This window comes from Acidimicrobiia bacterium (genome assembly GCA_036271555.1).
Taxonomy (GTDB): Bacteria; Actinomycetota; Acidimicrobiia; order IMCC26256; family PALSA-610; genus DATBAK01.
Genome location: DATBAK010000019.1, coordinates 1 through 193,245 on the forward strand (window position 1 = coordinate 1; position 193,245 = coordinate 193,245).

Consider the following 193,245-nt stretch of genomic DNA (forward strand, 5'->3'; position numbering starts at 1 on the left):
GAGCGTGCGCATCTCCGCGAGCGTCGGCACCGGCACGCCGACCTTGCCGACCTCGCCGTGCGCCATCACCGCGTCGGAGTCGTACCCGGTCTGCGTCGGCAGATCGAACGCGACTGACAACCCCGTCTGCCCCCGCGAGAGGTTCGTGCGGTACAGCTCGTTGGACGCCCGGGCGGAAGAGTGCCCGGAGTACGTCCGCATCACCCAGGGGCGGTCACGTTCGGCCACGGGGGAAGCCTAGGACCGATAGTCGTAGAACCCCTGACGCGACTTCCGGCCCAGGCGCTCGGCGCTCACCATGCGGCTGAGCAGCGGAGCGGGCGCGTAGTTCGGGTCACGGAACTCGGCGTACAACGCCTCGAGGATGGCGAGGCTCGTGTCGAGCCCGACGAGGTCGAGCAGCGCGAGCGGGCCCATCGGGAAGTTGCAGCCGCCCTTCATCGCGGCGTCGATGCCGTCGCGAGTCGCGACGCCGGCGTCGAGCATCCTCACCGCGTTGTTCAGGTACGGGAAGAGCAGCGCGTTCACGATGAACCCGGCCTGGTCGCGCACCTGCACCGCGTTCTTGCCGCACGACTCCGCGAACGCGGTCGCGGCGGCGATCGTGTCGTCGGCGGTCGTGATCGCACGCACGATCTCGACGAGCGCCATCGCCGGCGCGGGGTTGAAGAAGTGGACGCCGCACACCTTCTCGGGACGACCGGTCTCCATCGCGAGCTCGACGACCGGCAACGTCGACGTGTTCGTCGCGAGGATCGTGCGCTCCGCGCAGATGCGGTCGAGCTCGTTGAAGAGGTGCTTCTTGACCGGGAGGTCCTCGACGATCGACTCGATCACGAGGTCGCACTCGGCGAGCTCCGCGAGGTCGGTGACGCCGCGCACGAGACCGACGATCTTGTCGCGCTCGACCGCCTCGAGCCGCCCCTTGTCGACCTGGCGCGCCAGAGACTTCTCGAGCCCGCCGAGCAGCTTGTCGGCACCGGACTCGGTGCGACTCCGCACGATGACCTCGTAGCCGGCCTTGCCGCACACTTCGGCGAGGCCGGAACCCATGATCCCGGAGCCGACGATTCCCACCCGCTTCACAGTCATGGCGGCGCAGGTTACCGGCGAGTAGTCGCGGGCCACCAGAGCGCCGTGGTCCTCACGCGTCATGATGAGCGCCATGACGCAGAACCGGAGGCCGCGCGGCACGCTCGCCCTGCTCGGCGGCGGTGAGTGGCAGCCCGGCTGCCGGCCGATCGACGAGCAGCTGCTCGAGACGAGCGGGACGAAGGAGGTCGTGGTCCTGCCGACCGCGGCGGCCTACGAGCGCCCCGACAAGGTCGTCGAGCGGGCCACGCACTGGTTCGAGGAGCTGGGCGCGATCGTGCGCCCGGTCATGGTCCTCAACCGGCGCGACGCCGAGGACGACGCCAACGTGAAGGCCGTGAAGGGCGCGGCCTTCGTCTATCTCTCCGACGGCTCGCCGTTGCACCTCCGCTCGGTGCTCAAGGAGTCGTCGCTGCTCGCGGTGATCGTCGCCGCGTACCGCAACGGCGGCGTGCTCGCGGCCTCGGGCGCGGGCGCGACCGTGCTCGGCGACCCGATGGTCGACCCCCGCGGCGGCGCGTACACCGTCGGGCTCGGCGTGGTCTCGAACCTCGCGGTCTTCCCGTACCACGGCACCGCGGCGGACCATCTCCGGAAGCGTTCGATCGAGCTGCTCGCCGACCACGCAGTGCTCGCGGGCGTCGACGAGCACACCGCGTTGATCCGTCCGCCCGACGCGCCGTGGCGCGCGGTCGGCGCCGGCGACGTCACCGTCTACTCAGACGGTGCGACGCAACGCCATCACGACTCCGAGATCGTGACCTTGTCGATGTAGAGCGGCTGCGTGGGCGGACCGTCGCCCGACGAGGGCGCGAACGTCTCCATCTTCTGGACGACGGAAAGGCTCTTCGCGTCCATCTGCCCGAGGGCCGAGTACTTGTACGGCGGTCCGCCGAGCGTCTTCGCGCCGTTCGCGCTGGCCACGAGGAAGAACTGCGAGCCCGTGGTGCCCGAGCCCGCGTTCGCCATCGCGACCGAGCCCGCCGTGTAACCGGTCTTCGGCGGCTCGTCGGGCAGTGAGTAGCCGGGACCGCCGGAGCCGTCGCCCTTCGGGTCGCCGCCCTGCACGACGAAGTCGGGCACGATGCGGTGGAACTTCAAGCCGTCGAAGAAGTGGGCCCGAGCGAGGAAGACGAAGCTGTTCACCGTCTTCGGCGCGTCCTTCGGGTCGAGCGTCATCGTGATCGTGCCGCAGCTCGTCGTCATCGTCGCGGTGTACGTCTTCGTGGCGTCGATCGTCATCGCCGGCGCCTTCGAGTACGTCTTCGTCGAGCCGCGTGGGGGCGCGGTGTGCGAGCAGCTCGCGGTCTTGGTCGCGGTCGTCGTGACCGTCGTCGAGGTCGCCGCCGCCTTCTTCTTCGACTTGTGCCCGGTCGCGATGATGATGCCGAACACGACGACGATGACGGCGGCGACGATCACACCGCGGATCAGCCCCGAACGTTGCTTGCGCCGCTTGGCCTCCGCCGCCCGCGTGGCCTGGCCCTGGAGCCGGTTCTCCCGCTTGCGCGCCCGCCGATCCGCTTTGCTCATGGAGCCGGGAGTTTAGGGAGTCAATTGCTTCGGGGAGCGCTCGGGGCGGCGAGTACCGTGGACCGCCGTGGCGTTGCTCGTCCAGAAGTTCGGCGGCACGTCGGTGGCCGATCCCGATCGCATTCGGGCCGTGGCCGATCACATCGCACGGACGCGCAAGGGCGGCAGCGATGTCATCGTTGCGGTCAGCGCGATGGGCAAGTCGACCGACGACCTGTTGCGGCTCGCACACGACGTGTCGGCGAACCCGCACACGCGGGAGCTCGACATGCTGCTCACCGCGGGTGAGCGCATCTCGATGGCGCTCCTCTCGATGGCCGTGAACGACCTCGGCGTGCCCGCGGTGTCGTTCACCGGCTCCCAGGCCGGCATCGTCACCGACACCGACCACGGCCGCGCCAAGATCATCGAGATCAAGGGCGACCGCATCCGCGACGTGCTCGCGCAGGGCCAGGTCGCGATCGTCGCCGGCTTCCAGGGCGTGTCGACCGCGAAGGAGATCGTCACCCTCGGGCGCGGCGCCTCGGATCTCACCGCGGTCGCGCTCGCGGCCGCGTTCCACGCCGACGTCTGCGAGATCTACACCGACGTCGAGGGTGTGTACACCGCCGACCCGCGCATCGTCCCCGACGCGCGCCGGCTCGCCAGGATCTCCTTCGAGGAGATGCTCGAGATGGCCGCGACCGGCGGGCGCGTGCTCGCGATGCGCTCGGTCGAGGTCGCCCGCAACCACCACGTGCCGCTGCACGTCCGATCCAGCTTCACCTGGGCTCCGGGAACCTGGGTCGTCGAGGAGGTCCCCATGTTGGAGGAGGCGATCATCTCCGGCGTCACGCACGACGTCTCGGAGGCGAAGGTCACGATCGAGCAGGTGCCCGACCGGCCCGGTGTCGCCGCGTCCGTGTTCCGCGCGCTCGCCGACGACGGCGTGAACGTCGACATGATCGTGCAGAACGTGTCGACCGCCGGCCACACCGACATCTCGTTCACGGTGCCGCGCACCGACCTCGCGAAGACCGCGGTCGTGATGGACAAGATCGTCGTCGACACGGAGGCGCGGGGCTACCGGTCCGATGCCCAGGTCGGCCGCGTCTCACTCGTCGGCGCGGGCATGAAGACGCATCCGGGCGTCGCCGCGAAGATGTTCGAGACGCTCGCCGACGAGGGCATCAACATCGAGATGATCAGCACGTCGACGATTCGCATCTCGTGCGTCGTGAACGAGACCGACGTGGAGCCCGCGGTGCGCACGCTGCACCGCGCCTTCGGCCTCGAGGCGATCTCGTGAAGGCCATGACCGTCGGTGTGGTCGGCGCGACGGGACTCGTCGGCCAGGAGATGCTGCGCATCCTCGAGGAGCGCGCGTTCCCGGTCGCCGAGCTGCGCGCGTACGCGTCGGAGCGGTCGCGCGGACGCAAGCTCGCGTTCCGCGACGGCGAGGTCGAGTGCGAGGTGCTCGCCGACGGCTGCTTCGACGGCGTCGACCTCGTGATCGTCGACGTCGACGACCCGCTCGCGCTCGAGTGGGCGCCGAAGGCCGCGGCCGCGGGCGCGACGGTCATCGACAACTCGGCCGCGTTCCGCATGGACCCCGACATCCCGCTCGTCGTGTCCGAGGTGAATCCCGACGACCTCTCGTCGCTGCCGAAGGGCATCGCGTCGTGCCCGAACTGCACGACGATGGTGCTCGTCACCGCGCTCGCGCCGCTGCACCGGCTCGCGCGCATCGACCGGCTCGTCGTGTCGACGTACCAGTCGGTGTCGGGCGCGGGACAGCCCGGCATGCGCGAGCTCGACGAGCAGTGGACGAAGTTCGCGGGCGACGCCGACACGTTGCGGCGCGCCGGTGCGAACGGGGCCGGTGCGCGCCCCGGCGACGTGTGGGACCGCCCGATCGCCGGCAACGTGATCCCGCTCGCGGGCTCGCTGAGGGAGCAGGGCTACACGTCGGAGGAGTGGAAGCTCGTCCGGGAGACGCGCAAGATCCTGCACGACGACGCGATCCGCGTGAGCGTGACGTGCGTGCGCGTGCCCGTCTACGTCGGCCACGCGATGACCGCGAACATCTCGTTCTCGCGACCGGTGACGCGCGCCGAAGCCGCGGACGCGCTGCGCGACGCGCCGGGCGTCACGCTCGTCGACGACGGCAACGGCTACCCGACCGCGCTCGAAGGCGCGGGCATCGACCCGGTGCTCGTCGGCCGCCTGCGCGACGACCCGTCGGAGCCGGGCGCGATCAACCTCTGGGTGACCGGCGACAACCTGCGCAAGGGCGCCGCGTTGAACGCCGTACAGATGGCCGAGGTGCTCCTCAGCCGCTAGCTCAGCTCAGGTTGGAGTTCGCGCTCGAGAACTGCTTCGAGATCGTCTTGCCGAGCACCTTCACCGCGACGATGACGATGACCGCGATGAACGCGATGAGCAGGATGTACTCGACGAGGTTCGCGCCGCGTTCGCCCTGACCGGCTTCCCGCCAGCGGACGCCGACCCAAGCACGCCAATACGTGAGATCCATCTTCCGAGCTACCCCTCGAATCGCTGTCAGATTCGCCCCCCGTATGCTCGACACGAGGGCACCGGTACCCTCCATCGGCACAACTCGGCGACTGTGAAGTGACGCGTATACATCCGAGGAGCAGCGTGCCCGTGAGCAGCCCCGTGGCCCGTCGCCGAGGGCCGGTCACCCCCATCGAGCTGGCGGAGGCCGCGGTGCTCGCCGACCTGGCCCTCGGCCTGGTCGTGCTGGGCTGGCTCCTGCCGCTCGGGAGCGCGCTGTTCGCCGCCGCGTGCGTGCCCCTCGTCGTGCTCGGCGTCCGCCAGCGGCCGCGGGTCCTGTTCGTCGGCGTCGGCGCCGCCGCCGCGCTCGGGTTCCTCGTCGGCGGGACCGGAGTGGTCACCAACCTCGCGGGCTGCCTCGCGGTGAGCGGCATGGTCGCGGTCGGGATCCGGCGGCGTTGGGGCCCGCTGCGGGCCGCGGGCGCGTCGCTGCTGTTCCTCTGGCCGCCCGCCGCGCTCGTGACCGACGGCCTGCTCGTCGTCTTCGGCCGGTTGCGCAGGCTGTCGCTCGACCAGCTCCGCAACCTCTGGAACGCGCTGCATCACCTCCTCGTGCGCGTGCACCTACCCGCCGTCGCGCGCGCCGGCGACCGCGCGGTGCGGTGGGGGATCACGCACTGGTGGGTGCTCGTGCCCGCGTTCGAGCTCTTCGCGATCGGCCTCGCGTCGTTGTTCGTGTACGGCATCGCGTTGCGCGTCGTCGGGCGACTCGCCGACGGCCCGCCGCGCGTCGTGCTCGACGGCGCGACGGATTCGGAGCCACCGGGACCCGTGCCCGTCGCGTTCGACCACGTCGCGTTCCGCTATCCCGGAGCGACGGTCGACGCGCTGCACGACGTCACGACGGAGATCGCGGCGCACCGGTACGTCGCGGTCACCGGCGCGAACGGCGCGGGGAAGTCGACGCTCGTGCGCCTGCTCGCGGGCGCGCCTCCGACCGCGGGCGCGATCCACCGACCGGGCGCGGTCGCGCTCGGTCGCGCCGGCGGCACCGCGATCGTGTTCCAGCGCCCCGAGAGTCAGGTGCTCGGTGTGCGCGTGCGCGACGACGTCGTGTGGGGAATGCAGTCGGGCGCGACGCGACCCGACGTCGGCGCGCTGCTCGACTCCGTCGGCCTCGGCGGCCTCGGGGACCGCGACACCGACAGCCTCTCGGGCGGTCAGCTCCAGCGACTCGCGATCGCGGCCGCGCTGGCGCGCCGGCCCGCGTTGCTCGTGTCCGACGAGTCGACCGCGATGCTCGATCCCGCGGGTCGCGACCGACTTCTCGGGTTGTTGCGCGCGCTGCCGGACGGCGACGGTCCGACCGTCGTGCACGCGACGCACCGCGCCGGTGAGATCGCGGCCGCCGACGCGGTCGTCGCGCTCGGCGGCGGCCCGACCGCCCCGACCGTCCCGACCGCCCTCGCACCCCCGCCCGTGCTCGTCGACGGTCGGTTGCCCCGTCACCTCGGTCCGCCCGGCGCGCTCGTCGACCTCCGCGGCGTCGGGTACGTCTATTCGGAAGGCACGCCCTGGGCGCACCGGGCGTTGCGCGGCATCGACCTCACGCTCGGCTCGTCCGACGCGATGCTCGTCGTCGGCGGCAACGGCTCGGGCAAGACCACGCTCGCGTGGTTGCTCGCGGGACTGCTCACGCCGACCGAGGGCGAGGCGCTCCTCGCGGGCGATCCGATCGTCGACCAGGTCGGGCGGGTGGGCCTCGGCTTCCAGCACGCGCGCCTGCAGTTGCTCCACCAGTCGGTCGCGGGCGAGCTCGGCACCGCGATCCGCAACGGTGGTCGCGCCGAGATCGTCGACGCGCTCGCGCTCGTCGGGCTGCCGCCCGCGTTCGCTTCGCGCGCGATCGACGACCTCAGCGGCGGGCAGCAACGCCGCGTTGCGCTCGCGCGCCTGCTCGTGACCGACACGCCGTTGCTCGTGCTCGACGAGCCGCTCGCGGGTCTCGACGACGCCGCGCGCGCCGAGCTCGTCGCGGTACTCGCCGCGCTGCGCGCGTCGCGTCCGATCTCGCTCGTCATCGTGTCGCACGACCTCACCGAGCTTGCGCCGGTCGTCGACCGCGTCGTCGCGTTGCGCGACGGCGAGATCGTGATCTCCGAGCCCGCGACCGACGTCGACGCGGTGCGCGCGTTCCTCGCGACGGAGGACGCCTGATGGCGGCGTCGCAGACGCGCCGACGCGACACGGAGCTTCGGCCGCTGCGCTACATCCCGGGCGACACGCCGGTGCATCGACTCTGGGCGGGCACGAAGATCCTCGCCGTCGGCGCGGTGAGCATCGCGCTGTCGCTGCAGCCGTCGTGGCGCGCGCTCGCGCTCGTCGGCGCGCTCGTCGTCGCCGCGATCGCGGTCGCGCGGATCCCGCGCCGCGCGGTGCCGCGCATCCCGTCGTGGATTCTCATGGTCCTCGTGGTCGGCGGGGTCGTCGACGTGATGTGGGGACCGTCGCCGCGCTGGGACATCGCCGGCATCTCGATCAGCAAGGAAGCCCTCGATCAGTGGGCCCGGTTGCTGCTCGTCGGCATCGAGCTGCTCGCGCTCGCGGCCGTCGTCGCGTGGACGAGCCGGCTCGGCGATCTTGCGCCCGCGCTCGGCAAGCTCCTGAAGCCGTTGCGGTTCCTGCGCGTGCCGGTCGACGAGGTCGTCGTCGCGGTCGCACTGTGCGTGCGGTGCTTCCCGCTGCTCGCGGAGGAGCTGCGGGTGCTGCTCGCGGCGCGACGCCTCCGTCCCGAGCTGCACGATCCCGGTTTCCGCGCGTCGCTGCGCGAGCCCGTCGACCTCCTCGTCGCCGCGACGACGGTGTGTCTGCGCCGCAGCCGCGAGCTCGCCGACGCCATCGAAGCGCGCGGCGGCTTCGGCGTCGTCAGCGAAGATGAGAGCCGCCCGCGCGCCCGCGATCTCGTGGTGCTGATCGCGGTCGCGGCGGCCGTGTCGTTCGTCTTCTTTCCGTGACCCGGCACTACGATCCCCCCTCGATGAACGAGCACCAGCGGCCTGTTCCCGCGGCCCGTCTGGTGTTCCCGGACGAGGACCGCGCGGAGATCCACGCGCTCATCGAAGCGTCGCTCACGTCGGGTTCGCTCACCCTTGGCCCGCACACGCAGCAATTCGAGGCCGAGTTCGCGCGCCGCCACGACGCGCCGTTCGCGATCGCAGTGAGCTCGGGGACCGCGGCGATCGAGATCGTGCTGCGCCATCTCGATGTCGACGGCGCCGAGGTGGTCGTGCCCGCGAACACGTTCTTCGCGACCGCGGCCGCGGTGGTGCACGCCGGGGGTCGTGTGCGCCTCGCCGATGTCGACGCGTCGACGCTCGCGCTCTCGGCCGCGACCGTCGAAGCCGCGCTCACACCCGACACCGCGGGCGTCGTGATGGTGCACATCGGCGGCGTGATCAGCCCCGAGGTCGTTGCGATCCGCGACCTCTGCGCCCGCCGCGGCCTGTTCTTCGTGGAGGACGCCGCGCACGCGCACGGCGCCGCGTTCGACGGGGTCGCCGCGGGCCGGTTCGGTGTCGCCGGCGCGTTCTCCTTCTATCCGACGAAGGTGATCACCGCGGCCGAAGGCGGCATGATCGTCACGGCCGACGAACGACTGCGTGACGACGCGGTCGTGTATCGCGACCAGGGCAAGGCCGGCTTCCTCGGCGGCGACCACGTGCGGATGGGTGCGGCCTGGCGCATGAGCGAGCTCCACGCGGCCGTCGGCCTCGTGCAGCAGCGCCGGCTCGACGAGTTCATCGCGGCCCGACGCGCCGCGGCGGCGCGCTACGACGCCGCGCTCGCCGACCTCGACGGCATCGCGGCGCTCCCGATCCCGTCCGAATGCGCCCCGAACTACTACAAATACGTGGCAATGCTGGATCACGGGGTGAACCGCGACGCGCTGAAGCGCCGGCTTCGCGAGGCGCACGGCGTGTCGTTGAGCGGTGAGGTCTACGCCGCGCCGCTGCACCGGCACCCGGTGTTCCACGACCTCGCGCGCGACGGCTTCCCCGTCGCCGAGGACGTCTGCGCGCGTCAGGTGTGCCTGCCCGTCCACTCCGACATGACCGCGACCGAGGCGGACCGCGTCGTCGACGCGCTGCGGTCCGTGCTCCCGTCGTCGCGTCTCGAAGTGGAGTCCGTGCGATGAAGCTCGCAGTCACGGGCGGCTCGGGCTTCATCGGATCGCACGTCGTCGACAAGCTCTCCGACGCCGGTCACACCGTCGTCGTCATCGACTCGCGCGCGCCCGCACGGCCGGACGTCGAGCACGCGCCGGTCGACCTGCGCGATCTCGACGCGCTCGTCGCCGCGACGCAGGGCTGCGACGCGATCTTCCATCTCGCCGCCGTCGCGAACGTCAACGACGTGTACGCGAACCCGGTCGACGGTGTCGACGTCAACGTCACCGGCACCGCGCGCGTGCTCGAAGCCGGTCGCCGCAACGCGGTCGAGCGCGTGTTCTTCGCGAGCACGGTGTGGGTGTACGGCTCCGCGGTCGGCGACTCCGACCTGCGCGAGGACGCACTCTTCGACACGCAGTTGCCCGCGCACCTCTACACCGCGTCGAAGATCGCGAGCGAGCTCGTGATCCGCAGCTTCGAGGAGCTGTACGGCGTGCCGTTCACGATCCTCCGCTACGGCGTGCCGTTCGGGCCCCGCATGCGCGACGAGCTCGTCATCCCGCGTTTCGTGCGCATGGCGCTCGCGGACGAGCCGATCACGATCGACGGCGACGGGCTCCAGTACCGCAACTACATCTACGTCGAGGATCTCGCCGACGCACACGTGCTCGCGCTCGACGATCTCGGGCGCAACGAGGTCTTCAACCTCGAGGGTCCGGCGCCGATCAGCCTGCGCGATCTCATCGCCACGCTCGAGGCCGTGCTCGGCCGCGAGATCGCGGTGCAGTACGGACCCGCGCGTCCCGGCGACTTCCGCGGCCGCCCCGTGTCGGGTCGCAAGGCCGACAAGCTCCTCGACTGGAAGCCCCGCACCTCCTTCGAGGAAGGCCTCCGCCGCTACGTGGAGTGGTTCACGGCCGGTTGATTCCGTACACGTCGTAACGGTTGGCGGAAGCGATGTGGGTGACGGTGACGTGTTGCGGAGCGCAGAGGGCCTGATCGAGCGCGAGCTCGCGCAGCAGCTTTCCTTCGTTCTTGTGGAAGCCCGAGTCGTAGTGCGTGTAGACGACGACGCGGTCGACTCGACGCGCGCGCAGGAACGCGCAGTACTCACCCGCGCTCGGCCACGTGCGCCGCACGATGCTCTCCGGGAAGAACTCGGAGTCGAGCCGCGCGCCGTGCTCGATGAGCAGGTACATGCCCATGCGGCGATCGGTCGTGCTCAGCACGCGGTACTCGAGCCCGGGTCGGTACGCGGCGGAGCGGATGAACGGCACGAGCGACGTCTCCGGGCTCTTGTGCAGGTCGCGCCACGCGGTGCGCGTGTCGAGCTGGCTCGCGAGCACGAGGCTCGTCGCGAGCATCGCCGCGAGCAGCGCGGGTGCCATCCATGGACGGACGCCGCGGCGGCGCAGCCACACGAGACCCATCGGCACGAGCACGACGAGCAGGCGCGGCGCCACCGTCTCGACGAAGTTGACGACCTTCACGCCCGTCGACGAGTCCGCGTACGCGGGCGTGAGGAACACGAGCGCGACCGCGGGTGCGGCGATGACGAGCGAGGCCGCGTACGCCACCAACAACTTCCGTCGCTCGGGTTCGCAACGCAGCCAGAGCGCGACGACGATCGCGAGGATCGGGAGCACGACCGCCGCGTGCGTCGCCTGCCCGGCGCCCGCGAGCACGATCGCCCATCCGGTGTGCCCGCCGCGCCAGCACGCGATCGCCGCGAACCCGAACGCCATCGCCCACACGAACGGCAGCTGCCCGAGCACCGGCGCGACGATGAGGAACGGGTTCGCGAGCACGAGCGCGATCCACCACCAACCGCGGCGAAGTTCCGGGAAGGCCCAGAACGTCGTTCCGATCAGCCCGATCGATCCGACCACGAGCCACAGCGTGACGACCCAGTCGCCGAGCCACGGCCGCAGCAGCGCGGCGGTCACCCAGGGGAGGAACGCGTACGGGAACGCGAGTCCCTGACCGTGCCCGATGATCGCCATGTGGTACGGAATGCCGTGCGTTCGCACCATCACGCGGCTCACGAACCAGACGTGCGCGTAGTTGCTGATCGTGTCGCTCGACACGAAGATGCGATGGCTCAGGATCGTGCCGAGCACGACGAGCCATGCGATCGCGAGCGCGATCGCGGCGACGGCGCCTGATCGATGACCGCGCTCGCGATCGCTCTCGGCCTCGTCGCCGCGTTCGTCGCGAGACGCGTTGCTCGCGGTCGTGGACGTGTCGCCATGGTGCTCGCCATGTGCGCGGGTGCGTTGGCGCTCTGGCTCTTCACCCAGACTCACGAGGACGACCTCCGGGCGTACCTGGCGGTCGTGCTCGGACTCGCCGTCGGCATCGTGCTCGCAGGTTCGACGCGCGAGCCCGAAGCACGCCACCGCCGCGCGACCGCCTTGGTCGCGCTCACGGTCGTCGCGGCGCTCGTCGTCGGTGGCTGGATCGGCTCGAACTCACCGACCGAGACGTGGCTCGGCCCGATCGTGAGCCATGGCCCGCGCGATCGGTCCGAGGTCGCGCTCACGTTCGACGACGGACCGAACGTGCACGAGACGCTCGTTGTCGCGCACATCCTCGACTCGTTCGGCGTGAAGGGCACGTTCTTCACCGTCGGCAAGGCCCTCGCCGCGCGCCCCGACATCTCACGCGCGCTCCTGCGCGACGGCCAACTGCTCGGCGACCACTCCTACCATCACGACCAGTGGCGCTGGCTCGACCCTCGCTACCCCGAGCTCGAGCGCGCGCAGGCCGGGTTCGAGAAGGAGCTCGGTGTCTGCCCGACCTTCTACCGCCCACCGCACGGCGAGCACACGCCGTTCATGTCGTGGGTGCTGGCGCGGAAGCACATGAAGATGATCGGGTGGGACACGTCGGCGGCCGACTGGGCGACGAAGAACCCGCACACGGTCGCGCGCCGCATCCTCGAACGCGTGCGGCCGGGTTCGATCGTCGTGTTGCACGACGGTCTCGACGGCGACCTCACCGCGGACCGCTCGGTCCTGACCGCCGCGCTGCCGATCATCCTGCGGGGGCTGCGCGCGAAGCACCTGCGAGTCGTGCGGCTCGATCGGATGCTCGGGGTCGCCGGGTACGGCGCGTCGCACTGTTGATCGCCCGTCAGGCCGCGTGCGGGCCACGACGACGACGGCCCACGCGCACCCGCACCGCCGCGACGACCGCCATCACGAGGTCGACACCCACGTCGTAGAAGCTCGTGCGCGAGCGGTAGATCGGCACTGGCACGACGACGTCGTTGCGGACCGCGTACCCGAGCCGGCACAGCACGACCGCGACCTCGATCGTCTCGCTGTACTTGTAGCCGCGGTAGTAGTCGAGCGCGTCGGCGAGCGCGCCGAGACGGAAGATGCGGTAGCCGGACTCGACGTCGTACAGCCGCCGGCCCGCGCACAGCGTCGCCCACGCGCTCATCACCCAGTTCCCGGCGCGCTTGTACGCGGGATAGCCGGAGAGGTCGCGGCGCGCGATCAGCGCGTCGAGCCCGGTCTCGATGGCCACGCGCTCGAGCACGTCGAGTGCGGTGAGGTCGTGCTGCCCGTCGGCGTCGACCGTGAACACGAGGTCGCGAGCGTCGAGGTCGCCGTCGCCGAGCCGCGTCCGCAGATCGGAGAACGCGAGGTAGTACGCAGCCGACATCCCACGGTTGTGCGCGAAGCCGAGCCGGCGCGCGCCGTCGTGCCCGGGCAGCCACGCGTCGATCACCGCGGCGGTGCCGTCGGTCGAGCCGTCGTCGACGACGATCAGCTCGTCGACGTGCGGATACAGCGTCTCGAGCACGGCCCTGACCGTGGCCTCCTCGTTGTACGCGGGGACGACCGCGATGCGGCGCGGGCGCGTCGCGCGCGCGTCGACCGAATGCGTGCGGCCCGCCGGCTCTTCCGTCACGGCGCCAGTCTGTCCGAACCACTCGCGATACTGGCTGCATGAGCGCGCGCCGAATCACCGCCCCGGTTCTCACGATTCTCATCTCGGCCTTGATGGTCGGCGCCGCGATCTCGCCCGCGGCCGCCACGAACGCGGTGCAGCCCGCGAACCGGCCGACGCCGATCGCGGAGCAGCAGAACGGTCTCGTGGCTCCGAGCGCGCTGGTCACGATCGAGGGCGACTGCCGACTCGCGCGCGCGGCCGCGCCGAGCTTCGTGCACCTGCTCGCGGCGGCGCGCGCCGCGGGCGTGAACCTCGGCACCGACTCGTGCTACCGGCCGCTCTCGGACCAGATCTCGGTACGCGGCCAGGCGTGCACCAACGGCAACTGCGCGTGCGCGGCGACGATCAGCCCCACCGCGACCGTCGGCACGTCGTTCCACGGATGGGGCAAGGCGGTCGACCTCACCGTCGACGGCCACTCGTTGACCGACCCGTTCTCGACCGCGGAGGCGTGGCTGAACGCGCACGCCGCGACCTACGGCTGGAACCATCCTGCGTTCGCGCGGCTGGGCACCGCGTGCCCCGAGGCCTGGCACTGGGAGTGGGTCGGCGACGGGGGCGAGCTGCACGGCACGCCGATCGTCGCGAACGTGATGGGCGGCGCGGGTGCGAACGGCGCGCTGGCGACGATCACCGGGCTCGGCGCCGTGCACTGGGTCTCGGGCCCGCTCGCGACGTCCGCGCCCTCGCAGCCCGAGCTCTCACCCCTGGCGTGGGTCGTGGTCGGCGGCGCGGCCACACCGACGGGCGCGGGACTCTGGCGCGTCGCCGCCGACGGCGGCGTGTTCTCGTCCGGCGACGCGCACTTCTACGGCTCCACGGGCGCGCTGCACCTCAACCGGCCGATCGTCGGGATGGCCTCGACCGCGAGCGGCCACGGCTACTGGCTGGTCGCGTCCGACGGTGGGATCTTCAGCTTCGGCGACGCGGCCTTCCGCGGGTCGACCGGCGCGCTGCGGTTGTTCCGTGGCGTGGTCGGGATGGCCTCGACGCCGGGTGGTCACGGCTACTGGTTGGTCGCGTCCGACGGCGGGATCTTCAGCTTCGGCGACGCCCGCTTCCAGGGCTCGACCGGCGCGATCCGCCTCAACGCACCGATCGTGGGGATGGCGGCGACGCCGAGCGGCCACGGCTACTGGCTGGCGGCGTCCGACGGTGGGATCTTCAGCTTCGGCGACGCCGGCTTCCACGGCTCCGACGGTGCCGACCCGAGCTCGTCGCCGGTCGCCGGGATCGTCGCCGCCCCATCCGGCAACGGCTACCAGTTGATCCACGCGAACGGCGCAGTCGACAGCTTCGGCTCCTGACCGGATCGGGCCGGACTCGTTCCCGCAGGTCAGAGCCGTCGGCGGAAGCGTCCGGAGCGGCGAGCGGCGGCGGAGGCGACCAGAAAAAGTTGTAACTCTGGACTTGTAACGCGATTCGCGTTTCACTATCTGGCGGTGCCCACCGTCTCGCTCGAGGAGCGCTCGAAGCTGCTGTTCGGCAACCGGCACCGGTTGCGGATCGGCGACTGCATCGCTTCCAAGACGCTGGTCACCGCACGCGAGATCGCCTCGCAACTCCACCTCGCCGACAGCGTCGTGCGCGCCGAGCTGCTCCGGCTCGCCGGTGCGGGCCTGCTCCACTCGCTCCCGTCGGTGCAGAAGGAGCGCTTCTACGAGATGGTCGTCGACCCCTTCTGGGACTACTGCCGTGAAGAGGTCGCCCGCTTCGGCAACCAACCGGTGCGAGGTGCGGAGCACCAGGCCTGACGGTCGGCCGCCGAAGGAGCGACCCCTTCGACCGGCGGGTGGGGCCGAACTACCCGATGATCGACACCGCGGCGCCGACGTCGGGCGTGCCGACGCCGGTCGCGAAGTCGTAGCCCGGGGTCGCCGGGTACGGGCCGGTGTCGCCGAGGAGGATGTCGTGGAACGCCGCGGTGCCGCTCGCGGCGTAGAGCTTCGGACCCGCGAAGCCGAGGCCGTTGCCGGCCGCCGACTGGAGCCGGGCCCACACGCCGAGCATGAGCGGTGACGACAGGCTGGTGCCGCCGACACCCTCGGCCGTGCCGTTCACGTAGACGTTCGCGCCGCTGTTCGGGTCGGCGTCGAGCGCGACGTCGGGAACCGCGCGGCCGCACGCGATGCCGACGAGTCCGCACACCGTGCCGAGCGGCGGGAGCACGCCGGTCTGGAACGACGCGGGCGACTCGAACAGGCTCGGGCCGCCGCCGCCGGCGAGCCACGCGATCTCCGCGTCGTACGAACCGTCGGAGTTCGTGAGCAGCGTGGTGCCGCCGACCGAGATCACCCACGGGGACGACGCCGGGTAGCTCACGTCGGGCGCGCCCGCGGGCACGCCGTTCTCCGCGACGCCGACCGGGCAGAAGCCGCCGGTGTCGCCGGACGACGTGAAGACGGTCTGACCCTGCGCCGCGGCCTCCATGAAGATGTTGTCGTCGGCGAGCATCGAACCGCTGAGCGACGCCGCGAACTCGCACTCACCGAACGACGCGCTCGCGGCCTGGACGCTGCCGTCGGCCGCGAACTGGTTGAACTGCGCGGTGAGGCTCGCGTCGTCCATCGACGCGGCGTCGTAGATCGTGAGCGACGACACCGTGCCCGCCATTCCGGTCGAGTACTGCGTGTCCATGTCCCACTCGTCGAGACCGCTCGTGTCGGTGCTGCCCGGGCCGGAGATCGTCACCGGCACCGGCGCGAGACCGTTCGCGGTCTCCTCGGTGCGCAGGTCGGTCACGACACCGGAGACGTCGCCCTCCGCGAAGACCCCGACCTTCGTGGCGCTCCCGGTCGGCGCCGACGCGGCGTCGTACGCGTTCCAGAAGCCCTGCGGGTTGTACGTGCACGGGTAGCCGACGCCGCTGACCGCGCAGCTCGCGGGGTCGGACTGCGTGACGGTCGGCGAAGCCTTCATCACGTTCGCGTTCGTGAGTCCGAGCACCGCGCCGACGGTGCCGGCGAGGCTCGCGGGCACCTGCGCGCCGGACGTGTTCGCGAACACCACATGGCCGTGCTGGCTGAACGACCGGATCGGCGTGTTGAACGCGGCCGCGGCCTGAGAGGCGGTGCCGCTCGCAGTGACGAGCAGGCGGTTCGACGCGACCGCGACGTTCGTGAAGCCCTTGCTCGTGAGGTACGACGCGACCGCCTGGGCCTGGGCCGCCGACGGCGCGTAGCTCGCGGTGAACTGCGCGGGCGTGAGCACGTGACCGGAGCGGATCGAGCGCGTCAGCGCCGACTGGTTGTGGAGGTTCAACGCGAGCGCGACCCGGAGGGGCGTCGACGCGGCAGTGGTGCCGAGGTTGGTGGCGTCGACGAGCGTCTCGGCCTTCGTGGCGGTGGCGGCCCATGAGGCTGCGCCCGCCGGAGTGGGTACGAGCGCCAGGCTGCCGACGAGCGCGGCGGCGACGGCACTCGCGCCGAGCGTCGCGAGGACGCGGGTGCGAATCATTCTGTGGTGAAGCTCCCCCGGGAGGGCTCGGCGCGCGCCGAGCGGGTTTGACGGGCGGCGCGTTACCCGCGCGCGTGGTCACCCAAACGGGGGAGGCGCGGTCAGCTCGACGCGCGCTCGAAGGGTTGCGCGAGCGCGGCGGGCTGGCGTCGCCGCACGCTGAAGACGGCCATGACGACGAGCGGCAGCACGTACGGCGCGACGACGAGCAGCTGGGGGTTGAGCGTGTACCCGATCGCGGGAAGCGCGAGGCGCAGCGCGTCGGCGCCGCCGAAGAGGAAGCAGCCGGCGATCGTGCCCCGCAGGGTCCAGCCGCCGAAGATGACGGCCGCGATCACGATGTAGCCCCGACCCGCGGTCATGTTCGTGGTGAACGTGCCGACCTCGCCCACCGCGAGGAACGCGCCGCCGAGTCCCGACAGCGCGCCGCACCAGAGCAGTGCCTGCCGGCGCCGGCGGTCGACGTCGATGCCGCTGACGTCGGCGGCCGCGGGGTTCTCGCCGACCGCACGCAGCTCGAGGCCGAAGCGTCGGCGCTGCATCACCCACCACACGAACGGCACGAGCGCGTAGAGCGCGAACGCGGGCCAGCGCTCGGAGAACAGCGGCCGTCCGACGAAGGGAACGTGCGAGAGCACGGGGATCGTGAGGATGCCGGCCTGGTGCGCGTGCATCGCGAGCGTGTCGGCGAGGTAGCTCGTCACGCCGAGGGCGAGGACGTTCAGGGTGATCGCGACCACGAACGGGTTCGCGCGCGCGCGGTGACTCATGGTCCCTTGGATCGCGCCGACGACGACGCCGACCGCGATGCCCCACAGGAGTCCCGCGCCCGCGTTGTGCATCACCGAGGAGCCGATCGCGCCCGCGTACGCGCCCGACAGCATCATCGCCTCGACCGACAGATTGAGCGTGCCGGCGCGTTCGGCGACGTACTCGCCGCACGCCGCGAACGCGAGCGGCACGCTCAACCGCACGGTGCTCGACAGGATCGTCGTGACGTCGCTCACGGTGCTTTCTCGCTTGCTCCTTCGCCGGCTCCCCTTCGGGTCGCCGACGACGGTGCTTTCTCGCTCGCTCCTTCGCCGGCTCCCCTTCGGGTCGCCGACTCGTACGCTCGCTGGCGAGGCTCGACGCTCGCTCCGCTCGCGCCTGCGGCCGCGTGTGAGTGAGCTCGTCGTGAGGCTTCGACACACATCACGCTGTGGCCTCGACGCGGGCGGCTCGCCGGCGCGTCAACGCGCTCGGCAGCACGACGCCGAGCACGACGAGGGCCTGCACGACGGGGACGAGATCGCTCGGGATCCCGACCGTCGACAGGAAGCCGCCGCCCGCGTCGAGCGCGCCGAACAGCAGCGCCGTCGCGACCGCGGCGCCGACGTCGTTGCGCGCGACGAGCGCGACGAGCAGTCCGGTCCATCCGACGTTGTTCGAGAACGCGGGCGTCAGCCGGAAGGCGGTACCGGTGAGCATCACGCCGCCCGCGAGTCCCGCGCACGCGCCCGACAACACGATCGCGGCCGCGCCGACCACCGCCGCGCTGATGCCCGCGCGGCGCGCCGCGACCGGGTTGTGGCCGAGGATGCGGAGCCGGAAGCCCCACCGCGTGCGCGCCAGCGCGACCGCGAGCACGACCGCGAGACCGAGCGCGAGCAGGAAGCCCGCGCCGACGTTCGCATTCGGGTAGTGACCGAGTCGGGGCAGGCGCACGCCCGAGGGCAGCGGCGCCGACTCGGCCTGCCGTTGTGCCGCCGGTCCGTGCTCCTGGACGAGCCACCGGCTGTTGACGGCGTACGCGAGCAACTGGCCCGCGACGAACACGAGCAGCAGCGAGCCGATGACGATGTCGATGCCGCGCCAGTAGCGGAGCAGCGCGGCGATGCCCGCCCACAGCGCGCCGCCGAGCGCGGCGGCCGCGAGCGCGGCGACGAGCACGAGCGGGCCCGGTCCGCCGACGCGGATCGCGACCATCGCGCCCGCGAGCGCGCCGACCGCGAGCTGACCTTCCTGACCGATGTTGAACTCGCCCGCGCGCACGGTGACGATCGTTCCGAGCGCGACGATCAGCAACGGCGCGGACGCGTCGAGCGTGGCCCCGAACGAGCCCCAGCCGTTGACGCTGCCGTCGTAGAGCGACGACACCACGCTTCCAGACGGACCGTGTGTGAGTGCCACGAGCAGCGCGGACAGCGCCAGCGCGACCGCGATCGCGACCGTGAGCAACGTCGTGGTGGTGAGCGCGGATCCGATTCGCGCGCGTGCGCCTTCGATCACGCGTCGCTCGTGGTGAGCGCGCGGGTCGCGCGACCACCGATCATGTGGCCGAGCGTCTCGGCGTCGAGCGCGGCGCGGTCGAGCTCCCCGGTGTTGCGGCCGCGGTGGATCGCGACGACACGATCGGCCAGCGCGGCGAGCTCGTCGAGCTCCGTGGAGATGAGCAGCACCGCGATCCCGCGCGCGGCCGCGGCGCGCAGCCGCCGCGCGACGTACTCGACCGCGCGGATGTCGAGACCCCGCGTCGGTTGCGCGGCGACGAGCACCGACGGGTCCCGTGACAGCTCACGTGCGAGCACGACGCGTTGCTGGTTGCCGCCCGACAGCGAGGCGAACGGCACGTCGACCGACGGCACCGAGATCTCGAACTCCGCGAGCAGCCGCTCGGCGCGTGCCCGCAGACGGGAACGGTTCACGAAGCGACCGGTGCACACTTCGTCGAGCGCGCCGATCGCGAGGTTCTCCGCGACCGAGAGCTCGGGGATCGACGCGTCGGCGCGGTCCTCGGGGACGACGGCCACGCCCGCGGCGGCGAACGCGCCCGCGCGCCCGCACACGACCGCGTGCCCACAGACGTCGACCGTGCCTGCCGTCGCGTGCAACAGGCTCGACAAGAGGTCGGCGAGCACGGTTTGGCCGTTGCCCTCGCTGCCCGCGAGCCCGACGATCTCGCCGCCGCGCACCGCGAGGTCGAATGCTTCGAGTCGGGTGCGGCCGTCGCGGCCGCGCGCGCTCAGGCCGTGCAGCGCGAGCGCGACCGCGGCGGTCGGCGGTGCGTGTTCCTCGCGCGCGAGCGCGACCGGCACTGCAGCCGGCCCGACCATCTCGCGCGCGAGCTCACCCGCGTCGGTGTCGACGGTCGCGGCGTGCGCGACGACCGCGCCGTCGCGCATGACCGTGACGCGATCGGTCGCGCGCAGCACCTCGTCGAGCTTGTGGCTGATGAGGATGACGGCGCGCTGCTCCTCCTGCACGACGGTGCGCAGCACGCGGAAGAGCTCGAGCGACTCCGCGGTCGTGAGCACCGCGGTCGGCTCGTCGAGGATGAAGACGTCCGGCTCGCGCAGCAGTCCCTTCACGATCTCGACCCGTTGCCGCTCGCCGAGGGTCAACTCGTCGACACGCGCGCGCGCGTCGACGTCGAGGCCGTAGCGCGCCGCGGTCTCCTCGACGCGCCGGATCGTGGCGCGCGCGTCGACGCGCCCGCGCTCGCCGAGGGTGACGTTCTCCCACACCGTGAGCGCGCCGATGAGGCTGAAGTGCTGGTGCACCATCGCGATCCCGAGGCGCGCGGCCTCGTGCGGGTCGTGCACCGCGACCGGCCGACCGTCGACGAGGACCTCGCCCGCGTCGGGCCGGGTCAGGCCGAGCAGGACGTTCATGAGCGTGGTCTTGCCCGCGCCGTTCTGGCCGAGGACGCCGTGGATCTCGCCGCGGTGCACCGCGAGGTCGACACCCGCGCACGCGACGACCGGCCCGAACCGCTTCGTGATCGAGCGGGCCTCGATGGCCGGCGCGGCGGCGCTCACGGCGTTCATCGATCTACGACTGCGGCACGTAGCCGTTGTAGTCGTCGAGTCCCGTGACCTTGCCGGTGTCGATCGTGCCGTTGCCGATGTCGCGGATCGTCTTCGCGAGCACTGCGGCCTGGTCGCCGGCCGGCTTGCAGATCTTCACCGTCGGCGCCGCGTCGACGCCCATGTGGAACGTCAGCGACGTGCCCACTGCGAGCGTGCCCTTCGAGAACGCCTGCAGCGCGCCGGCGAAGTAGTCGCCGGGGCTGAAGATCACCGAGATCGCGAACGGCGGGTTCGTCGACGCGCAGTTGTCGGTGCCGGGTGTGAGCACCGGGATGTGATCCTTCGCGGCCTGCGTCGCGACGGCGAACGTCGCGCCCCCGAGGTACGGGTACACGAGGCCGACGCCCTGGCTCTTCATCGCGGTGTACGCCTCGACTGCGAGATCGGACTTGTCGAAGTCGCCCGTGTAGGTCGACACCACCTTCGCGCTCGGAACCTGCGTCTTGATGCCGACCGTCCAGGCCTTCGCGAAGTTCGTCGTGAACGGCGCCTCCGTACCGCTGAGGAAGCCCGCCTTCGTGATGCCCTTCGCCTTCATGAGCAGACCCGCGGCGACGCCCGACGCGTAGCCCGACTGGCTCTCGATGTCGGTCGTCTGGGCGAAGTACTTCGTCTGCACGACGCCCTGCCCGCCCGCGACGTACCAGACCGTGTTCTTGCACTCGGGTTCCGACGCGACCGGGATCGCGTCCTTCAGATTGCTCGCCGCGATCGCGACCATGTCGACGTGTTGACGGCACAGGTTCCGCGCATCCTGCGCGGCGTCGGCGAGCGGCACCTGGTCGACGGTGCGCACCGTCCATCCCTCGCGCTTCGCGAACGCGTCCGCCTCGTCGACGAAGCTCTCGTAGTAGCCGTGGTCGTGCGTGTCGCCGGGGCTGAGGATCGCGAGCACGACCTTGCCGTCGTGGTTCACGTCGGGCTCACCGGAAGCGAGGTAGCCGCCGCCCTTCACCGGGCACCAGCTCCACGGGCCGTTGTCCTTGGCGCAGGTGCGGCCGTCCGTCGAGCTCGACGACTTGCTCGAGCACGCACCGAGCGCGAGCGCGGCGACGGTCACGATCACGACCGGGGCGATCGATCGGGCTCTCATGCGCACGCGCTCCGTTCTCGGTTCGGCGGGTCAGACGACCCGGGCGATCAGCTGCTGCTCGACCTGCGCGAGGTTGCGCTCGATCGCGGTGACCGCGTGGTCCTCGCGACCGTCGGCGATCGCGTCGGCGAGGTCGTTGTAGGTCCTCGCAGATTCGAAGATGACCTGCTTCACGAGCCATACGTTCGAGCTCGCGTCGAGCAGGGTGTCGAGCGCGGACGCGTCGAACTGCGCGTCGAGCACCTTGCCGTAGAGCTCGGCGAGCGTCGCGTTGCCGCAGGCCTGCGCGAGCGCGACGTGCAGTGCACGCGCGCCGCGGCGGAAGTCGTTCACCGTCATCTCGGGCGTGAGCCGGCGCGCGATCGCACGGATGTGCGCGCGGTCGTCGGCGGACGCGCGCGTGGCGGCGAGGCGCGCGATCGGGATCTCGACGACCCGCCGCACCTCGACGAGCTCCTCGAGGTAGCGCTTCAGGTCGGCCTGCCCCGCGTGCGGGCCCGGGCCGAGCGCGGTGCCGGGCAAGTGCTCGGCCACGAACGTGCGGTTCGCCCGCTTGGTGATGACGCCGAGCGAGGCGAGACCGTGGAGCGCCTCGCGCACCGAGGTGCGTGCGACGCCGAACTCCTCGCAGAGCGACCGCTCCGAAGGCAACCGACTCCCGGGGGGCAGCTCGCCGCTGCGGATGCTCTCGAGCAACGCGTCGCGGATGCCCTCCGACACCGTCTGGCGCTCGATGGGCTCGAACCGGGGGCGGACGTCGGGCACGGGCGGGCTCCTGCGGCGGGGTCTTCGTCTGTTGGACCGATGGTCAGACCAACAGACGAGAAGGATAGCCCCCCAACTCCGCTGCGTTCAACCCCGAGTGCCGAGCCCGCGAGCGAAGCGGGCAGGGCGACCTCGGCCGCTCCGATCGCGCGTCCCGAAGTGGCGAGCGCAGCCAGCGCGACCAGGACTTATTGGCCCGCGGGGCGAGCGGCGAGGAGGGCGCGGGAGTGCTCGACGTCGAGCACCAGCTGGTGCTTCAGCGCGTCGATGCCGTCGAAGCGGACCTCGCCCCGCAGCCGCGCCGCGATGCGGACGCGCGCCTGCTCGCCGTAGAGGTCGCCGTCGAAATCGATGAGGTGGGCCTCGACGAGGAGGAGACCGGTCTCCTCGTAGAAGGTCGGGCGGCGCCCGATGTTGACCGCCGCCATGTGGGGCGCGGGATCGCCACTCGTCCCGGGCCGCAGGTACCAGCCGGCGTAGACACCGTCGATCGGCAGGAGGATGTCGCCCGGTACCGCGACGTTCGCGGTGGGGAACCCGATCGTCCGCCCGCGGTGGTCGCCGTGCTCGACGATCCCGTGGATCTCGGGCAGTCGTCCGAGCAGGCGGGCCGCGAGCTCGACGTCGCCCGACGCGAGCGCGATCCGCGCGCGCGTGGAGCTGATCGGTCCGTCGAGCCCGGGCAGCCCGACGAGGTTCATGCCCTCAACCTTGAAGCCGGTCTCGGCACCGAGCTGCTCGAGGAGCGCGACGTCGCCCTTGCGGCGGTGGCCGAAGTGGAAGTCGGAACCGACGACGACGACCCGCGCGTGCAGCTGGTCGACGAGAACCTCGCGCACGAACTCCTCGGAGCCCTCGAGCGAGCGCTCGCCGTCGAAGTGGACGACGAACAGGTAGTCGATGCCGGTCGCGCCGAGCAGCTCGAGCTTCTGCGTCTGGTCGACGAGCAGCGGGGGCGCCGACGCGGGGCGTACCACGGTCGCGGGATGGCGGTCGGTCGTGACGAGCACGCTCGGGCAGCCGAGCTCGGCGCCGAGCCTGCGGGTCTCGTCGATGAGCGCGGTGTGTCCGACGTGGACGCCGTCGAACGCGCCGATCGTGACCGCGGTGCCGCTCGCGAAGTCGGGCAGCGGGCCGGTGTCGTGGAGCACCTGCACGCGCCGGACGCTATGTCATCTGGTCGCGCTCGCTGTGCTCGCTGCTTCGTGACGCAGGCTGGGAGCGATCGAGGGCGCCCTGCTCGCTCCGCCCGGGGGCTTCAGCCGCTTGCACTTGCTTTCCTTCTCGGGCAACTCTCAGGGTCCGTGGAGCGCGGGTTCAGCCCTACGGTGGATTCTCGTCATCGTGAACCCGACCCCTGCGCTCCTCGACGACTCCCTGCTCGCGGCCGCCGCCGGCGCGCGCGCGACCGCGGTCGAGATCGTGGTGCCGGTCTACAACGAGGCGGGCGAGCTCGCACCGTCGATCGAGCGGCTGCACGCGTACCTCTCGCGCGACTTTCCGCTGTCGTGGCAGGTGACGATCGCCGACAACGCGAGCACCGACGACACGTGGGCGATCGCGTGCGAGCTCGCATGCCGGCTGCGCGGTGTACGCGCGGTGCACGTCGACCGCAAGGGTCGCGGCCGCGCGCTACGCGAGGTGTGGTCGGCGAGCACGGCGCGCGTCGTCGCGTACATGGACGTCGACCTGTCGACCCGGCTCGACGCGCTCCTGCCGCTCGTCGCGCCGCTGTTGTCCGGCCACAGCGACATCGCGATCGGCACCCGACTCGCACGCGGCTCCCGCGTCGTGCGGGGCCCGAAGCGCGAGGCGATCTCGCGCACCTACAACCTGCTGCTGCGTACGACGATGCGCAGCGGTTTCTCCGACGCGCAGTGCGGGTTCAAGGCCGTCCGCGCCGACGTCGCGCGCGAGCTGCTCCCGATGGTCGAGGACCAGGAGTGGTTCTTCGACACGGAGCTCCTCCTCCTCGCCGAGCACAACGGGCTGCGCATCCACGAGATACCTGTCGACTGGGTCGACGACGCCGACTCGCGTGTCGACGTCGTCGGGACCGCGACCGCCGACCTGCGCGGCATTTGGCGCGTCGCGCGCTCGTTTGCCGGTGGTCACGGATCACTCGCGCGAACGAGTGCCTCGGACCAGACCGAGTCGTTCGACGATGCGCTCGGCAGCCAGCTCGTGCGCTTCGCGTCGATCGGCGCAGTCAGCACCGTCGTGTTCGGCGCGCTGCTCGTGCTCTTGTGGAGCCCCCTCGGCGCGTACGGCGCCGACGTGGTCGCGCTCGTGTTGTGCTCGCTCGCGAACACCGCGGCCAACCGGCGACTCACGTTTGCGTTGCGCGGACGCGCGAGTCGCGTTCGTCACTACGTCGCGGGCCTCTCGCTCGCCGCGCTCCCGCTCGTGCTCAACCTCGTCACGCTCGCGGCGTTGCGTGTCGCCGGTGTCGCGACGCTGACCCACGCGCTCGTGTGGCTCACGGTCGCGAACGCGCTCGCCACGATCGTTCGCTTCGTGCTGCTTCGCCGCTGGGTATTCCGCTCTTGATGACGGCGCGCGATCTCCGAGTCACGGGACCGCGGGTGCCGTCGCCGTCGCCGTCGCCGCTGCAGGTTCGGCTGCGCCGGCTGCTGCGCTACGGCGCGGTATCGGTCGTCTCGACGACCGTGAGCCTCTCGGTGCTCGGACTCCTCGTGTCGACACGCGCGCTCGCGCCGGGATGGGCGAACGTCGTTGCGACCGCGTGCGGCACGGTGCCGTCGTTTGAGCTCAACCGCCGGTGGGTGTGGCGGCGTTCGGGCCGGCGCTCGATCGTCGCCGAGGTCGGTCCGTTCTGCGCGCTCACGTTCGCCGGCCTCGCGCTGTCGACGGTTGCGGTCGCGTGCGCAGGTGCGTTCGCGACGAGCTCGGGCCTCTCGGACGCGATGCGCACGCTGGTCATCGAGCTCGCGAACCTGGCCGCGTGGGGCTCGATCTGGCTCGCGCAATTCGTCGTGCTCGACCGCATCCTGTTCGCAGATCGCACACCACGGACTCCCGGTGCCGGCTCGGCCCGCTCCCAGGATCGTCCGGCAGAGTCGCAGCCATGACGACGACGTTGCCGCCCGAAGACGTGATGACGCTCGACCTCGCGACGCGCAAGGCCGACGTCGAGGCCGCGCCGCCCGAGCCGCCGCCGTCGCAACCGAACCCGATCGCACGCTTCTGGCGCGGTCGTCCCGACGATCCGCGTTGGGTGCGCCCCGCGCTGCTCGCGCTGCTCGTCGGTACCGGTCTCCTCTATCTCTGGGACCTCGGCGCGTCGGGTTGGGCGAACGCCTTCTACTCGGCCGCCGTGCAGGCGGGCACGAAGAGCTGGAAGGCCGCGTTCTTCGGCTCGTCCGACGCGTCGAACTTCATCACCGTCGACAAACCGCCCGCGGCGCTGTGGGTGATGGAGATCTCGGCGCGCCTCTTCGGTGTGAACGCGTGGAGCGTGCTCGTGCCCCAGGCGCTCGAGGGCGTCGCCGCGGTCGGGTTGCTCTACGCGACCGTCCGGCGCTGGTTCTCACCCGCGGCCGGGCTGATCGCGGGCGCGGTCATGGCGACGACACCCGTCGCGGTGTTGATGTTCCGCTTCAACAATCCCGACGCACTCCTCGTGCTGCTGCTCGTCGGCGCGGCGTACGCGATGGTGCGCGCGCACGAAGACGGCCGCACGCGCTGGATCCTGCTCGCGTGCGCGCTCGTCGGCACCGGCTTCATCACGAAGATGATGCAGGCGTTCATCGTGATGCCGGTCTTCGCGCTGGTCTATCTGTGCTTCGGCCCGCTGGACCTGTGGCGACGCGTGCGCCAGCTCGCGTGGGGCGCGCTCGCGCTGCTCGTGGCGTCGGGCTGGTGGGTCGCGATCGTCGCCCTGTGGCCCGCGTCGAGCCGGCCGTACATCGGCGGCTCGCAGGACAACAGCATCCTCAACCTGATCTTCGGTTACAACGGCTTCGGCCGCATCACGGGGAACGAGACCGGCAGCGTCGGCGGCGGCCCCGCGAGCGGTACCAATCGTTGGGGTCCGACGGGCTGGAACCGACTCTGGCAGTCCGATTGGGGCGGGCAGGTCGCGTGGCTCGTGCCCGCGGCCCTGATCCTGCTCGCCGCGGGACTCGTCGTCACCGCCCGTCGTTCGCGCACCGATCGCACGCGCGTCGCGTTCCTCATCTGGGGCGGTTGGCTCGTGCTCACCGCCGCGGTGTTCAGCTTCGCGAGCGGCATCATCCATCCCTACTACTCGGTCGCGCTCGCGCCCGCGGTCGGCGCGCTCGTCGGCATGGGCGCGGTCACGCTGTGGCGCACGCGCGAGTCGTGGTTCTCGCGCGGCACGCTCGCGGTCGCGCTCGCGACGACGAGCATCGTCTCGTACCAGCTGCTCGAACGCAGCGCGACCTGGCATCCGGCGCTGCGCGGCGTGGTGTTGTGGGTCGGCCTGCCCGTCGCCGCCGGCATCTTCTTCGCGCCGGCGTTCGCGAAGCAGCTCGGCGTCGTGCTCGCGATCGCGGGTCTCGCGATCGCGTTGGCCGGTCCCGTCGCGTACGCGCTCGATACCGCGGCGACGCCGCACTCGGGCGCGATTCCGGCCGCGGGACCGACGGTGCGCGGCGGACAGTTCGGCGGCGGTCGCTTCGGCGGCCGGCCCGGCTTCGGGGGCGCGCCCTTCGGAACCAACCGTGGCACCCTCCCCGGCCTCGGTGGGAACGGCGGCGCGCTCCCGGGATTCGGAAACGGCAACGGCGTCCCGTTCGGAAACGGGAATGGGAATGGCAACCCGTTCGGCCGGGCCTTCGGCAACAACGGCGGCGGCGGCGGGTTCCTCAACGCGACGACGCCGTCGAGCGCGCTCGTGCAGGCGCTGCAGACGAACGCGTCGCGCTACCGCTGGGCCGCGGCGACCGTGAACTCCAACTCCGCGGCCGGCTACCAGCTCGCGAGCGGTGAGGCGGTGATGGCGATCGGCGGCTTCAACGGCACCGACCCCGCACCGTCGCTCGCGCAGTTCGAGCAGTACGTGCGCGAGGGCAAGATCCACTACTACATCGCGGGCGGCATCGAAGGCACCTTCAACGACACCGCGTCGCAGATCACGCAGTGGGTCGAGCAGCACTTCACGCAGACGACCATCGGTGGCACGAGCGTCTACGACCTCACGAGCGGCACCGCGACCTGAGCGCGTGAACGCTTACGCGATGACTTTGTAGCGGCCGATCATGCCGCCCATCATGTGCATCGCGACGTGGCAGTGGTACAGCCAGTCGCCGGGGTTGTCCTCGATGTAGTCGAACGTGACGGTCGACGCGGGGCCGAGGAGCAGCGAGTCGTCGTACCGGCCCTCGTACTCCCAGCGGTGACCGTGCACGTGGAACACGTGGAAGTTGTCGCCGAGCGTCGCGACGCGCCAGCGCACGCGCTCGCCGACGCGCGCGGTGAACGTCGGTGTGTTGTCGATGAAGGCGCGACCGTTGACGCAGTTGAACTGCTGCGAGAGCGCGGGCACGTAGATGTCGTGCAGGAACACGACGTTCTCGCGGTCGGCCGCGGGCGCCTTTGGATCTTCGACGACGATGACGCCGAACATGCCGAGCGTCGCCGACGCTTCGGGCATCGGCGGCGTGCCGTGGAAGATCGACTCCGGCTTCGAGTGGTCGTGGTACGGCCACGTGCCGACCGACGACCGCAGCACCTTCCACGTGTACGTGTACCTGTCGCCGAACGCGACCGCGGTTCCCGGTTTCTTCGGATCGGTCGCGAGCCACGCGCCGTCGGAGGCCGGGTCGTAGAAGACGCCGTGCGGGTGCAGGCTGTGCGCGTACTTGAAGTGCGAGTCGTTGTTGCGGAAGTGCACCTTCACGGTGTCGCCGACGTTGAGCCGCAGCGTCGGTCCGGGGATGCCGTCGTTCGCGCCGATGTCGTCGCTCGCAGGGAGGGGCGCGCCGAAGTTCGGCGAGTACGCGCGGAAGCCGAGCGCCCAGTACGACGTCTGGTCCTTCGTGTACGTCGTGCCCATCATCCCGTCGACGCCGTTCGGCACGAGGTTGCGGCGGAACGAGTCGGCCTGGATCCAGACTTCGCGCGTCTTGCCCGGTGCCGCGGTGAACGGCGCGGGCGCGTCGGCCGCGCTCGCGCGCGAGTCGGTCAGACCCTCGACGAGCGCGCTGCCGCCGACCGTGCCGAGCAGCCCGCTGACGGCCGCGCCGCGTAGGAACTTCCGCCGATCGATCTCACCCATCGCCGTCGCCCTCGGCTTGCGTGCCGTACGTGCGTCAGCCGCTGACGACGACCTTGCCGGTCATGTCGGGATGGATCTGGCAGTGGTACGCGTAGGTGCCCGGGGTCACGAACTTGTGGCTCCAGGTCTGGCCGGTCCCCAGCGCGCGCTTGATGCCGAAGTCGGCGAACTGGATGTTGTGGCCCGTGGAGTCGAGATTCGTCCACGTGACCTTCGTCTTGGTCGTGATCTTCAGCGTGTGCGGCTTGAAGAGGAAGCTCTGGATCTTCACGCTCGCCGTCTTCACTGCCGGTGCCTTCGGCGCGGCCGCGGCCGTGCCCACTCCCGCGCCGGCGAGCACCAGCGCGGCGGACGCGAGCGCGCCCGTGCCGAACGCCAACCGTCGAAGTCCGCGTCGATCCGCCATGCCCTTGAGCCCTCCCGTGTCGTCCACCCCATCCCCGCCGAACGGCGCCATCGTAGGGTCGCGCCCGCGCGCGCACAAGGTGGTCATTTCGTCGCGTTCCGCTGTATTCGGTGCGATCCGGAGCCTCGAAACGGGGCGATTCAGCGGATGCGCAGCGGCACCGCGCGCGGGCCGCGCACCTGACCCGCGGACCACGTGACCGCGGCCGGATCCGTGAGCTCGAAGTCGGGATAGCGCGCGAGCCACTCCTCGAGCGCGACCCGCAGCTCCATGCGCGCGAGGTTCGATCCGATGCAACGGTGGATGCCGAGCCCGAACGCGGCGTGACGGTTCTCGGCGCGGTCGAGCACGACCTGATCGGCGTCGACGAAGGCTTCGGGATCGCGGTTCGCCGCGGGGAACGGCAGCAGCACCCAATCGCCGGCGCGGAAGCGGCGGCCCTCGAAGTCGAAGTCCTCGGCGACGAGGCGCGCCATCGTCACCGGCGCGTACGCCCGCAGCAGCTCTTCCACCGCGGTCGTCATGAGCGCGGGCTCGGCCGCGAGCCGGCGCCGATCTTCCGGGTGTTGTGCGAGGTGCCAGAGCGCCGCGCCGATCGCGGACCACGTCGTGTCGATGCCCGCGATCATCAGCAGCACCATCGTGCCGCGCACGTGGTCGGGGTGCAGGCGCTCGCCGTCGAGCTCCGCCTCGAGCAGGAACGTGGTGAGGTCGTCGCGCGGCTCTCGGAGATGCTCCTCGATGCGCGCGTCGATGTACTCGTCGATCTCGCTGTCGTCGAGGTTCGCCTCGCGCGCCTCGGCGCTCAGGTCGACGTCCTCGATCACGGCGTGGATGAAGCGGCGGAAGCGGTCGGCGTCCTCCTGCGGGAAGCCGAGCATCTTGACGATCACGCGCGGCGGGATCTGCTGCGCGTAGTCGAGCGCGGCGTCGAGCTCGTTCCGTCCGCTCGTCGCGTCGAGCAGCTCGCGGCAGAGCGCACGCGTGAACGGCTCGTAGGCGGCGATCGCCTTCGGCCCGAACGCGGGCAGGAGCATGCGCCGCGCCATCGAATGGAACGGCGGGTCGGACGTGATCGGCGGCGCGATGCCGATCGGCGCGGGCAGGTCGTGCTCGTCGGGGCGGAGCTCGCTCACGATGACGGAGCGCGACGTGAAGTGTTCAGTGTCGTACGCGATCGCGGCGATGTCGTCGCGGCGGACCGGTAGCCACGCGCCGCCGTAGCGATCGGTGTGCGCGACGGGACACTTCCCGCGGAGCTCGTCCCAGATCGGATACGGGTCGGTGCGCCAGCGCGGATCGGTGTGGTCGAAGTCGGTCGTCCAGTCGGTGACCGCGGGCCGCTCGCTCATGACGACTCCTCGACCGAGATCGCGTACTCGGGGCAGTTCGCGACCGCGAGCCGCGCCTGCGCTTCGAGCGCGGGCGGCACCGTGCCGTCGCCGAGCTCGTGGGCGAAGCCGAGGTCGTCGACGTCGAACAGCTCCGGCGCGATCGCGTAGCAGCGGTTGTGGCCCTGGCACTTGTCCGAATCCACGTGCACTCGCATCCGCCCACCTTATTTTGTTGACCGACGGTCGGTCAATGAAAAGGGTAGGGTTCCGGCGCGTGGGACGCAGGGAGCAGGCGCAGCAGTCGCGGGCCGCGCTCGTCGACGCGGCCCGGAGCTGTTTCACCGAGTCCGGCTACGAGGGCACGACCGTCGCCGCGATCCTCGATCGCGCGGGCATGGCCCGCGGCGCGCTCTACCACTACTTCCCCGACGGCAAGCGCGAGATCTTCACCGCGGTGTTCGAGCAGGCCGACGACGCGTTTCACGAACGCCGGGACGCGCTGCTCGAGATCGCGTCGCCGCTCGCGCGCATCCGCAACGGGATGCGCGTGTTCCTCGAGCTCTGCACGCGCGACGACTTCGCGAGGATCGTGCTCATCGACGCGCCGAAGATCGTGCCCGGCCAGGGCGACCTCGGCAGCACCTACGAGTTGCTGCGCGAGCAGCTCGCGATGGCGATCGCGGCCGGTGAGATCGAGCCGTGCGACCCCGAGGTGACCGCGATCGCGCTCCACGGCGCGGCCCGGCGTGCGGGCGAGTACGTCGTCGCGTCGAAGCAGCGTCGCCGCGCGTCAGCGCGCGCGATCCGATCGATGGAGCTGATGATCGACGGCCTCGCGGCGGTCGAAACGCGAGCGAGGACTCCCCGCAGGAGCGGGCGGGTCGCCGTGCGGCCCGCCCGACGTGTCGACTGAGCTGTCAGGAGCGGCGAGCGTGAGCGAGCGCGACCGTCAAGCGTCGCGATGGTGCGGCGAGTTCCCGCGGCGGGACGGGTGCCAGTGCGAGGTCGCGACCCGCTGATCCTCCGGGATCAGGTAGTCCCCGACGAAGGCGGTGAGGTCGCGCTCGGGCTCTTGCTCGGACGCGCTCGCGTCGCGGCGGCGCCGCCCGAACCGTCTGCGTCCATCCCGCGCCGCGCGTGCCATCGTCGAAGCCTCCCCTCCCCGGAAGGATCGGCGCGCGCTCCCGGCGGCTTGAGCCAACTCGACGCGCTCGCGAGAGCAGGCAGGCGGCCTCGCGGCGGCACCTGCCTGCTCTTCGGGGGAAATCGTGTGGGTCGCCCGGGTCAGCCCGTGCCGGCGATCCTCCGGGTGGCGTGGAAGCCGGCGGGCCCGCCGCCGAGCGGAGGCGGATGCGCCCTCGGTGCGACCGAGGCGTAGGAGCCCGACGCGGCGGTGGCGTTCGTGGAGTCGGTCGCGGCGAGGAAGACTGTTCGGGCTGGAGTCATCGTGGGTCCTTTCGGGTCGGGCCCGATCCGCTCGGGTCACACACCACGATGGGGCACGCGCCCGCCGACGAGCCCCGAGCCGCCTCCGAGTTCGCCGGGAGTGGCGTCGCTAGCGTTCGTGACATGCGCAGCTTCGTCGTCGCGCTGGGCGCCGCGATCGCGCTCACGGTCTCGCCGGCCGTCGCGCACGCGGCAAGCGCGCGACCACAGGGCTCGAGCACCGCGTCGGCGTACGACTTCCTCGATCTGATGATGGACAAATACGCGAGCGGGCACGTGCTCCGTCTCGTGCAGAGCTTCCAGCCGCAACCGGCGCTCGACTACACCGCGTCGGTCACGTACGACGACGCACTCGTGATCGACGCGTACCTCGCGCGCGGCCGACCGGGCGACGTGCGCCGCGCGACGGTCATCGGCGACGCGCTGCTGTTCGTTCAGACCAACGACGTCGAGCAGGACGGCCGGCTGCGCGCCGCGTACGCGCCCACTCCGCTGCGGAGCCCGGCGCGGATCAAGGTCGTGAACGCGACGACCACCGTCGGCAGTCTCGCGTGGGCCGGGATGGCGCTCACCCGGTTGCGCGCCCGCACCGGGAACGACGCGTATCTCGACGGCGCGCTCGCGATCGGCAATTGGATCCAGGACCACGCGGCCGACACACGCGGTGCCGGCGGGTACACGGGCGGGGCGCGGGCGGACGGCACGAGTATCCAGTGGAAGTCGACGGAGCACAACATCGACGCGTACGCGTTGTTCGAGATGCTCGCGAGCGCGACCGGTGACCCCATCTGGTCGACCCGAGCGAACGCGGCGCTCACGTTCGTGCAGTCGATGTGGGAACCGACGCACGGACGGTTCTTCACCGGCACCGAGGACGACGGTGTGACCGTCAACGACACCCTGCGGCCGGAAGACGTCAACAGCTGGTCGTACCTCGCGCTCCAAGCGCCCGAATACGAGCACGCGCTCGATTGGGATCGCGTGCACCTGGCGGCGAAGGCCGACGGCTTCGACGGTGTCTCGTTCTGTCAGGGTGATCGCAGTGGCGTGTGGTTCGAGGGGACGGCGCACCTCGCGCTCGCATTCGCGCTCCGGGGATCGACGGCCGATGCCGCGCACGCACAGCGCTATCTCGCGACCATCCGGCGCGCGCAGGTGTCGGGGCTCAACGCCGACGGTCGCGGGATCATCGCCGCGTCGAAGGACGGTCTCGGCGACTGCGGGGGCGACGGCTACGACGCGTCGCTGCACACCGGCGCGACCGCGTGGTACCTGCTCGCGGCGCGCGGCGTGAACCCCTTCATTGCGGCACTCTGATCTGCAAGTCTGTCGGGCAGGAGGTGCGTATGGCTCACTTCACGCGAGGGTTCGCCAAGCGCGAGTCGCGCGTTCGCGCCGATTGGCTCCCGCCCGGTCAGTACGACGTCGGCGATGCGTGGCCCGTGCTCACCGCCGAACCGACGCCCCACCTCTCGACCGCCACGTGGACGTTCGCAATCGACGGTCTGGTCGATCACCCGCGCACGTGGACGTGGGACGAGATGCAGGCGCTCCCGAAGTCGACGTATCGCGGTGACATCCACTGCGTCACGACGTGGTCGAAGCACGACACCGAGTTCGAGGGCGTGTCGGTCGACGCGTTGCTCGACGCGGTGGGCGTCGGCGCGACGGCCACGCACGTGCTCGCGTCGAGTCACACCAGCTACACGACGAACCTGCCGCTCGACGACGTGCGGAACGGTCGGGCGTGGGTCGCGTTCTCGTTCGGCGGCGCGCCGATCGCGCCCGAGCACGGTGGTCCCGCGCGTCTGCTCGTGCCGCACCTCTACTTCTGGAAGAGCGCGAAGTGGGTCGCCGGCCTGCGCCTGCTCGACCACGACGAGGCCGGTTTCTGGGAGCAGAACGGCTATCACAACCACGGCGATCCCTGGCGCGAGGAGCGCTACTGGGGTGACTGACACGACCGCACCGCGCCGCGCGACCGCGTGGCAGACGGCGCGCGTCGTCGCGATCCGCACCGAGACTCCGAGCGCGAAGACCTTCACGCTCGCGCTCGAACGTCCGGCGGAACGCAGCGCCGGCCAGCACTTCCTCCTGCGGTTGACCGCGCCCGACGGCTACACCGCGACCCGCTCGTACTCGGTCGCGAACGATCCGCAGCACACCGACCAGATCGACCTCACGGTCGAACGGCTCGTCGACGGCGAGGTGTCGACGTTCCTGCACGACGAAGTCGTCGTCGGCGACGAGATCGAGGTGCGGGGACCGATCGGCGAGTGGTTCGTGTGGGACGGCGACGGTCGCGCGCTGCTGCTCGGCGGGGGATCGGGCGTCGTGCCGCTGGCCGCCATGGTGCGGCAGGCGCGTCGCACCCAGGTCGGCGGCGAGTCGCGCGTGCACCTCGTGCTCTCGGTGCGCTCCGCCGCGGAGCTGTACTACGCCGACGAGCTCCCTGGTCGCGACGTGACGATCGTCTACACGCGCGCCGCGCCGCCGGACTTCGCACGACCGCCGGGTCGCCTCGCCACCGGGGATCTGCCGCGCGACTTCCTCGCCGACATCACGACGTACGTGTGCGGCTCGCCCGGTTTCTGCGACGCCGCCACCGATCTCGCGATCGCGTGCGGCATCCCCGTCGAGCGCATTCGCGTCGAGCGCTTCGGCCCGACCGGCTGAGCGGGTCGCGTCACTCGAAGTAGTGGCCCTGCTCGAGGTCTTCGACGAGTCCCGGACGCGTCGGCTGCCAGCCCAACTGCGCGTAGGTCTGCTCGCTCGAAGCCGCGGTGTCGATTGCAACGAACGTGCCGAGCCACCCGAAGTGCTCGGCGGCGTCCTCGGGCGCGATCGACGCAGTGGGAACGCCGACGTGACGCCCGATGATCTCCGCGATCTCGCGCAGCGGGACGCCTTCGTCGGCGGTCGCGGCGAATACCGAGCCCGCGGCCGCGCGCTCGACGGTGAGGCGGAACAGGTGCGCGGCGTCGAAGCGGTCGACGGCCGACCAACGGTTCGAGCCGTCACCGACGAAGCCGGACACTCCCTTCTCGCGCGCGATGCCGACAAGCGTCGCGATGAAGCCGTGGTCGCCGGCACCGTGCACCGTCGGCGGCAGGCCGACGACGACCGAACGGACGCCGTGCTCCGCGAGCTGCACCGTTCGGCGACCCGCGGCGCTGCGGGGAAAACGGGCCTCGAGCTCGGGGTGCTTCCCCGCGGCGAGCGCGACGAAGCCGACGCCCGACGCGATCACGAACGGTCGGTCGGAGCCTTCGAGCGCGGTGCCCATGGCTTCGATCGCCTCGAGGTCGATGCGCAGTGACGCGTCGTAGCGGCTGAAGTCGTGCACGAACGCGAGATGCACGACGCCGTCGGACGCGGCGGCTGCGGCGCGGAGGCCGTCGAGGTCGTCGAGATCGCCGCGGTGCACGCCGGCGCCGAGCGTCGTGATCGCGGCGGCCGACGCGTCGGAACGTGCGAGCCCGACGACCTCGTGACCGGCCTCGAGCAGCTCGGGAACGACCGCCGAGCCGATGAAGCCGGACGCGCCGGTGACGAAGACGCGCATGGAGCACCTCCAGAAGCGATGTCAGATACTGACATCACGGTAGCACTGATGTCAGGATCTGTCATCACCTAGGATTCGTCGGTGACCCGCTGGCAGCCCGACGCGCAGGGCCGGCTCGAGCAGGCCGCCCTCGACCTCTACGTCGAACAGGGCTACGAGAACACGACGGTCGCCGAGATCGCCGCACGCGCCGGGCTCACCGAGCGGACGTTCTTCCGGTACTTCAGCGACAAGCGCGAAGTGCTGTTCTCGGGAACGACCGCATTCCAGGACCTGATCGTCGACGCGATCGTCGACGCGCCGGTCGCGGCGTCGCCGATCGACGCGGTGACCCGCGCGTTCGACGCGCTCGCGACGTTCTTCCAGACGCGCCGCGACGTCGTGCAGCGACGGCAGGCGATCATCGCCGCGAACGCCGAGCTGCGCGAGCGCGAGCTGATCAAGCTGTCGTCGACTGCCGCGGCCATGGCGGGGGCGCTGCGCAGCCGGGGCGTCAGGGAGCCCGCCGCGAGCCTCACCGCCGAAGCGGGGATGGCGGCCTTTCGCGTCGCGTTCGAACGCTGGGCGAAGGATCCGAAGCGCCGCAGCCTCTCGCGCCTCGTGCACGAGTCCCTCGACACGTTGCGGACCGTCACTGCCGGCTAGCTTGCTAGCATCGGTGCGATGTCGAACGGTGTGAATCCCGCAACACCCGACAGCACGGCGGTGCGGACGGCGCTGTGGCGCGCGCTGCACGTGCTGGTCGACGCACCGCCGCACGTCATGATCGACGAGGTCGGTCTGCAGATCGCCGCGCCCGGTGACGACTGGATGGCGCGCCCCGACATGGGCGACTGGACCGGCCCCTTCCGTGCCGGGATGGTCGCGCGCGGCCGGTTCGTCGAGGATCTCGTCGACGACTGCTCGCAGCGCGGAGTCACGCAGTACGTGCTGCTCGGCGCCGGCGTCGACACCTACGCGCAACGGCGCCCGTCCGGCGCGTCACCGCTGCACGTCTACGAGATCGATCGACCCGGGGCGCAGCAGTGGAAGCGCGAGCGCCTGGCCGCACTCGAGTACGCGGTTCCGGAGTGGCTGCACTTCGTGCCGGTCGACTTCGAGTCGGGCGCGTCGTGGTGGGACGAAATCGTCGCGGCGGGCTTCGACGCACACCTGCCCGCGGTCGTCGCGTCGACGGGTGTATCGATGTACCTCACGAAGGCGGCCACGATGGCAACGTTGCGTCAGGTCGCGCAGCTGCCGGCGGGCTCGACGCTCGCGATGACGTTCTTGCTGCCGACCGGCCTCGTCGACGCGCAGGACCGCGTCGCGTACGAGGCCGCGCAGCAGGGCGCGCAACGTTCGGGCACGCCGTTCGTGAGCTTCTACGAGCCCGACGAGGTGCTTGCGCTGGCGCGCGACGCCGGCTTCGAGCACGCGGAGCACGTGTCGTCGAGCGTGCTCGCCACGCGTTACTTCTCCGAGCGCGTCGACGGTCTCCGGCCGTCGACGGGTGAAGACTTTCTGATCGCCACGACCTGACACGCGCGGCGTCGCGTCACGGGACGAAGCGTTCGACGACGCCGGTCGCACCGCTCACGCCCCCGCTCGTGTTGCCGAGGACGTACAGCTCGCCGCGAGCGTCGCGTCCGAAGCCGAGCAGGAACAGCGGCAGGTCGCCGTTCTTCGTCCTCGGTACACGAAGCCGCCCACGTCGACCTCGCCGTTGACCGTGCCGTTCGGACCCGTGTGGTCGTACTCCGCGATCGGGTCGAGGGTGGCGACGCGCGCGCGCGATGCAGAGAGAAGAAGTACTCCTGTGCCGGAGGGAGGGACGGTCGCGCTAATGGAGCTCGACGTTCATCAGGTCGAGGCCCTGACGGACCTTGCGGGCGAGTTCGAGCGCGTCGCCGGTCGCGATGTGGTGGGAAAAGTAGAGCTGCGGCTGCTCGGCCGTCTCCTGGTTGTAGAGACAGTGGATCTCGAAGCCGTTCGCGCGCATGCGACGACAGACGGCGTCGACCTCGGAGGCGATCATCCCGAAGTCCGGCGCGCACGCCGCGTGTTGGGACCCGCCACCGGGAAGCGGCTCGAACGAGATGCCCGTCATGACGTTCAGGAAGGGGTTGATGCAGACGCCGTCGAGCACGAGGCGCTCGCGTCGGGGGACGTCGACCGTCACGGTCCCCTCCGCACCGACCGTCGCGTCGCCGCCGATGATCTCGCCGATGCGCTTCGCGTCGAGTGGCGTCGTGGGATGCGCGGGCGAGTGTTGGGGAAGCGGCGTCGCCGATGTCGCGATCGCCGCGTGAATGCCGCGTGCGATGTCGATCGGGTCCCCGACCGCACGTGTGTGGATGAACCACACCATCGGGTCGAGATCGAAGTAGTGCTGATGCTCGGCTTGGAACACGAGGCCATGCGCGAGCAGCGCGTCGATGAACGGGTTGAGCTCGTGCGAGAGCAACGCGGTGTCGCCGTTCATGATGGCGCGGCCGTGACCGAGCGACTGGAAGAAGAACGTGCCGTTGACCTCGAACGCCGGCTTGAACGGGATGCCGTGCGGTCCGGTGACGTGCAGGTCGTCGCGCTCGTACTCGAACTGCAGCAGGCCGTTGCTCCATGTGCCGTCGGTCCTCAGGATCGCTTCGAGCCGGTCCTTCGGCAGCGCCGACGGGCTCGTCGGCACCGCCGGCGCGGCGTAGGCCGACGGAGTCGCGCCGTCCGCAATCGCGGGCAGCCGCGTGAGTGCGGCGCCCGCCGCGGCCGCGCCCGCGAGCCCGAGGGCCCGTCGCCGGGTGAATGTCTGGTCGGACAGTGGTCCGTTCATTGGAGCACCTCGCAATTCGGGGACGGGAGGCCGCTACCCGCCGAGGAGGGCGACATTCCAATGCGCGAAAAGTTCGCGAGTTGATGCGCGCGCGTGACGCGTGCTCGGCGCACGTTTCACCCCGGAGGTCAGGGGTAATCGCGAAGCAACCTCGCCCAACTCGACTCTCCGGAGGCGCATCATGGTCTCGGCGTTGCCGAACGACTCCGCAGACACCGCAACGAAGTCGACGGCCGAGCTCACGTCACAACTCGCGCATCAGGTCGCGGAGTTGGTGCACGACGAGTTCGCGCTGGTCCAGTCGGAGATGACCGAGAAGGGCAAGCAGGCTGGGCGCGGCGCAGGGATGCTGGGCGGCGCCGCGCTGTTCGGGCTCGCCGCGCTCGTGTGCCTCACCGGCTGCGTCGTCGCGGCGATCGCACTCGCGCTGCCGGTATGGGCCGCCGCGCTCATCGTCGGTGCGGCGTACTTGTTGCTCGCCGGTATCACCGCGCTTGCAGGCCGCAAGGACCTGGAACGCGCGGCGCCACCCGTCCCGAGCGAGTCGATCGACCACGCGAAGGAGGACGTCGGATGGATCAAGACCGAAGTGACATCGAGAGCGCAATAGGTCGCGACCGCGCGCAGATCGCGGAGACGCTCGAGGCGCTCGAGCGCAAGGCCGACGTCAGGGCGCGCGTGAGCGACAAGGTCGGCGAGGTCCGCTCGCGCGTCAAGGAGCACGCACCCTCGGGCGTGCAGGACTCGGCGCAGGCCACGGCGCGCATGATCCGCGAGCGGCCGAGCACCTTCGTCGCGCTCGGCCTCATCGTCATCGGCGTCGTGGTCGGACGCGTGCGGACGCGAGGGCACTCGTGATCCGAGCGCTCACCGCGCCCCTCCGCCTGCTCGCGAGCGATCGTGGGGCGAGGTGCTCGCGGCGGCCGCGCTGCACGGTGTCGTCTTCGGCGTCGTGAAGGCGGCGGTCGATCGCGCCGCGGCACGCGACATCGACCGCGCGACGGCGACATAGCGCCGTCCGAGACTCATTTCGGAGCGAGGTCGGGAGCGCGTCCCGCAGGAGACCGCCGCGCCGGAGATTTCTCCGATCACCGGCAAGGGTCGGCCACGCGAGCAAACTCGTCGAGCGACCGGGCTGCGTGCTCGAGACCTTCATCCTCGAGGACGGCGATGCATCGGACGACGTCGACCGAGAGTGCAGCGCCGACACGAGATCTATGACAGGACCTTCGCAGTGGCGCCCACGACGATGCAGAACGAGTTGCCGGATCATCGGTCGAACAACTCGGACCGTGCGGAGCGCCATGAGACCGCTCGGAGACGGCAAGCGTGATCGTCCTGTCGAGCGCGGCCGCATGGTCCTGCGCGCCGTCGCGCAGGCGCGCGCCGGCATGTGCGCGCGGCGAGCCGTACGAGCTTCAAGGAGCGGTGGTCGCTCCGCTGAGCGAGCGACACGCGCGGTGAACAAGGGATAGACACCTCTTCCTCGATCGCCATGTGCCGCGGACGGTTGTTTCCCGTCCTGCACGCAGGGGGTAGCGCGGATCCTCGATGGAGTTCGTCTTGCTTGCAGTCGTGATCTGTGTGATCGCCGGAGTGCTCTTCGCCGCGCGGCGACGCGGTCGGACACGCGCGTGAGGCGCGCACGCGTGCTCGTGGTCGCGCTCGTCGCGTCGTGTGCGATCGTCGCGGGCTGCTCGAGCTCATCATCGAAGTCGCCCGAGTCGACCTTCTCGTCGACGCCGTCGTCCACCGCGTTCGGCTCTCCGACGACGTCGCTGCCGATGACCGGATCGACCACGACGCCACCGGCCGGTCCCACAACGACCGTGTTCAAGCAGCCGACCGCGACCACGACGGGCATGCAGCCGACCCCGCCGACGTCTTGAACGGCGTCACGATCGTCAGGCCGCATCCTCGGCGGGAATGAGGCAGAACTCGTTGCCCTCGGGGTCGGCCATCACCACGAAGCCGCCGTCGTAATCCGGGAGCTCGGCGCCTCCGAGCTCGACCACGTGCGTGCGCGTCCGCGGCAGATCCGCGACCCGCAGGTCGACGTGCACGCGGTTCTTGCTCGTCTTCGCGCCGGCGACCCGCTGGAAGCCGAACCCGAGTCCGGACGGCGCTCGCGCGAACACGTACTGATCGCGGCGCCTCCGACCTTCGAGTCCGAGCAGCTCCTGCCAGAACGTCGCGACGCGATCCTCGTCGACGCAGTCGAAGATCACCCAGCCGACTTCGGCGGGTGCATCGCTCACGACGCGCTGCGTCGCATCAGGTCGGCGCCCGCGTGCCAGGGCCGGCACGGAAGCTGCGCCAGCGCCGAGCACACGTCGTCGACCGTGAGCTCGAGCAGCCCGGGATCGCAGTGCATGCCGTGCGGGTCGCCGCGGTGTCCGGTCCACAGCGAGACGTGCTGCGGGCGGTCCGCGGGCGGTCCCCAGCACGCGGGCGACGTCGGTCCGAACAGGACGACCGACGGCGTGCCGGTCGCGGTCGCGAGGTGCGCGATACCGCTGTCGCCGCAGACGACGCGACCCGCGCGGCCGATGAGTGCGACGAGCTCGCGCAACGGCAGCGTGCCGGCTAGCACCGCGTCGCGCGAGACACCGCCGTCGATCGCGACACGTCGAGCCGCACGCAGCTCGCTCTTCGTGCCCGTGATGAGGACGCGCCGTCCGAGCGCGCGCTCGGCGCGGCAGACGGCGGCGAAGCGATCCGGCGGCCAGCGCCGCGCGGGCGAGGCCGCACCCGGATGCACGATCGTCACGTCGTCACCGCCGAGGCGACGATCGTCCAGCGGAACCTTGATGCCGAGGCGCGTGGGATCGGCGGCGATGCCGACGTTGTCGAGCAGCCGGCACCAGCGGTGGACCTCGTGCTCGTCGCGTTGCCACGGCGGACCGTTGTCGAACGCGCCGGGACTCGCGAACGCGACGAGCGCGCGCGGGTGCAGCGCGAGCAGTGCGCGATGGCTCTGCGGTCCCGAGCCGTGCAGGTTCACGGCGACATCGAGGTCCTCGATGTCGGGTAGCTGTGAGCGCCCCGCGACGTCGAGGAGCTCGTAGCCGCCGATGAGCTCGACGAGCGGCGCGTAGCTCGCCGACGTCGCGAGGTAACGGCGATGCTTCGGGAACGCATCGCGCAGCGCGTGCAGCGCGGGCACGGCGGTCAAGAGATCGCCGAGTCCCGCGGCGCGAAGCGCGACGAGCGCGGGCGGACGTCCCGAAAACGGATCGGTGGGTCCCGACGACATCGTGCTGGCTCCGGTCGATCGGTGAGGAGCCGCGCTGTCGGACTCGGGCCCTCCGTACCCGTGAGCTGCCGGAACAATCCTCGCGCTGTTCGCGGCTGCGGCGACTCGGCCAGCGCGTGTGTGTATCGGCTGAACGGTCGCGCCGCCGTGACGGCGTTGGTCGCACGCGGCGTTGGGTAGCGAGGGCGACATGATCGTTCGATTGTTCGGAGCGCTCTGCGGAGCGTGGACACTGCACGAGGCGTTTGCGTCGGATCTGCTGGACGACGCGTCGGAGACGCTCGATCGAGTCTTTGGCGCGCTGCTCGACCGCGACCTGTCCGTCCCGCGCTGACGGTCAGCGCTTCTTCGTCGACTTCTTCGCGGCGCGCTTCTTGGCCGTGCTCTTCTTCACGGTCTTCTTGGTCGCCTTCTTCGCGGCGGCGCGTCCGCCCTTGCGGCCCGCGGCCTTGTGCTGCGCCGTCGTGCCGCCCTGGCGGGCGTCGCCGCCCGAGCCCGACTTCTTGCCACCGCGCTTCGAAGCGCCGGGTGAGTTGGCGATCTTCGCGGCGCGCGACTTCGACATGCCCTTGTCCTTCAGGGCTTCGTACTGCTTCTCGTTCTTGACGTTCGCCCTCTTCGTCGGCATCTCATCTCTCCTCGTCACGGACACGTGGCGCGCGCTCTACCCCTTGGCCCGTCGTGTCAACACCGGCGCCCCGGGGCGAACCGGGCGCGCAGTGCGGTCGGTCGCGACGCGGCGCGCCGGATGCGGGAACCGCGGTAGGCGGTGCCGCCGCGACACACACGCTGCAGCACGGCGAGCCACACGGTGATCGCGCGTTCGCCGACCCACAGGGGCGCGGCGAGCACCGCGACGGCCGGGTAGTCGCGCTTCCCACCCGCGCGGCGGCGCCCGATCTCCGCGGCCACGACGCTCGCGAGCAGCACGCGCATCGCGATCCGCCGGCCGCCCACGAGCAGGAGCGGCAGGAGACACAGCTGCACCGCCAGGCGCGCGGGGCGCGCGAGCTCGTCGTAGGCCTGTCGCACGCGCTGGCCGCGGAACTGCCCGGCCGGCGGCGGCAGCCGCCCGACCACGACGTCGAGCGCGACGTGCTCGCGGCCCCCGCCCGCGACGACCGTCCGAACGAGCTCGAGATTCTCGAACATCACGTCGCCGTCGTAGCCGCCGAGGGCGAGGAGGAAGTCGCGTCGCACGCCGAGGGTTCCGGGCCAGTCACCGCCGGTCAGGCGGGCCAGCAGCGTCCGCCCCGTGTCCCACCATGCGTGCCACGGCCATTGCGTGAACACGTTCTGCGGACGCACGACGTCGGCACCGTCGAGGAGCCGTGCGACCCGTTCGAGCGCGGGCCGGTCGTAGCGCACGTCGTCGTCGGCGATGACGACGCGATCGTGCGCGCACTCGGTCAGGCCGGTGAGTACGCCGCCGACCTTGCCGTTGGGTGTCGCGCGCGCAGGATCAACGGGGATGTGGCGTGCGCAACCGCTCCACCACTCGTGATGCGTCGCGAAGGTCTGCGACTCGGATCCGTCGACGATGACGACGTCGACGTGCGCGCCGAGCCATTCGAGATACGGCGTGAGCTCGCGCGCCGGCGCGTCGGCGCGGACGGGCAACACGTACGAAAGCGCGAGCGGCTCGGGCGCGGCCACGCGGCGCGATCTACCCGCGCGGGGGACCCTGAAACGGCCGTTGCCTCGGTTGCGGCGGAGCCGCACTGGGTACCGCCGTCGACCATGCAGGTGACTCGCGGTGCGGGACCGCCCCTTCCGGAGCCCCGGGGGCCGGTGAGCGTGTCGCTGCTGCGCGCGTTGCGCGATCCTTGCGAGGAGCACCTCGCTGCGCTCGATCGCGTGGCGTTCGCCGACGACGCGCTCGACGGCGAGGACCAGCCGCTCGCGCTCTACTGCGCGTACGAGCTTCGGTACCGAGGCTTTGCGGGGGTCTCGGATGAGCTCGAGTGGCATCCCGCGCTGCTCGCGCTGACGGCCCGACTCGAAGGCGCGTTTCTCTCGCGGTTGCGGGCAGGGGTCGACGAGCGTTTCGGACGCGCCCCGACCGAGCCACGCGCGGTCTTCGACGCGCTGCGGCGGTTGGCGAGCTCCGACGGTCCGTCGGTCTCGGCGTTCATGGCCGAGCGCGGCACGCTCGACCAGATGCGCGAGTTCGCCGTGCATCGCGCGCCGTATCAGCTCAAGGAAGCGGACCCACACACGTGGGTGATCCCGCGCCTCTCCGGCACCGCCAAGGCGGCCGTGATCGAGATCCAGGCCGACGAGTACGGCAACGGACGACGGACGTCGATGCACGCGGAGCTCTTCGCGGACACGATGCGTGCGCTCGGACTCGACGCGCGCTACGGCGCGCTGCTCGACCTCGTGCCCGGCGCGACGCTCTCGACCGTCAACCTCGTCTCGTACTTCGGTCTGCACCGGCGTTGGCGGGGCGCGCTCGTCGGCCACCTCGCGCTGTTCGAGATGTGCTCGGTCGTCCCGATGGGCCGGTACGTGGCCGCGTTGGAGCGACTACGCGTGCCCGAAGGCGCGCCCTTCTACACCGCGCACGTCGAGGCCGACGAGTGGCATCAACACGTTGCGCTCGAACGGATGGCCGGCGGTCTGATCCACGACGAGCCCGAGCTCGCCGCCGACGTCGCCTTCGGTGCGCGCGCCGTCGCGTTGCTCGAAGACGACCTCGCCCGCCGCCTGTTGGGCGCGTGGGCCGAGGGTCGCACCTCGCTGCGCGCGCCGCTCGCGGCGTCGCTTCGTCTCGCGAGCTGACCCGGCGAGCGATCCCGCACGATGAGAGACTCCCGACGTGAGCGTCCTCGACACGCTGCGGTCGGTCATCCGGTTCGAGCCGATCGAGACAGACCCCGTCGCGCGGCGCCTGCGGCGAGCCGCGTCGGTCGCGGATCTTCGCCGCATCGCGAAGCGTCGACTTCCAGGTGGTGTCTTCGACTACATCGACGGCGCCGCGGAGGACGAGCGCACGCTGCACGCGAACGAGCGCGCGTTCGCAGAGACGACGTTCCGTCCGCGGGTGCTGCGCGGGGTCACGAACGTCAAGCTCGAGTCGAAGATCCTCGGCGCGCCGCTCGCGTACCCACTCGCGCTCGCACCGACGGGCTTCACGCGCATCGCCGATCCGCAGGGTGAGCTCGCGGTCGCGCGCGCGGCCGCGCGCGCGGGACTGCCGTACACGCTGTCGACATTGAGCACGCGCTCGATCGAAGAGGTGCGCGCGGTCAGCGACGGCCGGCTCTGGTTCCAGGTCTACGTGTGGCGCGATCGCGGCCTCGTGAAGGAGATGATCGAACGGGCCGCGGCCGCGCGCTACGAGGCGCTCGTGCTCACTGTCGACAGCGCGGTGCTCGGCCGGCGCGAGCGCGACGTGCGCCGCGGCTTCTCGCTGCCACCCGCGATCGGACCGCGCACGATCATCGACGGCGCGCTGCACCCGGCCTGGACGTGGGCGTTCGTGCGCAGCGAGCCGATCCGATTCGCGAACGTGGTCGGGCGCGACGTCGGCGACGGCGCGTCGCCGGTGACCCTCTCCGACTACATCAACACGCAGTTCGATCCCGAGCTCTCGTGGCGCGATGTCGAGTGGCTGCGCTCGGTGTGGAGCGGGCCCATCGTGATCAAGGGCATCCAGACCGTCGACGACGCGCGCCTCGCAGCCGACGCGGGTGTGCAGGCGATCGCGCTCTCGAACCACGGCGGTCGTCAGCTCGACGGTGCACCGGCCGCGCTGTCGCTCGTCGCGCCGGTCGCGGACGCGGTCGGTGGGCGGATCGAGATCATCTGCGACGGCGGCGTCCGGCGCGGCAGCGACATCGTGAAGGCGCTGGCCGCGGGGGCCGACGCGTGCATGGCCGGCCGCGCGTACCTCTACGCGCTGGGCGCGGCCGGCGAGCGCGGCGTCGAGCGGATGCTCGAGTGGTTCCGGGCCGACCTCGTCCGCACGATGATGCTCGTCGGCGCCGACGACGTCGCCGGGCTCGACCGATCGGTGCTCGACCTGCGCTGAGTCGAGGCGCGACCGCGCTCCTCCGGCCGCGCCGTTGCGTCGGTCCCGGCCGCGGTCGTACGGTGCGCCGCGTGGGCCGGGGCGGGTCAGGGGTGGCAAGAGGAGCGCGCGCGGCGTTCGTCGCCGTGGTCGTCTGCGGTTCGACGCTGCCGGGTGGCTCGGCGACGGCGCGCACGCGCGTCGGCGCGCCGCAACGGCCGGCGCACCGGGCTGGCATCCTCCGTCCGGCGGTCGCGAACCCGGGCCGCGTGCAGCAGATCGCGGGGCAGGCGGGGTACGCGTTCGACACCGGCACGACGGTGACGGTGAGTACGACGGTCACGGTCCCGACACTGCAGTGCGGCCTCGTGCCGGTGGCCGAGCGATCGTCGCAACCGGGCCTGCAGCAGACGCTCGAGGTCGGCGGCCAGTACGTGATGGTCGAGTCGTTCTGCGCGCCGAGCAGCGGCGGCGGCTACTCGCAGTTCAACCTCATGAACGCGCTGCTGAACGGCCAGCCGTACGACCCGCACGGATTCCTCGGCACGCTTCCCGGTACGCAGATCCAGCTCTCGGAGTCCGTGGACCCGAGCGCGTTGACCGCGACGATCAGCTCGCCCAGCCAGGGCTTCACGAAGACGATCGTCGTGAACGGTTCCTGGGGTGGCAGCGCGTTCGTCGGCGCGATCGACTACTCCGAGAGCGCGAACGGCGGCGTGCCTCCGTACAACCCGGTTCCTTTCGCGTCGACGGACGTGAACGGCGGTCCGCTCGGTGCGTACGTCGCGACGCATCCGAGGTCGGTGCGGCAGAGCTCGGTGTGGGGCCTGGTCATGCAGGACGAGACGTCGGATGTCGGCTCCGGCGACGCGTTCACGATCACGAACTCGAACCTCACGTTGCCGACCGTGTCGGTGTCGACGAAGGGCCCGGTCGCGCGTCCGACGAGCGGCACCGCGACGATCGTGTTCACGGTCGCGTTGTCGTCCGCGCAATCGGATCCCGCGTACCTCGACGACGTCACGCAGGACGGCACCGCGATCGCGGGCACCGACTACGACGCGACGAGCGGCACGCTCGCCTTCCCCGCGGGGACGACGAGTCGGAAGGTTGTTGTCACCGTGCTCCCGGGCGAGCCGACGACGGATGCGGAGCTCGACTTCCTGCTCGAGCTCTCGAACCCGAGCTACGCGTACGTTCCGCAGGGCACCGCGGGCGGCGGCCGCATCCTGACCGGTCCCGCCGTGAGCGCGGTGACCCCGTCGCAGTCGGATGTCGGCCGATTCGCTCCGACGTGGACGATCACCGGATCCGGGTTCACCGGTGCGACCGCGGTCGGCTTCTACTCGGGCAGCGATCGTCTGTTCCACGAGAACCCGAGCAACTTCTCGGTCAACGCGGACGGTACGCAGATCGCGACGCACGCAACGCAGGAAGCAGGGCTCGAGAACCTCCTCCACGAGGAGTTCGGCGATCAGAGCAGTTACGCACTCGACGTGCGCGTCAGCGTCGGCGACGCGACCTCGGTCGCGACGCCCGCGGACGTGATCACGCTGAACGGTCCGATGATCACGGGCGCGCGACCGGGAAGCGTCGACCTCAGCGTGCACCCCGGCCCGGCCTTCACACTGAACGGGAGCGGCTTCACCGGCGCGACGTCGGTCGGCTTCTACACGGGTACGACGCGTCACTTCCATATCGTCGCGAGTCATCTCACCGTCAACGCCGACGGCACGAAGATCACCACCGCCAACATCGACCCGACCGCCATCGCGCAGATCCTTCAGGAAGATCTCGGTGATCCGCCGTGGGTGCTCGACGTGCGCGCCTCGACCGGCGCGATCACGAGCAACGCACAGACCATCACGGTCGGAACCGGACCGGTCGTGAGCAGCGTGACGCCGGCCGAGTCGGATGTCGGCCGGCTCGCGCCGACGTGGACGATCACCGGTTCGCGGTTCACGGGTGCGTCCGCGGTCGGGTTCTATTCGGGCTCACAGCGGCTGTTCCATCTGGACCCGAGCAAGTTCGCGGTCAGCGCCGACGGCACGCAGATCACGACGCACGCGACCGAGGAAGCGGGCATCGAGAACATCCTGCACGAGGAGTTCGGCGATCAGAGCCGCTACACACTCGACGTGCGCGTCACCGTCGACGGATTCGTGTCCGCGGCGGGTCCGACCGACGTGATCACGCTCGACGGTCCGCAGCTCGTGCGGGCGCGCCCGGCCTCGGTGAACCTCGCGCATCACCCGGGGCCGATCTTCACGCTGACGGGAAGCGGCTTGACCGGTGCGACGTCGATCGGGTTCTTCACCGGGTCGATGCGTCACTTCCGCTTCACCGGCACGGTCCTCGAGGTGAGCCCGGACGGCACGCGGCTCACCACGAGCAACACGAACGCGAGCCGGATGGCGCAGATCCTGCAGGAGGACCTCGGTGACGCGCCGTGGGTGCTCGACGTGCGCGTCTCCACCGGCGCGATCACGAGCAATGCCGAGACGATCACCTTCACGAACGGCTCCGCCGCCGGGCCGCAGCAGCGCTTCTAGGTAGACCGCCCCGAGTCGCGCCCGCGAGTCGTCGGCTCGCGTAGCCTGGAGCCGGTTCCGTCACATTCAGGGTGCGCCGGGAAGTCTGGTCGGCACGAGCCGGTGGAGGCGTCCCGATGAGCCGCGACGGATTGCACGACGACGGAATGCATCACGACGGAATGCACCGTCCCCACGTGAATGCCGCGCTGCGAGTCTCGCTCGTGAGCGTGGCGTGGACCGTGTGCGCGAGCGCGGCGTCGATCGTCGTCGGCATCCGCAGCAGTACCGCGGTGCTCGTCGCGTTCGGTGCGATCGGCATCGTCGACGCGATCGGGTCGATCGCGCTGTGCCTCCATTTCCGGCGCGGCCTGCGTGACGACGCACTGTCGAGCACATCGGAGCGCGCGGCGCACCTCGTCGTGCTCGTCGGTCTGTTCTCGGTGGGTCTCGGCGCGATCGCGGTCGGCGCGGTGCGGCTCGCAATGGGCCGCGCCGGTGAAGCGTCCAACGTCGGTGTCGTGCTCGCGGCGGTCTCGTTGGTCGCGCTGAGCGTGTTGTCCGCCCGCAAGGTTCAGGTCGCGCGCCGCGTCGGCAGCGCCGCGTTGCGCTCGGACGGCCATCTCTCTGGAATCGGTGCGATGCAAGCCGCCGTCACGCTGGCGGGCACCGTCGCCACGCGCGCGTTGGGTTGGACATGGGCCGACTCGGTCGCGACGACCGTGATCGGCTGCGTCGCCGTCGCGCTCGCGATCGCGACCTGGCGCGTCGAACGCCGGGCGACGCTCACCGGCCACCCGTAGGGCGCGCCGACGCCCACGGCACCGCCCGCGTAGCGCGCGACGATTGCGGCCGGGACTCGTCGGGTTCTGATCACGACGCGCACCTCCGCGCCGCGACCGTGGGTGGCTGACGCCACCGGTGGAAGGGCCCGAAGGCCTGGCGCGCTTACGAAGCCGAACGGGTGCGGCGCGGATTGCGGGAGCGGCGACGACCGGATCGCGGGTTCGCCGGACGCGCGGCCCGCTCGTTGTGTGCTCGCGACTTGTCCGCTTCTGACGGCGCGAACTGCGCCCGGAGCGCTCGGCCCTCCGCGCGCTGCTCGCGAGTGACGAGGCTCACGACGGTGCCCGTGGCGCCGGCGCGGCCGGTGCGTCCCGAACGGTGCACGTACGTCTTCGCGTCGGCGGGCAGATCGAAGTGGACGACGCAGGCCACGTCGTCGACGTGGACGCCGCGCGCGGCGACATCGGTCGCGACGATCGCGCTGAGACGCGCGGCCTTGAATCGCGCGAGCGTCTGATCACGCTTGTTCTGCGACAGACCGCCGTGGATGGCCGCGGCCTCGATGCCGGCGGCGCGCAGCTGCTTCGAGATGCGGTCGGCACGGTGACGGGTGCGGCAGAAGACGATCGTGGGGCCTTCGGCGCGGATCAGCTCTGCGGTGTGATCGACGAGCGCGCCCGGCTCCAGGTCGACGAAGCGGTGCTCGAGCTTCTGCTCCTGGCCCGCCGCCGCCGCGACGGTGTGCCGGCGCGGGTCGCGCTGGTAACCCGTGGTCAACGCCGAGATGTCGCCGTCGAGGGTCGCCGAGAACAGCAGGGTCTGGCGCGTCGAGGGCGTGCGGTCGATCAGCTTCCGCACGACGGGAAGGAACCCCATGTCGGCCATGCGGTCGGCCTCGTCGATGACGACGATCTCGATCTGGTCGAGCACGACGGCCGCGCGGTCGACGAGGTCCTGCAGCCGGCCGGGGCACGCGACGAGGATCTCGACGCCGCGGCGCAGCGCGCGCAGCTGCTGCTCGTAGCCCACGCCGCCGTACACGGCGAGCACGCGCTTGCGACGCGTGGTGGCGAGCGGGGCCAACTCCGCGCTGATCTGCGCGGCGAGCTCACGCGTCGGCGCGAGCACGAGTGCGCGCGGCCGCTTGGGCGCGGCGCGACCGACGCGCGCGACGAGCGGGATACCGAACGCCAGGGTCTTGCCCGATCCGGTCGGAGCCTCGACGCAGAGGTCGTGGCCGGCGAGGCCGTCGGCGATCGTGGCGGTCTGGACGGGGAACGGGGCGGTGATGCCGCGCGCTTCGAGCGCGACGACGAGTTCGGCGGAGACGCCGAGTTCTGAGAACGACAAGAGAGAATCCTCTGATAGTTGCGAACGCTGGTGACGATCGACGCAGCGTTTCGAGCAACGAGGACCGAGTGTGGGAAGACTCCCACGAAGCGTGTCGCTCAGGAGCGACCCGCCATGGTAACCGCTCCGCGTGGCGAAGCCGGGCCTCGGCGGCCCCGAGGCGGCAGATCCGGAGAAACGGGGTTGGTCGTTCAGTCCGCGCGAGCGGCCCACGAAGGCCTGCCGGTCACGTCCGCTCGATGCGCGCCGTGCCCTCTCGACTTCGTCGTCGCTGCGACTGATGACCGCCAGCTTCCATGAGGAGCGCAGAGCGAGCAATCTGGGCGGCGTATGGCAGGACTTGATGTTCCGACCTTGATCGTTTCGGACGCGGCCGCGTTTCGCGCCTGGCTTGACGCGCATTGCGACCGTTCCGACGGTGTTTGGTTGGTCCTCGCCAAGAAAGGCATGACTGACCCGACCAGCCTGACCTATGCCGCGGCTCTGGAAGAAGCGCTATGCCAGGGATGGATCGACGGCCAGAAGCGAAGCCGCGACGCCGCGACGTTCGCGCAGCGGTTCACTCCCAGGCGCCGCACGAGTCAGTGGTCGAAGCGCAATCTCCGCATATCCGAGGAACTGATCGCGGCGGGCCGGATGCGGCCGTCCGGGCTCGCTGAGATCGACCAAGCCAAGGCCGATGGCCGCTGGGCCGCCGCGTATTCGGGACAGGCAGAGGCATCGGTTCCGGCCGATCTCGCGGCCGCATTGGCGGCCAACTCTGCTGCGCAGAAGATGTTCGCCGACCTGAGCGGGGCCAACCGATACGCGGTGTTGTACCGCATCGAAACCGCGAAGCGTGCCGAGACTCGCTCTCGTCGGGTCGATCAATTCGTAGAGATGCTGGCTCGTGGCGAAACGATCCATCCCCAGCAACGCGCCCGACCGGTATAGCCCGGTCGTCACCTACAGATCTGCCGATCGGCCCGCGCGCAGAGCGGTGGCGGATCGGGCGTTGTGAGCGCGTGGCCGACTGCCACGGCGTTCCGAGGAGTGGGCCTGACGCGGGCAAGCCCACGACATCGATCGGAAGCAGCTGCGGGAAAGCAGCGGGTCTCGCGGCGCGATCTGCAATACGGAGCTCACTCAACTCGACGGCCTGGAGGCGAGTCGGCGACGAGACTCGCATTCGCCGTCGCGCCGGTCCCGCGGGGTCGGCGCCTGAGCGCGATCGACGCCGGAGCACCGGCGCAGCGTGTCACCTGCAGCAATGTTGGTTGGTCGGGGCGCCGGGATTTGAACCCGGGACCTCAGCGTCCCGAACGCTGCGCGCTAACCAAGCTGCGCTACGCCCCGTGGGAGAGATGAGTGTAGTGGTCGAGCCTGCGAAGGCCTCCGGTCAATCAGCCGTGTCCGGGGGTGCCGCGGCGAGCGCGGCGAGAACGGTCTCCGCGAGCTCGGGGCGGCACACGAGCAGGTCGGGGAGATACGGATCGGGCTGGTTGTAGACGAGGGGCGAGCCGTCGAGTCGCGACACGTGCAGCCCCGCGGCCGCGGCGACGCCGACCGGCGCGGCCGAGTCCCACTCGTACTGTCCGCCGCCATGCGCGTAGACGTCGGCTTCGCCGCGCACGACCGCCATCGTCTTGGCGCCCGCCGAGCCCATCGGCACGAGCTCGGCCGTCATCGTCGACGCGAGGAACTCGGTCACCTTCGGTGGCCGCGTGCGGCTGACGACGAGGCGGACTGCGCCGGCGTGCGCCGGCGCGAGCGAGGGCGGGTTCGCGGTCGACAGCACCTCGCCCAGCGCGGGCAACGCGACCGCGGCCGCGACCGGCGTGCCCGCGACGACGAGCGCGACGTGCACGGCCCAGTCGGGTCGTCCGAACTCCGCGAACTCGCGCGTGCCGTCGAGCGGGTCGACGATCCAGACGCGCTCGGCCGCGAGTCGGATCGGGTCGTCCTTCGACTCCTCCGACAACACCGCGTCGTCGGGTCGCTCACGCGCGAGCTCGGCGAGGATCAGCTCGTTGCTCGTGAGGTCGCCGCGGCTGCGCGTCGTCTTGTCGTCGACGCCTTCTGACTGCGCGGTCGCGCGCACCTCGAGCAGCAGCTCGCCGGCCCGCTGCGCGATCGCGGCGGCCAGCTCGTCGTCGGAGAGGGCGGTCACGCGTCGGCCGCGGCGTCGGCGGCTTCGCGCTCTTCACTCGCGATGCGCTCGGCCCGCTCCGCGAGCAGTCGCTTCGCCGTCCGCCGGAGCGTGCCCGCGTCGACCGGCTTCACGAGCACGGCCTCCACGTCGGCGCGCGTCGCGAGGAAGCGGTCGGCCTCGCGGTCGAGCAGCAACAGGAGCGTGCTGTGCGGGAGCCGCCACGCCGACTCCTCGTTGCGCAGGTCGATCGCGACGGCGATCCCGCCCATGTTGGCGATCTGGAGGTCGAGCACCACGAGGTCGGGGTCGTGCTCGAGCACCGCGCCCTTGACCTCCTGGCCGCGCGTGACCTCGACCACTTCCTGGCCCGGCCCGACGAAGGCGGTGCGCACCTGGTTGCGCACCCACTCGGCTTCGGCGGCGACGAGGATCGTGGTCACGGCCGGGGACGTTACTCGCCGAAGATCTCGGCGCCGATCTCGGAGAGGGCGTCGAGGTCGTGCACGTCGTGGGCGAGGAACGGCACGTACGCGACCGCGGCGTCGCCGACCCACTCCTCGAGGTCGGCGAGGTGCGAGCGCTCTCGCGCCGCGATCTCGTTGAAGTCGGCGAGGTTGTCGTAGAGCGCGGCGAGGCGTACGCCCGCGTCGCCGTCGACGGTGCGTAGCTCGCCCGCACGCAGCCGCAAACCCTCGGCGAGCTCGTCGCCGAACGCGGGATGCACGCGGTTGACGATCAGGGCCGCGATCGACCGATCCTCCGACGCGAGCCGGCGCGCGAAGTACGACGCCTCGTCGATCGCGTCGCGACGCGGCGAAGTGACGAGCACGAACGCGGCACCGCCGTCGGCGAGGAGCGCGCGCACGCGGGTCGCGCGGTCGCGAAACCCGGCTTCCATGCCCTCGAACGCTCGGAAGAACGCGACGATGTCGTCGACGACCTCGGTACCGACGACGCGCGAGATCGTGCGCAGGAACGTCTGCACCGCGACGCTGGCGACGCGCAGATACGCGCGCGTCGGCATCATCAAGAGACGGAAGATGCGGTTGTCGAGCATGCGCAACAGCCGGTCGGGCGCGTCGAGGAAGTCGAGCGCGTGTCGCGTCGGCGGCGTGTCGACGACGATGAGCTCGAAGCCACCGTCGTCGTGCAGCTCGTACAGCTTCTCCATCGCCATGTACTCCTGCGTGCCCGAGAGCGCGCCCGAGACGTTGCGGTAGAAGCCGTTGTCGAGGATCCGCTGCGCCTGTTCCTCACCGCCCGCGTACCGCGTGACGAGACGGTCGAACGTCGTCTTGGTGTCGAGCATGAGCGCGGAGAGACGACCGCCGCGCGGCGCCGCGCCCGACGGATCCCACATCGCGCGCGGCACCTCCGACGGCGAGTCCGAGAGCTCGTCGAGTCCCAACGCGTTCGCGAGCCGCTTCGCCGGATCGATCGTGACGACGACCGCGTCGCGCCCTCGACGTGCGGCCGCCTGCGCGATCACCGCCGCGGTCGTGGTCTTGCCGACACCGCCGCTGCCGCAGCAGATGATGATCGAGTCCTTCTCGATCAGCTGAGCGAGCGCCGGGTTCGTCACGACCCAACTGCGGAGGGTTCGGGCAGCAGCTCGATCTGCGCGGTCAACGCGTCGGCGAGGTGATGGATCTCGCGGCGGCCGAGCTCGGAGTGGAACAGGAACGGCAACCGCAGCTGGGGCAACGGCAACCGGTCCGCGAGGCGCGCCGCCTGCTCCTGCTGGATCGCGTACCGCGCGGCGCGAAACTCGGCCGCGTGCGCGAGGTCTTCGGCTTCGCGCGGCGACACGAACCGGTCGATCGTCGTCGCGTCGGCCGCGATCGCGTCGGGAGCCGCCGCCGCGAGCGCGTACTCGGGCGCGTCGTAGCACCCGTTCACCACCACCGGTCCGAGTGCGACGCCGGCGCGGTCCTCGATCGCGAACGCGGTGTCGACGAGCTCGTTGACGGGCGTCTCTTCCGGAATCGTCACGAGGATCACCTGGCAGCGCAGCGGATCCGACAGCAGCTCGATGACGTCCTGCGCCTGCTTGCGCACCGGACCGACACGCACCGCGTCGACGAGACCGCGCGCCGAGAGCAGGAACGAGATCGCGTGCCCGGCCGCGGGCGCGTCGAGCACGATGAGATCCGCGGTGCGGTCCTGCTCGATGCTCTTCACCTTGCCGAGCACGAGGATGTCCTTCATCCCGGGCACCGCGGTCGCGACCACGTCGAGCGCGCCCGACGCCGCGAGGCGTTTCGAGATGCGCTTCATGCCGTGGCTCACGAGGTAGTCGAGGAGCGCGGCGTCCGGCGTGAGCGTGCGGGCGATGATGCCGTCGTCGAGGTGCGCTTCGTCGTAGGTGAGCGCGGGGCGATCGAAGGCGGACGCGAGCCCCGATTTGCCCTCGACTTCCACGATGAGCACGCTCATGCCCGTGCGGGCCGCGGCCACCGCGAGTGCGGCGGTCACGGTGGTCTTTCCGACTCCACCCTTGCCCGCCACGATCACGACGCGCGACGTGGAGCAGAAACGGGCCGGCTCCATCCCCTGCATGCTACGGGAGTGACGATGCGACCCTTCCACCAACGTCGGCGCTGGTGGATGGGGGTGTGCGCCGCCGTCGCGCTCGCTGCGCCGCTGCTCGGCGCGTTCGCCGGAGCCGCCCGCGCGGCGACACCCGCGTCGCTCCCCGGCATCGACGTCGTGCAGGTGCAAGGGCTCGTCGATCCGCCGAACGCGAGCCTGATTCGCGGCGCGATCGACCGCGCCGAGCACCGCCACTCGACGCTGCTCGTGTTCCAACTCGACTCCAGCGGCGCGGTCGACGTCGACGTCGCCGCGCTCGCGAAGCGCATTCACGAGGCGACCGTGCCGATCGCGGTGTGGATCGGGCCGACCGGCTCGACCGCGCGCGGTGGCGCCGCGGTGCTCGCGGAGTCGGCCGCGGTGCTGTCGATCACACCCGGATCACACGTCGGTCCTGCGACGCCGGTGCGCCTCGATCATCCCGGCGACGAGATCGCGCCGTCGGTCGACGCGTGGATCGCGGCGAACGTGCCGTCGTCGCGCCAGAGCGCGACGAAGCGGCTCTTCGACGGCGCGCGTCTGAACGCCGACGACGCGGGCGCGTCGCACACCGTCGACCGCGTCGACAACGTGCTCGGCGACCTCGTCGTCGGCCTCGACAACAAGACCGTGCAGACCGCGGCCGGCGCGCGCCGCCTCTCGACCGCGACCGTCATCGGCACCGGGCGCGGCCGGCGCAAGCAGCCGAACCAGGACGTCCGCTTCTCCAAGCTCGGACTCGGCGATCAGCTGCTGCACACACTCGACGGCCCGTGGGTCGCGTACATGCTGTTCGTCGCGGGCCTCGCGCTGCTGGTGTTCGAGTTCTACACGGCGTCGATCGGGCTCGCGGGGCTCGTCGGCGCGCTCGCGCTCGTCGGCGGCCTCACCGGCTTCTCGCACCTCCCGGTGCAGTGGTGGGCGGTCGGTCTCCTCATGTTCGGCATCTTCGGGTTCACCGTCGATGTGCAGGCGGGCACGCTCGGTGTGTGGACGGGCATCGGTGCCGCCGGGCTCGTCGCGGGCTCGCTCACGCTCTACGGCGGCTCGTCGCGCCTCGACCCGACGTGGTGGTCGATCGTGATCGTGTGCGGGTTGACGGCCACCTTCATGGTCGGCGGCATGACCGCGATGATCCGATCGCGTTTCGCGACGCCGACGGTGGGGCGCGAGGGGCTCGTGGGCGAGATGGGCACCGCGGAGGTGGCGGTCGATCCCGATGGTGTCGTCCGACTACGTGGCGCGCGATGGCGCGCGCGCACGAATCGCGCGACACCGATCCCGGCGGGCGATGCGATCCGTGTCGTGGCCATCGACGGCCTCGTGCTCGAAGTGGAACCCGAGAGCGGCGGCGCGCGCGAAATCCATACCTGACCCTTGTCGGGGAGAAGCAACGGGCAGTACCTTCCGCCGCGTTGCCCACTCCGAGGGGGGAAAGGGATGCTGGCAACCGGGACGGTCGCTGACATTTGGCAGGTCAAAGCCGCCTGCCGGGGTCCTGAGTCGCGCGTCTTCTTTCCGCCGACATGGCCGGAGCGACGCGAGGAACGGGACGCGCGCGAGAACCGCGCCAAGGCGATCTGCAACGCGTGTGCCGTGCGCGTGGCGTGCCTCGAGTACGCGCTGCAGATCCGCGAGCCGCACGGCATCTGGGGCGGTCTCACCGAGAACGAGCGCCGCGCGGTGCTCGATCGTCGCTCGGGGTAGCGCCGCGCGAACCGACCCGTAAGCTCGGGCCATGTCATCCGAACCGCAGGTCCGCTTCGAGATGTCGATCTCGGAGAACGAGGTCGTCGGCGTCTATTCGAACTTCCTCGGCGTGTGGCACACACCACACGAGTTCACGCTCGACTTCGCGGTCACGCAGCCCGCGATGCCGGGTACCGACGAGGACGGGAACGCGGTGACGCGGGTTCCGTGCCAGGTTGTCGCACGCGTGCGGGTTCCACCGACCGTCCTGTTCGATTTCCTGCGGACGATCAACGAGAACCTCTCGAACTACGAGTCGAGCTTCGGTTCGATCCAGCGGCCGGACACGGGCGGCATCGTCTACCCGCCCGACGAGTAGTTCGCCGCCCGCGGACCGGCGATGCGCTCGTCGCCGCGTCGACGGGTGATGCCTTCGGAATCGAGCCGCGTCGCGATCGGCACGACAAACTTGCGAGTCGAGCCGAGCAGATCGCGCACATCGGACAGCTTGAGCGCCGGCCGCGTGTCGAGCGCGCGGCTCACGCGCCGGCGCGCCTCCTCGACCGCTTCCGCGGCGAAGTAGATCCCGTCGAGCGCCACGACCGCGCCGTCCTTCACGAGCACGCGCACCACGTCGGCGCCGACGCCTACCTCTGCCGGCGACGGCGGCGCGAACGGCGCGGCGCGCAATGCGTCGAGAAACCGCTGCGCGTCCGCCGGCAGTGTCGATGCGGCGCCGGTCGACACCACGTCGCGCTCCACGCGTAGCCGTTCGTCGGTCGCGAGCACCGCGCGCAGGCGGGGAACGTCGAGATCGAGGCGCGACGCGAGCACCGCGAGATCGATGCCGCGCTCGACGGGGTGGTCGCGCTCGTGGCGCTCGGTCACCGCGACGGCGCGCGCGAGCAGCGCGTCTCGAGTGTCGGTCGCGACCGTCCACACGCCGACGACCGCCGCGTGGCCCCCGGCGACGACCGCGTCGAGCATTGTCTGCGCGCCGGCGAGATCCGTGCCTGCGAGCGCGTCGACGTCGTTGGCGCGCGCCCACGGCCGCGCCGCGAGCACACGTTCACCGAGCGGTCGGTCGAGGCGCGCGGGCGCGTCCGCGGCGCGTCGAGTCGGCGCGACGTCGAGCACGGTCGCGCCCGCGACGGTCGTGCGTCGAGCCGACGATCGCAGCACGAGCCGGTCGCCCGGCGCGAGAGGGAGGTGCGTGCCGGCGAGGCGGACGCGCACGAAGCGCGGATCGTCGAGCGCGCGCACGTGCGCGGGATGCACACCCGAGCCGACGTGCGCCTGGAGCACACCGCGCGTCACCGGCTCCTCGCCCGGCACCATCGTGAGCTCCGCGTCGAACGCGGTCACCGGCAACCACTGGCCGGGCACGACGAGCGCGTCGCCGCGCGCGACGTCGCCCCGCTCGATGCCCGCGAGGTTCACGGCGACGCGTGCGCCCGGCTCCGCGCGTGTCAGCCGGTCGTGGTGCGACTCGATACCGCGCACCCGCGCCCGCCGACCCGACGGCTCGACCACGACCTCGTCGTCGACCGCGAGCGATCCGCCGCCGAGCGTCCCCGTGACGACCGTTCCCGCGCCGCGCGCCGCGAACGAACGGTCGACCCAAAGTCGCGGACGACCACGATCGGCCGCCGCGGGCGCGGCCGCGAGCACGCGCGTGAGCGTGGCCTTCACGTCGTCGAGACCACGACCCGACACCGCGTCGGCCACGACCACGGGCCAGTCGCCGAGCGGCCGGTGCTCGAAGCGGTCCGCGAGCTCCAGCTGCGCGAGCTCGAGCGTGTCGGTGTCGACGAGGTCGGCCTTCGTGACGACGACGAGCCCGTGCCCGACGCCGAGCAGCTCGAGGATGCGCGCGTGCTCTTCGGTCTGCGGCTTCCAACCCTCGTTGGCGGCGACGACGAGCATCGCGACCTCGACCGCGCCGACCCCGGCGAGCATGTTCTTGATGAAGCGGATGTGACCGGGCACGTCGACGAAGCCGACGACGTCGCCGCCGAGCTCTGTGAACGCGAAGCCGAGGTCGATCGTCAGCCCGCGCGCCTTCTCCTCCGGGAAGCGATCCGGATCGGTGCCGGTGAGCGCGAGCACGAGCGTCGACTTGCCGTGATCGACATGACCCGCGGTCGCGACGACGCGCATCCGATCAGCGCTCGATCAGCGAGTGCAGCGCGCGGCCCAACCGTTCGTCGTCCTCCGGATCGACGGTGCGCAGGTCGCAGACGACCGCACCGTCGCGTCCGATCGCCACGATGCGCTCGACGCGCAGGCACGCGAGCGCGGCGTCGACGTCGAGCACCTCGAGCGCAACGCCGGCCGACGGGATCGTGCGGCCGGGTACCGAGCCCCCGCCCGCCGCGGCCTCCGTGTCGACCACCGTCGCTTCCGGCATCCTGTTCGCGATCGCGCGTGCGCGGTCACGCAATGCTGCGACCGGTGTCGCGGCCATGCGCCACAGCGGCACTTCCGCGCCGTCGTCGCGGAGGTACGCGAGCGCGACCGCTTCGAGCGCCGCGAGCGTCACCTTGTCGGGCCGCAGCGCGCGTGCCAGCGGGTGCTGCGCAAGCTGCGCGACGACCGCCGCCCGGCCGACGATCACACCCGCCTGCGGACCGCCGAGCAGCTTGTCGCCCGAGAACGTGACGAGTTGCGCGCCCGCGGCGAGGCACTGGCGCACGCCGGGCTCGTCGCCCAGCCACTTCGGTGGCGACGCGAGCCAGGGCGTGCGCGTGTCGAGCAAACCCGAACCCGCGTCGACGACGACCGCAGGACCGAGCGTCGCGAGCTCGGCGACCGGCGTCGCCTCGGTGAAGCCGACCATGCGGTAGTTCGACGCGTGCACCTTCAACACGAGCGCGGTGTCGTCGGTGATCGCGCGTTCGTAGTCGGCGCGGCGCGTGCGGTTCGTCGTGCCGACCTCGACGAGGCGCGCGCCGGTCTCCGCGAGGATCTCGGGCACGCGGAAGCCGCCGCCGATCTCGACGAGCTCGCCGCGCGACACGATCACGTCACGACCGCGCGCGAGCGCCGCGAGCACGAGCAGCACCGCGGCCGCGTTGTTGTTGACGACGAGCCCGGCTTCCGCTCCGCACGCGAGCGCGAGCAACGCGGCCGCGTGGTCCTGGCGCGAGCCGCGCCGGCCGGTATCGAGCCCGTACTCGAGGTTCGTGTAGCCCGCGGCCGCGCGCATGGCCTCGATCGCGTCGGCGCCGAGTGGGGCGCGCCCGAGGTTCGTGTGCAGCAACACGCCGGTCGCGTTCACGACCGGCCCGAGGAGGCCGGCGCGCCGGGACGCGAGGCGATCGGCGGCGGCGCGCACGACGGCGTCGAACACGGCCGTCGCGTCGTCGGCGCCGTTGCGCCCGAGCCCTTCGCCGGCGTGCTTCACCGCCTGGCGGGCGCACTCGACGACGACCGGATGCGGCAGGCCGGCGGTCGAACCGCCGGCGGCGAGCGCCGCGAGCACCTGCTCGACGCTCGGCAACGACCGCCGCGGGTCCATCGGCGGAGCGTAGGGGCGGGAAGGATCACCGGCCCACCCACGTAGACTTGCTCCGTGACTCCCGTGCGCGAGGCGGCGACGCTCATCTTGGTCGCCGACCGCCCTGACCTGCATGTCTTCATGCTCCGGCGCAACCCGCGGTCGGTGTTCGGCCCTGGCGCATCGGTCTTCCCGGGCGGCGCGATCGATCCCGCCGACCGCGACGCGGCCTTGACACAGCGGGTCGTCGGGCTCGACGACCGCGCCGCGAGCGCCCGGCTCGGTGTCCCCGCCGCCGGCCTTCGGATCTGGGTCGCGGCGCTGCGGGAGACGCTCGAGGAAGCCGGGATCGTCCTCGCCCCGAGTCCGCCCGATGCCGTCGCGCTCGAAGGCGCCCGGATCGCGCTCAACACGGGCGAGCGCGGATTCGCCGACCTGCTGCGCGCGCACGAACTGACCCTCGACGCCGGCGACGTCCACCTCTTCTCCCACTGGCTCACGCCCGAGGGCGCGCCCCGTCGCTACGACACGTGGTTCCTCGTCGCGCCCGCGCCCGCGGGACAAGAGGGCAGTCACGACGACGGCGAGCTCGTGCACTCCCAGTGGGTCCGGCCCGCCGACGCGATCGCGGGTCACGAGCGCGGCGATCTCGAGCTCATCTTCCCGACCTACCGCACGCTGCGCGTGCTCGAGACGTTCGGCACGGCGACCGCGTTGCTCGACGCAGTGCGAGCGGCGAACGCCGACGCGACGCAGCCTCCCCTCGTCGTCGCCGACGCGTCGGGTCAACGGGTCGCGCTGAACGACGAGGAACGCGCCACCGCCACGCGCGGCTGGCGCGCGCTGACCTCGCAGCCTCATGTCGATCTCGCGGCGATGGACGCCGACTACCGACCCGGGCCCGCGAGCCTCGCCGGTCGACGAGGTGTCGCCTGATGGCCGACATGACACCCGGAGTCGCGAGCGCGCTCTCGCCGTTGGTGCGGCGCGTCGTCGCACCCAATCCCGGTCTGATGACCGGCCCCGGAACGAACACGTATCTCGTCGGCATCGACGAGGTTGCCGTGATCGACCCGGGACCCGACGAGAAGACGCACGTCGATGCCATCATCGGCGCGTCGATGGCCGAGCGCGTGCGCTGGGTGCTGCTCACGCACACGCACCCCGACCACTGGCCCGCGGCCGTCACCATCGCGAAGAAGACGGGCGCGCAGATCGCGGGGTTCGGCAAGTTCCCGAAGGCCGACGGGGTGACCCTGAAGCTCGACCGCGTGCTGAACGACGGCGATGTCGTCGAGGGCACGGAGTTCGGTCTCGAGGTGCTGCACACGCCGGGGCACGCGCCGAACCACCTGTGCTTCCTCCTCGAAGAGGAGCGCGTGCTCTTCACCGGCGACCACGTGCTCGACGGCACCACGACCGTCGTGAGCCCGCAGCGCGGCGGCGACATGGCGCAGTACCTCGCGTCGCTCGACCGGTTGCGCAAGCTGCGCCGCATCGCGCGCATCTGTCCCGCGCACGGTGACGTGATCGAGGAACCGCAGGCGCGTCTCGACGAGTACATGAAGCACCGCCGCCTGCGCGAGCGCCAGATCCTGAAGCTGCTCGGTGAGGGACCGACGAAGGTCACCGACATCGTCGGCCGCCTCTACACCGATACGCCCGAGGGCCTGCTCGACATGGCCGGCCGCCAGGTCCACGCCCATCTCATCAAGCTGAAGAACGAGGGCAAGGTGGAGGGCACCGGCGTGCGCTCCGCGTGGAAGCTCGCGTAGAAAGAGCGGCCGAAGGCGAGCGCGGAGCCAGCGTCGCGGCTCGCCGGCGAGCGTGCGAGTCGGCGACCCGGAGGGGAGCCGGCGAAGGAGCGAGCGCATGAGCGCAGTCGTCGTCGACGACCTGCACAAGTCCTACGGCGAGGTCGAGGCCGTGCGCGGCGTCAGCTTCGAGATCGCCGAGGGCGAGGTGTTCGCGCTGCTCGGCCCGAACGGCGCGGGCAAGACGACGATCGTCGAGATCCTCGAAGGATTCCGCGAGCGTTCGCGCGGCTCGGTGCGCGTGCTCGGCTCCGATCCCGCCGACGGCGGGCGCGAGTGGCGTGAGCGCGTCGGCATCGTGTTGCAGACGTGCGGCATCGATCCGTTCTTCAGCGTGACCGAGACGCTCCGCTCGACCGCGCGCGTGTACCCGCACCCGCGTCCCGTCGACGAGGTGATCGAGCTCGTCGGACTCACCGAGCAGGCAGGCACGCGTGTGATGCGACTCTCGGGCGGTCAGCAGCGCCGCCTCGACCTCGCGCTCGCGCTCGTCGGCGATCCCGACATCGTCTTCCTCGACGAGCCGACGACCGGCTTCGACCCGTCGGCGCGCCGCGCGTCGTGGGATCTCATCGAAGGCTTGTGCCGGCTCGGCAAGACCGTGCTGCTCACGACGCACTACATGGAGGAGGCGCAGCGGCTCGCCGATCGCATCGTCGTGATCTCGCAGGGCGCGATCGTCGCCGACGGCACGCCCGAGACGATCGGCGGACGCGACTCCGCCGCGACCGTCGTGCGGTTCGTTCTGCCCGCGGGCGCGGTGCTCGGCGACCTTCCGATCGCGGGCGCCATGCTCGACGACGACGGTCTCGTGTCGATCCGCACCGACGGTCCGACGCGCGTGCTGCACGAGCTCACGGCGTGGGCGCTCGCGCGCGGCGGCGAGCTCGCGAGCCTCGAGGTGCAACGTCCCTCGCTCGAAGACGTCTACCTGGACCTCACCCGATGAGCGACGCCGCCCTGCTCGGCGACCAGTTCGTCGAGGAGCAGAAGCGCTTCTGGCGCAACCCGACGAGCGCGGTCTTCACCGCGCTGTTCCCGGTGATGTTCCTCGTGATCTTCGCGGCGTTGAACTCGAACAACCGGATCAAGGAGCTGCACGACATCCGCTTCGCGCAGTACTACGTGCCGTCGATCGTCGCGTTCACGATCTTCTCGGCGTGCTTCGTGAACCTCGCGATCGCGACGACGTTCCGGCGCGAGATGGGTCTGCTGAAGCGGGTTCGTTCGACGCCGCTGCCGCCCGCGATCTTCATCGGCGGTGTCATCCTCAGCGCGTTGTTCGTCGGCGCGTTCCTGTCGGTGCTCGTCACGCTCGTCGGCGTCGTGTTCTACGGCGTGCACTTCTACGCGGCGCGACTGCTCGCCCTCGTCGTGACGTTCGCGATCTCGTCGGCGTCGTGCTGCGCGCTCGGTCTCGGCATCACGACGTTCCTGCCGAACGCCGACGCCGCGCCCGCGGTCGTCAACTTCATCTACTTCCCGATCGTGTTCATCTCGGGAACCTTCTATCCGATCGACTCCGGCTCGGCGCTCGCGAAGATCGCGAACGTGTTCCCGGTGCGCCACGTGATCCTCGCGGTCTTCGCGGGCTTCGATCCGGTGCGTAGCGGCGCCGGATTCGAGTGGAACCACCTCGTCGTGATCGCGGTGTGGGGACTCGCGGGCCTCTTCGTCGCGGTGCGACGGTTCCGTTGGGAGCCGTCGAAGTAGTCGCGCGGCTAGGAAGCGCGCGTCGCCGACGCGGCCTTCGAGGCGAGCTCGAGGATGCGCGCGGTGCAGCCCGCCATCTCCACCGGCGGGAGCAGCTCGTCGACGATGCGGCGCGCGATGCGGCGGAACTCGGTCGCGGCGGGCCCGTCGGGCACCGCGAGCACCGCGGGTCGGCCCTCGTCGCCGCCGGTCGACACCGCGGGCTCGATCGGGATCTCGCCGATGAGCGGCGCGCCCGTGAGGGCGGCGAGACGCTTGCCTCCACCGCTGCCGAAGATCGCGAAGTGCTGGCCGTCCGGCGTCACGAGCTCCGACATGTTCTCGACGACACCGAGCACCTTGAGATAGCTGCGGCGCGCCATGTCGGCGACACGCGCCGCAACCTTCTGCGCGTTCTTCGCCGGTGTGGTGACGACGAGCATCTCGGTCTGCGGCAGGAGGCGCGACAGCGCCATCTGGATGTCGCCGGTGCCGGGCGGCATGTCGAGCAGCAGGTAGTCGAGCGCGCCCCAGCGCACGTCGGTGAGGAACTGCTCGAGGGCCTTCGACAGGATCAGGCCCCGCCACATCAGCGCGGTGTCCTCGTCGTCGACGAGCAGACCCATCGACACGACCGCGATGCTGCCCTTGGGTCCCGACGGGTCGTCGAGGTTCGCGACCTCGATGACGGACGGTTCGATCTTGCTCTGGTCGGCCGCGTCCTTCTTCGCGCCGAGCCGGCCCGACACGCCGAGCATGCGCGGCACGCTGAATCCCCAGATGTCGGCGTCGAGCACGCCGACGGAGAGCCCCTGCGCGGCGAGCGCGGCCGCGAGGTTCACCGTCACCGACGACTTGCCGACGCCGCCCTTGCCACTCGCGATCGCGAGGACGCGCGTCGTCGCGCCGACCTCGGTCTCGGGCGCGCGATTCGTCGCCTCGAGCCGCGCGCGCTGCATGACCGCCGAGCGCTCGGCTTGCGTCATCTCCGCGTACTCGACGTCGACCGCCCGCACGCCGGGCAGGCCGTGGACCTTCGAGATCACGTCGGCCTTGATCTGACCCCGGAGCGGACAGCCCGCGGTGGTCAGCGCCACCTTCACCCGCACGTCGCCGTCGGGCGAGACCTCGACGTCGCGCAGCATCCCGAGGTCGACGATGCTGGCGCCCAGCTCCGGGTCACGGACCCCGGCCAGGATGCTCCGCACCGCCGTGGCGTCGGGGGCTTGCGGACTGGCCATGCGTTCCACCGATGGGTCGGGGTCGGGGTGCCGCACCCTCCATCGGCCGATGCGATCGCCGGGTGCGGCGAATAAAACACGAGCGGGTTGAAAATATGCCCGGTGGCAGGTACCGTCAAGCCGGAATGGACCCGCTCGCAGTGATCCAGGCGCTCGGCGACGAGACGCGTGCGTTGCTGTACCGCGAGCTCGCAGGTTCGCCCCGCCCGCTCGGTGCGCCCCAGCTCGCGGAGCGCCTCGGCCTGCACACGAACACCGTGCGCATGCACCTCGAGCGGATGCGCGAGGCCGGGCTCGTCGACGTCGAGTCCGTGCACCGGGGCACGGTCGGCCGGCCCCAGCACGTGTACACGCTCGCGAGCGACGCGCCGGGGCTCGACTTCGATCCACCCGCGCACGCGGTGCTCGCGGGTCTGCTCGCGGCGATGGCCGAGCGGTTGGGCGGCGACGCGATCGACGCCGAGGCGACGGGCCGCGAATTCGGCCTCCAGTCGGCGCGCCGCACCCCGTCGGGCAAGTGCGTCGACGTGCTCGTACAGCAGTTGACGGCACTGGGCTTCGACCCGGCGGTCGAGCAGGACGGCGACGGCACCCGCATCGCGTTCCTGCAGTGCCCGTTCCGCGACCTCGCCGAGGCCTATCCCGAGCTGGTGTGCAACCTGCACCGCGGGATCTGCGCCGGCACGCTCGAATCGGCCGGTGGCGGAAACATGGAACACTTCTCCACGTTGTACGACCACGACCCCTGCCACGTGCGGGTCGTGGCCGGATCCGCCAAGTAAGCCCCCAGGAGGGATCGATGATCGCGCTCACCGACGCAGCCTCGACGAAGGTCAAGGAGCTCCTCGACGCCGAGGGGAACCCGCAGATGTTCCTCCGGGTCGCAGTGCGCCCGGGCGGTTGCTCGGGGATGAGCTACGAGATGTTCTTCGACAGCGACCTCGCCGCCGACGACATCCGCACCGAGTTCGGTCCCGTGAACGTCGTCGTCGACCCCGCGAGCGAGCAGTACCTCACCGGCGCGACGCTCGACTTCAAGGACGGCCTCCAGGGCGCCGGGTTCTCGATCAACAACCCGAACGTCACCCGCACCTGCGGCTGCGGCCAATCCTTCTCGTAGCGCTCGCTCCGCTCGCCGCTACCGACGCCTCAGCCTCCAGGCGAGGTCGCGCTGCTCGCTCCGCTCGCGAGCTGTCGCGCGTACGAGGTCTGCCGCCGGTCAGCTGACGAGCTGCTTCAGGAGCGCGTCCATCTCGGTCTGATCGAACGCACCGTCGAGGCGGCCGGTCACGACGCCGGTCTTGTCGACACCGAACAGCCATGGCTCGCCGGTGAGCGGACCCCACGCGTCGACGGTCGGGATCAGATCGGTCGTCTGGTCGTTCTTGTAGATCTCGACGTGCACGAAGTCGATCTGGTCCTGGTACTCGGGTCGGAGTTTCAGCAACGTGTCGAGCACCGGTCCGCAGTAACGGGTCTGACAGCGCGCCGGCGTCGCGAACATCACCGCGACCGGCCGGCCCTTCCCGATGAGGTCGGCGAGCGACGTCGTGTGCAGCGGGCACTGCGGCACGCGCGTGCAGATCGGATGCACGCCGAGCGTGTTCGTGACCGTGGGTGACGCGGCGCGCGGCGCGGGGTCGCCCGCGATCGGCGACACGTGCTGCTTCGGGACCTGGAACACGAACCGACTCTTCGTGCCCTGGTAGTCGAGCATGCCGCTCCAGATGCCGGCCTGGTCGAGCGTCGCGTCGATCGAATAGACGCCGCGGAAGTCGGGCAGTCCCTTGCCGCGCGCGTCGGCGGTCACGAAGTGAGTCGGTTTCGAGCCCGGCGGCGCGATCGCGACGCGCACGGGCACTCCTGACGCGAAGCCTTCCTTCGCCGTGAGCGCGAACGCGAAGCGTTGCGGTTTCGGGCTCGCGTAGAGGTCGATCGACACGATGCCCGGCGCGACCTGCGTGAAGTGGTCGTCGGAGGCATTGGGAGCGCCATTGCTCGCGCTCTTCGTGCTGCCGCACGCGGCGAGCAACGCGGCACCGCCGCCGACCGCGAGGAAACGCCGTCGAGAGAAGGGATCGGGAGACACGCTGCGTATCCTGCCCGGCGGAGGTGCGTGTGTCCGATCGGGTGAGCTTCTCGTGCGACGGCGCGCCCGTCGATGTCCCGATCGCCGCGGGCGAGACGCTCCTCACGGTGCTGCGTGAGCGCCTCGGTCTCGTGTCGGTGAAGGACGGGTGCGCACCGCAGGGTCAATGCGGGTGCTGCACGGTCCTCGTCGACGGCGAGCCCCGCGTCGCGTGCGTGACGCCGGCCGCGCGCGTCGAGGGCCGCGGGGTCACGACCGTCGACGGGCTCGACCCGGGTGTACGCGACCGGCTGGTCGACGGCTTCGTCGCGTGCGGCGGATCGCAATGCGGCTTCTGCACGCCCGGGATCATCGTGCGCGCCGCGTCGCTGCTCGAGCAGGGGAAGACGGCGCGGGCCGACATCGACCGCGCGCTCGCCGCGCACCTGTGCCGCTGCACGGGATGGCTTCCGATCGTCGATGCGATCGAGCGTGCTGTGGCGCCGGAGGCGGTCGCGGTCGCGCGCGACCTGGCGGCCGCGGCGCGCCGTGCCGAGATGGAGGGCGGGGTCGCGCAAGACGTCGATCGAAACGTGCCGCGCGGCGCGGCCGGATTCGCCGACGACACCGCGCCGCGCGACGCGCTGGTCGCCGTGCCGCGCGCGCCGGGCGTGTCGACGCAGTCGGAGACCGCGTATGGCGTCGACTGGGTCGTTGGGGAGTCGCTGCACGCGGCGCGTGTCGCAGCCGGCAAGGTGCAGGGGCGCCGCACGACCCGCAGCGATCCGGTCGCACTCGCCGTACCCGACGCGCCGGCGGGCGGCGTCGCACTCGCGACCGGATGGGTCGAGCCCGCGTACCTCGAGCCCGACGCGTCGTGGTGCGCGCCCGGTGGCGAACCGGCGTCGCCGCTCGCGAACGGTGGCGCGTTCGGCGGCAAGGCCGCGTCGATCGCGCCGGCCGCGGCGCGCGAGCTCGCCGATCGCCTCGCCCGGCCGGTGCGGGTCGTGCTCGCGCGTGAGGACACCGTGCGGCTGGGTCCGAAACGTGCTCCGGTCGCCGCGACCGCGCGCTTCGGCGACGGCACGGTCGTCGTCGACGGTCGCGTCGCGCGCGGTGGTGAGCACGCGTTCGCGGATCTCCCGGTGGCCTACGGCATCGATGTCGAGTCGCGCTGGGAGCCGGTCGACGTCGTGGGTCCGCCGGTGTCGGATGGCTTGCGGGCATTCGGCCTCGCGGAGCAGGCCGTGCTCGTCGAGGGCGCGCTCACCGAAGCGGGCGTCGACCGCGCCGCGATCGCGACCGAGCGGGCCGCAACGGTTCTGCTCGACACTGCGGTCGTCGCGCCCTCGGGCGCGTGCGCGGGTGCGCGCGTCGCGATCGATCCCGAGCGCGGGCACCTCACGGGGGTCGAGGTGCGCGTCGCGGCCGGTGACCCCCTCGACGAGACCGTGCTGCGCTCGTACTGCATGGGTGCGGTGCACATGGCGCTCGGCTGGGTGCTGTCGGAGTCGCTCGCGATCGATCCCGTCGACGGCGCGCCGCTCGACCTCACGATCCGCTCGTTCGGTGTGATCCGCGCGCGCGATCTCCCGGCGGTCACGATCGAGCTCGTCGACGACGACGGTCCGCCGCTCGCACGCGCGAGCGACGCGGTGTTCGCCGCGGTCGCCGCCGCGACCTGGAACGCGCTCACCACCGCGGAAGGTGCGCGCCCACGCGCGTTCCCCGCACGCGAGACGCGCACCGCGCGCACCCTCCGACAGGCGTTGTAGCTACGGCGCCGCGCAGGTGGGCGCGTGCACGCGGAGGTTGAAGCTCGAGCCTCCGGGCTCCGGGGCGCGCGAGCACGTGGCCGCTCGCGTGCGTGAAGTGCAGGTCCGCCTCTCCGGGAACTGACCCGTCGGCACTGCCCGCCGTCCGGGCCCCCAAACCGAGCGTGATTAGGCTCGGCACCGTGACCGTCGAATCGCTGTCGACCCCGAGCGCGCCCGCGGCCGTCGGGCCGTACTCACCGGCCGTGCGTGCGGGCGACTGGGTCGTGCTGTCGGGTCAGGTCGGGCTCGATCCCGCGAGCGGCAAGCTGGCCGACGGCGTCGAAGCGCAAGCGCGGCAAGTGCTCGCGAACATCGCCGCGGTGCTCGCCGACTGTGGCGCAACGCTCACCGACGTCGCCAAGAGCACCGTGTTCGTGACCGACCTCGGCGACTTCGCGACGGTGAACGCGGTGTACGCCGACGCGTTCGGCGAACATCGACCGGCGCGATCGACGGTGCAAGTCGCCGCGCTGCCCGCGGGCGCGCGGGTCGAGATCGAGGTCTGGGCCCACCGGCCGGGATCAGGAGGCTGACGTGATCGGCGTGGTGCTCGTGCTGCTCGGCATGTTCGTCGTCGGACCCATCGGCGTGTTCGCGGTCGGCGTCGTCTGGAGCGCGCTGCACGGCTGGCTCGAGTCCGAGGACGCCGACGCGCGCGCGAACGCGCCCGCGGACACGAACGCCTAGGTCGTCTCGGGGGTCCAGCGCGACTGACCGAAGCGGTAGCCGACCGATCGCACGGTGTGGATCAGGTTGGCGTGCTCCTCGCCGAGCTTCGCCCGCAGCCGCCGCACGTGGACGTCGACCGTGCGCGCGCCGCCGTAGTACTCGTAGCCCCACACCCGCGAGAGCAGCTGCTCGCGCGTGAACACCTTGCCGGGATGCGTCACGAAGAACTTCAGGAGCTCGTATTCCATGTAGGTGAGGTCGAGCGGGTGGTCCTCGACCATCGCCTGGTACGTCTCGAGGTTCAAGGACAGCGACGAGTACGAGACGATCTCGGGATTCGCGCCGCGCCCGGCGCGGAACTGGAGGTGTCGGAGACGGACCTCGAGCTCGCGCGGGTGGAACGGTGAGAGGCAGAAGTCGTCGAAGAGGTCTTCGCGCAGCTCGAGCTCCGCGAGCTGCGTCCCGCTGACGAGCAGCAGCACCGCGTCGAGCGGGGTGTCGCCCTTGCGCATGGAGCGGCACACCGAGAACGCGGTCTCGGGATCTTCGTCGGCGCAGATCACCGCGCCCGCCCACCCTTCGGCCGGTTCCTGCTGGGTCGCGACCGACGCGTTGGCGACGGCCTTCCAGCGCAGCCCCGCGAGGTCGAGCGTCTGCGCGAGGAGCGCGGGCGGCGGGTCGGGAAAGACGAGCAACGGGGCCATGAGGGGATCCATCGTGCTACAGACGCGGGAGGAAGCGCTCGAGCTCCCACGGCGTCACCCCGACGATGTAGTCGTTCCACTCGCGACGCTTGTTGCGAAGGAAGTACTCGAAGAGGTGCTCGCCGAGCGTGTCGGCGACGAGCTCCGATCCCTCCATCACGCGTATCGCCTCGTCGAGCGATGTCGGCAGCGACGCGATGCCGGCCTTCGCTCGCTCCGAAGGCGTCATCTCGTAGATGTTGTTCGTCGCTTCGTCGGGAAGCTCGTAGCCCTCGTCGACGCCCTTGAGCCCGGCGGCGAGCAGCACCGAGAACGCGAGGTAGGGGTTGCAGCTCGGGTCGGGTGCGCGGTACTCGATGCGCGTCGACGATTCCTTGCCCCGTTTCAGCGGCGGCAGGCGTACGAGCGCAGAGCGATTGTTGCGGGCCCAGCAGATGTAGACCGGTGCCTCGTAACCCTCGACGAGTCGCTTGTACGAGTTCACCCATTGGTTCGTGACCGCCGTGATCTCGGGCGCGTGGTGCAGCAGGCCGGCGATGAACGCCTTGCCGACCTTCGACAGCCCGCACTCGTCGCCGGGATCGTGGAACGCGTTGACGTCGCCTTCGAAGAGGGAGAGGTGGGTGTGCATGCCCGAGCCGAACGCGCCGGCAATCGGCTTCGGCATGAAGGTCGCGTACACACCGAGGTCCTGCGCGACCTCCTTCACGACGAGTCGGAACGTCATCACGTTGTCGGCCATCGACAGCGCGTCGGTCCAGCGGAGGTCGATCTCGTGCTGGCTCGGCCCGTTCTCGTGGAAGCTGTACTCGACCGGGATGCCCATCGCCTCGAGCATCAGGATCGTCTTCTTGCGCAGCTCCGAGACCATGTCGTGCGTGGTGAGGTCGAAGAAGCCGGCGTCGTCGAGCGGCTCGGGGCGCTCCGCCGACTTGAAGTAGAAGAACTCCATCTCGGGCGCGGTGAAGAACGTGAAGCCCTTCTCGCGCGCCCGCTCGAGGTTGCGCTTCAGCACGAACCGCGGGTCGCCGGCGAGCGGGTCACCGTTGAAGTGCTGGATGTCGCAGAACATCCGGGCGACGGGCGCCTCGGTGCCGCGCCAGGGGAGCAGCTCGAACGTCGCCGGGTCGGGCTTCGCGAGGACGTCGGCCTCCTGGATGCGGCTGTAGCCCTCGATCGCGGAGCCGTCGAAGCTCATGCCCTCGATGAGCGCGCCCTCGAGCTCGGCGGGCGTGATCGAGAACGACTTCATCTGTCCGAGGACGTCCGTGAACCACATGCGGATGAAACGGACGCCGCGCTCCTCGACCGTGCGCAGCACGTATTCGTGCCCTTGCGCGTCCCGCCGTTCCATGTGGCCAGTGTACGGACGACTCTGTAGCGTGCCTCCGGCTGGACGGGCCCGGTAACAGAGCGTTCACATTCGGGCAACGGCCGCGAAATCGGGGACCGGAAATCTCCGGGCTACAGGCGGGATGGGGACATCCCCGGACGGACGCGAGGAGCGTGGCGTGAGCTACAAGGCCGAGTACATCTGGATCGACGGGACCCAACCCACGGCCCGTCTTCGGTCGAAGACGAAGGTCCTCGACGACGGTGCCGACCTCCCGATCTGGGGCTTCGACGGCTCGAGCACGAACCAGGCGCCGGGCAAGGCGTCCGACTGCGTGCTGACGCCGGTCTTCTCGTGTCCTGATCCGCTGCGCGGCGGCGACGACGTACTGGTGCTCTCCGAGGTGCTGCTCACCGACATGACGCCGCACCCGAGCAACACGCGCGCGCTGCTGCGGCCGGTCGCCGAGAAGTACGCGAAGCACGAGTCACTGTTCGGCATCGAGCAGGAGTACAACCTCTTCAAGGAGGGTCGGCCGTACGGCTTCCCGCTCAACGGCTACCCCGCACCGCAAGGCTTCTACTACTGCGGTGTCGGCGCCGACGAGGTGTTCGGCCGCGAGATCGTCGAGGAGCACCTCGACGCGTGCCTCGCCGCGGGTCTGTCGCTCTCGGGCATCAACGCCGAGGTCATGCCCGGCCAGTGGGAGTTCCAGGTCGGGCCGCTCGCTCCGCTCGACGTCGCCGACCAGCTGTGGATCGCGCGCTGGCTGCTGTACCGCGTCGCGGAGGACTACGGCATCGCCGCGACGATCGACCCGAAGCCGGTGAAGGGCGACTGGAACGGCGCCGGCTGCCACACCAACTACTCGACGAAGGCGATGCGCTCGTCGTACGAGCCGATCATCGCCGCGTGCGAAGCGCTCGCGAAGAAGGCGTCGGAGCACATCGAGAACTACGGCCACGGCATCGAGGACCGCCTCACCGGCCAACACGAGACGGCACCGTGGAACGAGTTCAACTACGGAGTCTCCGACCGGGGTGCGTCGGTGCGTATCCCGTGGCAGGTCGAGGTCGACAAGAAGGGGTACATCGAGGACCGCCGGCCGAACGCCAACATGGATCCGTACGTCGTCGCGCGACTCGTCGTCGACACGGTCTGCGGCGCGATCGACGCGTAACGCCTCACCAACCCACGCGTTTGGATCTTCGGTCCGGGCTGCGGCCCGGACCGAAGCGCGTCCGGCGTCGTGTCACGCGAGCGTCCGGTGGGTACGCCCGCGTCGATGACCGCGACGCGCGCGCCCGCGCAGAGCGACAGCCGGGCCGTCGAGCGTCCGTGGCTCGCGCTCACGGTCGTGTGCATGTCGGTGCTCGTGATCGTGCTCGACAACTCGATCATGAACGTCGCGTTGCCGTCGATCGAACGTGACCTCGGCGCGTCGAGCAGTCAGCTCCAATGGGCGGTCGACGCCTACACGCTCGTCTTCGCGTCCTTGCTGCTGACGGCAGGGACGCTCGGCGATCGATACGGTCGGCGCGGCACGTTGATGCTCGGGCTCCTGGTGTTCGGCGTCGGCTCCGCGATCGCGTCGTTCTCGACGACACCGACGCTGCTCATCGCGTTCCGCGCGTTCATGGGCCTCGGTGCGGCCGCGATCTATCCGACGACGCTCTCGATCATCACGAACATGTTCACCGGTCGCGAGCGTGGACGCGCGATCGGCATCTGGGCCGCGCTCGCCGGCGTAGGCGTCGCGCTCGGACCGATCGTCGGTGGACTGCTGCTCGATCACTGGTGGTGGGGCTCGGTCCTGCTCGTGAACGTGCCGATCGTCGCGGTCTCACTCGTGCTGCTGGCGATCCTCGTACCGACGTCGCGCGACGAACACGCGCCACCTGTCGATGTCCCCGGCGCGGTGCTGTCGGTCGTCGGTCTGACCGCATTGCTCTACGGGATCATCGAAGCGCCTCGCAACGGCTGGAGCTCGCCGACCGTCGTCGTGGCAATCGTCCTCGGTCTCGTCGTGATCGCGGCGTTCGCGCGCTGGGAACAGCACACCGATCACCCGATGCTCCAGCTGTCGTTCTTCCGCAAGGCGCGCTTCTCGGCCGCGTCGATCGCGCTGAGCCTCACGTTCTTCGGTCTCTTCGGCTACATCTTCCTGCTGACGCAGTATCTGCAGTTCGTCCGCGGGCTCTCGCCGCTCGCCGCGGGAGTGCGACTCGCGCCGCCCGCGCTCGGCCTCGCGATCGGCGCGCCGGTATCGCCACGACTCGTCGAGCACATCGGCACCAAGATCGTCGTGGCGGTCGGATTGAGCGCGGCCGCGGTGTCGCTGCTGCTGCTCGCACACGGATCGGTGCTCGCACACGACGTCTACCTCACGCCGGTGTTCGCGCTCTTCGGCTTCGGGATGGGGCTGACGATGGCGCCCGCGACCGAGTCGATCATGGGCTCCGTGCCGCGCGATCGCGCGGGCGTGGGATCGGCGGTGAACGACACGACCCGTCAGACGGGTGGCGCGCTCGGTGTCGCCGTGCTCGGCAGTCTCTTCGCGACGCGGTACAACGCGCGCATCGACGGCTTGCACCTTCCGGCGAAGGTTGCGAGCGCGGCGAAGGAGTCGATCGGTGCGGCGTTGCAGCTTGCGACGCATCTGCCCGGGCCCGCACGCGACCAGCTCGTCGCCAACGCGCGCGGCGGCTTCGTTGCCGGCATCGAGCTCGCGACCTACGTCGGTGCGGCGGTCGTCATCGGTGCCGTGATCATCGTGGTGCGCTTCCTGCCCGCGCGCGGCGACGACGACGAGGCCGAGGAGTGACCACGTCGCGGACGCGCCGCGATTCCACCGCGGTCGGGCCTGGGTACGACGCCGAGATGTCGATGCGAAGGAGGTAGCCACCATGGCGACGACGAAGCAGAAGGAAGCGGCGCGTCAGAACCTCGTGAAGGCGCGCAAGGCGCAGAGCGCGCGGGCACACGGGAAGCGCGTTCCGCGCCCGACGCAAGGAATGACGACGGCGGCGCAGAACCGACTCGATGACCAGGACTTCGCGTTTCCGAAGGAGCGCAAGGAACCGCTCACGGACGCGCGTCATGTGCGCAATGCGATCGCGCGTTTCGACCAGGTCGAAGATGTGTCCGACGCCGAGCGCGACCGCGCGTGGAAGCGAATCCGTTCGGCGGCGCGCCGGTACGATGTCGAGGTCGAAGCCGGCGACTGGCGTGAGCTGTTCCGCGGAGGCAAGGCGAAGAAGCGCTGATGCGAGCGAGGTGATCGCGGTGCTGCAAGCGCGTGGCGCGCTGATCGGTCCGGTCCTGTGTCTCGCGGCGGTGCCGATCACGATCTTCCTGTTGGTCGCGTCGCCGTGGCTGGGCCTCATCGGCGTCGCGCTCTTCACGGTCGGGTTGGGGCTGTCGCTGCGACCGGCCGCCAAATTCGGCGGTCGCCTCTTCGAGTCGATCGACCGCAAGCGTCGGTAACCCCTCGGCCGCGCGCCGGCTCGCACGGCCCCGCTCCGGTGGCGCGCTCGCGGCCCGGTACCGTACGCAGCGAGAACCCGAACCCGTGGCGCGGATGGGGCTGGCATGAGCGATCACGACGAACCGACCGAGTCTTCCGCGCCCGTGACCGCGGAGGTCGAGGTCGTCGCCGTGGGCGAGCCCGAGCCCACCGGCGAAGCGCCGACGCCGAAGTCGTCGCTGTTCGCCGCGGTGAACGCGCGACGGGTCTCGATCGCACTCGTGCTCATCGCGCTCGCGTGGCTCGGTGTGTGGGCGTACACGAGCGACTCCGCGACGACGAGCTCGAGTGGCACGGTCGCGACCGTCGCGCCACCCGCGAGCACGCCGAAGCAGCAGGGTCAGACGCACCGCGACAAGGGCTCGTCGACGACGACCCTCGCGCCACCACCGAACCTCCCGCGCACCGCGCAGGCCTACGCGACCGCGTTCATCGACGCCTGGGTGCGCAACGACCGGACCGGCGCGCTGCGCGTCTCCACGTCGCGAGTGGTCACCCACCTGTTCGCGCAGCGGCCGTCGCCGAACGAGCGGCTGGCGCCGCAGGGCTGTAAGCCCGCCGGCGCGTTCATGCGCTGCACGTGGAGCGCCGGGGCGAACAAGGTCGTGGTCCGTGTCCGCAACGCCAGCGGCTCCGACGCGATCCGCGTCGTCGGTGTGAATCTCCACAACTCCTGACCGGGCGGTCGGGTCGCGCGCGTGACGGTCGCGCCCCGCGTCGGTCTCGGGACGGCGGCCCGTAGACTTCCGTCATGGCGAAGGTGCGCATCGCGGCCGCACAGGTCAACACCGTCGTCGGCGATCTCGACGGCAATGTCGCGCGCATCATCGACGCGTACGAGGCCGCCGCGACCGCCGGCGCGGACCTCGTCGTCTTCCCCGAGCTGTCGATCACGGGCTATCCGCCCGAGGACCTCCTGCTGCGACCCGCGTTCGTCGCGGCCGCGGGCGAGGCGCTCGACAAGCTCGCGGCGCGCACGGGTCGTACCGCCGCGGTGGTCGGGTTCCCGGACGCGGCGCGCGACCTGAGCAACGCAGCCGCGGTGCTCGCGCACGGCTGCGTGCAGGGCGTCTACCGCAAGCATCTCTTGCCGAACTACAGCGTGTTCGACGAGCAGCGCTACTTCGTGCCCGGCACCACCTACGGCCCGCTCTTCGTGATCGCGGGCGTGCGCGTCGGCGTCTCGATCTGCGAGGACGCGTGGAGCCCGATCGGCCCGATCGCGCACCAGGCCGCGGGTGGCGCCGAGCTCGCGGTGAACCTCAACGCGTCGCCGTATTACGCGGGCCGCCTGCACGAGCGCGAGACGATGCTCGCGACGCGCGCGGCCGACGCGTCGATCCCCGTCGTGTACGCCAACCTCGTCGGCGGCCAGGACGAGCTGGTCTTCGACGGCGGCTCGCTCGTGTTCGACGCGCAGGGCGATCTCGTCGCGCGCGCGAAGCAGTTCGAAGAGGACCTGCTCGTCGTCGACCTCGACGTGCGGCCCGCGTTCCGCAAGCGTCTGCTCGACCCGCGGGGCCGCGCGCGTTCTTCAGCGCTCGACGAAGTCGTGGTGAGCGAGCCGCATCTCGCGTCGCGCGACGAGCGTCCGCGCTGTGAATCGGTCCTGCCGCCGGTGCACGAGGTGTACGAGGCGCTCGTGCTCGGCACACGCGACTACGTGCGCAAGAACGGGTTCAGCGACGTGCACATCGGACTGTCGGGCGGGGTCGACTCCGCGATCGTCGCCACGATCGCGGTCGACGCGCTCGGCGCGGATCACGTCACCGGCGTGCTCATGCCGTCGCGCTTCTCGAGTGATCACAGCATCACGGACGCGGAGGCGGTCGCGGCGAACTTGGGCATCGCCACGCTCCTCGTGCCGATCGAACCCGCACACGAGGCGTTCGAGACGATGCTCACCGACGTGCTCGCGAGCCGCCCGCCGAACCTCGCCGAAGAGAACGTGCAGTCACGCATCCGCGGCAACATCCTCATGACCATCTCGAACAAGCTCGGCTCGATCGTGCTCACGACGGGCAACAAGAGCGAGATGGCCACCGGCTACGCGACGCTCTACGGCGACATGGTCGGCGGTTTCGCGGTGATCAAGGATGTGCCGAAGACGCTCGTGTACGCGCTGTGCGCCGATCGCAACGAACGCGCGGGCCGCGAGCTCATTCCGACGAGCATCCTCACGAAGCCGCCGAGCGCGGAGCTGCGACCGGACCAGAAGGACAGTGATTCGCTGCCCGACTACGACGAGCTCGATCCGATCCTCGAGGGCTACGTCGAGGACGACCTCGGCACCGCCGACCTCGTCGAAGACGGATTCGACGCGAGCGTGGTGCGCCGCATCGCGGGCCTCGTCGACCGCAACGAGTACAAGCGGCGGCAGGCCCCGCCCGGCGTGCGCGTGTCGCCGAAGGCGTTCGGCAAGGACCGGCGATTGCCGATCACGAATCGCTGGCCCGGCTGAGTCGCGGTGGCCCGGCGCGCCCCGGCGGCGTGGGAGACGCGGCGACCGTTGCTGCCCGAGCTCGCGCTGGTCGCGGCGACGGCCGCGTACGGCTCGACGTTCAAGCTCGTGCAGAACGCGCTGCTCGACATCACGCCGCTCGGCTACATGGTCCTGCGGTTCGGCGTCGCCGCGCTCGCGCTGGCACCGTTCGCGTTCGCGAGCGGCTGGCGGAACCGCGAGCCTGACGCGCCGCGCACGACCGACGACTTCGCGACGTTCCTGCGCATCGGGATCGCGTTCGGCGTCATCGGTTTCGTCGGCTACTGGTTCCAGAACGTCGGCCTGCAGCACACGACGACGTCCGACTCCGCGTTCATCACCGGGCTGTTCGTCGTGTTCACGCCGATCATCGAGACGATCGTGCGCCGGCGCCGACCCGCGCGATTCGTGACGATCGCAGTCGTCGTCTCGCTCGTCGGTCTCTTCCTCTTGACCGGCGCGCGTTTCGACATCGGCTACGGGAACGCGCTCACCCTCGGCTGCGCCGCCGACTTCGGCCTCTGGATCTACGTCGGTGGCCAGCTCGCCAACCGCTTCGATCCCATCGCGCTCACGTGCGTGCAGCTGGTCGTCATGAGCGTGCTCTCGCTCCCATTCGTGCTCGCGACCGGCTTCGGCCACGCCAGCGGTCGCGTGTGGCTCGCCGTGCTCGTGACCGGCGTCGTCTGCTCGGCCGCGGCGTTCACCGTGCAGCTCTGGGGCCAGCGCCGGATCGAGCCCGCACGCGCGGCCGTCATCCTCCTGTTCGAGCCGGTGGTCGCCGGGTTCGTCGGCTACGCCGTCGGCGAGCGGCTCGGCGTGAAGGGCTACATCGGCGCGGTCGTGATCCTTGCGAGCATCCTCGTCGCCGAAGCGCCGTCGTGGATCTCCTCGGCGCGGGCCGCGAGCGCCGGCTGAGACGAAGGTCACACTGCTTGACCGCTTGGTCAAGCCCTGGGGAGACTGAGCGTCCACTGACTCGGGGGGCACGAGACCGTATGACTGCGACGCTGACCGCTCACGCGGCCGAAGGCGCGAGCGGAGCGAGGGTCGAGGCTCGCTGGCGAGCGTGCGGGTCGGCGACCCGACGGGGAGCCGGCGAATGAGCACCGCACGCGCACCCTTCGCACCGTGGGACCGGCGCGAGCTGCCGGGACTGTTCCCGGTCGAGGAGTCGGCGCGGCGCGTCGGCAACTACAAGTGGACCGAGATGCGCCTCTTCGAGGTGCTCGGCGGCTGGGTCGCCACCGTGCCCGAGCTCGACGTGAAGCTCGTCCTCGGCCGGCACACCTATCACCACGCGTGGCACGCCGAGCTGTGGCACAAGCGGTTGCCCGAGCTGCGCGAGATGAACCCCGAACGCATGACGAAGCCGGCCAACGACGAGTTCGTGAAGTTCATGGACGCGGTGCGCGAGCCCGAGGCGCCCGAGCAGACGATCGAGAAGCTCGTCGGCGTCTACCGCGTGCTGATCCCGCGCAAGATCGCGGCGTACACGTATCACCTCAACGGCACGAGCCGCATCACCGACGCACCGACCATCCGGTCGTTGAAGTTCGCGTTGCAGGACGAGTTCGAGGACTGGCGCGACGGCGAGATGCTGCTCCAGTCGTTGCTCGACACGCCCGAGAAGGTGGAGCGGGCGATGAAGCGTCAGGCCGAGCTCGAGGCGTTGGTCTTCGCCTCGGGGGGCATCGCCGGCCCCGGTAGCCTGGGCGACGCTCTGGAGCACAAGGAGAACGGCGCATGAAGAAGCTCCTCCCGGAATCCGAGCTGGCTCGCGACGAGCGCTTCGTCCGCAGTCGCATCGAGGACGCGATCCTCGACCCTCGCGGCCCGCGGCTCGGTCAGCGTGATCTCGGGCCGGCCAGGATGGCGGCCGACCGACCCGCCGCCGCCGAGCGCTCCCGCTCGCTGATGCACGGCATCTTCGTCGGCGAGATCCAGGCGCTCGAGGGCGCGGGCCGCACCTGCTTCGACTTCGACGACCAGGAAGCGCCCTTCCAGCTCAAGCTCGACATGGCCCGTCAGTGCTGGGACGAGTCGCGTCACTGCGAGATCTCGATCAAGCTCGGCGAGCACATGGGCACCGAGATCGGTGAGTACGGCGAGTCGACCTTCCTGTACGCGGCCGCGTGCAACCCCGACCCCGTGCTGCGCCTCACCGGTGTGAACCGCGCGCTCGAAGGCCTCGCGATCGACGTCTTCAACTCGATGAAGGAGTTCGGCGAGAGCTCGAGCGACCCGATCCTCACGTTCTGCGAGGACTGGATGCTCGCCGACGAGGTGACCCACGTGAAGATGGGCTCCGACTGGCTGCGCCGGCTCTGCGAGAAGGACCCCGAGCGGCTCGAGCGGGCGCTCGAGTTCCAGCGCACGGTCGACAAGATCTTCAGCCTCGGCGGCTTCCGCGGCGAGAGCGAAGAGAACCCGATCCAGCTCGCCCGTCGCTTCCGGGAGCTCGCCGGCTTCACCGACGAGGAGAACGACGAGATCGCGGAGATCGCGCGGCAGGCCCAGGCCGACGCCGAGGCGATGGTCCAGGCCGCGCAAGGCTGAACCCCGGCCCCTGTCATGAGCCGCGTCCGCATCTCGCCCGACCCGTTCACCGTCGTCCCGTACGAGGTGCCGGTGCTCGCCGGCATCGTCGAGGATGCGGCCGCGCTCATCGGGTTCCCGCCCGAGGTCGAGATCGACGTCGAGGTCGACGAGGACCTGCCGCACCCGCTCGTCGGCACCGCGTCCGACGTCGTCGACGGCCGCGCGGTGCTCTGGACGTCGGGCGGCAATCTGGAGGACCCGCAGCGCACGCGCAAGTTCTCCGAGCCGACCGCGCGACTCGAGCTCACGCAGATGCTGATGCGGGCGAACGACCGCCTCTCCGACGGCTTCGCGTCGGCGCCGCCCGACGTCGAGCTCTCGCTCGCCGAGCGCGCCGCGTGGGACGTGTGGACGCACGCGCGTGCGGGGCGGCTCGGTCTGCCGACGCGGCGAACGCGCATTCTCTACGACTTCCGCCTCCAGCACGGCTTCACCGACGCGGCCGACGCTGCCTTCGACCGCCTGTGGGAAGCGGAGACGCTCACGTGGAACGGGCTGCGGGAGATCTGCAAGGAGACCGGCGCGGCCGACCGCCCGCCGACGAAGATCGCGCCCGACCTGCTGCGCAAGAAGTAGTTCGGCGCGCGTCGTTCAGAGGCGGTCGCGGATGCGGTCGGCGACGTGCTCGCCGGAGCGGATCGCGCCCTCCATGTAGCCCTGGAACGCGAACGAGGTGTGCTCGCCGCAGAAGAAGCGGGTGCCTTCGGTGACGCCTTCGTAGCCGCCGAAGCCGGTGAACTGACCGAGCCGGTAGAACGAGTACGCGCCGTGGTGCCACGGGTCGAGAGCCCACGCGTCGCGGTACGCGCGCCCGCGGTACGCGGCAGTCATGCCGGGGAACAGCGGCTCCATCTGTGCGAGGAAGCGCTGCACGTCGGCCGCCGGCGCGGCGCCGTGATCGACGCCCGTGCGCGGCACGCCCGCGGGGCCGCCGAGATAGCCGAGTGAGATCGAGTGCGATCCGGGCTGGCCGACCGTCTCGTCCCACGCCTCCTCGAAGCGGTCGGGTGCCGAGTACGAGCTGCCGCTGCGCCCGTTCGCGCGCCACGGGCTGCCGGCGACCTGCACGTGCAGCTTCAGGTTCGTTCCCATGCCCATCGTGTTGATCGCGCGGCGCTTGCGGTCGGAGAGCGTGAGCCCGGACACCTCGAGCGTGCGCAGGACGCGGAACGGGAGCGCGAACACGACGAGGTCGGCCGTCACGTCGAAGGTGTGCTGCCCGCGCTCGAAGGTGAGTTTCGTGGCGCGACCCGTGGGTGCGTCGCACGCGGCGAGCAGGTGCACGCCGGTCTCGATCGTCGCGCCCGGGAGCTCGTCGACCATGTGCGAGACCACGAGGTCGTTGCCGCCGACGACGTGCCACCGCTCGTCGGTGCCGTCGAGCGGGAACGGGTCGTCGCGCGGCGCGTCACTCAGGAGGTAGATCAGGTTGAGCGCGGAGGTCTGCTCGAGCGGACCGCCGTACTCGCTGAGCACGTTCGTGAGCATCAGCTTGCCGAACCGGCTCTCGGTACCGCCGGGAATGTTGCGCTCGACCCAGTCGGTGACCGGTACCTGGTCGAGGGCGGCACCGGCCGCGGTGTGGTGGTCCCATTTCTGGGGCCAGGGCGCGCGGCGCGCGGCGTCCTGGAAGGCGGGGTACGCCGCAGCCCAGTCGGCGAGCAGGTCGGCGCGCGAATAGCGCGCGCCGTCGAAGAAGAAGGTGTCCGGGTAGCCGCGCTGCGCGCCCCCGTCGACGTCCTCGAGCTCGAGACCGAAGCGATTCACCAGCGCGCGCAGGTGCGTGTGCTCGCTCGACACGAAGCCCCCGCCGTGCTCGCCGATCTGGTCGTCGGCGAAGAAGCCGCGCAGCGTCCACATGCGCCCGCCGATCCGGTCGGCGGCTTCGTAGACCGTCGATCGGATGCCGTGATCCCACAGCGCGTGCGCGCACCGGACACCCGCGCCCCCGCCGCCGACGATCACGATCCGCGGCTGGTCCTGCGCGGCGGCTCGCGGCAGCCGGCGACCGATGGTCAGCGCAGCCGCGCCCGCGAGCGCGCCGCCGAGCACGGCTCGCCGCGAGATCGTGCCGTCGTCCAGCGCACCGTCGAGGACCTCGTCGACGGGAACGCCGGTCCGGTACGCCGCATCGTGTGCGCCTGCGATGCGCCGGAGTTGCCGGGTCAGAGGGGTGCGCGCCCTCATCGGCCTAGTGCAGGTCGTGGGCGCTGACGGTGTCGTAGAGATCGACTTCGGGCCGCGTCGCCAGATGCGGCACCGCGGCCGCGGCCATCTCGGCCATCTCCGCGGAGTCGAGGTGCGTACGCGCGGCCGCGGCCGACTCCCACTTCGCGACGAGCAGCAGCCGTCCCGGATGCGCGGCCGAGGCGAGGAGGTCGACATTGCGACACGCCGGCGCGCGCCGCGTGATCACGACGTAGCGCGCGAGCACGGCCATCAGCGGCTCCTCGGAGCCCGCGCGCGGATCGAACCGTGCGGTCATCACGGCGAGCTCGGGCTCGTCGGCGGTCATCGGCGCACCGTCCATCGAAGGAAATGCGAGACCGGTCGCTCAGATGCTCCATACTGGTAGACCCCGCCGGCCCGTCGGCGCGGGCCTCGGCACCGAGGAATGCGCAGCACAGGGGCACTGTTCGCCCTCAAGGCCCGCTTGACTCGGCCCGTATCCTACAGGGACACCCAGCGTCGCTGACGGGAGCACGGCGCGCGCAGGGGGGTCGACGAATCGGCCTTCTCCCTGCATTTCACCCAAATCCGTCTGAGTCCGACGAAAAGGAAACCTTCCCTTGGCGAAGGAGCGAGTGGAGCGCGACGAGGAAGACCTCGTCCGGCTGTATCTCACCGACATCGGGCAGTACCAGCTCCTCAACAAGGAGCTCGAGGTTCAGCTCGCGCAGCAGATCGAAAACGGCAACGCCGCGCGCGAGCAGCTGGCGACGGGCAAGGGCTTGACTCCGGCCAAGAAGCGCGAGCTGCGACGCGTCGCGCGTGAGGGCGACGAGGCGCAGCGGCGCTTCATCCAGTCGAACCTGCGGCTGGTCGTCTCGATCGCGAAGAAGTACCAGGCCTCGGGCCTCCCGCTGCTGGACCTGATCCAGGAGGGGAACCTCGGCCTCATGCACGCGGTCGAGAAGTTCGACTGGCGCAAGGGCTTCAAGTTCTCGACGTACGCGACGTGGTGGATCCGTCAGGCGATCACCCGCGGCATCGCGAACACCGGTCGCACGATCCGGCTCCCCGTCCACGCGGGCGACACGCTGGCGCGACTCCAGAAGGCGCGTTCGCGCCTGGAGCTCAAGCTCGGTCGCCCGGCGACGCTTGCGGAGCTCTCGGCCGAGGTCGAGATGCCCGAGGACAAGGTCACCGAGGCGCTGCGCTTCGCGGCCGAGCCGCTGTCGCTGTCGGAGCCGTTGCGTGAGGACGGCGACGCCGAGCTCGGTGACATCGTCGAGGACCGCTCGGCGGAGTCGCCGTTCGAGGTGGCTGCCACCGCGCTGCTCCCCGCCGAGATCGAGAAGCTGCTCGCCCCGCTCGACGAGCGTGAGCGTCAGATCCTCGCCCTTCGCTTCGGTCTCGACCGCGGCGAGCCGAGGACGCTCGAAGAGGTCGGCGAGTACTTCAACCTCACCCGGGAGCGGATCCGCCAGATCGAGGCCCGGGCGATGTCGAAGCTGCGCCACCCGTCGGCCGACACCGGCGCTCGCGACCTGCTCGCGGTCTAGGCGCTCTCAGCGTCTCTCAGAGTTCTGCAGAAACGGGCGGGTCGCGCTTGCGGCCCGCCCGATTCGCGTCTCGATTCGTCACCATAAAGCGCCGACCCGCCGGGTCCGGCCCCCCGACCGGACCCGACGCGGATCGGGCCGCTTCCCCCGGGTTCAGTGGCCGTTGGCCGAGACGATCAGGTGGTAGGCGAGGCCGTAGCCCTGTTGCGGCGTGAAGTGCATGTAGGTCTTGTTGAGCTTCCCGTACCAGTGGTTCCAGATCTGGATGGAACCCGAGGTGCCGTGCAGCGACTTCACGATCGAGACCGCGAGGTCCCGCGCCGCGGGCGGCGTCATCATCATCCCGGACTTCCAGCCGTTGAAGCCGAGCCGCTGGATCACGACGGCACCGTGATAGCTCGCGGGCATGTTGCGGCCCTGCGCCGACCCGTCCCAATACGTGCGGTACGGCATCGACGTCACGCCCGAGGTCGAAGCACTCCACGTCGCCTCGACCTTGCCCGGCTCCTTGATCTTGCCGTCCTGCGCGTGCGCCGACACGAGGAGCGCGGAACCCGCCGCGAGCGGTGCGAGCACGAGCCCCGTGATGGCCGCGCGTTTGGCGCGTCGGTAGGTCTGGAACTTCATCGAATCCCCCTTCGAGACCGGTTCGCCGTGACTCTTCGCGTCGGAGGCGGTCCGGCACCAACTTGAGGGGGAATCGGCGAAGCTGCCGCTCAGCGTGTGTCTGAGCGTCTCCAACCGCGTGGGGTGGGCTGGTCCGGTCGATGAATCCGCGGCGCGATTCGCGGCGGATGACCGAATCGTCGGCTGCGTCGTGTGATGCAACGTCGAAGTTGGAGCTCGGCGGAGGTGGCAGGAATCGAACCCACCGGACGGGGATCGCCCGTCCCACTCGTGTTGAAGACGAGGGAGGCCACCAGACCTCGTTCACCTCCGGGCGGGACGCTATCGGGCCCGCGGCCCTGCGGTTTTGCGGGTCGCGACGCTCCGGTACAGTTCCGCCGACTGTTCGACCCTTGGAGGTTTCGGTGAAGAAGCTGCTGATGCTGCTGGTGCTCGTTGCGCTCGGTGCCGCGGTTGCCCGCAAGGTGCGCGCCGCCTAGTTCCAAAACGCTGTCGGTGGCGGCCCGGTCTCTCCCGGGTCGCGCCGCACACATGGTGCGGGCTCCGTCGCGGATGCGACGGTTCAGCGCGCGGTCGAAAGCCGTCGCCGCCACATCATGTAGAGCACGACCCCGGTTCCGAACGCGGCCGCAGCGCTGCCGGCCGCGAGCGTGGGCCCGGTCGCGGGAACGGCGACGCGATCACGCAACCGCACGGGACGCACGAAGCGCCGCACCTCCCATTCGCGTTCCAGCGCAACACGCGCGAGGTCGCGGTCGGGGTTCACGACGACGGGATGTCCGACCGCCTCGAGCATCGGAACGTCGGTGATCGAGTCGGAGTACGCGTAGGACGCGGCGAGATCGATGCCTTCGAGGACCGCCTTCTCGCGTATGGCGATCGCCTTGTTCTCGCCGTACGCGTAGAACTCGAGCTCGCCCGTGTAGCGACCGTCGTCGTCGATCTGCGCGCGCGTCGCGATCGCATCGTCGACGCCGAGGTACTCGGCGAGCGGCGCGACGACTTCGAGCGGCGACGACGAGATGATCACCGTGCGGCGTCCGGCCTCGTTGTGCTCGCGGATCAGATCGAGGGCTTCCGCGTAGATGATCGGCTGGATCGTCGCCTCCAGCGTCTCGCGCACGATGTCGGCGACGTGATGCTGATCCCAACCCTTCGTGAGCCGCAGCATCGACTCACGCACCTTCTCCATCTTCGCCTCGTCGGCACCGACGAGCATGTAGACGATCTGCGCGTACATCGAGCGCGCGATCGCGGAGCGACTGATCAGCCCTTCGCGATAGAGCGGCCGGCCGAACGCGAGCACGGAGCTCTTCGCGATGATCGTCTTGTCGAGGTCGAAGAACGCCGCCTCCATCGTGTCCAGCGTACGGCTCGACAGTGATGATCGGTAGCCGTCGCGATCGATGCTCGATGCAACCGACCGTTGACCCGTGCTGTGGTTCACCGTAGGTTCGCATCCTTCCCCCGCACTTCCCGACGTCATGTTCGGCGCGCCCGGTCGTTTGTCCGCGTACCTGGTGCCCAGGCTCGGGAAGGTTCACATGCTGTTGTCGCTGTGGTCACCGAAGGGTGGCTCCGGTACGTCGGTCTTCGCCGCCGCGTGCGCGGTCGTGCTCGCCACGCACCGTCCCACCCGGCTCGTCGATCTCGCGGGAGACCAGCCCGCGACGCTCGGATTGGCGCTGTACGGACAGTCTGCGACGCGCGGCGTGCATGACTGGCTCGCGGCGGGTCCCGCGGCGCCGGCCGACGCGTTGGCGCGCCTCGCGGTCGACGCGGGTCCGGGCTTGCAGCTCGTGCCGGCCGGTTCGGTTGCGCCGCGCGGACTCGTCGGCGGCGAGTCGGGCGCGGCGCTCGGGATGGTGCTGCGCGAGTGGGGCGCGGTCGTCGCCGACTGTGGTCGTGCGGACGACGCGGCGACGCGCGCACTCGTCGAGGTCTCCGATTGCTCGGTCGTCGTCGTGCGCTCGTGCTATCTCGCGTTGCGCCGCGCTGCGGCCGACGACCTCGTGCAGCAGGCGACGGGTCTCGTCGTGCTCTCGGAGAGCGGGCGCATGCTCGGCCCGCGCGAGATCTCCGACGTGCTCGGAGCGCCGGTGCTCGCGACCGTGCCCGTGCGCGCCGCGATCGCGCGCGTGATCGACGCGGGAGTGCTGGCGTCGCGCCTTCCGGATCAACTCGCGCGTCCGGCGCGCGGACTGCTCGAGCGTTTGGGTGTCACACGGTCGCGCGATACTGCGGCCTGACGGGTTGACCGTTCGGCGGTCCCGTCGTACGTTCTCGCTTCCCCCGCACTTTCCCGATCGGTTCTGCGCGTGCCTGCGCGCTCGAACGCATTCGGAGGTGTGCGGTGGTCGTAGCGGAGTGGCCTACGGACGCGACGGACGACGGCGCGGTTCGGCGCGCGGTGTTGCGCCGCCTGCACGCCGACCCACCGACGGCGTCGGGCGGACGCGCGGCGTTGCGCGGCCATCTCGCGCGGCTCCTGCGCGACGAGGCGCCGCTCGCCGACGTCGATCGGGCCGATCGGCTGCTCGACGAGCTCGTGCACGAAGCCGACGGACTCGGTCCGCTCGACGCGTTGCTGGAGGATCCCGACATCTCCGAGATCATGCTGAACGGTCCCGGACGCGCGTACGTCGAGCGCGCGGGCCGGCTCGTCGAGATCGATCTCGGCCTCGATGCCGACGCGATCGCGCGCCTTGGCGAGCGCATCGTGCTGCCGCTCGGCCTCCGCCTCGACCGATCGTCGCCGATCGCGGACGCTCGGCTCGCCGACGGATCGCGCGTGCACGCGGTCCTGCCGCCGCTCGCACCCGACGGGCCGTACCTCACGATCCGCCGATTCGCGACGCGTCCGGTGCCGATCGACGGTTTCGACGTCGGCGGCGAAGCGGGCGCGTTCCTCGAGGCCGCGGTGCGATCGGGTCGCAACGTGCTGGTCGCGGGAGGCACGAGCACCGGGAAGACGACGCTGCTCAACGCGCTGTCGGGCGTGATCGACGCGGGGGAGCGGATCGTCACGATCGAGGAGACGGCGGAGCTGCGATTGCGGCAACCCCACGTCGTTCGGCTCGAGGCACGACCGGCGAACGCCGAGGGTGCCGGCGCGGTCGGAGTGCGCGAGCTCGTGCGCTGCGCGCTCCGGATGCGACCGGACCGCATCATCGTCGGCGAAGTGCGCGGCGGCGAGGCGCTCGACATGCTGCAGGCGCTCAACACCGGACACGACGGCTCGCTCTCGACGGTGCACGCGAACGGAACGCGTGACGCGTTGCGCCGGCTCGAGACGCTGGCGCTCTTCGCCGGGATCGCGCTGCCGTTGCCGGCGGTGCGCAGCCAGATCGCCTCCGCGATCGACCTGATCGTGTTCGTCCGGCGCGGCGCCGATGGCGCGCGCCGGGTGGACGTGATCGCGGAGGTCGTGCCGGCCGGTGTCGACGTCGAACCGGAAGCGCGGACGTTGTTCGAGCGACGTGGCGCCGCGCTCGTGGCGCTCGCGGTGCCGCAGCGTCCGGGGCGACGCGCGACGCACGAAGGGCCGTCGTCGTGAACGTCACCGCGCCGGCGTTCGCGGCGCTCTCGACGCTGTGGCTCGCTCGCCGCGCCCGTCGCGCCGATGTGGTCGATCGAGCGCGGGCGTTGCGGGCGACGGGTTCGCGCCTGCCGGCGCGGCTGCGCGAGGTGCTCGACGGCGCGCTGCGGGCCGCCGACGTCGAGCTCGACGCGCCGGCCGCGCTCCAGCTCTGGCTGCTGGGCATCGTCGCGGCGGGCTGTCTCGCCGCAGGCCTCGACATTGCGCTCGCGCCGATCGCGATGGTCGCCGTGCTCGTCGGCGCGCCGGTCTCGCTGTACGGCGCGCGTCATCGCGGTGAGCGCCGCGCCGCCGACGAGCTGCCGGTCGTGCTCGAGCTCGTCGCGAGCGAGCTGCGTACAGGGGGCACGGTCGGGGACTCGCTCGCTTCGGTCACCGGGCGGCCCGTCGGTGGTCGGCGGCTCGCGCTGGCGCCGGACGTCGAACGAGTGGTGCGTCGATGCGAGCTCGGCGCGCCGGTCGACGAAGCGCTCGCGGCCTGGGCGGCGGAACGCGCCGATGCGGGTGTTCGCAGCGCGGCGGGCGCGCTCGCGGTCGCGGCAACCACCGGTGGTCGTGCCGCCGCCGCGCTCGACGGGCTCGCGGCATCGCTGCGCGATCGACGCGAGATCGCGGCCGAAGCGCGCGCGTTGTCCGCGCAGGCCCGGCTCTCGGCCGTCGTCGTGGGTTGCCTCCCGATCGGCTACCTCGTCGGTTGCGCGCTGCTCGACCCTCGGCAGGTGCGCGTGCTGCTGCACACGGGATTCGGCGCGCTGTGCCTCGTCATCGGTCTCGTTCTCGAGACGCTCGCCGTCGTCTGGATCCGCTTCATCCTGCGGGAGGAAGCCTGATGGCGCTCACGTACGCGTCTGCGATCGTGTGGGGCGCCCTCGTGCTCGCCGCGGGTTGGCGCGTCGCGGCGCGCGCGACGGCGGCCGATCGTGCGCGCGCGCTGCGCGGCGAACGCGTGCAGGAATCGCACGTTGCCATTCTCGAACGCGCGCTGGCGCGGCTCGGCGTCGTCGGACGGGTGCTGCTCGGTGTGCGCCGGCGACGCGCGGCCGCGCAGCGGGACCGTCGCCTCGCGCGTGAGCTTCCGGCCGCGGTCGACCTCCTCGCGGTCGCGATGAGCTCGGGCGCGACGCCGTTCGGCGCGGTCGAAGCGGTCGCGCGGTGGTCGCCGCCGACGGTCGCGGCGACGTTCGACGCGGTCGTCGTCGCGTGCGGGCTCGGCGCGTCGTTCGAGTACGCGATGAGCGACGCGGCGCGGCGTGACCTACGACTCGGCCCCCTCGTCACGGTGCTCGCGGGCGGCGCGCGCCTCGGCGCGGCCGTGAACGATTCGCTCGCCCGGCTCGCGGCCGAGGCGCGCCGCGACCTGCGCCGGCGCGCCGAGGCGCGCGCTCGGACGGTGCCGGTGCGCCTGCTCTTCCCCCTCGTCTTCCTCGTGCTCCCCGCGTTCGGGTTGCTCACCGTGGTGCCGGCGGTGGTCGCGGGCTTCCACGGCGTCTGAGCACCCCGCGCGCATTCCTGTGAACCGCGGCGTTCCACGCCGCATTGGAGGTGCATCGTGCTCGATCGGTTTCTCTCGTTCTTCCTGCGTGTTTTCGTCGATCCCCCCGGCGAGGAAGGGCAATCGACGGCGGAGTACGCGCTCGTGATCGTGGCCGCGGCCGCGATCGTCGGGCTGCTGCTCAGCTGGATCACGAAGTCCAACGGCATCGGCTCGATCTTCAACGCGGTGATCGGCCGGGTCATGAAGTGGATCACGTGAGCGCCGGACTCCGGCTTCGGGACGCGCGTGGAGGCGCGCGTCCCGAATCCGGTCAGGCGGCGGTGGAGCTTGCGCTCGCGCTGCCGGCGATCGTTGTGTTGCTGCTCGCGATCGTGCAGTTCGCGTTGGTGGCGCGCGACGAGCTGCTCGTCGTGCACGCGGCGCGCGAGGCCGCGCGTGCGGCGAGCGTCGGCGGCTCGGGTTCCGACGCGGCCGCGCGAGTGCTGCGGGGCGCGCAGGTCGTCATCGACGGGGGCGGACGTGTCGGTGATCCGGTGGTGGCGACCGTCGGCTTTCGCGCGGTGACCGATCTGCCGCTCGTCGGACCGTTGATTCCGGACCCGTGGCTGCACGCGCGGGTGACGATGCGAGCAGAGGAGCCACGGTGAACCGGGCGCGGTCGCAACGGGGCTCCGTCGCGATCCTCGTGTGTGGACTCATCGCGTTGGCGACGGTGCTCGCGGTCGCGGTCGTCCTCGTCGGCGGCGCGGTCGTGCTCGCGGGGCGCGCGGAGGCCGCGGCCGACGCGGCAGCGCTCGCCGGAGCCGACTCGGTCGCCCTCGGCACGCGGTCGCTGGCGTGCGCCGCCGCGAGCCTCGTGGCGGAGAGCAACGAGGCGCATCTCGTCGACTGCGACGTGAGCCACGACTCGGTCGAGGTCGTCGTCCAGCTCACCGGCGACGGTCCGCTCGCGCTCGGTCGAACGGTGCGGGCGCGCTCGCGCGCCGAGATCAGCGACCGGCCAGCAGTCGGAGGAGGGTGATCGCGCCGTGCTTGTCGAGATACTCGTTCCAGTTGCCGCACTTCGGCGACTGCACGCACGACGGGCAGCCGTCGTCGCACGCACACGCGGCGACGAGGTCGAGCGTTGCGTGCACGAGCCGGTCGGCGTCGGCGAACGCGAGCTCCGCGATGCCCGCGCCGCCCGGGTAGCCGTCGTACACGAAGATCGTCGGCTCGCCGGTCTGTGGGTGCGCGGCCATCGACACGCCGCCGACGTCCCAACGGTCGCAGATCGTGAACAGCGGCAGCAGTCCGATCAACCCGTGCTCGGCCGCGTGCACGGTGCCGAGCACCGGCGCGGGCTCGAGGCCGGCGTCGAGGAGCGAGTCGAGCGGCACCGTCCACCAGCACGCGCGGGTCGTGAGGGTGCGGGGCGGCAGGTCGAGATCGCATACCTCGATGAGCTGGCGGGTCGAGATCTGCAGTCGCTGGTACGCGTGCACGAGGTTCGTGACCTCGACCGCGCCGAGGTGCACGGTGCCCGGACCGGCCGGCGCGCGCTCGTCGATCGCGGCGATCGCGATGTCGGTGTCGACGCGCGGTTGCGTGTACTCGTCGCGCTCGGAGTGCTCGAGCCACGCGACGTGGTTCACCTGGTCGAGGCGCGCGACGCGGTACTGCCGGCCTTGGTGGAGATAGAGCGCGCCCGGATGCGCGACGGTGAACACGCGCGCGCCGTCGACCGTACCCACGCCTCGCTCGTCCTCCTCGTCGACGAGCTCGTACTCGACGCCACTACCGGTACGCAGCCCGACGCGCGCCGCGGGGCGGTCGAGACCCGACCAGAACATCTTGTCGCCGCGCGGTCGCAGCTCGTCGTCGCGCACGAGCTCGCGCACGACATCGTCGAGGCCTTCGCCGAACCATTGCTCGTCGGCGCGTTCGAGCGGCAGCTCGTGCGCCGCGCACGCGACCTGTGCGCGCAGAACGAACGGGTTGTCGGGATTGACGACCGCTTGCTCGGGGCGCCGCCGGGTCAGCTCGTCCGGATGCGCGAGGTACCACTGGTCGAGCTGATCGTCGCCCGCTACGAGGACCGCGGCCGAGCGCCGGCCGGTGCGCCCGGCCCGGCCGGCCTGCTGCCAGAGCGACGCGAGCGTGCCGGGAAAGCCGTTCAACACGACCGCGTCGAGCCCGCCGACGTCGATCCCGAGCTCGAGCGCGGTGGTCGCAGCGACACCGACGAGGCGTCCGCTCGTAAGGTCACGTTCGAGCGTCCGGCGCTCGTCGGGTCGGTAGCCCGAGCGATAGGCCGCGACCCGATCGGCAAGCTCGGGCGCGGTCTGCGCGAGCTCGCGGCGGGCGTACTGCGCGACCAGCTCCGCACCCCGCCGGCTGCGAGTGAATGCGAGCGTCTGCGAGCCATCGCGCACGAACGCGGCGAGGAGCGACGCGGTCTCGATGTTCGCGGAGGCGCGCGCGCCGGAGTGCTCGTCGAGCAACGGACGCTGCCAACACGCGACGACGCGTTCGGATCGCGGCGCGCCGTCGTCGTCGACGAGCGCGACGGGCCGGCCGCACAGTGCGCTCGCGAGCTCCGCGGGGTTGCCGATGGTCGCGCTCGCGAAGCAGAACGTCGGTCGCGAGTCGTAGTGCGCGCAGACGCGCTGCAACCGACGCAACAAGTGCGCGACGTGACTGCCGAAGATGCCGCGCAACGTGTGCAGCTCGTCGATCACGACATAGCGCAACCGCATGAGGAACGTGGCCCACCGCGGGTGCGACGGCAGGATGCCCATGTGCAGCATCTCGGGGTTCGTGAGGACGACGTTGGCGTTGCGACGCGCCCAGGCGCGGTCGTCGGTCGGCGTGTCGCCGTCGTAGCTCACGGCCTTCAACCCCGGCACGAGCCACGAGCGCAGCGCGCGGAGCTGATCCTGCGCGAGCGCCTTGGTCGGGAAGACGAGCAGCGCGGTGTCCTTCGTGCCGTCGAGGACGCGCTCGATGATCGGCAGCTGGTAGCAGAGCGACTTGCCCGACGCGGTGCCGGTCGCAAGCACGACGTCGGTGCCGGCGCGCAACGCGTCGACGGCGGCGGCCTGGTGCGTCCAGAGCCGTTCGATGCCGCGTGCCGCGAGGCGCTCGGTCAGCTCGGCCGGAAGGGGACGTTCGAGGTCGGCGAATCGGGCCGCGCGCGCCGGAATGGTCTCGCTCGCCACGAGCCGTCCGGCCCGCTCCGGTTCGGCCCCGAGTGCCGCGAGCGTCGCGAACGGATCGGCGTCAGTGGGATTCGAGCACGCCGTCATCGGCGAAATCCTGGAACGCGGACGACGCTCCTGCCAACAGCGGCAGGCACCCGCCGCCGCCGACCGGGATCGTGAAGTTCCGGATGTTCGCGGGGCTGACCGACTGCGCGAGCCGGCCCAGCCGGTAGAGGTCGGAGAGGCCGATGCCCGTGAGGGTCGCGTTCTGACCGAGCATCGCGAGCAGATGGAACGCGCCGGCGGGAGTGGCGGCGCGGGCGCGGAGCTGCGCCATCGCGTCGAGGACGAGCGTCGCCTGGTTGGCGGTGCGCTCGATGTCGCCGCGCGCGAAGTCGTGACGGTCGCGGGAGTAGGCGAGCGCGCCGCCGCCGTCGACGTGATACGGAACGCCACCGGTGAAGTAGGCGCCCGAGTCGTGGTCGTTCATGGTCGTCGCCGGGACGATGTTCAGACCGCCGACGCCGTTGACGAGCGCGCCGAACCCTGCGAAGTCGACGAGCACCGAGTACGTGAGGTGGATGCCGAGCATCTGGTTGATGACCTCGGCCTGCAACGCCGGTCCGCCGTACGCGTTCGCGGCGTTGATCTTCGTCGTGCCGTGGTTCGGGATGTCGGAGCACGTGTCGCGCGGGATGTTGACGATCGTGCCCTTCTTGAGCGTCGTGTTCACCGCGAGCACGTGCAGCGCGTCACCGCGCGAGCCGCCGACGCCCGGTCGCAGGTCGCTCCCGATGAGCAGGATGAACACCACGCCACTCGGCTCGCCCTGGTAGCTCGCCGAGGCGAACTTCTGCACCTTGATCAGCGGCTTGCCCGCCGCGAGCGGTAGGCGCACACCGTGCAGCCACAGCGCGACCAAGCCGGTGCACGCCAGCATCACCGTCGCGGCGCCGATACCCGCGGCGCGCGCGACGCGGACCGCCCAGTGCCGACGCTGCTTCGTCTTCATCGTGCCGCCGTCGTGGTCGTGGCCTTCGTGGTGGTCGTCGTGCTGCCGAGGTTCCGGCGGACGACGATCGTGTAGCCGGTGATGTGCCAGTGCCGCTTGGCGTCGGGCTCCAAGATGAAGTTCCCGGCGCGCGCCACGGAGAGCTGCCCGTCGTCGGTCGCGCCCTGCACGGTGAGTGCGAACTGCGCCCCGACCATGAGCACCGTGCCGTTCTGCTGGAGCACGACGAGATTGAGCGGTTGCTTCACCGTCTTCGTGACGCTCGTGAGCTTCGGGATGCCGACGTCGCTGAGCGCGCCGCGATCACGGCCCTTCGGTCCGACCCGACCGGCGAGCGTCGGCGAGAACGACGCGAGCAACGGACCCGCGGCGTGGCCGGTGACGAGCGGGCTCGTGATCGCGTTCGCGACGTAGCGGTTGACGAGCCCGAGGATGACCTGCTGCTGCGGCTTCGTGTAGGCGTGTACCGGTCCGACCGCTTGCACGCTGACCCGTCCGAGTCGCAGCGCGAGCGAGACCGTGACCTTGCCCTGCTTGTCGGTCGTCGGCGCGCCGGTGGTCGGGCTCGCGTGCTTGCTCGAACCGTGACACGACGCGAGGAGTGTCGCCGCGCAGACGAGCGCGACGGAAGCGCGACGAGAACGCCGGAGGGTGCGCATCGACGGGGAAGGATGCCACGTCGCGTGCGCCGCGTCGCGGCACCTCGTTCAGATGAGAGATCGAGTTCCCGCAGGAACGGGCGCCTCGCTTCGCCGACCGCCGGCCGCGCGCACCGAGGCGTCGGCACCGGCGAGCGCAGCGAGCGCGGCCGGAAAACTCAGTGACCGGTGAGCAGCTGGCGCACCGATTCCTCGGAGTCGGTGGTGACCAGCGCGAGCACCTCGTCGCCGGGATAGAGCACGGTGTCGCCGCGCGCGAAGAGCACGTGGTCGTCGCGCACGACGGCGACGAGCGTCGCGTCGCGCGGTACCTGGAGATCGCGAATCGGTTGCGCGTTGACCGGCGTGTCCTCGGCGAGCGTCACCTCGACCAGCCGGACCTCGCCGCCTTCGAGCTGGAACAACCGCACGAGCCGACCGACGCTCACGGCTTCGTCGACGAGCGCGGTGATGAGGTGCGGCGTCGACACCGACAGGTCGACGCCCCACGACTCGTTGAACAGCCAGTGGTTCTTCGGGTGGTTCACGCGCGCGATGACGCGCGGCACCGCGAACTCCTGCTTCGACAGCAGCGAGACGACGAGGTTGTCCTCGTCGTCACCCGTCGCCGCGACCATGACGTCGCACGTGTCGACCTTCGCCTCGCGCAGCGAGTTCACCTCGCACGCGTCGGCGACGCGCACGTCGATGCCCGGAACCTTGTCGAGTCGCGACGCGACCTCGGGCACCTTCTCGAGCAACAGCACCTCGTGACCGTTCGCCACGAGCTCGCGCGCGATGTACCAACCGACGTTCCCGGCCCCCGCGATCGCGACGCGCATCAGTGAAGCCCTCCCGTCTCGGGCTGCGCGTCGAGCCGTTCCTGGAGCTCACCGAGCGAGCCGGTCGCGACCATGAGATGGAGGATGTCGCCCTCCTGCCCGACGAGATCGGAGTCGAAGATGCGCGCGGTCCCGAGTCGCGTCACGGACACGAGCTTGCTGCGGCCGCGCTCCTCGAGCTGACTGAGCGGGCGGCCGGCCCACGCGGGCGGAAGGTCGCGCTCGATGAGTGCGATCCCGCCGGTCGAGTCGGTCCAGCTCGCCGCGTGCTCGCCGGGGAGCAGCCGCCGCAGAACCTGATCGGTCGTCCATGCGACCGTCGCCACGGTCGGGATGCCGAGGCGTTGGTAGATCGCGGCGCGGCGGGGGTCGTAGATGCGGGCGACGACGCGCTCGATCTCGAAGGTCTCGCGGCCGACGCGCGCCGTCATGATGTTGGAGTTGTCGCCGCTCGTCACCGCCGCGAGCGCGCCCGCCTGGTCGATCTGCGCTTCGAGCAACGTGTCGCGGTCGAAGCCGAATCCGACGATCATCTTGCCGGAGAACGACGGCGGAAGGCGCCTGAAGGCTTCCTTACGCTTGTCGACGATCGCGACCGTGTGGCCCCCGAGCTCGAGGGCGCCGGCCAGCTCGCTCCCGACCCGGCCGCATCCGACGACCACGACGTGCAACTTTGGTTACTCCCGCTCAGCAAAAAGTGACCGCCGGCAGCTCAGCGGTCGTCGCATGGTAATCCTGGCGCGCTCGAAGACCCGATCCGGCGCCGTGCTTGACTGTGCGGCGTGCAAACCGCGCCCGAAGAGCCCGTTCGTGCCGCTGGCGAAACGGTGCGGCCGCTGCCGCTCCCGGCGACTCCCGACATCCAACTCGGTGAGTCGCTCAAGTACCGGCTGAAGAACAAGCTGCTCGGGCCTCCGCTGCACACCGAGGAGCTGGAGAACGAGCGGTTGGGCATCCCGACCGCGCTCGCGGTCTTCTCGTCCGACTGCATCTCCAGCTCGGCATACGCGACCGAGGAGATCCTCGCCCACCTCCTGCCCTACGTGGGTCTTGCCGCGTTCTTGCTCGTGGTGCCGATCACGGCCGCACTGCTCGTCGTGCTCGGCTTCCTGATCCTCTCCTACCGCGAGACGATCAAGGCGTATCCGACGGCCGGCGGCGCGTACATGGTGACGCGTGACAACTTCGGCCTGCTCCCCGCGCAGGTCGCCGGCGTCGCGCTGCTCACCGATTACATCCTCACCGTTGCCGTATCGGTTGCGGCGGGGACTGCGGCGCTCGCGTCGGCCGTGTCGTCGTTCGCTCCGTATCGAGTCGAGATCTCGGTCGCCTTCATCGCGCTCATCGCGATCACCAACCTGAAGGGCGTGCGCGAGTCGGGCAAGTTGTTCGCCGTTCCCACCTATTTCTTCATCGCGATCATGGGCGTGCTCCTCGCGGTCGGGCTCACGAAGATGGGCGGCGGTCACCTCCACGCGCAGGCGCTGAACAAGAAGGGCATGATCAAGATCGGGTCGGCCGGATCCGGTGCGTTGTACGGCTTGTCGCTCTTCGCGATGCTGCGCGCGTTCGCGTCCGGTGGCGCGGCGGTGACGGGTGTGGAAGCGATCTCGAACGGCGTGACCGCGTTCCGCAAGCCCGAGTGGCTCAACGCCCGCAAGACGCTGATGATCATGGGCGGCGTGCTCGCGGTGCTCTTCCTCGGGCTGTCGATCCTCTCGACCCGCACGCACGCGGTGCCCTACGAGAGCGGGACTCCGACGGTGATCTCGCAGATCGGCAAGGTCGTGTTCGGCGGCGGCGCGCTCGGGAACGTCCTCTTCTATGCACTTCAGGGCGGCACGATGCTCATCCTCGTGCTCGCGGCCAACACGAGCTTCGCCGACTTCCCGAGGCTGGCGTCGTTCCACGCCGGCGACAACTTCATGCCCCGCCAGCTCACCAAGCGCGGGCACCGCCTCGTGTTCTCGAACGGGATCATCGCCCTCGCCGTCGCGGCGGCGGTGCTCGTGATCGTCACCGGTGCAAGAGTCGACCGGCTCATCCCGCTCTACGCGATCGGCGTGTTCACGTCGTTCACGCTCTCGCAGGCCGGCATGGCGAAGCACCACTGGACGCAGCGCGAACCGAGCTGGCGACGCGGACTCGCCATCAACGGCATCGGCGCGTTCCTGTCGCTCGTCGTCGATGTGATCGTCATCCTGACGAAGTTCAAGAGCGGGGCCTGGTTCATCATCCTGTTGATCCCGCTCATGGTCGCCGGGCTCGTTCGACTCAACAAGCAATACCAGCTCGAGGAGGACCAGCTCGAGGAAGACGCGGAGAGCTCGATCACCGCGCCGATCCTGCGCCGTCACGTCGTGCTCGTCTTCGTGAACCGTCTCGACACCAGCACCGCGCCTGCCATTCAGTACGCGCGCGCGTTGATGCCCGACGAGATGCGCGCCGTGCACATCGCGGTCGACCGCAACGCCGCGCATCTGCTCGCGGACCGGTGGCGACGGCTCGGTCTGTCGCGCGTGCCGATCGAGATCGTCGACTGTCCCGACCGGCGCGTCGATCGAGCGGCGCTCGAGGTCGTCGCCGCGGAGCTCGACGGCACCACCGAGGTCACGGTGCTGTTGCCGCACCGCGTGTACACGCGCTTCTGGCACCGCTTCCTGCACGACAACACCGCGAACGAGATCGCGGAGGTCGTGAGCAAGCTGCCGCATGCGAACGTGACGACGGTGCCGTTCGTGTTCCAGCCCCGCGCGCCGAAGCACGCGCACGAGAAGGCGTGATCGGACCGAGCGCGGAGGGCGAGGGCGCGGTCGTCTCGCCGGCGCACAAGCCGATCGGCGACGTCCGGTGGCGCGACGTCTGCACGATCAGCGGGAAGGTCCGGTCGCTGCGCGTGCAGCCGTGGGCGAACGTCGCGTCGTTGGAGGCCGTGGTCGTCGACGACACCGGCGGCCTCGTGCTCGTCTTCCTCGGTCGCCGGACGGTCGCGGGCCTCGACCTCGGTCGCAAGGTGACCGCCGCCGGCCGCGTCGGCGAGCACCGCGGCTATCTCGCGATCCTGAACCCCTGGTTCGAACTGCTGTGACGGCGGCCGAGCGGCACCGCGCTCCGGCTTGACGTTTTGTCTGACCAAAATCTAAAGTCCGGGGCATCAAAGCCCTGGACCTCAAGCTCTCGAAATCGGAGCGCGAAGCGCTGAAAGCCATCTACCGGCTCGCCGACGAGCACGGGGAGGCCCACACCGGCGCGCTCGCCGACAAGCTGGGCATCAGCCCCGGCACCGTGACCGCGACCGTGAAGCGTCTCGCCGACCGCCACCTCGTCGACCACACGCCGTACCGGGGCGTGGCCCTCACCGGTCCCGGGTCGCGTGCCGCGGTCGAGGCGATCCGGCGGCACCGCATCGTGGAGCGCTTCCTCGCCGACACGCTCGGCTACGCGTGGAACGAAGCCGATCGTCTCGCCCAATCGTTCGAGCACGACCTCCCGCAAGAGGTGGAGGATCGCCTGTTCGTCGCGCTCGGCCGGCCGGCCACGTGTCCGCACGGCTTTCCGATCCCCGAGCACGAGGCGGGCGTGCTGCCCGACATGCCCGCGCTCTACACGCTCGAGCCCGGCGACGCGGCAGTCGTCGCGATCTCCGGCTCGACCGATCCCGAGATCATCGCCTTCCTCGAGTCGCTCGGACTGCGCCCGGGCGTGCACGTCGAGGTCAAGGAGAAGCAGGCGTTCGACGGCCCGTTGGTGCTGCAGGTCGACGGTGTTGATCAGACGCTCGGCAGCACGGTTGCGAGACAGGTCTACGTCCAGAAGTCCGCTTAGCCACACGAACGACACCGCGAGGGGCGGCGTCGGAGAAAGGCACAACGATGACCCACGTATTGGGAGCCGAAGGCGGCTATCAGACCTTCAGCCTCCACGGCGGTGAATGGCTGATCATGATCGGCTCGGTCGTGACCGCGCTCCTCGCGGTGGTGACCGGCCTCTTCCTCATGCGCGGAGTGCTCGCAGAGGACGAGGGCACGCCGACGATGAAGGCGATCGCGAAATCGATCCAGGAAGGCGCGATGGCCTACCTGAAGCGCCAGTTCCGCACGATCGGCGTGATCCTGATCCCGCTCGCGATCATCGTGTTCGCCACGTCGACGAAGGTGAAGAACGGCGACCACGTCGCGCTGAGCTTCGCGGCGTCGGGTGCGTTCCGAACGATCGCGTTCGTCGCCGGTTGCGCGATGTCGGGCCTCACCGGCTTCATCGGCATGAGCCTTGCGGTACGCGGCAACGTGCGCACCGCGGCCGCGGCGAAGAGCGGGTCGATGCCGCGCGCGCTGCAGGTCGCGTTCCGCACCGGCGCGGTCGCGGGCATGTTCACCGTCGGCCTCGGTCTGTTCGGCGCGTCGATCATCATCATGCTGTTCCAGAACACCAGCTCCGCGATCCTGATCGGCTTCGGCTTCGGCGGCTCGCTCCTCGCGCTCTTCCTGCGCGTCGGCGGCGGCATCTTCACGAAGGCGGCCGACGTCGGCGCCGACCTCGTCGGCAAGGTCGAGGCCGGAATCCCCGAGGACGACCCCCGCAACCCCGCGACGATCGCCGACAACGTGGGCGACAACGTCGGCGACTGCGCGGGCATGGCGGCCGACCTCTTCGAGAGCTACGAGGTGACGCTGGTCGCGTCGATGATCCTCGGCGTCCCCGCGTTCAAGGCGATCTTCCCGCACCGCCCCGAGCTCTGGGCGATCGGTGCGATCTTCCCGCTCGCCGCGCGTGCGCTCGGCGTGCTCGCGTCGATCGTCGGTGTGTTCGCCGTGCGCGCGACCGACGAGGACAAGTCGGCGATGGCGCCGATCAACCGCGGCTTCCTCACCGCCGGCATCCTGACGATCATCGGCACGCTGGTGCTCGCGCTCGTGTACGTCGGCAATCCGCACGGCACGATCTCGGGCATCGGCTGGCGCATGTTCGGCGCGGTGGTCGGTGGTCTGGTGCTCGCGCAGGTCGCGTCCCGAATCACGGAGTACTTCACGTCGACCGAGAACAAGCCGGTGCGCGAGATCGCGGAGTCGGCGGCGACCGGCGGCCCGGCCACCGCGACGCTCGCGGGCATCGCGAGCGGTCTCGAATCGTCGGTGTGGGCGATCATCGCCATCGCGGGTGCGCTCGCAGTAGCGATCGCGCTCGGCGGCGGCGACCTCCAGTTCTCGCTGTACCTCGTTGCGCTCACGGGCATGGGCATGCTGGCGACGACCGGTGTGGTGGTGTCGGAGGACACGTTCGGTCCGGTCGCCGACAACGCGGCCGGCATCGCCGAGATGTCGGGTGAGTTCGAAGGCGAGCCCGCGCGGATCATGGTGAGCCTCGATGCCGTCGGCAACACGACGAAGGCCGTCACCAAGGGCTTCGCGATCGGCTCCGCGGTCATCGCCGCGGTCGCGCTGTTCTCGTCGTTCATCGAGACGATCTCGAGTCAGCTCAACCTGAACCTGAAGGGCGACGATCTCTTCCGCAACCGGCTCACCGCGATCAACGTCGCCGATCCGAAGACCTTCATCGGTCTGCTGATCGGCGGCTCGGTCGCGTTCCTCTTCTCCTCGCTCGCAATCCGCGCCGTCGGCCGGACCGCGAACGTGGTCGTGCAGGAGGTTCGGAGCCAGTTCGCCGACGGCAAGATCATGAGCGGCGAGAAGGAGCCCGACTACGGCCCGGTCATCGACATCTGCACCGCGGCCTCGCTGCGCGAGCTCGCAACGCCCGCGCTGCTCGCGGTGCTCACGCCGGTGATCATCGGGTTCGGCATCAACTACTTCGCGCTCGGCGCGTTCCTCGCGGCGGCCATCCTCACCGGTCAGCTCATGGCCAACTTCCTGTCCAACGCGGGTGGCGCGTGGGACAACGCGAAGAAGTACATCGAGGACGGCAACCACGGCGGCAAGGGCTCCGACGCGTACCGCGCCGCGGTCATCGGCGACACGATCGGTGACCCGTTCAAGGACACCGCGGGCCCCGCGCTGAACCCGCTCATCAAGGTGATGAACCTGGTGTCGCTGTTGATCCTCCCGGCGGTCATCAACCTCCGGGACAACAGCGGCGCCCGCTTCAGCATCGCGGGGATCTCGCTCGTCGTGCTCGTCGTCGCGATCCTGTTCTCGAAGCGCTCCGGTGCCGGTCTGTCCGCCGAGCCGCCCGCGGCGAAGGTCGGCGCCACGGTCCCCGTCGCCGGCAACTAGGCCCGTCGAGCAATCGCTTTCGCAAGAACGGGCGGGTCGCTTTGCGGCCCGCCCGACTTGTCGGCTGAGGCGTCGAGGAGGGCGAAGCTTGCGAGCCCGACCAGAAAACTCAGGGCGCGGGTTCCTCGGTGAGGGCCCGCGCCCGCCGCTGCTTGCGGATCTCGAGCGCGGGTGCGATCAGCGAGAGCACGATGATCAGGAGCACGATCGGCAGGAGATAGTGGTCGACGTTCTTGATGTGCTTGCCGAGATAGAAGCCGGCGAGGCTGATGCCGACCGCCCAGATCGCCGCGCCGAGCACGTTGAAGGCGAAGAACACGCGCCGGCGCATCTCGCTCATGCCGACGAGGATCGGCGCGACCGTGCGCACGATCGGGATGAACCGGGCGAGGATCACGGCCTTCGGCCCCTGTTGCTCCACGAGCTCGTGGGCGCGGACCTCGTACTCGGTCTTGAAGAAGCGGGCGTCGGGCTTGAAGAGCTTGGTGCCGAACCGCTCGCCGATCTCGTAGCCGATCTGCGTGCCGGCGATCGCGACGATCAGCGCACCGAGCGCGATCGGGACGATGTGCATGTGGTACTTGTGGTGATCGGCCGCGAAGATCCCGGCCGTGAAGAGGAGCGAGTCGCCGGGCAGTGGGGCCGGGAAGATCCCCGACTCGATGAAGATCACCACCAACAGCCCGGCCAGCCCGAACGTGTCGATGAGGTGCTTCGGGTCGAAGAAGCTCACCGGCGGAACCCTAACCGGCACAGGGTGAGAATCCCCGGGCGCGCCGGCTGCGGACGGTGGTCAGGAGCCCGCTGACCGGCCGGTGACGACGTTGGGCCCTCGCGATGGCTACGGTCCAGGGCCCGGTGGCCGAGAGTGTGGTCGCGCCGCCGATGCACGCTCCTGGGGGTACGGGCCGGTCCCCCGACCGCTCGAGAGAGGAACGCCGTGGCCAAGTCGCTCGTCATCGTGGAGTCGCCCGCCAAGGGCAAGACGATCGCGGGCTTCCTCGGCGCGGGGTACGACGTGAAGGCCAGTGTCGGCCACATCCGCGACCTGCCGCGCTCGGGACTCGCCATCGACGTCGACAATCACTTCGCTCCCGAGTACGTCGTCTCCGACGGCAAGCAGAAGGTCGTGACCGATCTGAAGCGCGCGTTGAAGGACGCCGACGAGCTCATCCTCGCGACGGACGAGGATCGCGAGGGCGAAGCGATCGCGTGGCACGTGCTCGAGGTGCTCAAGCCCAAGGTGCCCGTGAAGCGCATGGTCTTCCACGAGATCACGCAGCAAGCGATCCGGGCCGCGCTCGACGCGCCGCGCGATCTCGACATGAAGCTGGTCGAGGCGCAAGAAGGTCGGCGCGTGCTCGACCGTCTCGTCGGCTACGAGGTCTCGCCGGTGCTCTGGCGCAAGATCGGACGTGGTGCGCGCTCCGCGGGCCGCGTGCAGAGCGTCGCGGTGCGGCTCGTCGTCGAGCGCGAACGCGCGCGCATGGCGTTCCGCAGCGGACAGTGGTCCGATCTCGTCGCGACGCTGAACGCGCGCGACACCAGCTTCCCGGCCGCGCTGGTCGAGCTCGACGACGTGAAGCTCGCGAGCGGCAACGACTTCGATTCCGCGACCGGCCGTATCGCCGACGGCAAGCACGTGCTCGTGCTCGACGCGGCGGGTGCCGACGCGCTCGCGGGGCGGTTGCGCGAATCGACGTACAAGGTCGAGTCGGTCGAGTCGTCGAAGATGACCGAGAAGCCGAAGCCGCCGTTCACCACTTCGACGTTGCAGCAGGAGGCCGGCCGGAAGCTGCGGTACGGCTCCGCGAAGACGATGGCCGTCGCGCAGCGTCTCTACGAGCGCGGTTTCATCACCTATATGCGGACCGACAGCACGAACCTGTCGGAGCAGGCGCTCGGCGCGGCCCGGCGCCAGATCGTCGAGCGCTTCGGTCAGGACTACCTGCCGGCCCAGGCGCGCACGTATCGCACGAAGGTGAAGAACGCGCAGGAGGCGCACGAGGCGATCCGTCCCGCGGGTGAAGACATCCGCCCGCCCGAGGCGGTGCGCTCCGAGCTCGACGCCGACGAGCGCGGCCTCTACGAGTTGATCTGGATCCGCACCATCGCGAGCCAGATGGCCGATGCGCGCGCGCTGCGTGTCGTGCTGCGCATCGGTGCGCGCTCCAGTGCCGACGAGCGCGCGGTGCTCCGCGCGACCGGCAAGACGTACGAGTTCCTCGGCTTCCGCCGCGCCTACGTCGAGGACGTCGACGACGAAGAGACTTCGGAGGGCGAGAGCCGGCTGCCCGCGGTCGTCGAGGGCGAGCAGGCCGCGCTCGAGGACCTGCGCGCGCTGCAGCACGAGACGAAGCCGCCCGCCCGTTACACCGAAGCGAGCCTCGTCAAAGAGCTCGAGGAGCGCGGGATCGGTCGGCCGTCGACGTACGCGTCGGTGATCCAGACGGTCCAGGCGCGCGACTACGTGTGGAAGAAGGGCAACGCGCTCGTCCCCGCGTGGATGGCGTTCGCCGTCGTCCGGCTGCTCGAGGACCACTTCGGTCACCTCGTCGACTATGGCTTCACCGCCGCGATGGAAGAAGCGCTCGACGTGATCGCGCGCGGCGAGGGCGAAGCCGAGAAGTGGCTCCACTCCTTCTACTTCGGGAACGGCCAGGCCGGTCTGCGCGAGCTCGTCGGCGACGAGAACCTCGCGACCATCGACCCCCGTCTCATCAGCACGATCCCGCTCGGCGTCGACGACGACGGCAACGAGGTCGTCGTGCGCGTCGGTCGCTACGGGCCGTACGTGCAGATCGGCGAAGACGGCGCGCGCGGCTCGATCCCTCCCGATCTCGCGCCCGACGAGCTCTCGCTCGACCTCGCGGTCGAGCTCGCGCGCCGGCAGGCCGAAGGACCGCAGGCGCTGGGCGACGATCCCGACAGCGGGCTCCCGGTGTTCGTGTTGAACGGCCGGTTCGGCCCGTACGTGCAGCTCGGTGAGACCGATCCGAACGCGGCGAAGAACGCGCCCAAGCCGCGACGCGCGTCGCTCTTCAAGACCATGCAGCCGGAGACGGTCACGCTCGACGACGCACTGCGCCTGCTCTCGCTGCCGCGCGTCGTCGGCACCGCCGAGGACGGCGAGGAGATCGTCGCGTTGAACGGTCGCTACGGGCCGTACATCAAGAAGGGCGCGGAGACGCGCAGCCTCGACGCCGAGGACAAGCTGCTCACGATCGCATTGCCCGACGCGCTCGCGCTGCTGGCAACGCCGAAGACACGCGGGCGCGCCGCGCCGAAGCCGCCGATCGCGGAGCTCGGCGAGTCACCCGACACCGGTGCGACGATCAAGGTGCTCGACGGCCGCTTCGGTCCGTACGTCACCGACGGCACGACCAACGCGACGGTGCCGCGCGGCACCGACCCCGAATCGGTGACGCTCCCCGATGCGATCGCGTTGCTGCGGGCCCGGGCCGCCGCGGGTCCGTCGAAGCGGGCGAAGAAGGCGCCGGCCAAGAAGAAGGCACCCGCGAAGAAGAAGGCCGCGAAGAAGGCGACGAAGGCGAAGAAGGTCACCAAGGCCAAGAAGGCGACGAAGGCGGAATCCGAGTCGAGCTCGGAGCCGGCGCTGCGCGTGACCCAGCCGAGCAGCGGCGCGGAGTGACCGGGAGCGCGGAGCGAGCGGTACCCGCCATCTAGCCTGACCGCAGTGAGCGACCAGGCGCCGTTTCTCGGGCCGCGCCCCGACGAGCAGGCGATCAAATCGTCGACCTTCGGCGTCCTACGCGGGCGGTTCTTCCGGCTGTTCGTCGCGCAGTTCTCGTCGAGCCTCGGCGACTGGACCGGGCTCGTCGCGATCCTCTTCCTGGCCGGCGAGGTCTCCAAGAACAAGGGCACCGCGATCGCGCTGGTGATGATCGCCCGCATGCTGCCCGGCTTCGTGCTCGCGCCCGTCGGCGGCGCGCTGATCGACCGCTGGGACCGGCGCAAGGTGATGGTGACGTGCGACATCGGCCGCGCCGGCCTGCTCGCGTTGCTGCCGTTCTTCCACAACCTCTTCGAGCTCGTGCTGATCTCGTTCTTCGTCGAGATCCTCACGCTGATGTGGAGCCCCGCGAAGGACGCATCGGTGCCGAACCTCGTCGCGCCCGAGCAGCTCGCGTCGGCGAACTCGCTCGGTTTGGTCGCCGCGTACGCGACGTTTCCGCTCGGCGCCGGGCTGTACGCGGGCCTGGCCGGGATCTCGAAGTGGCTCGGCGGCTTCGGCGCGTTGCACGCGTTCCACACGAACCAGACGTCGCTCGCGATCTGGGCCGACGGTGGGACGTTCCTGCTCTCGGCTTGGCTCATCAGCCACCTCGACCTTCCCGAGGCCGAGCGAGGATCGCCGAAGCGCATCGATTGGGGCGCGACGTATCGCGACATCGTCGACGGCATGCGGTTCATCCGCAGCGACCCGATGGTGCGCGGCGTCATGATCGGTCTTGCCGGTGGGCTGCTCGGCGGGGGATCGGTCATCCCGCTGGGGCCGCTGCTGAGCACCGACGTGCTCGGAGGCGGCGCCTCGAGCTTCGGTCTGTTGATCGTCGCGCTCGGTGTCGGTGCCGCGATCGGCGTGCTGACGTTGTTGTGGCTGCAGAAGCGATTACCGCGCGCCTCGGTGTTCTGGGTCGCGATCGTCGTGTGCGGAGGGTCGATCATCGCGGCGGCGTCGTTCGCGTCGCTCGCGCCCGCGATGTTCGTCGGCGCGCTGATCGGCGCGTCGGCCGGCACCGGTTACGTGACCGGATTCACCGTGTTGCAGGAGAACGTGGCGGACGAGATGCGGGGTCGCATCTTCGCGACGCTGTACACGATCGTGCGCGTGTGCCTGCTGCTCGCGCTCACACTGTCGCCGTTCATGGCGAACGTGCTCGGCGCGTTGGCCAAACACGTCAACCACGGCCGACTGCACTTCGCGGGACTGCACGTCGACCTTCCCGGCGTTCGCCTCGCGCTGTGGCTCGGCGGCGCGATCACGCTGCTGTCGGGCCTGGCGGCGCGCTCGATCATGCGCCGTTCGACGGCCACGGCCGCGCGGGGCGCCGCGTCGGCATGACACCGGGTGGCAGCGCGCGCGGCGCGTTCATCGTGCTCGAAGGCGGCGAGGGCAGCGGCAAGAGCACCCAGGCACGGCTGCTCGCGGCGCGTGTGCTCGCGTCGGGCTTCGAAGTGGTCGAGACGTTCGAACCCGGCGGGACGCCGCGCGGTGCCGCGTTGCGTGCCGCGTTGCTCGACGACGACACGCCGCTCGATGCGCACGCCGAGCTGCTCATGATGGCGGCCGACCGCGCGCAACACGTCGCCGAGGTCGTCGCGCCGGCCTTGGCGCGCGGCGCGGTGGTCGTGTGCGATCGGTTCTCGCCGTCGACGCTCGCCTACCAAGGAGTCGGACGCGGGATCGGCGTCGACGTCGTCGACGCGATCGACGCGTTGGTCGTGCGCGACGCGCGGCCCGACGTCGTGATCGTGCTCGACGTGCCCGACGCGGTTGCGCGAGCCCGGCGGCCGGACGCGCGCGACCGGCTCGAGCGCGCCGGCGACGAGTTCCACTCCGTCGTGCGGGCCGCGTACCGCGATCTCGCGGCGGCGCGCGGCTGGATCGTCGTCGACGGTTCCGCGGAACCGCCCGCGGTCGCCGAGCTCGTCTGGTCGGCCGTCGCCCCGCACCTGCCGGGGTCCCGTTCGATCTGATCGGTTCGGGTCGCGGATGTACGCGTCCGTTCCCTGCTGGAGCGAGGCGCGGCGCATCCGCGTCGTCGGAGCCCCCGCCTAGTGTCCGGCCGTGGCGATGTGGACCGGGTTGGTCGGCCAGGAGCACGCGATCGAGGCGCTCGAGCGCGCCGCGCAGCGGCCGGGCCACGCGTACCTCCTGGTCGGACCGCCGGGATCGGGCGTCGAGGTCGCGGCCCGCAGCTTCGCGGCCGAGCTCGTCGCTCCCGACGGCGACGAACGCATCCGCGGCCTCGTGCTGCGCGGCCTGCACCCCGACGTCGTCGAGTTCGAACCCGGCGGGTTCTCGTACCTCGTCGACAAGGACGTGCGCGAACGGATCCTCCCCGAAGCGAGCCGCGCCCCGATCGAGGCGGACCGCAAGGTGCTCGTGCTGTTCGAGGCCGAGCGTCTCAAGGGCAACCAGAACGAATCCGCGAACGCGCTGCTGAAGACGCTCGAAGAGCCGCCGCCGCGCACGGTCGTCGTGCTCGTGACCGGCGCGCCCGACGACCTGATCCCGACCGTGCGGTCGCGCTGCCAGCGCGTCGACCTCGAACCGGTGGCGCTCGGTGCGCTCGAGGCCGCGCTCGTCGACGACGGCTGCAGTGCCGACGACGCGCACCTCGCGGCCCGTCTCTCCGGGGGCAACCTCGCGCGCGCACGCAACCTCGCGGGACCGCTGCGCGACCTGCGCGCCGCGTTCGCGAACGCGCCGCGACAGGTCGACGGAACCGGCGGCACCGTCGCGCGAGTGGCCGACGAGCTCGACGCGGCGGTCGAAGCCGCGGTCGACACCGTCGCGCGCCGGCACGCCGAGGAGCTCGCGGAGTTCGATGCCGACATGGAGCGGCACGGCTACTCCGACCGAGACGCGCAGCGGCTACGACGCCGGCTCGAGGATCGTCAGAAGCGCGAGGTGCGGCGCGCGCGCATCGACCTGCTGACCGAAGGCGTCACCGCGATCGAGTCGGTGTACCGCGACGCGCTCGGGTCTCCCGCGAGCCCGCTCAACGCCGACCTCGCGCCGCTCGCGGTCAACGCGCGGGCGGTCGGTGTCGCGCTCGACGCCTGCCGCGCCGCGCGTGAGGCGTTCCTCATCAACGAGAAGGGCCTCGTGCGGCTTCAGTATCTGCTGTTGTCGCTCCCCGCGGCGGGGAACTAGCAGACGCCCTCCGCGCCGCCCGGTCCGCCGTAATAGAAGAACGACGGCGTTGCGCCCGCCGCACGCGTGTACTTGATCGTGTAACACGTCGAGGTCGCGCTCGGGGTCAACGCCGTCGCGTGGTATTGGCCTTTCGGCGTGATGTACTCGATCCCGCTCTGGTACGCGGCCTTGTGCACGCCGGCCTTCGCGAACTTGCCGCTGCCCATCGCCGGCCACGGTGCCGATGTGACGCTGGCGTTCACCTCACCGCCGAAGTCGACCTCGGTCGCGTTCTTCGACATCTGCCCGCCGTTGTAGACCGACGTCGGGAAATAGCCGATGTACGTGTCGTTGATGTTGAGCCACCACCTGCCGCCGGTGAGGAACCAGTACTGAGCGAAGTGGTCGTCGACGGTCGGCGTGCTGCAGCACGGCTTCACCGGAGCACCGATACCGACGCTGTTGTCCGTCTGCACGAACGCGCCGCAGGTCAGGTTGTAACAGCCGGTGTGGTTGTAGCCGTCGGCGGTGAAGTAGACGAAGAGGATGGGCTTCTTCGGAGAGAACCCGAGGTCTTTCGTCCATCCCGCTTCCGCGGTTTGCAGGTTCGAACCCGATCCTCCGGTGACCCACTGCTGCGACAGGCTGTGGTCGTCGCCACCGACGGCCGGAGGCAGCTTCGGGTTCCAGACGCTGATGGTCGACAGCGCGCCGAAGTTCTTCACGAGCTGAAACGCGTGCGCGTAGCGGTAGGTGCTGGCGTCGACGGCGGCGCGGGGGGCCTTGCCGCGCGACAGGAACGCGCGCACGCTCGTGTAGCGCGCCATCTGGTCGAGCGTCGTGCGTTGCATCGGCACCGTGCCGGCCGCGCAGGAGACCACTGCACCCCGTGCGTCGGTTCCCTCGGTTGTCCAGAGCTTCGAGTGAGCGGTGGATGCGCCCGGCATGGGCGCGGGCGTCGGCGCGATCGCGCGCCCGCGCGCCGAGGGCTGGCTGGCGATCGTGACACAGTCGAAGTACGAGCCGTCGGTGACGAACGACCGGCGCACGTCGACGCCGCGGTAGAGCGCTTGCAGGTAGGTGCGCATCTGCGCGAACGCCGTCGCCGAGGCGACGACCCGGCCGCGCGGCGCGGCTGGCGCGTAGGTCGCGTGACCGAGCTCGGCGCGGAACTCGTCGAACGTCGTGAACGCGCGCCTGGCCGTTGGCCGCGACGACGACGCGAACGCCTGCGGACCCACGCACAGCCCCAACGCACAGACCGAAAGCAAAAGCGCCGCGAATCGGTGTCCTCGAACGACCCTCATCGTGCCCCACCCTTCTGTCGTGACCGCGTCGCTCGAAAGCGACCCGCGGTTCGCACCCCGCGGGCGACGCTACCGGTGGGGGGTGTTCAGGACAACGACCCCGGGAGGCGGCGCGGTAAGCTGCCCGCTCCCTTGCCGGGGTAGCTCAGTCGGTAGAGCAGCTCACTCGTAATGAGCAGGTCAGGAGTTCGAATCTCCTCTCCGGCTCCAGCGGCGCGCCGCGTCGCGCGTATGGATGCGTCGCGCCGCCGAGTGCGGGTGTGACCAGAGACCTCAACTCCCGGGTCGCGGCGACCGATATCTCTTCGATGCGCGCGTTGCGAATCCTCGCGGCCAGCGCCCTTCTCGTGGGAACGGCGGCGTTCGTCGTCGCGCCCGCCGAGGTCGCGACTGCCGACACGCCCGTCTCGTCCGTGAGCGCCGGTCTCGGCCACACCTGCGCGGTGACGGGCGCCGGCGGCGTGCAGTGCTGGGGTTTCAACGACTTCGGTCAGCTCGGCGACAACACCACGGTCGACCGCAGCGTGCCCGCCGACGTATCCGGTCTGACGAGCGGTGTCGCACAGGTGAGTGCGGGTGCCTATGACACGTGCGCCGTCACGACGGCGGGCGCGGTGAAGTGCTGGGGCTTCAACGACGACCACGAGCTCGGCGACGGCTCGACCGCGAGCTCGGCGGTCCCCGTCGATGTCGTGGGCGCGAGTTCCGGCGTCCGTTCGGTCGCGACCGGCGGCGTGTTTTCCTGTGCGTTGACGACGTCCGGTGCCGTGGAGTGCTGGGGCGACAACGTGGGATCGACCGCCACCGCGATTCCCGCGCTCGGAACCGGTGTGCAGGCGCTCGCCGCGGGTGACACGAGCATGTGCGCACTGACCAGCGCCGGCGCAGTCATGTGCTGGGGATTCAACGACTACGGCCAGCTCGGCGACGGCACGACGACGGACGACTGGACACCCGCCACGGTCTCCGGTCTCGCCAGCGGTGTCGTCATGATCGGTGCGGGCTCCGACCACGTGTGCGTGGTCACGGCGGCTGACGCGGTGCAGTGCTGGGGTCGCAACAACAACGGCCAGCTTGGCGACGGCACCGAGACCGAACGGCATACTCCGGTAACGATCGACGAGGTCGACGCCACCGATATCGCGTGGATCGGCGGTGGCAACGGCGAGACGTGCGTGCTGACGCATGGCGGCGGCGTCGAGTGCTGGGGAGCGGACTTGGGCCTCCAGCTCGGTGGTGCGAGCACCGATCGGAGCACGCAGCCGATGCCCGTCGTAGGCCTCGGCGCGGGGGTGGCCAGCCTCGCGATCGGCGGCGACCACGCGTGCGCGCTCACGAGCGACGATGCCCTGCAGTGCTGGGGCTTCAATGAATATGGTCAGCTCGGCGACGGTGGATCGTGGACCGAGCCGCTCGCGAAGGATGTCGTCGGTCTCGGTTCCGGGGTCACCGCGACCGGCGCGGGCTATCACCACACCTGCGCGGTCGTGAGCGGTGCGCTCGAGTGCTGGGGTCAGAACAATCGTGGTCAGCTCGGAGACGGCACGACCATCGAGCGCGACGTGCCGGTCGACGTCGTGGCGCTCGAAGCCGGGGTGTCGGCCGTCACCGGGGGCGACGTGCACACGTGCGCGCTGACCAACGCCGGCGCGGTCGACTGCTGGGGTAGCGATTCGAACGGGCGTCTCGGCGACGGCGGCACGACGCAGAGCTCGGTGCCGCTGCCGGTCTCGGGTCTCGGCAGTGGCGTCGAGCAGATCTCGGCGGGTGTGGCGCACACGTGCGCGCTCACCGTCGCCGGAGCCGTCGAGTGCTGGGGTTCGAACCACGACGGGCAGCTCGGCGACGGAACCAACGTCGACCGGCACGCGCCGGTTGCGGTGTCGGGCCTGTCGTCGGGCGTCGAACAGATCGCAGCGGGCGGCAACTTCACGTGCGCGTTGACGAACCACGGCGCCGTGAAGTGCTGGGGCTTTCCATATCTCGGCGACGGGACCACGGCCGGGAGCAACTCGCCGGTGCAGGTGTCGGGACTCACGTCGGGTGTCACGGCGATCGCGGCCGGCGGCTACTACGGCTGCGCCGTGACGACCGGCGGCGCGTTGAAGTGCTGGGGTGATGACATTGGTACCGGCGGAACGAACTTGGTTCCGACGACGGTGCCCGGCGCGAGCTCCGGGGTCGCCTCGATCGACGCGGCGGCATCGAGCGCGTGTCTGCGGACGGTCGGCGGTGCCGCGAAGTGCTGGGGTGACGACGACTTCGGGACGCTCGGAAACGGGACCAGCGGCGGCGACTACGCCTCGCCGGTCGACGTCATCGGCCTCAGCACCCACGTCACCGCGGTCGCGACCGAGGGAGATCACGCGTGTGCCATCACGACGGATCACGCGCTGCACTGCTGGGGCAACAACTCGAACGGTCAGGTCGGCATCGGCCCGGCGGGCGAGAGCTTGGTTCCCGTCGGCGTCGTGGGACTCGGCCTTGACGGCGCCGTGGCATCGGAGGCGCCGGCGAACGTCTCGGTCGGAGCCGCGAACGGAGCGGCGAACGCATCATGGACGGCGCCGGTCGATGACGGCGGCGCGGATGTCTACGGCTACGTCGTGACCGTGCTGAGCGCCACCGGCGCGACGGCGTCCGGTGTCGCGGGCTCGCATATCCGCGTGACGTCTACGGGCGTGCAGTCGTTCGCGCTCGGCAACGGCCGATCGGCGGCCGCAGGAACGAGCACGGTCTTCGCGGGCCTCAGCAACGGAACGCAGTATCGCCTCGACGTCGCGCCGCTCACCCGCGCGGGAATGGGCCGCGCGAAGTTGTCGCCTGCCGTCCAACCGCACGCGCCGGCGCCCGCCGCGAGTGGCTACTGGATGGTCGACTCGACCGGGCACGTGTACGCGTTCGGATCCGCGCACTACGCGGGCAACGCGCCGACGTCGCGCGTCGTGCACATCGAAGGGACGCCGAGCGGGCGCGGCTACTGGATCATCGACGCGGCGGGTGCCGTGTACGCGTTCGGCGACGCGCCGTACCTGTCCGGCGCGGGTGCGCTCGCGCCGGGTGAGGTCGCCGGCAGTCTGTCGTCCACGCCGACCGGGCACGGCTACTGGATCTTCACGTCGTCCGGTCGCGCGGTCGCGCGCGGAGACGCGAAGTTTTTCGGCGACCTGCGCGGTGTCGCCCTGCGCGCACCGATCGTCGCGTCGGTCGCGACGCCGACCGGCAAGGGCTACTACATGGTCGCGTCGGATGGCGGCGTGTTCGCGTTCGGTGACGCGCGCTTCCACGGGTCCACGGGCGCGATGCACCTGAACCAACCGGTCGTCGGGATCGTCGCGACGCCGGCGCACAACGGCTATTGGCTCGTCGCGTCCGACGGTGGTGTGTTCGCGTTCGACGCATCATTCCGTGGCTCCATGGGCGGGCGGCACCTCAACCGACCGATCGTCGCGATGGCGCGTTACGGCAACGGCTACGTGCTCACCGCGTCCGACGGTGGGGTGTTCGACTTCTCGGACAAGGCGTTCAGTGGCTCGCTCGGCGCGCACCCGCCGAGCAGCCCGATCGTCTCCGTCGCCGCCTTCGCAACCTCGTAACGACGCCGCGCGCGCGTCAGAAGAGCCGCAGGCGGTGCGCGATCGCGGCGGCGTCGGTGCGGCGCGCGACGCCGAGCTTGGCGAGGATGTTCGACACGTGCACGCTCGCGGTCTTGCGGCTGATGAAGAGCGCGTCCGCGATCTCGCCGTTCGAGCGGCCTTCCGCGACGAGCCGCAGCACCTCCGACTCGCGCGGCGTGAGCCCGAGGCGTTCCGCCGCGTTCGCAGCCGAGCCGTCCGCGTCACCGCCCTCTGAATCAGCAGCGGGCGCGATCGTGACGACGAGTCGCGCGCGCTTCGACAGCGCGGCGATCTCCTCTTGCAGCGGCGTCGCGCCGAGCGCGTCGGCGATCGTCGCCGCTTCCTTCAGCGCGGCGACCGCGTCGGGCGCGCGATCCGACTCGACCAGTGCTTCGCCGAGTCGGAACAGGCTGTACGCCTGCGGGAACGGCTGGTGCGTCTCGAGCCACGCGTCGGCCGCCGTCTGCCAGGCCGAGGGCTCGGGCGTGCCAACCGCGCGGGTGAGCTCCGCCGTCGCGAGGTGCCCTTCGGCCACGGCGGCCGGGAAGTCGGGGAGGCGTGCGATCATCGCGCGCAGCGCATCGATCTGTTGTGCAGACGTGCCGTCGTCGACGCGGCGTTCGTCGCGAGCCTGCTGCGCGAGGTCGGCTTCGACGCGGACGGCGACGCGCAGGAGCTCCCATCCGTAGCGCGTGCCCTCGCAGTTCTCGATCGTGAACCCTTCACGCGCGAACGCGCGCGCCTCGTCGAGCCGGCCGAAGAGCCGCGCGACCTCGGCGCGCAGCGCGCAGATCTGCACGTACTCCTGCGACGGCTGCCAGTCGAGGCCGAGCAGCGCCCGCATCGCCGTGATCTGCTCGGCGGCCGCTTCGGCTCCATCGCGGGCGAGGACCAGCTCGACGAGGTTGAGCCGGAGCCAGATCTCGCTGACGTCGGTTCGCGCGAGCGCGTCCTGCATGACACGCTCGGCTTCGTCCCATTGGCCGAGCCACGTGAGCGACTCCGCGAGGTTCGCCGCGAGGTACGAGCCACGGCTCCGGAGCAGACCGACCTCACGCGCCTGCTCGAGTCCTCGGCGCGCGATGTCGACGGCCGCTGCGCCGTTCCCGGCGACCTCGAAGACGTGCGCGAGGTTGACCGCCGCGCGCAACGCGCTGTCGTACTCGCCGAGCGACTCCGCCAGCGCGGCCGCTTCCTGCAACCACGCGATCGCCTGCTCCATGTCGGCGAGCGTTCGGGGTGTCGTGCCGAGCGTGATGAGCGGGATCACGAGGAGCTGGGGTTCGCCGGCTGCACGCGCGGCGTCGACCGCGTCGTGAGCAACCGCGATGACGCGGTCTGTCGCGCCCTCCCAGTACTGCATCACGCTCGCCAGCGTGCCGAGCACCTGCGCGCGTACCGGACCCGCGTCGGGCACGAGGCGCTGCGCGGTTTCGAGGTCGCCGAGCGCGGTCTCGCGGTCGCGCTCGCGCAGCACTCGAGCTCGACGCTCGAGCGCGAGCGCCCTGCGAATCGCGTCGCCTTCCGAACCGAGCTCTTCGATGGTCTCGGTCGCGAGCTTGACCGCGCGGTCGAGGTAGCCGGCCGTCGCCTCGACGTCGCTCGCGAGCTCGAGCAGACCGACGTGGTCCGTGCCCGCCACCGCGGCGGCGTCGGGCACCGCGTCCCAGATCTCGAGCGCGCGACTGACGTGCGCGGCAGCGTCGGCGACCGCGTACGCCTGCCGTGCCTCGCGCGTCGCGAGCATCGCGGCGTCGAGCGCGCGCGGGAGATCGTGTGCCGCGAACCGGTGGAGTGCGATCGCGCTCGCGACCGAGCCCGCGTCCGCGAGCGACGGGTCGGCGACGAGCGTGTCGGCGTACGCGGTGTGCACGCGCGCGCGGGTACCCGGTAGGAGGTCGTCGTAGATCGCGTCCTCGACCAACGCGTGACGGAACGCGAATGCGCCGGCGTCGTCGACCGCGAGCACGTGCTGCTCGACCGCTTCGCGCAGTCGCGCCTCCAACTCCGCTTCGTCGAGACCGCTCACGACGGTGATCAACCGATGCGAGACACGCCGGCCGCCGACGGCGAGCAGCTGGAGCACGCGCTGCGTCGGCTCACTGAGCCGCTCGACGCGCGCGAGCAGGACGTCGCGCAGGTGCGGTGACAGCCCGCGGCGGTCGCCCGACTGGATGACCCCGATGACTTCTTCGACGAGGAACGCGTTGCCGCCGGAGCGCTCGATCACGTCGTCGAGCAGCTGACCTTCGGCCGCGTGCCCGAGCATGCTCGCGAGCTGCGCGGCGACGTCGTCGCGTCCGAAGCGCTCGAGCGGCAGATGCTCGACGATGCGGTGGCGCTCGAGCTCGGCGAGCAGCGGACGCAGCGCATGCCGGCGGTCGATCTCGTCGGCGCGGTACGTCGCGACGAGCAGGAATCGCGAGCCGCGCACCGAGCGGACGAGGAAGCTCAGGAAGTCGAGCGTCGAGCGGTCGGCCCAGTGCAGATCCTCGATGACGAGCACGAGCGGGCGCTCGTCGGCGAGCCGTTCCAGCAGTCCGAGCAGCAACTCGAACAGACGCCCGGTACCGACCGCGTCGGATCCGTCGTCGTGACGATCGTTCGGGCCGGGCGCGGGCGCGAGCTCGAAGAGCACGCGCGACAAGTCGCGGCGCGCGGTGCCGAGCAACGCGTCGAGATGCTGCGCCTCGGTCGTGCGCACGAGATCGCGCAACGCGTCGGCGAGCGGCGCGAAGGGCAGGCCCTCGCCCGCGAGCTCCACGCTCGACCCGGTGAGCACGCGTGCACCGTCGGCCGCGGCGCGTGCCGCGGCCTCGTGCACGAGCCGGGTCTTGCCGACACCGGCCTCGCCTCCCACGAGCACCACCGCGGGATCTCCGCTCGCGCTGCGCTCCTGCGCGGCCGCGAGCCGTGCGAGCTCCTTGGTGCGTCCCACCATCTCGGGTGTGACGAACGGTGCCGGCATCGAACGCAGCGTAAATGCGGAGAGCGGGCGGCCACCAAGGGCCGCCCGCTCCGAGCCGATCGTCACGCGCTGATCACGCGTGGTCATCGTTCACGATCGTCTGCACGACGTGCGGCGTGGCGACGGTCGCGTTCGCCGCGCCGCCGAGGTTCACGAAGAACGTCTCGTTGCCCTCGACCCTACGGTCACCGTCGATGACGACGCTGATGACCGCCGACGTCTGGCCCGCGGGGATCGTGACCGTGCCCGACGTCGCGAGGTAGTCCGAGCCTGCGGTCGCGGTCCCGTCGGCCGTCACCCAGTGGACGGTCACGTCGGCGATCGCAGGCGCGCTGAGGCGCACGGCGATGGCGCGGGTGCGCGTGCCGACGTTGCCCTCGTTCGCCGAGGTCGACGCCACGCTGATCTTCGACGCGGCCGCGACCTTGATCGTCTGCACGAGCTTCGCCGCGGTGCCCACGCCGTTCGTCGCCTGCAACGTGAAGTGGAACCGTCCCGCCGCCGCCGGCGTGCCGGTCAGGGCGCCCGCGGACGAGAGGACGAGACCGTTCGGGAGCCTGCCCGAGAGCAACTGCACGGTCGGTCGAGGCGTGCCCTCCGTGCCGTACGTCAAGGCGAACGGGTGCCCGACCTGTGCGGCGGGTGGCGTCGCGGGGTCGAACGCCGGGGCGGTCCGCGCCGCAGTCGCCTTGAACGCCGCGGCAGCCAGGCGCTTCTCGCAGAGCGCCGTGATGCGCGCGGTGCCCTTCGTGCTGCCGGCGACGACCGTGCCGGGGTCGGCGTTCCCGTTCGCGTCGGTCGTGACCGAGATCGCGTGCGGCGACGACGCGTCGGCCGCGGCGAAGCTCACGAGCCCGTCGTAGTCGACGAACGACACCGAGCATCCGGCGATCGGGTCACCGACCGAGTCGGTGACGTGGGCCACGGGGTCGTGCGCGAACGCCGTCCCGACGGTCGCGGAGGCGGTCGCGGGCGTGAGCGTCACCTTCGACGGGAGTCCCGGCGCGACGTCGACCTCTTCGACCCAGCTCGTGAGGCCGGCTTCGTTGTACGCGTTCACCGTCATCATGTACGTGCCGGCCTTCGTCGGCGTGCCGGAGAGGACACCCGAGTTGTCCATCGTCATGCCGGGTGGCAGCGCGCCGGTCGCCGCGAGCAGCGGCTGCGGCCAGCCGGTCGCCGAGTACTGCGTCGCCGCGAACTCGCCGGCCGTGGGCTGCAAGGCGGGCGCCACGATGGGCTGGGGCGCGACCGCGGTCCCGAAGAGCAGGCTCACCGAGCCGTTGCCGCCGATCGACGACGTGAGTCCGTTGTAGAGGTCGGCCCAGGGCGTCACGTACGACGAGCCGCCGCCGCCGCTGCCGTCACCCGCGCCGCCGCCGCCGCCGTAGTAGCCGGCACCGCCGCCACCACCGCCATTGCAGCCGTCGGCGCCGCCGCGGCCGCCCTGCTGGTAGTCGCCCACGCTCGCGAAGTTGTTGCCGCCGTCGGTGCCGACGCCGGGGACGCCACCGACCGATTGCGTCCCGCCGCCCGCGGCGTGGCTCGGGTCGGGGTCGACGCTCGTGCCCGGGTCGCCGTTCGGCACGTCGCCGTTGCCGCCGCGCATCTGGAAGCGCGCGCCGCCGCCCGCGCCCGCGACGAACATCGGGTAGTCGATCTGCTCACCGGAGAAGAACGCGGTCTCGCCCCCGCCGCCCCCGCTGGCGTGGCAGTCCGTTCCGACCGCGCCGACGCCGCCGCCGCCGAAGCCGTAGCCGCCCGCGCCGCCGAGCACCTCGCCCACGGCGTCGGTGACGCTGCCGCCCTCACCGCCGACGATGACCGTGTAGGTCTGGCCCGCGACGATCGGCACCTCGGCCTCGACGAGCGCGCCGTTGCCGCCCGGTGTCGTGGTGCCGTCGGACGCGGTCTGCGACCCGCCCTGCGCGCCGCGAAGCACGATCTCCGCGGAGTCGACGCCCGCGGGTGCCGTCCACCGGTAGAGCGCGGGACTCGTGAAGTCGATCTCGCCGGTCTGGGTCGCGTGCGCGGCTCCGGCTCCGAGCGTCGCCATCGTCGCGGCCATCGCGACGGAGCCGGCGAGCACGGTGACGGAGCGAAGGAACGGTCGCATGGTGCTTCTCCTCGAATCGGGAACTGACTCGAGGATCGGGCTAAGGCAGCGGACCCGACATCGGGCCAGTGCTTCAAAGTCGCGGGCGCCTACCTCACGCGAGGTGGCTCACGCCCGGCGCCTACCTCAGGTTGCCTGGGTCGCGGGAGTACATCGGGGCAACGAGCGAATCACAGATTGTTCGCGATCGACCCACGGTTCCGTGGAGTGCAGCAGCTCAGCCGCGCATCGTGGCCATGCAATGCTGCGCCACGGGCCTGCTCGCGCTGTCCGCCGCGGCACCTCGTTCGCTGTCGAGCGCGTCTCACGAGCAATTCCGGCGATACCCAACGCAGGCCCGTCGAGTGTTCACGCCGACCATCCCGCTCAGCAACGACGCGCCGGCGCTGAACAAGTCGTTCACGCTCGTGAGCGCGCAGAGCCTCTCGGGATCGTTCGCGACCATCGACGATCCGGCTGGCGAGCCGTTCACCTACACGTCGACAACCGGGACGATCAAGCCTACGAGTGACCCGTCGCACGCCTCAGCTGTAACCGTTTGGTCACGGCGTGTGGAGTAACCATCATCCCGACGCGAAGCGGGAGAACCCATGGCGAAGCGACACATCCGACTGCAGGCACTCGTGATCGCTGCGGCGACATGCATAGCGGGCATCACGAGCGTCGCGGCTGCTTCGTCCGCGGTCGCGGTGAGTACGGCGTGTCCCGCGCCGGCCCTTGCGACCGTGCCGTGTGTCGTCGCCGCGCAGAACAACACGAGCAGTCCGACGCTCACGCCGACGCCGACCCATCTCGTCACGACGAGTGTCGGGGCGGGTCGGTACTCGATCGTCGCGAGCGCGGTGATCTTCAACTCGTCCGGCACCGGCGAGCCCCTTCCGTTCGCGTACTGCACGCTCAAGGCCGGCGGCGCGCTGCTCGACCAGACCGTCGCGTACACCATCGACCAAGCCACGACCGTGACCCTCCTCGCCGCCGCGAACTTCACGGCGACGACGCGACTCACCATCTCGTGCGCGGATCCGAGGGGCTTCGCCTCGCTGACCGCCGACTACGCGCGGTTGCAGGCGACGCGTTTGGGAACCTTGCGCCAGCCGGCCGAAGGGACGAGCAAGGCCGTGAAGTGTCCGCATGCGACCTTCGCGTCGATCCCGTGTGCGATCCAGGTGCAGACGAGCACCCCGGTCGCGATTGGCGGGTCGCCGACGCCGGTTGCGACGGTCGAGCTCGAGCCCGGTTTGTACACGATGATCGGTCGTGTCGCGTTCCGCGCGACGTCGAGCGGCAGCGCGAACGTCGCGTGCATGAGCGACAACGCCGTCATCGGACTGAGCGAGGGAACGGCCTTCGTCCTTCAGGGCAAGACCGCCGCGCTCTCGCTCGGCACCTCGTTCGCGCTGGGTGCGTCGCCGCAGCCCGTCGAGGTGACGTGTTCGCTGCTGGGCGGTCCTCAGGCGACGGTCGCGAGCGTGCGGCTCACGATCGTGCGCGTCGCGACGCTCGTGCGGGCGACCGGCGCGCAGGCGAAGTGCCCGCTCAAGCGGACGACCGTGCCGTGCGCGATCACGGCGCAGGGCGGTGCGTCGACGCTGACCAGCACGCATTCGGTCGTCGCCGAGGCGAAGGTCGCGGCGGGTGACTACGTCGTGTCCGCCGCCGTATCGGTCGAGAGCGACGATCCGGCCGGTGGTTTCCATTTCGTCGACTGCGCGCTCGTCACCGGGGCCGGCGAGTTCGGTGGGGCGTTCGAGGTCGTCGGCGGGCAAGGCGCCACGTTGTTCATGCTCGACGTGCACACGAACGGCAAGAAGGCGGACGTGACGCTGTCATGCGCGGACGACAGTGGTAGCGGACAGCTCAGCGTGACGGAGGCCGAGATCACCGCGACCCGCGTCGGGAGTCTGAGCTCGATCGGGTCGTGATCGACGAGTACGGCTGAATCAGGAAGTCGCCGCGGCGCGCGCCTGCGGGGCGAACGCGCGCACACAGTCGCGCCCGCCGCGCTTGGCTTCGTAGAGCGCGAGGTCGCCACGCTCGAGCGTGACGTCGGCGGTCGCGCCGGTCAGACGTCGAGCTCCGGAAGCGGTTCCGGCCCCGTCGCGCGCCATCGCATCCTCACATCGTCCGTTTGCGCCGCGAACTTGCAGAGAATGTCCGGACCGCCGGCGTCGCTCCTGGTCGTGGCCGTACGGGCCTCGGCCGGGCCGGGTCAGCCCGCCGTCGGCTCGAGCACGAAGCGCGTGCCGCCCGATGGCAGCGCACGATGGTCGGCGCCGCGCAGGCTCGCCCCGGCAACGCCCGCCACGTCGGCGACGCGCAAGGGCCAGCGTCTTCTCGGCGGCGAGGTTGGCACATGCGCGCCCGGGCGCCGTCATCGACCCGGCGCATAGCCTGCGCGCCATGGACGTCTCGAAATACCGGCACGAGGGCTCGATCGCGATCGACCGGTCGCCCCACGACGTGTACGCGCTCGTCAGCGATGTGACGCGTATCGGCGAGCTCAGCCCCGTCTGCGCGTCGTCGGCGTGGACCGATCCCGCGCGGGTGGGCAACGAGGGCGCGTGGTTCACGGGGCACAACGTGATCGGCGACCTGTCGTGGGACACGCAGTGCGAGGTCGTCGCCGCGCAGCCCGGGCGTGAGTTCGCGTGGATCAACCACGGTCCCGCGGGCGACGTCGCACTCGTTCGGTGGGGCTACCGCTTCCAGCCCGCCGGTACGGGAACCACGGTGACGGAGTCGTGGCAGATCCTGCCCGCGTACCCCGACTTCGTCGGCGGACGCGATCCGAACATGGACGTCGCGAAGCGCATGGACGGCATGGCCGACCTCGCGCGCACGGGCATCGATCAGACGCTCGCGAACCTGAAGCGCATCGCCGAAGCCTGATCGCGAGATCGCGTCGGTGCCGCGCCGATACCAACGTTCGCGTCGAAAGGGTGCGCGACTGCCCGAGGGTGTCGTCGTCGTGACCCGTCCCACGAAGTGGGGCAACCCGCATCCGCTGTCGCTCGGCCGGGCCGAAGCCGTGCGGCTCTACGAAGCCGACCTGCAAGCCGGTCGGCTCACGATCTCGATCGACGAGGTCCGCGCCGAGCTGCGCGGCCGCGACCTTGCGTGTTACTGCCCGCTCGACGGGCCCTGCCACGCCGACGTGCTGTTGCAGATCGCGAACCATTGATGGACGACGCACTGCGCGCCACGATCGAGCGCGCGCTCGGGAGTGCGATCGTCGACGCGCGGCGCGTGCACGGCGGCGATGTCGCGGTCGCGTACGCGGTCGCGCTCGACGACGGCCGGCGCGTCTTCGCGAAGACGCATCCGAGCGCCCCGCCGAACTTCTTCACGACCGAGGCCGCGGGGCTCGCGTGGCTTCGCGAGCCCGCGGTGATCCCCGTTCCCGAAGTGCTCGCGGTGTCGGACGCGCCGCCGAACCACCTCGTGCTGGAATGGATCGACGAAGGCGGCCGCGCGTCGAACGACGACGCCGAAGCCGCGCTCGGTACCGCGCTCGCGACACTGCACGCGGCCGGCGCGCCGGCGTTCGGGCGCGAGGACCGTCGCAGCACCGGCAGCCGCGGCCTGCCCAACGAGCCGGCCGCGACGTGGGCCGAGTTCTACCGGGACAATCGGCTGCTCCCACTGGCCCGACTCGCACGCGACGCAAACGCGCTGCCGGGGTCGGCGATCGCGCAGCTCGAACGAGTCGCCGCGCACCTCGAAGACCACGGCGCCGCCGACGAGCCGCCCGCGCGGTTGCACGGCGATCTCTGGGCCGGCAATCGGCTCGTCGACGGGCGCGGTCGCAGTTGGCTCATCGATCCCGCGGCGCACGGCGGTCACCGCGAGTTCGACCTCGCGATGATGCGGTTGTTCGGCGGTTTCGGCGCGCGCTGCTTCGACGCCTACGACGCCGCGTGGCCGCTCGAGACCGGCTGGCAAGACCGCGTCACGCTCCACCAGATCGCGCCGCTCGTCGTGCATGCGATCAAGTTCGGCGGCAGTTATGTGGCCGCCGCGCAGCGCGCGATCGCGACGTACGCCTGACCGTCGCCGCGGCCCGGCCGCCGAGATAGGGTCCGCCGAACACCGAGATGCGGGGGCGGAGCATGGGGCGCGACAGGACGGGTTTCGTCGTTGCGATCGCGTTGTCGACCGCGTTCGCCTTCGGTTTCGCAGGCACACCGGCGGGCGCCGCGCCGGCGCCGGTGCAGGGAACGCTGAACTCCGTGTCGTGCACCGCGACGACCGCATGCGTCGCCGTGGGTTCGTACGTGAACGCCGGTAACACGGTCACGCTGGCGGAACGATGGAACGGCACCGCGTGGACGAAGCAGGCCACGCCGAACCCCGCGGGCGGTACCGAGATCGCGCTCAACGGCGTGTCGTGCACGTCGGTGACGAACTGCCTCGCGGTCGGCTCGTACTTCGACGACAGCGGGATCGCGCCGCTCGCCGAGCTCTGGAACGGCACGAAGTGGACGATCAAGACCGTCCCGCTCCCGACCGGTGGACGGGGTGGTGGGTTCAACGGCGTGTCGTGTGTCGCGGCGAAGTGCACCGCGGTCGGCTTCTTCGCCGACAGCGCGAATCAGAACGAGGCCCTCGCCGAGTCGTGGAACGGCAGCACGTTCACCGCGCAGAGCGTGTCCGCGCCCGCCGGCGCGACGACCAACACCTTGAACGCGGTGTCGTGCAGCCCCGCGCCGAGCGTCCACTGCGAAGCGGTCGGCTGGTACTACCACGACGGTTTCTTCATCTCGACGACGCTCGCCGAAGGGTGGGACGGCACCGCGTGGTCGCTTCAGACTGCGCCCGTGCCGCCCAACGCCGAAGGGGGGAGCGTCCCGACCGGCATTTCGTGCACCGCGCCGCGCGCGTGCACGGCGGTCGGGAACGCGTTCAACGGTGGCGACGCGCCGGTTCCCGGCTGGGCGCAACGCTGGAACGGCACCGCGTGGTCGAACCAGAACCTGCGCAGCCCGAAGACCGCGATCTTCAGCCAGCCCGCCGCGGTCTCGTGCAGCACGCCCGGGCCGCCGTGCACCGCGGTCGGCCGCTACGCCAACGGCTCGACGTTCCTGAGCTTCGCGGCGGGGCGCACGGGCACGCGCTGGAAGCCGGAGAAGACGCCGCAGCCGAAGGACTCGACCGGCTCCGCGCTCGGCGGCGTCTCGTGCGTGTCGCCGACCGCGTGCACGGCGGTGGGCAACGCGTCGAACGCAGGGAACGTGCCGCTGACCCTCGCCGAGCTGTGGAACGGCACGAAGTGGACGATCCAGAAGACGCCGGTTCCGTAACGCCGGAGCTTGCGCAGATCGCGCGCGTCGCCGAGAGTTGAGCGTGCTGTTCGGTCTGCGGTTCGACTTCCGGAATCCCGACCTCGCGGGCACGGCGATGGCCGACCGCTACGCGGCCGCGCTCGACATGGTCGAGTGGGCCGACGCGCGCGGCTGCGTGAGCGTCGCGGTGTCGGAGCACCACTCGTCGCCCGACGGCTACCTGCCGAGCCCGTTGCCGATGGTCGCGGCGATGGTCGCGCGCACGAAGAACGTGCGCTTTCTCGTGGCCGCGTTGATCGCGCCGTTCTACGACCCGATCCGGCTCGCCGAGGATCTCGTCGTGCTCGACCATCTCAGTCGCGGCCGCGTCGACGTGATCGTCGCGGGCGGCTACGTGCACGAGGAGTTCGCGCTGTACGGCGTGCCGATGCGCGAGCGCGCGGCGCGTGTGACCGAAGTGGTGACGACGTTGAAGGCCGCGTTCACGGGCGCGCCGTTCGAGTTCCGAGGTCGGACCGTGCACGTGACCCCGCCCCCGTTTCGCGACGGCGGTCCCGCGATCATCCTCGGCGGCAGCAGCGAGCCCGCGGCCCGGCGCGCCGCGCGCATCGCCGACGGCTTCATCCCGTCGGTGCCCGAGGTGTGGGGCTTCTACCGCGACGAGGTGCAGCAGCTCGGCCGGCCCGATCCGGGTCCGAGCCCCGTCGGCGACAACCGCACGGTCGCGCTCGCCGAGGACGCCGACGACGGATGGCACGCGCACGCGCCGTACTTCCTGCACGAGACGAACGCGTACGGCGCGTGGCAGGCGCAGGACGACATCGCCTCGCCGTACCGCGTCGTCGCCAATGCCGATCAGTTGCGGGCGAGCGGCCGCTACGCGGTGCTCACCCCCGACGAGCTGATCGGCGAGCTGCGCGCCGCGCCGTTCCCGTTCGCGATGCTCCACCCCCTGTGCGGCGGCATCCCGCCCGAGCTCGCGTGGTCGAGCCTGCGCCTGCTCGAGGCGCACGTACTGCCGGCGTTCGCGACCTGATCGGCCCACATCTAAGGCATCGGCGCCGGATCTGAGCCTTCCTCCCGATGTGCGAGTGCCTGCCTTAGGTCGATCCTGAGTACAGGACCGAGCCTGGAGGCCGTGATGATCCCGACAACGACGCAATTCACCTGGAACCTCGTCTCCGACGAGCGCCGAGCGCGCGAGATGGCGGCCGCGTACTGGCGACTGGGCCGGCACGTGCGGACGCGTCGCCGTGTGGCGTAGCCGCGGATCGGCGGCGACAATGCCGTCGGTGGTGTCGAGAGTCTCGAGTCCGGCGTTCATCGGACGGGCCGAGGCGCTCGCCCGGCTCGAGGCCGCGGTCGACCGGGCCGCGACGAGCGCCGCGACCGCGGTCGTCGTCGGCGGCGAGGCGGGCGTCGGCAAGTCCCGGCTCGTGCACGAGCTCGCGGCGCGCTGCTCGTACGCACGCGTGCTCCGTGGCGCGTGCATCGAGCTCGGCGACAGTGGTCCGCCGTTCGGACCCATCGTCGAGGTGCTGCGGACGCTCGTGCGCGAAGACGGTGCGCCCGCGATCCGCGCCGCCGCGGGTCCTGCCGCCGACGAGCTCGGCCGGCTCGTCCCCGAGCTCGCGCCCGCGGTCGCCGAGGAGCGGTTGGAAGCTCACGGCGCGGGCCGCGTCTTCGAGGTCGTGCTCGCGCTGTTCGAGCGGCTCGCGCTCGAGCGCCCGCTGCTGATCGTCGTCGAGGACCTCCACTGGGCCGACCACTCGACCCGCCACGTGCTCTCGTACCTCGTGCACCAGCTCGGCCCGGCGCGGGTCGCGCTCGTCGCGACGTTCCGCAGCGACGAGATCAACCGCCGGCATCCACTGCGGCCCTTCCTCGCGGAGGTGGAGCGCAGCGGCCGCGTCGAGCGCATCGACCTGCCGCGCTTCGACCGCGACGAGGTCGCCGCACTCCTCGAGGGCATCCTCGACGCAGATCCTCCGACCGCGCTCGTCGACACCGTGTTCACGCGGGCCGAAGGCAACGCGTTCTTCACCGAGGAGCTCGTGGCCGCGGGCGCCGACCAGCCTGCGCTCGACCTGCCGCCGTCGCTGCGCGATGTGCTGCTCGTGCGGGTCGAGCGACTCTCGCCCCCGGCCCAGGAGCTGCTCCGCATCGCCGCGGCCGCGGGGCGCACCGTCTCCGACGCGCTGCTGGCCGCGGTCGCGCATCGCGACGACATCGAGCTCGCAGAACAGCTACGCGAAGCCATCGAGCAACAGCTCATCGAACGGGTCGGCGACGACGGCTACGGCTTCCGCCACGCGCTCCTCCAGGAAGCGCTCGTCGGCGAGCTGCTGCCGGGTGAACGCGTCGACGTGCACGCCGACTACGCGCGCGCGATCAGCGAGCGGCCGGAGCGCGTCGGTGGCGACCGTGTGAACGTGACCGCATTGCTGGCACACCATTGGTTCGCAGCGCAGGAGCTGGAGCACGCGCTGGTCGCGTCGATCGACGCCGCGCTCGCGGCCGAACGCGTTGGCGCGATGCCCGAGGCGCGCGGGCACTTCGACCGCGCGCTCAGTCTGTGGACGCGCGCGCCGGGAGATCGCTCGGAGCTGCCGCTCGATCACGTCGAGCTGTTGCGCAAGCTCGCCGACGCCGACTCGTTGCTCGGTGACAACTCGCGCGCGCTCCAGCTCGTCGACCGCGCGATCGCGGAGACGCCCACCGACGACGCGCTGCGCCTCAGCGACCTCCTCGTACGCAAGGGTCGCTACCTGTGGCGCGCCGGCGCGACCTCACCCGCGCTCGCGGCGTACGCCGAGGCGCGGGCGACCTGCCCCGCCGATCCGCCGACCGCGCAACGGGCGCGCACGCTCTCGGCGTACGGGCAGTCGCTCATGCTCGTGTCGCGTTATCGGGACGCCGAGCCGGTCTGCCGGGAAGCCATGGCGGTCGCGCAGGCCGTCGGCGACCGCGAGACCGACGGGCACGCGCGCAACACGCTCGGTGGCGTGCTCGGAACGATGGGGCGCTTCGACGAAGGGCACACGCTCCTGCGCGAGTCGCGCGAGATCGCCTTCGAAGTGAAGAACTACGACGATGTGATGCGGTGGTACACGAACTACTCGGAGTCGCTGCTGCGCGCCGGGTCGTCGGCCGAGGGGCTGCAGGTCGCGAAGGAAGGCGCAGCGCTGGCGCGGCAGCTCGGCTTCAACCGCGTCTACGGGAGCTACCTGCACGCCAACATCGCGCTGATCAACTTCGCGCTCGGCGACTGGGACTCCGTCGACCGGAGCACGCGTACCGGACTGGATCTCGATGCGCAGGGCGTGTCGGCGATCCGCGTGCACGCGCTGCGCGCCCGGCTGTTGGTCGCGCGCGGCGACGTCGAAGGTGCGCGGGGTCATGTCGACGTCGCCGCGCGCCTCGCGAGCCACGCCGACGACGTGCAGCACGGCGCGATCGCGCGGGGCGCGGAAGCCGAGGTGCTCGCGGTCGAGGGCGACGCCGAGGGCGCGATCGCCGTGTCCCGGCACGTGCTCGACGTCGTGAACGCGAGCGACGACAACTACTACGCCGAGTTCGCGCTGACCTTCGCGGTCTCGGTCGCGGCCGATGTCGCCGACGCGGCGCGCGCCCGCCACGACGACGCCGGGGTTGCGGACGCACGCGAGCTCGCGGCGCCGTTCCTCGAGCGTGCCGACCGGTTGCGCCACGTGTACGTGAGCCCGAGGACGCGTGGTGAGCTCGCGACGATCGCGGCCGAGCGGGCGCGGCTCGACGGCGCCGACGACGCGGAGCGGTGGCGGGCGACGGCCGCCGTCTGGCGCGAGCTCGGTGAGCCCTATCCGGAGGCGCGGGCTCGGGCCCGGCTCGCGGAGGCGTTGCTCGCGGCGGGCGGGGCGCGTCCGGAGGCCGTCGCCGAGCTGCGCGCGGCCGCGGCCGTCGCCGAACGACTGGAGGCGGCACCGCTGCTCGACCACATCGGTCGCATCGCGCGCTGGGCGCGGGTCGACCTCGACCGCGCCGCCGCGCCGCTCTCGGAGTCCGTCGAGGCCGCGCCCGACGAAGCGCCGTTCGCGCTGACACCGCGCGAGCGCGAGGTGCTGCGGATGGTCGCCGACGGTTGCACGAACCGCGAGATCGCGGCGGCGCTGTTCATCAGCGTCAAGACCGCGAGCGTGCACGTGTCGAACATCCTCGCCAAGCTCGGCGTCGCCAACCGTGCCGAAGCGGGCGTCGTCGCACACCGGTTGGGTCTGGCCGACTCGTAGCGCGATTCAGGCGTAGGTGCGGACGAGCTCGAGCACGGCGTGCGCGTCGGGACCTTCGGCGCGCAGCGCGGTGAGCTCGGGATCGATCCGGCGGGCGGCGACGAGGCACAGCTCCACGCCCGGACCCTCGACCATGGTCGCGGCTTCGGTCTCGGGACGGAAGTCCCACGGCGCGCCGCTCGGCGCGCGCAGCGAGAACGCGACCGGACCGCGCAGCTCGCGCCCGGCCTTCGCGAAGGCGTAGGGGAGCGTGCGCCACGCGAGCCGCGCGACGTGCTCGAGCCGGTCGGTCGGCTCGACGGCGACGCCGACCGCGTCGGTCACGTCGCCGGTGTGGATCCAACACTCCGCGAGTCGGGTCGCGGCGAGTGTGTGCACCGACAGCCGGCCCGCGACCCAGTCGACCCGCGCGTGCGGATCGGTCGCGGCGAGCGCGGTACGGATCGCGGCGGCCCCCGCGCGCCAGCGCGCGTACAGCGCGTCGACCGGGACCCCGCGCTCGTTGGCGACCGTCGCCGCGGCGCCGTCGTCGACGTTGCCCGCGCCGTCGAGCCCTCGTGCGAGCGTCGTCAAACCTTCGGCGAACCGGCCCTGCGCGCTGGCGAGCGCGAGCTCGTCGGTCTGCGCGAGATGGAGCACCACGTCGGCGACGTCCCAGCCCTCGCAACGGCTCGGCCGGTGCCACTCGGCGTCGCCGAGCGCAGCGAGCACCGTGTCGAGCTCGGCGTGCTGCTCGGCGAGCGCGTCGAGGACCGCGGCGACCGCGCTCATTGCGGCTCCGACCCACGCGCTCGGTCGGACTGCGTCGGGCCGCTCATCGCCGGCACCGTACCGGCTCGGTGTGGTCAGCCGGCCCGTGCGACGAGGTCGCGGTCGACCTGAGTGACCGACGTCACGCCACAGGCGGCGAGGGCGCGCCGGAGATCGGCCACGAGATCGTCGAGGACGCGCGTCACGCCGTTCGCACCGTCGAGCGTCAGCCCCCAGATGACGGGCCGGCCGACGAGCACGCCGCGCGCACCGAGCGCCAGCGCGCGCACGACATCCGTGCCGCGCCGGATGCCGCCGTCGACCAACACCTCGGCGTCGCTTCCGAGCGCATCGACGACCTCCGCGAGCGCGTCTGCGGTCGCGACCGTGCCGTCGAGGATGCGGCCGCCGTGGTTCGAGACGACGACCGCGGCTGCGCCCGCGTCGACGCACGCGCGTGCGTCGTCGCCGCGCAGCACGCCCTTCACGATCCACGGCACGCCGGCCGCGCCGACGACTTCCGGCAGATCGCGCGCGGTGATCGTCGGGTCGTACTCGCGCGTGATCGCGGCGAGATCGGTCGGCGCGCGCTCGCCGAGCGCCGTCGCGAGGTTCGGGAAGTCGATGCCGTCGGGCGGCGCGAGCGCGTCGACCGCGCGGGCGGTTCCGTAGGGCACGGCCGCGCCGTCGACACTCACGACGATCGCGCCGGCACCGGCTTCGACCGCGCGCTCGCACAGTGCACGGGTCCGACCTCGATCGCGCAGCACGTACACCTGCATCCACACCGGCGCGAGCGGTGCGAGCGATTCGATCGCGGTCGTGGCGGCCATCGACACGATCACGGGCGTGCCGCGCGCGCCCGCGCCCGCCGCGGTCGCGAGCTCGCCCTCCGGATGCGCGAGGCGTTGCAGTGCCATCGGCGCGACGAGCACGGGCTCGGGAATCGAGATGCCGGCGATCGTCGTCGCGAGGTCGACCGATCCGACGGCCCGGAGCACGTGCGGCCGCAGCCGGAGGCGCGACCACGCGGCCCGGTTGTCGTCGCGCGTCAGGTCGTCGCCGGTGCCCGGCGCGAAGTACTGAGCGGCGGTGCCCAGCGCGGCGACCGCGGCGGCCTCGAGGCGTGCGGGATCGGCGGGGATCTGTGCCATCGCGCGTGATTCTGCTCGCGTAGCGTCGACGGCCATGGCCCGGACGTCCCTCGCCGCCGCGATCGAGGCGGCCGCCGCACGCGATCCCGTCGTCCGTCATCTCGTCGATCTCGCGGGTCCGATCAAGTACCGGCCGCGCAATCCGGACGGGCCGTTCGGTGCGCTCGTGCGCTCGATCGTGTTCCAGCAGCTCGCGGGGGCGGCCGCGCACGCGATCCACACGCGTGTCCGCGCGACCGTGCCCGGCGACCTGACCCCGGAGGCGCTCGCCGCGGTCCCGGACGAGACGTTGCGCGCCGCCGGCCTCTCCGCGAACAAGCTCGCGTCGCTGCGCGACCTCGCCGCCAAGGTCCTCGACGGCACCGTCGTGCTCGACGGTCACTCGCGCCGCAGCGACGACGAGATCGTGGAACGGCTCGTGCAGGTGCGGGGCATCGGGCGCTGGACGGCCGAGATGTTCCTGATGTTCGAGCTCCGGCGGCTCGACGTCTGGCCCGTCGACGACCTCGGTGTGCGCCAGGGCTACGGGTTCGCGTGGGGCGTCGATCCGCCGCCGACCGCGAAGGAGCTCGGCGCGCTCGGAGAGCCGTTCCGCCCGTACCGTTCCGTCGTCGCGCGCTATTGCTGGGAGGCGGTCGCGTTGCTGCGAGGTGGCACCGACCCGAGTCTGCGCTGACGCCGCGCGAGGGCGCCGAATTTCGTCGCGGACCGCGGGTGCGGCCGGGCACCCCTCGCTACGATGCGCGCCACCAGCTGAGGGGGAGAGGCGCTTGGCGTTGCTGGCGGTCGAGGAGCTGCGAGCCGAGTTCGGGGGCATCGTCGCGCTCGCCGACCTCTCGTTCTCCGTCGAGCAAGGCCAGATCTGCGCGCTGATCGGCCCGAACGGCGCGGGCAAGACCACGCTCTTCAACTGCGTGAGCCGGCTCTACGAGCCGAAGTCGGGCCGCATCCTCTTCGACGGCCAGAACCTCCTCAAGCTGCCCGCGCACCGCATCGCGCGCGCCGGCATCGCGCGCACCTTTCAGAACCTCGCGCTGTTCCCCGGGCTCTCGGTGCTCGACAACGTGATGGTCGGCGCGTACTCGAGCAAGCTGCGCGGCGCGAAGCAGCGGCAGGCCGCGCGGGAGCTGCTCGAGCGGCTGTCGCTCGGCGCGCTGGCCGACCGGCACGCGGCGGGACTGCCGTACGGCACGCTCAAGCGCGTCGAGATCGCGCGCGCGCTCGCCGCGCAACCGCGACTGCTGATGCTCGACGAGCCTGCGGCCGGACTCACGCACTCCGAAGTCGACGAGCTCGGTGACCTCATCCGAACGCTCCGCGCCGACCTCTCGCTCACGGTGCTCCTCGTCGAGCACCACATGGCGATGGTGATGTCGATCTCCGACCACGTCGTGGTGCTCGACTTCGGCAGCAAGATCGCCGAGGGCACGCCCGCGGTCGTGCGCGAGAACCCGAAGGTCATCGAGGCCTACCTCGGGACGCCCGCGCGGTGAGCCTGCTCGAGGTCGGCGACCTGCACGCGGGCTACGGCGCGGTGCAGGTGCTGCGCGGGCTCGACTTCACGGTCGAGGCGGGCGAGGTCGTCGTGATCCTCGGTGCGAACGGCGCCGGCAAGACGACGACGCTGCGCGCGGTGAGCGGAACGATCGAGGGCCGCGGCCGCGTCGTGTTCGAGGGTCGCAATCTGCTCGGCCGGCGCGCCGACCAGATCGCGCAGGCGGGGATCGGCCACGTGCCCCAGGGTCGCGGCACGATCGTCGACCTCACCGTCGCCGACAACCTGCGCGTGGGCGCCTACCGCCGTCGTGATGCCGACATCGACCGCGACATCGACAGCTGGTACGAGGCGTTCCCGCGCCTCGGTCAGCGGCACGATCAGCTCGCGGGCAGCATGAGCGGTGGAGAGCAGCAGATGCTCGCGATCGCGCGGGCGATGATGGCGCGCCCCAAGCTCGTCCTGCTCGACGAGCCGTCGCTCGGGCTCGCGCCGATCATCACGCAGGAGTTGTTCCGCAAGCTCGCCGAGCTCAACAAGGAGCAGGGCATCTCGATGCTCGTCGTGGAGCAGAACGCGGGCCTTGCACTCGACATCGCGACGCGCGGCTACGTGCTCGAAACCGGATCCATCGTCGTTGCCGGCACCGCCGCCGAGCTCGCGGGCAACGACGACGTCCAGAAGGCGTACCTGGGGCTGTAGATGGCGCTGTTCTTCACCCAGCTCATGAACGGCATCGGCAACGGCGCGGTCTACGCCTCGCTCGCGCTCGCGTTGGTGCTCATCTTCCGCACGACGGGCATCCTCAACTTCGCGCAGGGCGAGATGGCGCTCTACTCGACGTACCTCGTCTGGTTCTTCGCCAGCCACCACGTCGCGGTGTGGCTCGCGATCCTGATCGCGATGGCGATCTCGTTCGTCGGCGGCTCCCTGATCGAGCGGGTCGTGATCCGCCCGGTCGAGAAGGCGTCACCGCTCGTGCTGGTGATCGTGACGATCGGCATGTTCCTCGCGCTGAACTCGATCACGCAGGTGCAGTTCGGCTCCGATGCCGAGCAGCTCCCGCGTGCGTATCCATCGAAGACGTGGCTGCCCGCGCACGTTCAGATATCGGCCGACACGCTCGTGCTCGTCGGTGTGCTGATCCTCGAGTGCCTGCTCCTCTACTTCCTGCTCCAGCGCACGCGTCTCGGCCTCGCGGTGCGCGCGGTCGCGTCGAACCCCGAGTCGAGCTCGCTGCTCGGAATCCCCGTCGGCACGATGCTGATGCTCGGCTGGGCGCTCGCCGCGACGCTCGGCGCGCTCGCCGGCGCGATCGCGGTGCCGGCGTCACAACCGGCGCTCACCGCCGCGTCGATGCAAGAGGTCCTCGTGTTCGCGTTCGCGGCCGCCGCGCTCGGCGGCTTCGACTCGACGATCGGCGCGGTCGTCGGCGGCATCATCGTCGGTGTCGCGCAGTCGCTCACGACGCAGTACATCAAGTCGCTCTCCGACATGGTGATCGTCGTGCCGTTCGCGCTGATCCTGCTCGTCCTGCTCGTGCGGCCGTCCGGCCTGTTCGGTACGCAGCGCGTGGAGCGCGTGTGATGGGTCGCTCACAGCGCACGATCATCGGCTTCGTCTGCGCGGTGCTCGTGGTGGCGTGGCTCATCGTGCTGCCGCACCACTACGGGAAGACGAACACCGTGCTCTGGGCACAGGCGCTCTACATCGGCGCCGCCGCGATGGGGCTCAACCTGCTCACCGGTTACAACGGCCAGGTCTCGATCGGGCACGGCGCGTTCTTCGGGCTCGGCGCGTACACGAGCGCGTTGCTGATCCAGCAGCACGGATGGCAGTTCCTGCCGACACTGCTCGTCGCCGCGCCGCTGTGCTTCGTCGTCGGCGTGCTCATCGGCTTCCCCGCGCTGCGCGTGAAGGGCCTGTACCTCGCGTTGGTCACGCTCGGGCTCGCGGTCCTCTTCCCGGACCTCACGAAGCACTACGTGCACGTGACCGGGGGCACGAACCTCGTGTCCCTCGATCAGCAGCACCTCTTCCCGCCGGCGTGGGTGCCGACGAGCGTCTCCGCGATCGGCCGCGACGACCAGTGGGCGTACTACGTGACCCTCGGCTGCGCGCTCGTCCTGTTCGTGGTGGTCATCGGCATCGTCCGCAGCCGTTTCGGGCGCGCCCTGATCGCGGTACGAGACCACGAAGCCGCGGCCCAGACCGCGGGGATCAACATCGCCTCGGTGAAGGTGCTCGCGTTCGCGCTGAGTGCGCTGTATGCAGGAGTGGCAGGATCGTGCTCGGTGCTCATCGTGACCAACGCCAGCGCCGACAAGATCGGGACCTTCCAACTCTCGATCCAGTTCCTCGTCGCCGTCGTCATCGGCGGCACCGCCACGGTGCTCGGCCCGATGATCGGCGGATGGCTCGTCGTCTTCGTCCAGCACTGGATCTCGACGACGCTGCCGAACCACGTCTCCTCGACGGGCACGGTGGGGCGGGTGGTCGCGAACCCCGCGTCCTCACCCGCGATCTTCGGCATCCTGCTGATCCTGTTCGTGTTCGCGCTGCCCGACGGTCTGGTCGGCGGCGCGCGAAGACTCTGGAGCACGGGGCGGGCCCGGCTTCGAAGTCGAACACCACCCAGCCCTGCGCCCGCTGCACCCCTCGCCTCCTGAAGGGAAACGACTCATGAAGGTCGCTTCACCCGCGCGCCGGTTCGGTCCGCTGCGCATCGTCACCGTGCTCGTGATCGCGACGATGGTCGCGGCCGCGTGCGGCAGCAGCCGCAAGACCGGCGGCAGCTCGACGTCGGGACCTTCGGGCACCGGCGGATCGTCGAGCGTGATCGACACGTCGTCGTGTCCGGCGGGCAACGACTCGGTCGGCGTGAACGGCGACACGATCACGATCGGCACGAGCCTCCCCCTGTCGGGCACGTACGCCGCGTTCAAGGCGATCCTCCAAGGTGAGGAGGCGTACTTCTCGTACCTCAACTCGACGGGCGGCGTCGACGTCGGCGGCAAGAAGTACAAGATCAACCTCGTCTCCAAGGACGACGCCTACGACGCCAGCAAGACCGTCACGAACGTGCAGTCGCTGATCAACGACTCGAAGGTGTTCTCGCTGTTCAACGTCGTCGGCACGAAGAACAACCTCGGGATCCGGAACATGGTCAACACGCAATGCGTGCCCGACCTGCTGATCGCGTCCGGTGCGATCCAGTGGGGCAACACGAAGTACCCGTGGATGCTCGGTTCCGAGCTCGTGCCGTACCCGCTCGAGATGCGCGCGTTCGTGAACTACCTCAAGGAGAAGAAGCCGAACGCGACGATCGCGCTCCTCAAGGCGAACGACGACTTCGGCCAGTCGTACCAGGAGTCGTTGCAGAGTCTCATCAAGGGCACGAACCTCAAGATCGTCCAGACGCAGAGCTACGACTCCGAAGGCGCCGACGTGAACTCGCAAGTCACGAGCCTCGCCGCGACGCACGCCGACGCGTTCGTGGTCGGCGCCACGCTGCTCGCGTGCCCGGCCGCGCTCAACGCGATGGGCTCCGCGGGCTGGCACCCGATCACGTACATGTCGGGCACCTGCGTGTCGAAGCTGCTGTTCGCGGCGGGCGGCGCGAACTCGAACAACGTGTTCAGCGTGACACCGCTGCTCGACCCGGCCGACCCGGCGAACAACTCGAACGCGGCGATGCAGCTCTACAAGACGAACATGAAGAAGTACCAGTCGAGCGCCGACGCGACCGATGGCATCGTCGCCTACGGATGGACGACGGGCGCGCTGTTCGCGGCGATCCTGCACGCGTCGCCGTCCGCGACCCGGTCGGCGGTGATGGAGACCGCGCGCACGCTGAAGCCGCTGAGCGACGTCGGGCTGCAGTTGCCGGGATCGACGTGGAGCACGTCGGCGAACGACTGGTTCCTCGGCGAGGACTTCCGCCTGATCCAGTACAACGTGTCGCAGGGCCACACCAACTTCATCGGCCCGCTGATCGACGACAGCGGCAAGGCCGGGCCCTTGTCGCCGACCTCGTTGCTGAACGGATAATCGCGGTCGCGCTCGCGGCGGGCCGGGATGCCCGGCCCGCCGGCGTGCTCAGCGGGCGTCGGGCGGGATGATCCAGACGTCGTCGGGGACGCGCTTCTCGAGCGCCCGCACCTCGTCGCGAAGCGTCCGGTCCTCGCCGTCCCACACCGCGATCGCCGCGTGCGCGTGGTTCACGAGCCATGAGTTGCGCTTGCCGATCGCCATGCCCGCGGCCTGCCGGCTCGCGGGCGCCGTGTCCGACAGCACGATCGCCTCGTGCGCGGCGTCGAGCAGCAACCGGAACGCGGCGCGGCTCGCGGCCGGCCACACCGAGTCGGGATCGGGGAACGCGAGCACCGCGACGTACGGAACCTCGGCCTCCGCGGCCGCCTCCGCGCCGAGCTGCTCCGCGCCCAACCCGAGGCCGGTGAGCACGACGAGGTCGGGATGCACCGCGCGCAGGCCGCGCAGGATCTCGGTCATGCGCTCGCGCGCCGCAGTTGCGGTCGGGTTCTCGCCGTAGCCGCCGAGCTCGGGCGGGCGATGGCCGAGCACGACGACTCGGAAGCCGTCGGGCGCGCCGGACGCATTCGACGCGCCGGACGCGCTCGCCTGCTTCGCGCGCGTGCCCGGCACGTCGTCGGCATCTCCGAGGTCGACCGGTGGCTCGTCGCCACGGCGACCGGTCTGCCGGCGCGCGGCCTCGGTCGCGAGCCGGTCGACGACGTCGTTCATCACGTCGCCGGAGTGACCCTTCACCCATCGGAACGCGAGCTCGTCGCCGCGCGCGTGGAACTGCTCGACGAGCGGCCGCCACAGATCCTGGTTCACGACCGGCTTGCGCCCCGACGTCTGCCAACCGTTCGCCTCCCACTTCACGTACCAGCGATCGGTGAAGCACTTCACGACGTAGGTCGAGTCGCTGAACACCGTGAGCGGACCGGGCAACGACCGCACCGCCTCGAGCGCGGCGGTGATCTCCATGCGCTGGTTCGTCGACTGCGGTTCCGCGCCACTCGCGTGCGCGCCGCCCGGCACCGCCCACCCCCACCCGCCGGGGCCCGGGTTTCCGAGACACGCGCCGTCGGTGTACACGGTCGTTCGTTCAGACATCGCGCACCGCGCGGACGGCCCGCTCGAGCGCGTCGATCTCTCGTTCGTACTCGCGGCGGTCGAATGTGAACGGACCGACCGGCACCGGCCCCCGCCCGTTCATCCGATGGAACTCGCTCCAGGTGACCGTGTCGCGGGTCGCCTCCACGCGGGCGGCCGCGCCGCCGCACGCGAAGCCGCCGCACGCGCAGGTGAGCACGCCGACGCGTCCGCCGTCGACGGCGTCGAACCACCCCGCGTTGCGGAGATCGACACCGACACGCCATATCAACTCGCCGCCGACGTGGGCACCGTCGACGAACTTGCTTCCGAGCAGGGTGTCCCCGACCCAGATCGGTGTCGCCTCGTCGCCGCAGGCGTCGGCCCAGATCGCTTCGAGCGGGCGGCCGTTCACGTGCACCGAGACCGCGGGCGTCGTTTCCGGCTCGAGCGACGCGATCGGGACGTCGACGACGGCGAGCTCGACCCGATCCACGGCCGCATTATCGCCCACCCCTTCGTGGCTACCGTGGAGTTCGTGAAGGTTCCGATCGCGTGCACGTTGAGTGTCGACGACGCCGGCACGCGCATCGACGAGTGGCGCACGGTGCTCGGCCGCGTCGTGACCGGCACCGAACGCGTCGCGCCGACCGAGCTCGCGTTCACGCTGCGCGCCGACCCGCAGCAGCTCTCGGTGCTCCTCGACCTCGTGCGGCGCGAGGTCACGTGCTGCGCGTTCTTCGAGTTCGCGCTGCGCGTCGCCGCAGGTGGCACCACGCTGCGCGTGACCGTGCCGCCCGACGCGGCCGCGGTGCTCGACGAATTCGCTCAGCTCGCGGGCTGAGACGCGCCGGGGCCGAGCTGCGTGCGGATCTGCGCGTCGAACTCCGCCATCGCGGGACCCGCGTGCTGCTCCTTCAACGCGCGCAGCCGCGGGTAACCCGCGTCGCGCTCGGCGTCCCACTCGTCGGCGAAGCGGCCCGACTCGATGTCGTCGGTCAGCTCCTGCATCGTCGAACGGAGGTCGAGGTGGTCGTAGCGACCGCGACGCGAGAGCTGTCCGTACTGACTCGTCGGCGAATGGAACTCCGACTGCACCACGTACCCGACCTCGCGCAGCAGCCGGTAGGTGCGCTCGACCTCACCCGAGAGTACGAGCTCCACGATGATCGCCTCGATCGGGATGCCGTGCTCGATCATCGTGCCGACGAACGCGTTGTTCACCGCCGTGAGCGCGGGCGACAGCACCTGCTCGACGCCGAGGTCGAGCACCGCTTCCTGTCGCGGCGTGAGCTCGATCGCGCCTTCGCGCAGGCCGCCGATCGCCTTCGCGACCGCGAGCACGCGCGCCATCGCGTTGCCGGTGACGTCGCGGTGCACGCCGACCGCGGTGATGAAGCCCGCGCCCTCCTCGTAGCAGCGCCGCACCTCGGGACCGAGCATGCGCGGTGCGACCATGCCGAGGTCGCCGGCGGGAGTGAACCGCTCGAACGCGAGCGTGTAGCCGCTCGCGACGATCGTGATCGCGTCGGCGCGGGGCGCCAGCGGTAGCGACGGGATGACGTCGTCGGGGATGAGCACGCAGATCACGTCGGCGTTGCTCGCGGCTTCGAGCTCGGCCGCGGCGAACCCTTCCGACTGCGCCTGCTCGCGCGTCGCGTCGTGGCGCACGCACACCGTCGGGTCGAGGCCCGAGTCGCGCAGGTTCAACGCCCACGAACGACCCTGATTGCCGTAGCCGACGACCGCGACGCGCGCGCCGTCGAGCACGCCCAGATCGCCGTCGCGCTCGTGGTAGATCATGCCGCTGCTCCGTTCGTCGAGCCGTCTCGCCGCGCAGCAGAGTCGCGCCCGTCGCCGTCCGTCAAGCCCGCGCGGGACGCGCGGCACGCGTGGCACGAGCCGCGGTGGTACTGCGTTGTCGGCATATAGCCGAACAACGCAGTACCACCGAGGGCCCCGTGACCGTCCGGGGGCGCAGTTTCCGCGTGCGGCGGAGGTCGGTAGCCTTCCGCGCATGGCTGACACGCTGGATCGTCCTCACTGGCGAGGCATCAACCACCTCGCGCTGATCACCGACGACATGGACGCGACCGTGCGCTTCTACCACGGTGTGCTCGGTGCCCGGCTCGTCGCCACGCTCGGGACTCCCGACTTCAAGCACTACTTCTTCGAGTTCGGCGTCGGGAACACCGTCGCGTTCTTCGAGTACCGCGGTCAGAAGCTCGACACGTTCGCGAAGCCGGCGGGCGTGCCCGATCCGCGTGCGATCCAGTTCGACCACCTGTCGTTCAACGTCGCCGACGCGCACGCGCTCGAGATGCTGCAGAAGCGGCTCGACCACTACAGCTGCGGCGTCACCGAGGTCGTCGACCACCAGATGATCAAGTCGATCTACTTCACCGACCCGAACGGCATCGCGCTCGAGGCCTCCTACTGGGTCGACGACGCGACCGCGCGTGACGACCTGCGCGACACGTCGTTGTTCGCCGATGCCGATCCGGTGCCCGCGGTGCGCGAGCTCATGGACACCGGCGAGCTCGCGAGCACGCCGAAGACGAAGCTGGCGTAGCGCGGTGCGACCGCGTCAGCGGTCGATGTGCGTCATGTCGGCGTAGCGCTCACCCGAAGCCGCGTCGGCCGGGAAGATCGCGTCGATCTCGTCGAGCTCCGCGCGCGACAAGTCGACGGCGGCGGCGCCGAGGTTCTCCTCGAGTCGGGATCGACGCTTCGTGCCCGGGATCGGCGCGACGTCGTCGCCCTGCGCGAGCAGCCACGCGAGCGCAAGCTGCGACGCGGTGACGCCCTTCTCCGCGGCCATCGACTGCACGCGTGCGACCAGATCGAGGTTGCGCTGGAAGTTCTCACCCTGGAAGCGGGGGAGCGCGCGCCGCATGTCGTCGGCGGGAAAGTCGTCGGGCGTGCGCAGCTCGCCGGACAGGAAGCCGCGCCCGAGCGGGCTGAACGGCACGAACCCGACGCCGAGCTCGCGGCACACGGGCAGCACGCCGGATTCGGGGTCGCGCGTCCAGAGCGACCACTCGCTCTGCACCGCGGCGATCGGATGGGTCGCGTGCGCGCGCTGCAACGTCGCGCCCGACACCTCCGACAGACCGAGGTGCCCGACCTTGCCGGCCGCGACGGCCTCGGCCATCGCACCGACGGTGTCCTCGATCGGCACTCGGCGATCGAGACGGTGGAGGTACCAGAGGTCGACGTGGTCGACGCCGAGCCGCTGCAACGACGCGTCGATCGCCGAGTGCACGTGCTCGGGACTCCCGTCGATGCCCGACGGTGAACCCTTGCTCGTGCCCGGCCCCGGCATGAGCCCGAACTTCGTCGCGAGCACGACCTCGTCGCGCCGACCCGTGAGCGCGCGCCCCACGAGTGACTCGTTCACGCCGACGCCGTAGATGTCGGCGGTGTCGAGGAAGGTGCAGCCGAGCTCGATAGCGCGGTGGATGGTGGCGATCGACTCGGTGTCGTCGCGATCCTCGGCGGGGCCGTAGGACTGCGACATGCCCATGCAGCCGAGGCCGAGGGCCGAGACGGTGAGCGAGCCGAGCCGAGCGTTGCGCATCACCGCACCGTATCGAACCGATCCCGCGCGGCCAGTTCTCACGGGAACGGCCGGGTCGCTCTGCGGCCCGGCCGCGCCGGCGGCTGAGGCGTCAGGAGCGGCGAGCGAAGCGAGTGCGACCAGAAAAGTAGCGTCAGGCGTTCCCACGGCCCGGAGGAACGTGTGGCCGAGCGCAACGACACGACGCGTAGCCCGCATCTGCCGCGCGTGCCCGCGCTCGACGGGCTGCGCGGCGTCGCGGTGCTCGCGGTGCTGCTCTTCCACGACAACCGGCTGACCGGCGGCTACCTCGGCGTCGACCTCTTCTTCGTGCTCTCGGGCTTCCTCATCACGACGCTCCTGCTCGTCGAGCACCGCGACCGTGGCCGCGTCGGTCTCGCGCGCTTCTACGAACGCCGTGCCCGCCGGCTGCTGCCCGCGCTCGGCGTCGCGCTCGTGCTCGTCGCGATCTACGCGTCGGTGTGGGCACAGGCGAGCGAGCTGCCGCGCCTGCGGTGGGACGGGATCGCGACGCTCTTCTACTTCGCGAACTGGCGCGACATCGCGGCGAAGCAGAGCTACTGGGACATCTTCACGGCGCCGTCGGCGCTCCAACACACGTGGTCGCTCTCGATCGAGGAGCAGTTCTACGCGCTGTGGCCGTTGATCGTGATCGGCGTGCTCGCGATCCGGCGGTCCGCGCGCGCGGTGCTCGCGGTCGCGCTCGCGATCGGCGGCGCGTGCGCGGCACTCACCGTCGTCGACGCGCTCGGCCACGGAAATCAGCGTTTTCTCTACTACGGCACGCCGTCACGCGCGCCGGCCCTGCTGATGGGAGCCGCGCTCGCGGCGGCCGTCGTCGAATGGGGTCACGTGCGGAGCCGCCGGGCGCGCGCCGCGCTCGAGGCTGTCGCGCTCGTCGGTGTCGTCTATCTCGCGTACACCTGGACGCACCAGAACGGCAACGGACTCGCGCTGTATCGCGGGCCGCTGCTGCTGTCGGGCCTCGCGGCGACGATCGTGATCGCCGCGGCCGCGCACCCCGAGCGCGGACCGATCGCGCGCGTGCTCGCGGCGCCCCCGCTCGTCGGCGCGGGGCTCATCTCGTACGGCCTGTACCTGTACCACTGGCCGCTGTACCTCGTGCTCACACCCGCGCGCACGCACACGTCGGGCTGGACGCTGCTCGGTCTGCGCGCCGCGGTGAGCATCGCGGTGGCGATCGTGTCGTACAAGCTCGTCGAGCAGCCGATCCGCCACGGCGCGCTCAAACCCGCGCGCGCGTTCACGGCACTCGCGACCGCGACGGCGCTCGTCGTCGCCGCGCTCGTCGTGACCACGCGCCTCCCCGCCGCGCCCGCGTCGGCGGCGTCGAAGCCGACCGCCGTGTCGCGGCACTGGCCGCGTGCGACGGCGACGGCCGTGCCGACGGCCGAGACCCGTCCAAAGATGCCGGCGGGAGACTGGTCGCTGCTCAGCAACACGTGCGACACGTTCCGCGCGCTCCCCGCGGTGCACTCGGTGGGCCGCACCCGCCAGCCGAAGGTGCTCGTCGTCGGCGACTCGGTCGGCTGCTTCGTCGGCACTGCGATCGACGAGCAGCAGGTCGCGTACGGCGTCGTCTCGCTCAACCGGTCGCGGCTCGCGTGCCCGATGATCTCGCCGGTTCGTGAGCGCTACCCGGGCGACGCGCCGCCACCGCCGCACGTCAACGCGTGCACCACGAACCAACGCAGCGCGATCGCAACGTTCCGTCCGGACGTCTCGATCCTGATGGTCGGCGGTCCGTTGATCAACCAGTACGACATCGGCAACGGCAAGTTCGTCGACGCGTGCGCGCCGTCGTTCGTGTCGTGGTACGAGGGCGGTGTACGCAGCGCGATCGACGAGCTGTCGTCGACCGGCGCGCGCGTCGTCGTGGTGTCGGTCGTGCATCCGCCGAAGCGCATCGACATCGGTCCGGGTGTCGCGGTGCCCGCGTCGTACGACCGCGCCGTCGACTGCATGAACCGCGGCTTGAAGAATGCCGTCGCGTCACGACCGCGCGCGAGCTACCTCGATCTCGACGCGTACATCTGTCCGCACGGCGCGTGCCACGACACGATCAACGGCGTCACGCTGCGCAGCGACGGCCGTCACTTCGAGAACGGCGCCGCGACGCTCGTCGCGCGCTGGATGCTGCCAAAGGTCCTGAAACTGGCACATTTGTCGCGCGCGCTCTGATTCCTCGTCGCCACAGATCAGCACTCGAGTTCGCGTTCGAGCGCGCCGAATACGGCACATGCCGTGCGCGAGTCGTTATGGTCGTCCGCTGTTGAGGACCCGTTCCAAGTTGTGGGGCTCACGCGTCCCCGTTCTCCTGCTCGTGCTCACGACGATCGCGTCGGCGACGATCGCGATGGTGTCGTCGGTGTCGGCGCGCGCGACGGAGTCCGCGACGCCCGACGTGTACGCGAACGGGAGTGCCGCGTTCTACGGGTCGGCCGGCGCGCTCTCGCTCGCGCAACCGGTCGTGGGCATCGCGGCGACGCACAGCGGACACGGCTACTGGTTGGTCGCGACCGACGGCGGCATCTTCTCGTACGGCGACGCGCACTTCCACGGATCGACCGGTGCGATCCATCTCAACCAGCCGATCGTCGGCATGGCCGCGACTCCCACGGGCGCGGGCTACTGGTTGGTCGCGAGCGACGGCGGAATCTTCGCGTTCGGTGACGCGCGCTTCTACGGTTCGACCGGCGCGCTGAAGCTGAACCAGCCGATCGTCGGCATGGCGACGACGCCGAGCGGCCACGGGTACTGGATGGTCGCGAGCGACGGCGGGATCTTCTCCTTCGGTGACGCGCGGTTCTACGGTTCGACCGGCGCGCTGAGGCTGAACCAGCCGATCGTCGGCATGGCCGCGACGCCGACCGGTCACGGCTACTGGTTCGTCGCGAACGACGGCGGCATCTTCGACTACGGCGACGCAGGCTTCTACGGCTCGCTCGGCGCGGGCGGCCTCGCCAAGCCGGTCGCGGGCATGGCCGCATCGTCGTCGGGCCACGGCTACTGGCTCGTCGCGACCGACGGCACCGCCGCGCACTTCGGTGACGCGCCCGCGCTCGCGCGTCCGAGTGGTGTGCCGGTCGCGGAGCCGGCCGAAGTCGTGGGGGTCTCGCGCTCGCCGGGTGCGACGGGTTACTGGATCGCGACGAGCGCGACCGCGGCGTACACCGCGAAGATCAACGCCGCGGTCGCGTGGTTCGAAGCGCGCGTCGGCCAGCACGTCTACACGGGGCAGTGCGAGTACTCCGTGGAGCTCGCGTACGGGCTGACGTCGGCGTACCCGACCGCGTACGACAACTGGCTCGCGCGGCCCGACAAGCACGCCGACTGGTGGAACGCGCCGCGCGGCGCCCTCGTGTTCTACAAGACCAGCGCCGCGGGTCACGTCGCGCTGAGTCTCGGCAACGGCTTGATCGCGTCGACGAGCGTCGACAACAGCCACGTCGGCATCGTCCCTGCGGATTACTTCCAGAACCCGCTGGGCTGGGCCGTCTCTCCCTGGCTGTAGCCCTTCAGCTTCCGGGGCGCGCAGCCGTTGTAACGGCATGCGCGCAGTGCCCGTCGCCGTCGCAACCCTGGTGCTCGCCGCGACCGCGTGCGGCAACGGCACCAAGCTCGAGACGCGCACGGAGGCGCTGCTGCACGCGTCGATCGTCGGCACGACCGGGTCGACGCGCTACGTCGACCACTACGACTCGACCACCGGGCCCAACGGCGTGATCGATTGCAGCACCGCGGCGAGCGACGGCAACTCGGTCCGGCGCACATTCGTGATCACGGGTCCCGGAACCGTGCGCGCGCCGCTGTACTTCTCGATCGGGACGCGCGAATTCTCCGGGCCGGGCGTCTACCGCGACGGCGCCCTCGTGCTCGGCTCCATCGGCTCGTACAAGGAGCAGACGCCGGTCGACTTCTTCAAGGCGCCGGCGAGCCACGTGACGCTGACGCTCAACGACGACGGTTCGGGCACCGCGAGCTTCACCGGCTACCGGTCGCCGCAAGGAACGACCCTCGCAGCCCGCATGACGTGGACGTGTACGAACAAGACCGTGCTCTGGCCGAAGGACGCGTCCTAGGCCTGGCGCGCAACTGATACGACGCCTCGCAGGTGTGAACGCGTGCGAAGACGCGCAGGCTCCGTGCCCTCGTCGCCGTGCTCCTCGTGGGATCGCTGGCCGCGTGTCATTCGTCGAGGACGCGCGCGGAGGAGCCTCCGTCGTGGCCGAAGGTCGACGTCGTATTGACCGACGCGGGGCTGACGTTCTCGCGCTCCCGAGCCCCCGCGGGGTACTACGACATCTCGTTCCGGGACCGCCGTTCGCACCGGCCCGCCGGTCGGCCCGTCGAGCTGCAGTTCGGCCCCGACGCTCCGGGCATCGCGCTCGTCGAAGTTCCGGCGGGCACTCGCACGAGCGCGTTGCTGATCGGCAACGTCACCGCGCGGGTGATGATCGGCGGTGTGCGCCACGGCGACGGCGTGCCCGGTTTCTACGTCATGAGCACGAAGGACTACCCGACGCCGGCGACGTGACCACTCGCGTCAGACGGACTTGCGGTACTTCGCGACCGCGAGGGGCGCGCACACGCCGATGATCACGGCAATCCACACGAGCGACCAGATGAGGTCGGAAGTCGTCGCGCCGCCGTGCGTCAGGTCGCGCACCGCGTCGACGACGATGCTCACCGGCTGGTGCTTCGCGAACGCGCGCAGCGGACCGGGCATGTTCTGCACGCTCACGAACGCCGACGACGCGAACACGAGCGGGGCGAGGATGGGGAACGACGCGGCCTGCGCGGTCTCGCCGTTGGGTGCCGACATGCCGACGATCGCGAACACCCACGAGAGCGCGTACGCGAAGAGCACGACGAGCGCGAGGCCCGCGACGAGCGCGATGAAGTTCGTGCCGATGTGCCAGCCGACGAGGAAGCCCATCGCGGCCATGAGCAGCACGACGAAGATGTTGCGCACGAGGTCGGCGAGCGTGCGGCCGACGAGCACCGCGGAGCGCGCCATCGGCAGCGAGCGGAAGCGCTCGATGAGACCCTTCTGCAGGTCGTCGGCGAGGCCGACGCCGGTCGTGAGCGCGCCGAACACGACGGTCTGCACGAAGATGCCGGGCATCAGGTAGTCGACGTAGTGCTTGTAGCCCGGCACCGTGATGCTGCCGCCGAACACGTAGCGGAACATCAAGACGAACACGATCGGCTGGATCGTCGCGAACACGAGCAGCTGCGGGTTCCGCCGGATGTTCAGCAGGTTTCGCCACGCGATCGTGAGCGCGTCGGCGACGGGCTTCGGGCGCACCTTCCGGACGGCGAATCCTTCGGGCGGCGCGGTGGCGGTGGGGGAGGCGGTCGTGGTGGTCATGCTCGGCTCCGGGCGCGTTTGTCTTGGGGGGCGTTGTCGTCGTCGGTCGGCTCTTCGGCCGCGTGGCCGGTGAGCGCGAGGAAGACGTCGTCGAGCGTGGGCTCGCGCAGCATCATCGTCGTCGGTGTGAGGTGTGCGGCATCGAGCACGCGCACCGTCTCGAGCATCGCCGCCGCGCCCGTGGACACGTTCACTCGCAGCAGCTTGCCTTCGGTCTTGACCGCGCCGATCGGCTCGAGCTGCGTCGCCGCCGACGCGACCGATGCCTCGTCGCCGAAGCCGACCTCGATGACGGTGGCGCCCATGCGGGCCTTCAACTCCGCCGACGTGCCCTCCTCGATCACGGTGCCGTGGTCGATGACGACGATGCGGTCGGCGAGCACGTCGGCCTCTTCGAGGTACTGCGTCGTGAGCAGCACGGTCGTGCCCGCGCCGACGAGGTTCTCGATCACCTTCCAGAGCTCGGTGCGGCCGGTCGGGTCGAGGCCGGTCGTCGGCTCGTCGAGGAAGAGGACTGGCGGCTCGTGCACGAGCGCGGCTGCGAGGTCGAGCCGCCGGCGCATGCCACCGGAGAAGTGGCGGAGGAGACGGTCGGCGGCGTCGACGAGATCGAAGCGCTCGAGCAGCTCGTCGATGCGACCGGGCAGCTGCTTCGAGGGCACCTGCACGAGCCGGCCGACGAGCTTGAGGTTCTCGCGCGCGGTGAGGTTCTCGTCGACGGCCGCGTACTGACCCGCGAGACCGATGGACGCGCGCACCTCCTGCGCGTGCTTCGTGACGTCGCGCCCGAGGACCGTGGCGCGACCGTGGTCGGGCTTGAGCAGCGTCGTGAGGATGCGCACGCTCGTCGTCTTGCCCGCGCCGTTCGGGCCGAGGAGCCCGAGCACGGTGCCGACCGGGACGTCGAACGACACGCCCTTCAACGCTTCGACGTCGCCGAAGTGCTTGCCGAGGTCTTCGGCGACGATGGCGGACTCGCCGGTGGTGCGGGGGGCACCCCGGCCGTTCGTGAGATGGGGGGAGTTCACGGCGACCATCCTGGCAAAATACTTGAGATATGTCAAGAGTTAAGTTCTCACAACACTTGTGTTGCTCAATGATGGCAATTTGCCAAGTATCCGGTAGAATCGGCCCGTGAGCACGGCCGCAGGTCGGGATGCCTGGCGTCACCTCCACGAGATCTTCATGGGCGGTGGGGCACGGGACCGGTTGGCGCAGGCCGGCGCGAGTATCGGCATGTCGCCGAGCCTCATGAAGGCACTGTTCCACCTCGACGCCGACACGCCCATGCGTATGGGCGATCTGGCCGAGCACCTCGGCTGGGACGCGTCCTACGTCACGAACATCGCCGACGTGCTCGAGGCGCGCGGTTTCGCGGAGCGGCGGCCGCATCCCACCGACCGGCGCGTGAAGACGCTCGCGCTCAGCCCCGCGGGCGTCGCCGCGAAGCAGCAACTCTTCGACGTGCTGCACGAACCACCACCCGCGCTCGACGTGCTCACACCGGCGGAGCAACGTGAGCTGCGAGACTTGTTGCGCAAGGTCGCCGAGGCGGTGGAGCGGGGCCAGGCCCAATAGCCGATCGCCAAGGGGGGCACGGTGACGGATCCGAGGCAGAACCGGTTCGATCGGCGCGAGTTGTTGCGCGGGGCCGCGGTGCTCGGCGCCGCGGCGGCCTTCGGCGCGTGCTCGAGCAGCAGCGGCAAACGCGCGGTCGCGACGCGGCTCACGTCACCGTCGACGACCGCGCTGCCGACCACGACCGTGCCGCGCCGCCCGCGTCGGCCCGGTGATCGCCCGGATCCCTCCAAGCCGGCGGGCGTCGACATGCTCCCGAAGATCGAGCACATCGTCGTGCTGATGATGGAGAACCACTCGTTCGACAACTACCTCGGCGTGCTCGGTCGCGGCGACGGGCTGCCGCTCGATGCCGCGGGCAAGCCGTTGCCCGCGCTGCCCGACGGCACCGGTCACTACATCCACTCGTTCCCGATGCCCACGACGTGTCAGTTGAAGGCGCTACCGAGCCAGGCCTGGCAGGCGAGTCACCTGTCACTCGGGAACGGCGACAACTCCGGCTTCGTGAAGGCGTGCGGTCCGGTCGCGATGGGTTACTTCACACCCGACGACATTCCCTTCTACGCAGGCCTCGCGCGCACGTATCCGCTCTCTGACCGTTGGTTCGCGTCGTGCCTCGCGCAGACGTATCCGAACCGGCGCTTCCTCATGGCGGGCTCCGCGGCGGGCGTCATCGACACGACGGCCGCGTCGGTCGTCGCGCCGCCACCACCCAACGGCGTGATCATGGAACGCCTCGAAGCGCACGGCCTGTCGTGGATGAGCTACTACGTCGACATCTCCGCGTCGTTCCTCTTCCCGAGCTTCATGACGACGCGTTTGAACCACACCGCGCACATCGAGCGCTTCTACCAGGACGCGAAGAACGGCACGCTGCCCGCGCTCTCGTACGTCGATCCCGCGTTCGACGACAGGTACGGCGAGTCGGAGGAGAATCCCGCCGACATCCGCGTCGGTGAGCAGTTCGCGGCGAAGGTCGTGCACGCGGTCACCACCGGCAAGGCGTGGGACAAGACCGTGTTGATCTGGCTCTACGACGAGCACGGTGGTTACTACGACCACGTCGTTCCGCCGCGCGCGATCGCGCCCGACTCGATCCCGCCGAACCTGCCGCCCGGCGCGATCAAGGCCGGTTACGACCAGTACGGCTTCCGCGTGCCGGCCGCGATCATCTCGCCGTACGCGAAGAAGCATTACGTGTCGCACGTGGTGCACGACCACACGTCGATCCTGAAGCTCATCGAGACGAAGTGGAACCTCCCCGCGCTGACGTTCCGCGATGCAAACGCCGACGACCTGCTCGACTCGCTCGACTTCGAGAATCCGCCCGCGTTCGCGGAGCCACCGGAATTGCCGGAGCCCGCGCTCGGGCTGAACGGCCCGCCGCCCGCGACGGTCGACTGCGGTGGTGTGGGTGCCGGCGCCATTCCGCCGCCCGGCGCGCGCACGACCACACCGTGACGCGCGTTCGCCGCATGACCGGCGGCGTGCTCGCGCTCGGCCTCGCGATCGTGCTCAGCGGCGCGGGCGCGATCGGTGCCGGCGCGGCGAGCGACCACGCGCCGGGCTCGCCGACCGACCTGCGCGTCGACGAGGCGGTCGCGCCGCTGTGGGTCACGGCGACACCGACGTTCGGCTGGATCCCCGTCGACACGGATCGGGACGAGATCCAGACCGCGTACGAGGTGGTGGTGGCGAGCGCACCGACCACCGACCCGAACGCGTCGACCGTGCTCGCCGACACCGGCCGGGTCTCGTCGAGCGCGGAGTCGTCGGTCGCCGTCGCGCACCTCCGACTGAAGCCCGACCACCGCTACTGGTGGACGGTGCGCACCTGGGACCGGGCGGGAACGCGCGGCGCGTTCGCGAAGCCGCAACCGTTCGACACCGCGCTCGGCGACGGCGACTGGCACGCGGACTGGATCCGCCGGCCCGAGCCACCGAGCAATCCGCGCGAGGACTACTTCCTCCTGCGCGACACGTTCACGGTCGGCGGCAGCGCGATCGTGCGCGCCCGCGCGTACCTCTCCGCGGCGCAGCAGTACGAGCTGTACGTCAACGGCACGCGCGTCGGCGGGGGTCCGTCGTACTCGTACCCCGACGAGCAGTACTACACGAGCACCGACATCGCGCCGTACCTGAAGCCCGGGCTCAACGCGATCGGAATGATCGTGCACAACCTCGGGCCCGGTCAGGGTCGGCCGGCCGAGCCGCCCGGCGCGATCGCGCACCTCACGATCGACCATCGCGACGGCTTCCGACAGACCTTCACGACGAGCGGTCGCTGGCGCGTGCACGAGGGGCCGTGGTTGCCGGCGACCGCGCGCAATGACGAGGGCGACTACGTCGAGAACATCGACGCGCGCCTGCTCCCACCGAGCTGGGCGACCGCGTCGTTCGACGACAGCACGTGGGAGCACGCGCTCGTCGTGGGCGCGCACCCGGTTGCGCCGTGGACGCATCTGATCGCGCAGCGCACGCAGATCGTCGAGAAACCGGTGAAGCCCGTGAGCTTCCGCCGGCTCGCCAACGGTGCGTACGTCGCCGACTTCGGCTCGGTGATCGCGGCGACGCCGCAGATCTCGCTGCACGCGGGTATCGCCGGTCGCGCGCTCACGCTGCTCCAGGGCTACCTGCTCGATCCAGGCGGCGCGGTGTCGACGACGAAGGGCACGCAGGAGACCGACATGCACGACTCGTACGTCGAGCGGGCCGGCCCGCAGACGCTGCGACCGTTCGGCTATCTCGGCTTCCGCTACGTCGAGCTCACGAACCCCGGTGAGATCCTGCACGCGAGCGACGTCGTCGCGTACGCGCGTCACGCGGGCATGCCCGGCGACGACGCCAGCACGTTCACGTCGTCGTCACCGATCCTGAACCGCATCTGGGAGCTCGCGCGCCACTCCGCGCTCTACGGCTCGCAGGAGCAGTTCGTCGACACACCGACACGCGAGCGCGGCCAGTTCGGCCAAGACTCGTCGAACACGTCGAGCGTCACGCAGGTCGCGTTCGCGGAGCGGAACCTCACATGGCAGGCGTTGCGCGACTTCGCGCGCTCCCAGAAGCGTTACTGGCCCGACGGCCGCGTCAACGCGGTCTATCCGAACGGCGACGGCAAGCGCGACATCCCCGACCTCACCGAGAACTACCCGATCTGGGTGATGCGGTACTACGACATCACGGGTGACCGGTCGGAGCTCGCGACGCTCTATCCGGTGATTCGCAACGTCGCGAGCTACGTCGCGCGCGCGATCTCTCCCGCGGCCGGACTCGTCACGAACCTGCCCGGTGGCGGCGGCGACTACAACGGCGGCATCGTCGACTGGCCGATTCAAGAGCGCTTTGGCTACGACATGACGACCGTCGCGCGCACGACCGAGAGCATCATCGCGATCGAGATGTTCCGCGAGCTGAGGGACGCGGCGCGTGCGTTGCACCGCCCGGCGCGCGAGATCGATGCGTACGCGACGCGGGCGACGGCGCTGACGAAGGCCGTGAACACGCGCCTACGCCGGCCCGACGGCGTGTACATCGACGGGCTCCACCAGAACGGCACGCAGAGCACGCACGCGTCGCAGCAGGCCAACGCGTACGCGCTCGCAGCCGGGATCGTGCCGGCTTCCGATCGCGAGACCGTCGTCGCGCACGTCGAGCAACTCGGCATGGCGACGGGTCCCGACATCGCGGCCGTGCTGCTCCAGGGACTGCACGCGTCGGGCAACGACGACGCGCTCGTCAAGCTCATCAGCAACCCGAAGATCCCGGGCTGGGCGCAGATCCTTTCCCGCGGCGCGACGTTCACGTGGGAGAGCTGGGACGCGCGCGACGTGTACGGCGACAGCGAGTCCCACGCGTGGGGCTCGACCGTGCTGCCCGCGCTCACGACCGACGTCCTGGGCGTGTCGGTGACGAAGCCCGGCGCGAGCGAGGTCACGGTCGCCCCACCGACGCTCAGCACCGTGACGAGCGCCCGAGGCCGGCTCGCGACCGAGCGCGGCCCCGTCGCCGTCGCGTGGAAGCGCATCGACGCGACGCACTTCAAGCTCGACCTCACCGTGCCGGACAATGTCGTCGCGCACATCACGGTGCCCGCGCACGCGACGAGCGACGTGTTCGAGAACGGAAGCACCGTGCTCGCGAGCCTCGCCTCGGGTCGGGTGCAGGATGGGACATTGCGGTTCACGGTCGGGTCCGGTCAGTACTCGCTCGACATCCGCCCCCGCCCGATCGCCGACGATGTCTTGCACGCATCGGGCGCGTCGAACGTCGGACGGTGGCTCGCGTTCGTCGTCGGCGCGCTCGTGCTGTTGTTCCTCGCCGCGGCGTTCGTGGCGTTCGCGCGCCGGCGCCGCGCCGCGGCCTGACCGAGCCGACCGTGCCCCGCCGCGTCACGCTGGTTGCCGTCGACGACCACGGCGCGGTGCTCGGCGCGCTCGCGCCGTTCGACGTCGAGTTGCCGTGGTGGTCGGAGATCGAGTCGGTCGTCGACGGCGCGCGTGAGCACCACGCGGTCGACGTCGTCGTGTTGCGCCTGCTCGAGGCGCGCCCGCCCGGCGACCCGCTCGAGATGGGCGGCGACGCGACCTACGCCGTCGAGCGGCGCGGCGAAGCGCAATTGCGACCCGTCGACGCGCGCGTCGCCGCACTCGCCACCAGCGACGACCCGTTGCGCCTGCCGTACGCGCGTCCGGGCGGACCCGCGCGCGAGCTCGCGTGGGCCGAGTCGGTGCTCGCGACACACGGTCGGGCCTCGACCGGAGCCGCGCGGCAGATGCGCACGTGGAACCTGTCGAGCATCTGGCAGATCCCGACCGCGGCCGGCCCGGTGTGGCTCAAGAGCGTGCCGCCCTTCTTCGCACACGAAGGCGCGGTGATCGACCGGCTCGCGGATCCCGCCCTCCCGCCGCTGCTCGGCTTCGAGCCCGGACGCGTCCTCATGGACGACATCCCCGGCGTCGATCACTACGACGCCGCCGAACGCACCATCGCGCGCGCGATCACGACGCTCGTCGGGATCCAGGATCGCGTCGCGAACGAGATCGACGCGCTCTTCGGCCTCGGGCTACCCGACTGGCGCGGGCCCGCGCTGCGCGCCCTCGCCACCGACGTCGTCGAACGGCACGCGCCCGAGCTCGTGTCCGATGAACGCGACGCGCTCGACCGGCTGCTCGCGACCTTCGACGCGCGCACGGCCGAGATCGACGCGTGCGGTCTGCCGATCACGATCGTCCACGGCGACTTCCACCCCGGCAACCTGCGCGGCGATCCGGACGCGCCGACGCTGCTCGACTGGGGCGACTGTGGCGTCGGTCATCCGCTGCTCGACCATCCCGCGCTGTTCACGTCGCGCGCCGTCGCTCACGACGAAACCCTTCGCGCGCACTGGGCGAACGAGTGGCGCACCCGCCGGCCGGGCTGTGATCCCGAGCGGGCGGCGGCGCGGATCCGGCCGATCGCCGCGCTGCGTCAGGCCGTCATCTACCGCGGGTTCCTCGACCACATCGAGGCGTCCGAGCGCATCTATCACGAGGCCGATCCGGCCCGTTGGCTCCGGATCGCGGCCGCGGAAAGCTGACCGAAACGTGCTCAAGGTCACGTTCGTCCGGCCGGATGGCCGTCGCACCTGAGCGGTACCCTGATCCCATGGCCGATCCGGCGAACTTCGCCGAACAAGCGATGCCCTACATGTCGGCGTTGTACGCGGCCGCGATGCGCATGACGCGCAACCCGAGCGACGCCGAGGATCTCGTCCAGGAGACATACCTGCGCGCGTACCGCGGGTTCGGCGGCTTCCAAGAGGGCACGAACCTCAAGGCCTGGCTCTACAAGATCCTCACGAACACGTTCATCAACATCTACCGGGCGAAGAAGCGCCGTCCCGAGCAGGTCGACCTCGACGACACCGAGGACTTCTACCTCTTCCGCCGGCTCGGCGGGCTCGAGGCGGTCGACGCGATGCGCACCCCCGAGACCGAGGTCCTCGACGCCATTCCCGACTCCGAGGTCAAGGAGGCGCTCGAGTCGATTCCCGAGCAGTTCCGCATGGCCGTGATCCTCTGCGACATCGAGGGCTTCTCGTACAAGGAGATCGCCGAGATCCTCGACGTGCCCATCGGAACCGTGATGAGTCGCATCCACCGAGGAAGAAAGCTCCTGCAGAAGCGGTTGTGGGAGTTCGCTGGGGAGCACAACCTGCGACCGACCGTCGAGAGCGCAACAGGGAGTTAGCTCCGGATGGACTGCGAGAAGGCGATCCACCAGGTGTACTCGTACCTCGACGGCGAGCTCACCGTGTGGAAGCGGATGGCGATCGCCCGCCACCTCGACGACTGTCCTCCCTGCCTCCAGGGCTTCGCCTTCGAGGTGGAGCTGCGCAGGGTGATCGTGTCGAAGTGCTCGGAGGAGGTCCCCGAGACCCTCCGCATCCGCATCGCCGAGGTCCTCGGCTTCGGCGAGATCGACCCTTTCCTGCCGTAGCGGAGCCCTCCCGTCCGCATGGTCGTGTGCTCGCTCCGCTCGGCACGGGGCTGCGCCGCGCGGCCCGCGGCGACCGCTCACCCGCTCCGCGTCCGGACCCCGTGTCCGGGCGCCTCTAACATCGTCGGACGCTGACCGTCCACGATTGCTGGGGAGCGAGCCGGTGAGACCCTCGGAGATTCTCGGGATGCTGGGCGGGGTCGTGCTCGGCCTCGGTCTCGTCGCGCTCGCCGCGTTCATGTACGTCGACCGCAGCATGGGCAAGCCGTGGCACTTCTGGATCGCCCCGCTGCTCGGGCTCGTGGCCGCGGCCTCGCTCGTGCAACTGGCCGTCGGGTATTGGATGAAGGTCGGCCGCCTGCAGACGAAGGGTCGCCCACGGAGTGACTGACGACGGCGCGGTCTCGACGCCTCCCGTTGTCGCCTCGGTGAGGGTCGGGTCGCGACCCGACCCGGTCGACTGGCCGACGGCGACGCGCGTCGCGCGCCTCGTGGCCGGCCGGGACCAGATCGCGTCGTCGTACCTCGGTGCGTCGCTGGCACGCGACTTCGCCGCCGTGACCACCGAGGCCGAGGATCTCGTCGCCGACTTCACCGGCCTGCGCGCGCCGGGCCGCGCGCACGCGCAGCTGCTCGATCGCGGGGGCTGGGTCGAGGCGAACGTCGCGTCGATGCGCACGATGCTCGCCCCGCTCACCGAGCGCCTCGGCGAGCGACTCGCGCAGAGCCCGATCGCGCCGGTCGGTCGGCGCGTCGCCGGCGTCGAGGTCGGCTCGCTGCTCGGCTACCTCTCGCAGCGCGTGCTCGGTCAGTACGACCTGCTGGTGCCCGACTCCGAAGGGCAGGCCGCCGACACCGACGCGGTCTACTACGTCGGCCCGAACATCCTCGGGCTCGAGAAGCGCTTCGCGTTCCGTCCGCTCGACTTCCGACGCTGGATCGCGATCCACGAGGTGACGCACCGTGCGCAGTTCACGGGTGTCCCGTGGATGAAGGACTACTTCCTCTCGCTCGTGCAGGGTTCGCTCTCGATCGTCGACCCCGACCCCGCCGTGCTGCTGCGCGCGATCGGACGCATCGCCGACGCGGTGAAGGCGGGCAAGAACCCGCTCGACGAGGGCGGCCTCGTCGGGCTGTTCGCCTCGCCCGAGCAGCAGGTGATCCTCGAGCGCGTGCAGGCCTTGATGTCGCTGCTCGAAGGCCACGGCAACTACGTGATGAACGTGCTCGGCGAGCGCCACGTACAGGGCGCGGATCGCATGGCGCGCGTGCTGCACGCGCGGCGGCAGCAGAAGGGCATCAGCGGCCAGATGCAGAAGCTGCTCGGTATCGAGATGAAGATGCGGCAGTACGAGGTCGGGGAGCGCTTCGTGCGGGGGGTCGAGCGCATCGCCGGCATCGCCGCCCTCGACGCCGCGTGGCGCGACGCCGCGAGCCTGCCGACGGTGCCCGAGCTCGACGATCCGGAAGCGTGGCTCACGCGGGTCGCGAGCACGCGCGCCGCGACCGGCTGACGCGTCGCCGTGGGCGGGCTCGAGCGGTGGCTCGCGCGCGTCCCGCGGCTGGCAACGCTCGCCCGTGAGGAGACGCGCGTCGTCGTCGGGTGCTCGGGTGGCGCCGACTCGCTCGCGCTGCTCGCCCTGACTGCGGCGGCGGGTGTCGCCGTCGAGGCCATCTACGTCGACCATGGTCTGCGCGCCGGATCGGCGTGTGACTTCGCCGTCGTTGCCGACGCGGCGCGGCGATTCGGTGTGGTTGCGCGTTCGGCCGCGGTCGACGTGGGATCGGGTCCGAACCTCGAAGCGCGGGCCCGTGACGCGCGCTACGCCGCGCTCGATGCCGCGCGCGTGGAAGCGGGCGCCGCGTACGTCCTCGTCGGGCACACCGCCGACGATCAGGCGGAGACCGTGCTGCTCAACCTGCTGCGCGGCGCCGCGACCGCGGGGCTCGCGGCGATGCGCGAGATCGCAGGCACCGTCGTCCGGCCGCTGCTTCCGCTGCGGCGCGCCGACACCGCCGAGATCTGCGCGCGCCTCGGGCTCGCGCCCGTCGTCGACCCGATGAACGCCGAGCCGCGCTACCGCCGGGTCTGGCTGCGGCGCGAGGTCATCCCCGCGCTCGAGGCGGGTGCGGCGCGCGACCTGCCCGCGTTGCTCTCGCGCCAGGCCGAGGTGCTGCGCGAGGAAGCCGACCTGTTGGAGTCGCTCGCGGCGGGCGCGCTCGCCGATGCCGGTGATCCGCCCCGGGTCGACGCGCTCGTGGCGCTCGACCCCGCGCTCGCGCGCCGCGCGATCCGGCAGTGGCTCGGCGGAGCACCGCCGGCGCTCGCAACGGTCGACGCGGTGCTCGCGGTCGTGCGGGGCGAACGGCGCGCGGTCGAGGTGCCCGGCGGCGATCGGATCGTGCGCCGGCGGGGCCGGCTCCTTCGCGAGGCGCCCGCCGCCGTACCGCCGGATGACGCGCCGTGTCGGCTCGCAGTGCCGGGCGCGGCCGCGGGACTCGGCCTCGACTTCGAGTGCTGGATCGAGCGGGCCGCGCCGGTCGCGTGGCCGGACGGCATCGACACCTGCGTCGTCGACGCCGACGTCGTCGGCGAGCGCGCGTGGTTGCGGGCACCGGCGCTCGGTGAACGCTTCGTGCCACTCGGACTGGGACACACGACGGCGATTGCAGGGGTCGCGCGGGCGGAGACCGCACGGGTCGTCGCCACCGACCCGACCGGCGGGGCCGTGTGGGTCGTGGGGTACCGTATCGACGACCGGGTGCGCGTAACCGCGCGTACGCGTCGATTCCTCTGGATGACCGTGACGCACCGAGTCCGCGCTTGATGAACGACTCTGATCTCGGCCGTGTGATCGTCGATGCCGACGAGGTGCAGCAGCGCGTCTCGGAGCTCGGCAAGGAGATCACGAGCGACTTCGCCGACGATCCGCCCTTGCTCGTCGGCGTGCTCAAGGGCGCGTTCATGTTCATGGCCGATCTGTCGCGATCGATCGACCTGCCGGTCGAGTTCGACTTCATGGCGGTGGCGTCGTACGGATCGGCGACGCGCACGAGTGGTGTCGTGCGCATCGTGAAGGACCTCGACATCGACCTCACCGGCCGGCGCGTCCTCATCGTCGAGGACATCGTCGACTCCGGCCTCACGCTGTCGTACCTGCGCAAGAACCTGATGGCGCGCAGCCCGTCGTCGCTCGACGTGTGCGCGCTGCTCGTGAAGGAAGGTCTGCAGCGCAACGACCCCGACCTCAAGTACACGGGCTTCAAGATCCCGCCGGTGTTCGTCGTCGGATACGGGCTCGACGCGGCAGAGCGGTACCGCAACCTTCCGTACATCGTCGAGTACCTGCCCGGAGAAGACGTGTGACCGACGCCGGCGGATCCGCTGCCGGCGACGGCGGCGGCATCGACCTGCCGCGCATCGAGCGCGCCGTGCGCGAGTTGCTGCTCGCGATCGGGGAGGACCCCGACCGTGACGGCCTCGTGCGCACGCCGCACCGCGTCGCCGAGATGTACCGCGAGATCGCGGGCGGTCTGCACGAAGACCCGACGCACCACCTCACCGTCACGTTCGAGGCCGGCCACGACGAGATGGTCATGGTGCGCGACATCCCGATCTACTCGTTCTGCGAGCACCACCTCCTGCCGTTCCACGGGCGCGCGCACGTCGCGTACATCCCGGGACAGGACGGCCGCATCACCGGTCTCTCGAAGGTCGCGCGCCTCGTCGACGGGTTCGCGAAGCGTCCGCAGGTGCAGGAGCGCCTCACCACCCAGATCGCCGACGCGATCGTCGCCGCGCTCGCGCCGCGCGGCGCGTTCGTGCTCATCGAGGCGGAGCATCTGTGCATGTCGATGCGCGGCGTGCGCAAGCCGGGATCGGTCACCGTCACCTCCGCGGTGCGGGGCATGTTCAAGGACAGCCCGGCGACCCGCGCCGAAGCCTTCTCCATCCTCAGCCTGCCCAGCCGCGGCTGACTGCGCCGATCTGGTCGGGCTCCCAAGCTTCGCCCTCCCCGACGCCTCGGTGAGCGGGTCGGACGGACCGCAACACGACCCGTCCGTCGAGGCGCGTACGCACCCGAGAAGCCGGTTCCAGGCTCCCGGCGGCGCAGGAGGCGCCGAGTAACGTGCGGCCCGTGCCCAGGCCGTTCTCGGTGGTCGATCTGCCCGAACGGGCCGTCATGGGCGTCGTGAACGTCACCCCCGACTCCTTCTCCGACGGCGGCCGCTTCCTCGATCCCGAGCGGGCCATCGCGCACGCCCGCGACCTGGTCGCGGCGGGTGCCGACCTGCTCGACATCGGCGGCGAGTCGACGCGTCCGGGTGCCGAGCCGGTCACCGCGGCCGAGGAGCTCGAGCGCGTGCTCCCCGTCGTCGAGGCGCTCGCGACCGACGGCAGGGTGCCGGTCAGTGTCGACACGAGCAAGGCCGACGTCGCGGCGGCGGCGCTGCGCGCGGGCGCGCGGGTCGTGAACGACGTGACCGCGGGGCGAGGTGATCCCGAGCTGCTCGAGGTCGTGGCCGCGGCCGACGCCGGTCTCGTCGTCATGCACATGCAGGGCGAGCCGCGCACGATGCAGCACCACCCGCACTACGACGACGTCGTCGGCGAGGTCGGCGCGTTCCTCGCGGCGCGTCTCGATGTCGCGCGCGCGGCCGGCATTCGCGACGACGCGCTGCTCGCAGATCCCGGCATCGGGTTCGGCAAGACCGTCGCGCACAACCTCGAGCTGCTGGCGCGGCTCGACTCGACGGCGCGCGCGCTGAGCGTGCCCGTCGTCATCGGTGCCTCGCGCAAGGGATTCCTCGGACGCATCACCGGCGCGACCGAGCCGGCCGACCGCGACGACGCGACCTTGGCGACGAGCGTGTGGTCGTTCACGAACGGTGCGCGCGTCGTGCGGGTGCACGACGTCGCGTCGTCGGCGCGCGTCGTCCGGCTGCTCGACGTGATGGCGCGCGCAACTCAGGACGGGGTCGCGGCATGACGTTGCGGGGGCGCTGGGCACAGGGGCTGCAGCCGCGGTTCTTCTGCTGGATCATCAAGGACCGGCTCGCCGCGGCCGAACGGCCCGGCGGGTTCGCGCGCAACCACCGGAAGGTGCGCCGCCAGGAAGAGCTCATCTGGTTGAAGGCACATGGCTTCACGCGCATCGTGTCGCTGCTCGACTCCCCGCACAACATCCACGCCTACGAAGAGGCCGAGCTGGTCTACGAGCGCCTCCCGCTCGGGCGGCACGACGAGATGGGCTTGCGGCTGCTCGACATCTACCAGCACCTGGTCGGCTGGCTCGACGACCCCGCCGAGAAGGTGTTCCTCCATCACGAGGAGTTCGGCGACCGTGTGCTCGGCGTGCTCGCGGGCTACCTCGTGTACTCGGGGCTCGTGCAGGAAGGCCCGCACGCGATCTCGGTGATCGAGAAGATCACGGGCCGCAACCTCGGCGCCGACGGTCGCGAGATGGTCGCGGTCACGCTCTCCGAGAACCTCCACCGCAGCGCGCGCTCGTAGACGCGTTTCTGCCTGAGCGCGCGAGCAGAGCGAGCGGCGCGGTCTCGGCCGCGGACTGACGCGTCGGGGACGGCGAAGCGTGCGAGCCCGACCAGTCAGACCCGCACGATACGCACGCGGTCGGTGTGACCGCGGCCGCGTCCCGGCGCGCCCGACACGACCGCGACCAGATCACCGCGCTTCACGATCGCGGCCGCGCGCGCGGCGTCGACGGCGAGCCGGTTCTGCGTCTCCGCGTCGGTGCAGCGCGCGAACGGCAGGGGATGCACCGAGCGCATCACACTGAGCCGCCCGAGCACGCGCGGGTCGAACGACAGCCCGACGATCGGCATCGACGGCCGGAACGCGGCGACGCGGCGCGCGGTCGTGCCCGACGCGGTCGGACACAGGATCGCGGCGACCTGGAGGTCCTCGGCCGCGAGCACGGACGCGTGCGCGACCGCCCAGCCGACGCGGTCGACCTCGTCGCCTCCGGCGATCGGGAGCACCGTCGCGCGGGGCCACGATTCCGCGGTCGCCGCGATGTCGGCCATCGTGCGCACCGCTTCGACGGGATGATCGCCGACCGCGGTCTCCTCGGAGAGCATGAGCGCGTCGGTGCCGTCGATCACCGCGTTCGCGACGTCGCTCACCTCGGCGCGCGTCGGGAGCGGTGAGCGGGTCATCGACTCGAGCATCTGGGTCGCGGTGATCACCGGCTTCCCGGCGCGGTTCGCGGCGCGGATGATGTCTTTCTGCAGGAACGGCACCTGACGCGCCGGAACCTGGATGCCGAGATCGCCGCGCGCGACCATCAGCGCGTCTGCGGCGTCGACGATCGCGTCGAGGTGCTGGAGCGCGGCCGCGGTCTCGATCTTGGCGACGATCGCAGGGCGGACGCCGCGCGCCGGGAGCCGCGCGCGCACGCCCGCGACGTCGTCCGCGGTCCGGACGAACGACACGCCGACGAAGTCGGCACGGACGCGGCGGGCGAGTGTGAGCGCGGCGTCGTCGTGCGCACCGAACGAGTCGACGTGCACCTCCGCGCTCGGAACGTGCATGCCCTTGTGGGACCGCAGCATCCCGCCCCGCACGATCTCGGTCTCGACGTCGTCGCCGACGACGCGCGTGGCCTGCAGCACGATCTCTCCGTCGGCGAGGAAGATGTCGTCGCCCGCGCGCAGCCACGTTGCGATCTGCGGAACCGTCGTACCGACACGGGTCGCGTCGCCGACGACCTCGCGATCGCCGCCGACGAGCGTGAAGGGGTTCCCGGTGTCGAGGTGGACGAGATCGCCTTCGACCGCGCCGGTGCGCAGCTTCGGTCCCGGCAGGTCGACGAGCACGCCGACCGTGCGGCCCGCCGTGTCGCACGCGGCTCGCGTGCGCGTGATCGCGTCCCGATGCGACGCCGCGCTTCCGTGCGCGGCGTTGACCCGCACGACGTCGACGCCCGCCGCGAGCAGGCGCGGCAACGTCGCCGGTTCCGCCGACGCCGGACCCAGCGTCGCCACGATCTTCACGCCTCGCATCCCGTTCCTCCGCCTCGGCTCGATCGCACCAGAATCGTCGGCGGTAGGGTCCGGGGCGTGGACCGCATCCTCGTGCCGGGCCTGCGCGCGCTCGGCGTGCACGGGGTGCTGCCCGAGGAACGGGAGCGGCCGCAGCCGTTCGAGGTGAGTCTCGAGCTGCACGTCGACCTCGCGAAGGCCGGCGCCAGCGACGACCTCGCCGACACCGTCGACTACGGCGCGGTGTGCGACGCGGTCGTGCGGATCGTCACCGACGAGAGCTACGCGTTGCTCGAACGACTCGCGACCCGCATCGCCGAGGCGTGCCGCGCCGACGAGCGGGTCACCGGCGTCGTCGTGGAGGTGCGCAAGCTGCGACCGCCGGTGAACGCCGAGGTCGACCACGTCGCGGTGCGCATCGAACGGTGACGGCGGTCGGAGCGGCGAGCGAGTCGACGATCACGATCGAGCTCGTCCGGGACGGCGAGACGCGACCATGACGGCGCGGCGCGCGTACCTCGCGCTCGGATCGAATCTCGGCGCGCGCGAGGAGTTCCTGCAATCGGCGGTCGACGCGCTGGCGCGCACGCCGGACGTCGCGGTTGCCGCGCTGTCGGATGTCTACGAGACGGATCCGGTGGGTGGGCCGGACCAGGGTCCGTACCTCAACGCCGTCGTCGCGATCGACACCGAGCTGAGCGCGCGCGAGCTGCTCGCGCTCGCGCACCGGCTCGAAGACGATGCCGACCGTGTGCGCGCCGAGCGGTGGGGGCCGCGCACGCTCGACGTCGACCTGCTGCTCGTAGGCGACGAGCGCATCCGGGAGCCCGACCTCGTCGTGCCCCATCCGCGCCTGTGGGAACGGGGCTTCGTGCTCGCGCCGCTGCACGACGTGGCCCCCGAGCTCGTCGTCGCTCCCGCCGGCGGACATCCGGGCGTGCGCCGGGTCGAGATCACACTGACGACAAAGGAACGAACGTGAGAACACGCCAGCGAGCGTGCGAGTCGGCGACCCGAAGGGGAGCCTGCGAAGGAGTGAGCGCAACGAGTGCGATCGAAGCTTCTCGATCGCGTTGTTCTCACGCGGTCGAAGGCGCGTGCGGAGCGAGCGTCGAGGCTCGCCAGCGAGCGTGCGAGTCGGCGACCCGAAGGGGAGCCGGCGAAGGAGTGAGCGCATGAGCGCGGTCTATGTATCCCGCCCGTTGCCGGCGCCCGGTCCCGATGCGCTGCGCGTCGCGGGCCTCGACGTGGAGCAGAACACCGAAGATCGTCCGCCGACGCGTGCCGAGCTGATCGCAGGTCTGCGCGGCAAGCAGGCGTTGCTGTGCCTGCTCACCGAGAAGGTCGACGCCGAGTTGCTCGACGCCGCGCCCGACTTGAGGATCGTCGCCAACCTCGCGGTCGGCTACGACAACGTCGACGTCGCCGCGGCCGCCGCGCGCGGTGTCGTCGTCACGAACACGCCCGACGTGCTCACCGAAGCGACGGCCGAGCTCACGTGGGCGCTCATCCTCGCCGCGGCGCGCCGCGTCGTCGAAGGCGACACGCTCGTCCGGCGCGGCGAGTGGAAGGGCTGGAGCCCGACCCAGCTGCTCGGCACCACGCTCGTCGGCAAGACGCTCGGCATCTTCGGCATGGGCAAGATCGGCGCCGCGGTCGCGCGACGCGCGGGCGGCTTCGGGATGCACGTCGTCTACACGAACCGCACGCGCAACGTCGCGCTCGAGGGCGAGCTCGGCGCGCGGCCGGTCACGTTCGACGAGCTGCTCGCGCAGTCGGATGTGCTCTCGCTGCACGCGCCGGCGACCGCGGAGACACGGCACGCGTTCGACGCCGCCGCGCTCTCGCGGCTGCGCCCGGGCGTGGTCTTCGTGAACACCGCGCGCGGTCCGCTCGTCGACGAAGCCGCGCTCGTCGGTGCGCTCCGCGAGGGCCGGATCGCGGCGGCGGGCCTCGACGTGTTCGAGCGCGAGCCCGCGCTCGCGCCGGGCCTGACCGAGCTCGGCAACGTCGTCGTGCTGCCGCACATCGGCTCCGCAACGCACGAGGCGCGGGGCGCGATGGTCGAGCTCTGCTGCCGCAACATCCTCGCGGTGCTCGCGGGCGAGCCGCCGATCACGCCGGTGCGCCCGCCGGCCTGAGCGCGACCGTCCCGCGCGAAACCGTGTCGAGCCCGTTGCGGGTACGGTGATCCGTCGTGGCCGAGGGGAATTCCGGGGCAACGTTCGCCCTCATCGGTCCGGGCCGCGCGGGTGCGACCGTCGCGCTCGCCCTCGTGGGCCGCGGCTACACCGCGGTGGCGGTCGCAGGGCGTTCGCCCGACGCGCCGTCGACCACTGCGACCGCGGCCTGCCTCGCGACGCAGCCCTCGCTCGTGTCGCACGCGGGGCGCGGCGCGGCGATCGTGATCATCGCGACCCCCGACGCCGCGATCGAAGGCGCCGCGCTCGCGGTCGCGCCGTCGCTCGAGCACGGCGCGCTCGTTCTGCACCTCGCGGGCTCGCTCGGCGTCGGGGTGTTCGACGACTTGAAGGCACGCCGTCCCGACGTGCGCGTCGGCGCGCTGCATCCGCTGCAGTCGATGCCGTCGGCGACGATGGGGCTCGACCGCCTGCCGGGTTCGTGGGCGGCGATCGCGGGTGACCCCCAGGTCGCCGACATCGCCGACGCGCTCGAGCTGCACACGTTCGAGGTATCCGATGAGCAGCGCGCGCGCTATCACGCGACCGCGGTGGTCGCGTCGAACCATCTCGTCGCGCTGCTCGGTCAGGTCGAGCGACTCGCGGCGGCCGCGGGCGTGCCGTTCGAGGCCTTCGCCCCGCTCGCGGAAGCGAGCCTCGCCAACGGCTTCGGCATGGGCGCGCGCGCCGCGCTCACCGGCCCGGTGGCGCGCGGCGACCTCGCGACCGTCACCGAGCACCTGCGCGAGCTCCCGCCCTCGGAGCGCGATGCGTACCGCGCCCTTGCGCGTGAAGCCGCCAAGCTCGCCGATACGCGCGACGACGCGCTCGACCGGCTGCTCGCCGACCTCGACCAGACGCCCGGGACCTCGCCTCGCGGCTCGCACGACGACACCAACTAGCCTGGTTCGACTGGGTTTCCGATCGTCCGGCACCCGAGCGGGCCGGAACGAGAGAGGTGCGATGGTCACGCTCATCGAGACGATCGAGGGCGTGCGGCGCGCCTGCGACGACGCGCGTGCGGCCGGGCGCACGGTCGGACTCGTGCCCACGATGGGCTACCTCCACGAGGGTCACCGCTCGCTCATGCGTCGGGCGCGCGCCGAAACGGATCTCGTCGTCGTGTCGATCTTCGTGAACCCGACGCAATTCGGTCCCAACGAGGATCTCGCGCGCTACCCGCGTGACCTTCCGGGCGATCTCGACGCGTGCCGCGCGGAAGGCGTCGACGTGGTGTTCGCGCCGAGCGTGGAGGAGATGTATCCCAACGGCGCGGCAACGACCGTGCACGTCGAGGGCGTGACGCGCGGGCTCTGTGGCGACCATCGTCCCGGCCACTTCGACGGCGTCACGACCGTCGTGGCGAAGCTCTTCGCGATCACCGGTCGGAGCCGCGCCTACTTCGGTCGCAAGGACGCGCAGCAGGTCGCGGTCGTCGCGCGCATGGCCGCCGATCTCGATCTGCCCGTCGAGGTCGTCGCGTGCCCGCTCGTGCGCGAGACCGACGGGCTCGCGCGCTCGAGCCGCAACGCGTACCTGGCGCCCGACGACCGCCGCGCCGCGCCCGTGCTGTTCAACGGTCTGCGCGCCGCCGCAGAGCTCGTGGCCGCGGGGGAGCGCGATCCGCAGCGCGTGATCGCCGCCGTCCGCGACGTCGTCGCAACCGAACCGCGCGTCGAGCTCGAGTACGTCGAGGCGCGCGACGCGGCGACGATGGCACCGATCGACCGCCTCGACGGCGACGTGCTCCTCGCGCTGGCCGCGCATCTCGGTGCGACCCGGCTCATCGACAACGTCGGCATTGCCGTGCGCGGCGACGCGGTCGAGGTCGACCTCGGCACGACCCCCGCCCCTAGTCTCGGATCCTCATGACCGACCTCCTCGTCCTCGGCAGCGGCGTCGCCGGGCTCACCGCCGCGCTGCACGCGCGCGCCGCGGGCCGGTCGGTGCTCGTACTGACGAAGGGCGAGCTGTCGCACTCGGCCACGCGCTTCGCGCAGGGCGGCGTGGCCGCCGCGCTCGAGGAACCCGACTCACCCGCGCTGCACCTCCAGGACACGCTCGTCGCGGGCGCCGGGCTGTGCGACGAAGCCGCGGTCGACGTGCTCGTGCGCGAGGGCCCGGCACGCGTGCGCGAGCTGGCAGAGCTCGGCGCCCGATTCGACGACGCCGACGGTCGCTGGCTGCTCGCGCGCGAGGGTGGCCACTCGCTCGCGCGGGTCGTGCACGCGGGCGGTGACGCGACCGGCGCGGAGATCGAGCGCGCGCTCGTCGCCGCAACGCTCCGCTCGGGCTGCGAGATCCGCGAGGGTTGGTTCGCGTTGTCGTTGCTCGTCGAAGGCGGTGAGTGCGCGGGCGTCGTCGCACTCGATCCGTCCGGCGCGCGCGTCGACGTGCGCGCGACCGACACGGTGATCGCGACCGGCGGAGCGGGGCAGTGTTTCGCGGTCACCACGAACCCCGCGCTCTCGACCGGCGACGGGATCGCGCTCGCGCTGCGCGCCGGGGTGGCGTGCGCCGACCTCGAGTTCGTGCAGTTCCACCCGACTGCGCTGCACCATCCCGCGATGCCGCGGCCATTGCTGTCGGAAGCGCTGCGCGGTGAGGGCGCGGTGCTGCGCGACGGCCAGGGCTTTGCGTTCATGCGCGACGTCCACCCGCTCGCCGACCTCGCGCCGCGCGACGTCGTCGCCCGCGCCATCCACGCACGGATGCACGCCGAGGGCGCGGAGCACGTGTGGCTCGACGCGACCGGGATCGCCGACTTCGAGCGGCACTTCCCGACGATCTGGAACGCGTGTCGGACGGTCGGCCTCGACCCCACCCGCGAGTGGCTGCCGGTCGCGCCGGCCGCGCACTACTTGTCGGGCGGTGTGCTCGCCGACCTCGACGGCGCGACCACGCTGCCCGGGCTCTGGACCTGCGGTGAGGCCGCGTGCAGCGGCGTGCACGGCGCCAACCGCCTCGCATCCAACTCGCTCCTCGACGGGCTCGTGTTCGGCGGTCGCGTCGTGGCCGCGGTCGAACGTGGCAAGCGGTACCCCGAGGCGACCGGCGCGCTCGCGCCGCTCCTCACGGTCGGTTTCACGGCGACGCGATCGGGGGGTGCGGATCCGGTCGCGCTCGACCCGAGCCAGCGCGAGCTGATCCAGGCGACGATGTCGATCGACGTCGGCGTCGTGCGCGACGCGGAGGGCCTTGCGCTCGCGGCGAAGTCGCTCGCCGCGCTGTCCGACGCGGCCACCGGCGCCGTCGATCCCACGACCGCGGCGTTCGAGGTTGCGAACCTGACGACGGTCGCGAGCGCGATCGTCGTCGGCGCAACCGCGCGGCACGAGTCGCGGGGCGCGCACACACGAGCCGACTTCCCCGCAACCGACGACGCGCAGCTCGGGCGCTACGTGCACGTGGCCGGCGAACCGCCGCGCTTCGTGCCGCTCACGACGGCCGGACGCTACGCACCGCTCACGGAGGGCCGGACCGCGTGAGCGCGTTCGACCCGCCCGCGCCGATCGTTCGCGACGCGGTCGAGCGCACGCTCGCCGAGGATCTCGGCGTGCTCGGCGACATCACCACGGTCGCGTGTATCGACGAGGACGCGGTCGCGTCGGCGCGCTTCGTCGCGCGCGTCGAGGGCGTCGTCGCGGGTACCGCACCCGCGATCGAGACGTTCCGCCAGATCGATCCCGACGTGGTCGTCGCCTGGCTCCTCCCCGACGGCTCGGCGGTCGAGCCCGGTGCCGAGATCGGCTCGGTGCAGGGCTCGCTCCGGTCGATCCTCGTCGCCGAGCGCACCGCGCTGAACTTCCTCACGCATCTGTCGGGTATCGCGACCATCACCCGCCGCTACGTGCGCGCGACCCACGGCCGCGCGCGGATCCTCGACACCCGCAAGACGCTTCCGGGGCTGCGCGCGTTCGAGAAGGCCGCGGTGCGCGCGGGCGGTGGGTTCAACCACCGTGAGTCGCTCTCGGACGCGGTGCTCATCAAGGACAACCATCTCGTCGGCCTCGGTGTCGTCGGCGCGGTCGAGCGCGCGCGGGCGCGATGGCCGAATCGCGTGATCGAGGTCGAGTGCGACTCGCTCGATCAGGTCGCAGAGGCGAAGACCGTCGCGCCCGACATCGTGCTCCTCGACAACATGAGCCCGGAGACCGTGCGTGAAGCGGTCGCGTTGCTCGGCGGCGTCGCGCGCACCGAGGTGAGCGGGACGGTCGCGCTCGACGCAGTCGCCGCGTACGCGGAAGCGGGTGCCGACTACATCTCGGTCGGCGCGCTGACGCACTCGGCGCGCGTGCTCGACATCGGACTCGACGTGGTGGGGGCCTGAACGATGTTGCTCGCGATCGACTCCGGCAACACGCAGACGGTCGTCGGCCTGTTCGACGACGAAGAGCTCGTCGACCACTGGCGCATCGCGACCGTCGCGGAACGCACCTCCGACGAGCTCGCGCTGATGATCCAGCAGTTCCTCGGCTTCCACGGCTTCTCGTTCGAGGCGAACATCACCGGCGTCTCGATCTCGTCGGGCGTGCCGATGGTCACGGCGGCGCTGCGCGCGATGACCGAGCGCTACTTCGGCTTCGCTCCGCTCGTCATCGAGCCCGGCATTCGTACGGGAATGCCGATCCTCTACGACAACCCGAAGGAGGTCGGCGCCGACCGAATCGCGAACGCAGTCGGTGCCTACGACCTCTACGGCGGCCCGTCGATCGTCGTCGACTTCGGAACCGCGACCACGATCGAGGCGGTGAGCGCGAAGGGCGAGTACCTCGGCGGCGCGATCTTCCCCGGCATCGAGATCTCGCTCGACGCGCTCTTCGGCCGCGCCGCGGGTCTGCGCCGCATCGAGCTCGTCGAGCCGAAGCACGTGATCGGGAAGTCGACGGTCGAGTCGATCCAATCGGGCGTGATCTACGGCTTCTCGGGTCAGGTCGACGCGCTCGTCGACCGCTTCCGCGCCGAGCTCGGAGAGTGCACGGTGATCGCGACCGGCGGCCTCGCGGAGCTCATCGGTCCGCACACGCGCAGCATCCAGCACTACGAGCCGTGGCTCACGCTGTTCGGGCTCCGCATCGTCTTCGAGAGGAACCGGTGAGCAATTCGGAGCAGCTCGATCCGCGCGACGAGCAGGCGCAGCGCCGGGCGAAGGTCGACGCGCTGCGCGACGCGGGCGTCGATCCGTATCCACTGCGCTTCGACCGCACCGCGACCGCGGGCCTCCTGCACGACCGGTACGACTCGCTGGCCGACGCCGAGGAGACCGACGTCGACGCGCGCGTCGCGGGCCGCGTCCTGTTGCGCCGGCAGCTGGGCAAGGGTCTCGTCTTCTTCACGATCCGCGATGCGAGCGGCACGATCCAGCTGTTCGTGTCGCGCTCGGTGATCGGTGACGACGCGTTCGGGCGCGTCGGCGACCTCGATCTCGGCGACTGGGTCGGCGCCGACGGCACGGTGATGAAGACGAAGGCCGGCGAGCTGTCGATCAAGGTGTCGGCGTGCGTGCTGCTCGCCAAGGCGATCCGACCGATGCCCGACAAGTGGCACGGGCTCAGCGACGTCGACACCCGCTACCGGCAGCGCTACGTCGACCTGATCGCGAACGACGACGCGCGCCGCGTGTTCGCGATCCGCTTCGCAGCCGTCGCCGCGATGCGCGCCTTCCTGCTCGACCGTGGCTACGTCGAGGTCGAGACGCCGATCCTCCAGCCGATCGCGGGTGGCGCGACCGCGAAGCCGTTCGTCACGCACCACAACGCGCTCGACGTCGACCTCTATCTGCGCATCGCGCCCGAGCTCTATCTCAAGCGCCTCATCGTCGGCGGGCTCGAGAAGGTGTTCGAGCTCGGTCGCGTGTTCCGCAACGAAGGCCTGTCGACGCGGCACAACACCGAGTTCACGATGCTCGAGCTGTACGAGGCGTTCGTCGACTACACCGACATCATGACGCTGACCGAGCAGCTCATCGGCACCGCCGCGATCGCCGCGCTCGGCACCACGAAGGTGGAGTGGGAGGGGAAGCAGTTCGACCTCGCGCCGCCGTGGCAACGCCGTCCGATGCTCGACCTCATTCGTGAGCACGCGGGCCTCGATCTCCACCCGAACCAGCCGATCGAAGAGCTGCGCAAGCATTGTGACGCGCTCGACATCCCGTACGAGCGGATCTGGGGAACGGGCAAGCTGATCCTCGAGATCTACGAGAAGACGACCGAGGCCAACATCGTGGGACCGACGTTCGTGTGCGACTACCCGCGTGAGGTGTCGCCCTTCGCGCGTCCGCACCGCGACGACCCCGCGCTCACCGAGCGGTTCGAGCTCATCGTCGGCGGGCGCGAGCTCGCCAACGCGTTCAGCGAGCTCAACGATCCGGTCGACCAGCTGCGACGCTTCGAGGCGCAGGCGCGGCTCAAGGAATCGGGTGACGAGGAAGCGCAGTGGGTCGACCACGACTACGTGCGCGCGCTCGAGTACGGCATGCCGCCGTGCGGCGGTCTCGGTATCGGCATCGACCGCGTGGTGATGTTGCTCGCGGGCATCACGTCGATCCGCGAGGTGATCCTGTTCCCGCAGCTGCGGCCCGAGGTCTGGGGACCCGACTCGTGAGGGTGCTCGTCACCGGCATGGGCGGTGAGCTCGGCACGCGCGTCGCGCAGCTCCTCGAGGCGGATCCGTCGGTCACCGAGATCGCGGGTGTCGACTTCGTGCCGCCGCGCCGGCGCCTCCGGCGCGCCGAGTTCCACCGCATCGACCCGATGCAGCACGACCGCATGCGCGACTTCGTGCTCGAGTTCGCCCCGACCGCCGTCGCGCACTTCGGTGTGTACGAGCCCGCGTCGCGCCTCGGGCCCGCGCAGGCCGCGGAGCGCACCGAGCACTGCACGATCGTCGCGCTCTCGGCGGCCGCGCGCGCCGGGAAGCTCGAGCGCGTCGTGCTCCGCAGCGGCCTCGAGGTCTACGGCCGCGGTCGCGGCGCGGCATCGGTGCCCGACGAGCAGGTGCCGCCCGAGCCCACGACTCCCTACGGGCAGACGCTGCTCCAAGTCGAAGCGGTCGCCGCGGGCCTCGGTCGCCGGCACGGCGTGTCGGTCGCGTCGCTGCGCTACGCGCCGGTCGTCGGTTCGCACGTGCCGAGCCCGATCGGCCGTCTCTTGCGGCTCCCGGTCGTGCCGGTGAGCGCGACGAGCGACCCGCCGTTCCAGCTGCTGCACCCCGAGGACGCGTGCGTCGCGATGGTGCGCGCGCTCATCGTCGGTTTCGACGGCCCGCTCAACATCGTCGGTGCTGGTGCCGCGAGCCCGTGGCAGGCCGTGCGCATGGGCGGCCGGCTCCCGCTGCCGGTGATGCCGGGCCTCTGGGGTTGGGCCGCGCGCGTCGTCGAGGTCGCGGGTGCCGCGATCGCACCCCACGTCGTCGAGCTCCTGCGCTCGGGTTGCACGGGGTCGGGTCAGCGCGCGCTCGACGCGCTCAGCATCGAAGAGCCGCGGTCGACGCAGCAGGTGCTGACCGAGCTCTATCAGTGGGCCGACATCGTGCCGCTCATCCCCGCGAAGGAAGCGGTCGCGTGACCGCCGGGATCGTGCGCGCGAACCGTGTGGGTCGAGCGCCGGGGATCGAAGTCGCATGAGCACGCTCGACGCCGACCGCACGTCCGATCCGCAACCATTGCCGACCGCACTGCGCCGGCGGTTCACGGGTCACTACCCGATCGACCCGTTCGGTCTCGACCCGCAGCTGTGCGACGCGACGGTTCCGGTCGTCGACGCGATGGTGCGCATCCGCGTCGACGGCGCGCAGCACCTGCCCGCGACCGGCGATGCGGTGCTCGTGATGAACCGCGGGCTCGGCGTGTTCGAGCCGACCGCGCTCGCGCTCGCGGTACGACGCGAGGTCGGACGCCGGTTGCGCGTCGTCGGCACGCCGGGCGTGCCGATCGTCGGCGGTCTGCTTCGCCGTCTCGGTTCGATCTCGGCGTCGCCCGAAGATCTCGGCGCGTGCCTGGCGGCCGGTCACCTGGTCGCGGTGCCGCTCGCGCCGACATGGTTCCGCAACGGCGCGGGCACACCGCCACTGCGACTCATGCAGGCGATGATGGGCTCGACCGTGCTCCCGGTCGCGGTGAAGCCGGGCGGCCCTTTGGGCACGCCGTTCGCGCCGTGGCGGGTCGTGATCGGCGAGCACATCGCGCTCGACGCCTCGTATCCCGCGGGTGACCCGCTCGGTGCCGCCGAGCTCGGCGAGGTCGCGCGCGCGGCCGTCGACGCGCTGCTCGCGGGGCGCGAGCCCGAGCACCCGACGCGCGGCACCGCGGGACTCGCGGCCGGGTAGCGACCGCGATGCCCGGCCACCATCGGTCCGAGGGCCGCCACCCAGCGTCTACCCTCTCCCGCACGCTCGGGAGGCTGGGAGGACTCACGTGCCGGAGGTGATCGCGTCCGACGGTGTCCAGATCGCGTACGACGCGTTCGGACGCCGCGACCGGAGCCCCGTCCTGATGATCCAGGGACTCGGCGCGGACTCCCGCGGCTGGGCCCTCCAGCGTGTGCGCTTCGGCCGTCGACACCGCTGCGTCGCTCCCGACAACCGGGGCGTCGGACGCTCCGACAAGCCGCCGGGTCCGTATTCGCTGTTCCAGATGGCCGAGGACGCGCTCGCGTGCCTCGACGCCGAGGGCATCGAGAGCGCGCACGTGATGGGCGCGTCGATGGGTGGTGTGATCGCGCAGATCATCGCCACCATCGCGCCCGAGCGCGTGCGTTCGCTCACGCTCGCGTGCACCGCGTGCCGCCATCACCCGTGGCGTCGCGAGCTGCTCGCCGACTGGTCGCGCGAGGTGTCGGAGCACGGCATGGGCGCGATGGCCGGCGACGCGCTCACCTGGCTCGTCGGTCCGCGCGTGCAGCGCCGTTTCGGTGTGCTGCTCAACGTGCTCGGACGCGTGGTGCTGCAGTCGCCGCCCGCGCCGTTCGTCGCGCAGGTCGAAGCGATCCTCGCGATGCCCGACGCGATGCGCGACGAGCTCGTGCAGATCGACACGCCGACGCTTATCATCACCGGCTCGCAGGACGCGCTCACGCCCGTGGGCGACGCCGAGGAGCTCGCGGAGCTCATCGCGGGCTCGCGGCTCGTCGTCGTGTCCGGCGCCGCGCACGGCGTCATGGCCGAGGCGCCGAACGCGTTCAACGACACCGTCCTGCGGTTCCTCGACGAGATCGACGCCCGCGACCACGACGAAGTCGCGGAGTCGGCCTAGACCGATCCCGGCACGCGGCGAGCGGAGCGAGCCGACGGTCTCGGTCGCGCCCGTCTCGCATCGTCGAGCGGCGGCGATTGACGGAACGGCGCGACGCGACCGGAGATCACGCCGCGTCCCGATCCAGCAGCAAGCGGTTCCAGACGACGCGCGCGCGACCCGTCGGCGGCAGGCTGCGGTTGCCGACGAGGCGCTTGACGATCATCGGCGCGACGACGCCGACTGCCGCGAGGGCGGCATCGCGACCGTGCACGCGCGCGACGACGGGCACGAGCAATGCGTCGGCGACGAGCACGCCGACCGCGGTCTCGCCGGCGATGCGACCGACGGCCATGCCGCCGAGCAGCACCCCCGCGCCGGCCGGCGCGGCGACCAGCAACGCGCCGATCGCGGGCGACAGCCCGCGTCCGCCCGCACCGCGCAACCACGGCGACCAGTTGTGCCCGCACACCGCAGCCGCCGCCGCGAGCGCGACCGCACGCGCGCCGTCGCGCCGCGCGAGCGCGGGGCCGACCGCGCCCTTCGCGACCTCGAACACGCCGGCGACCGCGAGTGGTCCGAAGCCCGCAACCTCGAACAGCCCGGTGCCGGAGACGGTGCCGCCGCCGTGCTCGCGCAGGTCGACGCCGCGCGTCGCGTGCGCGGCGATGTTGGAGAACGGAATCGACGCGGCGGCCCATCCCGCGAGCAGCGCTCGCGTCGTGCCGTGGCTCACCACTCCTCGGTGACCGCGCTGCTCGGGCACGTCACCTCGTACGCGCGCGACACGGTCGCGCGTCGGGTCACGTCGTAGCGTCGGCGCCGTCTCCGGTCGGCCAGGAGCCCGCCGAACGCACCGATCGCACCGCACCCCGCGCCCATTACCGGCGCGAGCAGCGCGGGATCGCCGAACGCGAGGCCGCCCGCGACCGCGCCGGCGACGACGCCTCCCATCGCGATCCAGTGCGCGACGCGACTCGGCGGCGGGGTCACCGCGACCGCCGGGTGCACGACCTGCAGGAGCGCGAGCGGGATGCCCTCTTCGTGCAGTTTCGGGATCGCGCGCCGGGCCGCGTCCTCGTTCGCGAAGGTCAGGAGCACGTGGGTTCCGGTGCCGTCGTGACGCTCATCGGCCCGTGCTCCCATGCCGTCGCCTTACCCCTGTGCAGGGCGTTTCACGGGCGCGCGTCGGACTCGTGCGGCGGGCGACGACGTTGGCGGCGCGCGCTCACGAGTTCCGCGGCAACGTCCCGCGGGTAGGTGCGGGTGGCGAAGACGAGCAGCACGCCGTTCGCGGCGAGGGCCGGCAGGAGGAGCAGGAGCGTGAGCTGCACACCGCGCACACCGCCGCCGCCGAGATGATCGGCCAGCGCACCCAAACCGATCGGGCCGGCCGCCTCCGCGATCGTCCGGGCGAGCGTGCGGACGCTCTGCGCCCGGCCCCACAGCTGCGGCACGATGACATCGAGCCGGACCGCGTCGAGGGGCGGGTTCGGCGCGGCCATGCCCGCAGCTCCGATCGTGAGCGCGGGCAGCGCGATCAAGAGCGAATGCGTGAGCAACGCGGGCACGAACGCGATGCTCGCAACGACGAACCCGACGATCGCGACGATGATCCGTCCGCTCGTCACGCCCCGGCGCGCGAGCCGGTCGGCCAGACGTCCGCCGCCGATGAGTCCGGCCACCGCGCCGACGCCGACGACCGGCAGGAGCAGCGCCGCCGTCGAGTTCGAGATCGAGTACTGCGCGGTGGCGAAGAGAACCGCGAAGAGCGTGATGCCGGACGAGAACAAGTAGCCGACGGTGCTCGCGACGATGATCGTCCGGTTCGTCTTGACGTCGAGGGTCGCGAGCATCGCCTCCGGCAGCGACAGCTCCTCGACGTCGCCGACGACGGCGTCGGGATCGGGCTCGACATGGTGCTCGACGATCTCGTGAACCACGGCGTCGGCGCCCGGCTCGGCCTCGATGTCCGCGGCGCCGCGCTCCGGTTCCGGAAAGCGCGCGAGCGCGAACGCGAGCACGAGGCCGAGCGCGCCGAAGAGCCAGTAGACCCAACGCCACGAGAGCGACGACACGATCACGCCGACGATGAGGAAGCCCGCGCCCACACCGACGAACTCGCCCGCCTGAATGAGTCCGAGCGCACGCGCGCGGTCGCGTCGCGCGAAGAGGTCGCCCGTGAGCGACACGATCGTCGTGTCGCCGGTCGCGGTCACGACGCCCAGGAACATACGCGAGATGAGCAGCATCGCGAAGGAGACCGCGAAGCCGCCGATCACCATTGCGACCGTCCAGAGTGCGACGCTCCCCGCGAGCAGCCGGACGCGATGCACGCGGTCGGTCACCACTCCGACGGGCACGGTCGCGATCGCGCTCACGACGCTGAACGCGCCCGCGAGCAGGCCGAGACCGAAGTGCGAGATCCCGAACGCGCGCTCGAGCGTCGGGCCGAGCGCGCCGATGCTGCCGCGATCCGCCTGGTTGAGCGCGAGCACCGCGGCGAGCATCACGATCGTGCCGCCCCCCGCGGAGACGGCACGGCGGTTGGTGCGCGCGTCGGTCATCCCGTGCGCTCTACCCGCTGTCACACCTGCGGCGAGGCTCGTCCGTGACGTCGACCCGCGCCACCGAGCAGTCGTCCCCCGAGCCGGTGAGCCCGAGCCGGTCGCGCAGCCCCCTGCGCCACCACGGCTTCCGGACGCTCGTGCTCGGCCAGGGCGTCTCCGCGTTCGGCGACTGGATGGGGACGGTCGCGATGATGGCGCTCGTTCTCGACCTGACCGGGTCGTCGACCGCGGTCGCGGGCATCCTCGTGCTCCGGCTGCTGCCCGCCGCGATCGCCGGTCCGGTCGCGACGCGCGTCACGCGCCGCTGGGACCGCCGCCGCGTCATGTTGGTGTCGGACCTTGCCCGCGCGGTCGTGGTCGCGATGGTGCCGTGGGTCCGGGCCGTGTGGTGGGTCTACACGTGGTCGTTCCTGCTCGAGGCCGGAAGCCTCGTGTTCCTGCCCGCGCGGGACGCGTCGGTGCCGTTCCTCGTCGACGACCGCGACCTCGAATCCGCCGACGGAATCCTGCTCGGGTCGTCGTACGGGTTGATCCCGGTAGGCGCCGGCGCCTTCGGCCTGATCTCGTTGCTCGTGCCCGGTGGCCGCGCCGCGCGCCTGCCGATGATCGTCGTGTTCGCGTTCGATGCCGCCACCTTCCTCTGGTCGTACGCGTGCATCGCGCGCATCCGCGAGCTCCACGAGCACGGCGCGCCCGCCCCCGAACGTGCCGACGACGACGGCGGCGGCCGCTTCCTCTCGGCGTTCCGCATCCCGCTGGTGCGCGAGCTCGCATGGTCGGCGCTGCTCGCGTCGCTCGGGATCGGCTGCCTGTTCTCGCTGGGCATCGTCTTCGTACGGTCGGTGCTCGGCGCGTCCGACGCGCAGTTCGCCGTGCTCGTCGCGTTGTTCGGCGTCGGTGCGGTCGTCGGCCTGCTCGTCCTCAAGGCGACGCGCTCACGCGGCGTCGCGACCGCGCGCGTGAGCCTGCTCGGACAAGGTGTCGTGATCGCGGTCATGAGCCTCGCGCCGTCGATCGCGTTCGCGTTCCTCGGCGCGGTCGCGTTCGGCGCGTTCACGGCCGCGACACTCGCCGCCGCGATGAGCGTGCTCCAGACCGACCTCACGGGTCATGATCGGATCGCCGCGTTCGCGGTGTTCCACGTGCTCATCCGCGTCGGGCTCGCGCTCTCGGCCGTCGGGGCCGGCATTGCGGCCGACCTCGTGCGCGGTGTCGACTGGCCCCTGTTCGGCCGCCTGGAACCGTCGCGCCTCGTGCTGTTGCTCGCGGGTGGCCTCGTCGTCGTCTCGACGATCACCGCGCACGCGTACGCGCTCGCCGGGTCGCGACGGGCGCCGGAGCCATGACGACGAGGAGGCCTCGCGTCTCGATGGTCGCGCTCGCCGCTCGGAAGTGAGTCCGGTCGGAGCCTGCGACCGGGCGACGCGTCAGGACTCGCGCAGCACCAGGCCGTCGACCATGTCGGCGAGTCGCGAGCACACGGTCGGGTCGAGCCCGTCGGCGCCGTCGAGCGATTCGGTCGCCTTCGTCGCGTGCGTGCGCGCGACGGCCATCGCGACGTTCACCGCGTCGCCCGCGGTCACGAGCTCGCGTGCGCGTGCGATCTGGTCCGTCTCGAGCGTGCGGCCGAGCAGCTCGCGCAGCTCCGCCGACTCCTTCACCGCCGCGATGACCGGCAGCGTGTACACACCCTCGAGCAGGTCGTTGCCGACCGGCTTGCCGAGCTCCGCCTCGGTGCGGGTGACGTCGAGCACGTCGTCGACGATCTGGAAGCACATGCCGAGATGCTGACCGAACGACGTCAACGCGTCGAGCGTCGGCGCGGGCGCGCCGCTGACCATGCCGCCGATGCGCGCCGCCGTCGCGAGCAGCGACGCGGTCTTGCCCTCGATCGCGGAGTAGTACGACTCCTCGGTGCGCGCCGGGTTGAACAGGTACTGCAGCTCGAGCACCTGGCCGCGGCAGAGCTCGCCGATCGTCGACGCGAGCAGCCCCGCGACGTCGGCGCCGAGCGACGCCGCGAGCACCGACGCCTGGGCGAGAAGGAAGTCGCCCGAGAGGATCGCCACGATGTTGCTCCAGCGCGCGTTCACGCTCGGCACGCCCCGCCGGGTCTCGGCCTCGTCGATGACGTCGTCGTGGTACAGCGACCCGAGGTGCACGAGCTCCACGGACGCGCCGCCGGTGACCGCGCGGTCGATCGTGGCCCGGTCGCCGGAGGGTCCGACGAGGGCGTACGCGGCGCAGAGGGTGAGCGTCGGCCGGAGCCGTTTCCCGCCCGCGCCGAGAAGATGAGAGGCCACGTCGCCGAGGAAGCGGTCGTCGACCCGGATGGCGGCCTGGAGCGCCGCCTCGACCCGGCCGAGGTCTTCTGGCAGCTCCGGGAGGCCGAGGTTCTCGACGAGCCCCATCGGGCCCACGCTAGGACCGGGGGGGAACAAGCGTCGACTCGGACCGGTTGATCACCCTCCTGCGGCCGAACTCGCACCAAAGTTGTGCTGGTTCCGGCCGATAGAATTGAAGAAACCCGGACATCCGGCCGTGCCGTCCATTCCGAACCCGGGTCGACGCGGCGCCTGAATCGGGACAACCCCACGAGAGGCGGAAGAGTGTTCGAGCGCTTTACCGACCGAGCCCGACGGGTGGTCGTCCTCGCGCAGGAGGAGGCTCGCCTCCTCAATCACAACTACATCGGCACGGAGCACATCCTGCTCGGGCTGATCCACGAGGGCGAAGGTGTCGCGGCGAAGGCGCTGGAGTCGTTGGGTATCTCGCTCGAGGCCGTGCGCGCGCAGGTCGAGGAGATCATCGGTCACGGCGGGTCGGCGCCGTCCGGGCACATCCCGTTCACGCCTCGTGCGAAGAAGGTCCTGGAGCTCTCGCTGCGAGAGGCGCTGCAGCTCGGACACAACTACATCGGCACCGAGCACATCCTGCTCGGGCTGATCCGCGAAGGCGAAGGCGTCGCCGCGCAGGTGCTCGTGAAGTTGGGCGCGGATCTCTCGCGTGTGCGCCAGCAGGTCATCCAGCTGCTCTCGGGTTACTCGGGCGGCAAGGAGACCGCGGGCGCGGCGCCGGGCGCGGCGGGCGGGCCGGAGAACCAGCCGTCGGGCTCGCTCGTGCTCGACCAGTTCGGTCGCAATCTCACGCAGCTCGCGCGCGACAAGAAGCTCGATCCCGTCATCGGTCGCGAGAAGGAGATCGAGCGGGTCATGCAGGTGCTGAGCCGGCGCACCAAGAACAACCCGGTGCTGATCGGCGAGCCCGGCGTCGGCAAGACCGCGATCGTCGAGGGCCTCGCGCAGAACATCGTCGAGGACGACGTCCCCGAGACGCTCCACGCGAAGCAGCTCTACACGCTCGACCTCGGCGCGCTGGTCGCGGGCTCCCGCTACCGCGGCGACTTCGAAGAGCGCCTGAAGAAGGTGCTGAAGGAGATCCGCACGCGCGGCGACATCATCCTCTTCATCGACGAGCTGCACACGCTCGTCGGCGCGGGTGCCGCCGAAGGCGCGATCGACGCGGCGTCGATCCTCAAGCCGATGCTCGCCCGCGGTGAGCTGCAGACGATCGGCGCGACGACGCTCGACGAGTACCGCAAGCACCTCGAGAAGGACGCTGCGCTCGAGCGCCGCTTCCAGCCGATCAAGGTCGACGAGCCGACCGTCGCGCACACCATCGAGATCCTGAAGGGTCTGCGGGATCGCTACGAGGCGCACCACCGTGTGACGATCACCGACCAGGCGATCGTCGCGGCCGCGAACCTCGCCGACCGCTACATCTCCGACCGTCACCTTCCCGACAAGGCGATCGACCTCATCGACGAGGCGGGCTCGCGCCTGCGCATCCGTCGCATGCAGGCGCCGCCCGACTACCGCGACCTCGAGGAGAAGATCGCGAGCGTCCGGCGCGAGAAGGAGAGCGCGATCGAGGCCCAGCAGTTCGAGCGGGCCGCGAACCTGCGCGACAAGGAGAAGGAGCTCCTCGAGCAGCGCCAGGCGAAGGAAGCCGAATGGCGTTCCGAGGGCGTCGACCTCTTCAACGAGGTGACGGAAGAGTCGGTCGCGGAAGTCCTCGCGCTCTGGACGGGCATCCCCGTCTACAAGCTCACCGAGGAAGAGACCGCCAAGCTGCTCCGCATGGAAGAGGAGCTGCACAAGCGGGTCGTCGGCCAGGACGCCGCGATCCACGCGGTCTCGCAGGCGATCCGCCGTACGCGCGCCGGCCTCAAGGACCCGAAGCGTCCGTCGGGCTCGTTCATCTTCCTCGGCCCCTCGGGCGTCGGGAAGACCGAGACCGCGAAGACGCTCGCCGAGTTCCTGTTCGGTGACGAGACCGCGATGGTGCAGCTCGACATGTCGGAGTACATGGAGAAGCACACCGTGTCCCGCCTCGTCGGCTCGCCTCCCGGCTACGTCGGTTACGACGAAGGCGGACAGCTCACCGAGGCCGTGCGGCGCAAGCCGTTCTCGGTCGTGCTGTTCGACGAGATCGAGAAGGCGCACCCGGACGTGTTCAACACGTTGCTGCAGATCCTCGAAGACGGACGCCTCACGGACGCGCAGGGGCGCACGGTCGACTTCAAGAACACCGTGATCATCATGACGTCGAACCTCGGCACCGCCGATCTCCGCAAGGCGAACGTCGGGTTCGTGAAGGCCGACGAGGCCGTCACGTACGAGCGCATGCGCGGCCGGGTGCACGAGGAGCTGAAGCGCAGCTTCCGTCCCGAGTTCCTGAACCGCATCGACGAGGTCATCGTCTTCCACGAGCTGAGCCAGGACGAGGTCACCGAGATCGTCGACCTGCTGATCAAGCGGGTGCAGAACCAGCTCGAGGGCCAGGGTCTCGGTCTCGAGCTCACGCCCGAAGCCAAGATCCTGCTCGCGCGGCGCGGCTACGACCCCTCGCTCGGGGCTCGGCCGTTGCGGCGGGCGATCCAGCAGCTGGTCGAGGATCCGCTGTCGGAGAAGATCCTGTGGAAGGAGTTCCACGCCGGCGAGACCGTCATCGTGGACGCGCTCGGCGACGAGATCACCTTCCGTCAGGTCGAAGGCTTCGAGCCGCCGCCGGTGGAGCTCGCGGGAAGCGGTTCGACCGAGGGCTGAGCGCCTAATTTCAGGGTGTGATTCGAACGAGAGCGCGCCGACTGGGCGCGCTCTCGCTCGCGTTCGGCGCGTTGATGTTGGGCGCGTGCCACGCGTCGGCATCGGTTGCGATCCGCGTCCACCCCGACGGCAGCGGCACGGTGACCGTCGCGGTGACGCTCGATCGCGCCGCGCGCGTCGCGCTCGCGGGTTCGTCGACGGCGCAACCGAACGTGCCCTTGTCCGATCTGCGAGCGCACGGCTGGTCGGTCGGCTCGTGGCGCAACGGCGCGAATGGCGGCACGTCGATCGCGCTGACGAAGGGGTTCCGCGGCGCCTCGGGCCTTGCGTCCGTGCTCTCGGATCTCGACGGTCGCGACGGCGCGTTGCGGAACGCGCGACTGACGCGTTCGCGTTCGTTGCTCCGCGATCGCGATTCGGTGTCGCTGCTCGCAGACCTGCGCGGACTGAAGCTTGGCGTCGCGGACGACGCACAGCTCGCGTCGCGGTTGCGAGCGGCGGGTGTCGACGTCGACGCGCTCGACCGCGGACTCCAGTCACAGCTCGGCACCGCGTTCGATCTCTCGGTCGACGTCACGTTGCCCGACGGCGCGCACCGCGCGGTCGACCTGAAGCCGGGCTCGATGCGCGAAGTGTCGGTCACGCGCACGAGCACGCACCTCGGCCGGCTGCTCGCGCTCGTGATCGCGGCCGGCGCCGCGCTGCTCGGACTGTTGATGCTCCTCGCCGCGGCACTGAACGCACGTCGAACCAGGCGGTTGTGATGCTGAACCTGCTGGAGCAGATCCGCGCCGCGCTCGACACGCTCGAGCCCCGGCTCGACGGGCGCATCGTCGACGTGGAGATGCCGCGCCTGTTCGTCGAGGCCGGCGATGTCGACGCGATGCACCGCGTGCTGGTCGCCGTGATCGGGCGCGGCGTCGACTCCTACGCGGGGACCATCACCGTGCGGACGGTGAAGTGGCGGGGCAAGGCGCGCCTCGAAGTGACAGGCGAGGCGGTGGCGTCGGACGCCGCCGGGTTCGACGAAGCCGCGATCGCGGACGACCTCGCCGTGCTCGCGGGCGCCGTCGGTACCGACGGTCCGGTCGGCTGGCTCGCGGTCCCGCTCGCGGGCGAGAACTCGGCGGAGTAGCTCGCGGCCTGCCGAACAGGCGTTCGGTCGCAGCGGTACAGTCGACCCGGTAATGACCGTGCGAGGAGATCGCGTGACGCTCATGCTCGACCAGACGCTGGTGCGCAACCTCCTGGAGCATCCCGCCGACTACCCGTGGCGGATGCAGAACGTCGGCCTGCTCTCGCTGCGACTCGACGAGCGGCGCGAGTACCGACTCCACGTCTGGGATCCGGAGGGCTGCGTGGGCGACCCGCCGGTGCACGACCACCCCTTCGACTTCGCGTCGACCGTGATCGCGGGTGAGCTCGTGAACACGCGCTACGGCGAGGATCCGAATGGCGTCGAGTACACGCGCCATCGGTACCGGACCGGCTCGGAAAGCGATCGCCGCACCGATTCGGTGCGGCTGACGGGGAGTGAGACCGTCCTCTCGTCGGGTGATCACTACCGGCAACGATCCGTCGAGCTGCACAGCAGCCGCCAGACTCCGGGCACGGTGACGCTCCTGCAGTTCGGGCCGGTCGAAGCCGGCGAGCTCACCGTGTGTCTCGCGCCGGGCGCGCCGTGGGTGGCGGTTGGCGCCCGGCCCGCGACCGCGGCCGAGGTGAAGCGCATCACCGGCGCGGCGTTGGATCAGCTCTCGGTCGCGTAGCGCTCAGCGCGAGGGCGCGGTCTCGAGCCAGGCCGGGAAGTCGCGCAACGAGTCGAGCACGATGTCGGCACCCGCCGACTTGAGCTGCGCCTGCGAGTGCGGTCCCGACGCGACACCGACCGTCGTGCACCCCGCCGCGCGTCCGCTCTCGATGTCGGTCGTCGTGTCGCCCACGTAGATCGTCGCCGCGTACTCACGCAACGCGTCCACCTTGCCGTCGCCGTAGCGCAGGCCGAGCACGACGTCGACGTCGATCCCGACGTGCTCGATGCACGCGCGCGCGTTGCGGTCCTCCTTCGCGGTGACAACGAGCGTGTGGCCACCGCGCGCGTGGACGGCGGCGATCGCATCGCGCGCGCCGGGGAGCAGCTCCGTACCGGGCACGCCGACCTCGCGATAGAACGCGCGGTACCGCGCCGCGAGATCGTCGACGCGATCGGCCGGAACCCACGACGCCAGCTCGATCTCGAGCAGCGGACCGAGCCGACCGAGCACCGTGTCGACGTCGATCGGCGCGCCCGTCTCCGCGATGAGCGCGTCGAACGCGGCCCGCACGCCGGGACGCGGGTCGACGAGCGTCAGGTCGAGATCGAACCCCACCACCAGCGGCGCCATGGCGGCCCATGCTCGTCGACGGCAGCGCGATCCGCGTTCACTGTCCGAGGGTCCGATTATGTTGGCCGCATGACCCGAACACGCGTTCGCCACCGTTGTGAAGCCTGCGGCGCGGAGCAGCCGAAGTGGATGGGCCGCTGCCCCGACTGTGGCGAGTGGGGATCGGTGATCGAGCAGCTGCCGCCGGTCGGCGAGGGCCGCCCGGCTTCGCTGCCCAGGATCCCGAAGCCGCTCGCCGACGTCGATCCGGCGGGCGCGCCGGTGCGGGCGACGGCTGTCGGTGAGCTCGACCGGGTGCTCGGCGGCGGGCTGGTCGCGGGCTCGGTCACGCTGCTCGCGGGCGAGCCCGGCATCGGCAAGTCGACGTTGTTGCTGCAGGCGCTCGCAGAGCTCGCGCGCGGCGGCGCGCGTACGTTGCTCGTCAGCGCGGAGGAGTCGGTCGAGCAGGTGCGCCGGCGCGCCGACCGCCTCGGCGTGCCGCCGCCGGGACTACTCATCGTCGCGGAGACGTCGCTGCCGATCGTCCTGGCGATGGCGGAGACGCTCGCGCCCGACGTCGTCGCGATCGACTCCATCCAGACCGTGCACGACCCCGACGGGCCCGGCGCGCCGGGATCGGTCACGCAGGTGCGCGACGGCGCGCAACGGCTCGTGCGATACGCAAAGGAGAGCGGCGTCGCGACGGTGCTCGTCGGGCACGTCACGAAAGACGGCGCGATCGCCGGACCGCGCGTCCTCGAGCACATCGTCGACACGGTGCTCTCGTTCGAGGGTGATCGCGACCACGGGGTGCGGACGCTGCGCGCGTTGAAGCACCGCTTCGGCCCGACCGACGAGCTCGGCGTGTTCGAGATGTCGAACGACGGGTTGCACGGCGTGCCCGACGCGAGCTCGTTGCTGCTCACCGAGCGGCGCGGCGACGCGTCCGGCTCGATCGTCGCGGCCGCGATCGACGGCGCCCGCCCGCTGCTCGTGGAGGTGCAGGCGCTGGTGACGCGCACGAACGCGCCGCTGCCGCGCCGCGCCGCGCAGGCGCTCGACGGTGGCCGGCTGTCGCTGCTCATCGCGGTGCTGCAGGAGCGCGCGGGCGTCGGGCTGGGTGGGTTCGACGTCTATGCGAACGTCGCGGGCGGGGTGCGGGTCGCCGAGCCCGGCCTCGACCTCGCGATCGCGATGGCGGTCGCCGGCGCCCACTCCGACCGGCGCCTACCCGCCGACACGGTGGTCGTCGGCGAGGTCGGTCTCGGTGGTGAGCTGCGTCAGGTACCGCAGATCGCGCGCCGCCTCGCCGAGGCCGCCCGGCTCGGGTTTCGGCGTGCGGTCGTGCCCCCGTCGACCCCCGAAGTGCCCGGCATCCGGCTCCATCGGGTCGCCGACGTGGGCCGGGCGTTGCTGCTCCTCGAGGTCCCCGACGACGGCCTCGGGGCGCGGTCCGGGCAGGAGTGAACGATGCCGATCCTTGGTACCGTACGGCCGCCCGTCCCGGCGCGCTCCACGAGGGGCGAGCGCGCGCCCCCCACGGAGGTGACGTTGGCTCAGTTCCGATCGGACGCCTTGCACGTCGCCCTGCGCTTGGTCGCGCCGGGAACGCCGCTGCGGGAGGGGATCGACCGGATCCTGCAGGCCAACATGGGCGCGCTCGTCATCATCGGCGACGGTCCCGAGGTGCTCGCCATCTGCTCGGGCGGCTTCCTCCTGGACGCCGAGTTCACACCCCAGCGGCTCTCGGAGCTGGCGAAGATGGACGGCGCGGTGATCCTCGCGGCCGACGGGTCGCGGGTGGCGCGGGCCAACGTCCATCTCGTCCCTGACCCCGACATCCCGACGTCGGAGACGGGCACGCGGCACCGTACGGCCGAGCGGGTCGCGCGCCAGATCGACGTGCCCGTGATCGCGATCAGCGAGGAGATGTCGGTCGTCACGATCCGGCAGCGGAACGCGAAGAAGACGCTCGAGCCGATCCCGCGGGTGCTGGCGCGCGCCGACCAGGCACTGCAGATCCTCGGTCGCTACAAGGCGCGGCTCGACGGGCTCACGGCCGCGCTCTCGGCGCTCGAGGTCGAGGACCTCGTGACCGTGCGCGACGTCACCGAGACCGTGCAGCGCGCCGAGATGGTGCGCCGCATCGCCGACGAGATCGAGGGCTACGTCATCGAGCTCGGTGCGGACGGCCGGCTCGTGCAGCTGCAGCTCGAGGAGCTCGTCGTCGGCGTACAGAGCGACCTGCGGCTGGTGTGTCGCGACTACGTCGTGCCCCGCGACAGCGAGGACCTCGACGCCGTGCTCGCGCGGCTCGCCGAGGTCGACGACGACGACCTCATCGACGGGCGCGCGGTCACCGGTGTCTTCAACCTGCCGCGCGAGATCGACCTCGACGCGTCGATCCAGCCCCGCGGCTATCGCCTCCTGGCCAAGATCCCGCGGCTGCCCGATGCGATCGTCGATCACATCATCGAGCGCTTCTCGAACCTCTCGAAGATGATGCGGGCGAGCATCGCCGACCTGGTCGAGGTCGAAGGCGTCGGCGAGGCGCGGGCCCGCGCCATCAAGGACGGCCTGTCGCGCATCGCCGAGAGCTCCATCCTGGAGCGCTACGCCTGACGGTCGCGCTCGCTGCGCTCGCCGCTCCTGACGGGTCAGGTTTCGAGTCGGGCGGCCCAGCGACCCGCGCGTTCCTCACGGGCTCCTAAGATCCGCGGCCGTGGCGGAGCTGCGGAACGGCCGGGAAGAGACCTCGCTCGAGCGGCGCACGCTCGCGCGCGGTGACGCAACCGTGCCCGTCGTGCACGCGCGACCCGACGGCATGCCGCGCGCGGGCATCGTGCTGCACCCCGACATCATGGGTATCCGGCCGCTGTTCGACGACATGGCGTCGCGAATCGCGTCACACGGCTTCGCCGTCGCGATGATCGAGCCCTTCGCGCGCAAGACCGAAGCCGAGCGCGCCGCGAGCGACGTGCCGACGCGCATGGGATGGGCGTCCGGGCTCGAAGACGACGACGTGCTCGGCGACCTCTCGGCGGCCGCCGATCTGTTGGTGGTCGACGACGGTGTCACGAGTGTCGGCGTGCTCGGGTTCTGCATGGGTGGGATGTTCGCCCTCAAGGCTGCGGCGATGGATCGGTTCGATCGCGCGGTCGCGTTCTACGGGATGCCGCGCCTGCCGTCGGGATGGGAAGGACCCGGGATGCGCTCGGCGCTCGACACCGCCGCCGACGTCTGTCCGACGCTCGCGATCTTCGGCTCCGCCGACGCGATGATCCCGCCGGCCGACGTCGACGCGCTGCGCGCGGCGTGGGCCGGGCGCGCCGACTGCGAGATCGTCGTGATCGACGGCGCGGACCACGGGTTCGTGCACGACCCGGAACGTCCGGTGCACCGCCCCGACGACGCGGCCGTGCTCTGGGACCGCGCGCTCGCCTGGCTCGCCCCGCGCTGACGCCGCACACGCCGTTACGTCAGGCGTCGCATCAGACCGACGTGCGGGCCTCGAGCTCGGCGCGGTCGAGGATTCGATAGCGCGTCCGCGAGGAGACCTGCAGCCAGCCCAGGCGTACGAACGTCGCAATCGCCTTGTTCACGCGCTCGCGCGACGCGCCGACCATCGCCGCGAGCTCCTCCTGTGTGACCGGCAACGAGAACTCGTCGTCGGCACCCGCGATCTGGAGGATGCGCTTCGCGGTCCGGCCGGTGACGTCGAGGAACATCGCGTCGGCCAGCGCCTCGTCGGTGGCGCGCAGGCGGCGCGTGAGGATGAGCGTGACGTCCCACAGGAGGCTCGGCTGCTGGTCGACGACCGCGCGCACCGCCTCGTACTCGATCTCCGAGAGCACGACCGGAGTGAGCGCCCGCGCGTCGGAGGAGCGGGGCTCGCCGTCGAAGAACGGCAGCTCGCCGAAGAGCGATCGGGGACCGAGCACTGCGGCGACCGACTCCCTCCCGTCGCGCGAGCGCACGGCGATCGCGATCCGTCCCGACTGCACGATGAACAGGCGGGTCGCGGTCTCGCCCGCGTGGCAGATGTAGTCGCCGCGGCGGTAGCGGCGGGTCGTGGCCCGCGACGCGAGCTGCTCGGCGAGCGCGCGCGGCAGCGCGGCAAACGGCTCGGTGGGGTCCTCTGCGCGACGGACCTGCATACCCACCTCCTCGTGCGTGTCGGGGGCGACGCCCGGTCTGCAGTCTCGGCCGAGCCGCGCCCCGCCGTCGAGCCCGTCCGCGGACACGAGCGTTCCCGCAGGTCCGGGCGGGTCGCGTTGCGGCCTGCCCGAGTCGAAACCTGAGGCGTCCGGAGCGGCGAGCGCAGCGAGTGCGACCAAAAAAAAATAGGTAGCGACTACTCAATCGCGAACAAGGCGAATCGCCGATGCTGCGGTGCAGAGAGACCAGTTCACCCCCACCCGAGGAGCACACCATGGGTTTCCTGAAGCAGATGAAGGACCTGAAGAACACCGTCCACGAAGCGCCGGGCATGATCGCCCAGGCCCGCGAGCTCGGTGATCAGGCCCAGGCGTACGCGGCCGCGCAGCAGCAGATGGTCGGCGGCCTCGGCGCCGCGGGCGCGGCCGCCAGCGTCTCGGCCGCCGACCTCGAGGCGATCGACGGCATCTCGCTCGAGCGCTACGCGCAGCTCGCCAAGTCGGTCGGGACCCGCAAGCTCCAGGGCGCCGAGCTCGACGCCTTCCTCGCGAGCAACGGCCACACCACCGCGGCGTGGCAGGCGGCGTACGACGGCTGGAACGCACGCATGAAGAGCAACATGGGTCTGTCGACGCAGTACGGCTCGCTCTACCAGTCCTCGGTCGCGCTCTGATGGGCTTCCTCAAGGACATCCACGCGCTGAAGCAGCAGGCCAACGAGATCGACAAGACGTTCGATCCGGGTGCCCAGATGCGCGCCGGCAAGGAGCGCATGGCGGCGGCCACGCAGTTCATGGCCCAGCAGACCGCGGCGACGCATCTGGGCACGAGCGGCGAGCGCGCCGACGCCCAGGTCGTGGCGTCGCGTGACACCGGCACGCAGATGAACTTCCAGCCGATGATCGAGGTCGACCTGCTCGTGACCCGCGCCGGTCAGCCCCCCTACCCGGCCAAGGTCACCCAGATCGTGCCCCAGGCCCAACTGGGCCTGGTTGCGCCGGGCACGACGATCCCGGTGTGGGTCGATCCCGCGGACCCGTCCACGGTGCTCCTGGGCTTCTAGGGGCCGCCGGGCCACCCATGCCGAGAACGGGGGATCCCTCAGGGGTCCCCCGTTTTTTCGGGCTCGGAAGCGTCGCCCTTCCCGACGCCTCGGTTGCCGGTTCGGGTGGGCCGCCGGCGCGGGCGGGAACGGCCTGAACCCGTCCTGACCCGGCATTCAGTTCCCGCCCCGAGCGGCCGACAGGAGGGTGACGAGCCCGACGGGCGGGCCGTGACGGCCGTCCGTGAGACGACCGACTCAAGGGCAGGCAGGCAAATGTTCGTCGAAGGCGTGCGGCTCTTCATGGTCGTCCTCGGGACGGCCGCGGGGTTCTGGGTCGCCCGCAGCTTCGGCGCGACCGGCTCGGGTCTCGAGGGTCTCGGCGGGATGCTCGGCTGTCTCGCGGGCTACGTCGGCGGTGGTGTCGTCGGCCGCCTGCTCGACCGCGCGCTCGGCGCCGCGGAGCGCCGCGCCGCGCGGCTCCCGGCCGCCCAGGTCGTCGCCGGCGCGCTCGGCGCCTTCGGTGGCGGCATGGTCTCGCTGCTCATCGGTATCCCGATCGTGGTGCTCGTGCCCGACGGGCTCGGCATCGCGCTCGCGGGACTGCTCGTGTGGATCTCGCTGTGGCTCGGCTTCCGCGTCGTCGGTGCGCGCAGCGCCGCGATGTTCGAGATGCTCGGCCTGTCGAGCCGGCCGCTGGTGCGCGCCCAGGCATACGACGCGCACGACGGACTGCTACTCGACTCCTCGGTGATCATGGACGGTCAGCTGCTCGGCCTCGCGCGCGCGGGTCTGCTCGGCGGAGACCTCATGGTCCCGCACTTCGTCCTCTCGGAGGTGCAGGGCTTCGCCGACGGATCCGACGACACCAAGGCGCGCCGTGCGCACCGCGGCCTCGAGACGCTCGAGGTCATCAAGCGCGACGGACCCGTCCGCGTCTACGTCGTCGACGACGAGGTGCCCGAGATGGCCGACGTCGACGCCAAGCTCGCCGCGCTCGCCCGCCGCCTCGAGTTGCGGCTGCTCACGAACGACGCCGCGCTCGCGCGCATCGCGGAGCTCCAGGGCGTCGTCACCGTGAACCTGCGCCGGCTCGCGGTCGAGCTCGCGCCCACGATCATGCCCGGCGACTTCGTGCGCGTCTTCGTCAACAAGCGGGGCCGCGAGCGCGACCAGGGTGTCGGTCAGCTCGAGGACGGCTCGATGGTCGTCGTGAATGGCGGCGTCTCGCTCGTCGGCGGTCCCGAGGTCTCGCTCCAGGTGACCTCGGTCGTGCCCACCGCGATGGGCCGTATCGTCTTCACGAGCGTCGACGAGCACATCGACCGCGTCGCGGCGCACAAACCCTGAGCGACCAGCCCCTGCGAGGGCGATGACCCGCGGCAGACTGACCGGGTGAGCGTCTGGGGGATCGTCGTCGCGGGCGGGAGCGGCACTCGCTTCGGCGCCGCGAAGCAGTTCGCGCGGCTCGGCGGCGTGACCGTGCTGGAGCGTTCGATCGCGACGACCGCCCGCGCGTGCGACCACGTCGTCGTCGCGCTGCCCGCCGAGTCGGGCTGGCAGCCCGCGTCGCCGGTACGCGCGGTCGCGGGCGGCGAGACGCGCGCGGCATCGGTACGCGCCGGGCTCGCGGCGGTTGCCGACGACGCCGAGATCGTCGTCGTGCACGACGCGGCGCGCCCGCTTGCGTCGCGTGTGCTGTTCGCGTCGGTGATCGCCGCGGTGCGCGCCGGCGCCGACGCCGCGATTCCCGCGCTCGAAATTACCGACACCGTGAAGCGCGTCGCCGGCGAACGCGTGCTCGAGACCGTGTCGCGCGAAGGACTCGTCGTCGTGCAGACGCCGCAGGCGTTCCGCGCCGACGCGCTCCGCCGCGCGCACGCGTCGGGAGCCGATGGCAGCGACGATGCGGTGCTGGTCGAGCAAGGGGGCGGCGACGTGCGCGTCGTCGCGGGGGAGCCGCGCAACCTGAAGATCACCGTGCCCGACGACCTCGAGATCGCCGCCGGACTGATCGAGGTCGCATGAGAACACGCGTCGGCAACGGGTACGACATCCATCCTTTCGGCGGCAACGGTCCGCTGGTGCTCGGCGGGGTGACGCTCGACGGTCCGGGCCTCGCCGGCCACTCGGATGCCGACGCGGTCGCGCACGCGGTCGCCGACGCAGTGCTCGGCGCGTCCGGGCTGCCCGATCTCGGCACGCTCTTCCCGGCGAGCGACGACCGCTGGCAGGGCGCGTCGTCGATCGAGCTGCTGCGCGACGTCGCGCAGCGGGTGCGCGCCGCGGGTTGGTGGATCGGAAACGTCGACGTCGTGATCGCGGCGGAGATCCCGAGGCTCGCGCCACATCTCGATGCGATCGTCGCCAATCTCCGCGACGCGCTCACGCCCGCGGCCGAGCCCCTCGGCGACGGCATCCACGTGAGCGTGAAGCCCAAGCGGGGCGAAGGCATCGGCGCGATCGGCCGTTCCGAGGGCATCGCGGTGTGGGCCGTCGCGCTGTTGGATCGCGGCTGAACCGACGTCGCTCCCACCTCGTGCGCGCGAGAGCGGCGAGCGAAGCGAGCGAGCGACCTCACCCGCTCCGATCCCGCGTCACGGAGCGGTGAGCGCCCCCGCAGGGTCGCCGACGGGTATCCCCGTCGGCGAGCGAGCGCGACCAGACGGCGTAGCCTCGCTCGTCATGCTGCGGATCTTCGACACGGCCGCGCGCGCCAAGGTCGACTTCGTTCCGCGCCAGACCGGCCAGGTCTCGATGTACGTCTGCGGCCCGACCGTCTACGACGTGCCCCACGTCGGTCACGGTCGTACGGCCGTCGTCTTCGACGTGATCCGCCGCTATCTGCGCTGGCGCGGCGAGCAGGTCACGTACGTCAGCAACATCACCGACATCGAGGACAAGATCATCCGCCGAGCGCACGAGCGGAACACGACGGAGTCCGAGCTCGCGCACACGTACGAGTCCGCGTACTGGGAGCAGCTCGACCGGCTCGACGTCATCCGGCCCGACGACATGCCGCACGCGACCGAGTTCGTCGCCCAGATGCAGCGGCTCATCGGCGAGCTCGTCGACGCCGGGCGCGCGTACGTGATCGAGGGTCAGGGCGTGTACTTCGAAGTCTCGACGCTGCCCGACTACGGCGCGCTGTCGCACCGGCGCACGGAGGACCTGCTCGAGGGCGCCGGCGCGCGCGTCGACATCGACGAGGAGAAGCGCAGCCCGCTCGACTTCGCGCTCTGGAAAGCCGCGAAGCCTGGGGAGCCGGAATGGCAGTCGCCGTGGGGCGCGGGTCGGCCGGGCTGGCACATCGAGTGCTCGGCGATGTCGCTCGAGATCCTCGGCGAGGCGTTCGACATCCACGGCGGCGGCGACGACCTCGTGTTCCCGCATCACGAGAACGAGCGCGCGCAGGCCGAGGGCGCGGGCCACGCCTTCGCGCGGCACTGGATTCACTCGGGCATGGTGATGGTGGGTCGCGAGAAGATGTCGAAGTCGCTCGGCAACTTCCTGGACCTCTCCGACGCGCTCGATCGGCACGGGCCGCGCGCGTTCCGTCTGCTCGTGCTGCAGACCCACTACCGCAAGCAGCTCGAGATCGCCGACAAGGAGCTGTCGGACGCCGGCAAGGCCGTCGACCGGCTCGACGCGCTCTTCCGGCGCGCGCGCGTCGCCGGTATCGAGCCCGGCGCGGTCGATGACATCGAACCCTTCTGCGCGGCGATGGACGACGACTTCGACGCGCCCGCCGCGCTCGCGTACGTGTTCGATCTGGTGCGGCGCGCAAACACCGCGCTCGACGGGGGCGACGCTGCGGAGACCGCGAGCCTGCTCGCGACCGTGCGCGAGCTGTGCGGCGCGTTCGGTCTGACGATCGACGACGGTGGCGAATCGGGCGGGGCCGACACCGCGATCGACGCGCTCGTCGCGGCCCGCAACGCAGCTCGGGCGGGGCGCGATTTCGCCGAGGCCGACCGCATCCGCGCCGAGCTGCAGGCGCAGGGCGTCACGCTCGAGGACGGTCCGTCGGGCACGACCTGGCACCGGTGAGCGCCGCCAACACAGCCGAGATCGGCGGCGCGGAGGTCGAGGGCCGCCGCGCGGTGCTCGAGCTGTTGCGCGCGCGGACGCGCAACGTCCGGAGCGTCCTGCTCGCCGCGGGTCTCGACCGCGACGACACGATCGACGCGATCGTCGCTGCCGCGGGATCGCGGCTCCAGACCGTGCCGCCCGATCGGTTGCGCGCGGCCGCGCACACGGACGCGCCGCAAGGCGTCGTCGCAACTGCCGATCCGCTGCGCGCGCACGACTTCGACGACCTGCTCGCGAATCCCGCGGCGTTCCTCGTCGTGCTCGACGGTGTCACCGACCCGCGCAATCTCGGCGCGATCGTGCGCGCCGCCGAAACCGCGGGCGCGACCGGGATCGTGCTCGGGAAACACCGGCGCGCGCCGGTGAACGCCGCCGCCGCGAAGACCGCGGCCGGCGCGATCGAGCACGTGCCGTTCGCGCTCGTCGGCGGCATCCCCGCCGCGCTGGAGCGCGCCAAGCGCGCGGGCGTGTGGTGCGCGGGGCTCGACGGCGACGCGCCGGCGACGGTCACCGACCTGCCGTTCGCGACCGATCCGCTCGCGCTCGTGCTCGGCGCCGAGGGGAGCGGGCTCGCGTCGCTTACGCGCCGGCGCTGTGACGTGCTCGTCTCGATCCCGATGCGCGGCGCGATCGAGTCGCTCAACGTCGCCGCCGCAACCGCGGTTGCGTGCCACGAGATCGCACGGCTGAGAGCGATCGCGGGCGCGTCCTAGGCTCGAGCGTCCGCCGGGTTAGCTCAGCTGGTAGAGCAGCTGTCTTGTAAACAGCAGGTCGTCGGTTCGAGTCCGACACCCGGCTCCGTCCGACCGACCGAGACGCAGGCTCGACCGACGGTCGAGAGTTCACAGAGCGTGGCGAGCTGCGCACCCTCCGAAATGCTTGTAATTCGCGCCCGCCGCGGCCAGCATCTTCCTCCGATGGACACCCTCGCGGATCGGGAGATCGACATCCTCGACTTCGAGCGGGAGTGCGCCGTGGTGCCCGGCCCCAAGGAGCCCGCGATCCGCGAGCGCTTCGGCGTCTCGCCCACGACCTACTACCGCGCCCTCAGCGCGCTCATCGCGCGCCGGGATGCGTACGACCACGACCCGCTCACCGTGCTCCGCCTCCGGCGACTGCGCGAGGAGCGCCGTCGGAGTCGCATCGAAGGTCGCCGCGCGCCGGCGGGTCCGCGCGCACCGGCCGGCCCGCGCTGATCGCGCTGCACACGCGCGCGCACGGAACGAAGAACCCCGGCTCCGCCGTGGGTTGCGCGTAAGAATGGGGTCCATGGCGGATCGCGGCGCTCGGCCGGGAGGCTTCTCGGGGGGTCCGAGCCTGCCCGACGGCCTCAAGAGTCAGACGGCGAAGGGCGCGATGTTGATCGCCCTCGCGGTGATCGTCGGCATCGTGCTGCTCCAGATCGTCGACCCCGGCAAGACCGGTCCCGTCGGCGCGCGCACGACGATCTCGAGCACGTCGACCACGACGTCGACCACGACACCGAAGCGCTCGACGACGTCGACCACGAAGGCGTCGACACCGCAGAAGACGGCCGCGCAGGTGCGCCTGCTGGTGCTGAACGCAGGCGCGCCCACCGGGTCGGCAGGCAACGTGTCGACGAACCTGAAGAACTCGGGCTACACGAACCAGGGCACGCCCACCGACAACGCGTCGAAGATCACCGGCGAGAAGGTGCTCTGCCTACCGAACCTCACGCGCGAGCAGGCCAAGATCGTCCAGCTGCTCGGTCCGAGCACCTTGTCGGGTCCGCTCACCGCGGACGCGGCCACGGGCGCAGCCGGTTACGACTGCGTCGTGCTCGTCGGCAGCGGCTGACGGTCTGCTCCGGTCGGGCTCGCACGCTTCGCCCTCCCCGACGCGTCCGGCCGCAGAGTGACCCGGCCGATCAGGCGGTCAGCAGCCGGTCGCGCAACGCACCCGGCGCGGCGGCGCGGATCGCGGTCAACGCGAGCGCGAGCGCACCTTCGACGACGGCGCGGTCGGCCGACGCGTTGATGCACGCGGCGGCGAACTCGGGCTGGTGGTTCACCGCGCCCGCCGTCTCGATGCCGATGCACGGATGGATCGACGGCATCGCGAGCGAGACGTTCCCCATGTCGGTCGAGAACGTGATGTCGCCGTCGCCGTAGCGCCGTCCG

Annotated in this window: 191 protein-coding genes, 4 tRNA genes and 1 pseudogene; 130 read left to right on the forward strand and 66 right to left on the reverse strand. The window is 71.0% G+C overall.

Features of this window, described 5'->3' with window-relative positions; translation table 11 throughout:
• Both VH914_05710 and VH914_05715 read right to left on the reverse strand, forming a co-directional pair.
• Positions 1-228: methylmalonyl-CoA mutase family protein (locus tag VH914_05710; GenBank protein ID HEX4490685.1), on the reverse strand; the 228-nt coding region annotated here is incomplete at its 3' end.
• A 9-nt stretch (positions 229-237) separates the two neighbouring features.
• Positions 238-1,092, reverse strand: coding sequence for a 3-hydroxybutyryl-CoA dehydrogenase (locus VH914_05715; GenBank protein HEX4490686.1), 855 nt, complete (start codon positions 1,090-1,092; stop codon positions 238-240).
• A gap of 73 nt (positions 1,093-1,165) precedes the next feature.
• On the opposite strand from VH914_05715, the gene VH914_05720 reads away from it, so the two are divergent.
• Positions 1,166-1,867 carry a Type 1 glutamine amidotransferase-like domain-containing protein gene (locus VH914_05720; protein HEX4490687.1) on the forward strand — a complete coding sequence of 234 codons (702 nt, stop codon included), beginning with the start codon at positions 1,166-1,168 and terminating at the stop codon, positions 1,865-1,867.
• On the opposite strand, the gene VH914_05725 is transcribed toward VH914_05720, so the two are convergent.
• Complete coding sequence (locus VH914_05725) at positions 1,834-2,625, reverse strand: peptidylprolyl isomerase (protein ID HEX4490688.1); 792 nt, start codon at positions 2,623-2,625, stop codon at positions 1,834-1,836. The genes VH914_05720 and VH914_05725 overlap by 34 nt on opposite strands.
• 67 nt (positions 2,626-2,692) lie before the next feature.
• On the opposite strand from VH914_05725, the gene VH914_05730 reads away from it, so the two are divergent.
• Together VH914_05730 and VH914_05735 are read left to right on the forward strand one after the other, a co-directional pair.
• Positions 2,693-3,913 (forward strand): aspartate kinase, encoded by a 1,221-nt coding sequence (locus VH914_05730; protein HEX4490689.1) that lies wholly within the window; start codon positions 2,693-2,695, stop codon positions 3,911-3,913.
• A 5-nt stretch (positions 3,914-3,918) separates the two neighbouring features.
• Positions 3,919-4,947 carry an aspartate-semialdehyde dehydrogenase gene (locus VH914_05735; GenBank protein HEX4490690.1) on the forward strand — a complete coding sequence of 343 codons (1,029 nt, stop codon included), beginning with the start codon at positions 3,919-3,921 and terminating at the stop codon, positions 4,945-4,947.
• A gap of 1 nt (position 4,948) precedes the next feature.
• Here VH914_05735 and VH914_05740 read toward each other — a convergent pair whose 3' ends face one another.
• Complete coding sequence (locus VH914_05740; GenBank protein HEX4490691.1) at positions 4,949-5,140, reverse strand: Flp family type IVb pilin; 192 nt, start codon at positions 5,138-5,140, stop codon at positions 4,949-4,951.
• Between the two features lie 131 nt (positions 5,141-5,271).
• On the opposite strand from VH914_05740, the gene VH914_05745 reads away from it, so the two are divergent.
• From VH914_05745 to VH914_05760, 4 genes are read left to right on the forward strand one after another with little or no spacing between them, the layout of a single operon-like run.
• Complete coding sequence (locus tag VH914_05745; GenBank protein ID HEX4490692.1) at positions 5,272-7,338, forward strand: ATP-binding cassette domain-containing protein; 2,067 nt, start codon at positions 5,272-5,274, stop codon at positions 7,336-7,338.
• A complete protein-coding gene (locus VH914_05750; protein HEX4490693.1) occupies positions 7,338-8,135 on the forward strand; it encodes an energy-coupling factor transporter transmembrane protein EcfT in 798 nt (265 codons plus the stop codon). Before VH914_05745 ends, VH914_05750 begins: the two co-directional genes overlap by 1 nt.
• 23 nt (positions 8,136-8,158) lie before the next feature.
• Positions 8,159-9,316 (forward strand): DegT/DnrJ/EryC1/StrS family aminotransferase, encoded by a 1,158-nt coding sequence (locus VH914_05755; protein ID HEX4490694.1) that lies wholly within the window; start codon positions 8,159-8,161, stop codon positions 9,314-9,316.
• On the forward strand, positions 9,313-10,215 hold the full coding sequence (locus VH914_05760; GenBank protein HEX4490695.1) for an NAD-dependent epimerase/dehydratase family protein: 903 nt from the start codon (positions 9,313-9,315) through the stop codon (positions 10,213-10,215). The genes VH914_05755 and VH914_05760 overlap by 4 nt, the downstream gene beginning before the upstream one ends.
• On the opposite strand, the gene VH914_05765 is transcribed toward VH914_05760, so the two are convergent.
• Entirely contained in the window at positions 10,202-11,410 is a 1,209-nt protein-coding gene (locus VH914_05765; GenBank protein ID HEX4490696.1) for a hypothetical protein, read from the reverse strand. The genes VH914_05760 and VH914_05765 overlap by 14 nt on opposite strands.
• Positions 11,411-11,539: 129 nt before the next feature.
• On the opposite strand from VH914_05765, the gene VH914_05770 reads away from it, so the two are divergent.
• Positions 11,540-12,418 carry a polysaccharide deacetylase family protein gene (locus tag VH914_05770; GenBank protein ID HEX4490697.1) on the forward strand — a complete coding sequence of 293 codons (879 nt, stop codon included), beginning with the start codon at positions 11,540-11,542 and terminating at the stop codon, positions 12,416-12,418.
• Between the two features lie 7 nt (positions 12,419-12,425).
• Here VH914_05770 and VH914_05775 read toward each other — a convergent pair whose 3' ends face one another.
• The gene (locus tag VH914_05775) at positions 12,426-13,211 is read right to left on the reverse strand and encodes a glycosyltransferase family 2 protein (GenBank protein ID HEX4490698.1); all 786 of its coding nucleotides are present in this window, start codon (positions 13,209-13,211) and stop codon (positions 12,426-12,428) included.
• Positions 13,212-13,249: 38 nt separating this feature from the next.
• Here VH914_05775 and VH914_05780 point away from each other — a divergent pair, with 38 nt between their 5' ends.
• A complete protein-coding gene (locus VH914_05780) occupies positions 13,250-14,560 on the forward strand; it encodes a M15 family metallopeptidase (GenBank protein HEX4490699.1) in 1,311 nt (436 codons plus the stop codon).
• Positions 14,561-14,695: 135 nt separating this feature from the next.
• Complete coding sequence (locus VH914_05785; GenBank protein ID HEX4490700.1) at positions 14,696-15,007, forward strand: hypothetical protein; 312 nt, start codon at positions 14,696-14,698, stop codon at positions 15,005-15,007.
• Positions 15,008-15,056: 49 nt separating this feature from the next.
• Here VH914_05785 and VH914_05790 read toward each other — a convergent pair whose 3' ends face one another.
• The 7 genes from VH914_05790 to VH914_05820 all read right to left on the reverse strand — a co-directional run bounded on the left by VH914_05790 (position 15,057) and on the right by VH914_05820 (position 23,575).
• The gene (locus VH914_05790; protein HEX4490701.1) at positions 15,057-16,709 is read right to left on the reverse strand and encodes a S53 family peptidase; all 1,653 of its coding nucleotides are present in this window, start codon (positions 16,707-16,709) and stop codon (positions 15,057-15,059) included.
• 101 nt (positions 16,710-16,810) lie between these two features.
• On the reverse strand, positions 16,811-17,716 hold the full coding sequence (locus VH914_05795; GenBank protein ID HEX4490702.1) for an ABC transporter permease: 906 nt from the start codon (positions 17,714-17,716) through the stop codon (positions 16,811-16,813).
• Between the two features lie 187 nt (positions 17,717-17,903).
• Positions 17,904-18,980 (reverse strand): ABC transporter permease, encoded by a 1,077-nt coding sequence (locus VH914_05800; protein HEX4490703.1) that lies wholly within the window; start codon positions 18,978-18,980, stop codon positions 17,904-17,906.
• Positions 18,977-20,509, reverse strand: coding sequence for an ABC transporter ATP-binding protein (locus VH914_05805; protein HEX4490704.1), 1,533 nt, complete (start codon positions 20,507-20,509; stop codon positions 18,977-18,979). The genes VH914_05800 and VH914_05805 overlap by 4 nt, the downstream gene beginning before the upstream one ends.
• A 13-nt stretch (positions 20,510-20,522) precedes the next feature.
• On the reverse strand, positions 20,523-21,653 hold the full coding sequence (locus VH914_05810) for a BMP family ABC transporter substrate-binding protein (protein HEX4490705.1): 1,131 nt from the start codon (positions 21,651-21,653) through the stop codon (positions 20,523-20,525).
• A 30-nt stretch (positions 21,654-21,683) separates the two neighbouring features.
• Positions 21,684-22,418 (reverse strand): GntR family transcriptional regulator, encoded by a 735-nt coding sequence (locus VH914_05815; protein HEX4490706.1) that lies wholly within the window; start codon positions 22,416-22,418, stop codon positions 21,684-21,686.
• Positions 22,419-22,606: 188 nt separating this feature from the next.
• Positions 22,607-23,575: a bifunctional riboflavin kinase/FAD synthetase gene (locus tag VH914_05820; GenBank protein HEX4490707.1), complete on the reverse strand. Its 969-nt coding sequence runs from the start codon at positions 23,573-23,575 to the stop codon at positions 22,607-22,609.
• Positions 23,576-23,762: 187 nt separating this feature from the next.
• Between VH914_05820 and VH914_05825 the strand changes: the two genes are divergently transcribed.
• From VH914_05825 to VH914_05835, 3 genes are read left to right on the forward strand one after another with little or no spacing between them, the layout of a single operon-like run.
• Positions 23,763-24,968, forward strand: a complete 1,206-nt coding sequence (locus VH914_05825) for a glycosyltransferase (GenBank protein HEX4490708.1) — start codon at positions 23,763-23,765, stop codon at positions 24,966-24,968.
• The gene (locus VH914_05830) at positions 24,968-25,510 is read left to right on the forward strand and encodes a GtrA family protein (protein ID HEX4490709.1); all 543 of its coding nucleotides are present in this window, start codon (positions 24,968-24,970) and stop codon (positions 25,508-25,510) included. The genes VH914_05825 and VH914_05830 overlap by 1 nt, the downstream gene beginning before the upstream one ends.
• Positions 25,507-27,621, forward strand: coding sequence for a glycosyltransferase family 39 protein (locus VH914_05835; GenBank protein HEX4490710.1), 2,115 nt, complete (start codon positions 25,507-25,509; stop codon positions 27,619-27,621). The genes VH914_05830 and VH914_05835 overlap by 4 nt, the downstream gene beginning before the upstream one ends.
• 12 nt (positions 27,622-27,633) lie before the next feature.
• Here VH914_05835 and VH914_05840 read toward each other — a convergent pair whose 3' ends face one another.
• The 4 genes from VH914_05840 to VH914_05855 form a co-directional block, all read right to left on the reverse strand.
• Positions 27,634-28,680: a multicopper oxidase domain-containing protein gene (locus tag VH914_05840; GenBank protein ID HEX4490711.1), complete on the reverse strand. Its 1,047-nt coding sequence runs from the start codon at positions 28,678-28,680 to the stop codon at positions 27,634-27,636.
• Positions 28,681-28,714: 34 nt separating this feature from the next.
• Complete coding sequence (locus tag VH914_05845) at positions 28,715-29,113, reverse strand: cupredoxin domain-containing protein (protein HEX4490712.1); 399 nt, start codon at positions 29,111-29,113, stop codon at positions 28,715-28,717.
• A gap of 113 nt (positions 29,114-29,226) precedes the next feature.
• Positions 29,227-30,438 (reverse strand): cytochrome P450, encoded by a 1,212-nt coding sequence (locus VH914_05850; GenBank protein HEX4490713.1) that lies wholly within the window; start codon positions 30,436-30,438, stop codon positions 29,227-29,229.
• The gene (locus tag VH914_05855) at positions 30,435-30,635 is read right to left on the reverse strand and encodes a ferredoxin (protein HEX4490714.1); all 201 of its coding nucleotides are present in this window, start codon (positions 30,633-30,635) and stop codon (positions 30,435-30,437) included. The genes VH914_05850 and VH914_05855 overlap by 4 nt, the downstream gene beginning before the upstream one ends.
• A gap of 59 nt (positions 30,636-30,694) precedes the next feature.
• On the opposite strand from VH914_05855, the gene VH914_05860 reads away from it, so the two are divergent.
• The 4 genes from VH914_05860 (at position 30,695) to VH914_05875 (ending at position 34,542) form a co-directional block, all read left to right on the forward strand.
• Positions 30,695-31,333, forward strand: a complete 639-nt coding sequence (locus VH914_05860; GenBank protein ID HEX4490715.1) for a TetR/AcrR family transcriptional regulator — start codon at positions 30,695-30,697, stop codon at positions 31,331-31,333.
• A 656-nt stretch (positions 31,334-31,989) separates the two neighbouring features.
• The gene (locus VH914_05865; protein HEX4490716.1) at positions 31,990-33,183 is read left to right on the forward strand and encodes a hypothetical protein; all 1,194 of its coding nucleotides are present in this window, start codon (positions 31,990-31,992) and stop codon (positions 33,181-33,183) included.
• 29 nt (positions 33,184-33,212) lie between these two features.
• Complete coding sequence (locus tag VH914_05870; GenBank protein ID HEX4490717.1) at positions 33,213-33,824, forward strand: sulfite oxidase-like oxidoreductase; 612 nt, start codon at positions 33,213-33,215, stop codon at positions 33,822-33,824.
• Complete coding sequence (locus VH914_05875) at positions 33,817-34,542, forward strand: FAD-binding oxidoreductase (GenBank protein HEX4490718.1); 726 nt, start codon at positions 33,817-33,819, stop codon at positions 34,540-34,542. The genes VH914_05870 and VH914_05875 overlap by 8 nt, the downstream gene beginning before the upstream one ends.
• Before the next feature lie 10 nt (positions 34,543-34,552).
• Here the strand turns inward: VH914_05875 and VH914_05880 are convergent, their stop codons facing one another.
• Positions 34,553-35,431, reverse strand: a complete 879-nt coding sequence (locus tag VH914_05880) for an SDR family oxidoreductase (protein HEX4490719.1) — start codon at positions 35,429-35,431, stop codon at positions 34,553-34,555.
• Positions 35,432-35,512: 81 nt separating this feature from the next.
• Here VH914_05880 and VH914_05885 point away from each other — a divergent pair, with 81 nt between their 5' ends.
• Together VH914_05885 and VH914_05890 are read left to right on the forward strand one after the other, a co-directional pair.
• Positions 35,513-36,076, forward strand: coding sequence for a TetR family transcriptional regulator (locus VH914_05885; GenBank protein HEX4490720.1), 564 nt, complete (start codon positions 35,513-35,515; stop codon positions 36,074-36,076).
• 18 nt (positions 36,077-36,094) lie between these two features.
• Positions 36,095-36,952 (forward strand): class I SAM-dependent methyltransferase, encoded by an 858-nt coding sequence (locus tag VH914_05890; GenBank protein HEX4490721.1) that lies wholly within the window; start codon positions 36,095-36,097, stop codon positions 36,950-36,952.
• Between the two features lie 301 nt (positions 36,953-37,253).
• Here VH914_05890 and VH914_05895 read toward each other — a convergent pair whose 3' ends face one another.
• A complete protein-coding gene (locus VH914_05895; protein ID HEX4490722.1) occupies positions 37,254-38,240 on the reverse strand; it encodes a DUF1259 domain-containing protein in 987 nt (328 codons plus the stop codon).
• A 181-nt stretch (positions 38,241-38,421) separates the two neighbouring features.
• On the opposite strand from VH914_05895, the gene VH914_05900 reads away from it, so the two are divergent.
• The 4 genes and pseudogenes from VH914_05900 (at position 38,422) to VH914_05915 (ending at position 40,129) form a co-directional block, all read left to right on the forward strand.
• Positions 38,422-38,850, forward strand: coding sequence for a phage holin family protein (locus tag VH914_05900; GenBank protein HEX4490723.1), 429 nt, complete (start codon positions 38,422-38,424; stop codon positions 38,848-38,850).
• The gene (locus tag VH914_05905) at positions 38,814-39,098 is read left to right on the forward strand and encodes a DUF3618 domain-containing protein (GenBank protein ID HEX4490724.1); all 285 of its coding nucleotides are present in this window, start codon (positions 38,814-38,816) and stop codon (positions 39,096-39,098) included. Before VH914_05900 ends, VH914_05905 begins: the two co-directional genes overlap by 37 nt.
• Positions 39,099-39,111: 13 nt before the next feature.
• A pseudogene (locus VH914_05910) lies at positions 39,112-39,252 on the forward strand (DUF4235 domain-containing protein).
• A 622-nt stretch (positions 39,253-39,874) separates the two neighbouring features.
• Positions 39,875-40,129 (forward strand): hypothetical protein, encoded by a 255-nt coding sequence (locus tag VH914_05915; GenBank protein HEX4490725.1) that lies wholly within the window; start codon positions 39,875-39,877, stop codon positions 40,127-40,129.
• A 15-nt stretch (positions 40,130-40,144) separates the two neighbouring features.
• Here the strand turns inward: VH914_05915 and VH914_05920 are convergent, their stop codons facing one another.
• From VH914_05920 to VH914_05935, 4 genes are all read right to left on the reverse strand, one after another.
• A complete protein-coding gene (locus VH914_05920) occupies positions 40,145-40,498 on the reverse strand; it encodes a VOC family protein (GenBank protein ID HEX4490726.1) in 354 nt (117 codons plus the stop codon).
• Positions 40,495-41,496, reverse strand: a complete 1,002-nt coding sequence (locus tag VH914_05925) for a glycosyltransferase family 9 protein (GenBank protein HEX4490727.1) — start codon at positions 41,494-41,496, stop codon at positions 40,495-40,497. The genes VH914_05920 and VH914_05925 overlap by 4 nt, the downstream gene beginning before the upstream one ends.
• Positions 41,497-41,833: 337 nt before the next feature.
• Positions 41,834-42,124 (reverse strand): hypothetical protein, encoded by a 291-nt coding sequence (locus VH914_05930; GenBank protein ID HEX4490728.1) that lies wholly within the window; start codon positions 42,122-42,124, stop codon positions 41,834-41,836.
• A gap of 56 nt (positions 42,125-42,180) precedes the next feature.
• Positions 42,181-43,152 carry a glycosyltransferase family 2 protein gene (locus VH914_05935; protein HEX4490729.1) on the reverse strand — a complete coding sequence of 324 codons (972 nt, stop codon included), beginning with the start codon at positions 43,150-43,152 and terminating at the stop codon, positions 42,181-42,183.
• Between the two features lie 135 nt (positions 43,153-43,287).
• On the opposite strand from VH914_05935, the gene VH914_05940 reads away from it, so the two are divergent.
• The 4 genes from VH914_05940 to VH914_05955 all read left to right on the forward strand — a co-directional run bounded on the left by VH914_05940 (position 43,288) and on the right by VH914_05955 (position 48,845).
• On the forward strand, positions 43,288-44,280 hold the full coding sequence (locus VH914_05940) for an iron-containing redox enzyme family protein (GenBank protein HEX4490730.1): 993 nt from the start codon (positions 43,288-43,290) through the stop codon (positions 44,278-44,280).
• A gap of 37 nt (positions 44,281-44,317) precedes the next feature.
• Entirely contained in the window at positions 44,318-45,532 is a 1,215-nt protein-coding gene (locus VH914_05945; GenBank protein ID HEX4490731.1) for an alpha-hydroxy acid oxidase, read from the forward strand.
• Positions 45,533-45,624: 92 nt separating this feature from the next.
• Entirely contained in the window at positions 45,625-48,063 is a 2,439-nt protein-coding gene (locus VH914_05950; GenBank protein ID HEX4490732.1) for a Calx-beta domain-containing protein, read from the forward strand.
• Between the two features lie 116 nt (positions 48,064-48,179).
• Positions 48,180-48,845: a hypothetical protein gene (locus tag VH914_05955; GenBank protein HEX4490733.1), complete on the forward strand. Its 666-nt coding sequence runs from the start codon at positions 48,180-48,182 to the stop codon at positions 48,843-48,845.
• Positions 48,846-48,990: 145 nt separating this feature from the next.
• On the opposite strand, the gene VH914_05960 is transcribed toward VH914_05955, so the two are convergent.
• Complete coding sequence (locus VH914_05960; protein HEX4490734.1) at positions 48,991-50,178, reverse strand: DEAD/DEAH box helicase; 1,188 nt, start codon at positions 50,176-50,178, stop codon at positions 48,991-48,993.
• A gap of 330 nt (positions 50,179-50,508) precedes the next feature.
• On the opposite strand from VH914_05960, the gene VH914_05965 reads away from it, so the two are divergent.
• Entirely contained in the window at positions 50,509-51,111 is a 603-nt protein-coding gene (locus tag VH914_05965) for a YdeI/OmpD-associated family protein (protein ID HEX4490735.1), read from the forward strand.
• Positions 51,112-51,435: 324 nt separating this feature from the next.
• Here the strand turns inward: VH914_05965 and VH914_05970 are convergent.
• The 5 genes from VH914_05970 to VH914_05990 all read right to left on the reverse strand — a co-directional run bounded on the left by VH914_05970 (position 51,436) and on the right by VH914_05990 (position 54,859).
• Positions 51,436-51,513: transfer RNA gene (locus tag VH914_05970), tRNA-Pro, on the reverse strand.
• A 43-nt stretch (positions 51,514-51,556) separates the two neighbouring features.
• Entirely contained in the window at positions 51,557-52,327 is a 771-nt protein-coding gene (locus VH914_05975; protein HEX4490736.1) for a 3'(2'),5'-bisphosphate nucleotidase CysQ, read from the reverse strand.
• The gene (locus tag VH914_05980) at positions 52,324-52,749 is read right to left on the reverse strand and encodes a response regulator (protein HEX4490737.1); all 426 of its coding nucleotides are present in this window, start codon (positions 52,747-52,749) and stop codon (positions 52,324-52,326) included. The genes VH914_05975 and VH914_05980 overlap by 4 nt, the downstream gene beginning before the upstream one ends.
• Before the next feature lie 11 nt (positions 52,750-52,760).
• The gene (locus VH914_05985) at positions 52,761-53,891 is read right to left on the reverse strand and encodes an ArsA-related P-loop ATPase (protein ID HEX4490738.1); all 1,131 of its coding nucleotides are present in this window, start codon (positions 53,889-53,891) and stop codon (positions 52,761-52,763) included.
• Positions 53,888-54,859, reverse strand: a complete 972-nt coding sequence (locus VH914_05990; protein HEX4490739.1) for an ArsA-related P-loop ATPase — start codon at positions 54,857-54,859, stop codon at positions 53,888-53,890. The genes VH914_05985 and VH914_05990 overlap by 4 nt, the downstream gene beginning before the upstream one ends.
• 24 nt (positions 54,860-54,883) lie before the next feature.
• Between VH914_05990 and VH914_05995 the strand changes: the two genes are divergently transcribed.
• The 3 genes from VH914_05995 (at position 54,884) to VH914_06005 (ending at position 56,948) form a co-directional block, all read left to right on the forward strand.
• On the forward strand, positions 54,884-56,254 hold the full coding sequence (locus VH914_05995; protein HEX4490740.1) for an NfeD family protein: 1,371 nt from the start codon (positions 54,884-54,886) through the stop codon (positions 56,252-56,254).
• Positions 56,255-56,320: 66 nt separating this feature from the next.
• The gene (locus VH914_06000) at positions 56,321-56,587 is read left to right on the forward strand and encodes a WhiB family transcriptional regulator (GenBank protein HEX4490741.1); all 267 of its coding nucleotides are present in this window, start codon (positions 56,321-56,323) and stop codon (positions 56,585-56,587) included.
• Between the two features lie 31 nt (positions 56,588-56,618).
• On the forward strand, positions 56,619-56,948 hold the full coding sequence (locus VH914_06005; GenBank protein HEX4490742.1) for a DUF3467 domain-containing protein: 330 nt from the start codon (positions 56,619-56,621) through the stop codon (positions 56,946-56,948).
• Here the strand turns inward: VH914_06005 and selB are convergent.
• Positions 56,930-58,729 (reverse strand): selenocysteine-specific translation elongation factor, encoded by a 1,800-nt coding sequence (selB, locus tag VH914_06010; protein HEX4490743.1) that lies wholly within the window; start codon positions 58,727-58,729, stop codon positions 56,930-56,932. The two genes, VH914_06005 and selB, sit on opposite strands and share 19 nt — an antisense overlap.
• Before the next feature lie 4 nt (positions 58,730-58,733).
• The gene (gene selA / locus VH914_06015) at positions 58,734-60,089 is read right to left on the reverse strand and encodes an L-seryl-tRNA(Sec) selenium transferase (GenBank protein ID HEX4490744.1); all 1,356 of its coding nucleotides are present in this window, start codon (positions 60,087-60,089) and stop codon (positions 58,734-58,736) included.
• A 54-nt stretch (positions 60,090-60,143) separates the two neighbouring features.
• Between selA and VH914_06020 the strand changes: the two genes are divergently transcribed.
• The 4 genes from VH914_06020 (at position 60,144) to VH914_06035 (ending at position 63,595) form a co-directional block, all read left to right on the forward strand.
• Positions 60,144-61,004 carry an NUDIX hydrolase gene (locus VH914_06020; GenBank protein HEX4490745.1) on the forward strand — a complete coding sequence of 287 codons (861 nt, stop codon included), beginning with the start codon at positions 60,144-60,146 and terminating at the stop codon, positions 61,002-61,004.
• On the forward strand, positions 61,004-61,843 hold the full coding sequence (locus VH914_06025; GenBank protein ID HEX4490746.1) for an MBL fold metallo-hydrolase: 840 nt from the start codon (positions 61,004-61,006) through the stop codon (positions 61,841-61,843). Before VH914_06020 ends, VH914_06025 begins: the two co-directional genes overlap by 1 nt.
• A 97-nt stretch (positions 61,844-61,940) precedes the next feature.
• Positions 61,941-62,831: an ABC transporter ATP-binding protein gene (locus tag VH914_06030; protein HEX4490747.1), complete on the forward strand. Its 891-nt coding sequence runs from the start codon at positions 61,941-61,943 to the stop codon at positions 62,829-62,831.
• Positions 62,828-63,595 (forward strand): ABC transporter permease, encoded by a 768-nt coding sequence (locus VH914_06035; protein HEX4490748.1) that lies wholly within the window; start codon positions 62,828-62,830, stop codon positions 63,593-63,595. The genes VH914_06030 and VH914_06035 overlap by 4 nt, the downstream gene beginning before the upstream one ends.
• An 8-nt stretch (positions 63,596-63,603) precedes the next feature.
• Here the strand turns inward: VH914_06035 and VH914_06040 are convergent, their stop codons facing one another.
• Positions 63,604-64,815, reverse strand: a complete 1,212-nt coding sequence (locus tag VH914_06040) for an Mrp/NBP35 family ATP-binding protein (protein ID HEX4490749.1) — start codon at positions 64,813-64,815, stop codon at positions 63,604-63,606.
• A gap of 125 nt (positions 64,816-64,940) precedes the next feature.
• Here VH914_06040 and VH914_06045 point away from each other — a divergent pair, with 125 nt between their 5' ends.
• Together VH914_06045 and erpA are read left to right on the forward strand one after the other, a co-directional pair.
• Entirely contained in the window at positions 64,941-65,597 is a 657-nt protein-coding gene (locus tag VH914_06045) for a helix-turn-helix domain-containing protein (protein ID HEX4490750.1), read from the forward strand.
• Positions 65,598-65,614: 17 nt separating this feature from the next.
• Complete coding sequence (gene erpA, locus VH914_06050; GenBank protein ID HEX4490751.1) at positions 65,615-65,935, forward strand: iron-sulfur cluster insertion protein ErpA; 321 nt, start codon at positions 65,615-65,617, stop codon at positions 65,933-65,935.
• 99 nt (positions 65,936-66,034) lie between these two features.
• Here the strand turns inward: erpA and VH914_06055 are convergent, their stop codons facing one another.
• Positions 66,035-66,904 (reverse strand): hypothetical protein, encoded by an 870-nt coding sequence (locus tag VH914_06055; GenBank protein ID HEX4490752.1) that lies wholly within the window; start codon positions 66,902-66,904, stop codon positions 66,035-66,037.
• Positions 66,905-66,933: 29 nt separating this feature from the next.
• On the opposite strand from VH914_06055, the gene VH914_06060 reads away from it, so the two are divergent.
• The 3 genes from VH914_06060 to VH914_06070 all read left to right on the forward strand — a co-directional run bounded on the left by VH914_06060 (position 66,934) and on the right by VH914_06070 (position 69,387).
• On the forward strand, positions 66,934-68,658 hold the full coding sequence (locus tag VH914_06060) for a 2Fe-2S iron-sulfur cluster-binding protein (GenBank protein ID HEX4490753.1): 1,725 nt from the start codon (positions 66,934-66,936) through the stop codon (positions 68,656-68,658).
• Positions 68,659-68,840: 182 nt separating this feature from the next.
• The gene (locus VH914_06065; protein ID HEX4490754.1) at positions 68,841-69,233 is read left to right on the forward strand and encodes a Rid family detoxifying hydrolase; all 393 of its coding nucleotides are present in this window, start codon (positions 68,841-68,843) and stop codon (positions 69,231-69,233) included.
• Between the two features lies 1 nt (position 69,234).
• Positions 69,235-69,387, forward strand: a complete 153-nt coding sequence (locus VH914_06070; protein HEX4490755.1) for a hypothetical protein — start codon at positions 69,235-69,237, stop codon at positions 69,385-69,387.
• On the opposite strand, the gene VH914_06075 is transcribed toward VH914_06070, so the two are convergent.
• Positions 69,384-70,073, reverse strand: coding sequence for a response regulator transcription factor (locus VH914_06075; GenBank protein HEX4490756.1), 690 nt, complete (start codon positions 70,071-70,073; stop codon positions 69,384-69,386). The two genes, VH914_06070 and VH914_06075, sit on opposite strands and share 4 nt — an antisense overlap.
• Positions 70,074-70,089: 16 nt before the next feature.
• Positions 70,090-71,427, reverse strand: coding sequence for a glutamine synthetase family protein (locus tag VH914_06080; protein ID HEX4490757.1), 1,338 nt, complete (start codon positions 71,425-71,427; stop codon positions 70,090-70,092).
• A gap of 157 nt (positions 71,428-71,584) precedes the next feature.
• Between VH914_06080 and glnII the strand changes: the two genes are divergently transcribed.
• The 10 genes from glnII to VH914_06130 all read left to right on the forward strand — a co-directional run bounded on the left by glnII (position 71,585) and on the right by VH914_06130 (position 80,591).
• Positions 71,585-72,586 carry a glutamine synthetase GlnII gene (gene glnII, locus VH914_06085; protein HEX4490758.1) on the forward strand — a complete coding sequence of 334 codons (1,002 nt, stop codon included), beginning with the start codon at positions 71,585-71,587 and terminating at the stop codon, positions 72,584-72,586.
• A gap of 105 nt (positions 72,587-72,691) precedes the next feature.
• A complete protein-coding gene (locus tag VH914_06090) occupies positions 72,692-74,230 on the forward strand; it encodes an MFS transporter (GenBank protein ID HEX4490759.1) in 1,539 nt (512 codons plus the stop codon).
• An 82-nt stretch (positions 74,231-74,312) separates the two neighbouring features.
• On the forward strand, positions 74,313-74,672 hold the full coding sequence (locus VH914_06095; GenBank protein HEX4490760.1) for a DUF6582 domain-containing protein: 360 nt from the start codon (positions 74,313-74,315) through the stop codon (positions 74,670-74,672).
• Positions 74,673-74,691: 19 nt separating this feature from the next.
• Positions 74,692-74,892 (forward strand): hypothetical protein, encoded by a 201-nt coding sequence (locus tag VH914_06100; protein HEX4490761.1) that lies wholly within the window; start codon positions 74,692-74,694, stop codon positions 74,890-74,892.
• Between the two features lie 105 nt (positions 74,893-74,997).
• Positions 74,998-75,609, forward strand: a complete 612-nt coding sequence (locus tag VH914_06105; protein ID HEX4490762.1) for a hypothetical protein — start codon at positions 74,998-75,000, stop codon at positions 75,607-75,609.
• A 74-nt stretch (positions 75,610-75,683) separates the two neighbouring features.
• Complete coding sequence (locus tag VH914_06110; protein HEX4490763.1) at positions 75,684-77,393, forward strand: NAD+ synthase; 1,710 nt, start codon at positions 75,684-75,686, stop codon at positions 77,391-77,393.
• Positions 77,394-77,399: 6 nt separating this feature from the next.
• On the forward strand, positions 77,400-78,332 hold the full coding sequence (locus tag VH914_06115) for a DMT family transporter (GenBank protein HEX4490764.1): 933 nt from the start codon (positions 77,400-77,402) through the stop codon (positions 78,330-78,332).
• Between the two features lie 184 nt (positions 78,333-78,516).
• Positions 78,517-79,164, forward strand: a complete 648-nt coding sequence (locus VH914_06120; protein HEX4490765.1) for a hypothetical protein — start codon at positions 78,517-78,519, stop codon at positions 79,162-79,164.
• A complete protein-coding gene (locus tag VH914_06125; GenBank protein ID HEX4490766.1) occupies positions 79,161-79,973 on the forward strand; it encodes a DUF455 family protein in 813 nt (270 codons plus the stop codon). Before VH914_06120 ends, VH914_06125 begins: the two co-directional genes overlap by 4 nt.
• Positions 79,974-79,988: 15 nt before the next feature.
• Positions 79,989-80,591, forward strand: coding sequence for a hypothetical protein (locus VH914_06130; GenBank protein HEX4490767.1), 603 nt, complete (start codon positions 79,989-79,991; stop codon positions 80,589-80,591).
• Between the two features lie 15 nt (positions 80,592-80,606).
• On the opposite strand, the gene VH914_06135 is transcribed toward VH914_06130, so the two are convergent.
• Positions 80,607-82,202, reverse strand: coding sequence for an NAD(P)/FAD-dependent oxidoreductase (locus tag VH914_06135; GenBank protein HEX4490768.1), 1,596 nt, complete (start codon positions 82,200-82,202; stop codon positions 80,607-80,609).
• A gap of 4 nt (positions 82,203-82,206) precedes the next feature.
• Positions 82,207-82,545, reverse strand: coding sequence for an antibiotic biosynthesis monooxygenase family protein (locus VH914_06140; GenBank protein HEX4490769.1), 339 nt, complete (start codon positions 82,543-82,545; stop codon positions 82,207-82,209).
• A 259-nt stretch (positions 82,546-82,804) separates the two neighbouring features.
• Between VH914_06140 and VH914_06145 the strand changes: the two genes are divergently transcribed.
• Positions 82,805-83,740, forward strand: coding sequence for a sigma-70 family RNA polymerase sigma factor (locus VH914_06145; GenBank protein ID HEX4490770.1), 936 nt, complete (start codon positions 82,805-82,807; stop codon positions 83,738-83,740).
• A gap of 153 nt (positions 83,741-83,893) precedes the next feature.
• Here the strand turns inward: VH914_06145 and VH914_06150 are convergent, their stop codons facing one another.
• From VH914_06150 to VH914_06160, 3 genes are all read right to left on the reverse strand, one after another.
• Positions 83,894-84,367: a hypothetical protein gene (locus VH914_06150; protein ID HEX4490771.1), complete on the reverse strand. Its 474-nt coding sequence runs from the start codon at positions 84,365-84,367 to the stop codon at positions 83,894-83,896.
• 220 nt (positions 84,368-84,587) lie between these two features.
• Positions 84,588-84,678: transfer RNA gene (locus VH914_06155), tRNA-Sec, on the reverse strand.
• Between the two features lie 251 nt (positions 84,679-84,929).
• Entirely contained in the window at positions 84,930-85,724 is a 795-nt protein-coding gene (locus VH914_06160) for an HAD-IB family hydrolase (protein HEX4490772.1), read from the reverse strand.
• Positions 85,725-85,911: 187 nt separating this feature from the next.
• On the opposite strand from VH914_06160, the gene VH914_06165 reads away from it, so the two are divergent.
• The 7 genes from VH914_06165 (at position 85,912) to VH914_06195 (ending at position 90,481) form a co-directional block, all read left to right on the forward strand.
• Positions 85,912-86,616: a hypothetical protein gene (locus VH914_06165; GenBank protein ID HEX4490773.1), complete on the forward strand. Its 705-nt coding sequence runs from the start codon at positions 85,912-85,914 to the stop codon at positions 86,614-86,616.
• A gap of 104 nt (positions 86,617-86,720) precedes the next feature.
• Positions 86,721-87,923: a CpaF family protein gene (locus VH914_06170; protein HEX4490774.1), complete on the forward strand. Its 1,203-nt coding sequence runs from the start codon at positions 86,721-86,723 to the stop codon at positions 87,921-87,923.
• Positions 87,920-88,795, forward strand: a complete 876-nt coding sequence (locus VH914_06175) for a type II secretion system F family protein (protein ID HEX4490775.1) — start codon at positions 87,920-87,922, stop codon at positions 88,793-88,795. The genes VH914_06170 and VH914_06175 overlap by 4 nt, the downstream gene beginning before the upstream one ends.
• Positions 88,795-89,457, forward strand: coding sequence for a type II secretion system F family protein (locus VH914_06180; GenBank protein ID HEX4490776.1), 663 nt, complete (start codon positions 88,795-88,797; stop codon positions 89,455-89,457). Before VH914_06175 ends, VH914_06180 begins: the two co-directional genes overlap by 1 nt.
• Positions 89,458-89,514: 57 nt before the next feature.
• Positions 89,515-89,718: a DUF4244 domain-containing protein gene (locus VH914_06185; GenBank protein HEX4490777.1), complete on the forward strand. Its 204-nt coding sequence runs from the start codon at positions 89,515-89,517 to the stop codon at positions 89,716-89,718.
• Positions 89,719-89,780: 62 nt separating this feature from the next.
• Positions 89,781-90,107 (forward strand): TadE/TadG family type IV pilus assembly protein, encoded by a 327-nt coding sequence (locus tag VH914_06190; protein HEX4490778.1) that lies wholly within the window; start codon positions 89,781-89,783, stop codon positions 90,105-90,107.
• On the forward strand, positions 90,104-90,481 hold the full coding sequence (locus VH914_06195; protein HEX4490779.1) for an Rv3654c family TadE-like protein: 378 nt from the start codon (positions 90,104-90,106) through the stop codon (positions 90,479-90,481). The genes VH914_06190 and VH914_06195 overlap by 4 nt, the downstream gene beginning before the upstream one ends.
• Here VH914_06195 and VH914_06200 read toward each other — a convergent pair.
• From VH914_06200 to VH914_06220, 5 genes are all read right to left on the reverse strand, one after another.
• Entirely contained in the window at positions 90,450-92,747 is a 2,298-nt protein-coding gene (locus tag VH914_06200; GenBank protein HEX4490780.1) for a DEAD/DEAH box helicase, read from the reverse strand. The two genes, VH914_06195 and VH914_06200, sit on opposite strands and share 32 nt — an antisense overlap.
• The gene (locus VH914_06205) at positions 92,722-93,654 is read right to left on the reverse strand and encodes an LCP family protein (GenBank protein HEX4490781.1); all 933 of its coding nucleotides are present in this window, start codon (positions 93,652-93,654) and stop codon (positions 92,722-92,724) included. The genes VH914_06200 and VH914_06205 overlap by 26 nt, the downstream gene beginning before the upstream one ends.
• Positions 93,651-94,313 carry a hypothetical protein gene (locus VH914_06210; GenBank protein ID HEX4490782.1) on the reverse strand — a complete coding sequence of 221 codons (663 nt, stop codon included), beginning with the start codon at positions 94,311-94,313 and terminating at the stop codon, positions 93,651-93,653. The genes VH914_06205 and VH914_06210 overlap by 4 nt, the downstream gene beginning before the upstream one ends.
• A gap of 158 nt (positions 94,314-94,471) precedes the next feature.
• Positions 94,472-95,134, reverse strand: coding sequence for a TrkA family potassium uptake protein (locus VH914_06215; protein ID HEX4490783.1), 663 nt, complete (start codon positions 95,132-95,134; stop codon positions 94,472-94,474).
• Positions 95,134-95,805 carry a TrkA family potassium uptake protein gene (locus VH914_06220; GenBank protein ID HEX4490784.1) on the reverse strand — a complete coding sequence of 224 codons (672 nt, stop codon included), beginning with the start codon at positions 95,803-95,805 and terminating at the stop codon, positions 95,134-95,136. The genes VH914_06215 and VH914_06220 overlap by 1 nt, the downstream gene beginning before the upstream one ends.
• Before the next feature lie 156 nt (positions 95,806-95,961).
• On the opposite strand from VH914_06220, the gene VH914_06225 reads away from it, so the two are divergent.
• From VH914_06225 to VH914_06240, 4 genes are all read left to right on the forward strand, one after another.
• A complete protein-coding gene (locus VH914_06225) occupies positions 95,962-97,917 on the forward strand; it encodes an APC family permease (protein HEX4490785.1) in 1,956 nt (651 codons plus the stop codon).
• Positions 97,914-98,222, forward strand: a complete 309-nt coding sequence (locus VH914_06230) for an OB-fold nucleic acid binding domain-containing protein (GenBank protein ID HEX4490786.1) — start codon at positions 97,914-97,916, stop codon at positions 98,220-98,222. The genes VH914_06225 and VH914_06230 overlap by 4 nt, the downstream gene beginning before the upstream one ends.
• Positions 98,223-98,296: 74 nt before the next feature.
• Positions 98,297-98,959, forward strand: coding sequence for a metal-dependent transcriptional regulator (locus VH914_06235; GenBank protein HEX4490787.1), 663 nt, complete (start codon positions 98,297-98,299; stop codon positions 98,957-98,959).
• Positions 98,960-99,006: 47 nt separating this feature from the next.
• Positions 99,007-101,364, forward strand: a complete 2,358-nt coding sequence (locus VH914_06240; protein HEX4490788.1) for a sodium-translocating pyrophosphatase — start codon at positions 99,007-99,009, stop codon at positions 101,362-101,364.
• Between the two features lie 109 nt (positions 101,365-101,473).
• Here the strand turns inward: VH914_06240 and VH914_06245 are convergent, their stop codons facing one another.
• On the reverse strand, positions 101,474-102,097 hold the full coding sequence (locus tag VH914_06245; protein HEX4490789.1) for a DedA family protein: 624 nt from the start codon (positions 102,095-102,097) through the stop codon (positions 101,474-101,476).
• A 207-nt stretch (positions 102,098-102,304) separates the two neighbouring features.
• Between VH914_06245 and topA the strand changes: the two genes are divergently transcribed.
• The 4 genes from topA to VH914_06265 all read left to right on the forward strand — a co-directional run bounded on the left by topA (position 102,305) and on the right by VH914_06265 (position 108,268).
• Positions 102,305-105,016: a type I DNA topoisomerase gene (gene topA / locus VH914_06250; protein HEX4490790.1), complete on the forward strand. Its 2,712-nt coding sequence runs from the start codon at positions 102,305-102,307 to the stop codon at positions 105,014-105,016.
• A gap of 45 nt (positions 105,017-105,061) precedes the next feature.
• Complete coding sequence (locus VH914_06255; protein ID HEX4490791.1) at positions 105,062-106,450, forward strand: MFS transporter; 1,389 nt, start codon at positions 105,062-105,064, stop codon at positions 106,448-106,450.
• Complete coding sequence (gene tmk, locus VH914_06260) at positions 106,447-107,085, forward strand: dTMP kinase (GenBank protein ID HEX4490792.1); 639 nt, start codon at positions 106,447-106,449, stop codon at positions 107,083-107,085. Before VH914_06255 ends, tmk begins: the two co-directional genes overlap by 4 nt.
• A gap of 97 nt (positions 107,086-107,182) precedes the next feature.
• Positions 107,183-108,268 carry an AAA family ATPase gene (locus VH914_06265; protein ID HEX4490793.1) on the forward strand — a complete coding sequence of 362 codons (1,086 nt, stop codon included), beginning with the start codon at positions 107,183-107,185 and terminating at the stop codon, positions 108,266-108,268.
• On the opposite strand, the gene VH914_06270 is transcribed toward VH914_06265, so the two are convergent.
• A complete protein-coding gene (locus tag VH914_06270) occupies positions 108,265-109,491 on the reverse strand; it encodes a neprosin family prolyl endopeptidase (protein ID HEX4490794.1) in 1,227 nt (408 codons plus the stop codon). The genes VH914_06265 and VH914_06270 overlap by 4 nt on opposite strands.
• A 200-nt stretch (positions 109,492-109,691) precedes the next feature.
• Here VH914_06270 and VH914_06275 point away from each other — a divergent pair.
• Positions 109,692-109,767: transfer RNA gene (locus VH914_06275), tRNA-Thr, on the forward strand.
• Between the two features lie 137 nt (positions 109,768-109,904).
• Positions 109,905-113,153: a hypothetical protein gene (locus VH914_06280; protein HEX4490795.1), complete on the forward strand. Its 3,249-nt coding sequence runs from the start codon at positions 109,905-109,907 to the stop codon at positions 113,151-113,153.
• Between the two features lie 16 nt (positions 113,154-113,169).
• On the opposite strand, the gene VH914_06285 is transcribed toward VH914_06280, so the two are convergent.
• Together VH914_06285 and VH914_06290 are read right to left on the reverse strand one after the other, a co-directional pair.
• Positions 113,170-116,142 (reverse strand): AAA family ATPase, encoded by a 2,973-nt coding sequence (locus VH914_06285; protein ID HEX4490796.1) that lies wholly within the window; start codon positions 116,140-116,142, stop codon positions 113,170-113,172.
• Between the two features lie 73 nt (positions 116,143-116,215).
• Positions 116,216-118,258: a putative Ig domain-containing protein gene (locus VH914_06290; GenBank protein HEX4490797.1), complete on the reverse strand. Its 2,043-nt coding sequence runs from the start codon at positions 118,256-118,258 to the stop codon at positions 116,216-116,218.
• Positions 118,259-118,983: 725 nt separating this feature from the next.
• On the opposite strand from VH914_06290, the gene VH914_06295 reads away from it, so the two are divergent.
• A complete protein-coding gene (locus VH914_06295; GenBank protein HEX4490798.1) occupies positions 118,984-120,180 on the forward strand; it encodes a hypothetical protein in 1,197 nt (398 codons plus the stop codon).
• Positions 120,181-120,198: 18 nt separating this feature from the next.
• On the opposite strand, the gene VH914_06300 is transcribed toward VH914_06295, so the two are convergent.
• On the reverse strand, positions 120,199-120,366 hold the full coding sequence (locus VH914_06300; protein ID HEX4490799.1) for a hypothetical protein: 168 nt from the start codon (positions 120,364-120,366) through the stop codon (positions 120,199-120,201).
• Between the two features lie 292 nt (positions 120,367-120,658).
• Here VH914_06300 and VH914_06305 point away from each other — a divergent pair, with 292 nt between their 5' ends.
• The 6 genes from VH914_06305 to VH914_06330 all read left to right on the forward strand — a co-directional run bounded on the left by VH914_06305 (position 120,659) and on the right by VH914_06330 (position 127,808).
• Positions 120,659-121,147, forward strand: coding sequence for an SRPBCC family protein (locus tag VH914_06305; protein ID HEX4490800.1), 489 nt, complete (start codon positions 120,659-120,661; stop codon positions 121,145-121,147).
• Positions 121,148-121,163: 16 nt separating this feature from the next.
• Positions 121,164-121,439, forward strand: coding sequence for a DUF4326 domain-containing protein (locus VH914_06310; GenBank protein ID HEX4490801.1), 276 nt, complete (start codon positions 121,164-121,166; stop codon positions 121,437-121,439).
• A complete protein-coding gene (locus tag VH914_06315; GenBank protein ID HEX4490802.1) occupies positions 121,439-122,305 on the forward strand; it encodes a fructosamine kinase family protein in 867 nt (288 codons plus the stop codon). Before VH914_06310 ends, VH914_06315 begins: the two co-directional genes overlap by 1 nt.
• A 62-nt stretch (positions 122,306-122,367) precedes the next feature.
• Positions 122,368-123,558, forward strand: a complete 1,191-nt coding sequence (locus VH914_06320; GenBank protein HEX4490803.1) for a hypothetical protein — start codon at positions 122,368-122,370, stop codon at positions 123,556-123,558.
• 43 nt (positions 123,559-123,601) lie between these two features.
• Positions 123,602-124,576 carry an LLM class flavin-dependent oxidoreductase gene (locus VH914_06325; GenBank protein HEX4490804.1) on the forward strand — a complete coding sequence of 325 codons (975 nt, stop codon included), beginning with the start codon at positions 123,602-123,604 and terminating at the stop codon, positions 124,574-124,576.
• A 256-nt stretch (positions 124,577-124,832) separates the two neighbouring features.
• Positions 124,833-127,808 carry an AAA family ATPase gene (locus VH914_06330; protein HEX4490805.1) on the forward strand — a complete coding sequence of 992 codons (2,976 nt, stop codon included), beginning with the start codon at positions 124,833-124,835 and terminating at the stop codon, positions 127,806-127,808.
• A 6-nt stretch (positions 127,809-127,814) separates the two neighbouring features.
• Here the strand turns inward: VH914_06330 and VH914_06335 are convergent, their stop codons facing one another.
• Positions 127,815-128,579 (reverse strand): maleylpyruvate isomerase family mycothiol-dependent enzyme, encoded by a 765-nt coding sequence (locus VH914_06335; protein ID HEX4490806.1) that lies wholly within the window; start codon positions 128,577-128,579, stop codon positions 127,815-127,817.
• Between the two features lie 74 nt (positions 128,580-128,653).
• Positions 128,654-129,712 (reverse strand): alpha-hydroxy acid oxidase, encoded by a 1,059-nt coding sequence (locus VH914_06340; GenBank protein HEX4490807.1) that lies wholly within the window; start codon positions 129,710-129,712, stop codon positions 128,654-128,656.
• A gap of 34 nt (positions 129,713-129,746) precedes the next feature.
• Between VH914_06340 and VH914_06345 the strand changes: the two genes are divergently transcribed.
• The 6 genes from VH914_06345 (at position 129,747) to VH914_06370 (ending at position 135,257) form a co-directional block, all read left to right on the forward strand.
• Positions 129,747-130,388 (forward strand): DNA-3-methyladenine glycosylase 2 family protein, encoded by a 642-nt coding sequence (locus VH914_06345; protein HEX4490808.1) that lies wholly within the window; start codon positions 129,747-129,749, stop codon positions 130,386-130,388.
• 94 nt (positions 130,389-130,482) lie between these two features.
• On the forward strand, positions 130,483-131,205 hold the full coding sequence (locus VH914_06350) for an ABC transporter ATP-binding protein (protein HEX4490809.1): 723 nt from the start codon (positions 130,483-130,485) through the stop codon (positions 131,203-131,205).
• A complete protein-coding gene (locus VH914_06355; protein HEX4490810.1) occupies positions 131,202-131,909 on the forward strand; it encodes an ABC transporter ATP-binding protein in 708 nt (235 codons plus the stop codon). The genes VH914_06350 and VH914_06355 overlap by 4 nt, the downstream gene beginning before the upstream one ends.
• On the forward strand, positions 131,910-132,794 hold the full coding sequence (locus tag VH914_06360; GenBank protein ID HEX4490811.1) for a branched-chain amino acid ABC transporter permease: 885 nt from the start codon (positions 131,910-131,912) through the stop codon (positions 132,792-132,794).
• Positions 132,794-133,876 (forward strand): branched-chain amino acid ABC transporter permease, encoded by a 1,083-nt coding sequence (locus VH914_06365; GenBank protein HEX4490812.1) that lies wholly within the window; start codon positions 132,794-132,796, stop codon positions 133,874-133,876. The genes VH914_06360 and VH914_06365 overlap by 1 nt, the downstream gene beginning before the upstream one ends.
• A 13-nt stretch (positions 133,877-133,889) precedes the next feature.
• A complete protein-coding gene (locus VH914_06370; GenBank protein HEX4490813.1) occupies positions 133,890-135,257 on the forward strand; it encodes an ABC transporter substrate-binding protein in 1,368 nt (455 codons plus the stop codon).
• Between the two features lie 48 nt (positions 135,258-135,305).
• Here VH914_06370 and VH914_06375 read toward each other — a convergent pair whose 3' ends face one another.
• Both VH914_06375 and VH914_06380 read right to left on the reverse strand, forming a co-directional pair.
• A complete protein-coding gene (locus VH914_06375) occupies positions 135,306-136,349 on the reverse strand; it encodes a ribonuclease H (GenBank protein ID HEX4490814.1) in 1,044 nt (347 codons plus the stop codon).
• Positions 136,342-136,824, reverse strand: a complete 483-nt coding sequence (locus VH914_06380) for a hypothetical protein (GenBank protein HEX4490815.1) — start codon at positions 136,822-136,824, stop codon at positions 136,342-136,344. Before VH914_06380 ends, VH914_06375 begins: the two co-directional genes overlap by 8 nt.
• A 42-nt stretch (positions 136,825-136,866) precedes the next feature.
• Between VH914_06380 and VH914_06385 the strand changes: the two genes are divergently transcribed.
• Positions 136,867-137,172 (forward strand): hypothetical protein, encoded by a 306-nt coding sequence (locus tag VH914_06385; protein ID HEX4490816.1) that lies wholly within the window; start codon positions 136,867-136,869, stop codon positions 137,170-137,172.
• Here the strand turns inward: VH914_06385 and VH914_06390 are convergent.
• Positions 137,157-138,131 carry a ketol-acid reductoisomerase gene (locus VH914_06390; GenBank protein ID HEX4490817.1) on the reverse strand — a complete coding sequence of 325 codons (975 nt, stop codon included), beginning with the start codon at positions 138,129-138,131 and terminating at the stop codon, positions 137,157-137,159. The two genes, VH914_06385 and VH914_06390, sit on opposite strands and share 16 nt — an antisense overlap.
• 214 nt (positions 138,132-138,345) lie before the next feature.
• Here VH914_06390 and VH914_06395 point away from each other — a divergent pair, with 214 nt between their 5' ends.
• A complete protein-coding gene (locus VH914_06395) occupies positions 138,346-138,900 on the forward strand; it encodes a VOC family protein (GenBank protein ID HEX4490818.1) in 555 nt (184 codons plus the stop codon).
• 15 nt (positions 138,901-138,915) lie between these two features.
• Here the strand turns inward: VH914_06395 and VH914_06400 are convergent, their stop codons facing one another.
• Positions 138,916-139,908, reverse strand: a complete 993-nt coding sequence (locus tag VH914_06400; GenBank protein ID HEX4490819.1) for an aldo/keto reductase — start codon at positions 139,906-139,908, stop codon at positions 138,916-138,918.
• 162 nt (positions 139,909-140,070) lie between these two features.
• Between VH914_06400 and VH914_06405 the strand changes: the two genes are divergently transcribed.
• From VH914_06405 to VH914_06420, 4 genes are all read left to right on the forward strand, one after another.
• Positions 140,071-142,110 (forward strand): acyltransferase, encoded by a 2,040-nt coding sequence (locus VH914_06405; GenBank protein ID HEX4490820.1) that lies wholly within the window; start codon positions 140,071-140,073, stop codon positions 142,108-142,110.
• Between the two features lie 91 nt (positions 142,111-142,201).
• The gene (locus VH914_06410; GenBank protein ID HEX4490821.1) at positions 142,202-143,443 is read left to right on the forward strand and encodes a hypothetical protein; all 1,242 of its coding nucleotides are present in this window, start codon (positions 142,202-142,204) and stop codon (positions 143,441-143,443) included.
• Between the two features lie 37 nt (positions 143,444-143,480).
• Complete coding sequence (locus VH914_06415; protein HEX4490822.1) at positions 143,481-144,011, forward strand: hypothetical protein; 531 nt, start codon at positions 143,481-143,483, stop codon at positions 144,009-144,011.
• 77 nt (positions 144,012-144,088) lie between these two features.
• On the forward strand, positions 144,089-144,466 hold the full coding sequence (locus tag VH914_06420) for a hypothetical protein (GenBank protein ID HEX4490823.1): 378 nt from the start codon (positions 144,089-144,091) through the stop codon (positions 144,464-144,466).
• A gap of 9 nt (positions 144,467-144,475) precedes the next feature.
• Here the strand turns inward: VH914_06420 and VH914_06425 are convergent, their stop codons facing one another.
• Together VH914_06425 and VH914_06430 are read right to left on the reverse strand one after the other, a co-directional pair.
• Positions 144,476-145,303 (reverse strand): ABC transporter permease, encoded by an 828-nt coding sequence (locus VH914_06425; GenBank protein ID HEX4490824.1) that lies wholly within the window; start codon positions 145,301-145,303, stop codon positions 144,476-144,478.
• Complete coding sequence (locus VH914_06430; GenBank protein HEX4490825.1) at positions 145,300-146,331, reverse strand: ATP-binding cassette domain-containing protein; 1,032 nt, start codon at positions 146,329-146,331, stop codon at positions 145,300-145,302. Before VH914_06430 ends, VH914_06425 begins: the two co-directional genes overlap by 4 nt.
• A 106-nt stretch (positions 146,332-146,437) precedes the next feature.
• Between VH914_06430 and VH914_06435 the strand changes: the two genes are divergently transcribed.
• The 13 genes from VH914_06435 to VH914_06495 all read left to right on the forward strand — a co-directional run bounded on the left by VH914_06435 (position 146,438) and on the right by VH914_06495 (position 158,873).
• On the forward strand, positions 146,438-146,881 hold the full coding sequence (locus VH914_06435; GenBank protein HEX4490826.1) for a MarR family winged helix-turn-helix transcriptional regulator: 444 nt from the start codon (positions 146,438-146,440) through the stop codon (positions 146,879-146,881).
• A gap of 21 nt (positions 146,882-146,902) precedes the next feature.
• Entirely contained in the window at positions 146,903-148,342 is a 1,440-nt protein-coding gene (locus VH914_06440) for an alkaline phosphatase family protein (protein HEX4490827.1), read from the forward strand.
• Positions 148,339-151,245: a family 78 glycoside hydrolase catalytic domain gene (locus VH914_06445; GenBank protein ID HEX4490828.1), complete on the forward strand. Its 2,907-nt coding sequence runs from the start codon at positions 148,339-148,341 to the stop codon at positions 151,243-151,245. Before VH914_06440 ends, VH914_06445 begins: the two co-directional genes overlap by 4 nt.
• Positions 151,246-151,256: 11 nt before the next feature.
• Positions 151,257-152,456, forward strand: a complete 1,200-nt coding sequence (locus VH914_06450) for a phosphotransferase (GenBank protein HEX4490829.1) — start codon at positions 151,257-151,259, stop codon at positions 152,454-152,456.
• 68 nt (positions 152,457-152,524) lie between these two features.
• Positions 152,525-153,109, forward strand: coding sequence for a sigma-70 family RNA polymerase sigma factor (locus VH914_06455; GenBank protein ID HEX4490830.1), 585 nt, complete (start codon positions 152,525-152,527; stop codon positions 153,107-153,109).
• Positions 153,110-153,115: 6 nt separating this feature from the next.
• Positions 153,116-153,358 carry a mycothiol system anti-sigma-R factor gene (rsrA, locus tag VH914_06460; protein ID HEX4490831.1) on the forward strand — a complete coding sequence of 81 codons (243 nt, stop codon included), beginning with the start codon at positions 153,116-153,118 and terminating at the stop codon, positions 153,356-153,358.
• 187 nt (positions 153,359-153,545) lie between these two features.
• On the forward strand, positions 153,546-153,749 hold the full coding sequence (locus tag VH914_06465; protein HEX4490832.1) for a hypothetical protein: 204 nt from the start codon (positions 153,546-153,548) through the stop codon (positions 153,747-153,749).
• Between the two features lie 37 nt (positions 153,750-153,786).
• Positions 153,787-154,872 (forward strand): zinc-dependent metalloprotease, encoded by a 1,086-nt coding sequence (locus tag VH914_06470; protein ID HEX4490833.1) that lies wholly within the window; start codon positions 153,787-153,789, stop codon positions 154,870-154,872.
• 9 nt (positions 154,873-154,881) lie between these two features.
• A complete protein-coding gene (tilS, locus tag VH914_06475; protein HEX4490834.1) occupies positions 154,882-156,186 on the forward strand; it encodes a tRNA lysidine(34) synthetase TilS in 1,305 nt (434 codons plus the stop codon).
• Entirely contained in the window at positions 156,186-156,725 is a 540-nt protein-coding gene (gene hpt, locus VH914_06480) for a hypoxanthine phosphoribosyltransferase (protein HEX4490835.1), read from the forward strand. The genes tilS and hpt overlap by 1 nt, the downstream gene beginning before the upstream one ends.
• Positions 156,722-157,336: a GTP cyclohydrolase I FolE gene (gene folE, locus VH914_06485; GenBank protein HEX4490836.1), complete on the forward strand. Its 615-nt coding sequence runs from the start codon at positions 156,722-156,724 to the stop codon at positions 157,334-157,336. Before hpt ends, folE begins: the two co-directional genes overlap by 4 nt.
• Positions 157,337-157,497: 161 nt before the next feature.
• Positions 157,498-158,349 carry a dihydropteroate synthase gene (folP, locus tag VH914_06490; protein HEX4490837.1) on the forward strand — a complete coding sequence of 284 codons (852 nt, stop codon included), beginning with the start codon at positions 157,498-157,500 and terminating at the stop codon, positions 158,347-158,349.
• Positions 158,346-158,873: a hypothetical protein gene (locus tag VH914_06495; GenBank protein ID HEX4490838.1), complete on the forward strand. Its 528-nt coding sequence runs from the start codon at positions 158,346-158,348 to the stop codon at positions 158,871-158,873. Before folP ends, VH914_06495 begins: the two co-directional genes overlap by 4 nt.
• 95 nt (positions 158,874-158,968) lie before the next feature.
• On the opposite strand, the gene pyk is transcribed toward VH914_06495, so the two are convergent.
• The gene (pyk, locus tag VH914_06500; GenBank protein ID HEX4490839.1) at positions 158,969-160,384 is read right to left on the reverse strand and encodes a pyruvate kinase; all 1,416 of its coding nucleotides are present in this window, start codon (positions 160,382-160,384) and stop codon (positions 158,969-158,971) included.
• A gap of 57 nt (positions 160,385-160,441) precedes the next feature.
• On the opposite strand from pyk, the gene folB reads away from it, so the two are divergent.
• The 12 genes from folB (at position 160,442) to VH914_06560 (ending at position 171,793) form a co-directional block, all read left to right on the forward strand.
• Positions 160,442-160,792: a dihydroneopterin aldolase gene (gene folB / locus VH914_06505; protein ID HEX4490840.1), complete on the forward strand. Its 351-nt coding sequence runs from the start codon at positions 160,442-160,444 to the stop codon at positions 160,790-160,792.
• A 67-nt stretch (positions 160,793-160,859) separates the two neighbouring features.
• Positions 160,860-161,345 carry a 2-amino-4-hydroxy-6-hydroxymethyldihydropteridine diphosphokinase gene (gene folK, locus VH914_06510; GenBank protein ID HEX4490841.1) on the forward strand — a complete coding sequence of 162 codons (486 nt, stop codon included), beginning with the start codon at positions 160,860-160,862 and terminating at the stop codon, positions 161,343-161,345.
• A gap of 193 nt (positions 161,346-161,538) precedes the next feature.
• Positions 161,539-162,504 (forward strand): D-glycerate dehydrogenase, encoded by a 966-nt coding sequence (locus VH914_06515; GenBank protein ID HEX4490842.1) that lies wholly within the window; start codon positions 161,539-161,541, stop codon positions 162,502-162,504.
• A gap of 56 nt (positions 162,505-162,560) precedes the next feature.
• Entirely contained in the window at positions 162,561-163,445 is an 885-nt protein-coding gene (locus VH914_06520; GenBank protein ID HEX4490843.1) for a DUF2520 domain-containing protein, read from the forward strand.
• A 61-nt stretch (positions 163,446-163,506) separates the two neighbouring features.
• Complete coding sequence (gene panC, locus VH914_06525) at positions 163,507-164,415, forward strand: pantoate--beta-alanine ligase (protein ID HEX4490844.1); 909 nt, start codon at positions 163,507-163,509, stop codon at positions 164,413-164,415.
• Entirely contained in the window at positions 164,412-166,031 is a 1,620-nt protein-coding gene (nadB, locus tag VH914_06530) for an L-aspartate oxidase (protein ID HEX4490845.1), read from the forward strand. The genes panC and nadB overlap by 4 nt, the downstream gene beginning before the upstream one ends.
• Positions 166,028-166,873: a carboxylating nicotinate-nucleotide diphosphorylase gene (nadC, locus tag VH914_06535; protein HEX4490846.1), complete on the forward strand. Its 846-nt coding sequence runs from the start codon at positions 166,028-166,030 to the stop codon at positions 166,871-166,873. Before nadB ends, nadC begins: the two co-directional genes overlap by 4 nt.
• A 3-nt stretch (positions 166,874-166,876) precedes the next feature.
• On the forward strand, positions 166,877-167,641 hold the full coding sequence (locus VH914_06540) for a type III pantothenate kinase (GenBank protein ID HEX4490847.1): 765 nt from the start codon (positions 166,877-166,879) through the stop codon (positions 167,639-167,641).
• Positions 167,638-169,146, forward strand: a complete 1,509-nt coding sequence (gene lysS / locus VH914_06545; protein ID HEX4490848.1) for a lysine--tRNA ligase — start codon at positions 167,638-167,640, stop codon at positions 169,144-169,146. The genes VH914_06540 and lysS overlap by 4 nt, the downstream gene beginning before the upstream one ends.
• A complete protein-coding gene (locus VH914_06550; GenBank protein ID HEX4490849.1) occupies positions 169,143-170,108 on the forward strand; it encodes an NAD-dependent epimerase/dehydratase family protein in 966 nt (321 codons plus the stop codon). Before lysS ends, VH914_06550 begins: the two co-directional genes overlap by 4 nt.
• A gap of 55 nt (positions 170,109-170,163) precedes the next feature.
• Positions 170,164-170,868: a hypothetical protein gene (locus VH914_06555; protein HEX4490850.1), complete on the forward strand. Its 705-nt coding sequence runs from the start codon at positions 170,164-170,166 to the stop codon at positions 170,866-170,868.
• 88 nt (positions 170,869-170,956) lie between these two features.
• A complete protein-coding gene (locus VH914_06560) occupies positions 170,957-171,793 on the forward strand; it encodes an alpha/beta fold hydrolase (protein ID HEX4490851.1) in 837 nt (278 codons plus the stop codon).
• 106 nt (positions 171,794-171,899) lie between these two features.
• On the opposite strand, the gene VH914_06565 is transcribed toward VH914_06560, so the two are convergent.
• Genes VH914_06565 through VH914_06575 form a run of 3 tightly spaced genes read right to left on the reverse strand, consistent with a single transcriptional unit; the run spans position 171,900 to position 174,339 of the window.
• Positions 171,900-172,538 (reverse strand): glycerol-3-phosphate acyltransferase, encoded by a 639-nt coding sequence (locus VH914_06565; protein ID HEX4490852.1) that lies wholly within the window; start codon positions 172,536-172,538, stop codon positions 171,900-171,902.
• Positions 172,505-172,918 (reverse strand): hypothetical protein, encoded by a 414-nt coding sequence (locus VH914_06570; GenBank protein HEX4490853.1) that lies wholly within the window; start codon positions 172,916-172,918, stop codon positions 172,505-172,507. The genes VH914_06565 and VH914_06570 overlap by 34 nt, the downstream gene beginning before the upstream one ends.
• A gap of 29 nt (positions 172,919-172,947) precedes the next feature.
• Positions 172,948-174,339, reverse strand: a complete 1,392-nt coding sequence (locus VH914_06575) for an MFS transporter (protein ID HEX4490854.1) — start codon at positions 174,337-174,339, stop codon at positions 172,948-172,950.
• A 44-nt stretch (positions 174,340-174,383) separates the two neighbouring features.
• Between VH914_06575 and VH914_06580 the strand changes: the two genes are divergently transcribed.
• Positions 174,384-175,688, forward strand: coding sequence for an MFS transporter (locus tag VH914_06580; protein HEX4490855.1), 1,305 nt, complete (start codon positions 174,384-174,386; stop codon positions 175,686-175,688).
• Between the two features lie 81 nt (positions 175,689-175,769).
• On the opposite strand, the gene VH914_06585 is transcribed toward VH914_06580, so the two are convergent.
• The gene (locus VH914_06585) at positions 175,770-176,753 is read right to left on the reverse strand and encodes a polyprenyl synthetase family protein (GenBank protein ID HEX4490856.1); all 984 of its coding nucleotides are present in this window, start codon (positions 176,751-176,753) and stop codon (positions 175,770-175,772) included.
• Between the two features lie 198 nt (positions 176,754-176,951).
• Here VH914_06585 and VH914_06590 point away from each other — a divergent pair, with 198 nt between their 5' ends.
• The 4 genes from VH914_06590 to VH914_06605 are packed head-to-tail and all read left to right on the forward strand — an operon-like array spanning position 176,952 to position 181,219.
• Positions 176,952-179,450 (forward strand): ATP-dependent Clp protease ATP-binding subunit, encoded by a 2,499-nt coding sequence (locus VH914_06590; GenBank protein HEX4490857.1) that lies wholly within the window; start codon positions 176,952-176,954, stop codon positions 179,448-179,450.
• 17 nt (positions 179,451-179,467) lie between these two features.
• Positions 179,468-180,214: a hypothetical protein gene (locus tag VH914_06595; protein HEX4490858.1), complete on the forward strand. Its 747-nt coding sequence runs from the start codon at positions 179,468-179,470 to the stop codon at positions 180,212-180,214.
• A complete protein-coding gene (locus VH914_06600; GenBank protein ID HEX4490859.1) occupies positions 180,214-180,585 on the forward strand; it encodes a hypothetical protein in 372 nt (123 codons plus the stop codon). The genes VH914_06595 and VH914_06600 overlap by 1 nt, the downstream gene beginning before the upstream one ends.
• Positions 180,586-180,637: 52 nt before the next feature.
• On the forward strand, positions 180,638-181,219 hold the full coding sequence (locus VH914_06605; GenBank protein HEX4490860.1) for a hypothetical protein: 582 nt from the start codon (positions 180,638-180,640) through the stop codon (positions 181,217-181,219).
• Positions 181,220-181,222: 3 nt separating this feature from the next.
• On the opposite strand, the gene VH914_06610 is transcribed toward VH914_06605, so the two are convergent.
• Positions 181,223-181,834 carry an HAD family hydrolase gene (locus VH914_06610; GenBank protein HEX4490861.1) on the reverse strand — a complete coding sequence of 204 codons (612 nt, stop codon included), beginning with the start codon at positions 181,832-181,834 and terminating at the stop codon, positions 181,223-181,225.
• A gap of 69 nt (positions 181,835-181,903) precedes the next feature.
• On the opposite strand from VH914_06610, the gene radA reads away from it, so the two are divergent.
• The 3 genes from radA to VH914_06625 all read left to right on the forward strand — a co-directional run bounded on the left by radA (position 181,904) and on the right by VH914_06625 (position 185,273).
• Positions 181,904-183,280 (forward strand): DNA repair protein RadA, encoded by a 1,377-nt coding sequence (gene radA / locus VH914_06615; GenBank protein HEX4490862.1) that lies wholly within the window; start codon positions 181,904-181,906, stop codon positions 183,278-183,280.
• Between the two features lie 84 nt (positions 183,281-183,364).
• Positions 183,365-184,435 carry a DNA integrity scanning diadenylate cyclase DisA gene (gene disA / locus VH914_06620; protein ID HEX4490863.1) on the forward strand — a complete coding sequence of 357 codons (1,071 nt, stop codon included), beginning with the start codon at positions 183,365-183,367 and terminating at the stop codon, positions 184,433-184,435.
• A gap of 100 nt (positions 184,436-184,535) precedes the next feature.
• Entirely contained in the window at positions 184,536-185,273 is a 738-nt protein-coding gene (locus VH914_06625) for a dienelactone hydrolase family protein (protein HEX4490864.1), read from the forward strand.
• A gap of 31 nt (positions 185,274-185,304) precedes the next feature.
• Here VH914_06625 and VH914_06630 read toward each other — a convergent pair whose 3' ends face one another.
• Positions 185,305-185,970, reverse strand: coding sequence for a Crp/Fnr family transcriptional regulator (locus VH914_06630; protein ID HEX4490865.1), 666 nt, complete (start codon positions 185,968-185,970; stop codon positions 185,305-185,307).
• 275 nt (positions 185,971-186,245) lie between these two features.
• On the opposite strand from VH914_06630, the gene VH914_06635 reads away from it, so the two are divergent.
• From VH914_06635 to VH914_06680, 10 genes are all read left to right on the forward strand, one after another.
• A complete protein-coding gene (locus VH914_06635) occupies positions 186,246-186,644 on the forward strand; it encodes a hypothetical protein (GenBank protein ID HEX4490866.1) in 399 nt (132 codons plus the stop codon).
• Positions 186,644-187,033, forward strand: coding sequence for a hypothetical protein (locus tag VH914_06640; GenBank protein ID HEX4490867.1), 390 nt, complete (start codon positions 186,644-186,646; stop codon positions 187,031-187,033). The genes VH914_06635 and VH914_06640 overlap by 1 nt, the downstream gene beginning before the upstream one ends.
• A gap of 255 nt (positions 187,034-187,288) precedes the next feature.
• Positions 187,289-188,362 (forward strand): PIN domain-containing protein, encoded by a 1,074-nt coding sequence (locus VH914_06645; protein ID HEX4490868.1) that lies wholly within the window; start codon positions 187,289-187,291, stop codon positions 188,360-188,362.
• A gap of 45 nt (positions 188,363-188,407) precedes the next feature.
• A complete protein-coding gene (gene ispD, locus VH914_06650) occupies positions 188,408-189,040 on the forward strand; it encodes a 2-C-methyl-D-erythritol 4-phosphate cytidylyltransferase (GenBank protein ID HEX4490869.1) in 633 nt (210 codons plus the stop codon).
• A complete protein-coding gene (ispF, locus tag VH914_06655) occupies positions 189,037-189,531 on the forward strand; it encodes a 2-C-methyl-D-erythritol 2,4-cyclodiphosphate synthase (protein HEX4490870.1) in 495 nt (164 codons plus the stop codon). The genes ispD and ispF overlap by 4 nt, the downstream gene beginning before the upstream one ends.
• Before the next feature lie 166 nt (positions 189,532-189,697).
• Positions 189,698-191,062 (forward strand): cysteine--tRNA ligase, encoded by a 1,365-nt coding sequence (cysS, locus tag VH914_06660; GenBank protein HEX4490871.1) that lies wholly within the window; start codon positions 189,698-189,700, stop codon positions 191,060-191,062.
• Positions 191,059-191,817, forward strand: a complete 759-nt coding sequence (rlmB, locus tag VH914_06665; protein ID HEX4490872.1) for a 23S rRNA (guanosine(2251)-2'-O)-methyltransferase RlmB — start codon at positions 191,059-191,061, stop codon at positions 191,815-191,817. The genes cysS and rlmB overlap by 4 nt, the downstream gene beginning before the upstream one ends.
• Positions 191,818-191,829: 12 nt before the next feature.
• Positions 191,830-191,902 (forward strand) — tRNA-Thr (locus VH914_06670).
• A gap of 119 nt (positions 191,903-192,021) precedes the next feature.
• Positions 192,022-192,300, forward strand: coding sequence for a DUF3263 domain-containing protein (locus VH914_06675; GenBank protein ID HEX4490873.1), 279 nt, complete (start codon positions 192,022-192,024; stop codon positions 192,298-192,300).
• Between the two features lie 73 nt (positions 192,301-192,373).
• Entirely contained in the window at positions 192,374-192,922 is a 549-nt protein-coding gene (locus VH914_06680; GenBank protein ID HEX4490874.1) for a LytR C-terminal domain-containing protein, read from the forward strand.
• Between the two features lie 70 nt (positions 192,923-192,992).
• On the opposite strand, the gene VH914_06685 is transcribed toward VH914_06680, so the two are convergent.
• Positions 192,993-193,245: amidohydrolase (locus tag VH914_06685; GenBank protein HEX4490875.1), on the reverse strand; the 253-nt coding region annotated here is incomplete at its 5' end.

Excerpts from the sequence above, each read along its gene's own strand:
- VH914_05715 (HEX4490686.1), bottom strand. The coding sequence starts at position 1,092 with ATGACTGTGAAGCGGGTGGGAATCGTCGGCTCCGGGATCATGGGTTCC.
- VH914_05720 (HEX4490687.1), top strand. The coding sequence starts at position 1,166 with ATGACGCAGAACCGGAGGCCGCGCGGCACGCTCGCCCTGCTCGGCGGC.
- VH914_05725 (HEX4490688.1), bottom strand. The coding sequence starts at position 2,625 with ATGAGCAAAGCGGATCGGCGGGCGCGCAAGCGGGAGAACCGGCTCCAG.
- VH914_05735 (HEX4490690.1), top strand. The coding sequence starts at position 3,919 with ATGACCGTCGGTGTGGTCGGCGCGACGGGACTCGTCGGCCAGGAGATG.
- VH914_05740 (HEX4490691.1), bottom strand. The coding sequence starts at position 5,140 with ATGGATCTCACGTATTGGCGTGCTTGGGTCGGCGTCCGCTGGCGGGAA.
- VH914_05750 (HEX4490693.1), top strand. The coding sequence starts at position 7,338 with ATGGCGGCGTCGCAGACGCGCCGACGCGACACGGAGCTTCGGCCGCTG.
- VH914_05755 (HEX4490694.1), top strand. The coding sequence starts at position 8,159 with ATGAACGAGCACCAGCGGCCTGTTCCCGCGGCCCGTCTGGTGTTCCCG.
- VH914_05760 (HEX4490695.1), top strand. The coding sequence starts at position 9,313 with ATGAAGCTCGCAGTCACGGGCGGCTCGGGCTTCATCGGATCGCACGTC.
- VH914_05770 (HEX4490697.1), top strand. The coding sequence starts at position 11,540 with ATGGTGCTCGCCATGTGCGCGGGTGCGTTGGCGCTCTGGCTCTTCACC.
- VH914_05780 (HEX4490699.1), top strand. The coding sequence starts at position 13,250 with ATGAGCGCGCGCCGAATCACCGCCCCGGTTCTCACGATTCTCATCTCG.
- VH914_05790 (HEX4490701.1), bottom strand. The coding sequence starts at position 16,709 with ATGATTCGCACCCGCGTCCTCGCGACGCTCGGCGCGAGTGCCGTCGCC.
- VH914_05810 (HEX4490705.1), bottom strand. The coding sequence starts at position 21,653 with ATGAGAGCCCGATCGATCGCCCCGGTCGTGATCGTGACCGTCGCCGCG.
- VH914_05830 (HEX4490709.1), top strand. The coding sequence starts at position 24,968 with ATGACGGCGCGCGATCTCCGAGTCACGGGACCGCGGGTGCCGTCGCCG.
- VH914_05835 (HEX4490710.1), top strand. The coding sequence starts at position 25,507 with ATGACGACGACGTTGCCGCCCGAAGACGTGATGACGCTCGACCTCGCG.
- VH914_05840 (HEX4490711.1), bottom strand. The coding sequence starts at position 28,680 with ATGGGTGAGATCGATCGGCGGAAGTTCCTACGCGGCGCGGCCGTCAGC.
- VH914_05850 (HEX4490713.1), bottom strand. The coding sequence starts at position 30,438 with ATGAGCGAGCGGCCCGCGGTCACCGACTGGACGACCGACTTCGACCAC.
- VH914_05855 (HEX4490714.1), bottom strand. The coding sequence starts at position 30,635 with ATGCGAGTGCACGTGGATTCGGACAAGTGCCAGGGCCACAACCGCTGC.
- VH914_05865 (HEX4490716.1), top strand. The coding sequence starts at position 31,990 with ATGCGCAGCTTCGTCGTCGCGCTGGGCGCCGCGATCGCGCTCACGGTC.
- VH914_05870 (HEX4490717.1), top strand. The coding sequence starts at position 33,213 with ATGGCTCACTTCACGCGAGGGTTCGCCAAGCGCGAGTCGCGCGTTCGC.
- VH914_05880 (HEX4490719.1), bottom strand. The coding sequence starts at position 35,431 with ATGCGCGTCTTCGTCACCGGCGCGTCCGGCTTCATCGGCTCGGCGGTC.
- VH914_05890 (HEX4490721.1), top strand. The coding sequence starts at position 36,095 with ATGTCGAACGGTGTGAATCCCGCAACACCCGACAGCACGGCGGTGCGG.
- VH914_05895 (HEX4490722.1), bottom strand. The coding sequence starts at position 38,240 with ATGAACGGACCACTGTCCGACCAGACATTCACCCGGCGACGGGCCCTC.
- VH914_05900 (HEX4490723.1), top strand. The coding sequence starts at position 38,422 with ATGGTCTCGGCGTTGCCGAACGACTCCGCAGACACCGCAACGAAGTCG.
- VH914_05905 (HEX4490724.1), top strand. The coding sequence starts at position 38,814 with ATGGATCAAGACCGAAGTGACATCGAGAGCGCAATAGGTCGCGACCGC.
- VH914_05925 (HEX4490727.1), bottom strand. The coding sequence starts at position 41,496 with ATGTCGTCGGGACCCACCGATCCGTTTTCGGGACGTCCGCCCGCGCTC.
- VH914_05930 (HEX4490728.1), bottom strand. The coding sequence starts at position 42,124 with ATGCCGACGAAGAGGGCGAACGTCAAGAACGAGAAGCAGTACGAAGCC.
- VH914_05955 (HEX4490733.1), top strand. The coding sequence starts at position 48,180 with ATGAGCCGCGACGGATTGCACGACGACGGAATGCATCACGACGGAATG.
- VH914_05965 (HEX4490735.1), top strand. The coding sequence starts at position 50,509 with ATGGCAGGACTTGATGTTCCGACCTTGATCGTTTCGGACGCGGCCGCG.
- VH914_05990 (HEX4490739.1), bottom strand. The coding sequence starts at position 54,859 with ATGGAGCCGGCCCGTTTCTGCTCCACGTCGCGCGTCGTGATCGTGGCG.
- VH914_05995 (HEX4490740.1), top strand. The coding sequence starts at position 54,884 with ATGCGACCCTTCCACCAACGTCGGCGCTGGTGGATGGGGGTGTGCGCC.
- VH914_06000 (HEX4490741.1), top strand. The coding sequence starts at position 56,321 with ATGCTGGCAACCGGGACGGTCGCTGACATTTGGCAGGTCAAAGCCGCC.
- VH914_06005 (HEX4490742.1), top strand. The coding sequence starts at position 56,619 with ATGTCATCCGAACCGCAGGTCCGCTTCGAGATGTCGATCTCGGAGAAC.
- selB (HEX4490743.1), bottom strand. The coding sequence starts at position 58,729 with ATGCGCGTCGTCGCGACCGCGGGTCATGTCGATCACGGCAAGTCGACG.
- selA (HEX4490744.1), bottom strand. The coding sequence starts at position 60,089 with ATGGACCCGCGGCGGTCGTTGCCGAGCGTCGAGCAGGTGCTCGCGGCG.
- VH914_06025 (HEX4490746.1), top strand. The coding sequence starts at position 61,004 with ATGGCCGACATGACACCCGGAGTCGCGAGCGCGCTCTCGCCGTTGGTG.
- VH914_06030 (HEX4490747.1), top strand. The coding sequence starts at position 61,941 with ATGAGCGCAGTCGTCGTCGACGACCTGCACAAGTCCTACGGCGAGGTC.
- VH914_06035 (HEX4490748.1), top strand. The coding sequence starts at position 62,828 with ATGAGCGACGCCGCCCTGCTCGGCGACCAGTTCGTCGAGGAGCAGAAG.
- VH914_06040 (HEX4490749.1), bottom strand. The coding sequence starts at position 64,815 with ATGGCCAGTCCGCAAGCCCCCGACGCCACGGCGGTGCGGAGCATCCTG.
- VH914_06045 (HEX4490750.1), top strand. The coding sequence starts at position 64,941 with ATGGACCCGCTCGCAGTGATCCAGGCGCTCGGCGACGAGACGCGTGCG.
- erpA (HEX4490751.1), top strand. The coding sequence starts at position 65,615 with ATGATCGCGCTCACCGACGCAGCCTCGACGAAGGTCAAGGAGCTCCTC.
- VH914_06075 (HEX4490756.1), bottom strand. The coding sequence starts at position 70,073 with ATGGCCCCGTTGCTCGTCTTTCCCGACCCGCCGCCCGCGCTCCTCGCG.
- VH914_06080 (HEX4490757.1), bottom strand. The coding sequence starts at position 71,427 with ATGGAACGGCGGGACGCGCAAGGGCACGAATACGTGCTGCGCACGGTC.
- VH914_06090 (HEX4490759.1), top strand. The coding sequence starts at position 72,692 with ATGACCGCGACGCGCGCGCCCGCGCAGAGCGACAGCCGGGCCGTCGAG.
- VH914_06095 (HEX4490760.1), top strand. The coding sequence starts at position 74,313 with ATGGCGACGACGAAGCAGAAGGAAGCGGCGCGTCAGAACCTCGTGAAG.
- VH914_06105 (HEX4490762.1), top strand. The coding sequence starts at position 74,998 with ATGAGCGATCACGACGAACCGACCGAGTCTTCCGCGCCCGTGACCGCG.
- VH914_06110 (HEX4490763.1), top strand. The coding sequence starts at position 75,684 with ATGGCGAAGGTGCGCATCGCGGCCGCACAGGTCAACACCGTCGTCGGC.
- VH914_06120 (HEX4490765.1), top strand. The coding sequence starts at position 78,517 with ATGAGCACCGCACGCGCACCCTTCGCACCGTGGGACCGGCGCGAGCTG.
- VH914_06125 (HEX4490766.1), top strand. The coding sequence starts at position 79,161 with ATGAAGAAGCTCCTCCCGGAATCCGAGCTGGCTCGCGACGAGCGCTTC.
- VH914_06130 (HEX4490767.1), top strand. The coding sequence starts at position 79,989 with ATGAGCCGCGTCCGCATCTCGCCCGACCCGTTCACCGTCGTCCCGTAC.
- VH914_06135 (HEX4490768.1), bottom strand. The coding sequence starts at position 82,202 with ATGAGGGCGCGCACCCCTCTGACCCGGCAACTCCGGCGCATCGCAGGC.
- VH914_06140 (HEX4490769.1), bottom strand. The coding sequence starts at position 82,545 with ATGGACGGTGCGCCGATGACCGCCGACGAGCCCGAGCTCGCCGTGATG.
- VH914_06150 (HEX4490771.1), bottom strand. The coding sequence starts at position 84,367 with ATGAAGTTCCAGACCTACCGACGCGCCAAACGCGCGGCCATCACGGGG.
- VH914_06160 (HEX4490772.1), bottom strand. The coding sequence starts at position 85,724 with ATGGAGGCGGCGTTCTTCGACCTCGACAAGACGATCATCGCGAAGAGC.
- VH914_06165 (HEX4490773.1), top strand. The coding sequence starts at position 85,912 with ATGCTGTTGTCGCTGTGGTCACCGAAGGGTGGCTCCGGTACGTCGGTC.
- VH914_06180 (HEX4490776.1), top strand. The coding sequence starts at position 88,795 with ATGGCGCTCACGTACGCGTCTGCGATCGTGTGGGGCGCCCTCGTGCTC.
- VH914_06200 (HEX4490780.1), bottom strand. The coding sequence starts at position 92,747 with ATGACGGCGTGCTCGAATCCCACTGACGCCGATCCGTTCGCGACGCTC.
- VH914_06205 (HEX4490781.1), bottom strand. The coding sequence starts at position 93,654 with ATGAAGACGAAGCAGCGTCGGCACTGGGCGGTCCGCGTCGCGCGCGCC.
- VH914_06210 (HEX4490782.1), bottom strand. The coding sequence starts at position 94,313 with ATGCGCACCCTCCGGCGTTCTCGTCGCGCTTCCGTCGCGCTCGTCTGC.
- VH914_06215 (HEX4490783.1), bottom strand. The coding sequence starts at position 95,134 with ATGCGCGTCGCGATCGCGGGGGCCGGGAACGTCGGTTGGTACATCGCG.
- VH914_06240 (HEX4490788.1), top strand. The coding sequence starts at position 99,007 with ATGACCCACGTATTGGGAGCCGAAGGCGGCTATCAGACCTTCAGCCTC.
- tmk (HEX4490792.1), top strand. The coding sequence starts at position 106,447 with ATGACACCGGGTGGCAGCGCGCGCGGCGCGTTCATCGTGCTCGAAGGC.
- VH914_06265 (HEX4490793.1), top strand. The coding sequence starts at position 107,183 with ATGTGGACCGGGTTGGTCGGCCAGGAGCACGCGATCGAGGCGCTCGAG.
- VH914_06285 (HEX4490796.1), bottom strand. The coding sequence starts at position 116,142 with ATGCCGGCACCGTTCGTCACACCCGAGATGGTGGGACGCACCAAGGAG.
- VH914_06290 (HEX4490797.1), bottom strand. The coding sequence starts at position 118,258 with ATGCGACCGTTCCTTCGCTCCGTCACCGTGCTCGCCGGCTCCGTCGCG.
- VH914_06300 (HEX4490799.1), bottom strand. The coding sequence starts at position 120,366 with ATGGCGCGCGACGGGGCCGGAACCGCTTCCGGAGCTCGACGTCTGACC.
- VH914_06305 (HEX4490800.1), top strand. The coding sequence starts at position 120,659 with ATGGACGTCTCGAAATACCGGCACGAGGGCTCGATCGCGATCGACCGG.
- VH914_06315 (HEX4490802.1), top strand. The coding sequence starts at position 121,439 with ATGGACGACGCACTGCGCGCCACGATCGAGCGCGCGCTCGGGAGTGCG.
- VH914_06320 (HEX4490803.1), top strand. The coding sequence starts at position 122,368 with ATGGGGCGCGACAGGACGGGTTTCGTCGTTGCGATCGCGTTGTCGACC.
- VH914_06335 (HEX4490806.1), bottom strand. The coding sequence starts at position 128,579 with ATGAGCGCGGTCGCCGCGGTCCTCGACGCGCTCGCCGAGCAGCACGCC.
- VH914_06340 (HEX4490807.1), bottom strand. The coding sequence starts at position 129,712 with ATGGCACAGATCCCCGCCGATCCCGCACGCCTCGAGGCCGCCGCGGTC.
- VH914_06345 (HEX4490808.1), top strand. The coding sequence starts at position 129,747 with ATGGCCCGGACGTCCCTCGCCGCCGCGATCGAGGCGGCCGCCGCACGC.
- VH914_06360 (HEX4490811.1), top strand. The coding sequence starts at position 131,910 with ATGGCGCTGTTCTTCACCCAGCTCATGAACGGCATCGGCAACGGCGCG.
- VH914_06365 (HEX4490812.1), top strand. The coding sequence starts at position 132,794 with ATGGGTCGCTCACAGCGCACGATCATCGGCTTCGTCTGCGCGGTGCTC.
- VH914_06370 (HEX4490813.1), top strand. The coding sequence starts at position 133,890 with ATGAAGGTCGCTTCACCCGCGCGCCGGTTCGGTCCGCTGCGCATCGTC.
- VH914_06375 (HEX4490814.1), bottom strand. The coding sequence starts at position 136,349 with ATGTCTGAACGAACGACCGTGTACACCGACGGCGCGTGTCTCGGAAAC.
- VH914_06390 (HEX4490817.1), bottom strand. The coding sequence starts at position 138,131 with ATGATCTACCACGAGCGCGACGGCGATCTGGGCGTGCTCGACGGCGCG.
- VH914_06395 (HEX4490818.1), top strand. The coding sequence starts at position 138,346 with ATGGCTGACACGCTGGATCGTCCTCACTGGCGAGGCATCAACCACCTC.
- VH914_06400 (HEX4490819.1), bottom strand. The coding sequence starts at position 139,908 with ATGCGCAACGCTCGGCTCGGCTCGCTCACCGTCTCGGCCCTCGGCCTC.
- VH914_06415 (HEX4490822.1), top strand. The coding sequence starts at position 143,481 with ATGCGCGCAGTGCCCGTCGCCGTCGCAACCCTGGTGCTCGCCGCGACC.
- VH914_06425 (HEX4490824.1), bottom strand. The coding sequence starts at position 145,303 with ATGACCACCACGACCGCCTCCCCCACCGCCACCGCGCCGCCCGAAGGA.
- VH914_06455 (HEX4490830.1), top strand. The coding sequence starts at position 152,525 with ATGGCCGATCCGGCGAACTTCGCCGAACAAGCGATGCCCTACATGTCG.
- rsrA (HEX4490831.1), top strand. The coding sequence starts at position 153,116 with ATGGACTGCGAGAAGGCGATCCACCAGGTGTACTCGTACCTCGACGGC.
- VH914_06465 (HEX4490832.1), top strand. The coding sequence starts at position 153,546 with ATGCTGGGCGGGGTCGTGCTCGGCCTCGGTCTCGTCGCGCTCGCCGCG.
- hpt (HEX4490835.1), top strand. The coding sequence starts at position 156,186 with ATGAACGACTCTGATCTCGGCCGTGTGATCGTCGATGCCGACGAGGTG.
- VH914_06495 (HEX4490838.1), top strand. The coding sequence starts at position 158,346 with ATGACGTTGCGGGGGCGCTGGGCACAGGGGCTGCAGCCGCGGTTCTTC.
- pyk (HEX4490839.1), bottom strand. The coding sequence starts at position 160,384 with ATGCGAGGCGTGAAGATCGTGGCGACGCTGGGTCCGGCGTCGGCGGAA.
- folK (HEX4490841.1), top strand. The coding sequence starts at position 160,860 with ATGACGGCGCGGCGCGCGTACCTCGCGCTCGGATCGAATCTCGGCGCG.
- VH914_06515 (HEX4490842.1), top strand. The coding sequence starts at position 161,539 with ATGAGCGCGGTCTATGTATCCCGCCCGTTGCCGGCGCCCGGTCCCGAT.
- panC (HEX4490844.1), top strand. The coding sequence starts at position 163,507 with ATGGTCACGCTCATCGAGACGATCGAGGGCGTGCGGCGCGCCTGCGAC.
- nadB (HEX4490845.1), top strand. The coding sequence starts at position 164,412 with ATGACCGACCTCCTCGTCCTCGGCAGCGGCGTCGCCGGGCTCACCGCC.
- VH914_06540 (HEX4490847.1), top strand. The coding sequence starts at position 166,877 with ATGTTGCTCGCGATCGACTCCGGCAACACGCAGACGGTCGTCGGCCTG.
- VH914_06555 (HEX4490850.1), top strand. The coding sequence starts at position 170,164 with ATGAGCACGCTCGACGCCGACCGCACGTCCGATCCGCAACCATTGCCG.
- VH914_06570 (HEX4490853.1), bottom strand. The coding sequence starts at position 172,918 with ATGGGAGCACGGGCCGATGAGCGTCACGACGGCACCGGAACCCACGTG.
- VH914_06575 (HEX4490854.1), bottom strand. The coding sequence starts at position 174,339 with ATGACCGACGCGCGCACCAACCGCCGTGCCGTCTCCGCGGGGGGCGGC.
- VH914_06585 (HEX4490856.1), bottom strand. The coding sequence starts at position 176,753 with ATGGGGCTCGTCGAGAACCTCGGCCTCCCGGAGCTGCCAGAAGACCTC.
- VH914_06600 (HEX4490859.1), top strand. The coding sequence starts at position 180,214 with ATGCTGAACCTGCTGGAGCAGATCCGCGCCGCGCTCGACACGCTCGAG.
- VH914_06605 (HEX4490860.1), top strand. The coding sequence starts at position 180,638 with ATGACCGTGCGAGGAGATCGCGTGACGCTCATGCTCGACCAGACGCTG.
- VH914_06610 (HEX4490861.1), bottom strand. The coding sequence starts at position 181,834 with ATGGCGCCGCTGGTGGTGGGGTTCGATCTCGACCTGACGCTCGTCGAC.
- radA (HEX4490862.1), top strand. The coding sequence starts at position 181,904 with ATGACCCGAACACGCGTTCGCCACCGTTGTGAAGCCTGCGGCGCGGAG.
- VH914_06630 (HEX4490865.1), bottom strand. The coding sequence starts at position 185,970 with ATGCAGGTCCGTCGCGCAGAGGACCCCACCGAGCCGTTTGCCGCGCTG.
- VH914_06635 (HEX4490866.1), top strand. The coding sequence starts at position 186,246 with ATGGGTTTCCTGAAGCAGATGAAGGACCTGAAGAACACCGTCCACGAA.
- VH914_06640 (HEX4490867.1), top strand. The coding sequence starts at position 186,644 with ATGGGCTTCCTCAAGGACATCCACGCGCTGAAGCAGCAGGCCAACGAG.
- VH914_06645 (HEX4490868.1), top strand. The coding sequence starts at position 187,289 with ATGTTCGTCGAAGGCGTGCGGCTCTTCATGGTCGTCCTCGGGACGGCC.
- ispF (HEX4490870.1), top strand. The coding sequence starts at position 189,037 with ATGAGAACACGCGTCGGCAACGGGTACGACATCCATCCTTTCGGCGGC.
- cysS (HEX4490871.1), top strand. The coding sequence starts at position 189,698 with ATGCTGCGGATCTTCGACACGGCCGCGCGCGCCAAGGTCGACTTCGTT.
- VH914_06675 (HEX4490873.1), top strand. The coding sequence starts at position 192,022 with ATGGACACCCTCGCGGATCGGGAGATCGACATCCTCGACTTCGAGCGG.
- VH914_06680 (HEX4490874.1), top strand. The coding sequence starts at position 192,374 with ATGGCGGATCGCGGCGCTCGGCCGGGAGGCTTCTCGGGGGGTCCGAGC.